The following is a 227,607-nucleotide window of genomic DNA, read 5'->3' on the forward strand; positions in this document are numbered from 1 at the left end:
GGCTTCCGCCTGCCGTCGGCGCTGGATAACCGGCCGATGCGTTTCGACGAGTGGGAGGGGGTGAGCCCGCAGACCATTTTCGTCTCTGCTACCCCCGGCAACTACGAGGCCGAGCACGCGGGGCGCATCATCGAACAGGTGGTACGCCCGACCGGCTTGGTCGATCCGCAGGTCGAAGTGCGGCCGGCGCTGACCCAGGTGGATGACTTGCTGTCCGAGATCCGCAAGCGCGTCGCAACCGATGATCGCATTCTGGTTACCGTGCTGACCAAGCGCATGGCCGAGGACCTTACCGATTACCTGGCCGACCATGACGTGCGCGTGCGCTACCTGCACTCGGACATCGACACCGTGGAGCGGGTGGAGATCATTCGCGACCTGCGCCTGGGCGCGTTCGACGTGATCGTGGGGATCAACCTGCTGCGCGAAGGCCTGGACATGCCCGAGGTCTCGCTGGTGGCGATTCTGGATGCCGACAAGGAAGGTTTCCTGCGCTCCGACCGCTCGCTGATCCAGACCATTGGCCGTGCCGCGCGAAATCTCAATGGGCGTGCCATTTTGTATGCCGATCGCATGACCGGTTCGATGGAGCGTGCCATCGGCGAAACCGAGCGCCGTCGCGAGAAGCAGATCGCCTTCAACGAGGCCAATGGCATCGTGCCCAAGGGCGTGATCAAAGATGTCGCCGACATCATGGAAGGCGCCACCGTGCCCGGCTCGCGCAGCAAGAAGCGCAAGGGCATGGCCAAGGCTGCCGAGGAAAACGCACGCTACGAGAACGAGCTGCGCTCGCCGAGCGAGATCACCAAGCGCATCAAGCAGCTGGAAGAGAAGATGTACCAGCTGGCACGGGACCTGGAGTTCGAAGCGGCAGCACAGATGCGCGACGAAATCGGCAAGCTGCGCGAGCGCCTGCTCAAGGTCTGACACCGCGTCGCCCCCTTCGCGGGTAGAACCCGCTCCCACAGAAAAGCACCAACCAGCCCGCCCCCTTGTGGGAGCGGGGCAGGCGGCCCAGCCCTCTGCCCGCGAAGGCCGCACTGCGTTCCCAGCCGAGCACCCATACCCGCCGCAACACGATTCTGGAGCCTTGCCCCCAAGCCCTGCTAACATCGGCGTTTCGATTCAACCTGCTCGAGACCCTTCATGACCGTTCGTACGCGTATCGCCCCATCGCCCACCGGCGACCCCCATGTCGGCACGGCCTACATCGCCCTGTTCAACTATTGCTTTGCCAAACAGCATGGCGGCGAATTCATCCTGCGCATCGAAGACACCGACCAGTTGCGCTCCACCCGCGAATCCGAGCAGCAGATCTTCGACGCCCTGCGCTGGCTGGGCATCGAGTGGAGCGAAGGCCCGGACGTAGGCGGCCCTCACGGCCCTTACCGGCAAAGCGAGCGGGGCGACATCTACAAGCAGTACGCCCAGCAACTGGTCGACATGGGTCACGCGTTCCCCTGCTTCTGCACGGCCGAAGAACTCGACCAGATGCGCGCAGAACAAACCGCCCGGGGCGAAACCCCGCGCTACGACGGTCGTGCCCTGTTGCTATCGGCCGAGGAAGTCCAGCGTCGCCTGGCAGCAGGCGAGCCCCACGTCATCCGCATGAAGGTCCCTACCGAGGGCGTCTGCGTGGTCCCGGACATGCTGCGCGGCGATGTCGAAATCCCGTGGGACCGCATGGACATGCAGGTCCTGATGAAAACCGACGGTCTGCCCACCTACTTCCTGGCCAACGTGGTCGATGACCACCTGATGGGCATCACCCACGTGCTGCGCGGTGAAGAATGGCTGCCCTCGGCGCCCAAACTGATGAAGCTCTACGAATACTTCGGCTGGGAGCAACCGGCACTGTGCTACATGCCGCTGCTGCGCAATCCTGACAAGAGCAAGCTGTCCAAGCGCAAGAATCCGACCTCGGTCACGTTCTACGAACGCATGGGCTTCATGCCTGAAGCCATGCTCAACTACCTAGGCCGCATGGGCTGGTCGATGCCCGACGAGCGCGAAAAGTTCTCCCTGACTGAAATGGTCGAGCACTTCGATCTTTCCCGTGTATCCCTGGGCGGTCCGATCTTCGATATCGAGAAGCTCTCGTGGCTCAACGGCCAGTGGTTGCGCGAGCTGCCGGTGGAGCAGTTCGCCGCACGGGTACAACAGTGGGCTTTCAACCCTGACTACATGATGAAGATCGCTCCCCACGTGCAGGGCAGGGTGGAAACTTTCAGTCAGATCGTTCCGCTGGGCGGCTTCTTCTTCGCCGGCGGGCTGCAGCTGGACGCGCGCCTGTTCGAAAGCAAGAAACTCTCTGCGGACCAGGTGCGGCAGCTGATGCAGTTGATCCTGTGGAAGCTGGAAAGCCTGCGCCAGTGGGACAAGGAACGCATCACCGCGACCATCCAGGCCGTGGTCGAGTCGCTTGGTTTGAAACTGCGCGACGCCATGCCGTTGATGTTCGCCGCAATCACCGGGCAAGCCAGCTCGGTGTCGGTTCTGGATGCCATGGAAATCCTCGGCCCGGACCTGACCCGCTTCCGTCTGCGCCAGGCCCTCGACCTGCTCGGCGGCGTCTCCAAGAAAGAAAACAAGGAGTGGGAGAAGCTCCTGGCTGCAATCGCCTGACCCCCGACGCGGCTCGCGCCGCTGCTACAGAAGATCGCGGGCCCGGCACACCGCACGTGCATCCGATGCACCGCGATCCCTGTAGCAGCGGCGCAAGCCGCGTCCAGCCACACCACCCGTCCATCAGGCACCCCACGCCCCCTGTAGCAGCGGCGCAAGCCGCGTCCAGCCACACCACCCGTCCATCAGGCACCCCAAGCCCCCTGTAGCAGCGGCGCAAGCCGCGTCGCCCTTGGCTCCAACCGCGCATATCCGGTAAGTCCCTGTAATCGCGATAAAAAACTTCAGAATAATTCTGAAAATAAGTTTGACACCCTGGCGAGGTCGTCTTAATATGCGCCCCGTCCACACAGCAACACACTGTTTGGGGCTATAGCTCAGCTGGGAGAGCGCTTGCATGGCATGCAAGAGGTCAACGGTTCGATCCCGTTTAGCTCCACCAAATTCCAGGCTCGATGTCATACGTTGACAACGAGCCGATCAGTTCCAGACTGATCTTGGTAGAAGGTATGTCCCCTTCGTCTAGTGGCCTAGGACACCGCCCTTTCACGGCGGTAACAGGGGTTCGAGTCCCCTAGGGGACGCCAGTTGTACAGAAATGCCGAGTGAAGTCGGCATTCCGCCGCAGGGCGATAAATTCGGGGCTATAGCTCAGCTGGGAGAGCGCTTGCATGGCATGCAAGAGGTCAACGGTTCGATCCCGTTTAGCTCCACCAATTTGCCGGAGTCCGCAACAGCGGGCTTGACTGAAGGTTTTGCGTCCCCTTCGTCTAGTGGCCTAGGACACCGCCCTTTCACGGCGGTAACAGGGGTTCGAGTCCCCTAGGGGACGCCACGATTACCCGCTCTGCGGGACTTATAAGGCTCATTCGATTATTGAATGAGCCTTTTGTTTTTCTGCCCTCGCAATAATCGCCAATTCCTGAATCGCCACCGCCCAATTCTTCAGGAGCGCCCATGAACTGGGATCGGCCCACCCCCTTCGTTATCCAGCTCCAGGTCCAGTCCGACGACATCGACGGCCTCGGGCATGCCAACAACGCAGTCTACGTGACCTGGCTCGAGCGCTGTGCCTGGCAGCACTCGCAGCACCTGGGTCTGGATCTGGCAACCTACCGCCAGTTGGATCGCGCCATGGCCGTGGTGCGCCATGAGATCGACTACCTGGCCAGTGCCCACGAAGGCGATGAGCTGCACCTGGGTACCTGGATCCTCGACTGGGACCGCCGCCTGAAAATGACACGCCAATTCCAGCTACTGCGTCCGCGCGATGGTGCGGTGCTGCTGCGGGCCCGCACTACCTTCGTGTGCATCGAGCTGTCCAGCGGCAAGCCCAAACGCATGCCGCCGCAGTTTCTGGAAGGGTATGGCTCGGCGATAGCCATCGAGCCCTAGAGCCCTAGAGCCCTAGAGCCCTAGAGCCATCAAGCGTTGGCACCATCGGGTAGCAGCGCTGCCGTCGATGTGCAGGCTTTCTGCTAGAATCCGCTCCCTTTCACGCCTCTGCCCGAGAACTACCCCATGCAATTAGCTTTGGCGCCCATGGAAGGGTTGGTCGACGATATCCTGCGCGACGTCCTCACCCAGGTCGGCGGCATCGACTGGTGCGTCACTGAGTTCATCCGCGTCAACGAGCGCGTGCTCACCGCCGCCTACTATCACAAGTTCGGCCCCGAGCTGCTTACCGGTGCGAAGACCCGTGCCGGGGTGCCGCTGCGCGTGCAACTGCTTGGCTCCGACCCCTCGGCCCTCGCCGACAACGCCGCGTTCGCCTGTACCCTCGGCGCGCCTGTGATCGATCTGAATTTCGGCTGCCCGGCCAAGACGGTGAACAAATCCCGTGGCGGCGCGGTGCTGCTCAAGGAGCCCGAGTTGCTCCACCGCATCCTGCGCGAAGTGCGCGCCACCGTCCCTGCGCACATCCCCGTGACGGCCAAGATGCGCCTGGGTTTCGATACCCCAGACAGCGCCATCGAATGCGCCACGGCCTTGGCCGAGGGCGGGGCGGATGTGCTGGTGGTGCACGCGCGGACCAAGGTCGATGGCTACAAGCCGCCTGCGCACTGGGAGTGGGTCGCCAAGGTGCAGGACGTGGTGAAGGTGCCGGTCTATGCCAACGGCGACATCTGGACCGTGGCCGACTGGCGGCGCTGCCGCGAGGTCAGTGGCGCGCAAGACTTCATGCTCGGTCGGGGCCTGGTGTCCAGGCCCGACCTGGCTCGGCAGATCGTCGCGGCCCGGCAAGGCATCGAGCTGCCTGACATGACCTGGTCCGAGCTGCTGCCATTGATCCGCGAATTCTGGCGCCAGGCCCGTGCGCAACTGACACCACGCCAGGCACCGGGCCGACTCAAGCAGTGGCTGGCCATGCTGACCCGCACCTACCCCGAAGCGACCGAGCTGTTCACCCTCGTGCGTCGCGAGCAGGATTGCGACGCCGTGGAACGGCTGCTGCAGCCGGGCTAGCGGGCCGCCTTACCGCACGAAAAAATGGCTGCGCCGTTAAATTTTTTTCGTGCGAACTCTTGAAAGCCCTTGGGTGGTCCCTATCTATGGGGTACGCGATGCCGAATTCGGGTCGCGGAGACAACCACTCGCTGAAATTCAGGAGAGACACATGGCTACTGCATTTTCCCTTGCTCCGCTGTTCCGCCACTCCGTGGGCTTCGATCGGTTCAATGACCTGTTCGAGTCTGCCGCACGCAACGAGTCGGCCAGCAGCTACCCACCCTACAACGTCGAAAAGCATGCCGATGATCAGTACCGTATCGTCATCGCTGCCGCAGGCTTCCAGGAAGAAGACCTGGAGCTGCAGGTCGAGAAGGGCGTACTGACCGTCAGTGGTGGCAAGCGCGACGCCGATACCAGTGCAGTGACCTACCTGCACCAGGGCATTGCCCAGCGCGCGTTCAAGCTGTCGTTCCGCCTGGCCGACCATATCGAGGTCAAGGCCGCAGCGTTGAACAACGGGTTGCTCAATATCGACCTGCTGCGTGTCGTGCCTGAAGAGGCCAAGGCCAAGCGGATCCCCATCAACGGATCCGCGCAGACTCGTCTGCAGTAACGCTTGAAGCCGTAGAAGAAAGGGCGCCTGGTGGGGCGCCCTTTTTTATTGCCTGAAATTCTTCGGGTTGTCAGGCCTGTCGGCGCGTGTCGGCCAGCACCGGCACACTGCCTGCTGCAGGAAACAACACCAGATGGTCGGCGGCGACCTGAATACCAACTTCGGCCCCTGGCTGATAGTCCAGGTGACTGGGGAATACGGCTTCAAGTTGGCTGCCGGTCGGTAGCTGCAGGCGATACAGGGTAGCGGCGCCCTGGAAGCTCTTGCCGACGATGCGTGCCTTGAGCGAGCTGTCGGGCGCGTGCACGATGTCGTCGGGACGCAGCAGCAGATCGACGGCGCTACCGGCAGGCCATGTATAGGCGCGGTTGCCACGCAGAACACCCAGCTCGGTACCCACCGTCTCCGGATCCAGCAGTTGACCACGTATGAAATAGCCCTGGCCGATGAAGCTGGCCACGAACGGCGTAGCGGGTTCATGGTACAGGTTGTACGGCGTATCCCACTGCTCCAGCCGACCCTCCTTGAATACGCCCACATGATCGCTGACGGCGAAGGCTTCTTCCTGATCATGGGTGACCAGGATCGCGCTGGTACCTCGGCGCTTGAGAATGTCCCGCACTTCGTGACTCAAGCGACGGCGCAGCTCGACGTCAAGGTTGGAGAAGGGTTCGTCCAGCAACAGCAGCTGCGGCTCCGGCGCCAGTGCTCGGGCCAGCGCGACACGCTGTTGCTGGCCACCCGACAATTCATGGGGATAGCGCGCATCCAGGCCACCCAGGTTGACCAGTTCGAGCATGTCGCCGATGACCTGTGCCTGACGCGGGTGCTTGCGAATGCCGAAGGCGATGTTCTGGGCCACGGTCAGGTGGGGAAACAGCGCGTAGTCCTGAAAGACCATGCCGATCCGGCGTTTCTCCGGGGCCAGGGTGTGCCCGGCCTTGGAAATGACCTCGCCATCGAGGGTGATCTCGCCCTCGTGAACCGGCTCGAACCCGGCGATGGCGCGCAGGGTCGTGGTCTTGCCGCATCCGGAGGAACCGAGCAGGCAACCGATGTCGCCTGTATTCAAGTGCAGATTGAGGTTCTGCACCACGCGTTGGGCGCCGTAGCCGCAGGCCAGGTTGCGCAATTCAAGCAGCAGTGCGGTGCTCATTCAGGGCGATATCCTGGAGCGACCAGAAATTCCAGCAGCGCCTTCTGCGCATGCAGGCGGTTCTCGGCCTGGTCCCAGGCCACAGCGCGTGGGTCGTCGAGTACGTCGTGGCTGATTTCTTCGCCGCGATGCGCAGGCAGGCAGTGCATGAACAGCGCATCGTCGGCCGCCAGGTCCAGCAGCTCTCGGTTGACCTGATAAGGCTTGAAAAGCTTCAGGCGGCGGGCGGTTTCCTCTTCCTGGCCCATGGAGGTCCAGACATCGGTGCTGACCAGGTGGGCCCCACGCACGGCCTCGCGCGGATCACGGACCACGCTGACGCGGTCCGGCGCCATGGCGAGGAAACGAGGGTCGGGCTCGAAGCCCTCCGGGCAGGCAATGCGCAGTTGGAAGTCGAACTGGATGGCCGCTTCTATATAGCTGTGGCACATGTTGTTGCCATCGCCGATCCAGGCCACTGTCTTGCCTTGAATGGCACCACGGTGTTCCAGGAACGTCTGCATGTCGGCAAGCAACTGGCACGGATGCAGGTCATCGGACAGGCCGTTGATCACCGGTACCCGCGAATTGGCGGCGAACTCGGTCAGTGTCTGGTGGGCGTAGGTGCGGATCATCACCGCATCGAGCATGCGCGACATGACGATGGCACAGTCGCCGATGGACTCGCCACGGCCCAGCTGTGTATCGCGCGGGGACAGGAAAATCGCCTGGCCGCCGAGCTGGATCATGCCGGCTTCGAAGGACAGGCGGGTACGCGTCGACGATTTCTCGAAGATCATGCCCAGTACGCGGTTCTTCAAGGGTTCGAAAAGCACGCTGCGCTGGCGCAGGTCCTTGAGCTCGATGCCTCGACGAATGATGCTGATTAGCTCTTCGGGCGTGCAATCCATAAGGGAGAGAAAGTGCCTTGCGCTCATCATTGACTACCTTTTGCCACGGACCGCAGGTACTCGAAAACAGGTTTTTCGGAAAAACGAGTGAGACCTGCGGCGAAAGCCGCACGGGGCGACGAAATAAGGGAAGGCGCCATCCTATAAGGAACTGTCGCCTTTTACCAACAGCCACTGCAGTTTTGAACGGGGCCAACAAGTTTCACAGGGTTTCGATAGCTGGATGTTTCGCCCGACCATCTGACGTTTCCTAAACATCGGGCGTGGGTTATAAATGCGTCTTGGGAAACACACGGAGTTTGCGGAATGGAATCGAAAGAACAACAACTGCTGGAGCTGCTCGGCCTGACCGCGCGCACCCTGACCCACCTGACGGCATCCATGACCTCGATGTCGTTCGAACTGCTGCGCAGTTCCGACGAGGTCACACGCTCGGCCGGCAAGCACATGATCGATCGCATGGCGACCATCAGCACCGGCCTGGACGACCACTGGCGCCTCATCGGCGAACTGACCGGTGTGCATGTCGCCCAGGAAGAAGTCGAAACTGTCCTGGAAATCCAGCTGCAGGCACTGCCACCTTCGCTGCCGCTGAACTAGTTCGGCACACTTGGCAACGCCTTCGCTCTGAGCAACGGTCAGCGCAAGAGCCCGAGCGTAGCGCTCGGCTTTCCGTTACAATGCCTCACCGTGCCGACGACTGAGTCGGATATACAAGCCGAGCGAGGTGCTCCATGGATATTATCGAAACGATCAAAGAGCAGATTGCCAGCAACACAATCCTGCTTTACATGAAAGGCTCGCCGAATGCGCCCCAGTGCGGTTTCTCGGCCAAGGCTTCGCAGGCGATCATGGCCTGTGGCGAAAAGTTCGCCTACGTCGACATCCTGCAGAACCCGGAAATCCGTGCAAACCTGCCCAAGTACGCCAACTGGCCGACTTTCCCGCAGCTGTGGGTGGCCGGTGAGCTGGTAGGCGGTAGCGACATCGTGGCCGAAATGGCCGCCAACGGTGAATTGCAGACGCTGGTCAAGGACGCTTCGGCCAAGGCCGCACAGCCCAAAGCCGACGCGTGATCCGCTTGCTGGCTGGCCTTGGTGCCAGCCAGCCATGAAAAAGCCCCGCCTGTTCACACAGCGCGGGGCTTTTTCATGGTTTCGCGTCAGGGTTGGGAAGACTCAGCTTTCTTCGCCCATGCTCGACTGCAGGTAATTCTCGATCCCGACCTTGTCGATCAGGCTCAGTTGAGTCTCCAGCCAGTCGATCTGTTCTTCCTTGCCTTCAAGGATGTCTTCGAGCATTTCGCGGCTGCCGAAGTCGCCAGCGGTTTCGCAATGAGCGATGGCGCCTTTCAGATCGCCCAGGCCCTTGTATTCGATCTTGAGATCGCAGGCCAGCATTTCACCGGCGTGTTCACCGATCAGAATCTTGCCCAGTTCCTGCAGGTTGGGAATGCCCTCGAGGAACAGCACGCGCTTGATCAGCTTGTCGGCGTATTTCATTGCGTCGATCGACGCCTTGTATTCGTGCTTGCCCAGCTTGTTCAGGCCCCAGTCTTCGTACATGCGGGCATGCAGGAAGTACTGGTTGATGGCGACCAGCTCGTTTCCGAGGATCCTGTTGAGATGCTGGATGACGCTGATATCGCCTTTCATGATCAGAGAGCCTGCGCGGGTATAGGAGTAATGGCGTGAAGTTTGGCCTCAGGAACTAAGCATGTCAAACCTAAGTTATTGAATACTATATGAAAATTAATCGGAATAAGAATGACTGAGTTCCGCGTTTGTTGCTAAGTCGTTGTATTCCAGACATAAAAAAACCGGGCGGGGCCCGGTTTCTTCAAAGACGGTGGTTTTACGCGGGTGTAAATTCTGCTGGGTAGGGCAGTGCAGAGGCTTGAGCGGTCTGGATTTGAGTCAGGGTATCGCGTACCACTTCTTTGGCTAGGCAGGCACATTTACCGCACTGCGTGGCCACGCCGAGGGTTTCACGCACGTCACGAAAGCTGCAGCAGCCTTCGTAGATCGCATCGCGAATCTGACCATCGGTGACACCCTGGCAAAGACAGACATACATACGTAAGAACCGCCGCTGTGTTGGTTTCAATGCGGACGATCCTAATGTTAATGAGAATGCTTGTCAAAGCAACTCGCGACTACGTTTGGCACAAGCGATGAACGGTTGCAGCAGGGGCCGTCGATCGTTCTCGACGTTCCCTGCTGCACCGGTTCAATCGTTGAAATCCTGCCAGCCGCCCATCTGCTTCCAGCGATTGACGATGCCGCAGAACAGCTCGGCGGTCTTCTCCGTGTCGTAGCGAGCCGAGTGAGCCTCGCGCCCGTCGAAATCGATATCGGCGGCCTGGCACGCCTTGGCCAGGACGGTCTGACCGTAGGCAAGCCCTGCCAGGGTAGCGGTGTCGAAGCTGGAAAAGGGATGGAACGGGTTGCGTTTCATTTCGGTACGCGCAACCGCGGCATTGAGAAAGCCGAGGTCGAAACTGCTGTTGTGGCCCACCAGGATCGCGCGCTTGCAACCGTTGGCCTTCAGCGCCTTGCGGATGCCGCGGAAGATGTCGGTCAACGCTGTCTCTTCGCTGACGGCCATGCGCAGGGGGTGGTCCAGCTTGATGCCGGTGAACTCCAGCGCAGCGGCCTCGACGTTGGCCCCCTCGAACGGCTCGACGCGGAAGAAGTAGGTATGGTCGGCAAAGACGAAGCCTTTCTCGTCCATGCCGATGGTCGTTGCGGCGATTTCCAGCAGGGCGTCGGTGGCGCAGTTGAAGCCGCCCGTCTCCACGTCCACGACTACCGGCAGGTAGCCGCGAAAACGTGCGGCCATGGGATGGCGCGAGCCAGTGCCCGAACCGCCCGTGTCTTCGTCGTCGTAGTTGTCTTCACTCACGCATCTTTCTCCAGCAGGCGCCAGCGCAGTGTTTCACCGGCGCGCAGCGGGATGACTACCTGCTCACCGAATGGCAGGCTGGTTGGGGCGGTCCACTCGTCGCGGACCAGGGTAATGGTGTCGGTGTTGCGCGGCAGGCCGTAGAAGTCCGGGCCATGCAGGCTGGCGAAGCCTTCCAGCTTGTCCAGCGCATCACGCTGCTCGAACGCCTCGGCGTACAGCTCGATACCGGCGAAGGCGCTGTAGCAGCCGGCGCAGCCACAGGCCGCCTCCTTGGCATGCTGCGCGTGGGGCGCCGAATCGGTGCCCAGGAAGAACTTGGTGCTGCCGCTGGTGGCTGCGTCGAGCAAGGCAACCTGGTGCGTATTGCGCTTGAGAATCGGCAGGCAATAGAAGTGCGGGCGGATGCCGCCCACCAGCATGTGGTTGCGGTTGTACAGCAGGTGCTGCGGGGTGATGGTCGCCGCGACATTGGCCGGCGCGGCCTTGACGAATTCGGCGGCCTCGGCCGTGGTGATGTGCTCGAACACCACCTTGAGCGCGGGAAAGCGCTCTACCAGCCGGCGCATGTGCTCGTCGATGAAGATCTTTTCGCGGTCGAACACGTCGACATCACCACGGGTGACCTCGCCGTGGATCAGCAGCGGCATGCCGGCATCGCTGAGGGCTTCGAGCGCCTCGGTGATGTTGTCCAGGCTGGTCACCCCGGAATCGGAATTGGTAGTGGCGCCGGCCGGGTACATCTTGGCCGCCTTGACGAAGCCGCTGGCCTTGGCGGCGCGGATGTCGGGAGCGCTGGTGCGATCGGTCAGGTACAAGGTCATCAGCGGTTCGAAGGCGCTGCCTGCAGGGCGTGCGGCAAGGATGCGCTGGCGATAGGCATCGGCTTCGGCGGCGGTGCGCACCGGCGGTACCAGGTTGGGCATGACGATGGCGCGGGCGAAGATTCGCGATACATCGGCCACGGTATGCGGCAGCACGGCACCATCACGAAGATGAATGTGCCAGTCGTCGGGACGCAGAAGGGTCAGGCGGTCGGACATTGGGGATTCCAGGCGGTTCGAACTCGCCGCGAATGCTACCGGAAAACGCCGTGCACGGCATCCGCTATCAAGTTTTGCAGGCCATGTCCGATACCTTGGAAGTACCCTGTTCGAACCCGTGGAGCCTGTCGTGCGCCAGCGTTATATTGCCCTGCTCAGTGTGTTTGCCAGCCTTCCGGCCCTGGCGATGAATTTCCAGACCCGTCTGGAGAACGTCGAGTGGAAGGTCGCGGGTGACCAGTTCGAATGCCGCCTGGGCCAGCCGGTGACCAATTTCGGTTCGGCCGAATTCGTCCGCCGTGCCGGCGAGCAGGCCGTGTTTCGCCTGACTTCCGCCAGCCGCCTGCTGGGCACGGGTTCTGCCACGCTGATTGCGGCTGCGGCACCGTGGCAACCCGGTCGCGGCGACATCAATCTGGGCAGCGTACGCCTGGGCCATGGCGAAGCCCTGCTCACCAGCTCGCAAAGCCAGGCCAGCGGCTTGATCAATGGCCTGCTTGAGGGTCGCATGACCCTGGTACGCAGCCAGTCCGGAGGCGGCCAGCCGGTGGAGATCCGCCTGCTCTCGGCGCGTTTCGGCCAGGCTTTCGGCGAGTACCAGGCCTGTGCAGCAAAGTTGCTGCCGATGAACTACGACCAGATCCGCCTGAGCGAAGTAGGCTTTCCCCGCAACCTCGAGCTCGATGGGGCGGCCAAGGCGCGCCTGGACAAGCTGCTGGCTTTCATGAAGGCCGATCCGAGCGTCAATCACGTGCAGCTCGACGGGCACTCGGACAACAGCGGCAACCGCCTGGTCAATCGCGATCTGTCCAGGCGTCGGGCCATGGCCGTGCAGGAATACCTGCTGGCCCATGGCTTGAGCGACAGCCAGATCACCTTGCGCTTCCATGGCGAAAGCTACCCGCTGGTGACCAACAACACAGCTGCCAATCGGGCGCGCAACCGCCGTGTGAGCATTGAGTTGAGCCGAGCCGAAGCGGCCCCGAACGTCACCCCAGCTACCGATTCGCCCGCCGTTCTGGCCACGGAAAAACCCCCTGCCAAGCCTTTGTGATTGTCGCTTGTTCAACCAAAGCTGTCGCGCCCCTGTAAATTCGCGGCCTTGGGCGGTAGAATCGACGGCTTTCCGTAGAACCCGTGGAGTGATGGCATGGCGGACGTAAACAAGGTCGTTCTGGCGTATTCCGGCGGCCTGGACACTTCGGTGATCCTCAAGTGGCTGCAGGATACTTATAACTGTGAAGTGGTGACCTTCACTGCCGACCTGGGTCAGGGCGAAGAGGTCGAACCGGCCCGCGCCAAGGCACAGGCCATGGGCGTGAAAGAAATCTACATCGACGATCTGCGCGAAGAATTCGTGCGTGACTTCGTGTTCCCGATGTTTCGCGCCAACACCGTTTACGAAGGCGAGTACCTGTTGGGTACGTCCATCGCTCGTCCGCTGATCGCCAAGCGCCTGATCGAAATCGCCAATGAAACCGGTGCTGATGCCATTTCCCACGGCGCCACCGGCAAGGGCAACGACCAGGTGCGCTTCGAACTGGGCGCCTATGCACTCAAGCCCGGCGTCAAGGTCATCGCACCATGGCGTGAATGGGATCTGCTCTCCCGTGAAAAGCTGATGGACTACGCCGAAAAGCACAACATTCCGATCGAGCGCCACGGCAAGAAGAAATCGCCGTACTCGATGGACGCCAACCTGCTGCACATTTCCTACGAGGGCGGTGTGCTGGAAGACACCTGGACCGAGCACGAAGAAGATATGTGGCGTTGGACCGTCTCGCCGGAGAACGCCCCGGACACCCCACAGTACCTGGAGCTGACCTTTCGCAATGGTGACATCGTCGCGCTGGATGGCGTCGACATGACCCCCGCGACCGTGCTGGCGACGCTGAACCGCATCGGCGGCGAGCACGGCATCGGCCGCCTGGATATCGTCGAGAACCGCTACGTGGGGATGAAGTCCCGTGGTTGCTATGAAACTCCGGGCGGCACCATCATGCTGCGCGCCCACCGTGCGATCGAATCCATCACCCTGGATCGCGAAGTGGCCCACCTCAAGGACGAGCTGATGCCCAAGTACGCCAGCTTGATCTACACCGGCTACTGGTGGAGTCCTGAACGTCTGATGCTGCAACAGATGATCGACGCCTCGCAGGTCAACGTGAACGGTGTGGTTCGACTCAAGCTGTACAAGGGCAATGTGATCGTTACCGGTCGCAAGTCCGATGACTCGCTGTTCGACGCCAACATTGCGACCTTCGAGGAAGACGGTGGCGCCTATAACCAGGCCGATGCCGCAGGCTTCATCAAGCTCAACGCGCTGCGCATGCGCATTGCCGCAAACAAGGGCCGCACGCTGTTCTGATACAGCGCAGGCGTGTCTGCAACCCCGGTTTCGACCGGGGTTTTTTTTATCGATCAGCTCAGCAGTACCGTCCACTTCAAACGACCGGGCTGCAGCGCCGCCACTTGGCAATGCAGCCCGGTCAGGCGCGTGACCAGTGCACTGGGCAAGGGTGGCGGTGCAGCCTGGCCCACCAGCACGATCAATAACGGTCGGACGTGCTTGCGCGTTTCCAGAATATCAGCCAGCCGTTCCAGATGGGCTGCCACGCGGGTGCGCGTGGGCAACGTGCTGGTGTCGATGATATGCAGATCATTGTGCGCCAGGCGTACCCGGTTATCGGCTCGGTATTTATAAGCGTCCACTTCGTTGTCGAGACTTTCAAGAAAGTACGCTGAACTCTCGAAGTCCGAGGGCGAGTAAAGTGCACGTCGATTGAAGTTGAGCGTTGCAAAGAAAAGAATGGCCAGGAAAGTTGGAAAGCCTACCAGAAACCATATATAGATGGTCTGGCTGGTGTCGTCCAGAAACGGCAGGCTCGCCAAGGCCGATGCCTCGACCATGGCCGTGAACAGCGCGATGACGCCCAGCGGATTGGGACGGGTGATCTTCTTGTTAGCCACGTGTGCCTCGCAGGGCCGTGTCCGGCCGGTAGTTGCTGGGCCAACGATAGTAGTAGGGTCGCCGGGCCGCGCAGGATGCATAGTTATCTGCCTGCCGCTGTCGTGGTGCCCACGGGCATGCGCCGCTGCACGCGGTCGCCAAGGCTCTGGCCCGGTGTTTTCCAGCTGAAGTTGTGTAGATCGATTGCCGGTATTTATCCTGCAACAGCTTGGCCGGTTCGAGGCGCACGGCTCAATTGAAGCGGCTGGTCAATTATGCAATGCTCCTGCTCCTTGGTTTTATAAGCAGAGCTCGATGCCGCCAAACACTGTACAGAAATTTTCACCGGCTTAATATGTAGGAATATTCGTCGGGTGTTGTAGGAAGTGTCTTAGTTATTGCCTGCCCAGATTCTCTATCGTCCAAGGCGGCAGTTGTCTGGGGTAATGTGCGGGCTCTAGAATTCGAACAGCGAAAATTGGATCTTCCCATGAATAAAGTGCTGATCGTGGACGACCATCCGGTCATCCGCCTCGCCGTGCGGTTGCTGATGGAGCGCCACGGCTACGAGGTAGTGGCCGAGACCGACAACGGCGTCGACGCGTTGCAACTGGCCCGTGACCACGCCCCGGACATCGTCATTCTCGATATCGGTATTCCCAAGCTCGACGGGCTGGAAGTCATCGGTCGGCTCACGGTCAGCGAGCCTCAGCTCAAGGTGCTGGTGCTGACTTCGCAGGCACCGGGGCATTTCTCCATGCGTTGCATGCAGGCAGGTGCGGCGGGCTACGTGTGCAAACAGCAGGACCTCACCGAACTGCTCAGTGCGATCAAGGCCGTGTTGTCCGGCTACAGCTATTTCCCCAATCAGGCGTTGCACTCGGTGCGAGCGAGCCTGGGCAATGCCTCGGAAGCCGATATGGTGGATCGCCTGTCCGGGCGAGAAATGATGGTGTTGCAGCAATTGGCCAAGGGCAAGTCGAACAAGCAGATCGCCGACGGCATGTTCCTCAGCAACAAGACCGTGAGTACCTACAAGACGCGCCTGCTGCAGAAACTCAATGCTCGCTCGCTCGTCGACCTGATCGAACTGGCCCAGCGCAACGGCCTGGCCTGACAGCAGCAGGCCACCGTGCGCAATGTCGTGCGCTAGATATCGAAGTCGTAGTCGGCCAACTGGCGCTGCAACCGGCGTTCTTCGAGCAGGTTGTCGATCGTGCGCCGTTTGCTCAGGTTGCTCTTGGCAGGTTCGATGACGGGTTCGACGTCGTCATCATCGACGATGGTTCCGTCTTCGGTTTCCAGCGATTCTTTTTCGGTACTCATCAAGTCAGCTCCAGGCATGTGCAGCCGTTGGCGGACCTTATAGCGACATTCGAAGAAGACGTAAAAAAGATTTTCTCAATCGCGAAGCAAGGTTCTACAGATCGCCTCAATCGTCGCTGGTCTTGTGCTTGTATTCACACAGGTCTTCGATACGACAACTGCCACAGCGGGGCTTTCGCGCCTGACAAACGTAGCGTCCGTGCAGGATCAGCCAGTGGTGCGAGTCGAGCAGGTACGCGCGGGGCACGAACTTCATCAGTTTCTGCTCGACCTCGACCACGTTTTTCCCCGGCGCGATCCCGGTGCGGTTGCTGACACGAAATATGTGAGTGTCGACGGCCATGGTCAGTTGCCGAAACGCCGTATTAAGCACCACGTTGGCGGTCTTGCGTCCAACGCCAGGCAGCGCTTCGAGAGCTTCGCGGGTCTGCGGCACCTGGCCGTCGTGCCGTTCCACGAGCAGGCGGCAGGTTTCGATGACATTGCGCGCCTTGCTGTTGTACAGGCCAATGGTCTTGATGTAGCTCGACAGCCCTTCGACGCCCAGCGCATGCATCGCCTGGGGAGTCGGTGCGACGGGGAATAATTTCGCGGTGGCCTTGTTCACGCCCACGTCAGTGGATTGCGCAGAGAGAATGACGGCGATCAGCAGCTCGAAGGCAGACCCATAGGCCAGTTCCGTCTTGGGCTCTGGATTGTCTTCGTGCAGCCGACGGAAGATTTCCTGGCGTTTCGTCGCGTTCATCGGGTGAATAGATCCTTGGCAGGCTGGGCTAGAGTGTTTGCAGTGTGGCGAGCTGACGTTCGGCGGCCTCATGCTCGCGGCCCAAAGTGTCGAGCACGAGGAATTGCTCGAATGTTGGCGGGGTCACGAAAGCCTTCCGGGTTTTCACCAGCTGTGCGCGGGTCATGGCCACGGCAATCTTCGCCTGTTTCAGGGCGCTATCGCCACCGCTGGCCTTGGCCGCCTTCGCTGCCTTGATCCGTTCGAGTGCCGACAGGGCTGGGCCCTGCGCTAGCGCAACGGTCGCTGAACGCAGGGGCCTTGGCGCTCGCTCGGCCTGTCGGGCAGTCTCGACCCGTTGCAAGCGCTCGTTGCGGGCTTGGTAGCGTTGTCGGGCCTGATCGCGCTTTCGCAGCCGAGCGCGTTGCTGTTCGGGACCGCACGAAGGGTCGCTCGCCAGCGACGTGAAAGCCGATGTCGGCGCCGGGCGCATCTCGATGCAGTCGACGGGGCAGGGCGCCACGCACAGGTCGCAACCCGTGCATTCGTCTGCCAGTACGCTGTGCATCAACTTGGCCGCGCCGAGAATGGCGTCCACCGGGCAGGCTTGAATGCATTTGGTACAGCCGATGCATTCCGCCTCGCGTATGTAGGCGACCTGGGCGGGTGCCGTGCCGCGTTCCGGGTCCGGTGCCAGTACCGGCAACTGCAGCAACTGCGCCAGGGCGACGATGGTCGCATCACCCCCCGGCGGGCAACGGTTGATCGGTTCACCGGTGGCAATACCGGCCGCGTAGGGCTTGCAGCCGGCATGGCCACATTTGCCGCATTGAGTCTGCGGCAGCAATGCGTCGATGCGTTGGATCAGGGTCATGGGCCGGCCGGAGTGCGGATGAGGGCAGATGGCAAGGGTGACGTTGGCAGCGGCCTGGCCCGTCGTCATGCGCTGAAGATGACGGGCAGGGGGCGCAAGCCGCGGACCTATTTGATGCGCTGGCCGGGCTTGGCGCCGCTGTCGGGGCTGAGCAGGTAGATTTCCTCGCCGCCAGGGCCCGCTGCCATGACCATGCCTTCGGAGATGCCGAAGCGCATCTTGCGAGGCTTGAGGTTGGCAATCATCATGGTCAATCGACCTTCCAGCGCGGCCGGGTCAGGATAGGCGCTCTTGATCCCGGAGAAGACGTTGCGCTGCTCATCGCCGATGTCCAAGGTCAAACGCAGCAGCTTGTCCGCGCCTTCCACCGCTTCGGCCTTGAGGATCAGCGCGACGCGCAAGTCGACCGCGGCAAAGGCGTCGAAGTCGATCTCGGCGGCCAGCGGTTCCTTGGTCAGCTCGCCGTTGCCGGTGGCGGGCGCAGGTGCGACAGGATCCTGGGCAGCGGCGAGGTCTTGCTTGGAGGCATCGGTCATCGCCTGCACCTTGACCGGGTCGATACGGGTCATCAAGGCCTGGAACGGGTTGAGTCGATGGTCGGCGAGCCAAGTGGCATGGTCGTCCCAGCTCAGGGGTTCGACATTGAGGAAGCGTTCGGCTTCGCGGGCCAGCTCGGGCAATACCGGCTTGAGGAAGATGATCAGTTGACGGAACAGGTTGATGCCCACCGCACAGACGGCCTGTACCTCGTCGCCGCGGCCTTCCTGCTTGGCCAGCGACCACGGCGCTTTCTCGGCGATCCAGGCGTTGGCGCGGTCGGCCAGTGCCATGATTTCGCGCATGGCACGGGCGAAGTCGCGGACTTCATAGGCTTCGGCGATGCTTGGCGTCGCATCGAGGAACGCCTGGGTAAGCTCCGGCGCGGCATTGGCGGTGACCAGCACGCCGTCGTTGCCCTTGTGGACGAAACCGGCGCAGCGGCTGGCGATGTTGACCACCTTGCCCACCAGGTCGGAGTTGACCTTCTGCACGAAGTCATCGAGGTTGACGTCCAAGTCGTCCACGCCACGGCCCAGCTTCGATGCGAAGTAGTAGCGCAGGTATTCGGGTGCCAGGTGATCCAGGTAGGTACGGGCCTTGATGAAGGTGCCGCGCGACTTGGACATCTTCTCGCCATTGACCGTGAGGAAGCCGTGCACGTTCAGCGCGGTCGGCTTGCGGTAGCCGGCGCCTTCGAGCATGGCTGGCCAGAACAGCGCATGGAAGTTGATGATGTCCTTGCCGATGAAGTGGTACAGCTCTGCCGTCGAATCCTTGCCCCAGTACGCATCGAAGTCGAGTTCGGGGCGGCGGGCGCAGAGGTTCTTGAAGCTGGCCATGTAGCCGATCGGCGCATCCAGCCACACGTAGAAATACTTGCCTGGCTCGCCGGGAATCTCGAAGCCGAAATACGGCGCGTCGCGGGAAATGTCCCACTCCTGCAGGCCGGCATCGAGCCACTCGGCGATCTTGTTGGCCACTGCGTCCTGCAAGGTGCCGCTGCGAGTCCAGCCTCCGAGCATCTGCTGGAAGTCAGGCAACTTGAAGAAGAAGTGCTGGGAATCCTTGAGTACGGGCGTGGCGCCCGAGATCGCCGATTTCGGATCCTTGAGCTCGGTGGGTGCGTAGGTGGCGCCGCACTTTTCGCAGTTGTCGCCGTACTGATCGGCTGCCGCGCACTTGGGACAGGTGCCCTTGATGAAGCGGTCGGCCAGGAACATCTGCTTCTGCGGGTCGAAGTACTGGGTGACCGAACGCTGGGCAATATGACCGGCTTCGCGCAGTTTCAGGTAGATCTCGCTCGACAGCTCGCGGTTTTCTTCACAGTGGGTGGAGTGGAAATTGTCGAAGTCCACCAGGAAGTCGGCGAAGTCGGCGCTGTGCTCGGCCTTGACGTTGGCGATCAGCTGTTCCGGCGTGATGCCTTCCTTTTCCGCGCGCAGCATGATGGCCGAGCCATGGGCATCATCTGCACAGACATAGACGCACTGATTGCCGCGATGCTTCTGGAAGCGCACCCACATATCGGTCTGGATGTACTCCAGCATATGGCCAAGGTGGATGGAACCGTTGGCATAGGGCAGGGCGCTGGTGACGAGAATCTTGCGTGGCTCGGACATGGGGCTCGGCTACTGGAAGTGAAACGAAGACCGAACACTATAAAGGGGCCAAGGGATTTTTTCACCTGTTGTCAGGGCTTGCGAGCAGCGTTCGGTGATCCGTCCGCGTCAGTGCGATCATGCCACTGCGACAAAATGCCTCAAGTCGCTGCGAGGACGGCCGACAACCTGAGATTAGGAGACTTCCCTCATGATTTCGCCCCTGATCCCGATCAGCGTCGTGCCGGTGACCTCGCAACTGGACCCGGTCAAGTCCACGCCCAGCATCGCGCCGGTCGCGCCAGCCCAGCCCGGCTCGAACGAAACCGCCATCGACCTGCGCCATCACGATGCCGACCAGACCGCCCTGCTCCTGCGCGAGGAGCAGCGACGACGCCAGCGTGAGGGCCGGCAGCCAGACCCCGACGAGCACACGCCGGTGCCGGGTGACTCGCTCAACGCCGACAATACGGTTCCGGTGGCGCCTTTGGTCGAGGACCCGCCGCGCCAGGGGCTGTGGGTCGATATCCAGGTCTAGTCAGAGCCGTTCGCGCGCTGCATCATGGACCATCCTTTTCGCCATCCGACCCGACACTGCCATGAGCCAAGACGACAACCTGATCGATTTTGCCAGCGAACGCGGCAAGCGCATCCATGACATCAAGGACAAGCGCCTCAACGAAATGCGCCAGGCATTCGAACAGGCGCTGCCACTGGCCCAGGCCAAGGCCGGGAAGAAAGCCAAGAAGCCGAAGAAGCGCTGAAGGCCCTTCAGCCGATGCTGATGGGTGGCGGGCTGACCAGGGTCACGGTCTGCTGCTTGCGTGGCGCAAGAATTTCCGCCTCGCCGTCGACCACCAGTTCATCGCGCTGATTGAACACGCGAGTGGCAATGCGGACGCGGAACTTGGGCAGTTTCTCGAGGATTTCCAGGCGCACGGTCAGGGTGTCGCCCAGTTTCACCGGCTTCTGGAAGCTCATCTGCTGGCCCAGGTAGATGGTGCCGGGCCCTGGCAGCTCGCATGCCACTGCGGCGCTGATCAGCGCACCACTGAACATGCCATGGGCGATGCGTTCCTTGAACATGCTGCTGGCGGCGAATTCTGCGTCGAGGTGCACCGGGTTGTGGTCGCCCGACATGGCGGCGAACAGCTGGATGTCGCGTTCCTGCACGGTCTTGCTGAAGCTGGCGGTCTGGCCGACCTCGAGCGCTTCGTACGGGGTATTGGTGACTTGGGTCATGAGCGGTGGGTCCTTGGCTTGGCGACGGTCGTGGCCGCGTCAAATAGATTCACGATGTTAACAGCGGGGTCGTGCGCATTTGCGTGGGTTGCGGCAGCTGCTAACGTCGGCAGCATACCGCAGGCGCAATGGCCGGGCGGGCTTCGAATCAGAGGACAATAATAATGCATCCTGATTTCTGGAACGACAAGCGCCCACCGGGCGTGCCCCACACGCTCCCCGTCGATGAATTCACGTCCATTGTCGATGTGTTCGACCGCTCCTGCAGCACCTTTGCCGATCGTCCGGCCTTCAGCAACATGGGCGTTACCCTGACCTACGCCGAGCTCGATCGGCTCTGCAGCGCTTTTGCCAGCTGGCTGCAGCAGCACACCGATCTGGTCCCCGGCGACCGCATCGCCGTGCAGTTGCCCAATGTCCTGCAGTACCCGATCGCGGTGTTCGGCGCGCTGCGCGCGGGCCTGGTCGTGGTCAATACCAACCCTCTATATACCGTGCGGGAAATGCGCCATCAGTTTCGCGATTCCGGCGCGCGGGCGCTGGTCTACCTCAATCTGTTCGGCGACAAGGTCGAACAGGTGCTGCCGGACACCATGCTGCACTACCTGATCGAAGCCCGCCTGGGCGATCTGATGCCCACTGCCAAGGGTTGGCTGGTCAACACGCTGGTGAGCAAGGTGAAGAAGCGCGTGCCTGCCTACCATCTACCCCAGGCGGCGTCGTTCAAGACGGTTCTGGCGCGAGGCGCAGAGCTTGCGCCACGTCCGGTAGCGCCGACCCTCGAAGACCTCGCGGTGCTGCAGTACACCGGCGGCACCACTGGCCTGGCCAAGGGCGCCATGCTCACCCATGGCAATCTGGTCGCCAACATGCAGCAGGTACGGGCGTGTTTCCATCAGCTCGACGAACAGGGGCAGACGATCCTGCAGCAAGGCCACGAGGTGATGATCGCGCCGCTGCCGCTGTACCACGTGTATGCGTTCACCGCGAACTGCCTGTGCATGATGGTCACCGGCAACCATAACGTGCTGATCACCAACCCCCGCGATATCGGTGCCTTCATCAAGGAGCTGAAAAAATGGCGGTTCACCGCGCTGCTGGGCCTGAACACGCTGTTCGTGGCATTGATGGAGCACCCGCAGTTCCGTTCGCTGGACTTCTCCCGCCTCAAGGTGACCAACTCCGGCGGCACGGCTTTGGTCAAGGCCACTGCCGAACGCTGGGAAAGCCTTACCGGTTGCCGCATCGTCGAAGGCTATGGCCTGACCGAGACATCGCCGGTGGCCTGCACCAACCCGTATGGCCAGAGTGCGCGCATCGGCAGCGTGGGTATCCCTGTGGTTGGCACGGCGTTGAAGGTGATCGACGAGCAGGGCTGCGAGTTGCCGTTGGGCGAGCGGGGCGAGCTGTGCATCCAGGGGCCCCAGGTGATGCGCGGCTACTGGCAGCAGCCCGAGGCGACCGCCGAGGCGCTGGACGCGCAAGGCTGGTTCAAGACCGGCGACATCGCCGTCATAGACCCCGATGGCTACGTGCGCATCGTCGATCGCAAGAAAGACCTGATCATCGTGTCCGGTTTCAACGTCTATCCCAACGAGATCGAGGACGTAGTCATGGCCCATCCGCAAGTGGCCAACTGCGCGGCCATTGGCGTGGCGGACGCGCGTTCCGGCGAGGCGGTCAAGCTGTTCGTCGTGGCTCGGGATCCGCAACTGACCACGACCGAGCTGATGGCCTACTGCAAGGCCAACTTCACCGGCTACAAGCTGCCACGGGAAATTGTCCTGCGCGATGCCTTACCGATGACGCCCGTGGGCAAGATCCTGCGGCGTGAGCTGCGCGACGAGTGACGCGCAATGCAGGCGCCAGGCCCTGGTGTCACAGCCCGCGAACGCTGACGCCTGCTGGCCTGCGTCGTGTGAAATCAGGTGTGACCGGAATTGACGATCCGGTCACAATGGTTACCGGCGAGCCACCTTCGGCCTCTAGTCGCCTTATGGCAAAGCTGCTACTCTCGGCGCGCTTTTCGGCATTCGGACCTGTAGCGGTCGTGCTGACATATCAATAATAATCGCATCGAATGCGGTGAAGATTCGCTGGCGCTGGAGGAGTGGGCTTCCATGATCGAAAATTTCTGGAAGGATAAGTATCCGGCTGGAATCGCGGCGGATATCGATCCAGACATGTACCCCAATATCCAGGCGGTGCTCAAGCAGTCCTGCCAGCGCTTCGCCGACAAGCCGGCGTTCACCAATCTGGGCAAGACCCTCAGCTACGGCGAGCTCTATGAGCTGTCCGGTGCCTTTGCCGCGTACCTGCAGCAGCACACCGACCTGGTGCCGGGTGACCGCATTGCGGTGCAGTTGCCAAACGTCCTGCAGTATCCGGTGGCGGTCTTCGGTGCCATTCGCGCAGGCCTGGTGGTGGTCAATACCAACCCGCTGTACACCGCGCGGGAAATGGAACACCAGTTCAAGGACTCCGGCGCCAAGGCCCTGGTCTGTCTGGCCAACATGGCGCACCTGGCAGAAAAGGTCGTGCCCAAAACGGCCGTGCGCCACGTCATCGTCACCGAAGTCGCCGACCTGCTGCCACCGCTCAAGCGACTGCTGGTCAACAGCGTGATCAGGTACGTGAAGAAAATGGTCCCGGCCTATCACCTGCCGCGTGCGGTGAAGTTCAACGACGTGTTGAGCAAGGGTCGCGGCCAGGCCGTCACCGAGGCCAATCCGGCCAGCTCGGAAGTAGCCGTGCTGCAATATACCGGCGGTACCACCGGGGTGGCCAAGGGGGCGATGCTCACCCACCGCAACCTGGTCGCCAACATGCTGCAGTGCAAGGCCTTGATGGGCGCCAACCTCGATGAAGGCTGCGAAGTGCTGATCACGCCGCTGCCGCTCTACCACATCTATGCCTTCACCTTTCATTGCATGGCAATGATGCTGATCGGCAACCACAACGTGCTGATCAGCAATCCGCGCGACCTGCAGGCGATGGTCAAGGAGCTTTCCAAGTGGAAGTTCAGCGGCTTCGTCGGGCTCAACACGCTGTTCGTGGCCCTGTGCAACAACGATGCGTTCCGCAAGCTCGACTTCTCTGCGTTGAAAGTCACCCTGTCGGGGGGCATGGCCCTGCAGCTGGCGGCCGCCGAACGCTGGAAAGAGGTGACGGGCTGTGCCATCTGCGAGGGCTATGGCATGACCGAAACCAGCCCGGTCGCCTCGGTGAACCCCAACCAGCGCATCCAGATCGGCACCATCGGCATTCCAGTACCGTCCACCCTGGCCAAGATCATCAACGATGCGGGCGAAGAGCTGCCGTTGGGCGAAATCGGCGAGTTGTGCATCAAGGGTCCACAGGTCATGAAGGGCTACTGGCAGCGCCAGGACGCCACCGCCGAGATCCTCGATGCCCAGGGCTGGCTGAAGACCGGCGACATCGCACTGATACAGCCCGACGGCTACATGCGTATCGTCGATCGCAAGAAGGACATGATCCTGGTCTCCGGTTTCAACGTGTACCCCAACGAGCTTGAGGATGTCCTTGCGACCCTGCCGGGCGTGCTGCAGTGTGCCGCCATCGGCATACCGGACGAAAAGTCCGGCGAGTCGATCAAGATCTTCGTTGTGGCCAAGCCGGGTGTCACCCTGACCAAGGAGAAGGTCATGGAGCACATGCGTGCCAACGTCACCGGCTACAAGGTGCCGCGCACGGTGGAATTCCGCGACGTGCTGCCGACCACCAACGTGGGCAAGATCCTGCGGCGTGAACTGCGCGACGAAGAACTGAAGAAACTGGGTATCAAGAAATCGGCCTGATCTCTGTCCAGCTCCGGGGGCTGCCGACACAACCCCCGCAAATCTGCGACAATCGCGGGGTGTAACCTTCGACGTACCCCACCAAGACCTCTGCGTACCTGATGACCGACCAAACCGTTTCGATTGACCAGCTGCTGAAAAACCTCGACCAGGCCATGATCGGCGACCGTCACCGTCTGCGCCGGCAGTTGCACGAACTGCGCAAGCGTCCCGACGAGGCGAAGCTTGGCCAGTGGGTCGAGAAAGTCCAGGCCTCGTTCGCCCGCGTCGAGGCGCGGCGGCGCAGCGTGCCAAGCGTGCGCTACGACGACAGCCTGCCGATTGCCGCCAAGCGCGACGAGATCAAGAAAATCCTCGCCGAGCACCAGGTGCTGATCATTGCCGGCGAAACGGGCTCGGGCAAGACCACTCAGTTACCCAAGATCTGCCTGGAAATGGGTCGCGGCCAGCACGGCCTGATCGCCCACACTCAGCCGCGTCGCATTGCCGCGCGCAGCGTGGCCAGCCGGGTCGCCGAAGAACTGGCCACGCCGTTGGGTGGGTTGGTCGGCTATCAAGTGCGCTTCGAGGACCAGAGCGATGCCAATACCCTGGTCAAGCTGATGACCGATGGCATCCTCCTGGCCGAGACCCAGCACGACCGCTTCCTCGAACGCTACGACACCATCATCGTCGACGAAGCGCACGAGCGCAGTCTCAACATCGATTTTCTGCTGGGGTACCTTAAGACCCTGCTGCCACGGCGTCCCGACCTCAAGGTCATCATCACTTCGGCCACCATCGACCTGCAGCGTTTCTCCGAGCACTTCGACGACGCGCCGATCATCGAAGTGTCCGGGCGGACCTTTCCGGTGGACACCTGGTATCGACCGCTCACCGCCGAGCAGGACGAGGAAGGCAATCAGATCGAGAACGACCTGACCGTCGACCAGGCGATTCTGGCGACGCTCGACGAAATCGCCGCTTTCGAGCGCAGCGAGCGCAAGACGCCGGGCGACGTGCTGGTGTTCCTGCCCGGCGAACGCGAGATTCGCGATGCCGCCGACATGCTGCGCAAGGCGCAGCTGCGGCACACGGAAATTTTGCCGCTGTACGCGCGCCTGTCGCCGGCCGAGCAGCAGCGCATCTTTCAGTCCCATCCCGGGCGCCGTGTGGTTCTGGCCACCAACGTGGCGGAAACGTCGCTGACCGTGCCAGGCATTCGCTACGTGATCGACAGCGGCACCGCACGCATCAGTCGCTACAGCTACCGTGCCAAGGTCCAGCGCCTGCCGATCGAGGCGGTGTCCCAGGCCAGCGCCAACCAGCGCAAGGGTCGCTGTGGCCGGGTCGAGCCGGGCATCTGCATCCGCCTGTACAGCGAAGAGGATTTTCTCTCGCGCCCCGAATTCACCGATCCGGAAATCCTGCGCACGAACCTTGCGGCAGTGATTCTGCAGATGCTGCACCTGCGCCTGGGCGAAATCGACCAGTTTCCGTTCATCGAGCCGCCCGATGGCAAGGCTATCAGCGATGGCTTCAATCTTTTGCAGGAGTTGTCCGCGGTCAACCGCGAGAACCAGCTCACGCCAATGGGCCGCCAGTTGGCCCGGTTGCCGATCGACCCGCGGCTGGGCCGCATGCTGCTCGAGGGCGCGCGCCAGGGCAGCCTGCAGGAAGTCTTGATCATTGCCAGCGTGCTCTCGGTGCAGGACCCGCGCGAGCGTCCGCCCGAGCGCCAGCAGGCTGCCGACCAGGCGCATGCGCAATGGAAGGATGCCGATTCGGACTTCGCCGCGCTGGTCAATCTGTGGCGTGGTTTCGAAACCCAGCGCCAGGAGCTGGGCGCAAGCGCGTTGCGCAACTGGTGCCGCAAACAGTTCCTCAATTACCTGCGCCTGCGCGAATGGCGCGATGCGCATCGGCAACTGAGCCTGATCTGCCGTGACCTGCAGCTGGAAGTGAACAAGGACGCTGCGGACTATCCCAGGTTCCACAAGGCGGTGCTGTCCGGCCTGCTCAGTCAGATCGGCCAGAAGACCGAAGACGGCGACTACCTGGGCGCACGCCAGCGTCGCTTCTGGGTCCACCCGTCCTCGGGCATGGGGCGCAAGAAGCCTCAGTGGCTGATGGCCGCCGAGCTGGTCGAAACGACCAAGCTGTATGCGCGCATGGTCGCCAAGATCGAACCTGACTGGATCGAACCGCTGGCCGGGCATCTGATCAAGAAGAACCATTTCGAACCGCACTGGGAGAAGAAGCGCGGCCAAGTCGTGGCGTTCGAGCAGATCACGCTCTACGGCATGATCGTGGTTGGCCGGCGCCCGGTGCATTTCGGCCCCATTGACCCGGTGACGTCACGCGAGCTGTTTATCCGCGAAGGCTTGGTACGTGGCGAGATCCAGTCGCGAGCCAAGTGCCTGACGGCCAATCGCCTGCTACTCGAGCAACTCGACGAGCTGGAAGCCAAGGCCCGCCGCCGCGACATTCTCGCCGACGAAGAAACCCTCTACGGCTTCTATGAGGCACGCCTTCCTGCCGAGATTCACCAGACCGCGACCTTCGACAGCTGGTACAAGGTCAACAGTCAGAAACAACCCGATCTGCTGATCATGCGCGAAGAGGACGTACTGGCCCGCGAGGCGAGCGAAGTCACTGCCGCGCAGTACCCGGACACCCTGCGGCTGGGCGACCTGAGCCTGCAGTTGAGCTACCACTTCGAGCCCAATCACCCGCGCGATGGTGTCACTTTGTGCGTGCCCGCGCCGCTGTTGCCCGCGTTGCCGGGTGAGCGTCTGGAGTGGCTGGTGCCGGGGTTGCTGGAAGCCAAATGCATTTCGCTGGTGCGCAACCTGCCCAAGGCCTTGCGCAAGAACTTCGTGCCGGTGCCGGACTTCGTTCGCGCAGCGCTCGCACGCCTGACGTTCGGCGCAGGCTCGCTGCCGCAGGCGCTGGGGGGCGAATTGCTGCGCATGACCGGCGCGCGAGTCAGCGACGAGGCGTGGGCCGAGGCGGCCCAGCAGGTCGACAGCCATCTGCGCATGAACATCGAAGTGCTCGACGGCCAGGGCAAGTTTCTGGGTGAAGGGCGTGACCTGGCCGAGCTGACCGCGCGCTTCGCCGAGGCCAGCAGCGCGGCGTTGGCCGTGCCGAGCACGGCCAAGAGCCAGCAACCGGTGCAGGCCAAGGCGTTCGCCAAGGTCGAGCAGACTACCCAGCAGAACATCGCCGGACTGTCGATGACGGTGTATCCCGCATTGGTCGAAGAGGGTGGTACGGTCAAGGAAGGGCGCTTCTCGACAGCGGCCGAAGCCGAATACCAGCATCGCCGCGCTCTGCAGCGCCTGTTGCTGCAGCAGTTGGCCGAGCCTGCCAAGTTCCTGCGCGGCAAGTTGCCGGGCCAGACCGAGCTGGGCCTGTTGTACCGCGAACTGGGCCGTGTCGAAGCCTTGGTCGAGGATATTCTGCTGGCCAGCCTCGACAGCTGCGTGCTCGAGGGCGAGGCCAGCCTGCCGCGCGATGGCGTGGCACTGGCAACGCTGGCCGAGCGCAAGCGCGGTGCCTGGGCGGAGCATGCCGAGCGTCTGGCGCGCCTGACCCTGGATATTCTCAAGCTCTGGCACGGCCTGCAGAAGCGCTTCAAGGGCAAGATCGATCTGACCCATGCCGTGGCGTTGAACGATATCAAGCAGCAACTGGGCAATCTGGTCTATCCCGGTTTTGTGCGCGACACCCCCGCGGCGTGGCTCAAGGAAATGCCGCGCCTGCTCAAGGCTGTCGAGCTACGCTTGGAGAAACTGCCCAGCCAGGTGCAGAAAGACCGGGTCTGGAGCGGTGAGCTGTCCAATCTCTGGAGCCAGTATCAGGCACGCCTGAACAAGCATGGCCAGGAAGGCAAGCGTGATCCACAGCTGGCGGCCTACCGCTGGCTGCTGGAGGAGTATCGAGTGTCGCTGTTCGCGCAGCAGTTGGGCACCAAGGTGCCGGTATCGGACAAGCGCTTGAGCAAGCAGTGGAGCGCAGTGGACGCCTGAATCTGCCCGGGTCGATTGACCTGGGCCTGCGTGGCGTCCATGTGAATGAGTTGCCCCTAACAATAGAGGAACGAGCGTGCATAACGTCGTCATCAGCGGCACCGGCCTGTATACGCCGGCCCAGAGCATCTCCAACGAAGAGCTGGTCGAGTCTTTCAACCACTACGTCGAAGCGTTCAATGCAGACAACGCCGCCGCCATCGAGCGTGGCGATGCACAGGCGCTGGCGCCGTCCAGCGCGGCTTTCATCGAGAAGGCCAGTGGCATCAAGAGCCGCTTCGTCATGGACAAGGCCGGGATTCTCGATCCGCAGCGGATGAGACCGCACCTGCCTGAACGCGGTAACGACGAGCAGTCGATTCTGTGCCAGATGGCGGTTGCAGCCGCCGAGCAGGCCTTGCAACGGGCTGGCCGCACGGCCGCCGATGTCGACGCGGTGATCGTCGCCTGTTCCAACCTGCAGCGTCCCTATCCGGCAGTGGCCATCGAAGTGCAGCAGGCGCTGGGCATCCAGGGTTTCGGTTTCGACATGAACGTGGCCTGTTCCTCGGCCACGTTCGGTATCCAGCAGGCAAGCAACAGCGTGCAGTTGGGGCAGGCGCGCGCGGTGCTGGTGGTGAGCCCGGAGATCTGCACCGGGCACTTGAATTTCCGCGACCGCGACAGCCACTTCATCTTCGGCGATGCAGCAACGGCCGTATTGGTGGAACGGGCAGACCTGGCCACTTCGACTAACCAGTTCGACATCGTCAGCACCCGTCTGCAGACGCAGTTCTCCAACAATATCCGCAACAACTTCGGTTTCCTCAATCGGGCCGAAGCGTTGGGGGCAGGAGGCGACGACAAGCTGTTCGTGCAGGAAGGCCGCAAGGTGTTCAAGGAAGTCTGCCCGATGGTTGCCGAACTGATCAGCGCCCATTTGGCGCAGAACGACATTGCCGTGCAAAGCGTCAGGCGCTTTTGGCTGCATCAGGCCAACCTGAGCATGAATCACTTGATCGTGAAGAAGCTGCTTGGCCGCGACGCCAGCGTCGACGAGGCGCCGGTGATTCTCGACCGGTATGCCAATACCAGTTCGGCGGGATCGGTGATTGCCTTGCACACCCATCAGGATGATCTGGCGCCAGGCTCGCTCGGGGTGTTGAGCTCCTTCGGCGCAGGCTACTCCATCGGCAGCGTGATTCTGCGCAAGCGCTGATCGACTGCCGCAACACCAATGAAAAAGGCGCAACCTGCGATGAACTCGCACGTTGCGCCTTTTTCAGTAGGGCGATGTGGAGTTAGAACTTGGCTTCCAGGTCCAGTTGCAGGGTGTTCACGTCGGCATCGGTGCGGGTCCGGCTGGCAACGTCGGATTCGGCCAGGAAGTAGGTGGCACCCACGGCGAAGTTCTTGTCGATTTCGTAGCCCAGCTTGACCTTGTGGCCGCGCGAGCCGGTGAAGCCGTTGGCGAAGTCGGAGTCGGTGAAAGCCCCCACCACGGCGTTGCGCTGCACGTCGCGGTAGTTGTAGTCCAGGCCGAAGCCGGCAAACTTGGTCTTGAAGCCGGCCAGCCAGGCAGTGTCCTGCTTGCCGACCAGAGCGGTGGCTTCGGCATCACCGTTGACCACGTACTGACCATAGACCGACAGCGGCAACGGCAGGCCGGTGATGTCCAGTTGACCAAAGCCTTCGTACAGGGTGAATTCGGTGGAGGCGTTGCCGTTGACGGCCAGCACGGCGGCGGCGTTGGTGGCGTTGTCGTTGTCGTAGGAATAGACGCTGCCGCCCAGGGTCATCTTGACGTTGTCGCCCAGCGCAAAGCGCGCGCCGGCCTGGCCGGTGTACATGCGCAGGTCGTGCTCGAACTGGCGACCTTCGCCGTCGATGTTGTCGGTCAGTACGTAGTAGCCCGTGCTGCCGAACAGCTCAGCGCCGCCCAGAGGCAGCTTGTAGGTGGCGGCTACGCCCTCGGGGTTGATGTCGCCGTCCCAGATCACGTCGCCCATGCTGACCCAAGGCTGGGCCATCTTGCCGCCGATCAGGTGCAGGTCCTTGATGGCGGTAGGGTGCCAGTCGAGGTAGGCCTGGTCGAGCCAGATGGATTTCTTGCTGAAGGCGCCGTCCAGGCTCTGGTTGGTGGAGCGGGCGTCGGCGCTGCTGCCGGTGGCGACGCGGATGCCGGCATCGACCTGTGGGTTGATTTCACTGTAGACGCCGATGCGGGCGCGGATGCGCTGGCGGTCCTGGTTGCGGTCGCCGCTGGAACCATCACGCTCGCCATCGACGTTGATGCTTTCGTGGCGCAGGCGTACGTCGCCCTTGATCTGTGTCTTTGCGGCCCAGGCGACTTTCTGGTCGAACGCGCTCATCTTCTTCGATTGTTCGGCGGCGGCCACTTGCTGGGCCTGTTTCTCACCGTCGAGCTCGGTCTTCAATTCGGCGTATTGCGCAGCGTTGATCGAGCCATTGGCGCGCAGCATGTCGAGCAGCTTAGCATCGACTGCGGCACTGGCCTGGGTGCTGATGGCCATGAGGACGGTGGCGCTCAGGCTGACCTTGGTGAGTGTTGAAACACGACGCATGACATTCTCCCTATCGCAAAAAAGGCCGGCAAGCGCCGAGCCTGAAAGTACTTCCGGACGCGCCTGGCAGACGGCGTGGCTGACCCCGGAAAACTGGCGCAAGTATTGCGAGGGGTGATGACAAAATAATGTCAGAACAATGGCTTAGCGATGACACTGAAATGACTGAATAGCTTGAGCCAGAGCCTTTGCCGAATGATGGCACCGTATTCGCGGGTGACCGCGACGAGAGCCTGCGCGATACTGGGCGGCACGTCCCGTCAATTGGAGCCCTACCGATGCCGCTGCATGTAGCTGCCAGCTTGTCCGCCATCGACGCCGCGCAGTGGGACGCGCTGCTGCCTGAACCGCAGCCGTTCCTGCGGCATGCTTTTCTCAGCGCGCTGGAGGACAGCGGCAGCCTGGGCGAGCGCTCGGGCTGGGCGCCCGAGCACCTGGTGCAGATCGAAGAAGGGCGGCTGGTGGCGGCGTTGCCCAGCTACCGCAAGTGGCATTCCTACGGGGAGTACGTGTTCGACCACGGTTGGGCCGACGCCTGCGAGCGCGCCGGTATCGACTATTACCCCAAGCTGCTTGGCGCGGTGCCCTTCAGTCCGGTCAGTGGCCCGCGACTGCTTGCGCGTCTCCCTGGGGACGGGGTCGAGCTACTGCGCTGTGTGCCAGGCTATCTGGAGATGGAAGGGCTCAGTGGTGCCCACGTCAATTTCACCGACCCCGCCCTCGATGAACTGTTGAGGGCCGAGCAGGGTTGGATGGAGCGGTTGGGCTGCCAGTATCACTGGCACAACAGAGGCTATCGGGACTTCGATGATTTTCTCGACGCACTGAGCTCGCGCAAGCGCAAGCAGATGCGCAAGGAGCGGGAGCAGGTGCGAGCCCAGGGCATCGAGTTCGAATGGCGCGAAGGCAGCCAGGTGAGCGAAGCCGAATGGGATTTCGTTTATGCATGCTATGCCAATACGTACCAGGTGCGCGGGCGCTCGCCTTACCTGACCCGTGATTTCTTCAGCCTGTTGGCCGAACGCATGCCCGAGGCAATTCGCCTGGTGCTGGCGACTCACGAGCGGCGTCCGGTGGCCATGGCTTTCAGCCTGGTGGGTGGGGGCAGTTTCTACGGCCGTTATTGGGGCTGCCTGGCCGAGTATGACCGGCTGCACTTCGAAACCTGTTTCTATCAAGGCATGGACTATGCAATCGCCCATGGCATCGAGCGGTTCGATGCCGGGGCGCAGGGCGAGCACAAGTTGATTCGCGGGTTCGAGCCGGTGATCACCCGCTCATGGCACTACCTGCGCCACCCAGGGCTACGCGATGCGGTGGAAAATTTTCTGCAGGCCGAGCGGGCTGGGGTGCTGGACTACGCCGATCGGGCGCGGGAGGCGCTGCCGTATCGGCAGGCCTGAACATTCCATGGGTATGCCTGATGCATCGCGGCGCGCTTTACGCGGCCGATGACCGCTCCTACAAGGGGGGGGTGTGACATGCGGTCATGCGATCAACTGTGGGAGCGGTCAGTGGCCGCGAAGGGTGCACTGAGGTGTGTCTGGCAGACCGCAGCGTTGCCTTCGCGGGCAGAGCCCGCTCCCACAGGGGGGTGGGTGTGACATGCGGTCATGCGATCAACTGTGGGAGCGGTCAGTGGCCGCGAAGGGTGCACTGAGGTGTGTCTGGTAGACCGCAGTGTTGCCTTCGCGGGCAGAGCCCGCTCCCACAGGGGTGATCAGTCCATGCCTACGAAGCCACCGGTCTGGTGATGCCACAGCCTTGCGTACAGACCGCGCTGCGCCAGTAGCTCGGTATGGCTGCCGATTTCGACCACCTTGCCTTTCTGCAGCACCACCAGGCGATCCATCTTGGCGATGGTGGACAGGCGGTGAGCAATTGCAATCACGGTCTTGCCTTTCATCAAGGTTTCCAGGCTTTCCTGAATCGCCGCTTCGACTTCGGAATCGAGCGCCGAAGTCGCTTCGTCCATGATCAGGATCGGCGCGTTCTTCAGCAGGACACGGGCGATCGAGATGCGCTGGCGCTGGCCGCCGGAGAGCTTCACGCCGCGTTCACCCACATGGGCGTCGAAACCACGGCGGCCTTCGCTGTCGGACAGCAGCGGCAGGAAGTCATCGGCGCGGGCTTTGCGTACCGCTTCCCAGACCTGTTCCTCGGTAGCATTGGGCTTGCCATAACGCAGGTTATCGAGGATCGAGCGGTGCAGCAGCGAGGTGTCCTGGGTGATCAGGCCGATCTGCTCACGCAAGCTCTCCTGGGTCACCTCGGCAATGTCCTGGCCATCGATCAGGATGCGGCCGCTGGGCAGGTCGTACAGGCGCAGCAGCAAGTTGACCAGAGTCGACTTACCCGCCCCTGAGGGGCCGATCAGGCCGATCTTCTCGCCCGGTCGGATATCCAGGGTCAGACCCTCGATGATGCTGTCGCCCTTGGGGTAATGGAAGTGCACGTCTTCGAAGCGCACGTTGCCGCGGTCGACCTTGAGCCGTGGAGCGCCCTTCTTGTCGGTCACGCTGACGGGCTGGGCGATGGTCTGCAGGCCGTCCTGCACCATGCCGATGTTTTCGAAGATGCCGTTGACCACCCACATGATCCAACCGGACATGTTGACGATACGGATGACCAGGCCGGTGGCCAGGGCAATCGCGCCCACCGAGATGAGCGACTGCGTCCACAGCCACAGCGCCAACCCCGTGGTGGCGACGATCAACAGGCCGTTTATGGTGGTGATGGCGAAGTCCATGGCGGTGATCACGCGGCTTGCCAGTTGGGTTTTCTCGGTCTGCTCGCTGATCGCATCACGCGCGTACTGCTGCTCCATGCTGGTATGGGCGAACAGCTTGAGCGTGGCAATGTTGGAGTAACCGTCGACGATGCGGCCCATCAGTTTCGAGCGCGCGTCCGAAGACACTACCGAGCGTTCCTTGACCCTTGGAACGAAGTAATAAAGCGCGATCACATAGGCGACGATCCACAGGATCAGCGGGATCATCAGCCGCCAGTCGGCCTCGGCGAACAGCACCAGGGCGCTGATCGCGTAGATCAGTACGTGCCACAGGGCGTCGACTGCGGCGACCGCCGAATCGCGCAACGAGTTACCGGTCTGCATGATGCGTTGGGCAATGCGCCCGGCGAAGTCGCTGTGGAAGAAATTCATGCTCTGCTTGAGCACATAGTTGTGGTTCTGCCAGCGAATCAGGCTGGTCATGCCGGGACTGATCGCCTGGTGCACCAGAAGATCATGCAGGCCGATGAAAATAGGCCTGAACACCAGCGCCACCACCACCATCCAGGTCAGCTCCAGCGCGTTGTCGCTGAAGAAGTGCACGTTGGGCGTGCCTTGGGCCATGTCGATGATGCGACTGAGGTAGCGGAACAGTGCGACTTCGATCAATGCACCGATCAAGCCCACCACCAACAGGGTGGCGAAGCTGGGCCACACCTGCTTGAGGTAGTAGATGTAGAAGGCCAGGACTTTGTTGGGGGGCGTTTCCGTAGGCGCTTCGCGGAAGATATCGATCCATTGTTCGAAGCGGCGATAAATGCTCAAGCGTGCTCTCCTGTGCGGGTTGACGGTCCTGGCCGGGGCCGACGTGGCGTGCGGATCAGTCCACGCGTTTCGCCGACTTGATCATCACCGGATCACTGGGCACGTTCTGCATGCCGCGTGAGGTCGTGGTCGGTACGTTGGCGATCTGGTCGACCACCTCCATGCCCTTGACCACTTTGCCGAAGACTGCATAGCCAAAATCACGGCCACCATGGTCGAGGAAGTCGTTGTCCTTCTGGTTGATGAAGAACTGGCTGGTGGCCGAGTCCTTTACTTGAGTGCGAGCCATCGCGAGGGTTCCCCGGACGTTGTGCAAACCGTTGTCGGCTTCGTTCTTGATCGGACCCTGGGTTGCCTTCTCACGCATGTCTGCGGTGAAGCCGCCAGCCTGGACCATGAAGCCCGGAATCACGCGGTGGAACACGGTGTTGTTGTAGTGGCCCTTGTCGACGTAGGCAAGGAAGTTGGCGGTGCTGACCGGTGCCTTGGCTGCGTCCAGCTCGACTTCGATCGGGCCCATGCTGGTGTCGAGCAACACGTGAGGGTGCTGGGCGTCGGCGGCCATCAGGTGGCCCGCCAGGGACAGGGAACAGGCGGCCAGAAGGATTTTTTTCAGCATGGGTATGAAGTCCTTGAAAAGGGGAGGCAAATGCTTTGAGCCAAAAGCGGCGCAAGCGTTCGGGGCAATGTGTGGCAAGCGTGCCGCCAAAGGACGGCCACGGCGAGCCGCAGGGGCAAAATCAATGTTACCGAATGTTCGCAGAACGAGGGGGTCAGGCGCCCTGATCCAGCACCACCTGCTCCAGCGCCAGGATCGGCACGTCCAGCGGGGCGGTATCGAAAGTGCGCAGCAGTTCGACGAGAATCTGCGTGGCTGGACCCAGCGGCTTGTCCTTGTTCGAATACAGATAGAACGTGGGGTGCCGACTGCCGCCCTGTTCCAGGGGCAAGGCGGCGAGGGTGCCTTCGCGCAGCTCGCGTTCGATCATGTGTCGGGGCAACCAGGCAAAGCCCAGGCCACTGCCGACGAAGCTGGCGGCGGTGGCCAGGCTGCCGACGGTCCAGCGCTGCTCTGCGCCCAGCCAGCCGACGTCGCGCGGTTGCTGGCGGCCCGAGTCACGGATCACCACCTGCATGTGGCCGTGCAGGTCCTGCACGCTCAGCGCCCGGCCCATGGCCAGCAGGGCATGTTCGGGGTGCGCGACGGCAATGAATTCGATGGCGCTCATTTCGGCGCCCAGGTAGCCCGGAATGCTGTAGCTGCTGATCGCCAGGTCGGCGACGCCTTCCTGCAGCACTTCCTCGACCCCCGACAGCACTTCCTCGCGCAGCCGCACTCGGCAGCCGCGGCTCTGCGGCATGAACGCGGTCAGGGCACGAATCAGCCGTGCGTTGGGGTAGGCCGCGTCGACCACCAGGCGGACTTCGGCTTCCCAGCCCTGTTCCATGTGGTGCGCAAGGTCTTCCAGCTGGCTGGCCTGCTTGACCAGTTGCCGGGAACGGCGCAGCAGCACGCCACCGGCGTCGGTGAGCACTGCCTTGCGCCCGTCGATGCGCAGCAGCGGTACCCCGAGCTGGTCCTGCATGCGGGCCACGGTGTAGCTGATCGAAGACTGCGAGCGGTGCAGGGCTTCGGCCGCCTGGGCGAAGCCGCCATGGTCGACCACGGCCTGCAGGGTTCGCCATTGATCAAGGGTGACGCGCGGCGCTTTCATCTTCGACTCCTGTGTCTTGTGCGCACCGCCCGCCCGAGGGTGCAGCGATCCGTCTCGATGCGCCACAGGGTAGAGGAATGATCGGACAAGACAACTTATTTGATGGGTCGGGGCAGGTATCCAGGGGTCTTCCATCGATCCCACGCTGGCTTCACTGGCCTGACCTGCCCCAGATGCGCTAAGGTCCGCGCCTCGCAAATTCGGGGCGCACCATGCAATACCTTCTGATCGTCACCCTCATCCAGGCCTTCTCTTTCAGCCTGATCGGCGAATACCTCGCCGGTCATGTCGACAGTTATTTTGCCGTCCTCGCGCGGGTCCTGCTCGCCGGGCTGGTGTTCCTGCCGCTGACCCGCTGGCGCCAGGTCGAACCGCGCTTTCTGCGCGCCATGCTGCTGATCGGCGCGCTGCAGTTCGGCATTACCTACGTGTGCCTGTACCTCAGTTTTCGCGTGCTGAGCGTGCCGGAAGTGCTGCTGTTCACCATTCTGACGCCGGTGCACGTGACCTTGATCGAGGATGCGCTGAATCGCCGTTTCAACCGTTGGGCGCTGGTAGCGGCCCTGGTCGCGGTGGCAGGTGCCGCCGTGATCCGCTTCGACCGCGTCAGCCCGGACTTCTTCATCGGTTTCCTGCTGTTGCAGGTGGCCAACTTCACCTATGCTGCCGGTCAGGTGCTGTACAAGCATCTGCTCGCGCGCCACCCCAGCGATCAGCCGCAATACCGCCGCTTCGGCTATTTCTATGTCGGCGCCTTGCTGGTGGTACTTCCGGCATTCCTGCTGTTCGGCAACTCCGACCACCTGCCGCAGGCGCCCTTGCAATGGGGCGTGCTGGCGTTTCTCGGGCTGGTGTCGACGGCGCTCGGCATGTACTGGTGGAACAAGGGCGCAAGCCTCGTGCCGGGGGCGACGCTGGCGGTGATGAACAACCTCCATGTACCGGTCGGTCTGCTGCTCAACCTGCTGATCTGGAACCAGGACGAACCACTGGGACGGCTGTTCCTGGGGGGCGGGGTGATCCTTTTCTCGGTGTGGTTGAGCCGTCTGGGCGTGCGTGACAGCAAGGTGCGAGCATGATGAAAACAGGATCCACAGAAACGTCCACACGCAACTGGTCCAGCGTCATCGCGCTGGCACTGGCGGCGTTCATCTTCAATACCACGGAGTTCGCGCCGGTCGGGCTGCTGACGTCCATCGGTCAGAGCTTCGCCATGCCAACGGCGCAAGTAGGGCTGATGTTGACGGTGTATGCCTGGGTGGTGTCGCTGATGTCGTTGCCGATCATGTTGCTGACGCGCAACGTCGAACGTCGCCGGTTGCTGATCGGGGTGTTCATGCTGTTCGTGGTCAGCCATGTGGTGTCCAGTGTCGCCTGGAGCTACGCAGTGTTGCTGGCCAGTCGCATCGGTATCGCCTTTGCCCACGCGCTGTTCTGGTCGATCACGGCATCGCTGGCGGTGCGGCTGGCGCCACCGGGCAAGCACACCCAGGCGTTGGGGTTGTTGGCCACCGGGACGTGCCTGGCCATGGTGCTGGGCGTACCGCTGGGGCGGGTGGTGGGCGAGGCGCTGGGATGGCGCACCACGTTCGTCGGAATCGGTGTGGTGGCGACGGCGGTGGGGCTGTGGCTGGCGAAAAGCCTGCCGGCGCTGCCGAGTCAGAACTCCGGTTCGCTGCGCAGCCTGCCCATGTTGCTCAAGCGCCCGGTGCTGGTCGCGCTGTACGTGACCACGGCGCTGGTGATCACTGCGCAGTACACGGCCTACAGCTACATCGAACCGTTCGTGCAGGCGGCGGCACGCATGAGCGGGGAGATGACCACGACCTTGCTGCTGCTGTTCGGCGGCGCGGGGGTGATCGGTTCGCTGGTGTTCAGCCGCTACAGCGGCCGTTATCCGCGTAGCTTCATGGTGGTGTCGATCGCCCTGCTGGGCCTGTGCCTGATGCTGCTGTTGCCGCTGGCGCGCCACGCCACCTACCTGAGTGTCGTGAGCGTGGTCTGGGGCATATCGATCATGTGCTTCAGCCTGGCGATGCAGTCCAAGGTGCTCGAGCTGGCGCCGGATGCCACGGACGTGGCCATGGCGCTGCATTCGGGCATCTATAATGTCGGCATTGGCGGTGGGGCGCTGCTGGGCAGTGTGGTGATCACCCAGTTGGGGGTGGCGAACATCGGCAACGTCGGTGCGCTGATGGCGGGGGCGGGCTTGCTGCTGTGCTGGCACACCACGTATCGGCGTGGTCATTCGGCACCCGCCTCGGGTTGACCGGTCTGCAACACCGCGCCGATCCCGGACGCGGCTCGCGCCGCTGCTACAGGGGAATGCGGTGTTTCTGGGGTAACGCGTTGAGGCGCGATACAGGGGAATGCGGGGGGTCGGGGGAACGCGTTAAGGCCGGATGCAGGGGAATGCGGTGTTTCTGGGGTAACGCGTTGAGGCCTGATACAGGGCAACGCGGTCCCTGTAGCAGCGGCGCGAGCCGCGTCGGCGGCGCATGCGGTTTGCCTGGGTGACCGCGTGCTGGTCGGATGCAGCATCGAGGGCGTAACTAACGGTTCCGCTTGCAACCCTTTTTAAAATACAATCGATCTCATTTACATCTGACAGGTGCCGATGATGGTCGATCTTGCGGGGGCGGACGTTCGGGCGTTCGAAACGCTCTACCGCGACAATCGCAGCTGGCTGGAGCAGTGGCTCAGCCGCCGGCTGGGCAGTGCCTGGGATGCGGCGGACCTTAGCCAGGATACGTTCGTCCGGGTGCTGGCCAGCCCTCGGTCGGTGGCTGACCTGCAGGAGCCTCGCGCCTATCTCAAGACCGTCGGCAAACGTCTGCTGGTGAACTTCTACAAACGGCGCAGCCTGGAGCAAGCTTATCTGGATGCGCTCGCCACGCTGCCTGCAGACGTCGCGCCTTCGCCGGAACAGCGCTGGCAGGTGCTGGAAACCCTGCACGCCCTGGATCAGCTGCTCGATGGCCTGCCCACCGCAGTTCGCCGCGCCTTTCTGCTCAGCCAGCTGGAGGGGCTGGGGTACCGGGAAATCGCCGAACGGTTGCAGGTCAGCGAGCGCAGCGTCAAGCGCTACATGGCGCAGGCCTACGAGCACTGCCTGCTGGCCGAGCTGTGCTGAGCCCCGAGCCGAGCGACGAAGCACGTCGGGTTGCCCGGTCGGCGGCACGCTGGTGGGTGTGCATCGAGTCCGGCGCGGTCAGCGAGCAGGATCTTGCCCGCCTGCAACGCTGGCGTGAAGCCAGCGACGCCCACGAGTCGGCCTGGCGGCGGGTATCGGCGCTCAAGGGCCGCTTCCAGATCCTGCCGCCGGCGCTGGCCATGGCCAGCCTGGATCGTCCGGCGCCAGGCCGTCGCGACATGCTCAAGGGCTTGCTGGGCGTAGCCGTAGTGGCCCCCGCCGGCTGGTGGCTCGCGCGCGAGCTGCCCCTCGACGCCTGGCGCGCCGATGAGGCCACCGGGACTGGCGAGCGGCGCCGACTGACACTGGCCGATGGCAGCGTGTTGCATATCAATACCTCGACGGCGGTCGATATCGATGCCGAAAAACGGCAACTCAGGCTGCGGCGCGGAGAAATCATGTTGCACCTGGCCGACGCCACGCCGTTCCACATCCGCACGGCGCTCACCGACGTGAGGCTCGACCAGGGTGAAATCAACGTCCGCGAGGGCAGCGGCGTCTGTCGGCTGTCGGTGCTTGCCGGGCAGGCAGAGGTTCGCCCCACAGGCTTTGCCGCGCTTACCTTGCGCGCGGGGCAACGTATACAGTTATCCGACGCAGGGCCTGGTCCGATCACCGGTTTCGATCCTCGCCAACCGGGTTGGCGCGAAGGCGTGATCGTTGCCCTCAACCAGCCCCTGGGGGAGTTTCTGCGCGAGCTGGACCGTTATCGCCCCGGCATTCTGCGCTGGCAGCCCGAACTGGAAGCCCTGCGCGTGACCGGCAGTTTTCGCCTGGACGAGCCTGATCAGGTATTGAATCTGTTGGCGGTCAGCCTGCCGCTGCGCGTGCAGTGGCGCACGCGCTATTGGGCCACCCTGGTGCCCCAGGAAAAATCCGTGTAGCGCCTGTCCCCTTTTGCGCGCTCGCTTGTCATGGAAAGGTAAGCACACTCAAAGAGCCTTCAGCCATGCCCGCACGGCCCCCTCGTTCGTTTCCCCGGTCCACCCGCAAGCCACCGACCCACTATGCTCGTGCGCTGCATCTCAGCGTGCTGCTCGGCCTGGCGCCGATGCCGTTGCAAATGGCCCTTGCCGATGGCGGCGCTCGCGTCTACAGCGTGCCGCAGGGCGATCTCGCCGCTTCGTTGACACGCTTTGCCAGCCAGGCCGGGGTCAGCCTGTCGGTCGCCCCCGCGTTGGTCGACGGTCGGCGCAGCGCCGGGCTGGCCGGTGAGTACAGCGTCGAAAGCGGTTTCGCCCAGTTGCTGGCCGGTAGCGGTCTGCGTCTGCAGGCGGTAGGGCAGAATGCCTATATCCTGGTAGCTGCGCCCCAAGGGGCAGACGTCGTGGAGATCACCCCCACCACGGTGACCGGTGCCGCGCAAGGCAGCCTTGCAGGCGAGCCGTATGCCGGTGGACAGGTGGCGCGGCGTGGCTCGCAAGGCCTTTTGGGTGCGCGAGACTTCATGGACACGCCGTTCAGCATGACCACCTACACCAGCGAGACCAGCAAGAACCAGCAGGCCCGCACCCTGGGCGATCTGGTGGCCAGCGACCCGGCAGTGCGTACCACCAACCCGGCAGGCGGGCGTTTCGAACAGTTCACCATTCGTGGCTTCAGCCTGTTCAACAGCGATGTGTCGTACAACGGGTTGTACGGAATACTGCCCACGTATTCCATCGACATGGAAATGGCCGACCGAGTGGACATCCTCCGCGGACCCAGCCAGTTGATCAATGGCATTTCCCCGCGAGGCAGTGTCGGTGGCGGCATCAACGTGGTGCCCAAGCGTGCCACCGATACGCCGATCAACGAGTTCACCGCCAGCTACGCTTCCGACAGCCAGGCCGGCGGCGCGGTGGATGTCGGCCGCCGCTTTGGTGAAGATCAGCGCTTTGGTGTCCGCCTCAATGCGGTGAAGCAAGCAGGTGATACCACGTGGGACCAGCAGAGCGTGGACCGCGAGATGGCCGTGATCGGGTTGGATTTTCGCGGCGAGCGCCTGCGGCTTTCCACCGACCTGGGGCATACCGAACGTGATACCGATGCGCCGCAGGAGCGCGTCCAGGTCGGTGTCAACGCTCGCGTGCCGGGCGCCAACCACGTTCGCGACAACTATGCGCAACGCTGGAGCAAGGCGCGTACCGAGGATACGTTCGGGGCGTTCAACGGCGAGTACGATTTGAATGATTCGACTCTGCTGTACGGCAGCATCGGTGCACGGGAAAGCAACCACGATTTCCTCCGGCACAACGTGTCCGTCACCAACGATGCCGGTGACTTCGAGGTACTGCCCCGCGACTTCACCCGCGACGAGAGCGTGCGCACGGCCACGGTGGGCGTGCGCAACTGGTTCCAGACCGGCCCGGTCAGTCATGAAGTGAATCTGGCCGCCAGTCATTTCTACATGGACTTCACCAATGGCGGCGCGCGGTACGCCAGGGGGCGCAGCAACCTTTACAACCCGATAGCGACGCCGACTCCGAACAATCCCACGCGGCAGGACGCGAAGGTCTATACCGAGAACAGGTTCGACGGCGTGGCGCTGTCCGACACCCTCGGCTTCTTCGACGACCGCTTGCTGCTGACCCTGGGCGGGCGCTGGCAGCGGGTCAAGGTCGATGACTGGAGCGATGGGGTGAAAGGCGATACGGGCTACGACGAGGAGAAGTTTTCGCCTTCGGCAGGCGTGCTCTACAAACTCACCGACGAGCTGTCGCTGTATGCCAACTATCTGGAAGGCCTGAGCCAGGGCAAGATCGCGCCTTCCACCTCGATCAACGAGGACGAGATTTTCCCGCCTTTCATCAGCCGCCAGGTGGAGGTGGGTGCCAAGTACGATCTGGGCAGCCTGGCTATCACCGCGGCCGCGTTTCGTATCAAGCAGCCGGCGTACGAAACCAACACCGTCACCCGCACCTTCGGGCCCAATGGCAAGCGCGAAAACAACGGCGTGGAATTGAGCGTTTTTGGTGAGCCGCTCGCTGGCGTGCGCCTGCTGGGCGGGGTGATGTACATCGACAGCGAGCTGAGCGGTACCACGGCAGGCGCCTTCGATGGCAACCGGGCACCGGCCACGCCCGAGCTCAATGTCAACCTGGGGGCGGAGTGGGATGTGCCGGCGTTGCCAGGGTTGACGCTCAGTGGGCGCGGGATCTACTCCAGCGCGCAGTACCTGGATCAGGCCAACAGCAAGGAAATCGACAGTTGGGAGCGATTCGACGTGGGGGCGCGGTACGCGTTCAAGGTGCAGGGCAAGGCCGTCACGCTGCGCGCCAATGTCGAGAACGTACTGGACAAGCGCTACTGGGCGTCGGCTGGCGCTTCGGACGATAGCGAGCCGGGGTTGACCTTGGCCACCCCGAGAACCTACCTGGTCTCCGCCACGGTTGGCTTCTGACTGTCCGTGGGACCAGCCATCTGTGGGAGCGGGCGCTGTGGTGTGTCAGACGGTATGCGATGAAGCCTTCGCGGGCAGAGCCCGCTCCCACAGGTTGAAGCGGGACCCTGTAGGAGCGGGCGCTCCGGTGTGTCAGACGGTATGCGATGAAGCCTTCGCGGGCAGAGCCCGCTCCCACAGGTTGAAGCGGGACCCTGTGGGAGCGGGCGCTCCGGTGTGTCAGACGGTATGCGGTGAAGCCTTCGCGGGCAGAGCCCGCTCCCACAGGTTGAACCGTGAACCTGTGGGAGCGGGCTCTGCCCGCGAAAAAGACACTGCGGTGTATCGGCTTAAACCTTGAAGCGTCCGACCAACCCTTTCAGATGGCCGGAAATGTCTGTCAGCCGCCCCGATCCCGATTGTGCCGTGTGCGCGTACTCTTCGACCAACTGAGCATCGGCATGGATCTGCGCGATGTGCCGGTTGATTTCTTCGGCCACCTGGTGCTGCTCCTCTGCCGCCGTGGCGATCTGGTTGTTCTGATCACGGATCGAATCAACCGAAGTCCGAATCTTGTCGAAGCTATCCCGCGCCTGCTGGATGCATTCGACGCTGTCCTGGGACACCTGCAGGCTCCCCTGCATCTGCTGGGTGATGACCTGGGTACGACGAGCGAGATTGCCCAACAGGCCGTCGATTTCCCCGGTCGAGTCGGCGGTACGACGGGCCAGCGCCCGCACCTCGTCGGCGACCACGGCGAAACCACGCCCCTGGTCTCCGGCCCGTGCTGCCTCGATGGCGGCGTTGAGCGCCAGCAGATTGGTCTGCTCGGCGATGGAGCGAATGGTGTCCAGAATGCTGTTGATGTTCTTGCTGTCCTGCTGCAGCAGCTGCATGGTTTCAGTCGACTGTTGCAGCTCCGAACTCAGTTTGAGCACGCAGGTGGTTGCCTCGCCAATACGCTGCTGACCGTCGCTGACCTGTTGGTAGCCATTGTCGGCGCTGGTGGCCGCTTCGCCGCAGGAACGCGCCACTTCGTTGGCCGTCGCGACCATTTCGTTGAACGCCGTGCTGACCAGCTCCACCGCTTCGCGCTGGCGCCCAGCCACTTCATCCATATTGCGTGCGACCTCGTGCGTGTCGGCAGCGGCCACCTGCAGGTCGGACGATGCGGTGCCGATACGTTGCACCAGCTGCGAAATCATCCCGATGAACTGGTTGAACCACCCGGCCAACGCCGCCGTCTCGTCCTTGCCCTGAACCGTCAGCTGACGCGTCAGGTCGCCTTCGCCTTCGGCAATTTCCTGCAGGCCGTTGGCGACGCCCCGGATCGGCCGCACGATGACCCCGGCGAAGCTTGCACCGACGATGGCGAATACCACGGCAAGGGCTGCGGCGATGGCTGCGATCAGCCAGGTCAGGTTCGATGCCCGGGCCATCACCTCTTCACGCTCGATCAGGCCGATGAAGCGCCAGCCAAGCCCGGACGAGCTGACGATGTTGGCCATGTACACCTTGCCGTCGATCTCGACCTGGGTCGAACCGTCGCCGTGCCTGGCCAGCCCGGCGTAGTTGGCGCCCAGGTCGGCCAGCGGCTTGAAGTTGTGTTTTGCATCGCTGGGGTCCACCAACACGTTGCCGTTGGCTTCGATCAGCATCAGGTAGCCACTGTTGCCCAGCTTGATGTTCTTCACCAGTTCGGTCATCTGCTTGAGCGAAACATCCAGGCCCACCACGCCGACCACCTTGCCGGCAGCGTCGGTGACGCTGTGGACCGTACCGATCAACGACACATCATCGGCCGCCCAATAGTAGGCGTCCGTGCGCACGGTGGTGCCGGGCGCGGCCATCGCCGCCTTGTACCAGGGCCGCTGGCGCGGGTCGTAGTTGGCGATCTTCGGATCGTTGGGCCAACTGGCGTAGCCGCCATCGCTGAGCCCCAGGGACAGGTAGGCGGTGCTCGGATGGGTTTTGGCGAAACCGTCGAAAATCTCCAGCAAACGCTGGTTGTTTTCGGTCAGGGGAATCTGTGGGGCGTCTGCGCCCGAGTAATTCTTCAGACCCGTGGCGGCGACGATACGTGGGTCCTTGGCCAGGTACTCCACGTTCTGGCTGATGCCATCGAAGAACTGCTTCATGCCATTGTCGATCTGACGGATCTCCCGCCCGCTGCTGTCGACGAAGTCGGCCCTGGCAGCTTCGCGCAAGTTGAAGACGACTAGCACGGCGACCACGATCACTGGCAGGCAGGCGATGATCGCGAACCCCCAGGTCAATTTTTGCTTGATGTTCATGGTGTATTCCGCTGGTTTTATAGGTGTTGGTCGGCAGAAGGAAAGGCAGTGTGCTGCGTGCAGTCTCGGGAATTGTTCTTCGCATCGCTTTCAACCTATCGGCGACGAAAGGTCAAGCTGAACTGCGTCCGACGGGCGACGGACAGGCGGTCGCTTCGGCACCTGAAACGGTGATGGGCCGGCAGACCGCTCGCGGTACTTTTTCAGTCGTGCAGAGTCTACTCAGTGACTTTTCTGACAGAGCGTTCGCGCATGCCCACCGTATCTCGTCTTCCACTGTTCGCCTTCGCGCTGGCCGTGGTCATCCAACCAAGCCTGGCGGCGCCGCGCAGCGTGCCTTCCATCGATACCGAAGATGCCGCACTGGGCAGTGTCGAGATCGGCGAGGCATCAGGCCGCTTTCACCCGCAACTGAGCGTGGATGTCCGCAATGGCGACTTCGCCCGCGGCAACTACGACGATGACGCGGCAAGCCTGGGTCGCGTGCCCTTGCATGCCCAGGCCGGTTTCGCCCTGGACCTGCACCAGGCTGTCGACGGTCGTGCCAACGCCTGGCTGGTGTTCAGCACGAGCAACGGTTTCCATGATCCATCGAGCGATGAAAGGGTAAGCCCGCGGCGCTGGTACGAGAGCAACAACCTGCTGGGATTGGTGATATCGCCCGTCGAGGGGTTGAGGCTGGGGTTTGTCTACACGGTCAAGACCAGTCCGAACGATGTCGCCGACACCACTCAGGAGGCGAGCTTCACCCTGGCCTACCAGGCTGATTCGGGGTTTGGCGCATGGCGCCCGGGTTTGGCGATCACCAGCCGTACGCAGGGGGACAGTGGCCTGTATACCCAAGGCAGCGTGGAGCCGGGCGTGGACCTGAGCGATGCCGGTCTGCGCTTGAGTTTTCCCAGCACGGTCGGGATCGGCTGGAATGGATTCTATGGTCCCGATTCCGGCGACCGTCTCTATGCCCGCAGCGGGCTGGCGCTCGAGCAGCCCTTCAAGTGGGGGGAAACACGCTGGAGCGCCCGCGCCGAGGCCCTGGCAATCTACCGCGATGGCACCCTGCGCGAACTCAGCGGCCCGAACGGCGAAACCGACAGCGTGGTGCCTCAGGTGACCATGAGCCTGTCCATGGCGTACTGACCATTACCTGTAGGAGCGGGCACCGACCGCTCCTACAGATGAATCTGCTTCGGGGCCAGGGCCTGGTGCCTCTACCAGGACACACCTTGATTCAGAATCCCTGCTTCGGCAAAAACCTGTAACGGTATGATCTGGCGCATTCCCATCCCTCCCAGAGGTTTCCATGCAGTCCAGACTCATCGCTTACCCGGCCATGGTCGCGCTGACCGTCCTTCTTGCCGGCTGTGACGCGGCCGAAACCGCGGCGAACAAGGTCATCGAAACCTCCAAGACGCAACTGGTCGAAGCAGCGCGTGACACCTTCAGCGAATCGGCCAAGCAGATCAACGAGACGATCGACAAGGCGCAGCAGAGCGCCAAGCCGTGGATGACGGAGGGTGACGAGAAATCCGAAACCCGACACTCTGCAGCCGAGCAGGAAGCTAAGGAAAAGTCGGAAGGGTAAGCCTTTCCGCCTCTTCACAATTCATCAAGCATCAGGCCTGAATGCCACAGCGGGCATGACTAGATCTTGAAGCTGTCCACCAACTGCTTCAAACGGTTGGCCTGCTGGGAGAGCGCATCGCAATTTCGCAGGGTTTCGGTGAGGTTGGTCACGCCCTGCTGATTCAGCATGTTGATTTGACTGATATCCACATTCAGCGCCTCCACCACCGAAGTCTGCTCCTCGGTAGCGGCAGCAACGGATTGGTTCATGCCGTCGATCTCGCCGATTCGCTGGGTCACGATGGCCAGACGATCGCCGGCCTGGTTGGCCACCGTCATGCTTTGCTGACTGGAAGCCTGGCTGGTATTCATCGTCACCACCGCTTCGCGCGAACCCACCTGAAGCGCCGTGATCATCTTGTGAATCTCTTCGGCAGACTCCTGGGTGCGGTGCGCCAGGTTTCGCACCTCATCGGCCACGACTGCAAAACCACGGCCCGCTTCACCGGCCCGCGCCGCCTCGATGGCAGCGTTCAAGGCCAACAGATTGGTCTGTTGGGAAATACCCTTGATCACGTCGAGGATGTGGCCGATGTTGTCGGTGCCCGCGTTCAAGGTTTCAATCTGCTCGCACGACAGGCTGATTTTCTCGGATAACGTGCTTATTGCCTCGATGGTCTGCGTCATCACTTGGCGACCGTCGTCGGCCTGACCGCTGGCATCGCTGGCCTGACGCGACGCTTGCGCGGCGTTGCGGGCAATCTCTTGGGCGGCAGCACCCAGCTCGTTGATTGCAGCTGCAACGCTTTCGGTACGGGCGCTTTGCTCGTCGGAGCCTGCGATGGACTGGTTGGAAGAGTGCATGACCCGTTGGGCCAATGCATGCACTTCCCGGGTAGCCGACGACACCTCGCCGATGGAGGCATGGATACGCTCGACGAACTGGTTGAACGAGGTACCGAGTTCACCGAATTCATCACGGCTTTCAACGACCAGGCGACGCGTCAGATCGCCTTCGCCCTGCGCGATGTCACGCATTGCCCGGCCCATGGTCACCAATGGACGCATCAAGAACTTGATGAGCAAGGTCAGCAACAAGGCAATGGCGAGAACGGCAACGACCATGGCGATCACGGCCGACGTACGGAACTGGCGCAGTGGGGCGTAGGCTTTGTCCTTGTCGATCGACAGACCCACGTACCAATCCGCCGAAGGCAACCCTGTGACCGGCGTGAACGACAGCAGTCTCGCCTGACCATCGAGGGTGACCTCCTGCAGATTCTTCTCGATTCGCGGCGTGCTGCCGGGGTAGATGTCTTTCAGGTTTTTCATGACCTGATCCTTGTCCGGCGACACCAACACTTGACCGTCTGCGCTGACGAGAAACGCCTGGCCGATCCCGCCAAAATCCACCGAATTGATGATCTGCACCAACGTGTCGAGGCTCAAGTCGCCGCCGACTACGCCCATCAACTGACCTTGGCGTTTGACGGGCGCTGCCACCGTGACGACCAGGCCACCCACCGATGCCAGATAGGGCGGCGTCAGCATGACTTGATCCGCTGTCACTGCAGCTTTGTACCAGGGCCGCTGACGCGGATCGTACCCGTCAGGCATCTTGGTGTCGGGCCGCTGGATGAAGGTGCCGTCGGCCACACCCATGTAGGTGAATTGAAAGTTGGTCGTGATCACGGGCTGGTCCAGCAGGCCCGGGTAGTCCGCCTTATCGCCTTGATAGGCAATGTTCTGGCGCAGGTTTTCAATCACCAGAATCCGGCCGCTGAGCCAGTTCTTGACGCTGCTGGCGGTCAGCTCGCCCGACTGCTTGACCGATGCGCTGAGGTTCTGCTGGATGGCGCTGCGCTGCAGGTAGTCGTTGTAGAGCGTGAACAGTGCGAACGCCAGGATGACGATGCTGCACCCGGCGATCAGGATTTTATGGCTGAATTTCAAGTTCATGGACGCTAGAGGTTCCGGGGCATGAGGGGGCGAAAGCCAGGCGCCGTGCTGGGGATGCAGCAGCGCTGTCAGGCAGCAGGTCGGACTGGGGGCGAGCACCGGATGGCGGCAATCGAGTTGCGCCGACAACCGTCGTCTTCAGCGTTTCGGCTGCGCGCGCGCGAACATGAGAACTGATCGTGGTTTTCCGCCACATGGTCACCGGCCGAGGAGGGCGCACCGCGCAGTGCCTGACACACCGCGGCGGCTCATTCGCGGGCAGAGCCCGCTCCCACAGGAGCTGCGGCATCCCGTAGGAGCGGTCATTGGCCGCGGAGGGCGCACCGTATGGTACCTGACACACCGCGGTGCGCCCTTCGCGGCCACGGACCGCTCCTACGAACGGGGTTGCGTTCAGTGCGGACCGGTCACCGCCACCAACCCGCCGCGCAGATCGGCGCCGCTGGGCTTCTGGTAGACGCTCAGGCCAAACTCCGGCAGCACGGCCAGCAGGTAATCGAAGATATCGCCCTGAATCCGTTCGTACTCCGCCCACGCCGTGGTGCGGGTGAAGCAGTAGATTTCCAGCGGCACGCCCTCGGCGGTGGCTTCCATCTGACGGACCATGCAGGTCATGTTCGGCTGGATGTCCGGGTGGGCGTTGAGATACGCCAGAGCGTAGGCGCGGAAAGTCCCCAGGTTGGTCATGCGCCGCTGGTTGGCCGAGAGTTCCGCGACCTCGCCCTGCGCCGCGTTCCACGCCTTGAGTTCGGCCTGCTTGCTGCTGACGTAGCCGCTGAGCAGGCGAATCTGGGTCAGGCGCAACTGCTCCTGTTCGTCGAGAAAGCGTATGCCGCTGGCGTCGATGTGCAGGCTGCGCTTGATGCGCCGTCCGCCGGACTGCTGCATGCCGCGCCAGTTCTTGAACGACTCGCTCATCAGCCGCCAGGTGGGGATGGAGACGATGGTCTTGTCGAAATTCTGGATCTTCACGGTGTGCAGGGTGATGTCGACGACGTCGCCGTCGGCGCCCACCTGGGGCATCTCGATCCAGTCGCCGACGCGCAGCATGTCGTTGCTGGTCAACTGCACGCTGGCCACGAACGACAGCAGGGTGTCCTTGTAGACCAGCAGGATGACCGCCGACATGGCGCCCAGCCCGGACAGCAGCAACAGCGGCGAGCGGTCGATCAACGTGGCGACGATGATGATGGCACCGAAGATGTACAGGATCATCTTGGCCAGTTGCACGTAGCCCTTGATCGAGCGGGTGCGGGCGTGCTCGGTGCGCGCATAGATGTCGATCAGTGCATTGAGCAGGGCCCCCAGGGCCAGTACCAGGAACAGGATGGTGAAGCCCAGCGCGATGTTGCCGATGACGTGCTTGCTGTTGTCGCTCAGCACCGGGATCAAGCCCAGACTGAACTGCACCACCAGCGACGGCGTCATTTGCGCCAGGCGATGGAAGACCTTGTTGTGCAAAAAGTCGTTGAGCCAGTGCAGCGATGGCCGGCGACTGAGCAGCTTGACCGCGTGCAGGGTCAGGAAGCGCGCCAATCGGCCCAGGGCGAAGGCGGCGATCAGCAGCAGGAACAGCGACACACCGGCCTGCAGGACCGGCTGGTCGTCCAGGCCAGTGATGAAAGTGACGGTTTGGTGCCAGAGCGATTCGATGTTCATGGGGTGGCGTGCAGCTCCCGGATTGAAAAGGGGCGGGGATTAAAGCCCATCGAGTGGGGCAATCGCCACGCCTGGAAAGATTTGCACGCAATTTACCGACTTACGGGTAAAGAAATTCGGCTAATCGTGCGCAAACCGGTACCCTATGCAGTCGAATTTATGTACTCCGTCGAGGTAACACCCGTGTTTTCCCAATTCGCCCTGCATGAACGCCTGCTCAAAGCCGTCGCCGAGCTGAAATTTGTCGAGCCGACGCCGGTGCAGCTGGCCGCCATTCCCCTGGCATTGCAAGGGCGCGACCTGCGGGTGACGGCGCAAACCGGCAGCGGCAAGACTGCCGCATTCGTCCTGCCGATTCTCAACCGCCTGATGGGCCCGGCCAAGGTGCGCGTCGACATTCGCGTGGTGATCCTGTTGCCGACCCGCGAACTGGCCCAGCAAACCTTGAAGGAAGTAGAGCGCTTCAGCCAGTTCACTTTCATCAAGGCGGGCCTGATCACCGGCGGTGAAGACTTCAAGGTGCAGGCAGCCATGCTGCGCAAGGTACCGGATATCCTCATCGGCACCCCTGGGCGCCTGCTGGAACAGCTCAACGCCGGCAACCTGGACCTCAAGAAGGTCGAGGTGCTGGTGCTCGACGAAGCCGACCGCATGCTCGACATGGGCTTCTCCGAAGACGTGACGCGCCTGAGCGACGAGTGCGGCCAGCGTGAACAGACCCTGTTGTTCTCGGCCACCACCGGCGGTGCCGGGCTGCGCGACATGATCGGCAAGGTGTTGAAGGATCCCGAGCACTTGCTGATCAACAACGTCAGCCAACTGGCCGAGGGCACTCGCCAGCAGATCGTCACCGCCGACCACAACGTCCACAAAGAGCAGATCCTCAACTGGCTGCTGGCCAACGAGACGTACCAGAAGGCAATCGTCTTCACCAACACCCGGGCCATGGCCGACCGTATCTACGGGCGCCTGGTGGCGCAGGAATACAAGGCGTTCGTGCTGCACGGCGACAAGGACCAGAAGGACCGCAAGCTGGCCATCGATCGCCTCAAGCAGGGCGGCGTGAAAATCCTCGTGGCTACCGATGTGGCGGCCCGCGGCCTGGACGTCGACGGCCTGGACCTGGTGGTCAACTTCGACATGCCGCGCAGCGGCGATGACTACGTGCACCGCATCGGCCGGACTGGCCGCGCCGGCAACGAAGGCCTGGCGATCTCGCTGATCTGCCACGGTGACTGGAACTTGATGTCCAGCATCGAGCGCTACCTCAAGCAGACCTTCGAGCGCCGGGTGATCAAGGAAGTCAAAGGTACCTACGGCGGACCGAAAAAGGTCAAGGCGTCGGGCAAGGCGGTCGGCGTGAAGAAGAAAAAGACCGACAAGGACAAAAAGGGCGACAAGAAAAGCGTTGCCAAGGGCCCGACCAAGCGCAAGAGCGTCAACCGTCCCAAGTCCGATGCACCGGCGTTGGTAAGCCAGGACGGGCTGGCACCGCTCAAGCGTCGCAAGCCGGCTGTCAGCGAGTAAACTGCGCCAGGCAGGCTGGCTTCCCGGCGGAGGCCAGACCTGCCAAAACACCCCGCAAAGCTGTCTTCGCGCAACTCCCCCGCACCCACCCGGTCCCATACCTGGCAAGCCCTTTCACTCATGTGTTGGAGGTTCTTCCGGATGACCACTTACGACTGGCAGTTGATCGAGCGGCTGTTGCACGAAGTGCAGAACGGCGCCAATCAGGATTTCACCCCGCACCGCTATGCCCAGGACCACGCCGATGCAGCCACCGCTCAGGGTGACACGCCTGCTGCTGTCGACCAGTTGCAAACCCAGGCCCGCGACTATGAGAAGCTGTTGCTGGAGCGCGGGTTCATCGAGCAGCGTCCTGACAGCGAAGGTGGCACGGGCCGCAATTTCCAGTTGACGATGCGTGGCTCCAGCCTGCTGAGCCTGCTCGACAGCAGCATCCCCGATAACGATCACGGGCTGGAAGTGCTCGACGAGCAGGACGATGCGCTGGACCCGGCCACCTTCGATGAGCTGGCCAGTAAGCCGCAGATTGTCTGAGCCTTTGGCATGGATTGAAACCGTCTTGCTCTCTTCGCGGCCGCTGACCGCTCCTACGAGGGCGGAATGCGGTGTGCCGATGTAGGAGCGGTCAGCGGCCGCGAAAGCCTTGTGACGCGTGGCTTGTTACACTGGCAATTCCTCATTGCCTGAAGGCATCGTCATGTCGTGGTCAATTCGCCGATGAGCATCGAACGCCGTCAACCCGATGGATTCGCGCTCAAGGTCATGCTCGGGTTGTGCCTGATCTGGGGTATCCAGCAGGTCACCATAAAATGGGCCGCGCCCGATATCGCTCCGGTGATGCAGGCGGCCATGCGCTCGGGCATTTCCGCGGTTCTGGTGGCCGCACTGATGTGCTGGCGCGGGGGCTGGGCGCACATGCCCTACACCTGGCGCGCCGGGCTGCTGGCCGGCTCACTGTTCGGGCTGGAATTCTTGTTCATCGCCGAGGGCCTGAAGCTGACCTCGGCAGCGCACATGTCGGTCTTTCTCTATACCGCCCCGGTGTTCACGGCGCTTGGCTTGCACGCCCTGCTACCCGGAGAGCGCCTGCGGCCCCTGCAATGGCTGGGCATTGCCCTGGCGTTCAGCGGTATCGCCTTCGCTTTCGCCGGCGGAATTTCCTGGCAACATCTAGACCGACGCATGCTGCTGGGTGATGCACTGGGCGTGATGGCAGGCTTGTGCTGGGGCGCGACCACGGTGGTGGTGCGCACCTCGCGCCTCTCCGAAGCACCCGTGACGCTGACGCTGTTCTACCAGCTGATCGTCTGCGTGATCGGATTGTTGCTCATCGCCCTGGCCACGGGGCAGTTCACGCAGGTCAGTTTTACCCCGGTCGGCATCGCCAGCGTATTGTTCCAAGGGGTGGTGGTGTCTTTCGCCAGCTTCCTGATCTGGTTTTGGCTGCTGCGACGCTACCTGGCGTCCAATCTGGCCGTGTTCTCGTTCATGACCCCGCTGTTCGGCGTGACGTTCGGTGTGCTGCTGCTGGGCGAACCGCTGAGCGTGAATTTCATTCTGGGCGCGCTGTTCGTACTGCTTGGCATCACCTTGGTCAGCGCCGAGCAGTGGGTGCGCCGACGATTACGAACGTGGATAAGGTAATGAATTACTTGCCCGGCAGATGATCAATACGTAGGACTGCGACTTTTCGACACAAGTGCGTGAATGCATCCTACGTCGCTTAGCGCTATGATCGAACAGAAGCGACGGACCATGACCGTCGTTCGGGCTTTTCCCTGAAGGGGGGCGATATGAACGGTAACTTGTACAACTGGCTCCACGATCTGGCTGTCGCACTGGGGCTGGTGCCGCCGCCACCACAGCCTGTGCCTATCCCGGCCGACAACCACCGGCCTCGGCAGCGCCCTCGGCGCTGAGCCCTCCGGGCCCGTCGCGCGCCATGCAAAACGCCCCTTACGGGGCGTTTTTCGTTGCTGACAGCGCTCAAGCCGCCTGGGTATTGGCCCGGCTGGCGTCGACTTTCGCCAGGTAAGCATCCAGGCGAAGCGCGGCCGCATCATCGACGAACAGCCCCAGCTTGCTGCGACGCCACAGCACGTCTTCGCTGCGGGTGGCCCATTCCTGCTCGTACAGGTAATCGACTTCGCGGCTGAACAGCCCCGTGCCCAATTCCTCGCCCAGATCGACTACCGACTGTGCACCTTCGATCAAACGCCAGCTGCGGCTGCCGTAGCTGACCGCCCAACGCTCGGCCAGGCCGTTTGGCAGCCAGGGAGCTTTCACCCGCATGTCCTGAGCCAAGGCCTGCGGCGTGCTCATGTCTTCGCCACCGGGCAGGGCACTGGTCGCCGTCCAGCTACCGCGCATCTGCGCGAAGAATGGCTTCAACTGTGCCATGGCCGACTCGGCCAGCTTGCGGTAAGTGGTCAACTTGCCGCCGAACACCGAAAGGATCGGCGCCTCGCCGTGGCCGCCGCTGAGCGACAGGGTGTAGTCGCGGGTGATGGCCGATGGGTTGTCCGACTCGTCGTTGCACAGCGGTCGAACGCCCGAATAGGTGCGCACCACATCGCTGCGGCTGACCTGTTTCTTGAAGTGGGCGTTCACCACCTTGAGAATGTAGTCGGCCTCGGCGTCGGTGATCTCCACCTTGGACGGGTCGCCTGTGTATTCACGGTCGGTGGTGCCCAGGATGGTGAAGCGATCCAGGTACGGGATGGTGAAGACAATGCGCTGGTCTTCGTTCTGCAGGATGTGCGCCTGCTCGCCTTCGTACAGGCGTGGCACGATCAGGTGGCTGCCCTGGATCAGGCGGATGCCGTATGGGGATTGCAACTGCAGGTCGTCACGAATGAACTTCGCTACCCAGGGTCCGGCCGCATTGACCAGCGCGCGCGCCTTGAGGGTGAATGTGCTGCCGTCCTCGCGCTGCAGATTGACCTGCCACACACCGTCTACACGCTTCGCGTCGACACAGCGGGTGCGGGTATGGATGTGTGCGCCTTTTTCCCGCGCTGCCATGGCGTTCAGTACCACCAGGCGAGCGTCGTCGACCCAGCAGTCGGAATATTCGAAACCGCGGGTGATTTCCGGCTTCAACGCACTGTCGGCGCCGAAGCGCAGGCTGCGTGAGCCTGGCAGCTTTTCTCGCTTGCCCAGGTTGTCGTAGAGGAACAGCCCGGCGCGGATCATCCAGGCAGGACGCAGATGGGGCCGATGCGGCAGGACGAAACGCATGGGCTTGACGATGTGCGGAGCCTTGGCCAGCAACACTTCGCGTTCGGCCAGTGCTTCGCGTACCAGGCGAAATTCGTGGTGTTCCAGATAACGCAGGCCGCCGTGGATCAGCTTGCTGCTGGCCGAAGAGGTGTGGCTGGCCAGGTCGTCCTTCTCGCAGAGAAACACGGAAAGCCCACGCCCGGCAGCGTCGGCGGCAATCCCCACGCCATTGATGCCACCACCGATCACGGCGACGTCGTAGATTTCAGCCAGCGGTTGGCGGGGCAAGGTCGAATGGGGCATGGCAGCCTCCTGCGTTTATCAAGGAGCGTTCGAATGAGTGCTTTGAATTCGAACATCAATGTTCAATTTCGAAAATACTAGCCCAATACGAAGGGCTTAGCCAGTCGAAGATGATTGAAATTGTTGATCGAAGGGGGTCAAAGCGAAGAAATACGAACATCAGAAGCGAAGCTGATGCGCCGTGGGCGTTGCCAGGTGGGGATTGTGGACGGGCAGGGCGGCTTGCGCCGCTGCCACAGGGTCAGACGATCTCGAGGCGGATCTTGTGTTGCTGCAGCAATTGCAGCAAGGCGGGCACGGGCGGTTGGTCGGTGACCAGGCAATCGATCAGGCTGATCGGGCCCAGGCGGACCATGGCATTGCGGCCAAACTTGCTCGAGTCGGCGGCCAGAATGACCTGGCGCGCATTGGCAATGATCGCCTGGCTGACGCGAACCTCTTGATAGTCGAAGTCCAGCAGGCTGCCGTCTTCGTCGATACCACTGATGCCGACCAAGGCGAAGTCGACCTTGAACTGGGTGATGAAGTCGATACTCGCCTGGCCCACCACGCCGCCGTCACGGCGTACGTTGCCGCCGGCCAGCAGTACGTCGAAGTCGTCCTTGCCGCTGAGGATCGAGGCCACGTGCAGGTTGTTGGTGATGATCTTCAGGTGGCTGTGGTTGAGCAGGGCGCGGGCGATGGATTCGGTGGTGGTGCCGATATTGATGAACAGCGAGGCGTGGTCGGGGATCTGGGCGGCAATCGCCTCGGCGATGCGCTGTTTCTCGTCGCGCATCTGGTCGGCACGCATGGCGTAGGCCGTGTTTTCGATGCTCGAATCGTAGGCGGCGCCACCGTGATAGCGACGCAGCAGGTTGACCTCGGCCAGCTGGTTGATGTCACGCCGGATGGTTTGCGGCGTCACGACGAACAGTTGGGCCATTTCCTCGATGCTGACATAGCCGCGTTCGCGTACCAGTTCGAGGATCTGCTGTTGGCGGGGAGGCAGGTTCATGGGGCTTCCTTTGGCTGCCATGCAAAAGCATGCATGATGCCGCAGGAACGGGCCCCATCGCCAGAAGTGATTCCATGGACCGCACTTGCGCAGGCCGGAACCGCCCGGTCTGCGCCTTCACTCGGTCACTGCTCTTCGTGCGGTTCCCAGTCACGGGTGCGTTCGACGGCCTTTTTCCAGCCGGCGTAGAGTTTTTCCTTGCCGGTTTCGTCGAGCAGAGGCTCGAAGGTACGCTCGATCACGGCCTTGCCGCGCAACTCATCCAGGCTGCCCCAGAAGCCGCACGCCAGGCCCGCCAGGTAGGCGGCACCCAAGGCCGTGGTTTCGCGCATCTGCGGACGCTCCACCGGAGTGCCGAGAATGTCGGCCTGGAACTGCATGAGGAAATTGTTGGCCACCGCGCCGCCGTCCACGCGCAAGGCGCTCAGGCGCTCGCCGGAGTCCTGTTGCATGGCGTCGAGCACGTCGCGGGTCTGGTAGGCAATCGATTCGAGCGCCGCGCGAATGATGTGGTCGACGCGTACGCCGCGGGTCAGGCCGAACAGCGCGCCACGGGCATAGGGGTCCCAGTAGGGCGCGCCCAGGCCGGTGAACGCCGGCACCAGGTAGACACCGTTGGTGTTCTTCACCTTGCTGGCGAAATATTCGGTGTCGTAGGCGTCGTTGACGATCTTCAGTTCGTCGCGCAGCCACTGCACGGTCGAGCCGCCGTTGAATACGGCGCCTTCCAAGGCGTAGGCGACTTCGCCACGCGGGCCGCAGCCGATGGTGGTGAGCATCCCGTGCTGGGACGTCACGGCCTTCTTGCCGGTGTTCATCAGCAGGAAGCAGCCGGTGCCATAGGTGTTCTTGGCCTGGCCAGGCTCGACGCACATCTGGCCGAACAAGGCGGCCTGCTGGTCGCCGGCGATCCCGGCAATGGCGATGCCGCTCTTGGTATGGCCGTAGATTTCCGACGACGACTTGACCTCTGGAAGCATCTCGCGCGGGATGTCCAGGGTCTGCAGCATCTTCTCGTCCCACTCCAGGGTGTGGATGTTGAAGAGCATGGTGCGCGAGGCGTTGGTGTAGTCGGTGACGTGCACCTTGCCGCCGGTGAATTTCCAGATCAGCCAGCTATCGACGGTACCGAACAGCAGCTCGCCGTTGCGTGCGCGCTCGCGGCTGCCTTCGACGTTGTCGAGGATCCATTTCAGCTTGGTGCCGGAAAAGTACGGGTCGACCACCAGGCCGGTGGTCTGCTTGATGTAGTCTTCCAGGCCGTCGCGCTTGAGCTGCTGGCAGATCTCGGTGCTGCGTCGGCACTGCCAGACCACGGCATTGTAGATCGGGCGACCGCTGTTCTTGTCCCACACTACGGTGGTTTCACGCTGGTTGGTGATGCCGATGGCCGCAACCTGGGCGTGGCTCAGCCCGGCCTGGGCCAAGGCCTCGACCATGGTCGCGCTCTGGGTGGCGAAGATTTCCATCGGGTCGTGCTCGACCCAGCCGGCCTGCGGATAGTGCTGGACGAATTCGCGCTGCGAGGTGCCGACGACATTGGCGTCGCGGTCGAAAATGATCGCCCGGGAGCTGGTGGTACCTTGGTCCAGGGCAATGATGTAGTTCTTGTTGTCGGTATCGGTCATGTCGATGGCCTTGCGCAAGTGTGCAATAAATGCGGAATGTGGTGTTTGTGCAGGCTCAGGAGGCCTGCACCTTCGATGCGGACGCTTCGGCCGACCCGTTGTTCGAGTTTGGCAAATGGCGTGCGATCAGTACCCGGTACGCGCCGGCGCCCAGGCAGGCACCTACGATCGGCGCCACGATGGGAACGATGAAATAGGGAATCGTGCGGCCACCGGTGAAGGCTATTTCACCCCAGCCGGCGATGAACGTCATCAGCTTTGGACCGAAATCCCTGGCCGGGTTCATGGCAAAGCCGGTCAGCGGCCCCATGGCACTGCCGATCACGGCGATCAGCAAGCCCACCAGCAGGGGCGCCATGGCCCCGCGCGGAAGACCATTGTGCTCGTCGCCCAGGGCCATGATCACCGCCATCAGGATGGCGGTGATGACCATCTCGACTAAAAAGGCCTGACCGATAGACAGCGCCGCATGGGGGTAGGTGGAGAAGATGCTCGCCGTTTCGAGGCTCGCTTGCGTGCCCCTGACGATGCCGTGGGTTTGTTCGTAATCGAAGAACAGGCTGCTGTAGAGGGTATAGACCAGTGCTGCGGAACAGAACGCGCCTGCCACCTGAGCCAGAATGTAGAAGGGCAGCTTGCGTTTCTCGAAGCCGCCGAACAGGCACAGGGCGATGCTGACCGCAGGGTTCAGATGGGCACCGGACACGCCCGCCGTCAGGTAGATCGCCATGCTCACGCCGACGCCCCAGATGATGCTGATTTCCCACAGGCCGAGGCTGGCACCTGCGACCTTGAGCGCCGCGACGCAGCCTGTGCCGAAGAAGATAAGCAGTGCGGTGCCGAGAAACTCGGCAGTGCACTGGCCCGACAGGGTCGGTTGTTGCTGTGCGGTCATCGTGTATTACCCCAATTGTTTTTTTTGTCTGACGCCGTTTTCGGCGCCTGGAATCTGTCGTCGTACGATCCCCATCGCACGTCGCAGTACAGCCTTCGAGCACATTGTACTATCGTGCCTATCTTCACAAACGAAAAAATATAGACAAGAAACGCCGCTGTCAAAGGTCGAAAGCGAACGAGTTCGTTCATTGCCTGCGAACTTTTCCGCGCATTTCCGGCAAAGCCACGGTTGGCGTGGCTTGCCCGCCTGTGTCCTAATGCCGGGCATGTTTTTTATTTGTCTGGAGTCCCTGCATGACCCCCGCCCTGGACCTCTTGAAGAAGCACCGCGCCGAGCATCGAGTGCATGCCTATGAACACGATCCCAAGGCAGCTTCCTATGGGCTGGAAGCGGTGGAAAAGCTCGGTCTGACCGCCGCGCGGGTGTTCAAGACCCTGCTGGCGGCGAGCGAAAGAAGCGAGCTGCTGGTGGCAGTGGTGCCGGTGACCGGCACCCTGGATCTCAAGGCGCTCGCGCATGCGGCCGGCGTGAAGAAATGCGAGATGGCAGATCCGCAGGCTGCGCAGCGAGCCACGGGGTATCTGCTGGGCGGGATCAGCCCGCTGGGGCAGAAGAAGCGCTTGCGGACCTTCATCGACCAAACCGCCGAGGCATTGCCCAGCATGTTCGTCAGCGCCGGCAGGCGCGGGCTGGAAGTCGAGCTGGCGCCGCAGCTGCTGGCCGAGCACACCCAGGGTCGCTTCGCCGATATCGGCCGCCCTTGATGCACCAAGGAAATTATTCATCGACTCGACGAGTCGAACGCCGATAGCCAGACGGCTTGGCCGCCACCCCTTTCCGCAACAGCGAGGATTGCCATGCAACTGGATTTCCATCAGGTCGATGCGTTTACCCAACAGCCTTTTGCTGGCAACCCGGCAATGGTCTACCGCCTCGACAGCTGGCTGGCCGACGAGCTGATGCAGAAGATCGCCGCCGAGCACAACCTGGCGGAGACCGCGTTTTTGGTTCGCGAAGCGCAGGGCTGGCACATCCGCTGGTTCACCCCGCGCACCGAGGTGCCCTTGTGTGGCCACGCCACCCTGGCCAGCGCCTACGTGCTGTTTCATGTCTATGGGGAGACAGCGTCGAGCCTGTCATTCGCCAGCCGCTCGGGCAACCTTACCGTCAGCCGCGAGGGCGACCGGCTGTGGCTGGACTTCCCGGCGATGATGCCCGAGGAGCAGTTGGGCCTGACCTTGGAGGTTGAGCGTGCCTTGGGTTGCGAAGCGGTCGACGTAATGGCGGCGGCGTCGCTGTTCGTCCTGCTGGAGTCGGAGCAGGCGGTACGCCAGTGCCGCCCGAACATGGCGGCCCTGGCACGCTTGCCCTGGCCCGGGGTGATCATTACCGCCCGGGGCGACCATCAGGACTTCGTTTCGCGCTACTTCGCACCTGCCATCGGCATCGACGAGGACGCGGTCACCGGCTCCACCCATTGCAGCCTCATCCCGTACTGGTCGAGGCGTCTGGTCAAGACCAGCCTCACTGCCTACCAGTGCTCGGCGCGGGGTGGCGAGCTGTTTTGCCGGATGGAAGGCGAACGAGTCAAGATCGGCGGCTACGCCACGTTGATCAGCAGCGGCCGGCTACTGCTCGGTGCCCAGCCCTGATTGCGCCGAAGCCAGTGTGCCGGCCTGGTCGTCGAGCAGCGCCATGAAGGCCCGTGCCGCGTTCGACAGGGTCCGTTCGGTGTGCAGGATATAGCCCAACTGACGGCTCAACTGCACGCCGGGTAGCTGGAAGCGTGCCACTTGCTCGTCGAGCATGGTGCGCGGCAGCACACTCCACGCCAGGCCGATCGACACCATCATCTTGATGGTTTCCAGGTAGTTGGTGCTCATGGCGATGTTCGGGCTCAGGCCTTGCGCCTCGAACAGGCGGCTGACGATGTGGTGGGTGAAAGTATTGCCGCCCGGAAACACCGCCGGATGTTCGGCGATATCGCTCAGCTTCACCACCGCCTGCAGGGCCAGCGGATGTTCCGGGGCGGCGACGAAATCCAGCGGGTCATGCCACACCGGTACCGAGCGCACCAGGTGATGGGGCTCGGGCGCCAGGGTGATCACCGCCAGCTCCGCACGTCCGTGCAGGATCTCCTCATAGGCCACTTCCGAATCGAGAAACTGGATGTCCAGGGCGACCTTGGGGTACATCCGCGTGTAGGTGCGCAGCAGCGAGGGCAATCGGTGCAGACCGATGTGGTGGCTGGTGGCGAGGGTCAGGCGGCCCGTCACGTCGCCGCTCAGGTTGGTCAGGGCGCGGCGGGTGTCTTCCAGCACATCGAGAATCTGGTAGGCGCGTGGCAGCAGGGCCCGGCCGGCCTCGGTCAGATTGACTTCGCGGCCCAGGCGATCGAACAAACGCACGCCCAGCTGCAATTCCAACCCGGCGATGCGTTTGCTGATCGCCGGCTGAGTCAGGTGCAGCCGATCCCCGGCCCTGGAAAAACTGCCCACTTCGGCGATGGCTATAAAGGCATTGAGACTGGCCAGGTCCATGCGCGAATTCCTTTTGGTTATCCAAAGTATGAAAATTATGAATTTGAGTTATTCAAGATAACCTCATAGCATCACCCCTACAAGCCAAGCGGTTATAGGCATAGAAAAGACAGCAAGACTGATGAGGAAACGTCTGATGGCCGGCAAAACGCTCTACGACAAGCTCTGGGATTCGCATTTGGTCAAGCAGCGCGACGATGGCTCGGCGCTGATCTACATCGACCGTCACATCATCCACGAAGTGACTTCGCCCCAGGCGTTCGAAGGCTTGCGCCTGGCCGGCCGCAAACCGTGGCGCATCGACGCCAACATCGCCACGCCCGACCACAACGTGCCGACTACCCCGGAGCGCAAGGGCGGTATCGGCGCGATCGCCGACCAGGTGTCGCGTCTGCAGGTGCAGACCCTGGACGACAACTGCGACGAGTACGGCATCACCGAATTCAAGATGAACGACGTACGCCAGGGCATCGTCCATGTCATCGGCCCGGAGCAGGGCGCGACCTTGCCCGGCATGACCGTGGTCTGCGGCGATTCGCATACCTCGACCCACGGTGCCTTCGGTGCCCTGGCCCATGGCATCGGTACCTCGGAGGTCGAGCACGTGCTCGCCACGCAGTGCCTGGTGGCCAAGAAAATGAAGAACATGCAGGTGTTGGTCGAAGGTACCTTGCCGTTTGGCGTGACCGCCAAGGACATCGTGCTGGCCGTGATCGGCAAGATCGGCACCGCCGGCGGCAATGGCCATGCCATCGAGTTTGCCGGCAGCGCCATTCGCGACCTGTCGGTGGAAGGCCGCATGACCATCTGCAACATGTCCATCGAGGCCGGCGCCCGCGTGGGCCTGGTGGCTGCCGATGAAAAGACCGTCGCCTACGTCAAAGGTCGGCCGTTCGCGCCCAGCGGCGCCGATTGGGACAAGGCGGTGGAGTCGTGGAAAGGGCTGGTATCCGACGCCGATGCCCACTTCGACACCGTGGTGCGCCTGGATGCCGCGCAGATCAAGCCGCAGGTCAGCTGGGGGACCTCGCCGGAAATGGTCCTGGCCGTTGACCAGAACGTGCCGGACCCGGCGCGCGAGTCGGATCTGGTCAAGCGCGGTTCCATCGAGCGGGCGCTGAAATACATGGGCCTGACCGCCAATCAGGCGATCACCGACATTCAGCTCGACCGCGTGTTCATCGGCTCGTGCACCAATTCACGCATCGAAGACTTGCGCGCCGCCGCAGTGATCGCCAAGGGCCGCAAGGTGGCCTCGACCATCAAGCAGGCCATCGTCGTGCCAGGCTCGGGCCTGGTCAAGGCGCAGGCCGAGCGCGAAGGCCTGGACAAGATTTTCCTCGAGGCGGGCTTCGAATGGCGTGAGCCGGGCTGCTCCATGTGCCTGGCGATGAACCCGGACCGGCTGGAGTCGGGCGAGCACTGCGCATCGACCTCCAACCGCAACTTCGAGGGCCGCCAGGGCGCCGGTGGGCGTACCCATCTGGTCAGCCCGGCCATGGCCGCCGCAGCCGCCGTCGTCGGTCGTTTCGTCGACGTTCGTGAATTGATCCAGGGGGACGCAGCATGAAAGCCTTCACTCGACACACCGGCCTGGTCGCTCCGTTGGATCGTGCCAACGTCGACACCGACCAGATCATTCCCAAGCAGTTCTTGAAGTCGATCAAGCGCACCGGCTTTGGCCCGAACCTGTTCGACGAATGGCGCTACCTGGATGTCGGTCAGCCTTACCAGGACAATTCCAAGCGTCCATTGAACAAGGATTTTGTCCTCAATCACCAGCGCTACCAAGGTGCCAGCGTGCTGCTGGCGCGGGAGAACTTCGGTTGCGGTTCCAGCCGCGAGCATGCGCCGTGGGCGTTGGATGAGTATGGCTTTCGCGCCGTGATCGCGCCGAGCTATGCAGATATCTTCTTCAACAACAGCTTCAAGAACGGCTTGCTGCCGATCATCCTCAGTGATGAGCAAGTCGATGAGTTGTTCCAGGAAGTCGAGGCCGCGCCGGGTTACCAGTTGACCGTGGACCTGGCGACCCAGAGCGTGACCAGCCCGAGCGGCAAGGTCTACAGCTTCGAGATCGACGAGTTTCGCAAGCACTGCCTGTTGAATGGGTTGGACGATATCGGCCTGACCTTGCAGGACGGTGAGGCGATTGCGACGTTCGAGGCCAAGCATCGGGCCAGCCAGCCTTGGTTGTTTCGTGATTGATTGATGTAGGCAGGTTTGGCCTCTTCGCGGGCAGAGCCCGCTCCCACATGGGCGGCGAGTCCTCTACGCGCGAAGAGGCCCGCAAGGCCACCGAAAACCCAGGCACAAGGAAGCCCAGCCCATGACCCAGCACACCCAAGTCGTGCAGAAACAGTTCGGTGAACAGGCTTCGGCCTACCTGAGCAGCACCGTTCACGCCCAGGGCGCGGAATTTGCGCTGCTTCAGGCGGAGCTGGCGGGCCAGTCCCAGGCTCGGCTGTTGGACCTGGGGTGTGGCGCCGGCCACGTCAGTTTTCATTGCGCGCCACTGGTCAAGCAGGTGGTGGCCTATGATCTGTCGCAACAGATGCTCGACGTGGTCGCCAGCGCTGCCAGCGAGCGGGGGCTGGGCAATGTCAGCACCCAACTCGGCCCGGCCGAGCGGCTGCCGTTCGCCGACGCCGCCTTCGACTATGTGTTCAGCCGCTACTCGGCGCATCACTGGAGCGACCTCGGCCTGGCCCTGCGCGAAGTGCGCCGTGTGCTCAAACCCGGTGGCGTGGCCTGCTTCATCGACGTGATGTCGCCGGGCAGCCCGCTGCTCGATACCCATCTGCAAAGCGTCGAAGTGCTGCGCGACACCAGCCATGTGCGCGACTACAGTGCCGGCGAATGGCTGAGCCAGGTCAATGAAGCGGGCCTGCAGGTACGCGGGCACACTCGCCAGCGCCTGCGCCTTGAATACGCCTCGTGGGTCGAGCGCATGCGCACGCCCGAGGTCATGCGCGCGGCCATCCGCGCCTTGCAGCAAGCCGTGGGCGCCGAGGTGCGCGAGTATTACCAGATCGACGACAATGGCTCGTTCAGTACCGACGTGCTGGTGTTGTGGGCCCAGCGTTGAGCATTTATTCACGGCCCGCCCGAGGGCATGCCGTATTACCGGAATTAACGAGGAACGCATGAGCAAGCAGATTCTGATTCTCCCAGGCGACGGCATCGGCCCGGAAATCATGGCCGAAGCGGTCAAGGTGCTGGAACTGGCCAACGCCAAGTTCCAGCTGGGCTTCGAACTGGCCCACGACGTGATCGGCGGCGCTGCCATCGACAAGCATGGCGTGCCGCTGGCCGACGAGACCCTGGCACGTGCCCGTGCCGCCGACGCGGTGCTGCTGGGCGCGGTGGGCGGGCCGAAATGGGACAAGATCGAGCGCGATATTCGCCCGGAACGCGGTCTGCTGAAGATTCGCTCGCAGTTGGGCCTGTTCGCCAACCTGCGTCCTGCCATTCTCTACCCGCAACTGGCCGATGCTTCCAGCCTGAAGCCGGAAATCGTTGCCGGGTTGGACATCCTCATCGTCCGTGAGCTGACCGGCGGCATCTACTTCGGCGCGCCGCGTGGTGTGCGCGAACTGGAAGGCGGCGAGCGCCAGGCCTACGACACCCTGCCGTACAGCGAGAGCGAAATCCGCCGCATCGTGCGCGTCGGCTTTGACATGGCCCAGGTGCGCGGCAAGAAGCTGTGCTCGGTGGACAAGGCCAACGTATTGGCTTCCAGCCAGCTGTGGCGCGAAGTTGCCGAGGAGATCGGCAAGGATTATCCCGATGTCGAGCTGAGCCACATGTACGTCGACAACGCCGCGATGCAGTTGGTGCGCGCGCCGAAACAGTTCGACGTGATGGTCACCGACAACCTGTTCGGCGACATTCTTTCCGATGAGGCGTCGATGCTTACCGGCTCCATCGGCATGTTGCCTTCGGCCTCGCTGGACGCCCACAACAAGGGCATGTACGAGCCCTGCCACGGTTCGGCGCCGGACATCGCCGGGCAAGGCATCGCCAACCCGCTGGCGACCATTCTGTCGGTGTCGATGATGCTGCGTTACAGCTTCAACCAGCACGATGCTGCCGCTGCCATCGAGCAGGCGGTCAGCCTGGTGCTGGATCAGGGCTTGCGCACCGGCGACATCTGGTCTGAGGGCACCACACGGGTCGGTACGCAGGAAATGGGCGATGCAGTAGTCGCCGCGCTGCGGAATCTGTAATCTCTTGGGCCCGCTGCGACTTTCCATCGACAGCAGCGGCCCACTTTTCAAGAAGGTGTAGTTGCGATGAAACGTGTAGGTCTGATCGGTTGGCGCGGTATGGTCGGTTCCGTGCTTATGCAGCGGATGCTGGAAGAGCAGGACTTCGATCTGATCGAGCCGGTGTTTTTCACCACTTCCAATGTCGGCGGCCAGGGCCCGGCGGTCGGCAAGGACATTGCCCCGCTCAAGGATGCCTACAGCATTGAAGAGCTGAAGACACTCGACGTGATTCTGACCTGCCAGGGTGGCGACTACACCAGCGAGGTATTCCCCAAGCTGCGCGAGGCCGGCTGGCAGGGTTACTGGATCGACGCGGCTTCCAGCCTGCGCATGCAGGATGACGCAGTGATCGTGCTCGACCCGGTCAACCGCCGGGTGATCGACCAGCAACTGGATGCCGGCACCAAGAACTACATCGGTGGCAACTGCACCGTAAGCCTGATGCTGATGGGCCTGGGCGGGCTGTTCGAGGCCGGGCTGGTGGAGTGGATGAGTGCCATGACCTACCAGGCGGCTTCGGGCGCCGGCGCACAGAACATGCGCGAGCTGATCAGGCAGATGGGCAGCACCCATGCCTCGGTTGCCGATGACCTGGCCAACCCGGCCAGCGCCATTCTCGACATCGATCGCAAGGTCGCCGAAGCCATGCGTGGCGAGGGTTACCCGACCGAGAACTTCGGTGTGCCACTGGCTGGCAGCCTGATTCCCTACATCGACAAGGAACTGCCGAATGGGCAGAGCCGTGAAGAGTGGAAAGCCCAGGCCGAGACGAACAAGATTCTGGGACGGTTCAAGAGCCCGATCCCGGTGGATGGTATCTGCGTGCGTATCGGTGCGATGCGCTGCCACAGCCAGGCGCTGACCATCAAGCTGAACAAGGACGTGCCGATGGCGGACATCGAAGGGCTGATCAGCCAGCACAACCCATGGGTCAAGCTGGTGCAGAACAGCCGCGAAGCGAGCATGCAGGAACTCACGCCTACACAGGTTACCGGCACGCTGAACATCCCGGTCGGGCGCCTGCGCAAGTTGAACATGGGCTCGCAGTACCTGGGCGCGTTCACCGTCGGCGACCAACTGCTGTGGGGCGCCGCCGAGCCGCTGCGTCGCATGCTGCGGATCCTGCTGGAGCGCTGATTCCTCCAGCGTGACCGCATCCATCGCCGACGCGGCTTGCGCCGCTGCTACGGGGGCTTAGATCTCTGTAGCAGCGGCGCGAGCCGCGTCCGGATCCAACGCGTTCGTCCAGGATTACCGCATCCACCGCCGACGCGGCTTGCGCCGCTGCTACGGGGGTTGTGGTGGGGTGGTGTGCTTATTGGGCTGGGAAGGTTTCCAGCGCATGCTGCAGGCTGGCTTTCGACAATTCGCCGAGATGGCTGCCGAGCAGCTTTCCTTCGCTGCTGTAGAACAGCGTGGTCGGCAGCGCGACCGAACCCAGCGCGCGGCCCAGTTCGCCTTGGCGGTCGAATAGCACCTGAGTCAAATCCAGCCCCGTCGTCCCGGCGAAGCTCGCCACGATCTGCGCGGTTTCGCCATGGTTCACGAACAGAAAACGCACCTCAGGGTGAAGTTTCTGCATTTCCAGCAGCACCGGCATTTCTCGTCTGCAGGGTGGGCACCAGCTTGCCCAGAGGTTGATTACCATAGGTTTGCCATCGTAGCTGCGCAGCGCTACGGGTTGGCCTGTGGCGGTGTGCAAGGTGACCTCGGGCAACTGCGAGTGCCGCGCCTGCTGATACCCGTGGCTGCCGAGGCTGGCGACCGTCCAGAACAACAGGCCGCTGGCCAGGCTCCAGCCCAGCGTGCGGCGTATTAACGGGCGCCGCCAGGCATACACCAACGCCGTCAGACCGCTGACCGCCAGCCCGGGCCACAGCAGGAAGCCACCGTCGCGGATATCGGGAATCTGCCAGAGATCCTGCCGATACTGCGCCCAGTAGCGCAGCACGAAAGCCCCGCGCGCGACTACCAGGCACAGCAGGAACAGGCGAAATATCAGCGCTTCCGGATTGCTGCCAAACCCCTTGCGCGCCAGCTGCCAGCCCACGAGGCTGGCCAAGCCCAGCGCCAGCAATATCAGCAGGTGATGCAGGGAAAGGGCGAAAGGCCCTACGGCAAGGCTCAGCATGACAACAGATCCTGATGAAGTGATCCGACAAGTATGGCTGCATCAAGGTTAACCGATGGTTAACCAGCTCCAGGCCATTGTCACTGTGTGCACTCGATATCTCTCTGTAGGAGCGGTCCGTGGCCGCGAAGGGGCGGCGCGGTATATCAGACAGACCGCAGCGCCAGCTTCGCGGCCGATGGCCGCTCCTACAGGGGGGCGCTGTTCAGCGCATTGTGGGAGCGGTCCGTGGCCGCGAAGGGGCAGTGCAGTTCGCACAGATGCACCGCGGTGCGTTTTTCGCGGCCAATGACCGCTCCTACCCTGTATCAGGGGCATAATGTTGTGTTAATCACGGCCCGTCACTGTGCGGCCTTTATTCTTCGAGCGCTGTCATGCACGTATTGCTTTGCGAAGACGACGACCTGATCGCCAGCGGCATCGTCGCCGGGCTCAATGCCCAGGGGCTGAACGTCGACCGGGTGGCCACCGCCTCGGCCGCGCAGGCCATGCTGCAGGCAGCCAGCTTCGATGTGCTGGTGCTGGATCTGGGCCTGCCCGACGAAGACGGCATCAAACTGCTCCACCGCCTGCGCCAGCGTGGGGTGGCTCTGCCGGTGCTGGTATTGACCGCCCGCGACAGCGTCAGCGACCGGGTCGCCGGGTTGCAGGCAGGCGCCGACGACTACCTGCTCAAACCCTTCGACCTGCGCGAACTGTGCGCGCGGCTGCACACCCTGCAGCGCCGCGTGGCTGGCCGCACCTTGAACATGATCGAACATGGCCCGCTGCAGCATGATCCCAGCACCCGGCAGACCTGGCTGGCCGGCCAGGCGATCGACCTGTCCCGCCGCGAACAGGCGCTGTTGTACGCCCTGCTGCAGAACCGCGGCCGCGTCCTCTCCGGCGAACAGCTCAAGGACAGCGTCTACGGCTTCAGTGACGAAGTGGAAAGCAATGCATTGAACGTGCACATTCACCACCTGCGCCGAAAGCTGGGTAACGGCATCGTCGAAACCGTCCGCGGGCTGGGCTACCGCCTGGGCCCGGCCCACACCGAACCAAAAGAGGCCCCATGAGCCTGCGTCTGCGTTTGAGCCTGATCCTCGGCGCGGCCTTCGTGGTCATCTGGGCACTCGCCGCCACCTGGATGTTCCGCGATCTGCGCAGCCAGATGATGTTCTCTCTGGACCAGCGTCTGGTGGCCTCGGCACGCATGGTCGCCGGCATGGTCGACCGTTTGCCGCAACCGCTTGCGGCACAGGGCGAAGGCACCCGTTTCAGTGCCGATCAATGGAGCATTCCTGACGGCATCGCCTGCCAGATCAGCTCGTTGCGCGGCGAAATCCTTGCCCGCAGCCACAGCAATGCCGACCAGGTGCTGGACGATCAGCGCACCGGTTTTCACGATCAGGCCATCGATGGCGAGCACTGGCGCAGTTTCACCCTGGCCCGTGACGATGTGCGAATCACCACCGCCGACCGCGAATTGGAACGCGAAGCCTTGAACCGTTCGGTCATGCTGGCTGCCTCCGCGCCGGTGCTCATGGCCCTGCTCGGCAGCATCGCGATGCTCTGGCTGGGTATCGGCAAGGGCCTGGCGCCTCTCAACCGGATGTGCGAGGCGCTGCGCAAGCGCGATATCGATGCCCTCGACCCGCTGGTGCTGAAGTCGCTGCCCAGCGAACTGCAGCCGTTGCTGGACACCCAGAACCAGCTGTTTCTGCGCATCGGTCGCACCCTCGAGCGCGAACGACAACTGACAGGCGATGCGGCGCATGAGTTGCGCAGCCCGCTGACCGCGATCAAGACCCACTTGCAGGTGGCCCGCATGACCACCGGCCTTGCCCATGAGCAGGCTCTGGCGCACGCCGAGGAAGGCGCCGACCGGCTGCAGCGCACGCTCGAGCAGTTGCTGCTGCTGGCGCGGGTCGAGGGCAGTCTGTCGTTCGACGATGGCGCACCGTGCAGTGCCGAACATGTGGCGCGCCTGGCCATCGGCGATGCCAGTCAGACGGATCGTTGGCGGGTCGAGTTGCACATGCCGCCGCAGTTGCCGTCGATTGCGTTGGGCATGCCGTCGACCCTCGCGGTACAGGCGCTGCGCAACTTGATCGACAATGCCCTGCGGCACAGCCCCGACCGGGCGCCGGTCTGGCTGACACTGGCCACCGAGCCTGGCTGGGTTTGCTTCACGGTGCGCGACTTCGGCCCTGGCATCGGTGCCGAAGATTTGCAACACCTCACCCAGCGTTTCTGGCGCAGCCGCGCCAGTGCCGGCTGCGGGCTGGGCCTGGCGATCGTTCAGGCCATCGCCCAGCGTTGCGGGTGTAGCCTGGACTTCGACAGTGGCGAAGACGGCCTGCGCGCCATTTTCAGGATACCGGTCCGGCCGGTGTGAGCGGCAGTGGCTCAGCGCGCCGAGAGCGCGCTGGCCAGTTGCTGCGGGTCATTGAAGGTCTTGATGTCCACCACTACGCCATCCTTGAGTTCCAGCCACTGCACGGTTTCCCGATCACCGTTGTAGCGCGGCGCCACTCGGCCTTCTTCGTCCAGCAGGATGCGGTAGTTGAGTTTCTTCATGCCCGGGATGGCGATCCACTTGGCCACCGAAGGCATGTGCTCGATATCCGCGATGTAGGCCGCATGCCGTGATTCGAGAAAGTCCTTGGGTCGCTTCTCCATGGCAGTCCCCATCAGCTGGGCGGCGTCCATGCTGCGGGCGACGATGATCAACTGGGTCTGGTCGCTGAGCGAGTAGGGTTGTTCGAATTGGTCGAGCAGGGTCCACGGGCCCAGGCGTTCACCGATCTCCGTGGCCTGGGCAGTAAGGGACAGCAAGCTGAGAAGTAATGCGCAGCAGTATTTCATTGCGGCAAGGTCCTGGGACAGTGGGGTTTACATTAGAGCGGATCGGCCACGTGGGTACAAAGGTTTAGCGGCACCCTGGGTGACTTTTTCCGTGCTGGTCGATCGAGCAAGGTGTTGCCTGTTCGCCGCGCCGTGGCACAATTGCGCATGTCCAGACCCCAATGCCCTCGCTGCCACCGCCCCCTGGCCCAGTGCCTGTGCGCCCTGATCCCGAACCTGCCCAGCCATACGCGGGTGCTGATCCTGCAGCACCCCAGCGAAGTCGATCACGCCCTCAACACCGCGCGCCTGGCTGCGTTGGGCCTGCAGCAGTGCGAAATTAGAGTCGGCGAAATCTTCGAAGACCTGCCCCGGTGGCTGGCCCAGCCGGGATATCAGCCCTGCCTGCTGTTTCCCGGGGAACACAGCGAAGCATTGAGCGCCTACGAGCCCGCCGCCCAGCCCAGGCTACTGGTGGTACCGGATGGTACCTGGCGCAAGGCACGCAAACTGCTGCACCTCAATCCGTTACTGGCCGCCTTGCCCAGGGTTCAGTTGGCAACCGCCGAGCCTTCGCGCTATCGCTTGCGCAAGGCACCCGGCCCCGGCGCATTATCGACCCTCGAAGCCATCACCCAGGCGCTGGAAGTGCTCGAATCACCGGCATCCTTTCAGGCTTTGCTCAAGCCCTTCGACGCGCTCATCGAAGGTCAGATCGCTGCCATGGGCGAAGAGGTCTATCGGCGCAACCATCAGCGCCATTGATGGATCGGCCAGCCGGCCTGTTCGGCATGCTCGCGCAGCACCGGGTCGGGGTTGACCGCATGAGGCGACGGTACTTCCAGCAGCAGCGGCAGGTCGTTGCGTGAATCCGAATAGAAGCTTGCGCCGTGCAGGGTTTCACCCTCGTCGTGCATCCATTCGCGCAGGCGCTTGATCTTGCCCTCGCGGTAGGTCAGTACGCCTACCGTATTGCCACTGTAGGTGCCGTGCTTGAGCTCGAGCTCGATGGCCAGTACATCGTCGACGCCCAGCCGCGCCGCGATGGGCCCGACCAGGTGAATGCCCGAGGCGGAAATGATCAGGATGCGGTCACCGGCCGCGCGGTGGGCGGCGATGGTGCGGGTGGCGTCGCTGAAAATGATCGGCTCGATGAAATCTTCCACCCACGGCTCGACCAGGTGTTCGACCTCTTCCGGCGTGCGCCCGAGCATCGGCTCCAGGCTGAACGCCATGTAGTCTTCCATGGCCAGCCGACCCTCGTTGTAGGCCTGCATCAGCTCGTGGTCGCGGCGCATGAAAGACTCGGGATCGACCCAGCCGAGGCGACCCATCTGTTCGCTCCAGAGCGAAGCACAGTCGCCGTGGATCAGGGTTTCGTCGAGATCGAAAATCGCTAGAGCCATGTGGAACCTCCCGTGGAAAGACGCTCAGGCTACCTCACAAAGTGCGTCGGGCCCAATCGTCAGGGACACCCTTTGGCCGTCGGGCAGCAGGTCGGCGGCCGTGCGGTTGAGCACGTCCACCAGCAGCTGCACGCCGTGGGCCTGCACCCGGTAGCGGATCACGTTGCCCAGCAGGCTATGGCTGCGGATCTCGCCGTCCAGGGCACCGTCAATCCCCAGTTCGATGGCTTCCGGGCGAATCGCCACGCGGGTGTGGATCGGCCGCTGCAGCAGGGCGCTGGCTTGGGCGGCATCGAGCAGGTTGTAATTGCCGATGAAACCGGCAGCGAACGCATCGACCGGCGCCGTGTACAGGCTCTGCGCATCCCCGCTCTGGACGATGCGGCCCTTGTTCATCAGGAAGATGCGGTCGCTCATGGTCAACGCCTCTTCCTGGTCGTGGGTGACGAAAATCGTGGTCAGACCCAGTTCCCGCTGGATCTGCCGGATCTGCTCGCGCAGGTGCTTGCGGATACGTGCATCCAGGGCCGACAGGGGCTCGTCGAGCAGCAACAGGCGCGGGCGGGTGACCAGCGAGCGGGCCAGGGCGACCCGTTGGCACTGGCCGCCGGACAACTGATGGGGATAGCGCCCGGCAAACTCACCCAGCTCCACCAGTGCCAGTACCTCGGCCACGCGGCGTGTGCTTTCGGCGCCCTTGACCTTTTGCATGCGCAAGCCGAACGCGACGTTCTGTTCCACGTTCATGTTGGGAAACAGGGCATAGCTCTGGAAGACCATGCCGATATCGCGCTTCTGCGGGCCAAGCGGAGCAAGGTTTTGGCCATCGAGCAGGATTGTGCCGGCATTGATCGGGGTCAGCCCGGCAATGGCGCGCAACAGGGTCGACTTGCCGCAGCCGGAGGGCCCGAGCAGGGTGATGAATTCGCCTCGCTCGACGGTGAAGCTGATATCGCTGAATACCTCGGTAGTGCCGTAGCGCTTATCCAGTCTTTCGACGCTGACGAAGCTCATATCAGTCTTTGTCCTTGTTCAAGCGATTGGCACCCCAGGTGAGCAGCAACACGAAAAGAAAATAGGAGATCACCAGCGCACTGTTGAAGTGGCCGCTGCTGTTGCGCATGTTGTTCAGGTAGACCTGCAGGGTTTCGTAGCGCGTGCCTACCAGCAGGTTGGCGAACACGAACTCGCCGAACAGGAACGAGAACGAGAGCAGCAGGGCGATCATCAGGCCCTTGCGCAGGTTGGGCAGCACCACCAGAACAGCCGCCTGGAACGTGCTGGCGCCCAACAGCTGCGCTGCGTCCATCAGGTCGCGCAGGTTGATCGCCTGCAGGTTGTTGGTGATGGCGCGGTACATGAACGGCAGGGCCACGGTGAAATAGCAGCCGATCAGGATCCAGGGTGTGCCGACCATGGCCAGCGGTCCCGAGCCGTACAGGTTCAACAGGCCCACCGAGGACACTACCGGGGGCACGGCAAAGGGCAGCAGGATGAGAATGTTCATCAGCGCATCCAGCCGCGGAAAGTGGTAGTGCACCACGAACAGCAGCGGCAGGATCACCAGCACCGACAGCACCAGCGCACCGACGCAGACCACCAGCGACTGGCCAAAGGCCTGGAGGAATCGCGGGTCGCCCCACAGCTGCAGGTACCACTTGAAGGTCAGCCCGCTGGGCAGGATCGATGCCGACCAGCTGGTGGCGACCGAGTACAGCAGGGTACCGGCCAACGGCAGCAGCAGAATCAGGAACAGCAGCCAGACCACGGCCCGGTGGTAGAGGCCGGGTGCGTCGAGTTCAGCGCGCGACATGGTAGCTCCTGCGCAACAGCCATTGATGGACAAGGGTGACCAGGGTCATCAGCCCCACCAGGATCATGGCCAGGGCGCTGGCCAGGTTGGGGTCCAGACTGATGTCGCCGGCCACCATGGCGGCGATGCGGATCGGCAGCACGTTGAAATTGCCGGTGGTCAGCGCGTACACCGTGGCGTAGGCACCCAGGGCATTGGCCAGCAGGATGACGAAGGTGCCCAGCAGCGCCGGGGTCAGCACCGGCAGGCCGATGTGGCGCCAGTAGGCCCAGCCGCTGGCCCCGAGCAGGGCGGCGGACTCGCGCCAGTCTTCGCGCAACGCGTCGAAAGCGGGGTAGAGCAGCAGTACGCCCAGCGGGATCTGGAAATAGGTGTAGGTGATGATCAGGCCGGTCTTGGAGTACAGGTTGAAATCGTCGATCAGGCCGCTTTGCTTGAGCATCATGGTAATCGCGCCATTGAAACCCAGCAGGATGATGAAGGCGAACGCCAGCGGTACGCCGGAAAAGTTGCTGGTCATGTTGGCGAAGGCGCTGACGAAATCCCGTAGCCGTGAGTCGACCCGTCGCAGTGAACTGGCGCCGATGACGGCGATGACGATGCCGAACAGGCTCGACCAGAAACTGATTTCCAGGCTGAACTGGATGGCCTGGCGATAGAACCGCGAGCCGAAGGCCTTGCTGAAGTTGTCCAGGCTCCAACCGGCGTCGGTCTGCACGCTGTGGATGGCCACCCAGGCCAGTGGAGCGATCTGGAAGACGAAAAAGAACAGGGCGAAGGGCACCAGCAGTAGCAGGGCCAGGGTTCTGCCGCGGGTGGGGGTGGTCACTGTTGCATGGCTCCGGGGTGTCAGGGATGTCGGCGTTGGCGGCTTCGCGGCCGCTGACCGCTCCTACAGATGTTGCGGGGTATCGGAGGTGATCGGTGTTGGCCTCTTCGCGGGCAGAGCCCCGCTCCCACAGGGATCGACGCTCCTGCTCATGTGGGAGCGGGCTCTGCCCGCGAAGAGGCCCTACCTGATGCACCTCAGGCGATCACTGCATCTCGAAGATCACCTGTTCCTGCCACTGCTGTGGCAGGGCCTTGGAGCTTGCTTCCCAGACGTCCGGATTCTTGATCGGCGTGACATGGCGATACTGCTCGGCTGGCAGCAGCTTGGCCGCGACATCATCCGGCAGCTTGATGTGGTCGGCACGGATCGGCCGGGCGTAGCCGCGCGCCAGGTTGATCTGCCCGGCATCGCTGAGGATGTACTCGCGGGCCAGCTTCGCGGCATTCGGGTGCTTGGCGTACTTGTTGATGATGGTGGTGTAGCCGGAAATCACCGACCCATCCGAAGGGATCAGCACATCGAAGCGTTTCGGATCGATCTGGTCGCGATAGCTCAGGCCATTGAAGTCCCAGACCACACCCACTTCGATCTCGCCTTTTTCCAGGGTCTGGATGGTCGGGTTGGCCAGGGACAGGCGTTTCTGCTTGGCCAGTTCGGTGAACAGTTGCAGGCCCGGCGCCAGGTTGCTTTCATCGCCCTTGAAGGCGATTGCCGCCGCCAGCACGCCATTGGCTGCCTGGGCCGCGGTGCTGACATCACCGATGGCCACCTTGTACTTGCCGTTCTTCAGGTCTGCCCAGCTTTTCGGGGCATCTTCGGGTTTGACCAGTTGCTTGTTGACGATGAACGCGATGGTGCCGGTGTACGCCAGCATCCAGTGGCCATCGGCATCCTTGGCCCAATCGGGGATCTGCGCCCAGGTGGAAGGCTTGTAGGCCTGGGTCACGCCCTGTTTGGTGGCGATGGGGCCGAACGCTGCACCGACATCGCCGATATCGGCACTGGCGTTGTCTTTCTCGGCAGCGAACTTGGCCACCTCTTGCGCCGAGCTCATGTCGGTGTCCATGTGCTTGAGGCCGTACTTGCTGGCCAGGTCGTCCCAGGTGCCCTTCCAGTTGGCCCAGGCGTCGGGCATGCCGACGCTGTTGACCATGCCTTCGGTCTTGGCCGCGGCTTCAAGGGTTTGCAGATCGGTATCTGCGGCCGAAGCCAGGTTGCACAACGCGATGCTCGAACCTAACAGTGTGGCCAGGAAAAGCTTTTTCATCCGGTGCTCCTATGGGCGCCTATCGAAACGAGGGGACTGTCGACGACTGGATTGATCTGGATTCAGCAATACCCGAGCCAACGTAGGTGACGCTCATGACATTTTGACGTCGAGCACGTCGGCCACAGGCATGCCCAGGGCAGTCGTGCCCTTGGAGGCTAAGCGTAGACGAGATTTGCCGCTTCGATCGGTGCTAAGGAAAGGCAGTTGCAAGCGGACATGTACACAAGGGTATGCACGGACACGCTGTCGCGGGACAGCAGCAGAGCAGGACCGCGAGCCGGGCCCTGCAACCAAACGGATGCATCAGTGCATCAGTGCATCAGTGGTTCACGGTAAAGGCGAGCATCGCCGAGAGCTGGCACATCGGTCGACCGCTTTCGGCATGCCACTGATTGAATGCCGCCTGGACCGCCGCCTGATCGCGTTTGGAACTGGGCACTTTGTCGACGATCTTCTGGGCGCTCAGCGCCGCTACCACGTCCCAACTGGGAATGAAGGTGTCCTTGCCCACCATGCGCAGGAAGCGTGGCGCCGACAACCCGCCCATCTGGTTGCCATGCTTGGCGATGTACTGCCACAGCCCGGTGATGTCCTCTACTGGCCAATCGGCGATGAAGTCACCGAAACTGCCGTGTTCCATGGCCACGTCGAGAATCATCTGGGCGTTGCGCGGCACGCTCTTGAGTTTGCCGAAATGGCGGATGATGCGCGTGTCCTGCATCAGCCGTTCCAGGCGCTCGGCGCCCATCAGCACGATTTTCTCCGGATCGAAGCCGAAGAACACCTCTTCGAAGGCAGGCCATTTCGAGTCGACCAGGCTGTGCTTCAAGCCTGCGCGGAAGACCCTCAGGGCCATGGTGGACAGGTAGCGGTCGGCGCTGATTTTGCGCAGCTGTGCCGCTGACTTGGCCGTCGGCAAACGCGCTTCCAGCGCCTTCTGCGAGCCGAAGCGATTCAGGCAGTACTCGTTCAGCCACTTGTAGTCATGCATGGAACCGGTGTCCTCAACTGCTGGATGAATGCACGGGCAGCTCGCCTTCGCGCAGCCAGACCTCGTCGATGCGGTGGTCCGGTGCCTTGTGCAGAATCATCTGCGCCCGATCGCGGGTCACCAGGATGTTTTCCGTGAGGTTCTTCAGGTTGACCTCTTCCCACAAATAGTCGGCGCGCGCCTGTGCAGCGTCGCCCGATAGAGTGGTCAGGCTCATGAAGCGTTCCATGTACCAGTGACGAATGTCCGCAGTAGGCGCATCCAGGTAGATGGAAAAGTCGTGGGCGTGGTCCAGCTGCAGGATGTTCAGGCCTTCCAGAATGAGAATGTCGGGCTGGTCGATCAGGTGGAAGTGCGAGTCGATGTCCTTGAGCGCCTGGGAATAGACCGGCACCTGCAAACCGCGCGCACCTTGCCTGAGGTCATGCAGAAACGCCTTCAAGTCGTCGGTGCGATAGCTTTCCGGGAAGCCCTTGCGGGGCATCAGCTGGCGTTGTTCCAGAATCCGGTTGGGATACAGAAAACCATCGGTGCTGACCACCTCGACCCGCGGTGCCTGCGGCCAGCGCTCGAACCGCTCCTTGAGCAGCGTGGACAGGGTGCTCTTGCCCACGGCGACGCTGCCGGCGATGGCCACCACGAAGGTGTGCCGATGGCCCAGATAGTGCTGGTGGATGTGTTCACTGATCCAGGCCAGCGGCGACTCGTCGCCGAGGGCCGTGGCGGGGTACTTGGTGTAGGTGTGGATACTCAAGCGTGACCCGCCATCGTGCGATTCAACCTGCGATTCAACCCGAGATTCAACTTAGCCACGCGGTGTGCTCAACAGTTGTGCGGTCTGGCCCAGACGCTTGCCCAGCGCCCGGCAAAGGGTCTTTTCGTGCTCGTCGAGCAGGCGCTTGCCGTCGGCGCCGGCGTGGTGGCTGGCGCCATACGGGGTGCCGCCGCCCTGGGTTTCCACCAGTGCCGACTCGCTATAGGGCAGCCCGGTGACGAGCATGCCGTGGTGCAGCAAGGGCAGCAGCATGGACAGCAGGGTGGTTTCCTGGCCGCCGTGCAGGCTGGCGGTGGAAGTGAATACCCCGGCCGGCTTGCCGACCAGGTCGCCACTGAGCCACAGGCTGCTGGTACCGTCGAGGAAGTACTTGAGCGGCGCGGCCATGTTGCCGAAGCGCGTCGGGCTGCCCAGGGCCAGGCCGGCGCAGTTCTTCAGGTCGTCGAGGCTGGCGTATACCGCGCCTTGCTCGGGAATTGACGGTGCGACGGCCTCGCACTCGGTGGAGATCGCCGGCACGCAGCGCAGACGTGCCTCAAGACCGCTGGCCTCGACGCCGCGGGCGATCTGTCGGGCCATCTCGGCGGTCGCGCCGTGGCGGCTGTAATAGAGCACCAGGATGTAAGGTGTGTTCACGACAGAATCTCCAGTACGTTTTCCGGTGGCCGGCCGATCACCGCGCGCTCACCGTTGACCAGAATCGGACGCTCGATGAGTTTCGGGTGGCTGGCCATGGCTTGCATCAGTTGTTCTTCGCCCAGCGTCGCGTCGGCCAGGTCCAGGGTCTTGTATTCCTCTTCGCCGGTGCGCAGCAAGGCCCGGGCGCTGACGCCCAGCTTGCCCAGCAGGGCGTGCAAGGTGGCCGCATCGGGAGGCGTTTCCAGATAGAGCACCACGACGGGCGCAAGCCCGCGGGCGTGCAGCAGCTCCAGCGCCGCGCGTGATTTGGAGCAGCGCGGATTGTGGTAAAGGGTCAGTTGGGTCATGGGAAAAGTCGCCTCCGGCATCCAGTGGCGGGTATTCTAACCACGTGGCGGTATTCGGTCGCCTTTTTCGCATGGCCTCAGGAATAAGGAAGGATAGACCCATGAACTGGCGTATCAAGACCCACATCGCGCCGCTGGCTGGCCTGTTGCTGGGCGCCCTGCTGCTGGGCGGTTGCGGCGGCGACTACGGGCCCGATCAGCATGGCACGCAGGTCGGCGCCAAGACGCTGGACAAGCAGTGGCTGGTGATCAACTACTGGGCCGTATGGTGCGGGCCGTGCCGCCGCGAGATCCCCGAACTCAATGCGCTGTCGCAGAGCCTGGAAGGGCAGGGCGTGCGCGTGCTCGGGGTGAATTTCGACAACCTGCAGGGCGCCGAATTGAGCGCCGCCGCGAAGACCCTGGGAATCGACTTCACGGTGCTGGCCCAGGATCCGGCACCGCGCTTCGAGCTGCCCCGCAGCCAGGCCTTGCCCGTCACCTATATCATCGACGCCCAAGGCAAGGTGCGCGACCAGTTGCTCGGTGAGCAGACCGCCGCCGGCATCAAGGCGCGCCTGACAGCCCTGCAGCGCGGCGAAAGCTGAGAAGCCGCAGGTAGGGGGTTTGCCTGATGTTGCACTCCGGCTCTAAGGGGCTGGCTGACTCATACGCGGCTTCGCACAGCTGATGGATGCTGCCTGCGTGCGTTGAGCCCAGGCATGCGGGTGCTAGTATTCACAGATGCCGCCGCGAGGGGGAAATCGATCACGAGGATCGAGTCCGTCCATGGATGTAATGACCGGATTAAGGATGATTATTTTGAAGGATCGAAGCATAGAAGTTACTTATGAGAAAATGTATGCCTATGAAGAGGAGATAAAGAACAGTATTTCCATCAAGACCCAATTGATATTCACTGCCATCTTCGCGCTCTTGTCCGTATCTGCGTATTTGGCTAGATTTCTGGACTTCACTGAACGTCATGGTATTGCTTATGTGATCGCTTCTTTGATTCTATTGGTGATTGTCATTATTTCGGTTTCTGTTTATTTCAACTGCAGGGCATTCAGTGGGTCTGAGTTCAATCGAATGCCATATGCCGCTGAGGTAAAGAAATACCATGACGACCAACTAAACTATAACAGTGAGGTCAAGAAATATAATTTCCAGGTCAGCCATGCCGAACAACTTGATCTCGTAGACCCCATACATGAAACCGAGTCTTATATTTCCCAAACCTACGTGCGGTGCGCAACTCATAACGCATTGGTCAACGAGCAACGTTCAAGATGGGTCTTCAAATCGGTTGCAGCCTTCCTGATCGCGTGCATACCTCTCGTGTTGGCAAGCGTCCTGTTCGTTGTCTTTGATATGGATACATCGTCTCCGAGAAAAAACCTGTCTATCAGGGACAGCTATGTAGGAGATGAGATCTCGTCGTTAAAGAATCAGCTCCTTGCTGGTCCTGGACGTAATCAGATAGCAGATTTGGAAAAAAGGACTATAATTCTGGAAAATGCTTTGCTTGCAATGAGGTCGAGAACATTGAGTGACTCTGAAAAAGCCACTGCTGAACAGCAGTCAAAGCCTCCAGCTCCAGTCAAACCTGCAGCCCCCCCTCGTCGAATGACATTGGATGAGGCGCCACCAGGAGAAAGAAAATGAAACCCGACAACGAGAAATCCAAGCCGAATGGCTATATCAAGCCGATTCCGCCGAAGAAACCTTCTGTCCCGGTAGTAAGGCGCGTGGTCAATGAAAAGGTGATCAACAGGAGCGAAATTGCTTTAGGTGGCTGAAGCGCTGATCAATGGTCATTGATTGGCCGCAGACTCACTGCACCAGATAGATGATGCCTGGGTGCGCTCATGATCAACTGTAAGGCTTGGCGCTTTTTTTTACGTTGTCCATCTTGCTGAGTCGCTGAGCACCCACGGTGCATAGCGCGCCTCAACGGTGCGCCGCACCTGAAAATTCCTGACCCACTCAACCGCGCTGACCCTCGTTTAACGTGATCCGCTCGATCCGATGGGGTTGGCGCATGTATTGCAAGCACCCTCGCACACAATGCAATCGATGCCGATTGCCCCCCACACGACAACGGTGCCGTGCTGCCCGCTCTGATGAGCGAAGGCAGCCGGCGCCGTTTTTGTTTTGTAGCCAGCAGCGAGGAACGCCGATGACCCGCACTTCTGTCCGTAGCGTGTGCCCGTACTGCGGGGTGGGCTGCGGTATCGTCATGACCGTCGAGAACGATCGGGTGGTCAAGGTCAGCGGTGACAAGCAGCATCCGGCCAACGCCGGGCGCCTGTGCACCAAGGGCAGCAGCTGTGCCCAGCCGCTGACTGATCCGGGCCGGATGCAGCATGCCTACGTGCGCCACGGGCGCGACCACGAGCCGGTGCAATCGAGCATGGACGCGGCCATTGCGGACGCCGGTGGCCGTTTGCGGCAGATCCTCGATGAACATGGCCCGGATGCAGTGGCTTTCTATGTTTCCGGGCAGATGTCGCTGGAAGCCCAGTACCTGGTCAACAAGCTTGCCAAGGGCTACGTTCGCACTCGGCACATCGAGTCCAACTCGCGGCTGTGCATGGCCAGTGCGGGGAGCGGCTACAAGCTGTCGTTGGGTGCCGATGGCCCGCCCGGTTCCTATGATGATTTCGATCACGCCGACGTGTTCCTGGTGATCGGCGCGAACATGGCCGACTGTCATCCGATCCTGTTCCTGCGCCTGTTGGACCGACTCAAGGCGGGAGCCAGGTTGATCGTGGTCGACCCGCGGCGCACGGCCACCGCCGACAAGGCCGACCTGTTCCTGCAGATCGAGCCGGGCACCGATCTGGCCTTGCTCAACGGCTTGCTGCACCTGTTGCATGCCGATGGCGGTACCGACCCGGCGTTCATCGCGGCACACACCGAAGGTTGGGAGGAATTGCCAGCGTTTCTGGCCGACTACACGCCGGCGCGGGTCGCCGAGATCACCGGCCTCGATGAAGGAGCGATCCGTCAGGCCGCGCAGTGGATCGGCGGCGCGGCGAACTGGATGAGTTGCTGGACCATGGGGCTGAACCAGAGTATCCAGGGCACCTGGAACACCAATGCGCTGTGCAACCTGCACTTGGCCACGGGCGCCATCTGCCGTCCGGGCAGTGGGCCGTTTTCCCTGACCGGCCAGCCCAATGCCATGGGCGGACGCGAAATGGGCTACATGGGGCCGGGTCTGCCCGGCCAGCGATCATTGCTGGTGGACGCGGACCGGGCCCATGTCGAGCGGCTCTGGAACATCCGTTCCGGCAGCCTGCGCAAAGAAGGCAACGCCGGTACCATCGACCTGTTCCGGCAAATGGGCGAGGGCGCAATCAAGGCCTGCTGGATCATCTGCACCAACCCGGTGGCCAGTGTCGCCAACCGCCGGCAAGTGATCGAGGGCTTGCAGGCCGCCGAACTGGTGATCACCCAGGATGCGTTTCTCGATACCGAAACCAACCGCTACGCCGACGTCCTGCTGCCGGCTGCGCTGTGGGCCGAGGCGCAAGGGGTGATGATCAACTCCGAGCGCAACATGACCTTGATGCCCAAGGCCGTGAACGCACCGGGACAGGCCCTGGCCGACTGGCAGATCATCGCCCGTGTGGCCTGCGCCATGGGCTTCGCCGAAGGCTTCGACTACGCCAGCGCCGAGCAGGTCTATGAAGAGCTGCAAGGGTTCGACAATCCGCAGAGCGGCTATGACATCCGCGGCGCAAGCTATGCGCAACTGCGCAAGCAGCCAAGGCAATGGCCCTCTGCGCCTGGCCAGGACGCTCCGCGCAGCCCGATTCGCTACCTGACCGACGCCGGGCCGCGCTTTCCCACCGCCAGCGGGCGCGGACGCTTCTTCGCCCGTCCGCATCTGCCGCCCGCCGACCTGCCCGACGGCCAGTTCGCGATGGTGCTCAATACCGGCCGTCTGCAGCACCAGTGGCATACCCTGACCAAGACCGGCAAGGTCGCTACGCTGAACAAGCTCGACCCTGGCCCGTTCATCGAAATCCACCCCGACGATGCCGAGCGCCTGAGCATCGGCGAGGCTGATCAAGTGCAGGTCCGCTCGCGGCGCGGCCAGGCGGTATTGCCGGCACGCATCAGCGACCGAGTGCGGCCAGGCAATTGCTTCGCGCCGTTTCACTGGAGCGATGTCTACGGCAGCGACCTGGCCATCAATGCGTTGACCAGCGACGCCAGCGATCCGCTGTCGCAACAGCCCGCGTTCAAATTCGCGGCCGTGGCCCTGCAACGGGTCGGCTCGCCGAAGATCACCCTGCACGACCTCGATCCAGCGCTGGCCGACGCCGTTGCGCCGCTTGCCGGGCAAGCGGGGACCCTGGTGCTCTGGGCCTCGCAGACCGGCAACGCGCAAGCCATCGCCGAGCGCTGCGTGCAGACTCTGCGCGAGCGCGGCGCGCCGGTGCTGCTGCGCGGCATGGACGAGATCACCACCGCCGACCTGCTGGCGGCGCGCGACGTATTGCTGGTGACCAGCACCTTCGGCGACGGCGACGCACCCGACAACGCGGTGCGCCTGTGGGCGCAGCTGCAGGCCGAGGGCATCGAGCCCTGCCCGGACCTGCGCTACGCGGTGCTGGCGCTGGGCGATTCGAGTTACGGACAGTTCTGTGGCTTCGCCCGCAAGCTGGACGCACGCCTGCAGCAGTTGGGTGGGCAGCGCCTGCTGGCCCGCGTCGAGTGCGAACCTGACGATCAGGAACTCGCCGAGCAGTGGACCAAGGCCGTTGGCCTGCTGCTGGCGGGCGCCCCGCTTGGCGAAACGACCCCGTTGGCGACCCAGGCCCCGCCGCTGTACACCCGCAAGCGGCCATGGCTGGCGCGTGTCCTGCACAATCAGGTGCTCAATGCGCCGGGCACCGAGAAGGAAGTTCGCCATGTGGTGTTCGACCTCAAGGACAGCGGGCTGGTGTACGAGGCGGGGGATGCGCTTGGGGTGTGGCCGAGCAACTGCATGAGCCTGGTCGAGGAACTGCTGGCGTGCCTGGGCCTGGACAGCAGCGAGCGGGTGATGCTCAAGGGGCAGGGTGAACAGCCGCTGGCGGTGGCGTTGCACAAGCATCTGGACATTACCCGCATCACCCCGCAGTGGTTGGCGTTCATTGGCCAGCGCTGCGCCGACCCGCTGCTGGCCACGCTGCTCACGCCCGACCGCGCCGGTGAGCTCCAGCAATGGCTGTGGGGTCGGCAACTGATCGACCTGCTCGACGCCTTTCCCGTCACACTCACCACGCAGGAACTGCTTGGCCTGCTCAAGCCGCTGCAGCCGCGGCTGTATTCCATCAGCTCGAGTGCCCGCACCGACCCGCAGCAGGTGCACATCACCCTCTCGACGGTGCGCTATCACTGCAACGAGCGTGTACGCAGCGGGGTGTGTTCGGGCTTTCTGGCGGATCGCTCGGCGGCGGCGCTGGTACCGATCTTCGTGCACAAGGCCACCGGGTTTCGCGTGCCCAGCCAACCCGAGACACCGATGATCATGGTCGGACCGGGTACCGGCATAGCGCCGTTTCGCGCCTTCCTCCACGAGCGGCAGGCGCTCGGCCACAGCGGACGCAATTGGCTGCTGTTCGGCGAGCAGCGCGAGCTCAGCGACTTCTACTACCGCGACGAGCTGCACGCCTGGTTGCGCAGCGGCCATCTGCATCGGCTCGATACAGCGTTCTCCAGGGATCAGGCGGAAAAGATCTACGTCCAGGACCGCTTGCGCCAGCAGGGTGCCCAGGTCTGGCAATGGTTGCAGCAAGGTGGCCATTTCTATGTCTGCGGGGATGCCAGCCGGATGGCCAAGGATGTCGATGCGGTGCTGCGGCAGGTAGTGGCCGAGCACGGCGGCATGAGCGAGGTACAGACCGAGGCTTATATGGCGCAGCTCAGTCGCGACAAGCGCTACGTGCGGGATGTGTACTGAAACGGTGCGTGGTGCACTGGGATGGGTCTTGTTGTCAGTGAGGGCTTCTTCGCGGCGAGCCCTCTGCCCGCGGAAAGGCCCTACCTGACACACACCAAACCACCCTGGCACGCAATCTGCTTTCACCTTGGCCAAGTCCCGGTGATCAACGACGATCACCCTACCGGACAACCTCAATCCGACCATCAGGCAAAGGCGCCTGGAGCATTCGCTCCAGGCGTTTTTTTTGCCCGATGGTCAGGACACCGTGACCCGCTTGGAGATACCTATGAATGCGCTCGTGAACCTCAGGCCCCGGCAGAAGCTCATCGTTATCGGCAACGGCATGGTCGGTCATCATTGTGTCGAGCAGCTGATCGAGCGCAGCGCGGTCGATCGCTACGAGATCCATGTCTTCGGCGAAGAACGCCAGCGCGCCTACGATCGAGTGCACTTGTCCGAATACTTCGGCGGCTCGTGTGCCGAAACCCTGGCCTTGGGCGATGCCCAGCTGTATGGCCTGCACGGCGTCACCCTGCACCTGAGCCAGCCGGTGCTCGAGATCGACCGCCAGGCGCGCGAAGTGGTCACCGCCACTGGGCGGCACGGCTACGATGTGCTGGTACTGGCCACCGGCTCGTTCCCCTTCGTGCCACCGATTCCAGGTTGCGAAGGCAACGCACGGCTGGTCTATCGCACCCTGGACGATCTGGACGCCATTCGTGCAGCCGCGTGCGGTGCGCGCCGTGGTGTGGTGGTCGGCGGCGGTCTGCTCGGCCTCGAAGCGGCGAATGCCTTGAAGTCGCTCGGGCTGGAAGCTCATGTGGTCGAATTCGCCTCGCGTCTGATGCCCGTGCAATTGGACGTCGACGGCGGCGCTGCCTTGCGTGCGCGCATCGAGGCATTGGGGGTGGGCGTGCACACCTCCCGTGCCACGCAGAACGTCGAGGCCGGCGAGACCCATCGCTACCGGATGAACTTCGACGGCGGCGAGTTCCTGGAAACCGACCTGATCGTGTTCTCCGCCGGGATTCGTCCCCAGGATGCGCTGGGCCGCGCCTGCGGCCTGGAGATCGCCGCCCGCGGCGGCATCGTCATCGACCCGCACTGCCGCAGCAGCGACCCGGCGGTGTATGCGATCGGCGAATGCGCTTCGTGGAACGGCAGCGTCTTCGGCCTGGTGGCGCCAGGCTACAGCATGGCCCGAAACGTGGCTTGCGAGCTGGCCGGGGAGGCACCGGTGGCCTTCAGCGGCGCCGACATGTCGACCAAGCTCAAGCTGCTGGGCGTCGACGTCGGCTCCATTGGTGATGCCCATGCCATTACGCCGGGCGCCAAGAGCTACCGTTTCATCGACGAAGCCAACGCCAGCTACCGTCGTCTGGTGGTGGACGCCAGTGGCAAACACGTTCTGGGCGCTGTGCTGGTCGGCGACAACAGTTACTACGACACCCTGCTGCAATATGCCCAGAACGGCATCGCCTTGCCGGCCGACCCTTCGACGCTGATCCTGCCGTTGTCCGACGGCGCACCGACCCTGGGCGCCGATGCGTTGCCGGACACCGCCATGATCTGCTCCTGCCACAACGTCAGCAAAGGGGCGATCTGTTCTGCCATCGATGGAGGCTGTGGCGACCTGTCGGCGCTCAAGTCCCAGACCAAGGCCTGCACCGGTTGCGGCGGCTGCGCCGCGCTGCTCAAGCAGGTGTTCGAACATGAGCTGATTGCCCGCGGCGTCAGCGTCGACAAGAGCCTGTGCGAACACTTCGCCTACACCCGCGCCGAGCTCTATGCCCTGGCCCGTGTCGAGGGCATCGCCAGCTTCGAGGACATGCTTGCCCGCCACGGCCGCGGCGCAGTGGGGTGCGACGTGTGCAAGCCCACCGTCGGCAACATCCTCGCCTCCTGCTGGAACCAGCCGATCATGGACCCCTCGCTGGTGCCGCTGCAGGACACCAACGATACGTTCATGGCCAACATGCAGAAGAATGGTACCTACTCGGTAGTGCCACGCATTCCGGGTGGTGAGATAACCCCGGACAAGCTGATCGCCATCGGTGTGGTGGCGAAGAAATACGACCTCTACACCAAGATCACCGGCGGCCAGCGCATCGACCTGTTCGGTGCACAGTTGCACGAGTTGCCGGAGATCTGGAGCGAGCTGATCGAAGCCGGCTTCGAGACCGGTCATGCCTACGGCAAGTCGACCCGTACCGTGAAATCCTGTGTGGGCAGCACGTGGTGCCGCTACGGCGTGCAGGACAGCGTGGCCATGGCCTTGCGCATCGAGGATCGCTACAAGGGCCTGCGCTCGCCGCACAAGCTCAAGTTCGCCGTGTCCGGCTGCACCCGCGAATGTGCCGAGGCGCAGAGCAAGGATATCGGCGTGATTGCCACCGAGAAGGGCTGGAACCTCTACGTGTGCGGCAACGGCGGCATGCGTCCGCGGCACGCCGAACTGTTCGCCACCGATCTTGACGATGAACAGCTGATTCGCTACATCGACCGCGTCCTCATGTTCTACATCCGTACCGCCGACAAGCTGCAGCGCACCTCGGTGTGGCGCGAAAGCCTGGAGGGCGGGCTGGAGTTCCTCAAGCAGGTCGTGCTGGAGGACAGCCTGGCCCTGGGCGCCGAACTCGAAGCGCAGATGCAGCGGGTGGTCGATCACTATGAATGCGAATGGGCCAATGCCCTGAAGGATCCGGAAAAGCTCAAGCGCTTCCGCACCTTCGTCAACGACAAGCGTGCGGACCCGGGTGTGCAGTTCGTCAAGGAACGTGGCCAGCGTCGCCCGGCGCAGGCGGGCGATGTGGTCACGTTGATCCCGGTGATGGAGGAGGTGTTGTGATGCAGGCGGCCAAGGCGGTGCAAGCGATGGACTGGCAAGCAGTGTGCGATCGAGCGGACTTGATCGCCAATTCCGGTGTGGTGGTATGGCTGCACGGCGACCAGGTGGCAGTGTTTTACCTTCCCGACGCGGGCGAGGGCCGGGTGCTGCACGCCATCGACAACCACGACCCGCGCTCGGGCGCCAATGTGCTGGGGCGTGGCATCGTCGGGTATCTGCAGGGCGAGCTGGTGGTGGCTGCGCCGCTGTACAAGCAGCATTACTGTTTCAGCGACGGGCGCTGCCTGGAGGCGCCGGAGCAGGGCATCAGGGTGTGGCCGGTGCGCTTCAATGGTGATCGGGTGGAGATTGGCAGGGTCTAGGGTGGTCTTGCGGGCCTCTTCGCGGGCAGAGAGCTCGCCGCCCGCCCCGCTCCCATATTGGTGTGCGTACGCCGGACCATTGTGGGAGCGGGGCGGGCGGCGAGCTCTCTGCCCGCGAAGAGGCCCTGACTACCAAAGCAAACCCCATGGCCCAATGCTACGATTGGCGCCATGAACCTCGACAGCCGCATCAAATTCCGCCACCTGCTGTGCTTTCTCGAAATTGCCCGCCAGGGCAGCTTCGCCAAGGCTGCCGATGGCCTGTCCATCAGCCAGCCGGCGATTTCCAAGACGCTCAAGGAACTCGAAGACCTGCTGCAGACCCGCCTGTTCGACCGCGACAAGAGCGGCGTCGAACTGACCGCCGCCGGCGTGCGCTTCATGCGTTATGCCGGGCCCTGCGTGCAGGCCTTGCGCGACGGCGTCAGCAGCCTGCGCGGCGAGCCCCACGAAGCCCCCCAGGTGCGCATCGGCGTGCTGTCGACCGTGGAAAGCCAGCTGTTGCCCGAAGTACTCTGCCGCCTGCACGAACGCCACGCCGCCCTGGTGGTCAGCGTGGCCACCGGGCCGGGTGCCTATCTGCTGGCGCAACTGCACGTCGGCGAACTGGACCTGGTGATCGGCCGCATGACCGACAGCCCGCAGATCCAGGGTCTGTCGTTCGAACACCTGTACAGCGAATCCATGACGCTGGTCGTGCGTCCGGCGCATCCGCTGCTGCAGATGCGCCCGCTGAGCGCCGAACAGGTCGGCAGCTACCCCTGGGTGCTGCCGCTGGCCGGTACGACTATTCGCAAGCATGCCGACAGTTTGTTCGTGCAATGCGCCATCACGCCCTCGGCGCAACGTCTAGAAACGCTTTCACCGACCCTCAGTCGACGCTACGTTGCAAGCAGTGACGCCATCTGGGTGGCCCCGCGCGATGCGGTGCAGCGCGATATCGCCACCGGCCAACTGTGCGAACTGGATCTGGGCGTGCACGAGCCGGGTGGTTCGGTGGGTATCTGCCGCAACGCCGCGCTGCCGCTGGCCTTGCCGGCGCAGTGGCTGTGCGAGGTGGTGCGTGAAGTGGCTGCGCACTACGGCCAGGCACCCAGCCCTGCGTGACACATGTTTCATCCAGCCGCTGCCGCACCACTTTCCTTTTGCTGGCCTGAACTTATCGTCTTTTTGCCTCTCTCATGCCGGTAGCCATTGGTCGTGGCCGCCTGATAAGCTCGCGGCCTCATTCGATTGCCCTTATGGCGCATGAACAAGGAAATAGCATGAAACAGCATCGGTTGGCGGCGGCAGTTGCCTTGGTCACCCTGGTCCTCGCAGGTTGCGATTCCCAGACCAGCGTCGAGCTCAAAACCCCGGCGCAGAAAGCTTCCTACGGTATCGGCCTGAACATGGGCAAGAGCCTGGCTCAGGAAGGCATGGACGATCTCGACTCCAAGGCCGTTGCCCTGGGTATCGAAGACGCCGTCGGCAAGAAAGAGCAGAAGATCAAGGACGACGACCTGGTCGCAGCCTTTGCCGATCTGCAGAAGCGCGCCGAAGAACGCATGACCAAGATGAACGCCGAGGCGCAGACCGCCGGCAAGAAGTTCCTCGAGGACAATGCCAAGAAAGACGGCGTGGTCACTACCGCCTCCGGCCTGCAGTACCAGGTCATCAAGAAGGCCGAAGGCGCCCAGCCCAAGCCGACCGATGTGGTTACCGTTCATTACGAAGGCAAGCTGATCGACGGCAAGGTCTTCGACAGCTCCATCGAGCGCGGCGCGCCGATCGATCTGCCGGTCAGCGGCGTGATCCCGGGCTGGGTCGAAGGCCTGCAACTGATGCACGTGGGCGAGAAGGTCAAGTTGTTCATTCCGGCTGATCTGGCCTACGGCGCGCAGAGCCCGAGCCCGACCATCCCAGCCAACTCGGTGCTGGTGTTCGACCTCGAGCTGATCGCCATCAAGGACGCAGCCAAGGCTGCCGCTGACGCTGAAGCTGCAACCGACGACGCTGAAGTCGAAGAAGCAGCACCCGCCAAGTAAGCTGCTTCGTTTCCCGGAACGCCCCGTCTCGACGGGGCGTTTTCGTTTGAACCGGGTCTGTGCCAATGGGTCTTAAAGGAAGCGGCAGTAGCTGTTATAAGAACGCCGCGTCAAGGATTTTCGTGGGTTTTTTGTGTGAGTAAAAAACGCCCGATTTGACCTCAGCCCTTGAAAACCGGGCAGGTCAGGCGCGAAAAGCGGCTCTGTTCACAAGGTTATCCACAAATACTGTGGATAACCTCAAACCATCATTCGGCACCGGAGGGCTCATGAAAGCACCTTGGAATTTCACTCGTTTCCTGCCCATTGCCGAACGTGTCCTGAGTCGAGGCCGCCTGCCGGCCCTGATCTTCGCCGTGGCACGCAAGGGCAAGGGCTACCGGTTGGGCGCTTTGAAAGAGGACGTGCAACTGCTGCAGGCCCTGTGCCTGGCGTACTGGCGCGGCGAGTACCGCAGCATCAGCCCCAAGGCGCTGGTGTCCATCGTTGCCGGACTGGTCTATTTCGTCAGCCCCATCGATGCAATCCCCGACTTTTTGATCGGTGTCGGCATGCTCGATGACATTGCTGTTTTGGCCTGGGTGATGAAGACCCTGTCCGGGGAACTCGATGCGTTCCGTGCCTGGCGTCAGCGTCAGTCGCCGGAGAAACTGCGTGTGCTCGAACGCCTGCCAGCCTCGGAAAAGGATCTGGAACTGGAAAAGTCTCACCGCTGAATCCGCCCCGCTGGCTTTGGCGCGCAGTTAACGCCCCGGAGTCGGCAATCCCCTGTTAACATTCCGCCATTACGCTCGCATCGTCCGATGTGCGCGCTCATCGGGCGGGAGGATGCAATGGGGGTTCAAGTGATCAGCCGCGACGGCCAGCCGGAGTATGCGGTCGTGCCATGGGACGAGTATCAGCGGTTGATTGCTGCAGCTGCGGTCAACCCGGTTGGCGCCTCTGCCGACGTCGCAGCCTCGCAGCCTGCTGCCGACCCTGTCGGCGCTGCGCCGCTCGCGCCCCCGCCAGGCTTCGAGCGTCTGCGCGAACTGCGCGAGGCGCAGGGCCTGCCGCTTGAAAGCCTGGCGCGCGCCGTGGGCATCAGTCCCTCCTACCTGTCGATGATCGAAACCGGCGAGCGGGAGCCGGATGCCGCCATTCGCCGCAGCCTCGCCTGGGAGTTGGGGGTGCCGGGCTGGAGCACCCGCTCGTGAGCGTGCGCATCAGTCGGCAGCAATGGGACGGCCTGCTCGGCGAGCTGGACCACGCTCGCCGCCAGCGTCACCTGCTCACCTACCGCGCGCTGCTCGAACGCCTGGAATTGCCCACGCCCGCTATGCAGACACTGACGGCGGCACTCGAATACCTGGCCATGATCGACGCCCGCGCCGATCAGCCACTGCGCAGCTCCCTGGTGATCAGCCAGGGCGCCAGCCGCTTGCCGCGTACCGGTTTTTTCGAGTGTGCGGAAAAACTCGGACGTTTCTGTGGACCGTCGGATGGCGTTGCCGCCGCCTCGTGGCACGCCTCGGAAGTGGCGCGGGTGTTCGAATACATCTACCCGCCCACTACGACGGCCTGAGTCGTCAGGCCGACTCGGCGAGCTGCGTGTCGATCACGTGCACACTGGACCCCAAGACTTCTTTGGCCAAGTGCTTGGCCTGCGAAGCCATTTCCGCCAGTTGACTGCCATCCATGAGGCTACAGGCCTCGACCCGCAGATGAACCACGCCGATGGACAGCGACAGCAGGGCAAATCGTTGCTGCTCGCCGCGACGATCCGTGGCCAGAAAACAGCCTGCTTGCAGATGCTCGGGGCGATAGAAACGCCGGCACTGGTGCTGGAAATCTTCCTGTAACTGACTCAGGCGCCGGCACCAGTCGGCCGGACTGATGACCAGGATGAAATCGTCGCCACCGATGTGGCCGACGAAGTCCCGGCTCGGATCCACGCGCTCGCTCAGGCACTGGGCCAGGCACAGCAGCACCTCATCGCCACGTGCGTAGCCATAGATGTCGTTGAAGGGCTTGAAGTTGTCGATGTCCACATAGCAGATGATCGCCTCGCGGCCCTGTTCCAGCACACGGGTCAGGCACTGCTGGATCGGCACGTTGCCAGGCAACAGGGTCAAGGGGTTGGCATGCCTGGCCTGCTGGATTTTCAGCTCGGTGATCAGCCTGAGCACGTCGATGACCCGGCCCAGCCCCAGGTAGCACCCACCCTGGATGACGATGAAGTCTTCCTCGATCCGCTGCCGCGCACGCCCGGTGAGCAAACGGCTGACCTGTTGCAGCGATTGCTTGCAGTCCACTGCCAGAAAATCATTGCTCATCAGTCGGCTGATCGGCTTGCGCGCGAACAGCTCGGTGGCGAATGGCTTGAGCAATGCATCGGACAGCGAGTGCCGATGAACGATGCCGCAGGGGCGCCGCTCGCCGTCGACGACGGCGAGGGTGTTCAGGTTGGCCTGCAGCCGGAAGGCTTCCAGGACCTGCTGAGTCGGCGTATCGCGATGCACCGCAGCCTGCTCGATGATCAACGGTGCGAGGTCGCTGCCGTTGTCGCCAAGCGGCGGATTGCCGTCCTCGAGCCGCGGGACCAGCCCACGTGCGTCCCGTGGCGGCTGTTCCTGAGGGCGGCAGAGCAGATAACCCTGGACCAGGTCGACACCCATTTCGATCAATACCAGCAACTCCTCGACCAGCTCGATGCCTTCGGCGATCACCTGGGCCCGGGAAGCCTTGGCGATCTGCAGGATCGAACCGACGAATTCGCGCTTGAGCGCATCCTGGTGAATGCCGTCGATGAAGTGTCGGTCGATCTTCACATAGTCCGGACGCAGCTCGGACCACAGGCGTAGGCTTGAATAGCCTGCGCCCAGATCGTCCAGGGCAATCGAAAAGCCCATGGCGCGGTAGTGATGCAGGGCGTTGAACAGCAGTTGGAAATCGTCGGTAGGAGTCTGCTCGGTGAGTTCGATGACCACCTGGCTCGGGCTGATGCCGTAGCGCTGCAACAGCTGCAACGTGCGGCCGTCCTCGTGCAGCGGTTCGAGCAGCGACTCGGGCGAGACGTTGAGAAACAGCTTGCCGTCCAGGCGCTGTTCGCTGAAACGGCGGCAGGCGGTTTCCCGACACATCACTTCCAGCTCGTTGAGCCGACCGGCCTGGCGTGCCACCGCGAACAGATTGATGGGCGAATGCAACGGGCTGTTCGAAGGCCCCCGGCTCAATGCCTCGAAGCCCAGTATCTGCCGTTGCGACAGTGACACGATCGGCTGGAACAAGCAGTGCACACCGCTTTGGGCAAGAATGGTGTCCAGGGCGCTGAGCTGTTCTATGACGGTCATCGGTTCCTACCTTGCTGAATGTCGTGCTGGCCGGTCGCGCGAACGGGTCGAAAGCCGCGGGCCAGACGCAAAAAAAGACCCGCTGCAGGCGCAGCGGGTCCCTATTTCACGACAGCTTCATGTCGGTTTGATGACCGTCCTGTCACCTATCCGTCAATGCAGGGCCATGCTCTGGTCAATGCTTGGCCACCGACGTGTTGAGCTTTAGGTAGTCGAGCAGAATGCGCCCGGTTTCCGCGAGGTAGGCGTCATCTTCCGGCTTGGTCTTGTCCGGATCGGCACCCAAGGCATCCTCGTCTTCCTTCTTCAGCTCTTTCAGCGGTTCTTCGCCTTTGGCCTTGCGTCGGGTGTTCTCCAAAGCCAGTTGCTTGGCTTCGATATCGCTGTGCTGCGCGCGACGATCGGCTTCGTTCAGGCTGACGGTCTTCTCTTTCATCAACTGCTCGGCCAGGGCCAGGCGATCGCGAATGTAAATGAATTCCGGGTCCTTGACGGTGCGGGCGTCGTGGTCGGCGGTCAGCTTGGCCAGGTAGGGCTTGAACGGATCGCTGGCCGGCTTGATGGCCGGGCGGATGGTGTCCCAGGGCATGGCTTCGGGCAGGGCGCTTTCACCGATTTCCTTGGTGTCGATGATCGACGGATAGGCGATGTCCGGCAGTACACCCTGGTGCTGGGTACTCTGCCCGGAAACACGGTAGAACTTGGCCAGGGTCAGCTTGAGCTCGCCATGGTTGAGCGGCTGGATGGTCTGCACTGTGCCCTTGCCGAAGGTCTGGCCGCCGACGATCAACGCGCGGTGGTAGTCCTGCATGGCGCCGGCGAAAATCTCCGAGGCCGAAGCCGACAGGCGATTCACCAGCAGCGCCAGCGGGCCCTTGTAGAACGCACCGGGGTTTTCATCTTCAAGTACGTCGACGCGGCCATCGGCGTTGCGCACCAGCACGGTCGGACCTTTCTCGATGAACAGGCTGGTCAGCTCGGTAGCTTCCTGCAGGGAGCCGCCGCCGTTGTTGCGCAGGTCGATGACCACACCGTCGACTTTCTCTTTCTGCAATTCGGTAAGCAGCTTGCGCACATCGCGGGTGGTCGACTTGTAGTCCGGGTCACCGGCGCGGAATGCCTTGAAGTCCAGGTAGAACGCAGGGATCTCGATCACGCCCAGCTTGTAGTCGCGGCCGTTTTCCTTGAGGTTGAGGATCGACTTTTTCGCCGCCTGCTCTTCGAGCTTGACCGCTTCGCGGGTGATCGAAACGATCTTGCTGGTCTGGTCGTTGGGCGCATTGGTGTGCGGAATGACTTCCAGGCGCACGGTGGAGCCTTTCGGGCCGCGAATCAGCTTGACCACCTCATCCAGGCGCCAGCCGACCACGTCGACCATTTCCTTGTCGCCCTGGGCGACACCGATGATCTTGTCGGCAGGGGCGACCTGCTTGGTCTTGTCGGCCGGGCCCGCGGGTACCAGGCGGACGATCTTGACCTGGTCGTTGTCGCTTTGCAGGACCGCACCGATACCTTCGAGCGACAGGCTCATGTTGATGTCGAAGTTTTCCGCGTTGTCCGGAGACAGGTAATTGGTGTGCGGATCGTAGGACTGGGCGAAGGTATTGATGTAGGCTTGGAAGATGTCCTCGGCGCGGGTCTGGTCCAGGCGCGCGAGCTGGTTCTTGTAGCGCTTGGACAAGGTGTCCTGGATCTGCGCTGCGTCCTTCCCGGCGATCTTCTGGCGCAGCACTTCATCTTTCACGCGCTTGCGCCACAGGTCGTCGAGTTCGGCCTCGTTTTTCAGCCAAGGGGCATCCTTGCGGTCTACCAGCAGGGTTTCCTTGGTGGTGAAGTCGAACTTGTCGACGCCCTTGTTCAGTTCGGCCAGGGCGAAGTCCAGGCGTGCCTTGACCCGGTCCAGATAGCGCTTGTAGATGACGAAACCGGGATCCAGGTTGCCGTTCTTCAGGAAGTCGTCGAACTGGGTCTTCCACTTGTCGAATTCGGCGATGTCGGCCGCAGTGAAATAACTGCGCGAGGGATCGAGCAGCTTGATGTAGCTGTCGTAGATGATGACCGAGCGCGCATCGTTGAGCGGCGGCTTGCTGTAATGATGACGCTTGAGCAGCTCGACGACATTGAGGCTGGCCACCACTTCGTCGCGATCCGGCTGAAGTTTGTCCCAGCTGTTGGCAGCGAAGGTATTGGCGGACATCGACAGGGTGCCGAGGCCGATACACAGCGCCAGGGCACTGCCGGGAATGAAATGCTTCATGCTGATTCGACGTGGGGGCAATTGATCACGCATATTAGGCCGTCTTTGAATTCGCCGGTTCCGTTGAAGCCGGACGCATAATGCGAAAAGCCCGACGCCAAAGCGTCGGGCTCAGTCATGACTCAACTATGGAGGCACCGTGAAGGCATTGCAAGGCGTGGAAGGACATGTGGAGTGGCTCGAACAACCGAGCCCGACGTGTGACGTAGGTCAAGTGAAGATTCGGGTAGCCGCGGCCGGCCTCAATCGGGCCGACCTGATGCAGCGCGCAGGCTTGTACCCGCCGCCGCCAGGCGCGAGCGATATCCTCGGCCTGGAATGCGCAGGCGTGATCAGCGAGGTCGGCGTGGGGTCGTCCTGGCAGGTCGGCGACCGGGTCTGCACCTTGCTGGCCGGGGGTGGCATGGCCGAAGAAGTGGTGGTCGATGGTCGCCATGTGCTGCCTGTACCCGAGGGACTGAGCCTGCACGAAGCGGCGGGCATCGTCGAAGTCTACGCGACGGTGTGGCTGAACCTGTTCCAGCTGGCCGACCTGCAGCCGGGCGAGAAGGTCCTGCTGCATGCCGGTGCCAGTGGCATTGGCTCGGCGGCGATCCAGCTGTGCAAGGCGTTCGGCAACCCAACCTGGGTCAGCGTTGGTTCCGCCGAGCGCCTGGCCTATTGCGAAGCGCTGGGCGCCCAGGGCGGTGTGGTACGCGGCGACGGGCTTGAAGCGCTGAAGGACCTGGGGCCCTTCAATGTGATCCTCGACCCGGTCGGCGCCAACTACAGCGAGCTGAACCTGGACGTAGTGGCACTGGACGGGCGCTGGGTGATGATCGGCCTGATGGGCGGTCGCGAGGCGCAGTTCGACCTGGCCAAGGTGCTGGCCAAACGGGTGCGCCTGCAGGGTTCCACCTTGCGCAGTCGTGACGATCAGTTCAAGGCCGACCTGCTCAGTGACCTGGGCCAGCAGGTATGGCCATTGTTCACCGAAGGGCGTTTGAAGTCGCAGTTGGCCAAGACGTTTCCGATTGCCGACGCCGAAGCGGCGTTCGAAGCGCTGGCGAGCAATCAGATTTCCGGGAAGGTGGTGCTGGTGATCGACGAAACCCTGAGCTGAGCCCAGGGCTTTCGTCATGCGAACCCCGTGACCGGCTGCGAACGAGCGGTCACGGGGTTCGGCGTAGCGGCAATCAGCGCATGTCTGGCAGGCGCGCTTCGCTCTTCACTTCGCTCAGGGCAACGGCTTCGGCTGGCAGCACGACGCGGGTCTTGGCCAGCAGCTCACCCATGCTCGAGAGCACGCGGTACATCGAGTATTCCTCGGTGTAGCGCACTTCGGCGTAGCGGGTGTTGGCGGTGTACAGCTCGTTCTCGCTGTCGAGTACGTCGAGCAGGGTACGCTGGCCCAGGCCGAACTGGTCCTGGTAGGCCGCTCGCACGCGGGTGGTGGTTTCGGCGTATTCACGGGCGTACGGAATCTGCGTGCTGGCGTTTTTCATCGCGTTCCACGACAGCGCCATGTTCTCGTTCAACTGACGCAGGGCATTGTTGCGGATGTCCATGGCCTGGTTGATGCGATGTGCATCGCCCTGCAGACGAGCCTTGTCGCTGCCGCCACGGTACAGGTTGTAGCTCATGCTCACGCCGGCACGCCAGTCGGTGTTGTTGTGACCGCGCTCGCCCGAGAGGTTGTTGTTGGCACCGGTGGCCAGTTCAGCGTCGATCCGTGGGTAGAACGCGGACTTGGCGCCTGCGTACTGGCTTTCGGCAGCCTGTACGTCGGCTTGGGCCGATTTGAGGTACGGATTGTTTTCCATCATCGACTGGCGGGCGGCGTTCAGGTCGGCCGGCAGTTCGCCACGCATCGAAGGCAGGGGTTCCAGTTCGTCGGGCATGCGGCCCACGGCGCTGAAGAAGGCCGCTTCGGCATCGGCCAGGTTGACCTGAGCGGTGTTGTAGTTGTTCTCGGCCAGGGCGCGACGAGCACGCGACTGGTCGACGTCGGCGGTGCTGCCCACGCCGCGCTCGCTGCGCAGGCCGATCTGGTCGTTGACGCGCAGGTGCGCCTGCAGGTTGTTCTTGGCCAGGGTTACCAGTTCACGGTTGCGCAGTACGTCAAGGTACACCTGAACGGCGCGCAGGGCGAGGTCCTGGGCGGTAGCCTGCACATAGTAGGCACGCGACGTGGCGGTCGAGCGGGTCCGGCTGACTTCGCTGGAGGCGCTGGAGCCGTCGAACAGCATCTGGCGCAGGCGCAACTCGGACTGGGTGTAGTTCAGCGTTTCCTTGTTGTGATTGCCGCGTGCGCGGGTGTTCAGGTTGTCCGAACGCTCGCGACCGTAGCCTGCAACGAAATCGACGCTGGGGCGGTAGGCACCCTGGGCAATCTTCGTGTCCTCATCCGCGGCAAGGCGACTGTTGATGTTGGATGCCAACTCAGGGTGGTTATCCACGGTGCTCTGGATCGCCTCGGTGAGCGACATGGCTTGCGCGTGCGAGCACGCCATGGCCAACAAAATCGCGCTGCAGATGGGGGTGAAAACGCGCATTCGGGTGCTTCTCCGTGATGTGTGAAGTCGTGCAGACGCCAGAATGTTGGCGAATAACTCGTTTAAAAGTCCGTTTCGGGTTTGTAACAAGCGCAACCGAGGCGCCGAAAGCAGCGCGTTCAACGGAATTTTCACATGATATAGAGCAAAAAACACTTATGCCATCATTCGTTTCGATGATGGCAAATAGATTTCACTGCTCCTGAGGCGCGCGGTGTGAGCGGGGTTCGGCGATAAAGAAGGCGCAACGCCAGCGTTTTCGGGGGTCGCGGGGCATAGGCGAGAGAAGACGGAAAATTGCAGTCGGTTAGTGACGGAAAATTGTCACAGTGAATACGGGGTGTATCACCGTTGATCCATTCCGGGAGATGAGATTAGTCATTTGATTTCATTCAGGTTTTGTCGAGTGTCGACCGTTCGTCGACATCATTGCCCAACTGACGCTGACCCTTTAAGGCACTTGTCTTCAGACGAGCAATATAGACAGTCACTGCCAGTGCGATGCCCACGAGCAGCACACGCAGCCACGGCCAAGGCACCAGCCAGCAGGACACTGCGATGCTGACCCACGTGGAACCAATGGCCAGCACCTTGGCTTTGCGCGGAATGCCTTCGCCGCCCAAGTAGGCCTTGAGCAAAGGGCCGAGTTGCGGATGGCCGAGCAGCCACGCATGGAAGCGCGGCGAGCTTCGCGCGAAGCACGCTGCAGCGAGGAGCAGAAAGGGGGTAGTGGGCATCACCGGCAGGAAAATCCCAATGACACCGAGTGCAACGCTGATGCAGCCGATGCCCAGCAGCAGGTAACGCAGCCAGGCAGGCCGAGCCGGCCGCATGGCGCGAGACTTAGTGATGACGGGGCTTGAGGATGGCCGGTTTCTCGTCCGGAGCGTTGCACAGCAGGTAGAGGGCAGTGAGCGCTTCGGGGATCTGCACGATCATGTCGTCCATGAGATTGGCATCGGCGGCAATGTCGGAAAACTCCGGCTGCTCGTCGAACAGGCCGGAACCGACCATGATCGGCAGGAGCATCTCGCTGACTTCGTCTTCGGCGGTTTCGAACCAGGCGGCCTCGCGCAGGAATACCCCTTCCATGAAGCCGATGCACCAGCCGCGCAGGTCGGAATCATCCGGCTCGTCGCCCAGGTCGAGCTCGCAGGGCAGCTCGAATTCCTCGTCGCTGGCCAGTTGGCGCGCGATATGCGCCTTGAGCTGGATGAGGCTGCCTTCGATCTCTTCGCGCTGGGCATCGTCGCTGTAGTGCGGCGGCTCGGCGAACAAGGCGTCGATCCACTCGCGCTCGGGCACCTCTTCGGAGCAGATGGAGAGGGCGGTCAGGTAGCCATGGGCGGCGACGTAGTCCAGCGCCTCGTCATGCAGCTCATCGGCGTCGAGGAAGGCTTGCAGGCGGGTCAGTTGCTCGGCGAAGGACATTAACAGGTTACCTTGGAAGACTATGCGGATACTGAATTCTAGGCCTTGTTAGGCCCTGTGCGCCACCCAAGGGGTGAAATGGCAGGATGGGCGGGTGCTGCGCCGCGGTGCTGGCACTGGGGTATACTGCCGCGGTCTTTCGCTCAGGCCCCGAGTTCACGGGGCGGTAACCCCCGCTTACGCAAAGGCGGATGCGGCAAAAGCGCTTTTCATCCAGCCTGTGCGGCCCGGGTGGTTTTACGATTTCTGGAGTGACCCATGCTCGAACAGGCTCAACGCGTTCTTAAGGACATCTTCGGCTATGACAGCTTCCGCGGTCGCCAGGGTGCCATTATCGAGCGTGTGGCCCGCGGTGGCGATGCCTTGGTATTGATGCCCACCGGCGGTGGCAAATCGCTGTGTTTTCAAGTCCCGGCCTTGCTGCGCGACGGCCTGGCAGTGGTGGTTTCGCCGCTGATCGCCTTGATGGACGACCAGGTCGCCACCCTCGAGGAACTGGGCGTGGCGGCGGCGGCGCTGAACTCCACGCTCAGCTCCGATGAGCAGCGCGAGTTGGCCGCGCGCATCCGCCGGGGCGAAATCAAGATGCTGTACCTGGCGCCGGAGCGCCTGGTGCAGCCGCGCATGCTGGATTTCCTCCGCGGCCTGGACATAGGCCTGTTCGCCATCGACGAGGCCCACTGCGTTTCCCAATGGGGGCATGACTTCCGTCCCGAATACCTGCAGCTGGGCCAGTTGGCCGAACAGTTTCCCCAGGTGCCGCGAATCGCCCTGACCGCCACTGCCGACAAGCGCACGCGCGAGGAAATCGTCACCCGTCTGCACCTGCAGGACGCCGAGCGGTTCCTGTCCAGCTTCGACCGGCCCAACATCTTCTACCGCATCGTGCCCAAGGAAAGCCCGCGCAAACAGCTGCTGGCGTTCCTCACCGAGCGGCGCAGCGATGCCGGCATCGTTTACTGCCTGTCGCGCAAGAAAGTCGACGAAGTCGCCGCGTTCTTGTGCGAAAACAACTTTCCGGCGTTGCCGTACCACGCCGGTCTGCCTGCTGCGACGCGGGCCGCCAACCAGAAGCGCTTCCTAAACGAGGAAGGCCTGATCATGGTGGCCACCATCGCCTTCGGCATGGGCATCGACAAGCCCAACGTGCGTTTCGTCGCGCACCTGGACCTGCCCAAGTCGCTGGAAGCCTACTACCAGGAAACCGGCCGCGCCGGCCGCGATGGTCTGCCGGCAGACGCCTGGATGGCCTACGGGCTGCAGGATGTGCTGATGCTCAAGCAGATGCTGCAGAATTCCGAAGGTGACGAGCGCCACAAGCGCCTTGAACAGCACAAGCTCGACGCCATGCTGGCGCTGTGCGAAGAAACCCGCTGCCGCCGTCAATCGCTGCTGGCCTATTTCGACGAAGAGATGCCCAACCCCTGCGGTCACTGCGACAACTGCGTCGACGGCGTGCAGACCTGGGATGCCACCGAGCCAGCGCGCCAGGCGCTGTCGGCCATCTACCGCACCGGGCAACGCTACGGCGTCGGCCATCTGGTGGACGTGCTGCTGGGCAAGGACACCGAAAAGGTGCGCAGTTTCGGCCACGACAAACTGGCAGTGTTCGGTGTCGGCAAGGGCCGCTCGGAAGGCGAGTGGCGGTCGCTGTATCGCCAGGTGGTCGCGCGCGGTCTGGCCGATATCGACCTGGAGGGCTACGGCGGCCTGCGTTTGAGCGACAGCTGCCGACCGCTGCTGCGCGGCGAGGTGACGCTTGCGCTGCGCAAGGAAATCAAGCCGCAGACCTCTGCCCGCGGCAGCGGCTCGGCAAGCCCCGCCAGCCAGTTGGTGCGCGACGAGGAGCGTGAACAGTGGGAAGCACTGCGCACTCTGCGGCGCAACCTGGCGCAGGAACATGCGGTACCGCCCTACGTCATCTTCCCGGACTCGACCCTGCTCGAAATGCTCCGCAGCCAGCCGACCAGCATGGCCGATATGGGTCGGGTCAGTGGCGTAGGCGCTCGCAAGCTCGAGCGCTACGGTGAAGCGTTCCTGCAGGTACTGGCGGGCTCGGGCGGGGCAGAGGCGCCACGCGAGGTGGCCGATATCCGCCACGAGCTCATCAGCCTTGCCCGCGCAGGCATGACGCCGTTGCAGATCGCTGGCCAGTTACAGTGCAGTGAGAAGAATGTCTACAGCCTGCTGGCCGAAGCCATCGGCCAGCAGCAGCTGTCGCTGGAGCAGGCGCTGGATCTTCCCGAGGAACTGCTCAGTGAAATCCAGGACGCCTTTCTCGACGGCGAAGGGGAATTGCCAGGCGTCGCCGAGATTGCGGGGCAGTTCACCGGCCGTGTGCCCGAAGGCGTCCTGTATTGCATACGTGCGGCGTTGCAGTCCGAATTCGAGGTGTGAACGAGGCTGCCACTCGGCATGAGTCTTGCCTGTGGGCTAAGGTCATGATTAGCTGACTAATCATCAGCTCCGACCTTCACGCATGTGCTGCTTGTGCAAGGCTGTTTTTTCAAGAGAGATCTATGCCGTTAACTGATCAACATCGCTTCGGAATGCAGCTGGCGCACATGTCCCGTGGCTGGCGGGCCGAACTGGACCGTCGGCTGGCGGGCCTGGGATTGTCGCAGGCGCGCTGGCTGGTCCTGCTGCACCTGGCGCGGTTCGGCGAAGCGCCGACCCAGCGCGAGCTGGCGCAGAGCGTGGGCGTCGAGGGGCCGACCCTGGCACGCTTGCTGGACAGTCTCGAAGCCCAGGGCCTGGTCGAGCGCCAGGCCGTGGTCGAAGACCGTCGAGCCAAGAAGATCACGCTGTGCGCGCCCGCCCGGCCGCTCATCGAGCAGATCGAAACCATCGCCAACGCCTTGCGTGCCGAGCTGTTCATGGGGGTCGACGAAGAAGAACTGAGCACCGCCATGCGGGTACACAGCCGCATCCTGGCGAATCTGGAAAAGAAATCCTGAAGTCAACGGGCCGTCACCCGCTTGGAGCAAGTGGGCCGTACGGGCTATAAAGTTATTGGATGTCGGTCTTCAAGGGATTCCCATGCAAGTGCGTATACCGTCGCGTACCAGGTTTGCTTCACGTCGTCTGCTGGCATCGGTGTGGGCCATGGCGCTGTGCTATTCCACGGCCGCCTCCGCGCTGGGCCTTGGCGAGCTGACCCTGCGCTCATCGCTCAACCAGCCGTTTCGCGCCGATATCGCCTTGCTCGACACCGCAGGGCTGGAGCAGGACGACATCCGTGCCAGCCTGGCGACGGCCGAAGAGTTCGCCAGGGCGGGGGTGGAGCGCAGTTTCTTCCTCAACGACCTCAAGTTCTCGCCCGATTTCAGCGGCGGGCGCAAGGTCATTCATGTCAGCTCCAGCAAAGTGGTCACCGAGCCCTTCATGAGTTTCGTGATTCAGGTCGGCCGGCCGAATGGGCAGCTGCTGCGTGCCTTCACGGTATTGCTCGACCCGCCGGGGATGGGGCCGGGCCTCGCCGACCGCGCGCCGCAGCGCATCCAGCCAGTGCAGGCAAGTGCCCAGCCGCCCGCAGCAGCGCCGACCAAGCCCAAGGCCGCGACTGCCGCTGCGCCGACCGCCAGCGAGCCTGCGAAACAGGGGCCTGCCAGGGCCGCCGCGCAGGACGCTGCGCAACTGGCCGCCGCCGCCCTGGAAAACCAGCAACTGCAGAAGAGCTTCGACGAAGTGCAGGCGCGCTTGCAGAGCCTGGAGGCGCAGGTAGCCGACAAGGACAAGCAGGTCGCCCAACTGCAGGCACGCATGGCCGAGACGCCGGCGGCCGAGGCCGAGTCGCCCGTCGCTCCCGCAACGGCACCCGCTGCGCCTGCGGCAACGCCTGCGCCATCGCCCGCATCTGCCCCACCCGCAACGGTTGCCACGCCAGCACCGGCACCAGCGGAAGACGGCAGCGGCTGGTTGAACATCCTGGCCCTGGTTGCGGCACTGCTGCTGATCATTGCCCTGTTGCTGCTGTTGCGCCGCCAACGGCAGCGCAAGTCGGCCGCGCTGCAGGACGCGTTCGAACCGGTCGTCACCCAGCCGGTCCGCGCGATGCCGACCGCCAGCGTGCCGGCCACTGCGCAGGTGGCCGCCACGGCGCCGATGCGTGCCGAGCCTGCGCCGGTGGTACGCCGTGAAACGCCGACGGCCACTGACGCCCTCGACGGTGCGAGCATTTATATTGCCTACGGCCGCTTCAACGAAGCCCTGGGCATTCTGCGTGACGGGCTGGCCAAGCAGCCGGAACGTACCGACCTGCGTGTGCGCATGCTCGAAGTGCTGGGCCAGCAAGGCAATGCGAAGGGCTTCGCCGAGCAGGAAAGCCTGTTGCTGGCGGCAGGCTTCAGCGCCGCGACGCTGGCCGAGATGCGCAGCCGCTTCGCCAATCTCGAACCCGCGCCAGCAGCGTCAACGCCAACCGCTACCGCGGGTCTGTCACCGGCAGTGGCAGCGACTGCAGTGACGCTGGCGTCCACTGCAGCAGCCGCGGCGTCGGTGCAGCCCGCTCCGAAGCCTGAGCCCGAGCCGGACCCCGAGCCGGAATTCGAGCTGCCCGATCTCGACCTGGCAGCGCCTGAGCCATCAGCTCGGTCAACCCGCGGCGCGAGCAGGAAGACGAATTCCAGCTCAACCTCGACGACCTGTCCATGGACGCCGATTGGGCGTTGGTCAGCCCATTCGATGATGCGCCGTCGCCCAAAGGCAAGCCGGTGGTCGTCGAGACACCGCCCGAAGTCGAGATGGACCCGGCGTTCACCAGCAATCTGAACGAACTGCCGGAAGTCTTCGAGATGCCCGACGAGCAGTTCCTCAGCGACTTCGCCGATGTCGAGGACGAGCCGTTCCTCCAGCAGGACGAGGCCCCGGCCGGGAAGACTCAGGACGACATCGACAACGATTTCCTCGACAGCTTCATTGCCGATAGCGACCTGCCCGAGCTGGATGCTCTGACCGTCGATTTCGACGACCTGGAACTGCAGCACGCTTCGGCGGAGAAACTCGATCAGGCCCAGCAGTTGCTCGACGACGGCGATACCAGCGAAGCCAGCGTGCTCTTGCACGAACTGCTGCGCGAAGGCGATGACTCGTGCAAGCAGGCGGCCCGGCAGTTGCTGAATCGGATGGACGAAGCATGAGCCAAGCCATCGCATCCAAGCCTCAGGTGGTGATCACCTATTGCACACAGTGCCAATGGCTGCTGCGCGCCGCGTGGCTGGCCCAGGAGCTGCTCAGCACTTTTGGCGAGGACCTGGGGCAGGTGGCGTTGGCGCCCGCCAGTGGCGGTCGCTTTCTCATCACCTGCGACGGCGTGCAGGTTTGGGAGCGCAAGGCCGACGGTGGTTTCCCCGAGGCCAAGGTGCTCAAGCAGCGCATTCGTGACCTGATCGATCCCGAGCGCGACCTGGGCCATAACGAATCCAGAAGTCCGGCAGCCGAGTAAGCCTCTGCCGGCTCATGCTCAGTGTCGCCAGAACGCCGGCATGCACAGGATCAGCACGGTGATGATTTCCAGTCGGCCCAGCAGCATGCCCAGGGCCAGGATCCACTTCGCCGCATCGGGCAGCGTGGCGAAATTGCCGGCCGGCCCTATCACCTCGCCCAGCCCCGGCCCTACACCGGAAACCGTGCTGGCGGCACCGGTCAGGGCGGTCATCCAGTCCAGCCCCAGCAGTGACAATGCCAGGGCAATGATGCCGACGGTGAAGCCGAAGAAGAACGAGAACGTCAGGATCGACCGGACGATTTCCTCATCGAGGCGATGGCCGTTGTATTTCTGTTTGATCACCGCGCGCGGATGGATCAGCTGGTTGAGGTTGGACTTGAGCAGGATATAGGCCACCTGGAAGCGGAATATCTTGATCCCGCCCGCGGTCGAGCCCGAGCAGCCACCGATGAAGCCCAGATAGAAAAACAGCATCAGCGAGAAATTGCCCCACAGGCTGTAGTCGCCCAGGGCGAAGCCCGTGGTAGTCACCACCGAGGTGACGTTCAGGGCCACGTGACGAAAGGCCGTCCACCACGGCAGCTCGGTGGTGGCCCAGTACCAGGTACCCAGCACCAGCCAGGTGGCGATCAACAGAATCAGCATGCCCTGCACCTGCTGGTCGCGCAGCAGCGCCTGGCGGTTGCCGCGCAGGGTCGAGACGTAGAGCGCGAACGGCAGGCTGCCCAGAATCATCACCACGATGGCCACCCAGTGCACGGCCGGCTGCTGCCATTTGCCCAGAGACAGGTCGGACGTCGAGAAGCCGCCAGTGGAAATGGCCGACATCGCGTGGTTGACCGCGTCGAACGGGCTCATCCCTGCCAACCAGAACCCCAGGGTGCCCAGGGCGGTGAAGCCGACATACACCAGCACGATGTACTTGGCGACCATATGCGAGCGCGGCATGACTTTTTCGGAGCGATCGCTGGATTCGGTCTGGAACAGCCGCATGCCACCAATGCGTAACAGCGGCAGAATGGCCACGGCCATGCCGATGAAGCCGATGCCGCCCAGCCAGTGCAGCATCGAGCGCCACATGAGGATGCCCGGTGACATCTCGTCCAGATGACTGAGCACCGTGGAACCCGTGGCGGTAATGCCCGACATGCTTTCGAAAAAGGCGTCGGTGTAGCTGATGTGCTGAGTCAGCAGGAAGGGCAGGGCGGCGAACACGCACACCACCACCCAGCTGCTGACCGTGAGCAGGTACATGTCGCGCGGCCGCAGGTTGACGTTGTCGGGGCGGCCGGGCAGCACCAGCAGCAGGCCGGCGACGAAGGTGATCAGGCTGGCCCAGAGGAACGACTGGATGTCCTCGGTGCGTTCGAACACCACCAGCGTGCCCATGGGCACGACCATGCTCACGGCCAGGGTGATCAGGAAGATGCCGATAATGAAACCGATGATGCGCAGGGTCGGCAACGCCATGGGGTCAGCTCTGGCCATGAAGGAAAGGGCCGCCATTCTACCTGCGGGCCACAGCATGTAAACCCGGCAGGCGAAGGCCGCTTGGGTCTAGAATAGCGGCTTATCGTTCGACAGGAGGTTGCCCATGGAGGCGCTCGAGGTTTTGCTCAATCGTGTTTCAGCTCCCCGGCTCATGGCGCCCGCGCCGACGGCCGCGCAGCGTGAAGTGCTGTTCCAGGCCGCGCTGCGCGCGCCCGACCACGGCCAGCTGCGGCCATGGCGTTTTCTCACCGTCGAAGGGGAAGGCTTGCAGCAGCTCGGCGAAGTCCTGGCCGAGGCCACTGCGCTCAACCCCGAGGCTGGCGAAGCGGCGTTGGAAAAAGCCCGCAACATGCCGTTGCGCGCGCCCCTGGTGGTGGTAGTGATCGCCCGCTTGCAGGAGCATCGCAAGGTGCCGCAGAGCGAACAACTGCTGGCGGCTGGCTGCGCCGCCCATGGCATTCTGCTTGCCGCGAATGCTCAAGGGCTGGGTGGGGTATGGCGCACCGGCGAGCTGTCCTATGCGCCTTATGTGGCCGGCAAGCTGGGCCTGATCGAAGGCGAACAGATCATCGGCTTCCTGTACTTGGGCACGCCGGCGCGAGAGTTGCGCGAAGCGCCGGCGCTGGCTACCGCCGACTTCGTGCAAGCCTGGGGCGTCGAGGCCTGAAGCGTTAAGGCCCGAAACCAATGAGCGCGGCGGTCTAGGCCACTACCACCGGCACCGGCGGCAGGTCCAGGGTCGCGATCAAGCCGCCTTGGGGGTGGTTTTCCAGGTGCAGGCTGCCGCCATGTCGCTCGGCGGCGCGGCGCGCGATGGCCAGGCCCAGGCCATGACCAGCGGCGCTCTGCCCTGGCGCGCGAAAGAACGGCTCGCTCAGGCGCGCCAGGTGTTCCTCCGCCACGCCCGGACCGTGATCGCGAACGCTGATGCGCACGCGCCCTTCCACCTGTTGCGCCGACAGCACGACCGGCGCGGGCCCGGGGTTGAAGCGCAGGGCGTTGCGCAACAGGTTGTCCACGGCCCGTTCGATCATGGTCGGCCAGCCCTGCAGCGCAAGGTGCGCGGCAATGTCCAGTTCGATGGCCTGCTCCGGGACCGCGATCAAGGCATCCTTGCGTACGGCCTGCAGGAGTGATGGCAGGTCCACATCCTCGGCCGTGGCCTGTTCCGCGTCGACCCGCGCCAGCACCAGGATCTCGCTGATCAAGGCTTCAAGCCGATCGCATTCACGGGTCAGGCGCGGCCACAACAGGTCGCGCTGGGCGGGCTCGGCCCGTTCCGCCAAGGCCAGGGCGATGCGCAGCCGCGCCAGGGGCGAACGCAACTCGTGGGACACGTCGCGCAACAGCTGTCGCTGGCTGCCGATCAGGCTCTGCAGGCGCGCACCCATGCGGTTGAAGTCGCGGGCCAGCACGCCGAATTCGTCGCGACGACTGGCCAGCTGCGCCAGGCTGTTCTGCTGATAGGTGGTCTGCCCCAATTCGTGCACGGCACCGCGCAGCCTGCTCAATGGGCGCGTGATGGACAACGTCACCATCAGGCTGAACAGCGTCAGTACGACCAATGCGATCACCAGTGCGCTGATCGGCATGAGCAGGGAGTCGCGGTGCCACGAGTCGAGTTCGGGGTGCGGGATGCGGTAGATCAGCAAGTAGGTGTCGCCCGTGGTGGGGCTGGTGTAGTCCGCCGTCAGTCGGCGCCACGGCAGGTCGCGATCGGCTTCGTTGTGGCGCGCCTCGAAGGCTTCGGCGCGACGCGGGAAGGTCCCCGGTACCACGGCCTCGCCGGCTTCGTTGAGCACTTGAGTGTCTATGCGATAGCGGCGCTTGCGCTGCTCGAGCAGTTCCTGGGCCGCCTCGGCGCCTTTGCTTTCGTAACGCTCCACCCAATCCTGGGCGAAATGCTTCACCGCCGGGTGCCGACTGAGGATCCAGGTGTCCTGGTTCAACATGTGGCCCAGCAGCACCGAGAGGCCGGCTACCAGGGCGATGGCCAGCCAGAAGCTGGCCAGGATGCGCCAGAACAGTGAACGCAAGGCAAATTCCTCAATGAAAGAAGCCCGGTACGCATGCGCGGACCGGGCTGGGGGCTTGCGCCGATATTACTGGGTTTTCTTGCCTTGCTGGGCTTTCCAGGCCTGGAATTCGGCCCATTCGGCGCGGCGCTCGTCCTGCTTCTTTTTCATTTCGTCGAACTGCTTCTGCTGTTCGGGCTTGAGCACTGCACGTACGTCGGCCTGGGCCTTGTCGTGGTTGGCCTTGATTTCATCTTCCATGGCCTTGCGATCGGCCGCCGGCAGCTTGTCCAGGTACTTCTTGGTGATGTCGCGCTGCTGATGGCGTTCTTCGCCCATCAGTTTGCCCACCTGGGTGCGTTGCTCGTGGGTCAGGTCGAGCTGGGCGAATGGCTCGCCGCCACGGGGGCCTGGGCCGCCCTTGCCTGGGCCTGGGCCGAAACCGTCAGGGCCGCCCTGCGGCATGGCCAAGGCCAGGGTTGGCAGGGTAGCGGCGAACAGCATTGCGAGTGTGGTCTTGCGCATGGTGAATCTCCTGTCTGGTTCCCGGTGTTTACCGGATGTGCCCAGTCTATGGAGATCAAGGTCAGGCGCGGTCAATGCCGCGTAAGGCTTGTGTAAAGACATGACGCGGGTGGCATTTACAAACCAGGCCGTTCGCGCCGCACGCGGCGGCAGCTATTGCGCATAGAAATAGCCACGGCTGCGCAGGGCCATGATCCGCGGGCGTCCGTCGGCATGCGGGCCGATCTTCTTGCGCAGATTGCTGACGTGCATGTCGAGGCTGCGATCGTAGAGGGTAAGCTTGCGGCCCAGTGCGATCTGCGCCAGCTCCTGTTTCTCCAGGGGCTCGCCCGGCTGGCGCATGAGTGCCTCGAGCAGGCGGCTTTCGGACACCGTCAGGTTGATGTTGTGTTGATCGATGCTGACCACGCCGCGCGCCGGACTGAAGCACAGGTCGCCCAGCTCCATCTGCCCCGCCACGGCAACCGGGTGGCTGCGGCGCAGTACCGCGCGCAGGCGGGCGGTCAGTTCGCGCGGATCACAGGGTTTGGCCAGGTAGTCGTCGGCGCCCAGCTCCAGGCCCAGGATGCGATCCAGCGGTTCGCCCCGCGCCGAGAGCATCAGCACTGGCAACTCGGCGTGTTCGCTGCGCAGCTGCTTGAGCAGTTCCAGGCCGCTGCCGTCGGGCAGCATCACGTCGAGCACCACGGCCGCCGGTGCCAGCTCGGCCAAGGCCTTGCGTGCGCTGCTGCCATCGTGGCAGGCGCGGACCTGGAAACCTTCCTGGCTCAACCAGCTGTTCAGCAGTTCACACAGCTCGACGTCATCGTCGATCAGTAGCAGATCGCTCATCTAGACCTTCATTCGGGCGCAGGCAAAGTCTGCTTGAAGGGTTTGACCAGCACGTCCTTGTACACCCCGGCGGCAACGAACGGGTCGGCGCCGGCCCAGGCCTGGGCTTCGTCCAGGGACTCGAAGCGGGCCACGATGAGGCTGCCGCTGAAGCCGCTTTCGCCTGGGTCGTTGCTGTCGATGGCCGGGTGTGGCCCGGCCAGTACCAGTTGCCCGGCGGCTTCCAGCTGTTTCAGCCGTTCCAGGTGCTCGGGCCGTGCGGCCAGGCGCTTTTCCAGGGAGTTGGGCGTGTCGGTGGCAATGATGGCGTAGAGCATGTCAATCCTCGGTTTTAGGTGTTGTACGATCGGAATCATGCAGGTGACGGGACAGGTAGATACCTTGGCCCACCAGGAACAGCAAGGTCATGGCCAGGCTGCCGAACACTTTGAAGTCGACCCAGAACTGCTCGAAAGTGAAAGCCACGAACAGGTTGGCGGCGCCGCAGAACAGGAAGAAGACCACCCACGCAACGTTGAGTTTCGCCCAGATCGGGTCCGGCAGGGTCAGCGCATGGCCCATCATGCGCTTGATCAGCAGTTGCTTGCCGATGAAATGGCTGCCGGCGAACGCCAGGGCGAACAGCCAGTTGACCACAGGCGCCTTCCACTTGAGGAAGGTTTCGCTGTGGAAGGCCAGGGTCAGGCTGCCGAACACCAGGCAGGCGATCAAGGTCAGCCACTGGCCCTTTTCCAGCTTGCGCTGCTTGAGGAACAGCAGGCCATAGACGATCACCGAACTGGCGATGAGCACCTTGGTAGCACTGAAGATGCCGCCCAGTTCGAAGCTGTACCCCGCCAGGTCGACCATGTGCGGGTCGGTCTTGTAGACGATGAGGAACAGGAGCAGCGGGATGAAATCGATCAATTGTTTCACAATGGCAGCCAGAAGCAGGATGTGACGGCATAATAACAAACATCAATGACTGCGAAAGCGCCACTATGAATGTTGACCTGCACTGCCACAGCACCGCCTCCGATGGCGCCCTCGCGCCTGCCGTTCTGGTGCAGCGAGCGTTCGATCATGGCGTGCAGACCCTGGCCCTGACCGACCACGACACCCTGGAAGGCCTGCCAGAGGCCCGTGCGGCGGCCACAGCACTGAACATGCAGTGGGTCAGTGGTGTCGAAATGTCGTGCACCTGGGGCGGTGCGACCATCCACGTGCTCGGTTACAATTTCGCTCTGGATGCACCGCCGCTGGTGGCCGCGCTCGACAGCCTGCACCACGGTCGCTGGCTGCGTGCCGAGGAAATCGACCGACGCCTGGCGCTCAAGGGCATGCCGGGTGCGCTGGACGGTGCTCGGGCCATCCAGAAGGGTCTGGGCGACAGCGGCAATGCGCCGGCGCGCCCGCACTTCGCCGATTTCCTCGTGCAGCAGGGCCACGTCAAGGATCGCCAGGAAGCGTTCCGCAAGTGGCTGGGGGCGGGCAAGCTGGGTGACGTCAAGCAACACTGGCCCACCCTCGAGGACACCGTGCGCACATTGCGCGAGGCGAAGGCCTGGATCAGCCTGGCTCATCCACTGCACTACGATTTCACGCGCAGCAAGCGGCGCAAGCTGATCGGCGACTACATCCAGGCCGGTGGCCATGCGATCGAGGTGGTCAACGGCATGCAGGCCGCCGAACAGGTCGGCACGCTGTCCATCCTGGCCCGCGAATTCGGCTTGATGGTCAGTGGCGGCAGCGACTTCCACGGCCCGGGCACGTGGGGTGAAATCGGTGTCTATCGGCCATTGCCCGTCGACCTGCCGCCGTTGTCCGCGCGGTTCAAGCACGACCCGTCAACCTCCGCCTGAACAGGATGCCAACGTGAGTCAATTCTTTCAGATCCATCCGCAGAACCCGCAGCCGCGGCTGATCAAGCAAGCGGTCGAGATCATTCGCGGCGGTGGCATCGTGATCTACCCCACCGATTCTTCCTACGCCATCGGTTGCCAGATCGGCGACAAGAACGCCGTGGAACGGGTGCGTCGCCTGCGTCAGCTGGACGACAAGCACAATTTCGCGATCATCTGCTGCGACCTCTCGCAACTGGGGCTGTTCGCCAAGGTCGACACCGCGGCGTTTCGTCTGCTCAAGGCGCACACGCCGGGGCCCTACACCTTCATTCTGAGCGCCACCCGTGAAGTGCCGCGCCTGCTGCTGCATCCCAAGCGCCGGACCATCGGTTTGCGCGTGCCCAGCCATCCGATCGCCCTGGCCTTGCTGGAAGAGCTGGGTGAGCCGTTGATGAGCGTGAGCCTGATCATGCCCGGCGCCAAGGAGCCGCTCAGCGACCCTTACGAAATGCGCCAGTTGCTGGAAAAGCAGGTCGACCTGATCATCGACGGCGGTTTCGGCGGCACCGAGGCGTCCACCGTCATCAACCTCGCCGATGGCGATCCGCAAGTGGTGCGCGTGGGCTGTGGCGATCCGGCACCGTTCGCGGCCATGGCGTGAGTGATCTGAGCGCGGTCGACAATCCGCCGGCGAATCTCGCCCAGGGCTCGCCCGAGCAGCTGCAACTGGCGCTGGTCTACGGCCAGGCGTTCACCCAGATGCCGCAGGACCTGTACATCCCGCCGGATGCGCTGGAGGTGTTCCTCGAAGCGTTCGAAGGCCCGCTCGACCTGCTGCTGTACCTGATCCGCAAGCAGAACATCGACATCCTCGACATCCCCGTGGCGGAGATCACCCGTCAGTACATGGGCTACGTCGAGCTGATGAAAACCGTACGCCTGGAGTTGGCCGCCGAATATCTGGTGATGGCCGCCATGCTTGCGGAGATCAAATCGCGCATGCTGTTGCCGCGCAGCGCCGTGGTCGAGGATGACGAGCACGACCCGCAGGCCGAGCTGATTCGCCGCCTGCAGGAATACGAGCGCTTCAAGGCCGCCGCCGAAGGTATCGATACCCTCAAGCGGGTAGGCCGTGACCTCTACGTGCCCAGGCTCGATGCACCTCAGGCCAAGGTACGCAAGCTGCTGCCCGAGGTCAGCCTGGAAGAGCTGCTGATGTCGATGGCCGACGTGTTACGGCGCAGCGACATGTTCGAAAGCCATCAGGTCAGCCGCGAGGCCCTGTCGACCCGCGAACGCATGAGCCAGGTGCTCGAACGCCTGCGCGGCGGTGGCTTCGTGCCTTTCGTCAAGCTGTTCGGTGCCGAGGAGGGCAAGCTGGGCGTGGTGGTCACCTTCATGGCCATTCTCGAACTGGTCAAGGAGCAGTTGATCGAACTGGTGCAGAATGACGCCTTTGCCGCTATCCATGTGCGCGCCCGAGCCGAACAATGAATCTGACTGACCCGCGCGATCTGGCGCCACTGCTCGAAGCCTTTCTGCTGGCCTCCGGAAAGCCGCAGTCTCTGGAACGCCTCCATGAGCTGTTCGAGGAAGCCGAGCGGCCGGAGCCGGCGGTGTTCAAGAAGGCCCTGGAGGTGCTGGGCAAGTCCTGCGAAAAGCGCGCGTTCGAGTTGGTGGAGGTCGCCTCGGGCTACCGCTTGCAGATCCGCGAAAGATACGCGCCCTGGGTGGGTCGATTGTGGGAAGAACGCCCGCAGCGCTACTCCCGCGCGTTGCTGGAAACCATGGCGTTGATCGCCTATCGCCAGCCCATCACCCGTGGCGAGATCGAAGACGTGCGTGGCGTGGCGGTCAACAGCAATATCGTCAAGACGCTGGTGGAACGCGAGTGGATCCGCGTGGTGGGCTATCGCGACGTGCCGGGCCGGCCGGCGATGTTCGCCACCACCAAGGCGTTTCTCGACCATTTCAACCTCAAGAGCCTCGATGAGCTGCCCCCATTGGCAGTGCTGCGCGAGATGGAACCCGAAACCATCCTCGAAGACCACGACGACGATGCGCCAGTGCCTGCTCATCTGCAGGCGCTGGCCGATGCCAGCGCCGAGGGCGAAGCCCCGGCCAAGGACGAGACCAGCTTTCGATCGTTGCTGGTGGAGCTTGATTCCATGGAACAGGGCCTCAAGATCGACTTCGACGACCTGCTCCAGAACCCCGCGCCGACCGACGACGACCGCTGATTGCAAGGCAGACCTGCGGGAGCGGGCTCTGCCCGCGAAAAGGGCGGCGCGGTGGGTCAGGTGGACCGCATCGAGGCTTTCGCGGCCACTGACCGCTCCTACGAGGGAGGGGGTGAACATGCTCTGCCAAGGTGCGCCCTTGGCCTGTGTGCTGCGTCCGGCAGCCGCCATACCGTACGCTTCCTGCGTTTGCCAGATGCACCAATGCGGGCACGTACTGCCCTCCTGTGGAGCATTTAATTCATTAAAATTAGTTCTTGAAGTATTTGATCCTTAGCCCTAGTCTCGTTCTCGACAGGCCTGCGCAAGCACCCAGGCCGCCATTGGCACTGACGTGAATCGGGAGCTGGACATGAGCGTGAAATTACTTTTGAGCATGGCTGTGGCCACTGCGTTTTCGGCCTCGGCACTGGCTGCCGATTGGACCGTCGGTGCCAACGTGGGCAATGTGCCCTGGGAGTTCCAGGACGCCAAGGGCGACATCGTCGGCTTTGAAGTCGACGTGGTGAAGGAAGTCGCCAAGCGCGCCGGCAAGACCGTGGAGTTCGTCAACATCCCGTTCAATGGCCTGTTCAGCGCCGTGCAGTCCAAGCGCGCCGACATCGCCATTTCTTCCATCACCATCACGCCCAAGCGTCTGGAATCGGTAGGGTTCGCGCAGCCGTACTACGACAGCGACCAGTCGCTGTCGGTGCTGACCAAGTCCGGCATCAAGGGCCTGGATGACATGAGCGGCAAAGTGGTCGGCGTCGACACCGGTTCGACCGGGGACATGTGGGCCGCCAAGCATCAGGGTGAGTACAAGTTCAAGGACATCTCGCGCTACGAAGGTCTGTCGCCGGCCATGCTCGACCTGGCGTCCGGGCGCATGGATGGCTACATCAGCGACATTCCGGCCGTGCTCTATTACATCAAGGACAAGCCACAGTATGCCGTGGTCGCGCGCATTCCCACCGGCGAGAAATACTCGCTGATGCACGCCAAGGGCTGGGCCGAAGGCGCGCGAGTGAACACGATCATCAGCGAGATGAAAAAAGACGGGGTGATCGCCGACCTGCACAAGAAGTGGTTCGGTGCGGCCGCCGCAGACGACTCCAGCACCGTGAAAGTCGTCGACGTTCCGCAATAAGCACCGCGCTTCGGCCCGCCCGCTACCGGCCCACGACCAAGGTAACCGTTCATGGAGTTGCTACAGACTTTCTTCAACTGGGACGTGTTCGTCGACGCGCTGCCTTTGATGCTGCGCGGCCTTGGCGTGACCATATTGCTCGGCGTGGTGAGTATCGTGCTGGGCCTGGCCGGCGGTCTGCTGCTGGCCATGCTCAGATTGTACGGCTACACCCCCGTGCGCTGGCTGGCACGGGTGTACATCGATGTGCTGCGGTCCATACCGCTGCTGGTCCTGCTGGTGTTGATCTACTATGCATTGCCCTTCGTCGGCATCCGCCTGTCGTCCTTCGCTGCTGCCACGGCCGCGCTGTCCCTGGTGTCGTGCGCCTATTCGGCGGAGATCTTCCGTTCCGGCATCGAGGCTATCCCCAAGGGTCAGTTCGAGGCGGCGGCTTCCCAGGGCATGAGCTTCTTCAACACCATGCGCGACGTGATCCTGCCCCAGGCCATGCGCATCGTCTTGCCGCCCATGACCAGCAACTGCATCAACGTCATGAAGGACACGGCACTGGCGTCAGTGGTCGCCATGCCCGACCTGCTCAAGCAGGCCACCCAGGCCCAGGCGCTGTCGGCCAATCCAACGCCGCTGGTGGGGGCGGCGATCATGTACCTGTTGTTGCTGCTGCCACTGGTGCAGATGGTCAGCTGGGTAGAGCGTCGCAACGGCAGCGGAGGCAAGCGCGCATGAGCAACGTCATCGAAATCGAACGACTGGACAAGTTCTACGGGCCATTCCAGGCCCTCAGCGACATCAACCTGACCGTCGCCCAGGGCGAAGTGGTGGTGATCCTGGGGCCTTCGGGGTCGGGCAAGTCCACCCTGATTCGCTGCATCAACCTGCTCGAGCCCTACCAGGGTGGCGACATCCGGGTGTCCGGGCAGCGCGTGGAAACCGGCCCCAAGCTTGCCGGCATCCGCTGCGAAGTGGGCATGGTGTTTCAGAACTTCAATCTCTACCCCCACCTCACCGTGCTCGCCAACGTGGCCCTGGCGCCGGTGCGCGTGCGCGGCATGAACCGACGTGATGCCCAGGAGCGCGCGCGGCTGTTGCTGGAAAAGGTCGGCATGTCCGCGCATGCCGACAAGTACCCCAGCCAACTGTCCGGGGGTCAGCAGCAACGGGTCGCGATCGCCCGGACCATGGCCATGGAGCCACGGGTGATCCTGTTCGACGAGCCGACCTCGGCGCTGGACCCGGAAATGGTCGGCGAAGTACTCGACGTGATGCAGAACCTGGCCCGTTCCGGGGTGACCATGATCGTGGTGACCCACGAGATGGGCTTCGCGCGCAAGGTCGCCGACCGGGTGATCTTCATGGAAACCGGTCGCATCATCGAACAGAACCATCCCCAGGCCTTCTTCACCGCGCCCCAGGAACCCCGTACCCAGGCATTCCTGCAGGCCATCCTGCACCACTGACAGGCTCTACCCCTAACAAGCAAACGGGAGACTCACTTTGACTGCCCTCGATATCGACTACGTCCGTCGCCAATTTCCCGCACTCGCCGACGGCTACGGCTACCTGGACAACGCCGGCGGCTCGGCGGTGCTCAAGCCGGTGGCCGAGCGCATCACCGAGTACCTGCTCAACCACGCGGTGCAACTGGGCGCCTCGTACGCGCCATCGGTCAAGGCCGGTGAGAAAGTGCTGGAAGCACGCGCCTCGGTGGCCCAGCTGATCAACGCCCGCCACTCTGAAGAGTGTGTGATGGCCGGTTCGACCACCTTGTTGCTGCAGCTGCTGGCTCGGGCGATTGCGCCGTCGATCGGCGCGGGCGACGAGATCATCGTCACGCACAGCGACCACGAAGCCAACATCGGCCCCTGGCAGCGCCTGTGCCAAGAGCGCGGGGCCACCCTGCGCGTATGGTCAGTGGATCCGTCGAGCCTGGAGCTGGAGCTGCGCGACCTGGAGCAACTTCTCGGGCCGCGCACGCGTTACGTGGCGATGACCCACGCGTCGAACATTCTGGGCAGCGTCAACCCGGTGGCGCAGGTCGCCGAGCGCGTGCACGCCTGCGGTGCCAAGCTGGTGGTGGACGCGGTGGCGTACGCACCGCACCGTCTGGTCGATGTGCAGGCCAGTGGCGCCGACTATTACGTGTTCAGCTTCTACAAGGTGTTCGGCCCGCATTTCGCAGTGCTGTGGGGCAAGCGCGAGCTGCTGCTGGAACTGCCCAGCCTCAACCATTTCTTCATCGGCCAGGACGTGCTGCCGTACAAGCTGCAGCCGGGCAATGTCAACTACGAACTGTCCTACGGTTGCATGGGCATCAGTGACTACCTGCTGGACATCGGCCGGCGCCTGGGCACCGCAGGCAGCGAGCGGCAGATCATGCAGGCGGCCTTCGATGCGTTCGAGGTGCAGGAAAACCTCTTGGCCGAGATTCTGCTGGGCTATCTGCGCGAGGCCGACGGCGTACGCATCATCGGCAAACCACGGGTGACCGCGGGCGACCGGGTACCGACCATCAGCTTCGTCGTCGAGGGCGTGCAGTCCGAGGCCATCGTGCGACAGGTGGACGCGGCACGCATCGGCATTCGTTTTGGTGACTTCTATGCCCGTCACTTGATCGAAGAACTGGGCCTGGCACCTCAGGGAGGGGTGGTACGCGTTTCCATTGCGCACTACAACACCGTCGATGAAATGACGCGGCTGGTGGAATGCCTGGCCCGAGCCATCGCAGACCTGCGTCCCAGCTGACCGCCATCGAGCCACTGAACCATGCCATTACCGCACACCCTTGAAGAACTGCGCAGCGCCATTGCGGTGGGGCAGGACAAACTCACTGCGCGCATGCGCGATGCCGCCCAGTACGTGATCGAGCACCCCCATGATGTGGCGCTCAACACGGTCGCGGCCCTGGCCGCGCGTTCGCAGATCCCCGCTTCGGCGTTCATTCGTCTGGCCCAGGCCTTGGGCTTTGGCGGTTTCAGCGACCTGCAGCGGGTGTGCAAGGCGCCGCTGGAGAAAGCCGGGCAGGGCAGCTTCAAGGAACGTATTCGCCACTATCGAGGCGAACAGTTGCTCGACGACCCGACCGATGTGGGCGCCATGCTCGGCGCCTTCAGCCGGGCCAACATCGTCTCCCTCGAACACCTTGCCGAAGGGCAGCAGGTGCAGGCGCTGGAACAGGCCATCGGCTTGCTGCAACAGGCGCGCACCACGTTCGTGGTGGGCATGCGCCGTTCGTTTCCGATGGCTGCCTACCTCAGCTATGCCCTGAGCCGTGTCGGCCGGCGCGCCGTGCACATCAGCGGCCTGGGCGGCAGCCTGCGCGAGCAGGTCGGCGCGCTGCACGGTGACGACGTGCTGGTGGCGGTGAGCTTCCCTCCGTATGCCCAGGAAACCATCGACGCCTGCAACCAGGCGGTGGCGGCCGGTACGCCTATCGTTGCCATCACCGACAGCCTGCTCAGCCCCATCGGCCAATGCGCCTCGGTGATGATCGAAGTCGACGACGCCGAACTGCTTGGCTTTCGCTCGTTGACCGCCGCGTTCTGCGTGGCCCAGACACTGGCCATGGGCCTGGCCTTCGCCGCAGGTGAAACCTTTGGCGGCATCGACCACGACGCTTTGAAAGATATCGACTGCTGAGGCCCCAGGCCCGGCATTTTGCCCAACCTGCTGGAGAGCCGTACCGTGACATCACCCCTAAGAGATCTGGTCGGCTATGGCCAGCAACGTCCCCAGGGTACCTGGCCCAATGGCGCCCGGCTGGCGATCAGCCTGGTCATCAACTACGAGGAAGGCTCCGAACGATCCCTGGCCATGGGCGATCCCGATCAGGAAAGCATGACCGAGTGGGGCAGCTATCAGTTTCCCGATGGCGTACGCAACCTGGCCATGGAATCGATGTACGAATACGGCTCGCGGGTCGGTATCTGGCGCATCCTGCAGATTCTGCAGAAGGCCAACGTGCCGGCCACGTTCCATGCCTGCGCGGTGGCCTTCGAGCAGAACCCCGATGTGGCGCGGGCGGCGGTCGAGCTGGGCCATGAAGTATGCAGCCATGGCTACCGTTGGGAGGAAGTGTTCCGCCTCACCGAGGAGCAGGAGCGCGAGCACATTCGCCTGGCCATCGAGTCCTTCCAGCGCACCTGCGGCAAGCGCCCGGTAGGCTGGTACTGCCGCTATGGCGCCAGCGTGCGCACCCGTCGCCTGGTGGCCGAGGAGGGCGGTTTCCTCTATGACTCCGATGCCTACAACGATGACGTGCCGTACTTCGTCGACGTCGAAGGCAAACGCCGCCTGGTGGTGCCGTACACCAGTGACGTCAATGATTTCCGCTACTGGAATTCGCCGGGCCTGTCCCAGGCTTCCGACTTTCTCGAGTACATGAAGGAAAGCTTCGAGGTGCTGCACGAAGAATCTGCAGACGGCCTGCGCATGATGTCCGTCGGCCTGCACCCGCGCATGGTCGGACGCCCGGGCCGGATACGCGCCTTGCAGAAGTTCATCGAGTACGCACAGGGCCACGAAGGCGTGTGGTTCGCCACTCGCGAGCAGATCGCCCAGGCGTGGTTGGAGCGTGACGCCGCGGCGGCGCTGTAAGGGCGGCAGCATTCAGCCGAAGACACTTTCCCACCTGATTGCGCTGTGCTGTTCCTGACTCAGGTCCAGCACCCCTTCGACATGGGCCAGATGATGAAGCATCAGGGCGATGGCACGTTTTTCGTCCTGGGCTTCGATGGCGGCGACGATCGCGCTGTGTTCGTCCTCGGGGCAGGCATGCATCTGCGGACCGTCGTAGAGCGCGTGCATCAGCGACGTCACCGGACACAGCTGGCGCATGATGCGAGTGATGAAGCTGTTGCCACCGATCTCGGCCAGCAGGCTGTGGAAATCCCCGGACAGCTTGATCAGCGCGCGCCGGTCCTGGTTCTTGCGCGCCAGGGCCTCCTTTTTCAGGTGGGCATGTAAAGGCTTGCGCTGGGCCTTGGTCGAGCGGTGGATGACGTTGCGAATGATCTCCGGTTCCAGCAGCCGGCGGGTGGCGAACAGGTCACGGGTTTCCTGCACAGTGGGGCTGGTGACGAACGCGCCGCGGTTGGGGTGCAGCTTGACCAAGCCTTCCTTGGCCAGCGCCATGAGCGCCTGGCGAATCTTGTTGCGGCCCACGCCAAACGCGATCGCAAGTTTCTCCTCGGCCAGCTTGATACCCGGCGGCAGGCGGTGCTCCATGATGGCGATGGTAATGTGTTCGGCGATGCCATCGGCATCCTGTGGTGTGTTCAGATCCATATCCGTTTCCTGACGTACCCTTGCCCGCGGTCAGCCGCGGATGCGCCGACTGATGCCGGTCAATTTTTCCATCACTACCATCATCACCAGGGTGACGATCACCAGCACGCTGGACAGGGCGGCAATGGTGACGTCCAGTTTGCTCTCCAGGTCCTGCCACATGCGGATCGGCAGCATGTCGGTGCGTGCGTCGCGCAGGAACAGCGAGACGGCAGTGTTATCGAACGACGACATGAACGCAATGAATGCCCCGGCCGCGATGCCTGGCGCAATCAGCGGCAAGGTAATGCGCCGCAACGCGTGCGCTCTCGAAGCACCCAGGCTGGCAGCGCTTTCCAGCAGCGCCGGCGGCAACTGCATCAGCGCCGAAGAGGTGGTACGGATGACGTAGGGTACGCAGACCACGGTGTGACCGATCACTAGCGTCGTCATCGATACCGGCACGCCCAGCTCGCTGAAAAAGATCAATGCCGACAGGCCGAACGCCAGCCCCGGCAGAATCAACGGTGACATGAACAGCGCATCGAGACAGCGCGCTGTCTTGCTCGTGGAACGGGCGATGGCCAGCGAGGCGGCAGTGCCCATGACCACACACAAAAGCGTGGTCATCGACGCCACCAGAAAGCTGTTCCACGCCGCGAAATGCAGGGTGAACGCCTTGAGCAGGGCGACATACCAGCGTGTCGAGAAGCCCTGAGGCGGAAAGCGCAGCGAGTAGCTGTCGGTGAACGAGACGATCAGCACGATCAGCGTCGGTGCCAGCAACAGGATAAGGGCGGCCCAGGCCACTAGATAGAGGGTGCCCTTGAGGGCGATGTCCGACAGGTCGTTTCGACGTCCCATGCTCATGTGGTCGCGTACCCCTTGCTGAGGCGGCCCAAATAGCTCAACAGCGTCACGCAGCCGATCACGGCCACCAGGAACACCAGTGAGATGGCCGCCGCGTATGGCCAGTTCTGCAGGGCCGACGCCTGCTGGTAGATGTACATCGGCATGAACAGCATCTGCCCGCCGCCCACCAGAGACTGGGTAATGAAGGCGGTGATGGTCGCCGAGAAGGTCAGCAGGCTGCCGGCGATGATGCCCGGCAGCGACAGCGGCACGGTGATCCGCCGGAAGGTGCGCCAGGCATTGGCGCCCAAGGCGGCCGAGGCATCCTCAAGATTGCTTTCCAGGCGTTGCAAGGTAGTGATCAGGGGTAGGGCCATCAGTGGCAACTGCACATTGGCCAGGGCCCAGATCAACCCTTCGCGGGAGTAGAGCAGGCGCAGTGGCTTGTCGATCCATGCCCAGCCCAGCAGCAGTTCGTTGACGATGCCCTGGCGCCCAAGGATCACTACCCAGGCGAAAGTGCGCACCACCACGCTGGTCAGCAGGGGCATGACGATGATCATCATCAGCACCTTCTGGGTGGTCGGCGAGCTGCGCACGTAGGCCCAGGCCAGAGCGTAGCCCAGGGCCAGGCACAGCACGGTAACCTGCACGCCGAGCCACAAGGTATCGCCAAGCACGCGCAGGGCCAGGCCTTCACCGAATATCTTCACGTATTGCGCTACGCCCCAGACGCTGACGGCGGTGTCGTCGTGCAGGCTGACCAGCACCAGCAACAACAGCGGCGTGATGAAGAACAGCACGAAGAATGCTGCCAACGGCAGGCCGTAGCGCAGGCTGTACACGGTGACGTTATGGTTTCGGGCGCTCACGTGCCGGACTCCTCACAGCGGGAAGGGATGGCTCCAGGCATGGCTCAGACCTGGATGTCCTTGTTGAAGCGCTCGATCCAGGCCGCCCGGTTCGGATTGATCACCTTCCAGTCCTGAAAGCGAAACCGCGACTTCATTTCTGCCTGATCCTTGGCCAGTGATTCGGCTATCTCGCCAGACATCTTCACCTGCATGTTGGTCGGCACTACCAGGTAGGGCGCTTCCATCAGCTGCGATTGCACCTGGGGCGACATCGACGCCTCGATCAAGGCGAAAGCCAGATCGCGATTCGGTGAGTTCTTGACGATATGGATACTGGTCTTGAACGCGATCGCGCCTTCCTTGGGCGCCACCCATTCCACCGGTACGCCACGGGCCTTGAGGATCTGGATGGCGTTGAAGTTGCCTGGGCTGATGTCGATCTGGCCTTGCTGGAACAGCGACGCCAGTTGACCGGGGTTGGCGGCGACGGCGGCCAGGTTGGGCTTGAGTTTGGCCAGCAGTTCAAAGGCCGGTTCGATGTTGCTGTCCGAGCCGCCATGCAGTTTGGCCAGTTCGATCATGAAGCCGGTGCCCAGGGAGGAGTTCATGTTGGTGATGCCTACCCGGCCCTTGTACTCGGGCTTCCACAGGTCCATCCAGGAGTCGGGAGGGGTCTGGATAGTGTCGGGGTTATAGGTCAGGCCAACGATCTGATAGAAGATGCTCGGCCCCATCGGGTCTTGGGCTTCGGGCATCAGCTGCTGGTAGTAGGCGCTGTCCGCCACCGGGTAGGGCTCGATCAAGCCCTGTTCGATGGCGGTCAGGGCAGGGCCCGGATCGTGCAGCATGACGTCGATGGGCGGATGTTCACGGGAGGCCATGACCTTGGAGATCTGGTCGACAGAGATCATCGGGTCGAGAATGATGTTTCCGTCTTTCATGTGTTCCAGCGCGGCAGGCACCAGCACGGCCTTGTGTGCTTCTTCCCAGCTGCCGGTAAACGTCGCGAACACCAGATTGCGCGCCTGGGCCATGGTCAACTGCGGGAAAAGCTGCAGTGCACCCAGGGCCAGGGCGGATTGCATGATGCGTCTGCGGGATATATCCATCGTCGATTCCTCGTGCGGGTCAGTTCAGGGCTACAGGCTGGGCGCGGTAAACGTAGTGATCGCGTGGGCGCTGATAGGCCTCAGGCTTACCTGAGTGCCGGGCTTCAATGGCTCGGCACCCAGGCCGCGTGGCGAAGCGATCTTGATCCGCTGTCCGCCGGGCGTGAGCATTTCGTGGACGATCGAAGGGCCCAGCGGCAGGCCGAGTTCGACCTGTGCGGGAAATCCGTCGCCTGCCTCCGTCAGCTCCAGATTCTCCGGACGAATGCACGCCACCACGGCGCTGCCGGGCCGTGCGTCGCGCGGCGTACGGCAGGCCAGCAGGCTGCCGTCGGCCAGGCGTATCCGAGCCGACTCCCCGGCGTAGCTTTCCAGGGTCCCGGGCAGCACGTTGGCGCTGCCGACGAAGGTATTGACGAACAGGCTGCTGGGCGAATCGTAGATCTTCGATGGCGCGGCGAACTGCTCCAGCCGGCCGGCGTTGAGCACCGCCACGCGGTCGGCCATCGACAGCGCTTCCTCCTGGTCGTGGGTGACCATCACGCAGGTCACGCCCGACTGGCGTTGGAGCCGCTTGATCTCGATCTGCATGTCCATGCGCAGGCTTTTGTCCAGGGCCGAAAACGGTTCGTCGAGCAACAGGATGCGCGGTTCCACGGCCAATGCCCGGGCCAGCGCCACGCGCTGCTGCTGGCCACCGGAAAGCTGGCGCGGATAGCGGTCGGCCAGATGACCCAGCTGGATCATCTCGAGCATTTCATCGATGCGCTGCTTGCGCCGCGAGCGTGGCACGCCGCGCGCATCCAGACCGTAGGCGATGTTTTCGGCCACGCTCAGGTGAGGAAACAAGGCGTAGTTCTGGAACACGATGCCGATGTCGCGGTGATGCGGGGGCAGGTGGTCGATGAGCTTGCCGCCGATCACCACCTTGCCCGAGGTCTGCGGCTGGAACCCGCCAATGATGCGCAGCAGGGTGGTTTTGCCACAGCCGGAGGGGCCCAGCAGCGCCACCAGTTCGCCGGCGGCTACTTCCAGGGTGATGTGGTCGACCGCCGGAGCTGCACCGGCGTACTGATGGAAGATGTCGTCCAGGGTAAGGTCGAAACCGGCGGTGGCAGTCGTCATGCGGTGGCTCGCAGTGCTGAACTAGGTTATCTGGCTCGAAGCAATGCATGTGCCAAGCAGTGCAGAGCCGGTCATCCCACGGCTTAACTCGTTGTTTTAAATGAACCGATAGCTGGATGCGGGTTACCCTGGTATCAGGATTGTGCACAAAATAGTTAACTAAATATTGCACTGAATCAGTGCTCAATCTAATCATGTTCACCATTATGTCGCTCGCCAGCCGCCTTGACCTGCTTGCCCGCACCCGCTGTTACGGGCCCTGCGTCCGGCGGCGCGGATCTTGCTGAAACAGCGGTATCAGCCTTTCGCAGTGGAGTGACCCATGGATATTCATCGTCTCAAGGCGCAGCAGATCGCTCACCTGGTCAACACCCGTCAGCTGAGCGCGGTCGAGGTGGCGACAGCGGTGTGCGATCGTCTCGAGCGGTTGAATCCGACGCTCAATGCGTTCATCGATTACCAGCGGGCCGACGTGCTGGCTCGAGCGCGTACCAGCGACCAGCGGGTCGCCGCCATGCAATACCTGCCTTTGGCCGGCGTACCGTTCAGCGTCAAGGACAACCTCTGGTTGGGCGGCCGACCGGCGAGTTTCGGTTCCAGGGTGTTTGCCGACTTCGTGGCGCCACGCGATTCGTGGTGCGTGCAACGCCTTGGCGAACTGGGCGGCGTGGCGCTCGGGATGACCAACTGTTCCGAGTTTGCCTGCAAGGGCATCACCACCAATCCGCTGCACGGCACCACCCGCAACCCGTGGAACCTCGAGCTGACCCCCGGCGGGTCGTCGGGCGGCGCGGTGGCTGCAGTGGCGGCTGGGTTGGGACCATTGGCCCTGGCCACCGACGCCGGCGGCTCCACCCGGCGACCGGCCGCGCACACCGGGCTGGTCGGCTTCAAGCCGAGCCTGGGTGCCGTGCCCAATCCCTGGGGGTTCGCCGACCCGAACCATCTGCTCTCAGTGATCGGCCAACTGGGACGCGATGTCGAGGACGTTGCACTCATGGCCCGCAGTTTGTTCGCCTGGTGCCCCTCCGACCCGTTGTCGCAGCCACATTTTAGCGCTCAGTCGCTAGCCCCGACGCCGCGAGCGCCGCGCTCGCTGCGCATTGCCTGGTCGCCAGATCTGGGGCTGGGCCTGCCACTGGACAGCGATGTTGCCAGTGCGATGGTTGCCGCGCTGGCAACGCTGGAGCGCGATGGCTGGTCCATCGAGCTGGCCAGCCCGCGCTGGCCAGGCGGCCTGGAAGGCTATGCGCTGCTGGGCTTGCAGCACACGGCGCTGGCTGCGCAATTCGGTGCGCTGGCGGATGAGCAGTTGCAGCAGCTGGATCCGGATATTCTGGCGCAGATAGAGCTGGGCAGAGCGTTGTCCGGGGTGCAAACCGCGCGTCTGCTAGCGTTGCGCAATGGGTTGTCGATAACTCTGGCCGCGTTTTTCGATGACTACGATCTGCTGTTGTGCCCGACCGCGCCGGTGGAAGCCTGGGCCGTGGGGCAATTGGGCCCCGCCACCATTGGCGGTCAGCCCGCCGGGCCGCGCGGACATGCCGGTTATACGCCGGTGTTCAACTACTGCGGGGTACCCGCACTGTCGTTGCCCTGCGGGTTCGGCAAGCAGGGACTTCCGGTAGGCCTGCAGGTGATCGCACCGCGCTACATGGACGGGCGCGTGCTTCAGGCCGCCGCGGAAATGGAGCGGGTGCTGGGCCTGTCGTTCGAGGCGCCCATGCTGCGCAACCAAGGTATCCCCCAACCCCTGTAGCAGCGGCGCAAGCCGCGTCGGCGGCACATGCGGTTTGGCAGGCACACCGCGGTGAACCCGGACGCGGCTTGCGCCGCTGCTACAGGAGGGCCTGCAAGCCCGCTGGCAAGCCTTGGTTGGGTTTGGCGGGTGGGCGGGCGAAGCTGCCTTGGGTGGCCCGACCGGCCTGCAGGCAGTGCAACAACTGCGCCTGAGCCACGCCGCACGACACGCCGTCCACCACCGGAACCGGCAACCGACCGGCCAACCCCCGTGCCAGCCCAGCCAACGGGGCACCGGCGAGGATCAGCACGTCGGCGCCATCTTCGTTCACCGCCAGGTGGCTGAGCTCCAGTAGGCGCTCGGCATGATCTTCCTGAACGCTGCCGGCATCGCGCAACGGGCGGTCCAGGTGACGAATGCTGGCCAGGCGGTCGAGCATGCCATTCTGTGCCACGCACTCGCGGTACCAACTGGTGATGCGCCGGGAGATGGCGATGATCGAGATCCGCTGGCCCAGCTGCGCGGCCGTCATCAGGGCCGCTTCGGTCATGCCCACCACCGGCACGTCCAGCACTTCCTTGAGTGCGAGCAGGCCCGGATCGCCGAACGCCGCCACCAGCACGGCGTCATAGCTGCCCTGACGATCTCCGGCGATAACGGCGGCCGCGTGGGCGCCGAGCAAGGCTTCGAAGCGGGTTTCGATGTAGGCCACGCCACTGGGTGCCGTGGCCATCTGGATCTGCGTGTCCGTCGCTGCGGTGCGGCGCGCTTCCGTCTCGATCAGGTCGGTGACGCTCTGGGAGATATTGGGGTTGATGATCAGCAGTCTCATGGCGACTCCGGGCGGTCGGGTGGCGTTAGCCGAAAATAGCGTGCAGGTCGACCTCGGCCTCATCTTCCAGCGACAGGTCGAGCGTGGCCTCGATGTGGTCGAGGTGGCCCAGCATCAAGCCGATGGCTGCCTCGACCTCGCCCTGTTCCATGGCCTCGACGATTTCGGTGTGCTCATGGTTGGGGCAGGCAGGCACGTTGGGCGAGTCGTACAGCAGAATGATCAAGCAGGTCAGCGAAGACAGTTCGCGCATCAGTTTGATCAGCGGCGGGCTGTCGACCATCTGTGCGATCAACAGATGAAACTCGCCCGACAGGCGAATGACCGCGCGTTTGTCGCCTGTCTCGCGCGCGGCGCGTTCTTCGGCCACATGGGCGTGCAGGCGCCGAAACTGCTGGCTGTCGGCCTTGGCCACCAGGCTGCGGATCAGCGCGGGCTCGAGAATGCGCCTGGCCTGGAAAATATGCCGGGCTTCTTCCACCGAGGGGCTGGCAATGAAGGCGCCGCGATTGGGGATAGTGGTGACGATCCCTTCGTGGGCCAACCGCGCGAGCACCTCGCGGATGCGTGTGCGATTGACCTGGAACACCCCGGCCAACTTCTCTTCCACCAGCTTGGTGCCGGGGATCAGGCGATGTTCCATCACGGCGTTGAGGATGCGCTCGTAGATTCCATCGCGGGTACTGCCGGTGCCCAGGATCTGCCCAGTGCTGCGGGCCTTGCGAGGTGCAGGAGAAAGTGTTTCCGAGTTGAGCACGTGCGCGATCCTCGTCAGCCTGATTACGGTCAATGGTCGATTGTCACAAAATGGTGAGCGATTGTCCAAGCATGCACCGTCGCAACTCATTCGCCGCTACGGACTGCTTTATTGAGCCTGCTCATCTCGTCACCACGGGAGCCGCCGCCGAACGTGAAAGCGCCACCGCGCGATCACACAAGCCCCGCCGTACAGGGCCTGGACCCCATGGGCGCCCATGGAAAACCATGCGGTTTTCAAGCGGTGCCACGAACATGGCATAGCCGTTGCAAACTCTTTGCCACAAAGCCTCAGCCTTTAGTGACAATTGGAGAAGCCCGATGCCAGCTATTCGTTCGTCCACTGCCTTGCTCAAGCGTGCCGTTTCGGCCTTGGTGTTGAGCCTCGGCATGATGGCCATGTCCCACGCCGACGAAGCCAAGCCGGTCAAGCTCGGTTATGCCAAATGCGCCCACTGCACGCCGTTGTCCCTGACGCCGCAAAACGCCACCGGGGTGAAACTCGACGCCATTGCCTTCAACACCGGCAACGATGTCCTCACGGCGCTGCTGTCCAAGAGCATCGACGTGGCGCAGGTCACCTACCTGCATTACGCCACGGCGCTGGACAAGGGGTTCGACGTGGTGGCCGTGTCCGGGCAGATCAACGGGGGCTCGCAGATTCTGGTGGGCAACGACCTGCCGGTGCAGGCAGGCGACTGGGTCGGCTTGAAGGCGCTCATCGACAAGTACAAGGCCGAAGACAAGCCGTTCCGGGTCGCCGCCTCGCGCGGCAATGCGCAGGATATCCATATGCGAGGGGCGTTCCTCAAGCACGGCATCGACATCAACAAGGATGTGCAATTCATCAACATCCCCAACCCGTCTGACCACGTGCAGGCACTGCGCCGCGGCGAAGTAGAGCTGATCACGTCGGTGGACCCGTTCGCCACCCAGATCCGCGAGGTCAAGGCGGCCAAGTTCTTCGACTTTCCCTACGACCAGGCGGCTGGCAAGTTGACCAACCTGATCGTTACCCGCTCCGATGTGATCGAGGACAACCGCAAGGGCGTCGAGGAAACCGTGCGTTCCATCGTCAAGGTCAATGACCTGATGGCCAGCGACAAGCCGCTGTTCATCGACACCATCCAGAAAGTCACCGGCCTGGACAAGGCCATCGCCACCGGCGCGGTCGACAACCTCTACCCCGACTACGCCATGCACCGCGCCTCGGCCGTAGCCATTGCGCAAATGATGCGCGACCTCAAGTACATCAGCACCGATGTCAGCGAGCAGGTAGAGAAGAACCTGGACTACAGCTTTCTGGAAGCGGTGACCGGCAAGCCGAAAACCGAGCTGGGGTATTGAGATGAAAAGTACCGCCATCAAGGCGCACGGGGTCGGGCGAGGGCATGGCCCGTCCCTGGCCCGGCGCCTGTACAAGCGCATCGAACGCGGCATCGTGCCGGTGTTGCTGCTGGTCGGCTGGGAGATCTTTTCCCGCTCCGGGATTTTGCCGCGCGCGCTCCTGCCGGCGCCGTCCCAAGTCATCATCGCCTGGGCAGACTGGGTCTTTGCCACCGATGGCAATACGCAAAGCTACAGCGGTCACTGGATCCTCGATGTGGCGGCCAGTTCGTTCCGGGTGTTCGCAGGCTTTGCCCTGGCCGCCTTGCTGGGCATCGGCGCGGGCATGGCCATCGGTTGGTCGCGCACCGCAGAAAACCTGTTCGAGCCGGTGCTGCAGATTCTGCGACCGATCCCGCCGGTGTCCTGGATTCCCCTGGCGATCATCTGGTTCGGCATTGCCGACAAGCCGGCGATCTTCCTGGTGTTCATGGGCGCATTCTTCCCGGTGCTGTTGAGCACCATTCACGGCGTCAAGAACTGTGACCGCAACTTGTTGCGGGCAGGCGCCATGACCGGTGGTACGCCAAGCAGACTACTGCTTTACATCGTCTTCCCGGCGGCGCTGCCGAGCATCTTCTCCGGCCTGCGCATCGCCATCGGCTCGGCGTGGATGCTCACCGTCACCGCGGAAATGGTCGCGGTTAAAAGCGGCGTCGGTTACGTGCTGTGGGATTCCTATTACTTCCTGCGTTACGACATCGTCATCGCTTCCATGGTCAGCATCGGCCTGCTGGGCTTTCTCAGCGACTATGCGATCAAGCGCGTGGGTGCGTACCTGCTGCGCTGGCAACGTGGTTCCACGTTGCAGAAGGAGGGCTGAGGCATGGCACTGATCACCATCGACCGCGTCTCGCGCGTGTTCGAAGACCCCAAGCGACCCACCGGCATCGTGGCCCTGGACGATGTCAGCCTGACCGTGGCACGCAACGAATTTCTCTGCCTGCTGGGCCCCAGTGGCTGCGGCAAGTCGACCCTGCTGAACATGATCGCCGGCTTCGACCACCCCACCCATGGCACGGTCAGCGTCGGCGGGCAGTCGATCACCGCACCGGGGGCAGACCGTGGCGTGGTGTTCCAGCAGGCCAACCTGATGCCTTGGTTGCCGGTCTGGGAGAACGTTGCGTTCCACTTGAAGATGCGCGGTGTGGGCAAGGAGATACGCCGGGAGAAGGCGCAGAAATTCATCGAAATGGTGGGCCTGGCCGGCTTCGAGAATCACTTCCCCAGCGAGCTGTCCGGCGGCATGAATCAGCGCGTGGGTATTGCCCGAGCCTTGCTGATGAACCCTGAGGTGATCCTCATGGACGAGCCCTTCGGTGCGTTGGACGAGCAGACCAAGATGGACATGCACGCCGAGCTGATCCGGATCTGGCGCGAAAGTCAGAGCACCATCGTGTTCGTCACCCATGGTATCGATGAGTCGCTGGCCCTGGGTACCCATGTCGCCGTGATGTCGGCACGTCCGGGACGCATTCGCGAGCTGCTGCCGATCGAGCTCGAACGTCCGCGCGACCCGACCAGCAAGGCCTTCAATGACTACAAGCGGCACATCCTGTCGCTGCTGCGGCCGGAACCTGTGCGGGAAAGCGCCTGAGATGAAGACGCTGATCACCGGCAGCAGTGGCTTCGTCGGCCTGGCGTTGAGCGAGCACTTGCTGGCGGCGGGTGAGGACGTGATCGGCTTCGACCTGGGGCCGATACCTGCGCAGGCGCAGGCTGCGTTCGCCAGACTGCCGGGGCGGTTCACCGAGCATCGAGGTGATGTGCGTGACGCGACGGACCTGCGCATGGTCATGGGTCGTCATCGCCCCCAGCGAGTGGTGACCCTGGCCGCCATCACCGCCGATGCCGAGCGCGAGCGATTGGCGCCCCAGGCGATCTTCGAAGTGAACGTGGGCGGGGTGCTTGCGGCCATCGGCGCGAGCGCCGAGTGCGGCGTGTCGCGGCTGGTGCACATCAGCTCGGGCTCGGTCTACGGCACCACCGGGCGTCACGCGCCGTTGCTCGACGAAGCACGTTCCGCCTTGGCCCCCGAGGGCCTGTACGGCCAATCCAAGCGCAGCGCCGAGGACGCGGCGCGGCGCCTTGCCCAACTGCATGGGTTGCCCTTGGTTATCGGCCGCCTGGGCACTTGCTTCGGGCCCTGGGAAGCCGACACCGGCGTGCGCGACACCCTCAGCGCACCGCTGCAGTTGTTGCAAGTGGCCCGCCGTGGCGGCACGGCGATCCTGGCGCGCGACAGCCTGCGCGACTGGCTGTATGTCCGCGACGCCGCGCGGGCTATCGGCTGCCTGCTGGACCAGCCGCAGTGGCGATATCCCCTCTATAACCTGGCGGCGGGTTTCCAATGGCCGCTCAGTCAATGGTGCACGCGCCTGGCCACACGCTTCCCGGACTTTCGCTGGCGTCTTGCGGCGCCGGGTGAAACACCGAACATCGAGCTGTACGCCGACTACGACCGGGCGAGCATGGCGCTCGACCGTCTGCGCGAAGACTGCGGTTTCGTTCCGCGATTCGACATCGACGCTGCCGATCACGACTTTCATCACTGGCTTGCCCACGTGGCAGGCCCCCAGACAACGGTGAACCCATGACCCCCACCCCTTTGGCGAACTCATCGAGCATGGCGGGCCAGGTGTGCATCGTCACCGGTGCGGCCTCCGGCATCGGCCGCGCCATTGCCTGGCACCTGGCAAGCCACGGCGCCCGCGTGGTCATCGCCGATATCACCACGGCTGTCATCGAGGGCGGCGAGCCAACCGCCGATCTGATTCGCGCCGCTGGCCATCAGGCCCTGTTCGTGCAGACCGACGTCGCCGACAGCGCGCAGGTCGAAGCGTTGGTCGAGACCACGGTAGCGCGCTTCGGGCGCCTCGATGTGCTGGTCAACAACGCCTGCATCCGCCACGCGCGGCCCTTGCTCGAGCTCGACGAGGCCGACTGGCAGCGTGTCCTGGACGTCAATCTGGGTGGTGTCTACCGCTGTTGCCGGGCTGCCGTGCGGCACATGGTCGGCCAGGCGCTGGTCGGCGAAACCCGCGGGCGCATCGTCAACCTGTCTTCGCAACACGGCATGATTGCCGCACCCCAGGACTTGGCCTATGGCGTGAGCAAGGCGGCTGTGGATTACCTCACCCGGCAGGTCGCCAGCGACTATGCCGAGCAGCGCATCGTCTGCAACGCGGTGGCGCCCGGCAAGATCCAGACCGGCGCCGGTGGCCGGGCGGTCGACCCGGCGGTGATGGAGCGGGCCACGCGGCGTACCCCCTGGCCGCGGTTGGGCCATCCCGACGATGTCGCCAAGGCCGTGCTGTTTCTGGCCAGCGCCGAGGCCAGCTTCATCACCGGCACCACGTTGATGGTGGACGGCGGGTGGATGGCCGCATGATCGACAACCCACTGGATCTACTGATTACCGGCGCGGTGCTGCTGGACCCGGTCGACGGCCTTGCGCAGTCCGCAAGCCTGGGCATCCGTGGCCAACGCATCGCCCACGTCGGGCCTGCCGACCAGCCTGCACCCGAAGCCGTGCGGCATCTGCACTTGCCGGGCCGGGTGGTGGTGCCCGGCTTCATCAATACCCATTACCATGCCGGCCTGAATTTCGTCCGGGGGGTGGCGCCGGACTGCGGCTTCGCGCCGTCCTACACCCCCGGCCTGCCACAGGCTTCATGGCTCAGCCCGGAAGAAGCACTGGCGTTGTCCCGCCTCGGTGCACTGGAAGCGCTGCGGGCGGGTTGCACCACGCTTGTGGACAGCTTCGTGCATGCCGAGCACACCGTGGCAGGCATGGCCGAAACGGGTGTGCGCCTGTTCGCCAGCCAACGTCTGGCCGATGTCGATTTCGCTTCGGTGCTGCAGGGCACGCGGCGCTTCGACCTGAAGCGTGGCCTGGCCCAGCTGGATCACGCCGAGGCTTTCGTCGAACGCTGGGCAGGGCAGGCCGACGGACGTATCCAGGCCCACCTGACCGCTCACGCGCCCGATACATGCTCGCTGGACTTCCTGCGCCAGATCGATGCCTTGGCCCGCCGCCATGGTCTGCAGATCAGCACGCACCTGGCGCAAAGCCAGGAGGAACTCGATTGGGTGCGCGCCACCCATGGCCGCTCGCCGGTGCAACTGCTCGATGAGCTGGGCATGCTCGATTCGCGCCTGCTGGCCGGTCACTGCATTCACGTGGATGACGAGGACATCGCCCGCATCGGCGCCTCCGGTGCCCATGTCGTGCACATCCCGGTCGGCAACGCCATGTCCGGACGGGTAGCGCCCACGCGTCGCTTGCTGCAGGCCGGCGCGCGCCTGTGCCTGGCGACCGACACCATGCACGGCGACATGATCGAGGTCATGCGCTGGGCGCTGGCGGTAGGGCGGTTGAGTGCCGGGCGGGTGGCCGACGATTGGCAACCACGCGACGTGCTGCGCATGGCCACCGTCAACGGCGCCGCGGCGCTGGGTTGGGGCGAGCATCTGGGTCGATTGGCGATCGGCCAGTTGGCTGACCTGGCCATCCTCGACTACCGACAGCTCCACCTCACTCCCTGCATCGATGCGTTGGGCAGTTTGGTGCACAACGCCACCGGGGCCGACGTCGAAACCGTGATCGTCGACGGTCGAGTGGTGATCGATCAAGGCCGCTCGACCCAGGTCGATGAAGCCTGTGTACGTGCCGCAGCCGATACCGTGTGCCGCGGCCTGTGGCAACGTTGCGAAAACCCTCTGCGCGCCTATCCTTCCTCGCACGCGATCACTGGAGGTACAGTATGACCCGCCGTATTCGCCTGGGCGTGCTTACGCCTTCCTCGAACACCGCACTGGAGCCGCTGACCCAGACGTTGATAGCCAGCCTGCCGGAAGTCAGCGTGCATTTCTCACGCTTCAGTGTCACCCAGATCGCCCTCAGCGCCGACGCGCTGGGCCAGTTCCAGCGCGAGCGGATTCTGGACGCGGCGCGCTTGCTGGCCGATGCCCATGTCGATGTCATCGGCTGGAGCGGTACCTCTGCCGGATGGCTGGGTTTCGATACCGACGTGGCGCTATGCCAGGCCATTACCGAGGCCACGGCGATACCGGCGACGACCTCGGTGCTGGCACTGAACAAGGCGCTGCACCGCTTCGGCATTCGCCGCCTGGGCCTGGTCTCGCCGTATCTGGCGGATGTACAGGCAAGGATCGTTGCCAACTATGCCGCTCTGGGTATCGATGCCAGCGCCGAAAGCCACCTGTCGCTGCAGGACAATTTTTCCTTTGCCGAAGTGGACGAAGCCACCCTGGATCGTCAGGTGGCCGAGGTGGTCGCGGCCGGTGCCGAGGCCATCTCCACCTTCTGCACCAACCTGCACGCCGCCCACCGCGCCGAGTCCTGGGAGCGCCAGCACGGGGTACCGGTGTTCGACACGGTGACGACGGTGCTCTGGGACATGTTGAACATGACCGGCGTGGACACACGTCGCTTGACCGGCTGGGGCCGGCTACTGCTTGAAGAGGCTTGATATGCAACCTTTCGATACGGTTATTCGCAACGCTCGCGTGGTCACTGCCGCAGACACCTTCACCAGTGACATCGGCATTCGCGACGGGCGCATCGTTGCCCTGGCCCTGGAGCTGCCCCCAGGCCTTGCGGAAATCGACGCGGCCGGCCGGCACGTGACCCCCGGCGGCATCGACAGCCATGTGCACCTGGACCAACCCACCGGCGACGGCTCGGTGATGGCCGACGACTTTTTCAGCGGCACGGTGTCGGCGGCCTGCGGCGGGACCACCACGGTGATTCCTTTCGCCTGTCAGCAGAAGGGTGAAACCCTGCGTGCAGCAGTGGATGACTACCATCGCCGGGCAGGCAACAAGCCGGTGATCGACTACGCCTTCCACCTGATCGTCACCGACCCCACGCCGCAGGTCCTGCGTGAGGAATTGCCGGCACTGATCGCCGAGGGCTATACCTCGTTCAAGATCTACATGACCTACGACGCGCTGAAACTGGGTGACCGAGAGATTCTCGAAACCCTGTCCGTGGCCCGCCGCGAAGGCGCCATGGTCATGTTGCATGCCGAGAACAGCGACTGCATCGCCTGGCTCACCGAGCGGCTGCTGGCGGCCGGGCTCAGCGCGCCGCGCTACCACGCCAGCTCGCGACCGATGCTGGTGGAACGCGAGGCCACGCACCGGGCCATTGCCTTGGCCGAACTGGTGGATGTGCCCATCCTCATCGTCCACGTGTCGGGTCGCGAGGCCGTGGAACAGATTCGCTGGGCGCAGAACCACGGTTTGAAGGTGTATGCCGAAACCTGCCCGCAATACCTGTTTCTGACCGCCGACTCGCTGGGCTGCGACGACAGCTTCGAAGGCGCCAAATGCATCTGCAGCCCACCGCCTCGGGACGCCGCAAACCAGCAGGTGATCTGGGACGGGCTGGAAAACGGTTCGTTCGAGATCTTCTCGTCCGACCACGCGCCGTTTCGTTACGACGGCCCCGATGGCAAGAAGGCCCACGGCGAAGACGTGTCGTTCGACCAGATCGCCAACGGCATTCCCGGTGTGGAAACACGCATGGCGCTGTTGTGGTCCGAAGGCGTGCGCACTGGGCGCATCACTGCGCAAAGTTTCGTCGCGCTGACGTCGACCAACGCTGCGAAGATGTACGGGCTGTACCCGCGCAAGGGCAGTATCGCCATCGGCGCCGATGCCGATCTGGTGATCTGGGACGAAGGGCAGCCGGTGTCGATCAGCAACGAGATGTTGCACCACAACGTCGACTACACCCCTTACGCCGGCATGCAGCTGAGCGCCTGGCCGGCCATCACCCTGTCGCGCGGCGAAGTGGTATGGGACGGTGAGCCTCGGGGCGAAGCGGGGCGGGGCCAGTTTTTGCCCTGCGAGCGTCCGGCACCGGCGCAGGTGCGTCGGCGCAACACCGAGTTGCCGCTGTGAGCGCGGTCGAGCAGGTGGCGCAGCGGCTCATTCGCGCCTGGCGCGAGGGTAGGCGGCAGCCGGTCGAAGGCTTGCGTCTGGACAGCGAGGCGCAGGCGTATGACGTGCAGCGGCGGGTGGCCGAGGCGATGGGCTGGTTTGCCCACGCGCCCGCGCGGGCCTGGAAACTGGGAGGTGCGCCGGGCAGCCTCATCAGTGCCGCAGGCGTGCCGGCCGGTACCGTGCGCGCATCCGGTTGGCAGGTGCCGCCCGGGCACTGCCACGCGTTGGGTATCGAAGGCGAGCTGTTCGTGCGCTTGTCCCGGGATCTGGACGAACACACCGACCTGGCCGCCGCCTATGCGGCCATCGACGCCTGGATGCCGGGCATCGAGTTGTGCGATACGCGCTGGGTCGACGGCATCCAGGCCGATGCCCTGCTGCGACTGGCCGACCAGCAGCTCAACCGTGAGTTGATCGTTGGCCTGCCTGTAACGCTGGCGGCCGTCCCCGACTGGTCGGCCCAGGCCGCCACGCTGCACGTCGACGGCGAACAAGTGGTACGTGGGCTGGGTAGCCACCCGTTCCGCGAACCGTTGAACTCCCTGCCGTGGCTGGCGCGACACGCTGTCGCATTGGGCAACCCGCTGCGCGCGGGCGATCTGATCGCCACCGGAAGCTGGACCGGCATCCACTGGGCGCCCCCAGGCGCCAGCATCGAAGTCGACTTCCCCGGCATCGGCACCGTAACCCTCGCCACCTGAACCACCGCGTTGCGCCCTTCGCGGCCACGGACCGCTCCTGCGGGGAGGGGGGTGGCGCCGGTCGTTGCCCCCGCGCATTCGCCGGGAAAAAAGAGTAGAGTGGCGCGCTTTTCCGATCTGCCCAAAGTTTTTCCATGAAAAGTTCCGCACCCGCTGCACCCAAGCGCTTCACCCTCAAGGTCGCCCTCTGGCTGCTCGACAGCCCCCGCCTGGGCCACAAGGTCAACGTCAAGCACCTAGCCGGGCGCATGCTCAAGCAGCCCGCGCGCGAAGGCGTGGTGGTCGCGCAGAGCCGCCTCGGCCAGTTGATGTGCCGCGATTGTGGCAACGCCCGTGACCAGCGCATCGGTCAGCAACTCCTGCGGCAGGCCGCCCGCGCCGGCGATGCGGGCGCACAGAACGCACTGAGCGATCTGCGTCGCGACTGACACTCGGTTTGCCCCAGGCGGCCAATGGCCTCAGACTGCCGCTCATCGAATTCGCATGAGAGCACACCATGGCCCTGGACGTGACCAGCCTGTTGATCGGCCTGCTGGCTGCCGCCTTGCCGTGCCTGGCGCTGGCCTGGCAGCTGCAGCGCAAAAGCAACGCCGCCCTGGCCCAGGTCGCCTTGCTCGACGAGCGCCTGAGTAACGCCCAATTGGCTCAGGACGGCCTGAGCGCGCAGCTCGACGCCTGCCGCGATGAGGTCAGCGATCTGAGCCAGGCCAACTCGGCCAAGCAAGCCGAACTGGCCAGCCTGCGCCGCGAGGTCGAACTGTTGCAGAACGAACGCGACAATGCCCGCGATGCCGCCCACGCCTGGAGCCTGGAGCGCAGCACCCGGGAAACCGAGTTGCGTCGCCTCGATGCCCAGTGCGCCGGGCTATCAGCCGAATTGCGCGAACAGCAGGACAGCCACCAGCAACGCCTGAACGACCTGCAGGGTTCACGGGACGAACTGCGCGCGCAGTTCGCCGAACTGGCCGGCAAAATCTTCGACGAGCGCGAGCAACGCTTTGCCGAAAACAGCCAGCAACGCCTGGGCCAGTTGCTCGATCCACTCAAGGAGCGTATCCAGTCGTTCGAAAAGCGCGTTGAAGAGAGCTACCAGAACGAGGCCCGCGAGCGCTTTTCCCTGGGCAAGGAACTGGAGCGCCTGCAACAGCTCAACCAGCGCCTGAGTACCGAAGCCACCAACCTGACCCAGGCCCTCAAGGGTCAGAAAACCCAGGGCAACTGGGGCGAGCTGATTCTGGAGCGGGTGCTCGAGCATGCCGGGCTGGAGAAGGGCCGCGAGTACCAGACCCAGGTCAGCCTCAAGGGCCCGGATGGCGAGCGCTTCCAGCCCGACGTGCTGATCATGCTGCCCGGCGACAAGCAGGTGGTGGTCGATTCCAAGGTCAGCCTCACTGCCTATCAGCAATACATCGCCGCCGAAGACGGTGCCATTGCCCAGGCGGCCTTGAAGCAGCACGTGCTGTCGCTGCGCAATCACGTCAAAGGCCTTTCCGGCAAGGACTACAGTCGCCTGGACGGTTTGCACAGCCTGGATTTCGTCCTGCTCTTCGTGCCCATCGAGGCGGCATTCTCGGCCGCGTTGCAGGCCGAGCCCAACCTGTTCCAGGAGGCCTTCGACCGGCAGATCGTCATCGTCAGCCCGACCACCCTGCTGGCTACTCTGCGCGTCATCGACAGCCTGTGGAAGCAGGAGCGGCAAAGCCAGAACGCCCGCGAGATCGCCGAGCGCGCCGGATGGCTGTATGACAAGTTTGTGTTGTTCATCCAGGACCTCGACGAAGTCGGTAACCGCCTGCAGCAGTTGGACAAGGCCTACGGCGCGGCGCGCAACAAGCTCACCGAAGGACGTGGCAACCTGGTCAGCCGCAGCGAGCAGCTCAAACTGCTGGGCGCCCGCGCCAGCAAGAGCCTGCCGCCTGACCTGCTCGAGCGCGCCATGACCGAGGCCCATCAAGACAGCGGCGCCGAGGCCGACGCCGACGGCGTGTCAGTGCCGGCCCAGGTGCCGGTTGAGTAGCGCCCGCAAGGCCGCAGGCTTCACCGGTTTGGCCAGGTAGTCCAGCCCGGCGGCGTGCACCAGGGCGACGGTTTCGGGGCGCGCGTCGGCGCTGATCACCACGCCCGGCACCGGCTCGGCCAGCGCAGTGCGCAGCCAGGCCATCAGTTGCGTACCGGTTTCGCCCTCGTCCAGGTGGAAATCCACCAGCGCCAATTGCGGCCGCTTGCCGGCGGCCAGCAGTGCTGCGCACTCCTGGCGATTGCGTGCGGTCCATACCTCGCACCCCCAGCGGCTGAGCAAGCTGTGCATGCCCAGCAGGATGCTGTCTTCGTTGTCGACGCAGAGCACCCGTGCACCACCCAGCGGTTGGCTCATGGGCGTCGGGGCGGGCAGGGCGGTTGCCGTGTCTGCGCCGGCCAGGGGCACGGTCACACTGAACACGCTGCCATGGCCAGGCCATGAGCGCACCTGCAACGGGTGGCCGAGCACCCGGCACAGGCCGTCGGCAATCGCCAGGCCCAGCCCCAGGCCTTTTTCGGCACGGGTCTGGTGACTGTCCAGGCGCTTGAATTCTTCGAAAATCATTTCCAGCTTGTCGCGGGCAATGCCCGGGCCTCGGTCCCACACCTCCAGGCTCAGCGCACCTGGCTTGCGCCGCACACCCAGCAGGATCGGACCGCGCCCATAGCGGAAGGCGTTGGTGAGGAAGTTCTGCAATACACGGCGCAATAGCTTGATATCGCTGTCCACCCGCAGCGCGCTGCCCCGCAGGCGAAAGTCCAGGCCCTGTTCCCGAGCCTGGGCCTTGAACTCAGGGCCCAAGGCGTCGAACAGTTCGTTGAGCGCGAAGCCCTTGCGGTCCGGGCTGATCTTGCCGTTCTCCAGGCGGGAAATATCCAGCAGGTCGCTGATCAGGTCTTCGGCCGAACGCAAGGAGTTGTCCATGTGCTGCACCAGCTGGCTGGCTTCGGCCGACAGGCCCGGCTGATGGGACAGCGCTGCGGAGAACAGCCGCGCCGCGTTGAGCGGCTGCATCAGGTCGTGGCTGACCGCTGCCAGGAAGCGCGTCTTGGACTGGTTCGCCGACTCGGCATGGCCCTTGGCTTCGGTCAGCGCCTGGTTCAGCTGGGACAGCTCATGGGTGCGCTCGGTCACCCGTTGTTCCAGGCCTTCGTTGGCGTCCTTGAGCGCCTGCGCGGCTTCGCGGTAGGCGGTGATGTCGGTGAAACTCATGACGAAGCCACCGCCCGGCATCGGGTTGCCGATCAGCTCGATGACCCGCCCGTTGGGAAACAGGCGCTCGGAGGTGTGCGCGCGACCCTGACGCATCCAGTGCAGGCGCCGGGCAACGTGTACCTGCGCCTCGCCGGGCCCGCACAGGCCGCGCTCGGCGTTGTAGCGGATGATGTCGGCAATCGGCCGGCCCACGCTGATCAAGCCTTCCGGGTAATTGAACAGCTCCAGGTAGCGGTGATTCCAGGCCACCAGGCGCAGCGACTGGTCGATCACGCTGATGCCCTGGGTGATGTTCTCGATCGCGCCCTGCAGCAGGGCACGGTTGAACTGCAGCACTTCGCTGGCTTCGTCGGCGATACGCACCACGTCTTCGAGCTGCATGTCGCGGCCTTCGATGGCCGCCTTCACCACCGCGCGCGTCGACGAGCTGCCCAGCACGCCTGCCAGCAGCCGTTCGGTATGGGCTATCCACTGGCCATCGGCATTCTGGTTGGGGTTGAAACCCTTGCCTTGCCGATAGGCGTAGCGCAGAAAGCTTTGCCGTGCGCGCTCCTCGCCGACGAAGCGTGCCGCCAGGTTGAGCAGGTCATTGATCTGCACCGCCAGCAGCGAGCGGCCATGGGGCCCGGCATTGATCTCCTGGCCGATGAATCGCCCGGCTTGCCAATGTTCGCTGACGCGGGTACGCGAGAGCACCGAAACCCAGGCGAACAGAATGAAATTGCCGGCCAGCGACAGCACCACCCCTTGGGTCATGGGGCTGATGGGCAGGCCGAACGGGTTGCCGTGAATCCAGGCCAGGCCGGGGAACACGTCCAGCGGCAGGTTCAAACTGTGCGCCGCCACCGGCAGCACCAAGGTGTAGAACCAGAGAAAGATGCCCACCGCCAACCCGGCGAAAACCCCGCGACGGTTGGCCTGTTTCCAGTACAGCGCACCGAGCATTGCCGGGGTCAGCTGGGTCACGGCGGCAAAGGCAATCTGGCCGATGGTGGCGAGGCTGGCGGTGGAACCGAGCAGACGGTAGCTGACGTAGGCCAGCAGCAGGATCACCACGATGCTCACTCGGCGGACGCTGAGCATCCACTGGCGAAACACTTCGAAGGGCCGTTCCGCGCTTTGCCGACGCAGCAGCCAGGGCAGCAGCATGTCGTTGGAAACCATGGTCGACAGCGCTACGCTGGCGACGATGACCATGCCGGTCGCCGCCGAAGCACCGCCGATGAAGGCCAGCAAGGCCAGGGCCGGGTGGGCTTCGGCCAGCGGCAGGCTGATGACGAACGAGTCGGGAATCACCGAGCTGGGCAGCAGCATCTGCCCGGCCAGGGCGATCGGCACCACGAACAGTCCGGCCAGGATCAGGTAGGCGGGAAACACCCAGCGTGCGAGGCGCAGGTCCTGCGGGTCGGTGTTCTCCACCACGGTCACGTGGAACTGCCGCGGCAGGCAGAGAATGGCCATCATCGCCACGCCGGTCTGCACCACCATCGAGGGCCAATTGATCGTCTCTTGCCAGTACGCTTCCAGGCGCGGCGCCAGCATGGCCTGGTCGAGCAGGTCCTCGAAACCGTCGTACAGCCCATAGGTGACGAAGATACCCACGGCGAGGAACGCGAACAGCTTGACCAGCGCCTCGAAGGCGATCGCCAGGACCATGCCGCGGTGGTGCTCGGTAACGTCCAGCGTGCGTGTGCCGAACAGGATGGTGAACAGCGCCAGCACCAGCGTGACCACCATGGCGGTGTCCTGTACGCGGGTACCGGTGGCGTCGGCACCGGCGCCGATCAGCAGGTTCACGCCCAGCACGATGCCCTTGAGTTGCAGGGCGATGTAGGGCAGCACGCCGACCAGGCAGATCAGCGCCACCACCACGGCGAGGCTCTGCGACTTGCCATAGCGCGCCGCGATGAAGTCGGCAATGGAGGTGATGTTCTCCTGCTTGCTGATCATCACCATTTTCTGCTGCACCCAGGGTGCCAGCAGCATCAGCAGCACCGGCCCCAGGTAGATCGGCAGGAACGCCCACAACTGCTCGGCCGCCTGGCCCACCGCGCCGAAAAACGTCCAGCTGGTGCAGTACACCGCCAGCGACAGGCTGTAGACCCAGGCCCGTACACGGGGCGGCAGGGGCGTGCTGCGGCGGTCGCCGTAGAAAGCGATGGCGAACATCACGGCCATGTAGGCCAGGGCGACGGTGGCGATCAATCCGCTGGACAACGACATCGATGACTCCGGAACGGGGCGGGCAGGCACCCGTCGAAGCGGGCACCCGCCAGTCTCGCACGGCGCACGCTGCGCCGTCAGCGCCGACCATGGTCGCAGCCACTGTCATCGAGTTGGGCGATAGGCGGTATAGCGTTATGCTGTGCGCCGACGATGCCGCCGCTGCCCGCGGCCTCGTCCCCCCGCCAGAGCCCAGTCCACGCGGCATCATTCAGGTACAGGATCGATGAGTCAGCAGTCGCAGTTCGCCTTGCTCGGCAAGCGCCGTTTCCTGCCGTTTTTCGTGACCCAGGCCCTGGGTGCTTTCAACGACAACATCTTCAAGCAATCGCTGATCCTGACGATCCTCTACAAGCTTGCCATCGAGGGCGACCGCAGCGTCTGGGTCAACCTCTGCGCGCTGCTGTTCATCCTGCCGTTCTTTCTGTTCTCGGCGCTGGCCGGGCAGTTCGGCGAAAAGTTCGCCAAGGACCGCCTGATCCGCGCCATCAAGCTGGCCGAGATCGTCATCATGGCGGTGGGGGCAGTAGGGTTGGCATTCGACCAACTGTGGTTGATGCTGGTCGCGCTGTTCGCCATGGGGACCCACTCGGCGCTGTTCGGCCCGGTCAAGTACTCGATCATGCCTCAGGCCCTGCGACCCGAAGAACTGGTAGGGGGCAATGGCCTGGTGGAGATGGGCACGTTTCTGGCGATCCTGGCCGGCACCATCGGAGCGGGCATGATGATGTCGTCCGCCAACCACGCCGGCGTCGTCGCCACCGCCGTGCTGTCGGTCGCCGTACTGGGCTATGTCGCCAGCCGCAGCATCCCGCCGGTCAGCGCCGCCAATCCGGGGCTGGTGCTGGACTGGAACATCGCCCGGCAGACCTGGTTCACCCTGCGCCTGGGCCTGGGTCAGACCCGCGCGGTGTCGCGCTCGCTGGTCGGCAACTCCTGGTTCTGGTTCGTCGGCGCGGTCTACCTGACCCAGATTCCCGCCTATGCCCAGCAGTGGCTGGACGGCGACGAAACCGTGGTCACCTTGATCCTCACCGTGTTCTCGGTGGGCATCGCGCTGGGTTCGATGCTGTGCGAGCGGCTGTCCCGGCACAAGGTCGAGATGGGCCTGGTGCCCTTGGGGGCGCTAGGCCTGACGCTGTTCGGGCTGCTGCTGTGGTGGCATTCCAACGGCGTCGTGCAGGCCGCGCAGCCACAAGGCTGGCTGACGGTGCTGGGTCATGATCAGACCTGGTGGGTATTGCTGGACATCCTCGGCCTGGGCGTCTTTGGCGGGTTCTACATCGTGCCGCTGTACGCGCTGATCCAGTCACGTACCGCCACCGAGCAGCGCGCCCGGGTCATCGCTGCCAACAACATCCTCAATTCGCTGTTCATGGTGGTGTCGGCCATCGTGTCCATCCTCTTGCTCAGCGTGGCGAAGCTGAGCATTCCCCAGCTGTTCCTGGTGGTGTCGCTGGCCAATCTGGCCGTCAATGCGTACATCTTCAGCGCGGTGCCCGAGTTCGCTTCGCGCTTCCAGCTCTGGCTGCGTGGTGATTGACCGCTGCGGCTCCGCTGTACCGAGCAGGCCTACAGCGATTCGGGCCGTCCCAGCACCACGCTGAGCGCGTTGCGTGCGTCGTCGAGCTGGACCAGCGTGGCATGTCGGGCACCCAGGGCATCACCGTTCTCGATGGCCGTCAGAATTGCCTTGTGCCGCGGCAGGGCCAACTCATGCAGGTTGGGCCGCTGGTTGGAATGCCGCAGGGCCTCACGCAAGGCCAGCGACAGCATGTTGCACAGGTGCGCGAGCAGGTCATTATGCGTGGCATCGGCGATGCGGCTGTGGAAATCCAGGTCCGGCTGGAGCACGTCATCGACCGACCCGGCCGCCTCCATGCGCTGGTAGGCCTCGCCGATCGAAGCCACCTCGGCCTCGGTGGCGTGCTGGGCGGCCAGCGCCGCCGCTGCCGGCTCGATGATGCTGCGCACGCTGGTCAACAGGGCGAAGAATTCGTTCTGCGGCGTGCTCTGCATCACCCAGTGCAAGACATCGGGGTCGAGCATGTGCCACTCACGGCGCGGCTTGACCACCGAACCCACCCGCGGCCGGGAGTACACCAGGCCCTTGGCCACCAACACACGGGTCGCCTCGCGCAGCACCGGACGACTGACCGCGTATTCTTCACACAGCAGGGCTTCGGCGGGCAGCCGATCGTCAGGCTTGAAGCGGCCGGAGACGATCTGCATCCCCAACTCCTGGACGATCCGCGAGTGCATGCTTTTGCGATCTGAAGGCTTGCGATAATCCATGGGGTGCATTCGGTCCTTGGGGCAGGTAATGCGCGATGATAGCACCTGCGCGCCAAGTCTTCGGACGGGGTGTCAGAGCCCTTGCTGCAGGTTCTTGCGCAGCGACAGCAGGCTGGTCTGCAGCGCGCGCAGTTCGGCACTGCTGTGGCAGCTGGCCTTGACGATGTTGAGCGGCACCGACTCGGCCTTCTCGCGCAGCGCACGACCCTGCGGCGTGAGCTCGACGATGACCACGCGCTCGTCGTCCTTGCTGCGGGTACGGCTGAGCAAGCCTTCGGCTTCCAGGCGCTTGAGCAGCGGCGTCAGCGAGCCGGGGTCGGTCAGCAGGCGAGTACTGATTTCGCCCACGGTCATGCCGTTCTTTTCCCACAACACCATCATGGTCAGGTATTGCGGGTAGGTCAGGCCCAGTGCCTGCAACAAGGGCTTGTACACCTTGGTCATCAGCAGCGATGTCGAGTACAGCGAGAAGCACAGCTGATTATCCAGCAGCAGGCTGTCGTCGGCGCTGACTGCCTCGTCGTGAGTGGATTCGGTGTTCATGCTGATCCTTTTTCCAATGGTGCAAGTGCATTAGGCGATCCGCCGTTCGCAGGTGTCGGCGCTTCGCTCGTTCCTTCGTGAAGCTGGTGTTGATTTCGAGCTACAAACACCGTGCATAGTTCGTTCGAGGTTGTGCAGCACTTCTACATCCTTCGGCGGCGGTCACACTGGTAGGATGCACGGCTGGATGAGGCGCGGCGGATAGAGAGAGACAGTATGTTCGAAACATTGCTCTACATTGCCTTGGGTGCGGTGATGGGCACGCTGGGTGGGGTGTTCGGCATCGGCGGGGGCTTGATCGCGATCCCGGCACTCGGCGTGCTGTTCGGCGTGGACCAGCAACTGGCCCAGGGCACGTCGCTGGTGATGGTCGTGCCCAATGTGCTCCTGGCATTATGGCGCTATCACCAGCGTCGTCCCATACCCTGGCGCAATGCCTTGCCATTGGCCAGCGGCGGACTGGTGTTCGCCTGGCTTGCCTCGGTGCTCGCGGCAGGGCTGGACCCGGCGTCGATGCGGGTGGGCTTCGTGGCCTTCCTGTTGGTGCTGGTAGTCTACAACATTGCGCAGATGTTCCTGCGCCCCGTGAACGGTACGGGCGAGATGCGTCATTCCTGGCCGTGGCTGGGTGTACTGGGTGGCTTTTCCGGTGTGATCGGAGGCTTTTTCGGAGTTGGCGGCGCCGTGCTGGCCACACCCGTACTCACCAGCGTTTTCGGCACCACCCAGATCATGGCCCAGGGCCTGTCGCTGGCCCTGGCCGCGCCCAGCACCAGTGTGACACTCCTGACCTATGCCGTGCACGATCATGTCGATTGGGCCATGGGCGTGCCGATGGCCATTGGCGGCCTGTTGAGCATCAGCTGGGGGGTGAAGATCGCCTATAGCCTGTCGGAAACGGTCCTGCGCGGCAGCTTCTGCGTGTTTCTGCTGCTGTGCGCCATCCTGCTGCTGTTCAAGGTCTGAGGCCTGGCCCACCACACCAGGTGCCGGCTCGGGTGGATTAATGCCACAATCGGCGCTTTCATACGTCGTGACGAGCCTCCAGGTGGAAGACCAAGACACCCTGCAACCCCGCGAACGCACCGAGCGCATATTGGCCGAGGTGCACGACGCCTGGGGCATGATCCGCGTGCTGGAAGTCGCCGACTACCGCTTCCTCGAATTCGGCGATGCCATAGAACAGAGCTGCACGTTCACGGCCGACCCCAGCTGGCTGGAATACGACTACACCCGCGCCATGCTGGTGGGCGCGCTTTGCCATGCGCAACCTGAAAGTGCCCTGTTCCTGGGTCTGGGTGCCGGTACCCTGACCCAGGCCTGCCTGAAGTTCCTGCCCCTGGAAGACGTCGAGTGCATCGAACTGCGCCCGGACGTGCCTCGCCTGGCCATCGAATACATGGGCCTGGAAGACGATCCAAGGCTGTACATCCGCGTCGGCGACGCGCTTGAACTGCTGCCCACTGCCGAAACCGCCGACCTGATCTTCGTCGACCTGTACACCGACCACGGCCCGGCCCCCGCCCACCTGGCCTGGCGGTTCCTGGAACAGTGCCAGCAACGCCTGAACCCCGATGGCTGGCTGATCATCAACCAGTGGGCCGGTGACGACGGCAAGCCGCTCGGGGCCGCCTTGCTGCGCGGGCTCTACCAGCGTCACTACTGGGAATTGCCAGTCAAGGAGGGCAACGTGATCGTCATGGTGCCGGCCGATGTCGAGCAGGTATTGGACATGGCCGGCCTGTGCCAGCGCGCCGAGGCCCTTGCGCCCCGGCTGGGTTACTCGCTGCAGGGCCTGATCGACCTGGTGCGCCCGGCCAGCTGAGGCAGTGCGCCGCACCACTGGCGACGCTACTGGCCCTGGAACAGGGCAGGGCGCTGCTGCTGCATGGCCGCCAGACCTTCGCGCGCGTCCTCGCTGGCGAACAGGCGCCCGCTGGTTGCCGCCAACTGGCGGCTGGCGGCGCCTTCGCCTTCGCTCACGGCCAGGCGTGCCGACGCCAGGGTCGCCTGCACGCCCAGCGGTGCCTGTCGGGCAATCCGCTGAGCAAGCTGCAGGGCGTTGGGCAGCAGGTCTTCGCTGGCCATCACTTCCTGCACCAGACCCAGGCGCAAGGCTTCATGGGCATCGAACTCATCGCCGGTCAGCAACCAGCGCATGGCGTTGCCCCAGCCGGCTATCTGCTGCAGGCGCAGCGTGGCGCCGCCGAACGGGAACAAGCCGCGCTGCACTTCCATCTGGGCAAAACGGGTATTGCTCGCGCACAGGTTGATGTCGGCCGCGAGCATCAGCTCGATGCCCACGGTCAGGCAATAACCCTGGGCTGCGACGATCACAGGCTTGCTCACCACCGGCCCACCCGAGACTCGCCAGGGATCGCAGCCCCCAGGCGGTACCTGCCAGCCCTGGCTCAGGCGCGTGCTCACCTCGGCCAGGTCCAGCCCCGCAGTGAAGTGCTCGCCATGGCAGAACACCAGGGCCACGCGTGCCGCCGGCTCGCGCTCGAACGCGCCGTAGGCCAGGCTCAGGGCGTCGAGCATGGGCAGGTCGAAGGCGTTGCGCTTGGCAGTACGGTCCAGGCCGATGAGCATGACGTGCTCGCGCAGCTCGCAGCTGACCTTGCCGGGGCAGGGGGTAGGCATGACGGCATCCTCGGAATGGTTTGAGTGAAAGGTTTCAGCTGCCGCACCTGCGCAGGCGCCTCTGCTAAAATAGACTGCGCCGCCGATTCGCGCAAAGCCCGTGTGGCTCAGGCGTGCACGCGGCACGATGGTTCAAAAAAGTCTCACGTCGCGGCCATTTTCAGGTATAGTGCGCGCCGGTCTTTAACCAGGCCACGTTTAGGTAGCGCAATCCCCCGAAGACAGCTTCGGCTGCATGTCCGTTCCGCGGACTCTCCCTAACGATTCTTTCATTCAATCGTTTTCGCAAATCCCCGCCGACAAAGCTGCCAGGGTGACTCTCGAGTCTTACAAGGCATGCGCAGCTTTGGAGCATGGGTCTTTGCGGATGCACTTAGAGGCAGACCCATGACCCAGGAAATCGGCGGCTTCGCCGCTCTCGAACTTCATCCGAACATTGTTGCTGCTGTAGTCGCTACCGGCTACGAAGAGCCTTCGGCTATCCAGCAACAATCGATCCCGATCATTCTCGCCGGTCATGACATGATCGGCCAGGCGCAGACAGGCACCGGCAAGACCGCGGCCTTTGCTCTGCCGATCCTGCATCGTATCGACCCGAGCAAGCGCGAGCCGCAAGCCCTGATCCTGGCGCCAACCCGTGAGTTGGCGCTACAAGTAGCCACTGCATTCGAAACCTACGCCAAGCAGATGCCTGGCGTTACCGTAGTGGCCGTGTACGGCGGTGCCCCGATGGGCCCGCAGTTGAAAGCAATCCGCAACGGCGCGCAAATCGTCGTCGCCACCCCCGGCCGTCTGTGCGACCACCTGCGTCGTGACGAGAAAGTCCTCGCCACCGTGAACCACCTGGTGCTCGACGAAGCCGACGAAATGCTCAAGCTGGGCTTCATGGATGACCTGGAAGTCATCTTCAAGGCCATGCCCGAGACTCGCCAGACCGTACTGTTCTCGGCCACCTTGCCGCAGTCGATCCGCGCGATCGCCGAGCGTCACCTGCGTGACCCCAAGCACGTCAAGATCCAGACCAAGACTCAGACCGTCACCGCGATCGAGCAGGCTCACCTGCTGGTTCACGCCGACCAGAAGACCTCGGCTGTCCTGCGCCTGCTGGAAGTCGAAGAGTTCGACGCCCTGATCGCCTTCGTGCGCACCAAGCAAGCCACGCTCGACCTGGCCAGCGCCCTGGAAGCCAAAGGCTACAAGGCCGCGGCACTCAACGGTGACATTGCCCAGAACCAGCGTGAGCGTGTCATCGAGTCGCTCAAGGATGGCCGCCTGGATATCGTCGTCGCCACCGACGTCGCTGCCCGTGGCCTGGACGTACCGCGCATCACTCACGTGTTCAACGTCGACATGCCGTACGACCCCGAGTCCTACGTGCACCGTATCGGTCGTACCGGCCGTGCCGGTCGCGAAGGCCGTGCTCTGCTGCTGGTCACCCCGCGTGAACGCCGCATGCTGCAGGTGATCGAGCGCGTGACCGGGCAGAAGGTTGCCGAGGTTCGCCTGCCCAACGGCCAGGCCGTGCTGGATGCGCGCATCAAGAAGCTGACCAACAGCCTCGCTCCGCTGGTCGCAGACGCCGAAAGCACTCATGGCGAGTTGCTCGATCGCCTGACCGCCGACATCGGTTGCACCCCGCGCGCCCTGGCCGCAGCCCTGCTGCGCAAGGCCACCAATGGCCAAGCGTTGACCCTGGATGCGGTCGAGAAGGAGCAGCCTCTGGTTCCGACCAGCGCTCCGCGCGAACGTACCAGCAGCGGTGATCGTCCTGAGCGCAGTGACCGTGAGCGCCGCGCGCCAATGCCCCTGGGCGAAGGCCGCGCACGCTGCCGTACGGCCCTGGGTGCTCGCGACGGGATCGCCGCGAAGAACCTGCTTGGCGCCATCCTCAACGAAGGCGGGCTGGCCCGTGAAGCCATCGGTCGCATTCAGGTGCGCGACAGCTTCAGCCTGGTCGAGCTGCCGGAAGATGGCCTGGAGAGTCTGTTGAGCAAGCTCAAGGACACCCGTGTCGCTGGCAAGCAGCTGAAACTGCGTCGCTATCGCGAAGACTGATTGCCCATAGTCTTCAGGCATAAAAAATCCCCGACTGGTTCGGGGATTTTTTTTGTCTTGATCGCGGCTCGTTCATCGCCAGCTCGAGCTCGCTCCTGTGGGAGCGGGCCCTGCCCGCGAAGCGGACAGCGCCGATCAATCAGTTCTTGGCTGGCGGCACTTGGGTAGCCGGAGTAGTACCTGGTGCGACCGGCATGCTCGAATCGGACTTGGTAGCTTCCTGAGCTGCAGCCTTGTTCGATTCCATGGCCGCTTCGTTGGCCTTGGCGTTTTCCTTGGCGGCGTCATTCATCTTGTCTTGAGCCGAATCCATTTTCTCTTGCGCTTCCTGACGGTGCTCGGCAGCGTCCTGGGCCTTGTCTTCGGATTTCTTGTCGCATGCGGCCAAACCAAGGGTGGCAGCCAGCATCAGGGAGTAAGCGAGTGTCTTGCGCATGATGTTTCTCCTTATTGGGTATCTACGAGGCTAAGAGGGTGTGCGCCGGATATAAGTTCCGTCACTGCGGTTATATATAAGTATCGGATCGCAATGAGGTTTTTCCATGACCTTGCTGTACCGTTCAAGCATCCACCCGGTTTTCACGGCGGTCTTGGGTGAAAAGGTCGATGCACGAGCCCTGGCTGGCTCGCCTGTCGAAGCCACCCTTGAAATCCCGATCGGCGGCCCCATCTCCTTGTCATCCCGCCGCTCATCGGCGGCACCTGCCATCTGATTGGAGTTTGATGACCATGAGTGTGGAAACTCAAAAGGAAACCCTGGGCTTCCAGACCGAGGTGAAGCAACTGCTGCACCTCATGATCCATTCGCTGTATTCCAACAAGGAAATCTTCCTTCGCGAATTGATCTCGAACGCCTCCGACGCTGTCGACAAGCTGCGTTTCGAAGCGCTGGCCAAGCCTGAGCTGCTCGAAGGTGGCGGCGAGCTGAAAATTCGCATCAGCTTCGACAAGGACGCCAAGACCGTCACCCTGGAAGACAACGGTATCGGCATGAACCGTGACGATGTAGTGACCCACCTGGGCACCATCGCCAAGTCCGGCACTGCCGACTTCATGAAGAACCTCACCGGCGACCAGAAGAAGGACTCGCACCTGATCGGTCAGTTCGGCGTGGGCTTCTATTCGGCCTTCATCGTCGCCGACCAGGTGGACGTGTACAGCCGCCGCGCCGGCAGCCCTGCCAGCGAAGGCGTGCATTGGTCCTCCAAGGGCGAGGGCGACTTCGAGGTCGCCAACGTCGAGAAGGCCGAACGCGGCACGCGCATCGTTCTGCACCTGAAAAGCGCCGAAGACGAATTTGCCGACGGTTACCGTCTGCGCAACATCATCAAGAAGTACTCCGACCACATCGCCCTGCCGATCGAGCTGCCCCAGGAAAGCTCGCCCGTCGAAGGCGACGAGGCACCGGCGCAGGAGTGGGAAACCGTCAACCGCGCCAGCGCCCTGTGGACCCGTCCGCGTACCGACATCAAGGACGAGGAATACCAGGAGTTCTACAAGCACGTCGGTCACGACTACGAGAACCCGCTGAGCTGGAGCCACAACAAGGTCGAAGGCAAGCTGGAATACACCTCGCTGCTGTACGTACCTGCGCGCGCGCCGTTCGATCTGTACCAGCGCGAAGCACCGCGTGGCCTCAAGCTGTACGTGCAGCGCGTGTTCGTCATGGACCAGGCCGAATCCTTCCTGCCGCTGTACCTGCGCTTCATCAAGGGTGTGGTCGACTCCAACGACCTGTCCCTGAACGTTTCGCGCGAGATCCTGCAGAAAGATCCGATCATCGACTCGATGAAGACGGCGCTGACCAAGCGTGTGCTCGACATGCTCGAGAAGTTGGCCAAGAACGAACCCGAGCAGTACAAGGGCTTCTGGAAGAACTTCGGTCAGGTCCTCAAGGAAGGTCCTGCGGAAGATTTCGCCAACAAGGAAAAGATCGCCGGCCTGCTGCGCTTCGCTTCCACCAGCGACGACAGCGGCGAGCAGAGCGTTGGCCTAGCTGACTACCTGGCCCGGGTCAAGGAAGGTCAGGACAAGGTCTACTACCTGTCCGGCGAGTCCTACGCACAAGTCAAGAACAGCCCGCACCTGGAAGTCTTCCGCAAGAAAGGCATCGAGGTGCTGCTGTTGACCGATCGTATCGACGAGTGGCTGATGAGCTACCTGACCGAATTCGACGGCAAGGGCTTCGTCGACGTTGCCCGTGGCGACCTCGACCTGGGCAAGCTGGATTCCGAGGAAGACAAGAAAGCCCAGGAAGAAATCGCCAAGGACAAGGAAGGCCTGGTCGAGCGCCTGAAAGCGGCGCTGGGCGATTCGGTCAGTGAAGTGCGGGTTTCCCATCGCCTCACCGATTCGCCGGCGATCCTGGCCATCGGCGAGCAGGACCTGGGCATGCAGATGCGCCAGATCCTCGAAGCCAGTGGGCAGAAGGTGCCGGACTCCAAGCCGATCTTCGAATTCAACCCCAACCACCCGCTGATCGCCAAGTTGGATGTGGAGCAGAGCGAAGATCGTTTCGCCGACTTCTCCCATATCCTGTTCGATCAGGCGGCCCTGGCGGCCGGTGACAGCCTCAAAGATCCTGCCGGTTACGTTCGACGCCTGAACAAGCTGCTGGTCGAGTTGTCCGTTTAAACAGTCCAGGTAAAAAGCCCGCTTCGGCGGGCTTTTTCGTTTTCAGTCATGACCTTTTGGAGATGCAAGCGTGAGCACATTGACCGTTCAATCCGTTGTCTACCAAATCGACGGGCAGGCGTACGAAAGCCGCCTGGTCTACGACACTGATATCGTGTCGCCACGTCCGGGCCTGGTGATGGCGCCGAACTGGATGGGCGTCAGCGAAGGTGCCGAACGCATTGCCCAGTCGGTGGCTGCCAAGGGCTATGTGGTGTTGCTGGTCGACTTGTATGGCCAGGGCGTGCACCCGGGCAACAACGATGAAGCAGCGGCTGCCATGATGCCGCTGAAGAACGACCGTGCCTTGCTGCGCAAGCGCATGCAGGTTGCGCTGCAGCAACTGCACGAGCAGACGCATGCCGCTGTCGATCCGGCGCAATCGGCGGCCTTCGGTTTCTGCTTTGGCGGGTGCTGTGCGCTGGAGCTGGCACGTACCGGCGCGGCGCTCAAGGCAACCGTCTCGTTCCATGGCACACTCGACACGCCCAACCCGGCCGATGCCCATGACATCAAGGGTTCGGTCCTGGTGCTGCACGGTGACGCCGATCCCCTGGTGCCTGCCGAACAGCTGCCGGCCTTCCGTTCCGAGATGAACTCGGCGGGTGTGGATTGGCAGTTGACCAGCTACGGCGGAGCCTACCATTCGTTCACCGACACCGAGGCCAACAACCCGGGTGTGCAGATGTACGATGCGAAAGTCTCGGCTCGCGCCTTTCAGGCCATGCACAACCTGCTCGAGGAAGTGTTTCAGGCCTGATTCGCAGGCCCATGGGGGCGGTACGTGGCCGCGAAGAGGGGCGAACCGCCACCCATGTGCCTGGCTGCTAAGCCTCGGCCAGGTACGTCTCGATATCGATCACTGCACTGGTCATCAGCTTGTGCACCGGGCAGTGGTCGGCCACTCGGTCCAGGTCATGACGCTGCGCTTCCGTCAGGTTGCCGAGCAAGGTGAGCTTGACCTGCAGGCGGTATTTGCCAGTGGGCTCCTCGCTCGCATCGCGTTTGACCTCCACATTCACACCCGTGAGCGGGATGTTCTTGCGCTGGGCATAGAGCTTCAGGGTCAGGGCCTTGCAGGCACCCAGTGCGGCGTCGAAATAGTCATGGGGAGAGGGCGCCGAACCTGCCCCACCCAGGGCTTCCGGCAAGTCGGTGTGAAAAGAGTGGCGGCCATCGATGTCGATGCTGTGGCGAAATCCGTCGCCAGGTTCGGTAGTCACGGTGATAGCCATGGAAATCCCTTCGTTGGTGTGCTCGAGTCACACTGTATAGAGGGTTGCGCCATCCGGGGGGTTCAACCGCAGTCAATCGACCGATTTCAGGCAAAAAAACGGCGCCCGCAGGCGCCGTCCTTCAGTAGGGCTGCGAGCCTTACTGACCCTGCCAACGCTTGAGTACCAGCGTGGCATTGGTACCGCCGAAGCCGAAGCTGTTGCTCATCACCGTATTGATTTCGACGTTTTCCTGGGTGACGGTCTGCACTGGCAGATCGGCCACGGCAGGGTCCAGTTCGTCGATGTTGGCTGACCCGGCAATGAAGTTGCCTTCCATCATCAGCATGCAGTAGATGGCTTCGTGCACGCCAGCGGCGCCCAGCGAGTGCCCGGACAGGCTCTTGGTCGAGCTGATGGCCGGATACTTGCCGGCGAAGACTTCCCGCACACCCTTCATCTCGGCCACGTCGCCCACCGGTGTGGAGGTGCCGTGAGTGTTCAGGTAGTCGATCGGGGTATCGACGGTGGACAGCGCCTGCTGCATGCAGCGGATGGCGCCTTCGCCGCTCGGCGCGACCATGTCGTAGCCATCCGAGGTGGCACCGTAGCCAACGATCTCGGCATAGATGTGGGCACCGCGGGCCAGAGCGTGTTCCAGCTCCTCGACCACTACCATGCCGCCGCCGCCGGCGATGACGAAGCCATCGCGGTCGCTGTCGTAGGCACGCGACGCTTTTTCAGGCGTGTCGTTGCGCTTGCTGGAAAGGGCACCCATGGCGTCGAACAGGAACGACTGGCTCCAGTGTTCCTCTTCGCCGCCGCCGGCGAACACCACGTCCTGCTTGCCCATCTGGATCTGCTCCATGGCCGTACCGATGCAGTGCGCGCTGGTGGCACACGCCGAGGCGATGGAGTAGTTCAGGCCCTTGATCTTGAAAGGGGTGGCCAGGCAGGCCGAGACGGTGCTGCTCATGGTGCGGGTGACCCGGTACGGACCGACGCGCTTGACGCCTTTCTCGCGCAGGATGTCCAGCGCTTCCATCTGGTTCAAGGTAGAGGCGCCGCCCGAACCGGCGATCAGGCCGGTACGCGGGTTGGAAACCTGCTCGTCGGTGAGGCCGGAATCCTTGATGGCATCCTGCATTGCAAGGTACGCGTAGGCGGCGGCATGGCCGACGAAGCGGTACACCTTGCGGTCGATCAGCTCTTCCAGGTTGAGGTCGATGGAACCGGAAACCTGGCTACGCAGACCCATTTCGGCATATTCCGGGTTGAAGCGGATGCCAGGGCGGCTTGCACGCAGGTTTGCGGAGACGGTGTCTTTGTCATTGCCCAGGCACGAAACGATGCCCAGACCAGTGATAACAACGCGGCGCATGCGGATAACCCTTAGAAATTTTCGGTGGATGTAAAGACGCCGACCCGAAGGCCGTCGGCGGTGTAGATCTCGCGGCCGTCGACGCTGACCGAGCCATCGGCGATGGCCATGTTCAGCTTGCCCTTGAGCACGCGCTTGATATGAATGTTGTACGTGACCTTCTTGGCCGTCGGCAGCACCTGGCCGAAGAACTTCACTTCACCCGAACCCAGCGCACGGCCACGGCCCGGCAGATCCTGCCAGCCGAGGAAGAAACCCACCAGCTGCCACATGGCATCCAGGCCGAGGCAGCCCGGCATCACCGGATCGCCCTCGAAGTGGCAAGCGAAGAACCACAGGTCCGGATTGATATCCAGCTCGGCGACCAATTCACCCTTGCCGTACTTGCCACCTTCGGCGCTGATATGGGTGATGCGGTCCACCATCAGCATATTCGGGGCGGGCAGTTGCGCGTTACCTGGGCCGAACAGCTCGCCACGACTGCAGCGCAGCAGATCTTCCCGAGTAAAGGCGTTTTGTTTGGTCATGCGAGCTCCTCAATAGTCCCTGGTGGCAGGGGGCAGATCTTCCCGACCGACCAGAAGAATCAACGCCTGGGTCGGCAGCCTACACATAGACTATTGCGTTGTAGTGAAAGTCACAGCGCAAGCGATACGGAAGTACACTTGTTCACTGAAATTATAATGCCAGACAGCAGGCTTTGTCCGAATGGATGTACAAGACTGCCGCACTTTAGCATTTCTTGCCAGCAACTGGCGCTGTCACGAGGACATCCGGCATCCCTTCCACGGCGCTGGTTCAGCTCGTCCAGCGCAGCAGAACCTGTTGCAGATCTGCCCGTTTGAACGGTTTCGCCAGGTAATCGTTCATTCCGGCATCCAGGCAGGTGGCGCGGTCGCCCAGCAGCGCGTTGGCGGTCAGGGCGATGATCGGCAGCTCTGCGCGGCCAGCAATCTGGCGAATCTGCCGCGACGCCTCGTAGCCGTCGAGGACCGGCAGGCGACAGTCCATCAGCACCGCCGAATAGAGGTGCGCACGCACCTGGCTGACCGCTGCTGCTCCGTCGCTGACGACATCGACGGCGTAGCCCAGGCTGCGCAGCATGGCTTCGATCACGGTCTGGTTGACCGCGTTGTCTTCCACCAGCAAGACACTGTGGCCGACGCCGTCGTCGTTGCCGGACAGGTTGGGCACCGCTGCGGGGCGGGCCAGGCTCTGCTGGCTCAGCGCCAGCGGCATTTCCAGGGTGAACAGCGAGCCTTGCCTTTCCTTGCTTTGCGCACGCAGCGTGCCCCCCATGCGTTCGGCCAGCGTACGCGCGATCGGCAGCCCCAGGCCGGTGCCGCCGTAACGGCGCGAAATCGAACTGTCGGCCTGGGCGAACGCGTCGAACATGCTTTCCAGTCGATCTTCGCCGATGCCGATGCCAGTATCGCGCACGGTGCAGGTCAGCCATATCAATTGATGATCCAGCACCTGCCAGCGCACACCGATGTCCACACCGCCTTCATCGGTGAATTTCAGCGCATTGCCGATCAGATTGACCAGGATCTGCCGGATGCGCGTCGGATCGCCCTCGACCTGCAACCCCTCGATGCCCTCGGCCAGCGTCAATTCCAGCGCCAGCTTGCGTTGCCTGGCGGTGTGCTGGAAGGCCTGCACGCAACTGGTGATCAGCTCGTGCAGGCCGAAACCGATGTGCTCCAGCTCCATCGCCGCCCGCTCGATGCGGGAAAAATCCAGAATGTCGTTGATGACCTTGAGCAGGTGTTCGGTGGACTCGGTGGCCACCTGAGCGTAATCGCGCTGTTCATGGCTCAGTACGGTGGTTTCGAGCAGCTGCAGCATGCCCAGCACGCCATTCATGGGGGTGCGCAGCTCGTGGCTCATCATCGCCAGGAAATCCGACTTGGCGCTGTTGGCGCGCTCGGCCTCCTCGCGGGTCTGGATCAGTTGCTGCATGGCCTGATGCTGTTCGTGGCTGGCCTTGGCCAGGGCGCTGGCAAGGTTGTTGATATGCCCGGCCAGATGCCCCAGCTCGCTGTCGTCGATGATGGGCAGCGGCCGGTCGAACTCGCCCTGGCCTATGGCCTTGACCACGCGGCTCATTTCACTGATGGGCTGGGCCAGGCTGCGCGCCAGCCGCCGGGCCAGCAGATAGGTGAACAACAGTGCGAACAGTGCCAGCACGGCGGCCTTGAGGACAATTTCCTGCTGGCGCTCGCTGAAGGCGTCGTCGGACATGCCGACGATCACCCGGCCCAGGTAATCGCCGCTGCTGGCACTGCCCATGTGCTGCTGCACCTGAGCCTGATGGTCTTCCAGGAAGGCCCCACGGATCTGGATCGGTGCCTGGAACACTTCGACATGGGCCGACCGGTGCTCGTTTCTGACTCGCTGTTCGACATAGGCCAGGCGCCGGTCGGTCTGGTCCTGAATCTCCAGGAAACGTACGTGAGGGGTGGCCAGGGTTGCGCCGAGCAGCCCTTCGAGTACCGCGGCATTGTCGGTGACCACGCCGTATTCCGCGGCGGGGGCGAGCTGGTTGGCGATCAACTGGCCGGTGTGATTGAGTTCCTGGCGCAAGTCCTGCAAACGCACGAAGGTGAAGAAACCGATCAGTAGCAGGGTCAACAGCAGGGCCGGCCCGACGCTGATGATCTGGGTGCGTGTATGAATGTCGCGGTTCAGGCGCAACTTCATGTCGGGGCGCAGGGCAATGGGAAAGTGGCGGACACGACAGGGCCTGAATCGAGTTGAACAGTCAGGCATGTTAACCGGTCAGAGCGACAATTCCAGTCGTATTGTTACCGGGGCGCAGGCCGGGACTGGTCGTGTCGAGGTGGCTCCGTATAATGCCCCTCATCGCCCTCAACTCGACCAAATGGATGGGATATGACTCAAGAGCAGCCGATAGCCGTGCTGGGAGGAGGTAGTTTCGGCACCGCCGTGGCCAACCTGCTGGCCGAGAACGGCCATTCGGTCCGTCAGTGGATGCGCGACCCGGAGCAGGCCGAGTCGATTCGCCTGAACCGGGAAAATCCGCGCTACCTCAAAGGCATCAAGATCCTGCCGGGGGTGATCCCGGTCACCGACCTGCCCGCGACCATCGCCGGCAGTGCGCTGATCTTCGTCGCGCTGCCCTCGAGCGCCTTGCGCAGCGTGCTGGCCCAGCATGCCGATCAGCTGAGCGGCAAGATGCTGGTCAGCCTGACCAAGGGCATCGAGGCGCAGACCTTCAAGCTGATGAGCGAGATTCTCGAAGAGGTTGCGCCAGACGCGCGTATCGGCGTGTTGTCCGGCCCCAACCTGGCTCGCGAGATCGCCGAACATGCCCTGACCGCCACGGTGGTGGCGAGCGCCGACGAAGCCCTCTGCGAGCGCGTTCAGGCCGTGCTGCATGGGCGTACGTTCCGCGTCTATGCCAGCAGCGACCGCTTCGGCGTCGAGTTGGGCGGCGCGCTGAAGAACGTCTATGCGATCATCGCCGGCATGGCTGTGGCATTGGGCATGGGCGAGAACACCAAAAGCATGCTGATTACCCGTGCCCTGGCCGAGATGACGCGTTTTGCCGTCAGCCAGGGCGCCAACCCCATGACCTTTCTCGGTCTGGCCGGTGTGGGCGACCTGATCGTGACCTGCTCGTCGCCCAAGAGCCGCAACTATCAGGTAGGGTTTGCCCTGGGCGAAGGCCTGAGCCTGGAGGACGCCGTGTCGCGCCTGGGCGAGGTGGCCGAAGGGGTCAACACGCTCAAGGTGCTCAAGGCCAAGGCTCAGGAGCTTCAGGTGTACATGCCGCTGGTGGCGGGCTTGCACGCAATCCTGTTCGAAGGGCGTACGCTGAACCAGGTGATCGAGCTGCTGATGCGGGCCGAACCCAAGACCGATGTCGATTTCATTTCCACCAGTGGCTTCAACTGAGGAACACGTCATGAACCGTCCTTTCAACGACCCGGGCCGCGAGGCTATCCTTTTGCGCGTGCTCTGGATGCTGGTGTTCGTGCTGGTCTGGCAGGTTGCCCAGTTCCTGCTCGGCGCGCTGGTGCTGGTGCAACTCATCCATCGCCTGGTCCAGGGCGCGCCGAACGCTGCCATGATGACTTTCGGCGACAGCCTGAGCCGCTACCTGGCCCAGATCGGTCGCTTCGGCAGCTTTCACACCGAGCAGAAACCCTGGCCGTTTTCCGATTGGCCACAGGCGCGTCCCGCCGACGGCGAAGCAGCCTATGACGCAGGCGCGGCTCGTCCCGTGGCCGACGAGCCCAAGCCATGAAGCTCTGGGTACTGCGCCACGGCGAAGCCGTCAGCCATGCCCGCAGCGATGCCGAGCGGGCCTTGACCTCGGTGGGCGAACGACAGGCGCTGGCCAGCGCGGCGCGCCTGCACGATCAACCTCTGGATGCCATTCTTGCCAGCCCGTATTTACGCGCGCAGCAGACCGCCGCTCTGGTCCATGGCGTGCTGCACGGCGCCCCGGCGGTGCAGACCGTGCCGTGGCTGACGCCTGAAAGCGATCCGCTGGAGGTGGCCGGGCACTTGCAGGCGCTGGGTCTGGAGAACGTGCTGCTGGTCAGCCACCAGCCGCTGGTGGGCAATCTGCTGAGCCTGCTCGTCCACGGCAACTTGCGCGAGCCGGAACCCATGCAGACCGCCAGCCTGGCCGAGCTGCACGGCGACTGGCCCCTGGCCGGGCTGATGTCCCTGTACGCCGTTCACCATCCCTAACCTGTCAGGAATCCTCCCATGAGTTTGTGGCGCACCGAACCGGATCTCGAACGCTTGAATGCGGCGCAGAAAAATACCATCGGCGAGTTGCTGGATATCCGCTTCGAAAGCTTCGATGCGCACTCCCTGACTGCCAGCATGGCCGTTGATGCCCGGACCCACCAGCCGTTCGGTCTGCTGCACGGTGGCGCCTCGGTGGTGCTGGCAGAAAGCCTGGGCTCCATGGCCAGTTTTCTGTGCATCGACACCGAGGGTTTCTACTGTGTAGGCCTTGAGGTGAACGCCAACCATCTGCGCGGGTTGCGCAGCGGCCGGGTGACGGGCGTGGCCCGTGCGGTGCACATTGGCCGCAGCACTCACGTCTGGGACATTCGCCTGCAGGGCGACGACGGCAAAGCCAGCTGCATTTCGCGCCTGACAGTGGCCGTGGTGCCGCTGGGGCAGAACCCGCCGGCCCGCTGAGTCATGACTGCGCCGGTCCGCGAAATCCGCCTGTCGCTGCCTCATATCGAGCTGGCCGCCCAGGTCTACGGACCCGAAGACGGCAGGCCGGTGCTGGCGCTGCACGGCTGGCTGGACAACGCCAACAGCTTTGCCCGTCTGGCGCCGAAGCTGGCCGGGCTGCGCATCGTCGCCCTCGACCTGGCCGGGCATGGACACTCCGGGCATCGTCCGGTTGGCGCCGGTTATGCCCTGTGGGATTACGCCCACGATGTGCTGCAGGCGGCCGACCAGCTGGGATGGCAGCGCTTTTCCCTGCTGGGGCACTCGCTGGGCGGGATCGTCGCCACCTTGCTGGCGAGTGCCTTGCCCGAGCGAATAGAGCGCCTGGCGCTGATCGACGGCGTGATACCGCCGCTGGGCGCTGCCGAGGAGGGGCCACAGCGCCTGGGCGAAGCCCTGCATGCGCAGCAGGCGTTGGGTCATAAGCGCAAATCAGTGTATGCCGACATCGATCGGGCCGTGCTTGCGCGCATGCAGGGTCGTATCGCCGTCAGCCACGAGGCGGCCGAATTATTGGCGGCGCGAGGGCTTGAAAGGGTGGCAGGTGGATTCAGCTGGCGTAGCGACAGCCGTCTGACGCTGCCATCGCCGGTGCGCTTGAGCGAAGATCAGGCACTGGCGTACGTGCAGGCGATTCGCTGCCCGAGCCTGTTGATCCTCGCCGAGCAGGGCCTGCTGGTGAAAAATACTGCGCTGCTGGCCCGGTTGGGGCTCCCCCTGCAGGCGCTCCCCGGAGGCCATCACCTGCACCTGAATGACGACACCGGGGCCAGGCTTGTCGCAGACTGTTTCAATCGCTTTTTTGCGATACCTTGACTTGCAGCAGGCAACTGCCGAGGCTTGTCAGGTTGAAACAGGAGAAGACCTTGATGGAACTCGCTGCTACGCTCGTTTACAGCCCTCCGGGCCACCACGCCTTGCTGCCCTCATGAATGCCTCGAAGCGGCTGCTACCGGTACTCGCCGCTCTGCTGGGCAGCGCCGCCCTGAGCACCTCAGCCATGGCCGCCGAGCTGCCCGCGCCGCCGGACGCCAAGGTCGTCGACCAACGTCCTGCGGTCGACAAGGAGCGCATCTATCCGCTGGGGTCGCTGCGCAAGATCAGCGGCAAGCTGCGCATGGACGGCCAGGTCAACGCCAGAGGCCAGGTCAGCGCCACCACGTATGAACTTCCCGAAACCCAGACCGCGCGACAAGCCTTCAACGATGCCCGCGAGGCGCTGCAGCAGGGGGGCGCGCACACGCTGTACTGGTGTCAGGCGCGCGACTGCGGTGAAAGCAGCCTGTGGGTCAACGATGTCTTCGACGGCGCGCGGCTGTCGGGGGCCGACGATCAGCAGGCGTTCGTGCTGCTGCGCCAGGCCGCTCCAGACGACAACACCCTCACAGCCATCTATGCCATTACCCGTGGCAACCGTCGCGCCTATCTGCACGTCGAAAACTTCGTTGCCGATGCGCCACTGGGCGAGTTGTTGCCCACCCCGGCCACGGTGCTGCACGAATTGCGCAGCACCGGCGATCTCGATTACCCAGCCATGGGCGAAACGCCCGATGACACCTGGGTGGCCTTGCTGGCCCGCAGCCTGCAACTCGACAGCTCGATTCGGGTGAGCGTATCCGGTGTATCGAACGCTGCGGCCGCTGCATGGCGCGATGCGCTGGTCGCCAAGGGTGTGCGCGCGGCTCGCTTGGAAACCGGTACCGAAAGCGTCAAGGGGCTGCATCTGGAAATCATTCGTTGAGCCTGCGTCGCCTTTGGAGCATTGATGCCGAGTAACGATCGCCTGCTGGTACAGATTGTCTTGCTGGCACTGCTTGGCGCCTGCCTATGGGTACTGGCGCCGTTTTGTTCAGCCCTGCTGTGGGGTGCGATCCTGGCCTACGCCAGTTGGCCGCTGATGCGGCTGCTGACCCGCTGGCTCAATGGCCGCGAGTCGCTGGCAGCCGGTATTCTCACCGGCTGCTGGATGCTGCTGGTGGTCTTGCCGCTGGTCTGGTTGGGCTTCAACCTGGCCGATCACGTGCGCGATGCGACGGCGTTCATTCGCGACGTGCAGGTCGACGGGCTGCCCGATGCGCCTGGCTGGCTGGCCGGCATTCCTCTGGTCGGTGCGAGCCTGGTCGGTATCTGGGACACCCTCGACGAGCAGGGCGCGGCGTTCCTGGCCAGCGTAAGGCCGTACCTGGGGCAAGTCGGCAATTTCCTGCTGGCGCGCAGCGCGCAGATCGGCGGCGGGATCCTCGAACTCACGCTGAGCCTGGTCTTCGTGTTCTTCTTCTATCGCGACGGGCCGCGCATGGCAGCCTTCGTGCTCCGGCTGCTGGAACGTCTGATCGGAGAGCGTGCCGGGTACTACATCGATCTGGTGGCGGGTACGGTGCAGCGGGTGGTCAACGGGGTGATCGGTACCGCCGCCGCCCAGGCGATCCTGGCCTTGATCGGCTTCCTGATCGCCGGCGTGCCTGGGGCATTGGTCCTCGGCATCGTCACCTTCCTGCTCAGCCTGATTCCCATGGGGCCGCCGCTGGCGTGGATTCCGGCCACCGCCTGGCTGGTGTGGCAGGGCGACTATGGCTACGCGATATTCCTCGGTATCTGGGGCACCTTCGTCATCAGTGGCGTGGACAACGTGCTCAAGCCCTACCTGATCAGCCGCGGCGGCAACTTGCCGTTGGTGATCGTGCTGCTGGGGGTGTTCGGCGGGCTGCTGGCTTTCGGCTTCATCGGCCTGTTCATAGGTCCGACCCTGCTGGCAGTGGCCTACAGCCTGCTGCACGACTGGACCCATACCGAACACAAGCCACTCTAGATACCCACCCTGTGGGGATCATTTTGGGTACAGCGGCGGCAACCCGGCGTTTTCCGCGGAGGGCTCCAGGGGCGGGTCGGTGCGCAGGAGGCTGCCGATCGCCCGCCACAGCTCTTCGCCCTGCCAGTATTGGCCGCTTTCGCTGTAGAGCGCGCCATTGAGCCCATCCAGAGCGTCGGACAAAGGCACGAAGCGCGCCGTCATGTCGGCCAGCGTCTCCGGCTGCTGCCGGGCCCAGGCATCCAGAGCCTGGCGGGTGGCCTGGGGGTCGTTGGCCTGGCAGGCGCGCTTGAGGTCATCGAGCAAAGTGCGCGGGCTTGGTCCGCTTTGTGCCGCGCGCAGGACCGCCGGCTGCCCACGGGCACGCCACCACAGGGCGAAGCCGATCATCGTGGTGAACGCCAGCATGACGCTGACCAGCTTCCACGGCCAGGCCACGTCCGGCTCGGCATCACGGTTACCGACCGGCGCATCGACCATCAGCCCGGCGTTGCCGGCAACCTCCAGACTGCGCGCCGGCAGACCGGTACGCTCCAGATGGTCCTCATGGGTGTTCCACCAGACCATCTCGACGCTCGGCAACTGCAGGGTGCCACTGCGCGCCGGCACCAGCGCCTCGCGTTCCTGGCGGCTGCCGATCAAACCTCGTTCACCGATCTGGTTGTTCAACTGGGGCTGATCCGGGTAGCGTCGCAAGCCTTCCACTTCGGTACCGGGCAACGCCGGCAGTTGCGCACTGGACAGCCCCTCGGCCTTTACCTCCAGTGTGCGAGTCAGAGAATCACCAACCTGGCTGCTCGGCGGGTCGGGGTTCCAACTTTCACTCAGGCTCAGGCTGCGTGCCGGCAACCACGGCGTGTCGGCGGGGTAGGCCGCTGGCACGCCCTTGACCGTCAGGGACATCTGCGCGGACGTCACCTTCATCAGCTTGCCGGGCCGCGGCGTGCTGTTGGCGCTGTCGCCAGCTGCGGGTGGCTCGACGGTGGTGGCGGTGAATGCCAGGGCGGGAATAATCAATTCGCCACTGCGTTGCGGATAGATTGCATAACGCATCTCGATGACCCCGTGGCGGACGCCGTCGATGATCTTCTCGAAGGTGCGTGATCCGCCCAGCGGCTCGATGCGCGCCTCGGCCAGTTGCAGAGGTGTGAGGCTGCTGTCGTCGTACAGGGGCACCGAGTGATAGATGCGCAAGGTCAATACTGCCTGGGCCTGCACATAGACACTGTCTTCATCCAGGCTGGCGTCGATGAACACCGGGGCCATGTTCGCGCGCAACGGCGGGTCGCTGTGCAGCACCTGCAGGACGATCGGCTGGCTGCGCAGTTCGCCCAGTTGCAGCGCAGCGATGGTAACGCTGCCGGTCTGTCGCGGGAGCAGGGTGATAATCCAGCGGGTGGTGGCCTGGCGGTCGCCGTCCAGGCTGGTCAGGCGATTGACCTGGCGCGTGTCGCGCACATCGAACGAGCCTTCGAGTGGCGTCAGGTCGGGCTTGCCGAATTGCGTGACGTCGGTGGTTTCCAGGGTCAGCTCGACCGTTTCCCCCGAGTTGAGACGCGAGCGATCGACGCTGGCCACCAACGTGGCGGCATGCGCGCATTGGCCAAGCACGGCCAGGGTTGCACTGATGCAGAGGGCGCTGAAGCGACTCATCGAATCTTGTCCTGATGTTGTTGCTGTTCATACCAGAATTTGCGCCGCAACAGCTCGGCCGGGTCGTCCGGGATCTGTCGCAGCCACTGCTCCAGGGCCTGACGCTGTTCGGCATCCAGGGTGGCCTGGGTTGGTCGTGACGGTGGCCGGGTCGTGGATTCGTCGCTCGGTGGCTGCGCCGGTGCCGGGGATTGTGCCTGATTCTGTTCTCCCCCCGCCTGACCCGAGGGGTTTTCCCGGCTGCTCTGCGCGTCGTTGTTGCCTGGGGAAGCGTCGGCGGCCGTGGACGCGTTCGGATCCTCGGCGTCCGGCGCCGTGGCGCCTGGTGCGCGGGGCTGGGCGGCCTGTTCTGCGGAAGCGGCGGGAGGCTCGGCCGGGGTCTGGCGCAGAAGCTGTTCCACCAGCGTGCGGTTGTCCAGCGCCGGCTGCAGGTCCGGCTGGCGCTCCAGCGCCTGCTCATAGGCGTCGAGGGCAGCTTCCAGTTCGCCGCTGCGCGCCAGGGCGTTCCCGCGGTTGTAGTGGTCGCGGGCGCTGTCGCCCTGGGCGAACCGCTCGGCGGCCGCTTCGTAGTCGCCCGCTTCGTACAGCGCCATGCCTTGCCACTGCGCATCGGCGAAGCGCCGCGCGGCCTGGGCCGGACGCTGCTGTTCGAGCAGGGCCTGGCCTTGCTGATCGCGGCGCAGCCAAAGGTCCTGAACATCGAAGGCATAACCTGGCTGCGGCACGATCAGCAGGCATAACGGCAAACAGAACAGCCAGCCGCGGCGGCCAGCCAGCGCCGCCAGCAACAGCAGAGGCAGCAACAGCCAATGACCTTGATCGGCCCAGCTGTCCAACTGCTGCGTCGTGCCGTTGCCGCGCAACAGCGTGGGGCGATCGAGCAAGCCGAGGTTGCGCAGGTCCAGATCATCCAGACGCGCTTGTCGGTACAGGCCGCCGACATCGGCAGCGAAGCTGCGCAGGCCGACACTGTCCAGGCGCGGCAAGCGAATCGCGCCTTGCTCGTCCTTGAGAAACTCACCGTCTTCCTGCTTCACTGGCGCCCCGTCACGGGTGCCGATACCCAGGATCAACAACTGTGGCGAGTGATTGTCCAGCCGCTGGGAAATCCCGCGACGTTCCGCTTCGGACAGCTGCGATGCCAGCAGCAGGATGCGGCCCTGACCCTGTTCGGCCTGGTCGAGCAGTTCCAGTGCGCGCTGCACGCCGAGGTCGGCGCGCTGGCCTTCGACTGGCATGATCGAGGGCTTGATCGCCTCCAGCAGGTTGCGACTGGTTCCCAGGTCGTCGGACAGCGGCACCAGCACGTGCGCGCTGCCGGCGTAGACGATAATGGCCGTCTGCGCATCGCGGCGTGCGTCGAGCAGGTCCAGCAGCTTGCGCCGCGCCTGCTCCAGGCGATTGGGTGCGACATCGGTGGCCAGCATCTCCGGGCTCAGGGCGAGCACCACCACCAACGGGTCGACGACGGTCCTGCCCGGCTGTTCGATACGCTGCCAGCTGGGTCCGAGCAGGGCCACCGCGGTCAACAGCCAGGCCAGGCCCAGTACTATCCAGGGCGCCTTGCTCTGCCGACCGCTGCCCCCGTCCAGCAGGACTCCGTGAAAGTGGCGGGGCAGCAGCAATTGCCAGCGACCCGCGCGTTTCTGCCGGTGCCACAATTGCCACAGCAGCCAGACCAAAGCTGGCCAGGCCAGCAGCCACCAGGGGCGGAACCAATGCGGCCATGCATCGATCATTTGCGCCTCCGCAATTGCAGCCGCTGCAGGCGCTCGCGCCACTGCGGAGCTGTCGGCAGAAAGCGACGCTTGCGCAGGAACAGCTGCAGGGGGTTGTTCGGCCAGTTCTGGCGCACGACCAGCAACACACTGAGCAGCAATGCCGCGCTCAGCGGCCAGCTATACAGCGCTTGCGCCGGTCGCGCCTGGGTGGGCTTCTGGTCGACCGGTTCGAGGGTGTCGAGGCTGGCGCCGATGGCTTGCAGCTGGTCGCCGTCGCGAGCACGGAAGTACTGGCCGCCGGTGATCTGCGCGATCTCGCGCAACGAGGGCTCGTCCAGGTCCAGGCTGGGATTGAGGCCGAGCATGCTCAGCGCGCCATCGGCACTGGGGTCGGCACCGATGCCGATGGTATGGATGCGCACATGCTCCTGGGCCGCCAGGCGCGCGGCAGTGATGGGATGGATCTGACCACCGTTGTTGGCGCCATCGGTGACCAGAATGAGCACCCGGCTTTGCGCCGGGCGCAGGCGCAGACGTTTGAGCGCCAGGCCGATGGCGTCGCCGATGGCTGTATTCTTCCCGGCAATGCCGATGCGTGCTTCGTCGAGCCAGGTACGCACGGTGCGTCGATCGAAGGTCAGCGGTGCCTGCACGTAGGCCTTGCTGCCGAACAGGATCAGTCCGACCCGGTCGCCCTGGCGATGTTCGAGAAAGTCACCGAGCAGGCGCTGCACCAGCTCCAGCCGACTGATGTCTTCGTTCTGCCAACGCATGTCGGGGTAGTCCATGGATCCGGACACATCCACGGCCACCAGCAGGTCGCGCCCGCTGGCAGCGATGGGCAGGGGGTCGCCCAGCCATTGCGGGCGCGCCGCCGCGATCAGCAGCAGCAGCCACAGCAGCACGTACGGCGCCTGTTGCTGCCAGGTCGGCAGGCTGATGCGTGCCCGGCGCCCGGCCAGCCCCTCGAGTTCATCGAGGAAGCTGACCTTGAGCGCCGCCTCGCCGCTGTCGGCGGCCGGCAGCAGCACGCGCAGCAGCCACGGCAGCGGCAGCAGGGCGAAGACCCACAGCCAGGCGAACTCAAACATGCTTGCGTATCCAGGTTTCGACCGACTGCTGCAGGCCGGCGATGGCCTTGTCGTCCAGCTTGCACTCAGGCTTGTAGACCCCCTCGACCAGTACCATCCAGCGCGTCAGACCGGCAGCCGGGCAGCGGTTGTCGAGGAAGGCCAGCCACTGGCGGCCATTGAGCACATGGCTGTTGGCGTTCGGGTAGTGGTTGCGGCACAGGCGCTTGAGCAGGCCGTTGATCTGCTGCAGCCAGGCTCCGGCAGGGGCGCCATCGTAGGGTCTGGGCAAGCGCGCCAGCTCTTCCAGCGCGCCTTGGCGCACCGGATCCAGGGGTTGCTCGACGGTGGCCGGCATCACGGCTTTGCGCCGCCAGCGGTGCCGCCAGTGCCAGGCAGCCCAGCCCAAGGTCGGCAGCAGCACGACCAGCAGCCACCAGCCAGGCGCCGGTGGCCACAGGCCGATAGGCGGCGGCGCGATCAATGGCTGCAACTGCTCAAGGGTACTCATTTGAGTTTGCCCGGCCGCTGCGGGTTGAGGTACTCGCGCAGCTGCTCGATCATCTCGCTCTGCGTGCTCAGGGGCATCAACAGTACACGCAGTTTTTGCCCCAGACGTTCCCATCGGGCGATGCGCGCCTCGCTCAGCGCGCGGTAGGCCAGGCGCATCTCCGGGTTCAGTGTATCGATTTCCATCTGCCTGCCGCGCTGGGCGAAACGCAACAGCCCGGCAGCCGGCAGCGCATGATCGAGCGGGTCGGAAACCGGCAGCAACAGCAGGTCGCAGTGGCGCGACAGCAGGCTGAGCTGCTGCTCGGCGCCATCGGTCAGCGCGCGCTCATCACAGATGACGATGGCCAGGCTGCCGGGGCGCAACACTTCGCGCGCCCGACGCAGGGCCATGCCCAGCGCGTCCTTTTCCGGCAGCGCTTCGGTGTGCAGCGACTGGTTCACCCGCACCAGGCGGTTGAGCAACTGCAGCAGGCTCTGCTTGCTGCGCCGGGGCTTGATCTCGTAGTGCTCGCCGTCGCCGAATACCAGCCCGCCGACTCGATCGTTGTGCCCCAGCGCGGCCCAGCCGATCAACGCCGCGGCCTGCGCGGCGAGCACCGACTTGAACATCTGGCCCGAACCAAAGAACAACCGCCGGCTCTGCTCGACGAGAATGAAGATGGGGCGCTCGCGCTCTTCGTGGAACAGCTTGGTGTGCGGCTCCTGGGTGCGCGCCGTGACCCGCCAGTCGATGCTGCGCACATCGTCACCTGCCTGATAAACGCGCACCTGGTCGAAGTCCACGCCGCGGCCGCGCAGTTTGGAGTGGTGCAGGCCGATCAACGGGCTGCGCTGGGCCGGGGTGGAGAACAGCTGCACTTCGCGCACCCGATGGCGCATTTCGATCAGCTCGGCCAGGCTGATGCGAATGCCAGGCTCTGGCCGCGGCTCCTGGGTCATGGGGCTAGGCGACGGCCACGACGTCGAGGATGCGCTGGATCACGCGGTCCTGATCGACCCCGGCGGCTTCCGCCTCGAACGACAGGATGATGCGATGACGCAGCACATCGAACAGCACCGCCTGGATGTCTTCCGGGCTGACAAAATCGCGCCCCGCCAGCCAGGCATGGGCGCGTGCGCAGCGATCCAGGGAAATGGAGCCCCGCGGGCTGGCGCCATAGGCCAGCCATTCGCCGAGCTCGGCGTCGAACTTGCTCGGGGTGCGCGTCGCCATGACCAGCTGCACCAGGTATTCCTCCACCGCATCGGCCATGTACAGCCCGAGGATTTCCTTGCGTGCGGCAAAGATGGCCTGCTGGCTGACACGCCGCTCGGGCTTGGTTTCGCCATTGAGCGCTTCACCGCGAGCCTGCTGCAGGATGCGCCGTTCCACGGCTGCATCCGGGAAGCCGATCTTGACGTGCATCAGGAACCGATCGAGCTGTGCCTCGGGCAGCGGGTAGGTGCCTTCTTGCTCGATCGGGTTCTGCGTCGCCATCACCAGAAACAACGGCGACAGGTCGTAGGTACTGCGACCGACACTGACCTGACGTTCGGCCATGGCCTCGAGCAGGGCCGACTGCACCTTGGCCGGCGCACGGTTGATCTCGTCGGCCAGCACCAGGTTGTGGAAGATCGGCCCCTGCTGGAACACGAAGCTGCCGGTCTCGGGTCGATAGATCTCGGTGCCGGTGATGTCGGCCGGCAGCAGGTCCGGGGTGAACTGGATACGGTGGAACTGAGCCTCGACGCCTTCGGCCAGTTCCTTGATGGCTTTGGTCTTGGCCAGCCCCGGCGCGCCCTCGACCAGCATGTGACCGTCCGCCAGCAGCACGATCAGCAGACGCTCGACCAGTTTCTCCTGGCCAAGGATCTGCGTTGAAAGAAAGGTTCGCAGCGCCATCAGCGCTTCACGATGTTCCATCGTCGACGGTTCCTGAAAAAGGGACCGAGTACGCAGGTGAGGGCGTCTTGGCCGGGGGTCACTACTTTAATGCATTGGCGGGTGGCAGAGAAATCGGTGTGTTCGATCGGGCACCTCTGGATCCCGTAGGAGCGGCCAGTGGCCGCGAAGAAGCTTGCACGGCCAGAGAGATCGGTTGGGTTGGCCGGCCATTTCGCGGCCACTGGCCGCTCCTACACGTATACAGATATACAGAGCTGCGGAGAGCGAGGTCAGCCGATTTCCAGCGTACCCACGCCCTCCAGCAGAATCCTCAACGTCTCTTCGATCTGCGCCAGCTCTGCCGCGTCGCTGGCATGCACGATCTCCAATAGGTCATCCCCACCGAACACCGCGGCATCCCCGGCTGCCACGGCCACCAGCAGGCGGTCGGCGCTCAAGGTGACCTTGAGGTCGCGCAGCAGGTAAGGGTCGTCGCCGAGGGTGATCTCCAGCTCTTCTTCGTCCGGAAAGCGCGTCATCAGAAACATTTCGTCTGCGCTGCCGTGGCAGCACAGCAGCGCCATGTCGTCTTCTTCCTCGTCACGGGGGTTGGCCAGCAGCAGAGTGGCGGTGATGCGCATACGGGGGAACCTGTCATATGAATATGCCATGATTATACCCGACTACTGTCCGATCGGCTGGAACGCCCGTACCAGCGGTCTCGTACGACAACTCCTGCATGACCGAATATGTCGCCGCACCGCAAGAGTGCATGCCGGGCTCTGGGTAAGCTAGGTCGTTGGACCTCTTGAAATGTCGCCCCGCAGCGCCGGATTGGCTATGGTTGATCCGAACCGGGGTGACTTGCGACGCTTCACCCAATAACAAAGCCCAAGCGGAGTACCACAGATGGCGTTCTTCACCGCAGCCAGCAAAGCCGACTTCCAGCATCAACTGCAATCGGCCCTGGCTCAGCACATCAGCGAACAGGCACTGCCACAAGTGGCGCTGTTCGCCGATCAGTTCTTCGGCATCATCTCGTTGGACGAGCTCACCCAGCGGCGCCTCAGCGACCTGGCCGGTTGCACCCTGTCGGCCTGGCGCCTGTTGCAGCGCTTCGATCATGCCAAGCCAGAGGTGCGCGTCTACAACCCCGATTACGAACGTCACGGCTGGCAGTCCACCCACACCGCCGTCGAAGTGCTGCATCACGACCTGCCGTTCCTGGTGGACTCGGTGCGCACCGAGCTCAACCGGCGCGGCTACAGCATCCACACCCTGCAGACCACCGTGCTCAGCGTGCGCCGCGGCAGCCAGGGCGAGCTGCTCGAAGTGCTGGCCAAGGGTGCCCAGGGCGAAGACGTCCTGCATGAATCGCTGATGTACCTGGAAATCGACCGTTGCGCCAACGCCGCCGAGCTCAGCGTGCTGGCCCGGGAGCTGGAGCAGGTGCTGGGCGAAGTGCGGATGGCGGTGCAGGACTTCGAGCCGATGAAGGCCAAGGTCCGCGAAATGATCACGTTGGTGGAACAGACCGCGTTCGCCAGCGACGAGCAGGAAAAAGCCGAGATCACGGCGTTCCTCGAATGGTTGACCGACAATCACTTCACCTTCCTGGGCTACGAAGAGTTCGTGGTCGATGCCGATGCGCAGGGTGGCCAGCTGCGCTACGACCCGCAGTCGTTCCTGGGCCTGACCCGGCTGCTGCGTGCCGGCCTGAGCAGCGAAGACCTGCATATCGAAGACTACGCCGTGCAGTACCTGCACGAGCCGATGCTGCTTTCCTTCGCCAAGGCTGCGCACCCCAGCCGTGTGCATCGCCCGGCGTATCCCGACTACGTGTCGATCCGCCAGATCGACAGCGATGGCAAGGTACTCAAGGAATGCCGCTTCATGGGCCTGTACACCTCGTCGGTGTATGGCGAGAGCGTGCGCGAAATCCCCTACATCCGGCGCAAGGTCGCCGAGATCGAACGCCGCTCCGGTTTCCATGCCAAGGCGCACCTGGGCAAGGAACTGGCCCAGGTGGTCGAGGTGCTGCCGCGCGACGACCTGTTCCAGACCCCGATCGACGAGCTGTTCAGCACCGTCATGTCGATCGTGCAGATCCAGGAACGCAACAAGATCCGCGTGTTCCTGCGCAAGGACCCCTACGGGCGCTTCTGCTACTGCCTGGCCTACGTGCCGCGCGACGTGTACTCCACCGAAGTACGGCAGAAGATCCAGCAGGTGCTCATGGAGCGCCTCAAGGCCAGCGACTGCGAGTTCTGGACGTTCTTCTCCGAATCCGTGCTGGCCCGCGTGCAGTTGATCCTGCGCGTGGACCCCAAGAGCCGTCTGGACATCGACCCGCAGCAACTGGAAAACGAAGTGATCCAGGCCTGCCGTTCATGGCAGGACGACTACGCCAGCCTGACCATCGAAAGCTTCGGCGAGGCCGCCGGCACCAATGTGCTGGCCGATTTCCCGAAAGGCTTCCCGGCCGGTTTCCGCGAGCGCTTCGCCGCGCATTCGGCAGTGGTCGACATGCAGCACCTGCTGGCGCTGTCCGAATCGCGCCCGCTGGTCATGAGTTTCTACCAGCCTCTGGCGCAGGGCGGCGAACGCCAGCTGCATTGCAAGCTGTACCACGCAGACACGCCACTGGCGCTGTCCGACGTGTTGCCGATCCTCGAGAACCTGGGCCTGCGCGTACTGGGCGAATTCCCCTACCGCCTGCGTCATCGCAGTGGTCGCGAGTACTGGATCCACGACTTCGCCTTTACCTACAGCGAAGGCCTGAATCTGGACATCCAGCAGCTCAACGACACGCTGCAGGATGCCTTCGTGCACATCGTGCGCGGCGACGCCGAGAACGATGCGTTCAACCGCCTGGTGCTCACCGCAGGCCTGCCATGGCGCGACGTCGCCTTGCTGCGCGCCTATGCGCGCTATCTCAAGCAGATACGCCTGGGCTTCGACCTCGGCTACATCGCCAGCACCCTGAACAACCACACCGATATCGCCCGGGAACTGACGCGGCTGTTCAAGACCCGCTTCTACCTGGCGCGCAAGCTGGCCGGCGATGACCTGGACGACAAGCAGCAACGCCTGGAACAGGCCATCCTGAGTGCCCTGGACGACGTTCAGGTGCTCAACGAAGACCGCATCCTGCGTCGCTATCTGGACCTGATCAAGGCCACCCTGCGTACCAACTTCTACCAGCCCGATGCCAACGGCCAGGTCAAGTCGTACTTCAGCTTCAAGTTCAACCCCAAGCTGATTCCCGAACTGCCCAAGCCGGTGCCCAAGTTCGAGATTTTCGTCTACTCGCCGCGAGTCGAAGGCGTTCACCTGCGCTTCGGCAACGTCGCCCGCGGCGGCTTGCGCTGGTCGGATCGCGAGGAAGACTTCCGCACCGAGGTGTTGGGCCTGGTCAAGGCGCAGCACGTGAAGAACTCGGTGATCGTGCCGGTGGGCGCCAAGGGCGGATTCGTCCCGCGCCGACTGCCACTGGGCGGCAGCCGCGACGAGGTGCAGAACGAGGCGGTGGCCTGCTACCGCATCTTCATCTCCGGTCTGCTCGACATCACCGACAACCTCAAGGATGGCAGCGTGGTGCCGCCGGCCAATGTCGTGCGTCACGACGATGACGACCCGTACCTGGTGGTGGCTGCGGACAAGGGCACCGCGACCTTTTCCGACATCGCCAACGGCATTGCCATCGACTACGGCTTCTGGCTTGGCGATGCGTTCGCCTCCGGCGGCTCGGCGGGCTACGACCACAAGAAGATGGGCATCACCGCCAAGGGTGCCTGGGTCGGCGTGCAGCGCCACTTCCGCGAACGCGGCATCAACGTGCAGAAAGACAGCATCACCGTCATCGGCATCGGCGACATGGCCGGGGACGTGTTCGGCAATGGCTTGTTGATGTCCGACAAGCTGCAACTGGTGGCGGCATTCAACCACCTGCACATCTTCATCGATCCCAACCCCGAGCCTGCCAGCAGCTTCGCCGAGCGTCAGCGCCTGTATGACCTGCCTCGTTCGGCGTGGAGCGACTACGACACCTCGATCATGTCCGCCGGTGGTGGCATCTTCTCGCGCAGTGCCAAGAGCATTGCCATCAGCGCGCAGATGAAAGAGCGCTTCGACATCAAGGCCGACAAGCTGACCCCGACCGAGCTGCTCAACGCGCTGCTCAAGGCGCCGGTCGACCTGCTGTGGAACGGCGGTATCGGTACCTACGTCAAGTCCAGTGACGAGAGCCACGCCGATGTCGGCGACAAGGCCAACGACGCCCTGCGCGTGAATGGCAACGAACTGCGCTGCAAAGTGGTGGGCGAGGGCGGCAACCTGGGCATGACCCAGCTGGGCCGTGTCGAGTTCGGCCTCAACGGCGGCGCGACCAACACCGACTTCATCGACAACGCGGCCGGGGTGGATTGCTCCGACCACGAAGTCAACATCAAGATCCTGCTCAACGAAGCCGTGCAGGCCGGGGACATGACCGAGAAGCAGCGCAACCTGCTGCTGGGCAGCATGACCGAGGAAGTCGGCCATCTGGTGCTGGGCAACAACTACAAGCAGACCCAGGCGCTGTCCCTGGCGGCGCGCAAGGCCTACGAGCGACTGGCCGAGTACCGCCGCCTGATGGCCGACCTGGAGGCGCGTGGCAAGCTGGACCGTGCCATCGAATTCCTGCCGACCGAGGAGCAGCTCAACGAGCGCGTCGCGAACAAGCAGGGCCTGACCCGAGCCGAGCTGTCGGTGCTTATCTCCTACAGCAAGATCGACCTCAACGAAGCGCTGCTGGCTTCGGCAGTACCCGACGACGTCTATCTGACTCGTGACATGGAGACGGCCTTCCCGCCGTCGCTGGTCAGCAAGTACGCCGAGGCCATGCGCAGCCATCGCCTCAAGCGCGAGATCGTCAGCACCCAGATCGCCAACGACCTGGTCAACAACATGGGCATCACCTTCGTGCAGCGCTTGAAGGAGTCCACTGGCATGACCCCGGCCAGTGTGGTCGGGGCCTACGCCATCGTGCGCGACATCTTCCACCTGCCGCACTGGTTCCGCCAGATCGAGGCGCTGGACTACCAGGTATCCGCCGATGTCCAGCTGGCTCTGATGGACGAGCTGATGCGCCTGGGTCGACGGGCCACCCGCTGGTTCCTGCGCAGCCGCCGCAACGAGCTGGACGCCGGTCGCGATGTGGCGCATTTCGGTCCGCACATCGCAGCGTTGGGGCTCAAGCTCGACGAACTGCTCGAGGGTCCGACCCGCGAGCGCTGGCAGACCCGCTACCAGGGTTATGTCGAGTCTGGCGTACCGGAGCTGCTGGCGCGCATGGTTGCCGGCACCAGCCACCTGTACACGCTGTTGCCGATCATCGAAGCGTCGGACGTCACCGGCCAGAATGCCGCCGAAGTGGCCAAGGCGTTCTTCGCCGTGGGCAGCAAGCTGGACCTGACCTGGTACCTGCAGCAGATCAGCAGCCTGCCGGTGGAGAACAACTGGCAAGCGCTGGCACGCGAGGCCTTCCGCGACGACATCGACCTGCAGCAGCGGGCAATCACCATTTCCGTGCTGAAAATGCAGGATGCGCCGGGTGACGTCGAAGAGCGTCTGGACCTGTGGCTGGAACAGCACGAGGTGATGGTCAAGCGCTGGCGTGCCATGCTCGACGAGATCAAGGCCGCCACGGGTACCGATTACGCCATGTACGCAGTGGCGAATCGCGAACTGATGGACTTGGCGTTGAGTGGGGGCGTGCAAGTCAGCTGAGGCGAGGTTGGCTTTTTCGCGGCCGATGACCGCTCCTACGGGTTATCCGTAGGAGCGGTCATCGGCCGCGAAGCGCTCACCGCCCATCTCTGACCCGATCACCGCCCACAAAAAAACCCGTCATTCGACGGGTTTTTTCGTTCAGCTCATTTCAGCGTGGCATCAAGCCTGAACCACCGGAATGTTCGCGTTGGCCGCAGCATCGCGGAACTCGGCGATCTGGTCGAAGCTCAGGTAGCGGTACACATCGGCAGCCATGCTGTCGATGCTGGCCGCATAGCCCATGTACTCTTCGACCGTCGGCAGCTTGCCCAGAATGGACGCGACAGCGGCCAGCTCGGCGGAGGCCAGGTACACGTTGGCACCATCGCCCAGGCGGTTCGGGAAGTTACGGGTCGAGGTGGACACCACGGTGGAGTTGGGTTCCACGCGGGCCTGGTTACCCATGCACAGCGAGCAGCCCGGCATCTCCATGCGTGCGCCAGCCTTGCCGTAGATGCCGTAGTAGCCTTCTTCGGTCAGCTGATGGGCATCCATCTTGGTCGGCGGCGACAGCCACAGGCGCGTCGGCAGTTGGCCCTTGACCTTGTCGAGCAACTTGCCGGCAGCGCGGAAGTGGCCGATGTTGGTCATGCACGAACCGATGAACACTTCGTCGATCTTCTCGCCCTGAACGGTGGACAGCAGACGTGCATCGTCCGGATCGTTCGGTGCACACAGGACCGGCTCTTTCAAGTCGCTCAGGTCGATCTCGATGATCTCGGCGTATTCGGCGTCGGCATCGGCACTCAGCAGTTCCGGGTTGGCCAGCCACGCTTCCATGGCCTGGGCACGACGTTCCATGGTCCGCGCATCGCCGTAGCCTTCGCTGATCATCCAGCGCAGCAGGGTGATGTTGGACTTCAGGTATTCGGCAATGGCCTTTTCCGGCAGCTTGATGGTGCAACCGGCGGCGGAGCGCTCGGCCGAGGCGTCGGACAGTTCGAACGCCTGTTCCACGGTCAGCTCGTTCAAGCCTTCGATTTCCAGGATGCGGCCCGAGAAGGCGTTGATCTTGCCTTTCTTCTCGACGGTCAGCAGGCCTTTCTGAATGGCGTAGTACGGAATCGCATGGACCAGGTCGCGCAGGGTGATGCCTGGCTGCATGGTGCCCTTGAAGCGCACCAGCACCGACTCGGGCATGTCCAGCGGCATGACGCCGGTAGCGGCCGCGAAGGCCACCAGGCCGGAACCGGCCGGGAACGAGATGCCGATCGGGAAGCGGGTGTGCGAGTCACCACCGGTGCCGACGGTGTCCGGCAGCAGCATGCGGTTCAACCAGCTGTGGATGATGCCGTCGCCTGGACGCAGGGATACGCCACCACGGGTGCGGATGAAATCCGGCAGGGTGTGGTGGGTGGTCACGTCGATCGGCTTCGGATAGGCCGCGGTGTGGCAGAAAGACTGCATGACCAGGTCGGCGGAGAAGCCCAGGCATGCCAGGTCTTTCAGCTCGTCGCGGGTCATCGGGCCAGTGGTGTCCTGGGAACCGACGGTAGTCATCTTCGGTTCGCAGTAGGTGCCGGGACGCACGCCCTGGTTCTCGGGCAGGCCGCAGGCCTTGCCGACCATCTTCTGCGCCAGGGTAAAGCCCTTGCCGGTGTCGACCGGGGCTTCGGGCAGCTTGAACAGATCGGTTGGGCCCAGGCCGAGTTCGGTACGCGCCTTGTCGGTCAGGCCGCGGCCGACGATCAGCGGGATACGGCCGCCTGCGCGGACTTCGTCGAGCAGTACCGGGGTCTTGAGCTCGAACGTGGTGATCACTTCCTCGCTGTCGTGCTTGCAGACCTTGCCCTGGTGCGGGTACAGGTCGATCACGTCACCCATGTTGATGTTCGACACGTCGAACTCGATCGGCAGGGCGCCGGCGTCTTCCATGGTGTTGTAGAAGATCGGGGCGATCTTGGTGCCGAAGCAGAAACCACCAGCGCGCTTGTTCGGCACGTACGGGATGTCGGTACCGAAGAACCACAGCACCGAGTTGGTCGCCGACTTGCGCGACGAACCGGTACCGACCACGTCACCCACGTAGGCAACCGGGTAACCGTCGGCGTACATCTGGGCAATCTGCTTCATCGGGCCGATCGAGCCCTGCACGTCGGGCACGATGCCTTCGCGGGCCATCTTCAGCATGGCCAGGGCGTGCAACGGGATGTCCGGGCGCGACCAGGCGTCGGGCGCAGGCGAAAGGTCGTCGGTGTTGGTTTCGCCGGTGACCTTGAAGACGCGCAGGCTGATCTTGTCGGCCAGGGTCGGACGCTTCTTGAACCATTCGCCGTCCGCCCAGGATTGCAGTACGCCTTGAGCGTGGGCATTGCCGTTCTTGGCTTTTTCCGCAACGTCGTGGAAGGCATCGAACATCAGCAGGGTGAACTTGAGCTGTTCGGCAGCCACCGGCGCCAGGGTGGCGTCGTCGAGCAGTTCGACCATGGTGGCGATGTTGTAGCCACCCTGCATGGTGCCGAGCAGTTCAACGGCACGCTTGCTGTCGATCAGCGGCGAAGTGACTTCGCCCTTGGCCAGGGCAGAAAGAAAACCGGCCTTGACGTAGGCGGCTTCGTCGACGCCCGGTGGCACGCGGTTGGTGATCAGGTCGACCAGGAAAGACTCTTCGCCGGCGGGAGGGTTTTTCAGCAGCTCGACCAGGCCTGCGGTTTGTTCGGCGTTAAGCGGCTGGGGCACGATACCCTGGGCGGCACGCTCTTCGATGTGTTTGCGATAGGCTTCAAGCACAGTTATTACCCTCATCAGTGGTCCCGGAAGGGACGCTCATCCAGAGAACGCCTGCATCCATGCGCACGGTCTTTTCGGCCGTTCAGTCAGGAGGGCAGGTGTTCCATGCAGAAGCTGTTTTCAAAGTTTTACGCCGGTAGAAGGGAAATCTGATGAGGGCTGGCACCGGACGAGCGGTGCCAACACCCTTCTACTGGATCAACTGTGCTCGTGACGCTTTGAAAACAGCTTCCAATGGACATTGGCGCCTAAAAAGGCTGCATGATTCTACTTTATTTCGCGCAGGAAGTTAAGTTAAGCCCCACGATTTCTGGGGTGACCCCTGTTAGACAAAGGACTAACATGCGCCCGGTGTTCCACCGTCCAGCGTGCCGATCCACCATGTCCAACCATTCCATCAAGACGCCCTGCGTGGGCCTGTGCTCCACCGTCTACGGTGACCTGGTATGCCGGGGCTGCAAGCGCTATCACCATGAAGTCATCCACTGGAACGGCTATGACGAAGCGCAGAAACGCGCAGTGTGGATCCGTCTGGAGCAGTTGCTGGTGCAGGTGATGGTGGCCAAGGTGGAAGTGTTCGACCCATCGAAACTGCGCCAACAACTGGAACAACGCAAGATCCGTTTCGTCGAGCGGCAGTCGGAATACTGCTGGGCCTACCAGTTGATCGCCCGCGGCGCCCGCGTGATCAACAACCTGGAGGCTTACGGTCTGGTGCTGCTGCCCGAGTTCCGCGACTGGGATCTGCCGCAGCTGCGCGATGCCATCGATCGGGAGTTCTTCATTCTGTCCGAGGCGCATTACCAACGTTATATCGCGCCGGCGTTCGTGCGCGAGCTGACCGAACAGCGCATTATCTGAAGTTGACCCTGCGCTGAGGCCTTCGCGGGCAGAGACCCGCTCCCACAGGGTCCGCACCAGTCTCTGTGGGAGCGGGTCTCTGCCCGCGAAGAGGCCCGCCCTGACACACTCACAACCCCGGACACCCCCATGCTCATAGTCGCCGACGAAAACATCCCGCTGCTCGACGCATTCTTCGAAGGCTTCGGTGAAATCCGCCGCTACCCGGGCCGAGCGATCGACCGGACGGCTGTCGCCGATGCCGATGTCCTGCTGGTGCGCTCGGTAACCCAGGTCGATCGCACCCTGCTCGAAGGCAGCAATGTCCGCTTCGTTGGCACCTGCACCATCGGCACCGACCACCTCGACCTCGATTACTTCGCCGCAGCCGGTATCCACTGGGCCAGCGCCCCGGGATGCAATGCCCGAGGCGTGGTCGACTACGTGCTCGGCAGCCTGCTCACCCTGAGCGAAATCGAAGGGCTGGCGTTGCCCCAACGCTGCTACGGCATCGTCGGCGGCGGCCAGGTGGGCGGGCGGCTGGTACAGGTACTGCGCGGCCTGGGCTGGGATGTGCGGGTGTGCGACCCCTTGCGTGCGGCAAGGGAGGGCGGCGACTTCGTCAGCCTGGAACACATCGTCGAGCACTGCGACGTGATCAGCCTGCACACACCGCTGACCCGCGACGGCGACCACCCCACCTGGCACCTGTTCGACAGCCCGCGCCTGCGCGCGCTCAAGCCGGGTACCTGGCTGATCAATGCCGCGCGTGGCGCGGTGATCGACAACGCTGCATTGCTTGAAGTGCTGCTCGAACGCGAAGACCTGCAGGCGGTGCTCGACGTCTGGGAGCACGAACCCGCAGTCGACCGTGCGCTGGCCGACTGCTGCGTGATCGGCACTCCGCACATCGCCGGCTACAGCCTCGACGGTCGCCGTCGTGGCACGGCGCAGATTCATCAGGCGTTGTGCGACTTTCTCGGTCGCAGCGTCGATGTCCACCTGTACGACCTGCTGCCCAGGCCCTGGCTCGGCGAAGTCAGCCTGAGTGCCGACAGCGATCCGGCCTGGGCGCTGGCCATGCTCTGCCGTGGTGTCTACGACCCGCGACGTGACGATGCCGATTTGCGTCGCAGCCTGGCCGTCGACAGCCCGCATGACCTTCCTCATGAAGCCGACGATGCCCGGCAGCGGCTGGCCTTCGACCAATTGCGCAAGCACTACCCGCCGCGTCGCGAAATCGAAGGGCTGCGCGTGCGCATCGACGGTCCTGCACCGGAGCTCGAACGCATCGTCGTAGCTCTGGGGGCGGTGCTGGTCCGGACCGACACCTGAGACTGGGTGCCAGAACGTCGAAACCCGGCATCAGGGCCGGGTCTCGTGGGCAGCAGGGCGGTTGGGTCGATCAGTCTTTGCCGACCGGCTTCACCACGTGTTCTTCCAGTTCGCGGCAGGCGTCCTGCACCATGTTTTCGGTGATGGGTACTTCACGCCCCTGTTCATCGATGATCGCGCCCCCAACGGGCTCCTGGGGTTTCACACGTAGCACGTCGATGCGTTTAGGCGTGTCGTCATGCGAGCTCATGGCCTGTCTCCTCTTCAGATGTGTGCGCCGTCTGTTTCGGGCTGCTTCCTAGCTGACTTTGTCCGTTTGCTGGAGTTCCACTGTAGTCGATCGGGCGTCTGGGTGTAGGCTTGCAGATCATCTGAAAACGGATCACCTCCCTTGCAGCTATTGTCTTCGGGTCAGCGTCGCGGTTTGCGCCTGGCCTGGCGCTTCATGCGCCCCTATCGCTGGCAGGCCATCGGCGCGCTGCTGGCACTGCTGGTTACCGCCGGCATCACCCTGTCCATGGGCCAAGGCATTCGCATGCTGGTCGACCAGGGCTTCATGACCCAGTCGGCACACCTGCTCAATCGTTCCATCGCCGTGTTCATGGTGCTGGTACTGGCCCTGGCCACGGGAACGTTCGCGCGCTTCTATCTGGTGTCCTGGATCGGCGAGCGCTGCGTCGCCGACATCCGCAAGCAGGTGTTCGACCATTTGGTCCACTTGCATCCGGCGTTCTACGAAAACAACCGCAGTTCGGAAATCCAGTCAAGGCTGACCACCGACACGGCGTTGCTGCAATCGGTGATCGGCTCGTCGCTGTCGATGTTCCTGCGCAACCTGCTGATGGTGGTCGGCGGGGTGGTGCTGTTGTTCGTCACCAACCCCAAGCTCACCAGTATCGTGGTGGTCGCCCTGCCGCTGGTACTGGCGCCGATCCTGATGTTCGGGCGACAGGTACGACGCCTGTCGCGGCAGAGCCAGGACCGCATCGCCAATGTCGGCAGCTACGTGGCCGAAACCCTGACCCAGATCAAGACCGTGCAGGCCTACAACCACCAGGCCGAAGACCAGAAACGCTTCGCCGTCACCGTGGAGCAGGCGTTCGACACGGCCCGGCAACGCATCGTCCAGCGTGCATGGCTGATTGCACTGGTGATCGTGCTGGTGCTGGGTGCCGTCGCGGTGATGCTCTGGGTCGGTGGCATGGATGTGATCGGCGGGCGCATTTCCGCAGGCGAACTGGCCGCGTTCGTGTTCTACAGCCTGATCGTGGGCAGTGCCTTCGGCACCTTGAGCGAAGTGGTCGGTGAGCTGCAGCGCGCCGCCGGTGCCGCGCAGCGCATTGCCGAGCTGCTGCAGGCGCGCAGCGACATCCAGCCGCCCAGCGTCGGTCTGCAACAACTGCCGCCGCGGGTCACGGGGGCGCTGGCGCTCGACGAGGTGATATTTGCCTACCCTGCGCGCGACGCGGCACCCGCCATTCGCGGCCTGAGCCTGCAGGTCAGGCCGGGCGAGACCCTGGCCCTGGTCGGGCCCTCGGGCGCAGGCAAGTCGACGCTGTTCGATCTGCTGCTGCGTTTCTACGACCCGCAGCAGGGCCGCATTCTCATCGACGGGGTGGACCTGCGTCAGTTGGATCCGCAGGACGTGCGTCGGCAGTTCGCCACGGTGTCGCAGACCCCGGCGCTGTTCTTCGGCAGCGTCGAGGACAATATCCGCTATGGCCGGGCCGACGCCACGACCGAGCAGGTCGAGGACGCCGCGCGCATCGCCCATGCCCACGACTTCATCATGCAACTGCCGCAGGGCTACCAGACGCCGCTCGGCGATGCTGGCCTGGGGCTTTCGGGAGGCCAGCGTCAACGCCTGGCGATTGCCCGCGCCTTGCTGGTCGATGCCCCGATCCTGCTCCTGGACGAGGCCACCAGCGCCCTGGACGCGCAAAGCGAACACCTCATCCAGCAGGCCATGCCGACGCTGATGCAGGGTCGCACCACACTGGTCATCGCCCACCGCCTGGCCACGGTACAGAACGCCGACCGTATTGCAGTCATGGATGAGGGGTGTCTGGTGGCGCTGGGAACCCACGCCGAGCTGGTGGCCAGCAATGCGCTCTACGCGCGCCTGGCCCACTTGCAGTTCGGTCGCTAGCGCAAGCGGCCCCCAAGGCTGGGGGCCGCGATCATCAACGGTATTGGCAGAGGTAGGCGGTTTCCACTTCCACGGTCAGTTGGAATTTGCTGTTGGCAGGCACGTTGAACTGGCTGCCGGCAGTGAAGGTTGTCCATTCGCTGGCATCGGGCAGCTTGACCGTGAGGGCGCCGGAAACCACGTGCATGATTTCGCTCTGGGCTGTACCGAATTCATACTCGCCCGGTGCCATGACGCCGATGGTGGCAGGGCCGTCCGTTTCGGAAAAAGCAATGGACTTCACGGTGCCGTCGAAGTACTCGTTGACCTTGAACATGAGGCGGTTCCTTGCGGAGGATTGGAAAGGGCTGGCCAGTATGCCCAAGCCCTGGCAGGTCGTCATCCGCTTTACGGCGCGAGCACCATGGGCAGCAGCCGCGCCGTGTTGCGTGCGTCTTCGAGGGCGCGGTGCTGCTGGCCGCAGAACTGCAGTCCGGCCAGTTGCAGGGCACTTGTCAGGCCGAGCGGCCGCGGCAGCTGGCGAGCCTTGGCAAAGCGCTGCTTGAGGTTGATGTGGGGCACTCGCGCCAGTGCGCTTTCCAGGTTGAGCCGCTGCCAGTCCTGCAGCAACTGCAGCCGGTCGTAATCGCCCCAGCTGACCCAGCCCTGCAGTTGCCCGCGGTGGGGTGACAGCCACTGCTCGAAGCTTTTCCACACCTGGGTCAACACCGCCGCGGCGTCCACGTCCGCTTGCTCGATGTGGGTCAGCGTCCGGCAGAACGGGGTCAGGCTGGGGCGTCGCAACGGTTTGACGAATCGCTGGAAGTGATCCACCTCGCGTCCGTCGCGGTTGACCAGGCTTGCACCGATCTCGATGATTTCCATTTCAGTGACCGGCCAACCACCTTCATCGGTGGTGGCTTCCAGGTCGATGACCAGCCAATGCGGCATACCAGGCTCCCAGGCACATGCGCTTAGAGCCTAGAGCACAACCGCAGGCAAAGAGTTCCGATATCCCTGCAACCGCGCAATAGCGCAGTTCGATGCTGCCTGCCGCAGGCGGACGGGGGAGTGCCGGGCACCGGCACAGGGTTTAGCAGTTGTCAGCCCGACGTAAAACCCCTAGCGTACGTGCTTCGCGAAACGGCTGGTGGGGGTTTTCTGTCTTGAAGTACGGTTATGTTAAGGCGGCCCTGCCACGTCTGTTGCTGGCTGCACTGGTTCCATGGGTAGCGGCCCTGTGGGCATCGGGCACGCAAGCGGCCCAGGAAGTGCGCATCGGCGCGGCGCATTTTCCGCCGTACGTCGTGCACCCCGAACAGGGTCGCAACGAAGGCCTGTTGCCCTCGCTCATCGAACAGCTCAACCAGGTGCAGACCACCTGGCACTTCGTTCTGGTGCCGACTTCGATCGCGCGACGCTATCAGGATTTCGAACGTGGCCGGGTCGACATGGCGATCTTCGAGAACCCGCTGTGGGGGTGGCAGCGCATCAAGCACAGTGCGGTCGATCTCGGGCTGGAGGATGCCGAGGTGTTCGTGGCGCTTAAGCAGGGCAATGATCAGGACTTCTTCGCCGATCTGAATGGCAAGCGCATGGCGCTGTTCTACGGTTATCACTACGCGTTCGCGGATTTCGACGCAAACCCGCAGTATCTGCTGCGCAGGTTCAACGCCGTGCTCACGTATTCCCACGAAAGCAACCTGATGATGGTGGTGCGCAAGCGGGCCGATATTGCGATGGTCACCCGGTCATTTCTGAGCGATTTCGTCGCACGCAACCCGGATATCGGCTCGCAGCTGCTGGTTTCGCAACGGTTGGACCAAATCTACCGACACTACGCGCTTATTCGCCCCGGTGCGCCGATCAGTGCCGAAGAGTTCACCACCCTGATGCAGCAGATGCACGCCAGCGGCAGATTGCTGCCTATCTTTGCGCCAGCCAAAGTGGCCGTGCTGGCGCAACCTGCTCGCCGTGTAGTGGTGCGCAACCCTGCAGCCAAGCTCTGAAAGGCCTAGCGATAGGATTGACGCCCCGAGACGCGAGAGACATACGCCCGGCTTTCGCGTTCAGCTTCCTCGCGGGTCGCGAAGGGGCCTTCCAGAGTCTTTTCCCGAGTGCTGAAAAAATAGAAACCGTTGACCGTGCTGAATCGTTCGGCACGAAAGTGCGTGGTTTCAACAAGGTCCTGCGCACGCTTGCCAAACATGATGTGCGTCCTGTGTAGAAATGGATCTTGGATGTGGATCGGGCGAGTTCGCCGCCGGCATCATCGTTGGCAAACGATGATGCCGGCGGCAAGAGCTTAAAGCATTTCTTCGGGCCGCACCCACTGGTCGAACTCGGCTTCGCTCAAGTAGCCCAGGGCCAGTGCCGATTCGCGCAGTGTCAAGCCTTCAGCGTAGGCCTTCTTGGCGATCTCGGCGGCCTTGTCGTAGCCGATGTGCGGGTTGAGCGCGGTGACCAGCATCAAGCCACGCTCGAGGTGCTCGCCCATCTGCTGCGCATCCGGCACCAGACCGGCGACGCAGTGTTCCTGGAAATTGCGACAGCCATCGGCCAGCAGCTTGATGGACTGCAGCAGGTTGTGAATGATCACCGGCTTGTACACGTTGAGTTGCAGGTGACCCTGGCTTGCGGCGATGCCGATGACCACGTCGTTGCCCATGACCTGGCAAGCGAGCATGGACAGCGCCTCGCACTGGGTCGGATTGACCTTGCCGGGCATGATGGAGCTACCCGGCTCATTGGCCGGCAGTTTGATCTCGGCCAGCCCTGCCCGAGGCCCCGAACCCAACAGGCGGAAATCGTTGGCCAGTTTCATCAAGGCCACGGCGAGGGTCTTGAGAGCGCCCGAGAGGCTGGTCAACGGCTCGTGGCCGGCCAATGCGGCGAACTTGTTCGGCGCGGTGACGAACGGCAGCCCGGACAGCGCCGCCAGCTCCGCGGCGATGGCTTCACCGAACCCCTTGGGTGCATTGAGCCCGGTACCCACCGCAGTGCCGCCCTGGGCCAGCTCACACACGGCGGGCAAGGCGTTGCGGATGGCCTTCTGGGCGTATTCGAGCTGCGCCACGTAGGCCGAGACTTCCTGGCCGAAGGTAATCGGCGTGGCGTCCATCATGTGCGTGCGGCCGGTCTTGACCAGCTGCGTGTGGCGTCCGGCCAGCTCGGCCAGGCCTTCGCCGAGCACCGCGATTGCCGGCAACAAGTCAGCCTGCACGGCTTGCACGGCGGCGATGTGCATGGCGGTGGGGAAGCAGTCGTTGGAGCTCTGTGAACGATTGACGTGATCGTTGGGATGCACTGGCGACTTGCCGCCGCGGCCCTTGCCGGCCAGTTCGTTGGCGCGCCCGGCGATCACCTCGTTGACGTTCATGTTGCTCTGGGTGCCGCTGCCAGTCTGCCAGACTACCAGGGGGAACTGGTCGTCATGCTCGCCTGCAAGCACTTCGTTGGCGGCTTGCTCGATCAGTCGGGCGATGTCGGCCGGCAGGTCACCGTTGCGATCGTTGACCCGCGCCGCGGCCTTCTTGACCAGCGCCAGGGCGTGCGAAACCGGCAGCGGCATGCGCTCCTCGCCAATGGCGAAGTTCACCAGCGAACGTTGGGTCTGGGCGCCCCAGTAGGCCTCTTCAGGAACTTCGACCTGTCCCAGGCTGTCTGTTTCGATACGACTCATGCGGTTCATGCTCCTTGTTGTCGATCTCGCGTCACACCCCGATGATGCACGGGCGGGTCTCGCTGCAGTTCATCGGCAGCCTTGCTGTTAGGGTACGTACCTGGCGTCAGGTTCCATGAAACTGCACCTGCGGTTCGCAGTCTGGGGTTGAGAGACGCACGAGCTTGAGCGCAAAATGATCGTTTCTGGGGTTTTACCTCGCCTGCTAGATAAGGAAACTCGATGACTCGTTTTCGCGCCATCTGCACCGCGGCAGTTCTCGTCTGTGCCAGTGGCCAGGTACTCGCCGACACCGCCAGCCACAATGCCAGCGCCGAAGCCTTCCTGATGATGGCTCATGCGGACAAACTGGGTACGCCGGTGTACATGCAAGTGCAGCAAATGTTCGCTCAGCGCTTCGAGCAGACCAAAGCCCCGGCCAGCAAGCAGGCAACCCTGGAAACCTACCAGGCCAAGGCCAATGCCGCGTTGGACCAGGCCATCGGCTGGCCCAAGCTCAAGCCAGACATGGTCAAGCTGTACACCACCAACTTCTCCGAGCAGGAGCTCAAGGACCTGGTCAAGTTCTACCAGTCGCCGTTGGGCAAGAAAGTCCTGGAAAAAATGCCCGCCGTGACCCAGCAGTCCGCCCAGCTCACCCAGCAGAAGCTGGAAAGCGCAGTGCCAGTGGTCAACAACCTGTTGGCTGACATGACCAAGGAACTGGACCCACAGGGCGCTGCCAAGGCTGCTGCCGGTCCGGCCAAGCCAGCGAAGCCGTAACGGAGTCGTTGCTGATGTCTATGAAGGAACGCATCGTATCCACCCTGCAGATGCTGCAACCCGCACATCTGCAGGTGCTGGACGAAAGCCACATGCACAGCCGAGGCACCGAGACCCACTACAAGGCGGTGCTGGTCAGTGACCGCTTTGCCGGGCTCAACAGTGTCAAGCGTCACCAGTTGGTGTACGGCACGCTCGGCGAACTGATGGGCGAGTTCCACGCGCTGGCGCTGCACACCTATACGCCCCAGGAATGGGCGCAGGCAGGGGCCGCACCGGCGTCGCCCACCTGCGCCGGCGGTGGGCACTAGGCAACGGAATTTGCTAGACTCTGCGACCCGCCAGCGGCATGCCGTTGGCGGGTTTTTTCATTTCTGTTCACTGACCTGTCGCCTGGCTCGTCCGGTGAACTGTCCCCCAAGAAAATCCGGTCCGGCCCTTGCGCGGTCGACCACCTGGAGCGTTTTACCCATGACCCAAGCGATCGTCGTGGCGGCACTGTACAAGTTCGTCACCCTGGAAGATTACGTCGAAATGCGTGAGCCGCTGCTGCAGGCCATGCTCGACAACGATATAAAAGGCACGCTGCTGATAGCCGCAGAAGGCATCAACGGCACCGTATCCGGTACCCGCGAAGGCATCGACGGCCTGTTGGCCTGGCTCAAGCTCGATCCGCGCATGGACGACATCGACCACAAGGAATCGTACTGCGACGAGCAGCCGTTCTATCGCACCAAGGTCAAGCTGAAGAAGGAAATCGTCACCCTCGGCGTCGCCGGTGTCGACCCCAACCGCACGGTTGGCACCTATGTCGAGCCGCAGGACTGGAATGCGTTGCTCGACGATCCTGAAGTCCTGCTGATCGATACTCGCAACGACTACGAAGTTGCCATCGGCACCTTCCACGGCGCCGTGGATCCCAAGACCGCGTCTTTCCGCGAATTTCCCGATTACATCAAGGCTCATTTCGACCCGGCGGTGCACAAGAAGGTCGCCATGTTCTGCACCGGCGGTATCCGCTGCGAAAAGGCGTCCAGTTACATGCTTGGCGAAGGCTTCGAAGAGGTCTATCACCTCAAGGGCGGCATTCTCAAGTACCTGGAGCAAGTGCCCCAGCAAGAGAGCAAGTGGGAAGGTGATTGCTTCGTCTTCGACAACCGCGTCACGGTGCGCCACGACCTCAGCGAGGGCGATTACGATCAGTGCCATGCCTGCCGCACACCGATCAGTGTTGAAGATCGTGCCAGCGAGCACTACGTGCCAGGCATCAGTTGCCCGCACTGCTGGAACAGCCTGAGCGAAAAGACCCGCAAGAGCGCCATTGATCGTCAGAAGCAGATCGAACTGGCTCGCGCGCGCAATCTGCCGCACCCTATCGGCCACAACTATCGCAAAGCTGCCCAGGACTGAGCCCATGTCGCGCAACCGCCTGATCTACGTGATGGACCCGATGTGCTCCTGGTGCTGGGGTTTCGCGCCCGTGGCCCAGGCCCTGATCGATCAGGCCGAGGCGGCAGGGGTCAAGACCCATATCGTGGTGGGCGGGCTGCGCAGCGGCGGCGCGGCGCTGGAGCCGACCACCCGCGATTACATCATCGAGCACTGGCATGCGGTGCACGAGGCCAGCGGCCAGGCCTTCGAGTTCGAGGGCGCACTGCCGGCAGGCTTCGTCTACGACACCGAGCCGGCTTGCCGAGCGATCGTGGCGGTGCGCGAACTGGCCCCCGATCTGGCCTGGCCGTTGGTCAAGCTGATCCAGCAGGCGTTCTACACCCTGCGCCTGGATGTGACCCAGCCGGTGCAGTTGGCTGCCCTGGCCGAACAGGCCGGTGTGCCGCGCATCGAGTTCGTCGAGGCGTTCGACAGCGATCGCAGGGTACAAACCACCCAGGCCGATTTCGCCTGGGCGCAGGGGCTGGGCATCGCCGGCTTTCCGACCTTGCTCGCCGAGCGCAATGGCCAGCTGGCTTTGCTGACCAATGGTTACCGACCGTTGGCCGATCTTGCGCCGTTGTTGGCGCGCTGGCTGGAACGTGCTGCCGATGCATGAGCGACCGGGCCCCGTCGGGGTGGCAGGGTCGCAAACCACGCCCGTGGCAGACCGCCTGAGTTGGGGCGAGATACGCCGATTGGCATTGCAGCACAAGCGTACGCTGTGGACCGCCAATGGCGTCGCCGTACTCGCTACCTTGTGTAGCGTGCCGATACCCCTGCTGTTGCCGCTGCTGGTCGATGAGGTCTTGCTCGGGCATGCCGGCAGTGCCACGCGCTGGATGAGTCAGGTGTTGCCCGCCGCCTGGCAGATCCCCGTCGGCTTCATAGGGCTGATGCTGGTGATCAGTTTCACCCTGCGTTGTGGGTCATTGCTTTTCAACGTCGTGCAGGCGCGGCTGTTCGCCGGCCTGGCCAAGGACGTGGTGTATCGCCTGCGTCTGCGTCTCATCGAACGGCTCAAGCGCATCTCCCTCAGCGAATACGAAAGCCTGGGCAGCGGGACGGTCACTACCCATCTGGTCACCGACCTGGAAACCCTCGACAAATTCGTCGGCGAAACCCTGAGCCGCTTCCTGGTGGCGATGCTGACCCTGGCCGGCACCGCGGGCATCCTGATGTGGATGCACTGGAAGCTGGCGCTGCTCATCCTGCTGTTCAACCCCCTCGTGGTGTACGCCACGGTGGTGCTGGGCAAGCGCGTCAAACACTTGAAGAAGCTCGAGAACGACAGCACCGCGCGCTTCACCCAGGCGCTCGGCGAAACCCTGGACGCCATCCAGGAAGTCCGCGCCAGCAACCGTCAGGGTTATTTTCTGGGCCGCCTCGGCCTGCGCGCTCGCGAAGTGCGCGACTTTGCGGTCGCCTCGATGTGGAAGAGCGACGCGTCGGGCCGCGCCAGCGCGCTGCTGTTCCAGTTCGGCATCGATATCTTCCGCGCTGCAGCCATGCTCACGGTGCTGTTCTCCGACCTCAGCATTGGCCAGATGCTGGCAGTGTTCAGCTATCTCTGGTTCATGATCACCCCGGTCGAACAGCTGTTGAATCTGCAATACGCCTACTATGCTGCAGGTGGTGCGCTGAAGCGGATTAATGAATTGCTCGCTCGCGCCGATGAACCCAGGTATCCGGGCGGCAGCGATCCGTTCCGCGATCGCGAGACGGTGGGTATCGAGATCCGTGGCCTGACCTTCGCCTATGCCGAGGACAAGGTGCTGGACCGCCTGGACCTGAGCATCGCGCCCGGTGAAAAGGTCGCCATCGTCGGCGCCAGCGGGGGTGGCAAGAGCACGCTGGTGCAATTGCTGCTCGGGCTCTATACGCCACAGGCCGGGGAGGTGCGCTTTGGTGGCACGCTGCAGCAGGCGATGGGCCTGGAGACCCTGCGCGATAATGTCGCGGTGGTATTGCAACATCCATCGCTGTTCAACGATACGATTCGTGCCAACCTGACCATGGGGCGCACTGCCAGCGATCAGGCCTGCTGGAATGCACTGCAGATCGCCCAGTTGGACAGCACCGTGCGGGACATGCCCCACGGCCTGGACAGCATTGTCGGCCGGTCCGGCGTACGCCTTTCCGGGGGTCAGCGGCAGCGTCTGGCGATTGCTCGAATGGTGCTGGCCGAGCCCAAGGTGGTCATTCTCGACGAAGCCACCTCTGCGCTCGATGCCGCCACCGAGTACAACCTGCACCAGGCCCTCGCGCGTTTCCTGCGAGGGCGCACTACCTTGATCATTGCCCACCGGCTCTCTGCGGTGAAGCAGGCCGACCGCGTGCTGGTGTTCGACGGCGGCCGGATCGCCGAAGATGGCGATCACCAGCAGCTTATCGCCGAGGGCGGGCTGTATGCGCGTCTGTACGGTTATCTGCAACAGGTCTGAGTCCGCGGCTGGCGGCGCGCCCAGCCATGAAAAAAGATTCGGCACCGACGAAAACTGTGCCGGTCCTTTCCGAAACTAGCCTAGAGTGTGCCAGTGGTGATTGAAGTTCTGACTTGGACGTTGCCTGGATCGCTGAAGCAAGGAACCTCATGAAGCACACACAGACTCTCGATACACCGAGATTGCTGGGGATTGTCTGGCCATTCATCGCCGTCGTGGGGTTGATGGCAATGCTGGGTTGCATCAGCCTCTACGCACTGTCCGCGGTGCGCAGCTATGTCGCGGGCGAAAGCTTCTGGTCCAAGGGTCAGAAAGACGCGATCTACTACCTGAACCTGTATGCCGACAGCCGTGACGAGGAAGTCTTCCAGAAGTACCTGCGCGCCATCGCCATTCCCCAGGGCGGTCATCAGCTGCGCCTCGCCCTCGACCAGCCCGAGCCCGATCTGGCGGCTGCACGGGCGGGCATCCTGAAGGGCAACAACCACCCTGACGACATGCAGAACATCATCTGGCTGTACCGTCACTTCAGCGATGTGAGCTACATGTCCAGAGCCATCGCGCACTGGAAGATCGGCGACACCTACCTGGTCGAACTCGACGCCCTGGCGCAGCAGATGCACGCGGCGCAGCAGGCCGGCACCGCCAGCGAGGCGGATATGGCGCGCTGGAAGCACCAGATCATGCTTATCAATGATGCGGTCACGCCTGCCGCGATGGCCTTCAGCGTGGCATTGGGCGAAGGCTCGCGCGCGGTGCAGTACCTGCTGGTGGTCAGCAACCTGCTGGTGGCACTGCTGTTGATCGTGTTGGCGCTGTGGCGCACGCGCAAGTTGCTCAACCAGCGCCATGCCTTCGCCTATGCCTTGCAACTGGAAAAGGACCGCGCCCAGGTAACTCTGGCGTCCATCGGCGATGGGGTGATCACTACCGATGTCGAGGGCGCGATCCTCTACATGAACCCGGCCGCCGAGCGACTGACCCACTGGAGCGCCGATCAGGCCGTGGGGCTGCCGCTGGCGGCGTTGTTCAACCTGCTCGACGAAAACGCCGAGAAGGACAGCTTCACCCTCATCGACCACATCGTCAGTGGCGACCTGCGCGGCGGCAGCGAACACGCCAAGCTGATCCAGCGCCTGGACGGCAGTACGGTCTCGGTGACGCTCGTCGGCGCGCCGATCCAGACCGACCAGCACATCAGCGGTACCGTGCTGGTGCTGCACGACATGACCCAGGAGCGGCAATACATCGCCAACCTGTCGTGGCAGGCCACGCACGATGCATTGACCGGGCTGGCCAACCGCCGCGAGTTCGAGTTCCGTCTCGAACAGGCGCTGGCCGCGCTGCAGCGTTATCCTGGCTGCCACTCACTGATGTTCCTCGACCTGGACCAGTTCAAACTGGTCAACGACACCTGCGGTCACGCGGCGGGCGACGAACTGCTTCGCCACATCTGCGCACTGCTGCAGTCCGGGCTGCGCGAGGGTGACACCCTGGCGCGCCTGGGCGGTGACGAGTTCGGCATCCTCATCGAGAACTGCTCGGCCGCCGAATCGGAGAAACTGGCCGAAACACTGCGCCACACCGTGCAGAACCTGCACTTCGTGTGGAAGGGGCGCCCGTTCGTCACCACCGTCAGCGTCGGCATGGTGCACCTGACCCAGGCGCCGATCACCCTCGAAGCCTCGATGCGCGCCGCCGACATGGCCTGCTACCTGGCCAAGGAGCGCGGCCGCAACCGCGTTCAGGTCTACCACGCCGCCGACAGCGAACTGACCGTGCGGGTCGACGAGATGGCGTGGGTCCAACGGTTGCACATGGCCCTGGAGGAAAACCGGTTCTGCCTGTACGCGCAGGAGATCGCCGCCCTGGGGATACAGGACGGCCCGCCGGGTGGGCACATCGAGATCCTCCTGCGCCTGAGCGATGAAACCGGCCGCATCATCATGCCCGAGGTGTTCATCCCGGCTGCCGAGCGCTACGGCCTGATGACCGCCCTGGACCGTTGGGTGGTGCAGAACGTATTCAAGGTGGTGCGCCAGACGCTCGACCAGCCCGACCAGGGGCCGTTGGCGGTGTGTGCGATCAACCTTTCCGGCATCAGCATCGGTGATGACGAGTTCCTCGAGTTCCTGCGTGAACAATTTCGCCTGCACGCCATTCCGGCCGAGCTGATATGTTTCGAGATTACCGAGACCAGCGCCATCGCAAATCTTGGCAGCGCGATCCGTTTTATCAATGAATTGAAGGGCTTGGGTTGTCACTTTGCACTCGACGACTTCTGCGCCGGTATGTCTTCGTTTGCCTATTTGAAACATTTACCTGTCGATTATTTGAAAATCGACGGCAGCTTCGTTAAAGATATGTTGGACGACCCGATCAATCGGGCGATGGTGGAAGTGATCAACCATATTGGCCACGTCATGGGCAAGCGCACCATTGCCGAGTTTGTCGAGACGCCTCTGATAGAACAGGCCTTGCTGGAAATTGGTGTGGACTACGCACAAGGATATTTGATCGAGCGACCGCAGGTTTTCACCTGTGACAGTCTGCGCCGTCACCTGGGCAGACTGCGGCCGTTGCGCTTTGGCGTTCCCGACACTTTCCGATAAGGGCAATTTGCCGCTGTTCTTCACTTAATTAAATGGAGGTTTGCCAGTGAACGATCCTTTTATTCGCCTGGGTCCGCTGATGGACGCAAAAAGTTATCCCGAGTGGGCACAGAAACTGATCGAAGACTGTGCGCCGAACAAGCGTCGGGTCGTCGAGCATGAGGTTTACGCGCGCATGCGCGACAACCAGCTGAGCTCGCGCACCATGCGTCATTACCTGATCGGCGGCTGGCCCGTGGTGGAGCAGTTTTCACTGTACATGGCGCAGAACCTGACCAAGACGCGTTTTGCCCGGCATCCGGGCGAGGACATGGCGCGGCGCTGGTTGATGCGCAACATTCGAGTCGAACTCAATCACGCCGATTATTGGGTGCATTGGAGCCAGGCGCATGGCGTCAGTCTCCAGGATCTCATCGCCCAGGACGTGCCGGCCGAGCTGCACGCGCTCAGCCATTGGTGCTGGCAGAGCTGTGCCACCGACTCGCTGGCGGTTGCCATGGCAGCCACCAACTATGCCATCGAGGGTGCAACCGGCGAGTGGTCGGCGGTGGTCTGCGCCGACGACACCTATGCCCAGGCGTTTCCCGAGCAGAACCGCAAGCGCGCCATGCGCTGGCTGAGCCTGCACGCCCAGTACGACGACGAGCATCCGTGGGAAGCTCTGGAGATCATCTGCACCCTGGTTGGCAACCATGCCACCGAACTGCAGCAGGCCGAGCTGCGCAACGCCATCTGCAAGAGCTACGACTTCATGTTCCTGTTCCTGGAACGCTGCATGGCGCTGGAGCTGCAGCGCACCACCACCCTGGACAAAAGGGTCGTGGCTTGAAACAGGCTAGGGGCATGACGCAGGACTAGCAGGATCGCCTCAGGCGGCACCACGGTTGCGCGACAGGCTGGCTGGCCGGTCGTTACAGCGGCGGGTGCCCGCCCTGAGGACACATTTCACTGGGCGTCCAACGCCCGGCCATTGACCCCGATACTGTCGGGTCCCATCAGGTACAGATACACCGGCATGATCTGTTCGGGCAACGGGTTGCGGCCAGGCTCCTCCGCCGGATAGGCCTGCGCGCGCATGGCCGTGCGCGTGGCACCGGGGTTGATGCTGTTGGAACGTACCGCGCTGACACCCTCCAGCTCGTCGGCGAGGGTCTGCATCAGGCCTTCGGTGGCGAACTTCGACACGCCGTAGGCGCCCCAGTGGGCGCGCCCCTTGCGACCGACACTGCTGGAGGTGAACGCCACCGAGCCATCTGCCGCCTGCTTGAGCAGAGGCAGCAGTGCGCGAGTGAGCATGAACGTGGCGTTCACGTTGACCTGCATCACCTGGACGAACTCTTCGTCGGGCAGCACGTCCAGTGGGGTGCGCGGGCCAATGATCGAGGCGTTGTGCAACAGGCCGTCGAGGCGGCCGAAGGTGGTCTCGATCATCTGTGCCAATTGCGCGTACTGTTCGCTTCGCGCGCTCTGCAGGTCGAAGGTGATGACCACCGGCTGGGCATGCCCGGCGGCTTCGATTTCGTCGTACACGGAGGTCAGGTTGGATTCGGTCTTGCCCAGCAGCAGCACGGTGGCGCCATGGGCGGCGAAGGTTTTCGCGGCGGCAGCGCCAATGCCACGGCCGGCACCGGTCACCAGGATGATGCGCCCGGCCAGCAGGTCGGGGCGGGCTGAGTAATCGAACATGGAAACTCCTGGAAAGTAGTACGGTTCAGCAGCCGCAAAGGGCCTGGTCGAGCACGCGGCGCAGATCCGACGGGTGATCGACCACCACGTCGGCGCCCCAGTGATCCGGGTTGTCGTCGGGATGGATGTAGCCGTAGCGCACTGCGGCGGTCCTGGTCCCGGCATCGCGGCCCGACTCGATGTCGCGCAGATCATCACCGACGAACAGCACGCTGGCCGGGTCCAGGTCGAGTCTGCTGCAGGCCAGCAGCACGGGTTCGGGGTCCGGCTTGCTGCGCGTTACATGGTCGGGGCAGATCAGCACCGCCGAACGCTGTGCCAACCCCAGTTGCTGCATGATGGGCTCGGCGAAGCGCAACGGCTTGTTGGTCACCACGCCCCAGATCAGCTTGGCCTGCTCGATATCCGCGAGCAGTTGCGCCATGCCTTCGTAGAGATGGCTGTGGACCGCGCAGCCGTGTTGGTAGCGCTCGAGGAACTCCAGGCGCAAGGCTTCGAACTCAGCTGACTCGGGTGCCAGGTCGAACGACGCCTGGACCATGGCCTTGGCGCCACCGGAGATCACGTCGCGCACACGCTGCTGGTCGATTGGCGCCAGGCCGCGTTCGGCGCGCATGGCCTGGCAGATGGCGACGAAGTCCGGCGCGGTATCGAGCAGCGTGCCGTCCATATCGAAAAGTACCGCTCGAAGGCGCATGCTCATTCCTCGCGAAGGGTCTGGATCATGTAGTTGACGTCGACGTCCGAAGCCAGCTTGTAGTGCTTGGTGAGCGGGTTGTAGGTCAGGCCGGTGATGTCCTTGACGGTCAGTCCGGCCTCGCGGCTCCACGCGCCGAGCTCGGAAGGGCGGATGAATTTCTTGAAGTCGTGGGTGCCGCGCGGCAGCAGCTTCATGATGTACTCGGCGCCGATGATCGCGAACAGGTACGCCTTGGGGTTGCGGTTGATGGTCGAGAAGAACACCTGGCCGCCAGGCTTGACCATGCGGAAGCAGGCGCGGATCACCGACGAAGGGTCTGGCACGTGTTCGAGCATTTCCAGGCAGGTGACCACATCGAAGCGCTGCGGGCATTCGGCCGACAGGGCTTCGGCGGTGATCTGGCGGTATTCCACTTCCACCCCGGATTCCAGCTGGTGCAGGCGGGCAACCGCCAGCGGCGCCTCGCCCATGTCGATCCCGGTGACCTTGGCGCCGCGCAGGGCCATGGCCTCGCTCAGGATACCGCCGCCGCAACCTACATCCAGGACCTGCTTGCCCGCCAGGTTGACGCGCTCGTCGATCCAGTTGACGCGCAACGGATTGATGTCGTGCAGCGGCTTGAACTCGCTGTTGCGATCCCACCAGCGGTGCGCCAAGGCTTCGAACTTGGCGATTTCAGCGTGGTCGACGTTGCTCATTGGGTGTCCTCTAAACGATGTGATTCTTGAATTCTGTAGGGCCGGGCGGCGCAGTCGTCATCGCTCGGCGGCGATACGCTCGCCCCAGGCGCATGCCTTGTCACGCAGCAGTTGCTCGTCCAGGCGGGTCAGGCGACCTTCGTCGAGCAGTTGCCTGCCGGCGACCCAGACATGCCGGACACAATCGCGGCTACTGGCGTAGATCAGTTGCGACACCGGGTCGTAGACCGGCTGCTGAGCCAGTCTGGACAGATCGAACGACGCCAGGTCCGCAGCCTTGCCGACCTCCAGCGAGCCGATGTGCGTCTCCATGCCCAGGGCTCGGGCGCCATTGAGGGTGGCCATGCGCAGTGCGCGATGGGCATCCAATGCGGTCGCCGAACCGGTCACGGCCTTGGCCAGCAGCGCTGCGATGCGCGTGTCGCCGAGCAGGTCGAGGCTGTTGTTGCTCGCCGCCCCGTCGGTGCCCACGGCCACATTGACGCCGGCCTGCCAGAGCTTTTCCACCGGACAGAAGCCACTGGCCAGCTTGAGGTTGGACAGCGGACAGTGCACGACGTTGCTGTTGCTTTCCACCAGCAGCGCGAGGTCGGCGTCGTCTATCTGAGTCATGTGCACCGCCTGGAAGCGCGGCCCCAGCAGGCCGAGGCGGGCCAGCCTGGCCAGCGGACGCTCGCCGCTCTGTTGCAGGGCATCGTGCACTTCGCCTGCGGTTTCGTGAACATGCATGTGGATGGCGGCATCCATTTCGTCCGCCAGTACCCGGATCTTTTCCAGGTTCTCGTCGCTCACCGTATAGGGCGCATGGGGGCCGAAGGCAATGCTGACGCGTGGATGGTGCTTGAGGTCGTTGAACAGCTCGACACCCTTGTGCAGCGCCTCGTCGGCATCACGCGCGCCGGGAATGGGGAAGTTCAGCACCGGCACGGTGATCTGTGCGCGCATGCCACTGGCGTGCACGCGCTCGGCGGCCACTTCGGGAAAGAAATACATGTCGGAAAAGCAGGTGATGCCGCCTTGCAGTTGCTCGGCAATGGCCAGCTCGGTGCCGTCGCGGACGAACGCCTCGCTGACCCAGCGTGCCTCGGCGGGCCAGATGTGTCGTTCGAGCCAGGTCATCAGCGGCAGGTCGTCGGCCAGGCCGCGGAACAGCGTCATGGCCGCGTGCCCGTGGGCATTGACCAGCCCCGGAGCGAGCAGCTGGCCCGGCAGTTCGCGGGTTTCTCGCGCCTGCAGCCGGGCGGCTGCGCTGCGCGGGCCGATGAATGCGATCTGGCCGTCGCGGATACCCAGGGCATGGTCTTCGAGCACGACACCGGCGGGCTCGACCGGTACCAGCCAGGTGGGCAGTAGCAGCAGGTCCAGGGCGGTATCGACATCGGGCATGGCAAGTTCCGGGGCTTCGGCAGGTGATGGCGAAGTATACCCGAGCGTCTTGGACGGGGGCTCGCTATAATCGAGCGCTTTTGGTGTCTGAGTACGGAGTGGGGCATGCGTGATCGATTGTTGGCGGCGGAACGGGTCAAAGCCGTTGATTGGCGAGGTGACGCGTTGCACCTGCTCGACCAGCGCGCGCTGCCTGCGCAGCAGGTCTGGCGCCCCTGTATCGATGCACCCGGCGTGGCCGACGCGGTGCGCATCGGGGTCGTGGCCGGTGCCTCGGCCGTTGCCATCAGCGTTGCCTATGCGGTAGTGCTGGCGGCACGCCTGCACCGTGCGGCCGGGCCTGACTGGCGCACCGCGCTGGACGAGGACCTGCGCCTGCTGGCGGCGATCCGCCCGGCCACCGCCGATCTGTTCTGGGCGCTGGAGCGCATGCGCGAGCGCCTGGGCCGGGTGCGTGCCGGCGAGGACCCGCTGCCCGCGCTCGAGGCCGAAGCCTTGGCCATTCACGAAAGCGACCGCGAAGCCAACCTGACCATGGCTCAGTTGGGCGTGGAATTGATCCGTCGGCACCAGGGCAATCTGCAGACCGTGCTGACCCACGCCAATCCCGGTGCTCTGGCCAACGGCGGGTTCGGCACGGCGCTGGGGGTGGTGCGCGCCGCGTTCCACGACGGCATGCTCGAACGCGTCTATGTCGGCGAAACCCGGCCGGGCCTGCAAGGCTCGCGGCTGACCGCCTGGGAGCTGTCCAGCGAGGGCGTGCCGGTGACCGTGGCCGCCGACTCGGCAGCTGCGCACCTGATGAAAAGCAAGGGCATCACCTGGGTAATCGTCGGTGCCGAGCGGATCGCCGCCAACGGCGATATCACGGCCCGGATCGGCACCTACCAGCTGGCGGTCTGCGCGATGCACCACGGTGTTCGTTTCATGGTGGTAGCCACCAGTGCGGCGATCGACATGGCGCTGGAGAGCGGCGATGACATCCCCCTGCTCGAACGCGATGGCCGAGAACTTCTGGAAGTGTCCGGGACAGGCATCGGCGCGGATGTCGAAGCGTTCAATCCGGTCCACGACGTGACGCCGGCCGACCTGATCGACGTGATCGTCACTGAAAAGGGCATCGTCGAGCGGCCTGATACGGCCAAGCTGGCGCAGCTGATGTGTCGCCGGCGCCTGCATTGAGTTCGCCGCACCGACAAATCGGCCTTTTTCGATGCGGTGCTGGCCTAGCAGCGCCGCAGCGCCGTGTGAGAGGCTTGATCTCACCCGATCAAGGGTCCTGTCAGGGTTTAAGGGGATAGGTGTCTGACGGCGATTGTGCTACCATCCGGCGGTTTTCGGGGGTGCATCGCGGTGTCCCCCCAACGCCGCAGGTCCAAGGCGTAACTCGTTGATTTGTCGTAAGTCGCCGTTGGCATCGGCCAGCGGTGGCAAGCTTCGTTCTTCTCACAGGGAGGCAACGGAGTTTCACCAGAAAAAGGAATCAGGCTTCTCATGGGCGAACTGGCCAAAGAAATCCTCCCGGTCAATATCGAAGACGAGCTGAGACAGTCCTACCTCGACTACGCCATGAGCGTGATCGTCGGTCGTGCACTGCCTGATGCACGTGATGGCTTGAAGCCCGTGCATCGCCGCGTTCTGTTTGCGATGAGTGAGCTGGGCAACGATTGGAACAAACCCTACAAGAAATCGGCCCGTGTGGTCGGTGACGTGATCGGTAAGTATCACCCGCACGGTGATACCGCGGTCTACGACACCATCGTGCGCATGGCCCAGCCGTTCTCGCTGCGCTACCTGCTGGTCGATGGCCAGGGCAACTTCGGTTCCGTGGACGGCGACAACGCCGCCGCCATGCGCTACACCGAAGTGCGTATGACCAAGCTGGCCCACGAGCTGCTGGCCGACCTGCACAAGGAAACCGTCGACTGGGTGCCCAACTACGACGGCACCGAGTTGATCCCTGCGGTCATGCCGACGCGCATCCCCAACCTGCTGGTCAACGGTTCCAGCGGTATCGCCGTGGGCATGGCGACCAACATCCCGCCGCACAACCTGGGCGAGGTGCTCGACGGCTGCCTGGCGGTCATCGACAACCCGGACGTCACCATCGATGAACTGATGCAGTTCATTCCCGGGCCAGACTTCCCGACTGCCGCCATCATCAACGGTCGCCAGGGCATCATCGAGGCCTACCGCACCGGTCGTGGCCGGATCTACATGCGCGCCCGCTCCCATGTCGAGGATATCGACAAGGTCGGCGGTCGCCAGCAGATCGTCGTCACCGAGCTGCCGTACCAGTTGAACAAGGCCCGCCTGATCGAAAAGATTGCCGAGCTGGTGAAAGAGAAGAAACTCGAAGGCATCTCCGAGTTGCGCGACGAGTCCGACAAGGACGGCATGCGCATCGTCATCGAGCTGCGCCGCGGTGAAGTGCCGGAGGTGATCCTCAACAACCTCTACGCCCAGACCCAGCTGCAGGCCGTGTTCGGGATCAACATCGTTGCCCTGATCGACAACCGTCCGCGCATCCTAAACCTCAAGGACCTGCTCGAAGCCTTCGTTCGCCACCGCCGTGAAGTCGTTACCCGGCGCACCGTGTTCGAACTGCGCAAGGCGCGCGAGCGCGGCCACATTCTCGAAGGCCAGGCGGTTGCGCTGTCCAACATCGATCCGGTCATCGCCCTGATCAAGGCCTCGCCAACGCCGTCCGAGGCCAAGGAAGCGCTGATCAGCACGCCGTGGGAGTCCAGCGCCGTGGTGGCCATGGTCGAGCGTGCCGGTGCCGAGTCCTCGCGTCCGGAAAACCTCGATCCACAGTACGGCCTGCGCGACGGCAAGTATTTCCTGTCGCCGGAACAGGCCCAGGCCATCCTCGAGCTGCGCCTGCATCGCCTGACCGGTCTGGAGCACGAAAAGCTCCTGGCCGAGTACCAGGAGATCCTCAACCAGATCGCCGAGCTGATCCGCATCCTCAACAGCGCCGAGCGGCTGATGGAAGTGATCCGCGAGGAACTGGAACTGATCCGCTCCGAATATGGCGATGTGCGCCGGACCGAGATCCTCGATTCGCGCCTCGACCTGACGCTGGGCGACATGATCCCGGAAGAAGAGCGCGTGGTGACCATTTCCCACAGTGGTTACGCCAAAACCCAGCCGCTGTCGTCCTACCAGGCCCAGCGCCGGGGCGGCAAGGGCAAGTCGGCCACCGGCGTCAAGGACGAGGACTACATCTCGCACCTGCTGGTCGCCAACAGCCATGCCACGCTGCTGCTGTTTTCCAGCAAGGGCAAGGTGTACTGGCTCAAGACCTATGAAATTCCCGAGGCATCCCGTGCTGCGCGCGGCCGTCCGCTGGTCAACCTGCTGCCGCTGGATGATGGCGAGTACATCACCACCATGCTGCAGATCGACCTCGAGGCCCTGCAGGCCACCGCCGGCGCCGACGAAGACCTCGACGACGCCGACGATACCGTCCTCGAAGGCGAAATCGTCGAGGCCGAAGAAGTCGTCGAAGCCGTTGAAGGCGACGAGGGCGACACCCCCGAGCTGGTGGCCGAGCCTACCGGTGCCTATATCTTCATGGCGACCGCCTTCGGTACGGTCAAGAAGACGCCGTTGGCACAGTTCGCCCGTCCGCGCTCCAGCGGCTTGATCGCCTTGAAACTCAAGGAAGGCGACACTCTGATCGCCGCAGCCATCACCGACGGCGCCAAGGAAGTCATGCTGTTCTCCGACGCCGGCAAGGTGATCCGCTTCGCCGAAGGCGTGGTGCGGCAGATGGGCCGTGGTGCCCGCGGTATCCGCGGCATGCGCCTGGGCAAGGGCCAGCAGCTGATTTCCATGCTGATCCCCGAATCCGGCGCGCAGATTCTCACCGCCTCCGAACGCGGCTTCGGCAAGCGCACGCCGTTGAGCAAGTTCCCCCGTCGCGGCCGTGGCGGCCAGGGCGTGATCGCCATGGTCACCAAGGAGCGCAACGGCAAGCTGGTTGGCGCGATCCAGTCCCAGGAAGGTGAAGAGATCATGCTCATCTCCGACCAGGGCACGCTGGTGCGCACCCGTGTTGGCGAAGTCTCCAGCCTGGGCCGCAACACCCAGGGCGTGACTCTGATCAAGCTGGTCACCGACGAGAAGCTGGTGGGCCTGGAGCGAGTCCAGGAGCCATCGGAAGTCGAGGATGACGAGCTGGAAGAGGGTGTCGAAGGCGTTGAAAGCGCCGAAGGCGGCGATGCGGTCGATTCCGAAGTGGCCCAGGGTGATGTCGAGCCCGATGCCGCCGACGAAGCGCCCGAGGAGTAAGCTGTAGGGCAGGGGATTGGGCGGTGCGCCCTTCGCGGGCAGAGCCCGCTCCCACAAGTTCTCCGTTGCATCGGGAGCCTCGTGGGAGCGGTCAGCCGCCGCGAAGACAGCACTGCCGATCTTCCGGCGGACACACCCGGGCCAGGCCCGAATTCAAGCAGAGCGAGAGTGGATGTGAGCAATCGAGCCTTTAACTTCTGCGCAGGCCCCGCTGCGCTTCCCGAAGCTGTGCTGCAGCGCGCCCAGGCGGAAATGCTGAACTGGCGTGGCAAGGGCCTTTCGGTGATGGAGATGAGCCATCGCAGCGAGGACTACACCGCCATCGCCGAAAAGGCCGAACAAGACCTGCGCGACCTGCTTGGCGTCCCGTCCAACTACAAGGTCCTGTTCCTGCAGGGTGGCGCCAGCCAGCAGTTCGCCGAAATCCCCCTGAACCTGCTTCCCGAAAGCGGCACGGCGGACTACGTCGAAACCGGTATCTGGTCGAAGAAGGCCATCGAGGAAGCGCGTCGCTACGGCAACATCAATGTCGCTGCCAGCGCCAAGCCCTACGACTACCTGGCCATCCCCGGCCAGAACGAGTGGAAACTGACGCCCGGCGCGGCCTACGTCCACTACGCTTCCAATGAAACCATCGGTGGCCTGCAGTTCGACTGGGTGCCGCAGACCGGTGATACGCCACTGGTCGTCGACATGTCCTCGGACATTCTCTCGCGTCCCATCGACGTGTCCCAGTTCGGCTTGATCTATGCCGGCGCGCAGAAGAACATCGGCCCCAGCGGCCTGGTCGTGGTGATCGTGCGCGAAGATCTGCTGGGCAAGGCGCGCAGCGCCTGTCCGACCATGCTCGATTACCGGATCGCTGCCGACAACGGCTCGATGTACAACACGCCTGCGACCTACTCCTGGTACCTCTCGGGCCTGGTGTTCGAGTGGCTCAAGGAGCAGGGCGGCGTTGCGGCCATGGAAGCCCGCAACCGTGCCAAGAAAGACCGCCTGTACGGCTTCATTGATGCCAGCGATTTCTACAGCAACCCGATCTCGGTCAACGCCCGGTCCTGGATGAACGTGCCGTTCCGCCTGGCGGACGAGCGTCTGGACAAGGCATTCCTGGCCGGCGCCGATGCGCGCGGCTTGCTCAACCTCAAGGGTCACCGTTCGGTCGGTGGCATGCGCGCCTCCATCTACAACGCCCTGGGCCTTGACGCCATCGAAGCGCTGGTCGGCTACATGGCGGAGTTCGAAAAGGAAAACGGCTGATGTCCGAACATGAACTCAAGGCCTTGCGGGTACGCATCGACAGCCTCGACGAGAAGATTCTCGAGCTGATCAGCGACCGCGCCCGCTGTGCCGAAGAAGTCGCGCGGGTGAAGATGGCCGCGCTGGCCGAAGGCGAGGTGCCGGTGTTCTATCGGCCCGAACGCGAGGCGCAAGTGCTCAAGCGGGTCATGGAGCGCAACAAGGGGCCGCTGAGCAACGAGGAGATGGCGCGCCTGTTCCGCGAGGTCATGTCATCCTGCCTCGCGTTGGAGAACCCGCTCAAGGTCGCCTACCTGGGCCCCGAGGGCACCTTCACCCAGGCAGCTGCCATGAAGCACTTCGGCCACGCTGTGATCAGCAAGCCCATGGCGGCGATCGACGAAGTGTTCCGCGAGGTGGTTGCAGGTGCGGTCAACTTCGGCGTGGTGCCGGTGGAAAACTCCACCGAAGGCGCGGTGAACCACACCCTCGACAGCTTCCTCGAACACGACATGGTGATCTGCGGCGAAGTCGAACTGCGCATCCACCACCACCTGCTGATCGGCGACAACACCAAGACCGACAGCATCAGTCGCATCTATTCCCACGCACAGTCGCTGGCGCAATGCCGCAAGTGGCTGGACGCGCACTACCCGAACGTCGAGCGCATCGCGGTCGCCAGCAATGCCGAGGCGGCCAAGCGGGTCAAGGGCGAATGGAACTCGGCGGCCATCGCCGGCGACATGGCTGCCGGCCTGTATGGTCTGGAGCGCCTGGCCGAGAAGATCGAAGACCGTCCGGACAACGCCACACGGTTCCTCATCATCGGCAGCCAGGAAGTGCCGCCCACCGGCGACGACAAGACCTCGATCATCGTGTCCATGAGCAACCGGCCGGGTGCGTTGCACGAGCTGCTGGTGCCGTTTCACGACAACGGCATCGACCTTACCCGAATCGAGACACGGCCATCGCGCAGCGGCAAATGGACCTACGTGTTCTTCATCGACTTCATCGGCCATCACCGCGACCCGTTGATCAAGGGCGTGCTGGAGCAGATCAGTCAGGAAGCCGTGGCACTCAAGGTGCTGGGCTCATACCCCAAAGCGGTTCTTTAACAGAAGGGTTAGTACGCATGACCGATTTCCTTGCCCTGGCCCAGACCGGCGTTCAACAACTGTCCCCCTACGTTCCCGGCAAGCCGGTGGATGAGCTGGCCAGAGAGCTGAACCTGGATCCGGCCAACATCATCAAGTTGGCCAGCAACGAGAACCCGTTGGGTGCAAGCCCCAAGACCCGTGCCGCGATCGAACGCGAACTGGCCGAGCTCACACGCTACCCCGACGGCAACGGCTTCGACCTCAAGACCCTGCTGGCGCAGCAGTGTCGCGTACAGCTGGACCAGGTGACCCTGGGCAACGGCTCCAACGACATTCTCGAACTGGTCGCCCGAGCCTACCTGGCACCGGGCTTGAACGCGGTGTTCAGCGAGCACGCCTTTGCCGTCTATCCATTGGTCGTGCAGGCCGTGAATGCCGGTGCGCGGGTCATCCCGGCCAGGCAGTTCGGCCATGACCTGCCGGCGATGCTGGCAGCGATCGACGACAAGACCCGCGTGGTGTTCCTGGCCAACCCGAACAACCCGACCGGTACCTGGTTCGGCCCGCAGGCGCTGGAAGACTTCCTCGCCGCGGTCCCGCCCAGCGTGGTCGTGGTGCTCGACGAGGCCTATATCGAGTACGCCGTCGGTGGCGAGCTGCCCGACGGCCTCGACTACCTGGCGCGCTACCCGAACCTGCTGGTCTCGCGCACCTTTTCCAAGGCTTATGGCCTGGCTGGGCTGCGGGTAGGCTATGGCTTGTCGTCGCCGGTCATTGCCGATGTGCTCAATCGTGTCCGCCAGCCGTTCAACGTGAACAGCCTGGCATTGGCTGCCGCCTGCGCCGCGCTGACGGACACCGACTACCTGCAGCGCAGCCGCGAACTCAACAGTGCCGGCATGCAGCAGCTGGAGGCGGGGTTCGCCGAGCTGGGCCTGGACTGGATTCCTTCCAAGGGCAATTTCATTGCCGTGGACGTGGGTCGCGTTGCCGGGCCGGTATATCAGGGGCTGCTGCGCGAAGGGGTGATCGTGCGCCCGGTGGCCGGCTACGGCATGCCCAACCACTTGCGCGTGACCATCGGCCTGGCCACGGAAAACAGCCGTTTCCTGGAGGCGTTGCGCCTGGTGCTGGCCCGTGTCTGAGTTCACGCAATTGCAACCGGGCGCTGCCAGAATAGGCCGCCTGGTGGTTGTGGGGCTGGGACTGATCGGCGGCTCGTTCGCCAAGGGCATCAAGCAAAGTGGCTTGGCCGACGAAGTGGTGGGGGTCGATCTCGATTCGCGCGCCTGCCTGCGGGCCGTCGAGTTGGGCGTGGTCGACCGCTGCGAAAGCGAGCTGGCCCGTGCCTGTGTCGGCGCCGACGTGATCCAGTTGGCGGTGCCGATCCTGGGCATGGAAAAACTGCTGGCGGCCCTGGCCCGGCTTGACCTGGGCCGAGCCGTGATCACCGATGTCGGCAGCGCCAAGGGCAATGTGATACGGGCCTTTCGCGACGCTTTTGGCGGGGACCTGTCACGCTTCGTTCCGGGCCATCCGATCGCCGGTTCAGAGCAGAGCGGGGTAGAGGCGGCCAATGCCGGGCTGTTCAAGCGGCACAAGGTGATCCTCACGCCGTTGGCCGAAACCGCGCCCGATGCGTTGCAACGCGTCGATGGCCTGTGGCGCGCCCTGGGTGCGGACGTCGAGCACATGGAGGTCGAGCGTCACGACGAGGTGCTTGCCGCCACCAGTCACCTGCCGCACCTGCTGGCGTTCGGCCTGGTCGATTCGCTGGCCAAGCGCAGTGAAAACCTGGAAATCTTCCGCTACGCTGCGGGCGGTTTCCGTGATTTCACGAGGATCGCCGGCAGTGACCCGGTCATGTGGCACGACATCTTCCTCGCCAACCGCGAGGCTGTACTGCGCACACTCGATACATTTCGCAGCGATCTCGACGCCCTGCGCGACGCGGTCGATGCAGGGGATGGGCATCACCTGCTGGGCGTGTTCACACGCGCCAAGGTGGCCCGCGAGCATTTCAGTAAAATCCTGGCCCGTCGGGCCTATGTGGACGCTATGAATTCCAACGACGACCTGATCTTCCTGGGCAAACCCGGTGGCAGCCTCAAGGGCCGCATTCGCGTACCGGGTGACAAATCCATTTCGCACCGCTCGATCATGCTCGGCTCCCTGGCCGAGGGCACTACCGAAGTCGAAGGCTTCCTCGAAGGCGAGGACGCCCTGGCGACCCTGCAGGCCTTCCGCGACATGGGCGTTGTCATCGAAGGTCCCAACCAGGGCCGGGTGACCATCCATGGTGTCGGTCTGCACGGCCTGCAGGCGCCGCCCGGGCCGATCTACCTGGGCAACTCCGGGACCTCGATGCGCCTGCTCGCCGGCATTCTTGCGGCGCAGAGCTTCGACACCACGTTGACCGGCGACGCCTCGCTGTCCAAGCGCCCGATGAACCGCGTGGCCAATCCACTGCGGGAAATGGGCGCGGTCATCGAGACGGCGGCCGAGGGTCGTCCGCCGATGGTGATCCGCGGCGGGCAGCGGCTCAAGGCGCTCGACTACACGCTGCCGATGGCCTCCGCACAGGTCAAATCCTGCCTGCTGCTGGCCGGATTGTGGGCCGAAGGCAAGACCACCACCACCGAGCCGGCACCGACCCGCGACCACACCGAGCGGATGCTGCGCGGCTTCGGTTATCCGGTCGAGGTCAATGGCCCGCAGGCGTCGGTCGAGTCCGGCCACACGCTGAAGGCGACCCACATCGAAGTGCCCGGCGATATCTCGTCTTCCGCATTCTTCCTGGTGGCCGCCTCGATCGCCGAAGGCTCGGACCTGACCCTGGAGCACGTGGGTATCAACCCGACGCGCACCGGTGTCATCGATATCCTGCGCCTGATGGGTGCCGACATCACCCTGGAAAACCAGCGTGAAGTGGGTGGCGAGCCGGTTGCCGACCTGCACGTGCGGGCGGCTCGACTCAAGGGTATCGAGATCCCCGAGGCGCTGGTCCCCCTGGCAATCGACGAGTTCCCGGTGCTGTTCGTGGCTGCGGCCTGCGCCGAAGGGCGCACCGTGCTGCGCGGCGCCGAAGAGCTGCGCGTCAAGGAATCCGACCGTATCCAGGTCATGGCCGACGGCCTGCTGGCGCTCGGTGTGAAATGCGAGCCGACCGCAGACGGCATCATCATCGACGGCGTCGGTCATGGGCTGCCGGCCATGGGCGGCGGCGAGGTCCACGGCCACGGCGATCACCGCATCGCCATGGCCTTCAGTGTTGCCTCGCTGCGCGCCAGTGCGCCGATCCGCATCCACGACTGCGCCAACGTCGCCACTTCGTTCCCCAACTTCCTCGGTCTCTGCGCCCAGGTGGGTATCAACGTGGCCGAAGAGGGCGCGTCGTGAACCAGGCGCCGGTCATCACCATCGACGGGCCAAGCGGTTCGGGCAAGGGCACCATCGCCGGTATCCTCGCCAAGCGCCTGGGCTGGAAGCTGCTCGATTCAGGCGCGCTGTATCGCTTGCTGGCCTACGCGGCACGCAACCATGGCGTCGATCTGAGCAACGAAGCGTCGCTGATGGTGATGGCAGCCCATCTCGATGTGCAGTTCATCGCCGCCGCCGACGGCCAGCCCCAGCGCATCGTGCTGGAAGGCGACGACGTCACCCGCGATATCCGCAACGAGCAGGTGGGTGCCGGCGCCTCCCAGGTCGCGGCCCTGCCGGCAGTGCGCGACGCGCTGTTGCAGCGCCAGCGGGCATTCCAGGAGTCGCCGGGCCTGGTGGCCGACGGTCGCGACATGGGCACGGTGGTGTTCCCCGAAGCGGCGTTGAAGGTGTTCCTCACCGCCAGCGCGGAGGAACGTGCGCGCAGGCGTTACTTGCAGTTGAAGGCAGCGGGCAACGATGTTAGTCTGTCGAGTCTGCTAGATGAGATACGTGCACGCGATGAGCGTGACACCCAGCGCGCAGTGGCCCCGCTCAAGCCGGCGGCCGATGCCATACAGCTGGATTCCACGGAGTTGTCCATCGAGCAGGTGTTGGAACGCATCATGAGCGAGATCGCACTACGCGACATCGCCGGGTGACGAAGAAGCCATACGGGAACCCAGTCAACATCCCGGTGGCTTTCTTTTACTTGAACGAAACCCACGTTGTCTGGAGCGTGGCTGATGGGCGTATGTTTCGCCCAAATCTACAGGAATTAAAATGAGCGAAAGCTTTGCAGAACTCTTTGAAGAAAGCCTAAAAACTCTCAATCTTCAGCCAGGCGCAATCATCACCGGTATCGTTGTCGATATCGACGGTGACTGGGTTACTGTCCACGCCGGCCTGAAGTCCGAGGGTGTCATCCCGCTCGAGCAGTTCTACAACGACGCTGGCGAACTGACCATCAAGGTCGGTGACGAAGTTCACGTTGCGCTGGACGCGGTAGAAGACGGCTTTGGCGAAACCAAGCTGTCCCGCGAAAAAGCCAAGCGTGCCGAGTGCTGGATCGTTCTGGAAGCAGCTTTCGCCGCCGAGGAAGTGGTCAAGGGCGTTATCAACGGTAAGGTTAAAGGCGGCTTCACTGTCGACGTTAACGGCATCCGTGCGTTCCTGCCTGGTTCCCTGGTCGATGTCCGCCCTGTGCGCGACACCACCCACCTGGAAGGTAAAGAGCTCGAATTCAAGGTCATCAAGCTGGACCAGAAGCGCAACAACGTTGTCGTTTCCCGTCGCAGTGTCCTGGAAGCCGAGAACTCCGCCGAGCGCGAAGCTCTGCTGGAATCCCTGCAGGAAGGTCAGCAAGTCAAGGGTATCGTCAAGAACCTCACGGATTACGGCGCATTCGTCGATCTGGGTGGCGTCGATGGCCTGCTGCACATCACCGACATGGCCTGGAAGCGCATCAAGCATCCATCGGAAATCGTCAACGTTGGCGACGAGATCGATGTCAAGGTCCTGAAGTACGACCGCGAGCGCAACCGTGTTTCCCTGGGCTTGAAGCAGCTGGGCGAAGATCCATGGGTTGCCATCAAGGCACGTTACCCAGAGAGCACCCGCGTCATGGCGCGCGTCACCAACCTGACCGACTACGGCTGCTTCGCAGAGCTGGAAGAAGGCGTGGAAGGCCTGGTACACGTTTCCGAAATGGACTGGACCAACAAGAACATCCACCCTTCGAAAGTCGTACAAGTCGGCGACGAAGTGGAAGTCATGGTTCTGGACATCGACGAAGAGCGTCGTCGTATCTCCCTGGGCATCAAGCAGTGCAAGTCGAACCCGTGGGAAGACTTCTCTGGCCAGTTCAACAAGGGTGACAAGATCTCCGGCACCATCAAGTCGATCACCGATTTCGGTATCTTCATTGGTCTGGACGGCGGCATCGACGGTCTGGTTCACCTGTCCGACATCTCCTGGAACGAAGTGGGCGAAGAAGCCGTACGTCGTTTCAAGAAGGGCGACGAGCTCGACACCGTCATCCTGTCGGTAGATCCAGAGCGCGAGCGCATCTCCCTGGGCATCAAGCAGCTGGAAGAAGATCCGTTCTCCGACTACGTGTCTGCCAATGACAAGGGCGCCATCGTTCGCGGTATCGTCAAGGAAGTCGACGCCAAGGGCGCTGTCATCACCCTGGCCGACGACATCGAAGCCACTTTGAAAGCTTCCGAAATCAGCCGTGACCGCGTTGAAGACGCGCGCAACGTTCTGAAGGAAGGCGAAGAAGTCGAAGCCAAGATCATCAGCGTCGACCGCAAGTCCCGCGTCATCCAACTGTCGATCAAATCGAAAGACGTTGAAGACGAGAAAGAAGCTATCCAGAGCCTGCGCGAGAAGCCAGCCACTTCGGATATCGCTGCCGGTCCGACCACTCTGGGCGACCTGCTGCGTGCTCAGATGGAAAAGCAGAACTAAGTTCTGTTTGACCTGTAGAAAAAGGGCGACTTCGGTCGCCCTTTTTTGTGCCTGCGATTCGTGCCGTGTCGAGAGTTGAACGCGGCGGGCGCCGAACTAACCCCGACCTCGGATGCTCAAAGGGATAAGTGAATACCCAAGGATCTCCAGGGATGAAAACCGTAGTAACCGCAGTGCTGTTCGTCGTAGTGGGTCTGACATCCGCATGCTCCACCACGTCGGTGGTCAAACGAGATTATCGGGGCATGCAGGCATTGCAGATCAATTGCAGTGGCCTGGGCTCGTCCTGGGGCAAGTGCTATGACAAAGCGCAGCATGCCTGCCGCGCGATGGGCTACAAAGTCCTGGCGAAGACTTCCGATATCAAGGAAGAGCCCGAAGACGGCTTCCTTGGCTGGAATCCGGGCATGGCCAGCCGAACCATGTTCGTGCGCTGCAACGGTCAAGGTTGAGTAGCCCTTGAAGTTGCTCCAGCTGACCTGCGGCTGGTAAATGACATACGAATGGTTACAAACTTTTCCGTCACGTCTCTGACACCCGCCTGAAGTAAATTAGTAATCGGCCATCTACTTGGATAGGGTAGGTGGTGTATTGCCAGTCATCGTTTTCGATTGAATTCCTGCTCCTTGAACCCGTGTCCCTCCCAGAAGTAGACAAGGCCCGAGTCATGAAATTTACCCTGCTCATCGCAGCATTGCTGCTGGTGACCGCCTGCGCCGCCACCTCCACGTCCCACGGCAAGCGCGGCAGTCGTGGATTGCACATCACCTGTTCCGGACTGACCTCGTCCTGGGCCCAGTGCGAGAAAGAGGCCGAATCGGCCTGCGGCCCTGCCGGTTACCGTACCCTCGCCAAGTCCAGTGACGTCAAGGAAGAACCGGACGACTATGTCTTCGGCCTCAACCCCGCGGGTTATTCCACGCGCAGCATGATCGTCAAGTGCCGCAAGAGCACTGCGTTCAAATAGGGCACGCACAACTCATTTTCAAGAAGTCAAGAGTCGGGCTGTTCAAATCTGTCAAGCCATGCTAAAACCTTCTAAGCACTGATCTAGCTGCTTGATAAAGAAGGGAAAAATATGACGAAGTCGGAATTGATCGAACGTATTGTCACCCATCAAGGTCTACTTTCATCCAAGGATGTGGAATTGGCCATCAAGACCATGCTCGAGCAAATGTCGCAGTGCCTGGCCACAGGTGACAGGATCGAGATACGTGGTTTCGGCAGCTTTTCCCTGCACTATCGCGCCCCTCGGGTCGGACGCAATCCCAAGACCGGGCAGTCGGTGAGCCTGGATGGCAAGTTCGTTCCGCATTTCAAGCCCGGCAAGGAATTGCGCGATCGGGTGAACGAAGACGAAGAGCTCGCTTGATCGACGTTGAAGGAGAAGGCTTTGCGTAATCTCAAGAAGTTGCTGCTGGTGCTGATTTTCCTGGCAGTCGCTGCTGTCGTGCTGGTGTTCGTACTGGAGAACCAACAGGCCGTTGCGTTGAGCGCTCTTGGTTGGTCCACCCCGTCGTTGCCAGTGTCTGTGTTCGTCTTGGCAGGCGTGCTGGCAGGCATGCTGATCGGGCCATTGTTCGGCTGGTATATCGCCCTGAGCAGCAAGCACCGTTGGCGCAAGCAGCTGCGCGCCAAGGCCCGGGCGGAGCAACGTGCAACCCTGGCCGCTGCATCCACCGATTCGAAAGCCACTGTTGCCGCACCCCAGCAGGCGGTGGTCAAGTAATACGTCCTGAGGGTTCCGTATCCACTGCGGAAACATCGCGTATTACCGCGTGTCCTGAGCGAACGGCATTTCCTGCGCCGTGCCAGCGCGTTCTGTTGCACAATAGCCGCAGACCGTTTTCCAGGACCCATAATGTCATTTCCATTCCGTTACGGGCGACACCTTCCAGGCGCCGTGCTGGTTCTTGCATGGCTCGGCCTGGCAGGGTGTTCCTCCCCCAAGACCGCCATCTACGAACATGAAAATTTTGCTGACTCAGGTACGTTTTCTCGAAACTACCCGGTCAGCGATATCGCCTCCTGTGAAGCCGCGCGTCGGGCATTGCTGAGCCAGGGCTACATCATCACCAGCAACGATCCGCGTCAGGTGAGTGGACACAAGAGCTTCCAGCAGACCGGCGAGAGTCATCTCGAGATCAGTTTCAACGTAGTCTGCGTCGCCGATGCCAACAGCGAGCACAGCTCCACGCTGTTCGCCAATGCGCTGCAGGATCGCTATGCGCTGAAGAAGGTCAACAACTCGGCAAGCGTAGGCGTGGGGGTGCTGGGTTCGGTCTCGATGCCGATCGGTTCCACCGACGATTCCATGGTCAAGGTGGCCAGTGAAACGGTGGCGTCGGACAAGTTCTACGACCGTTATTTCTCTCTGGTGGAGAGCTTCATGCCCGTGCAGGCGAAGAAGGTCGTATCGACCCCGCCTGTCAAGGATGAGCTGGGCATGCCGGACACTGCACCTGCGGCCCCCGCTGCATCTATAGCGCCTGCGACTGCGAAGCCAGTCGTGCCTGTAGCCGCGCCGCTGGTTCCGCCGACTCCGCCCGCTCAGGCGCAGCAGGCAGAGGTGGTGCCCGAGCAGGAGGCTTCGCAGCCTGTCGCGCCCCCGGCACAACCGGCCCCCATCGAAGTCATCGCGGTTCCCGAGGCCACCGAGGCCACCGAGGCGACCCCTGAGGCCGTACCGCAGGCGCCCTCTGTAGAGGCGCCCGTTTCGCAGCCCTGAGCGAGCGCTGGGGTCACTGACGGCTGGCGCGGCGGTACTCGCCGGGCGTCATTGCGCACCAGCGCTTGAAGGCGCGCTGAAAAGCCTCGGCCGATGTGAATCCCAGCAGGTAGGCTATTTCGCCGAATGCAAGTTCGGTGTCGCGGATGTAGGTCTGCGCCAAGTCACGGCGGGTGTCGTTGAGAATCGAGCGGAACTGCGTGCCCTCGTGGGTCAGCTTGCGCCGCAAGGTCCAGGCCGGCATCTTCAGGCAGGCAGCGATTTCGTCCAGCGTCGGCTCGCGTCCGCCGTTGAGCTGTGAACCCAGCAGTTGGGCGACCCGCTCGCCAACGGTGCGCACGCGCGTCAAACGCTCCAGTTCCTGTTCACACAGCTGCAACAAATGCTGCCAGGTGCTCGGGCAGTGCTCGGGGTTGCGCAGGTTCAGGCTGGCATGGGTCAGGCGCAGCTGGTTGTGCTCGCAGTTGAAGGCGGTATGGGCGGGGTAGTGTGCTGCATAGCCGGGCGGGTCGAACTCGATTTCCATCCGCTGTGCAATCACGTTCTGCCCGGCAAGTGCAGTCAGTTGCTGCAGCCAGCCGGTCAGCAGCGAGTCCACCACAAAACGGTTGTAGGCATTGTAGGGACTGATCGAATAGAACCGCAGCCAGGCGCCTTCGCGGTCTTCGTGAAAACTCGATTGCCCGCGATAGTTGGCGGCGTACAGGGGTTCGAAACGAATCAGCGTACGGGCTGCCTCGCGCACTGTCGGTGCCTGCGCGGCCGTGACGCCGGCCAGGCCTGCCTGGCTCAGGCGGCTTGCCTGGCCGATGCGCAGGCCCAGCGCGGGGTCGCCGGTAAGGGCGATCGCCGCATGGCCCAGGCGCATGTAGCGGGCGATGGTCAGTCGCGCTCCGGCGACGTTGAGCCGGCTTGGCTCCAACCCATACTTGGCCAACAGGGGCAGCGGGTCGTGGCCATGGCTGCGCACTGCCTGTGCCAGGCTCTGGGTGAAGCCGACCGACAGGTCGCCGAGTTTGATCCGCTGGCCGCTCACGCGCCTACAGCCACAGATTGATCAGGCGCGCGCCACGCCCGTCGCCGACCTGGCCGAAACGCTCGCGTTGGCGGGCGAAGCTGTGCCCTTCGTAGAACTGATTCCAGAAGTGCCCGCCCATGAACACGGTCATGCTTGCCAGTGGCGCGCTTTCTGCGACCAGCCGTTGCCAGGCCTGGGCCTCGCTGACCTCGCCGGGCAACAGGGCGACATCGCTCGGCGTTGCGTCGATGCGAAAGCCGCGCCAGGGCTCGGACCAGCGCCCACGCCCGAGTACCGAGGCGGGCACCGCGAGCAGCTGCACGTCTTGCTGGCGCAACTGGGCGTGACTCGCCGGATGCCAGCTGTCGGTGCCGATCAGGACGGCCAGTTTGCCCGCCGGGGTGTCGAACACGTTGAACGGTGCGTCACCCAAGGGTTGCACGTAGCGGCGAGTGGGATGGCTGGTGAAATGCTGGAGCTGTGGCTGGCCCAGCACGGAGCCATCGGGTGCGAACACGACACTGGCGTTGTACAAGGCGCCGTTCCCGGTTCGCAGGCGACCCTCCACGACAGAAGGGTTGGGCAGGATGATCGAGCCTGCCACCAGGGTCACCCTGAATTGCCTGGCCAGGCCGCCAAACAGCTGCTGGTACTGCTCGGCCATGCTCGCGGCCTTCATGCGCAGGTAGGCGTCGGCGAAGCGGTCTTCGCCCTCGGCCATGGCCCAGCCGCCAAGCAGGCGCAATGGATTGCTGGCGGCCAGCCACTGTTCGGCATCGCGACGATGCACCACTTGGTAGAACTCGTTCTTCTCGCCCACCGCCCATAACCAGGTACCGATGTGCTCGGGCAAGACCACGATGGTCTTGCTGCCGACAAGGCCTGCATCCTGGGCATGCTGCAGGTATCCGGCCAGTTTCAGGCGCAGGCGCTCGACGCTCTGGTAATCCGCCGGGAACAGCTCGGGCTGGATCCCCAGCAGATTGCCGCGCTCGGACGGCGCGCCGTCGACACCATCGAGCTCGATGCGCAGGTCGGACAGGTAGTGCCCGGCGGGGCGCTGGGTCGTCCACAGCGCGTAGGTACTCAACGCCGCCAGGCAAAGCAGGGCAACCACGGACATCAGGATTTTGCGCATGAGGGACAACAACCAGCTCCTGTTCGTGAATCCGCACTAGGGTAGACGTCGCGTGCAGCATGATCAATGACTTGTCATTTCAGGTCATTGAGGCGTGCGGCTCGGGTGTCTACTGTTTGACCCTACCTGTGACCGAGCCCGCCGCAAGAGGCTTGGCACTTTTCCGTGATCCGCCTGTGGAGTTCCCATGGCCGCTGCTTCCTATCCTCATCTGCTGGCACCGCTGGACCTGGGCTTCACCACCCTGCGCAACCGAAGCTTGATGGGCTCCATGCACACGGGTCTCGAGGAAAAGCCCGGTGGCTTCGAGCGCATGGCGGCGTATTTCGCCGAGCGTGCACGGGGTGGGGTCGGCCTCATCGTCACCGGCGGCATCGCCCCGAACGAAGAGGGCGGGGTGTATGCCGGGGCGGCGAAGCTGAGCACGCCTGAGGAAGCGCAGCGGCATGAAATCGTCACCCAGGCCGTGCACGCGGCGGGCGGCAAGATCTGCCTGCAGATACTGCATGCCGGGCGCTATGCCTACAGTCCCAAGCTGGTGGCACCCAGCGCCATCCAGGCGCCGATCAACCCGTTCAAGCCGCTGGAACTGGACGAGCAGGGCATTCGGAAACAGATCGCCGATTTCGTAAGCTGTGCCCGGCTGGCCCAGTCGGCCGGCTACGACGGCGTTGAAATCATGGGGTCGGAAGGCTACTTCATCAACCAGTTCCTGGCGGCTCACAGCAACCAGCGCAGCGATCGCTGGGGCGGCAGCTATGCCAATCGCATGCGCCTGGCGGTGGAGATCGTCGGGCAGGTGCGGCAGGCGGTCGGGCGCGAGTTCATCATCATCTTTCGCCTGTCGATGCTCGACCTGATCGAAGGCGGCAGCATCTGGGAGGAAGTGGTCGAACTGGCGCAGGCCGTCGAAGCTGCCGGGGCCACCCTGATCAACACGGGCATCGGCTGGCACGAAGCGCGCATTCCGACCATCGCCACCAAGGTGCCACGTGCGGCGTTCAGCAAGGTCACCGCCAAGCTGCGCACGGCGGTGCGCCTGCCGCTGATCACCACCAATCGCATCAACACCCCGGAGGTGGCCGAGCGCGTTCTCGCCGAGGGCGACGCGGATATGGTTTCGATGGCCCGGCCGTTTCTGGCCGACCCCGAATTCATCAACAAGGCTGCGGCCAGCCGCGGCGACGAGATCAACACCTGCATTGGCTGCAATCAGGCCTGCCTTGACCACACCTTCGCCGGCAAGTTGACCAGTTGCCTGGTCAACCCACGCGCCTGCCATGAGACCGAACTCAATTACCTGCCCGTGACTCAGGTGCGCCGGATCGCCGTGGTCGGCGCCGGGCCGGCAGGGCTGGCCGCAGCGACCGTGGCGGCCGAGCGCGGACATGCGGTGACCCTGTTCGATTCCCGTGATGAAATCGGCGGTCAGTTCAACGTGGCCAAGCGCATTCCCGGCAAGGAAGAATTCAACGAAACCCTGCGGTATTTCGATCGTCGGCTGACCCGCCTCGGCGTCGACGTGCGCCTGGGTGCGCGGGTCGATGTCGCTGCGCTGGTCAAGGGTGGCTTCGACGAGATCGTGCTGGCCACCGGGATTGCCCCGCGGCTGCCCGACATCCCGGGCATCGACCACCCCATGGTGCTCGGCTACCTCGACGTGCTGCTCGAAAGGCGGCCCGTGGGCCCGCGTGTGGCGGTGATCGGCGCCGGTGGCATCGGCTTCGACGTCAGCGAGTTCCTGGTGCATCAGGGGCCTTTCACCAGCCTCGATCGCGAGGCCTTCTGGCAGGAATGGGGTATCGACCTGACGCTGCAGGCCCGCGGTGGCGTGGCCGGGGTTGCGGCGCAGACCCATGCACCGGCGCGCGAGGTGTATCTGCTGCAGCGCAAGGCCGGCAAGGTGGGCGACGGCCTGGGCAAGACCACTGGCTGGATCCATCGCGCCGGTCTGAAGAACAAGGGCGTGCGCATGGTCAACAGCGTCGAGTACCTGAAGATCGACGACGACGGCCTGCACGTTCGGGTCGCCGGGGGCGAGCCACGGGTGCTGCCAGTGGACAACGTAGTGATCTGCGCAGGGCAGGATCCGTTGCGCGAGCTGGAGCAGGGGCTGCGCGAAGCCGGGCAGCGCGTGCACCTTGTCGGCGGCGCCGACGTGGCCGCCGAACTGGACGCCAAACGGGCCATCGATCAAGGCTCGCGCCTGGCGGCGGTGCTGTAGAATCGGCTGCCGCGCCGGACCCGACGCGGCCCTCTTCGTTTCCTTCGGCTGGCCAGGCATCCATGCTTCTCGATCTACCGCGTGCACCGCTGCAACCCTTGCGACTTTCCTGGCTCGGCGCGGCCGGCATAGAGGCTGCCGTGCTGCGCCTGGACCTCGTCGACCCGCTCATCAGCGGCAACAAGGCATTCAAGTTGCAGCATCACCTGCTGGCCGCCCAGGCCAGTGGCTGCAGCGGCATCATCAGCCTGGGCGGGGCCCATTCCAATCACCTGCATGCCCTGGCTGCCGCCGGCAAGCGCCTGGGCCTGCGCACGGTCGGGCTGCTGCGCGGCCATGCTCAGGCCACGCCGACCGTGAGCGACTTGCAGCAATGGGGCATGGAGCTGCACTGGCTGGGTTACGAGGGCTATCGTCAGCGCCACCGGGACGACTTCTGGGCCCCCTGGCAGGCACGCTACCCCGATCTGCGGCCGGTACCCGAGGGCGGCGTTGGGCTGCTGGGCGCCAAGGGCTGCGCCGTCCTGCCCTTGCAGGTGCAGGCGCAGCTCGCAGACATGGGGTGGGACGATTTCGATGGATGGTGGCTGGCCGTGGGTACCGGTACGACATTGGCTGGCCTGGTCCTCGCCGAAGCCGGCCGCCGCTTGGTGTACGGGGCGGTGGCGGTAGGGCCGAAGCATGGCGTGAGCGAGCAGGTCAATGCACTTTGTGGCGACCAGGGTCATAGCTTGATCGACGCCAGTCGCGGCGGCTTTGCCAGGATGGACAGCGAACTGCTCGCGTTCATGCACGCCTGTGAAGCCGAGTCGGGCATTCAATTGGAACCGGTGTACACGGCCAAGGCGCTGTGGGCCTTGCGCGATGCCTGTGCGGCAGGCTCGCTGCGGCCGGGTTGTCGTCTGGTGTTCGTGCACACCGGTGGCTTGCAGGGATGGCGCGCCGCCGCCTGAACGGTCAGTCGCGGTGCGGCAGCATGCGTCGCAGGGTGTTGTCATGGCGCAGGTAATGGTGGGCCAGGCCCAGCACGCCGTGCAGGCCGATCAACCAATAGCCCCAGCCGGCAATGCTCATGTGCCATTCCTGCAAACGTCCGCCGAGGTCGCGGTCTTCGGCGATCAGGTGGGGCAGTTCGATGCCCCAGAACGATACGGACCTGTTCTGTGCGCTGAGGATCAGCCAGCCCAGCAGCGGCAGGCCGATCATCAGTGCGTAGAGTGCGGCGTGCATCAGGCTCGCCAGACGCGTCTGCCACACCGGCAGCGGCGGCACGATGCGCGGCGTGACACCCAGGCTGCGCACCAGCAGACGCAGCCAGACCAGCAGCCCCACGCTCAGGCCCAGCATGAAGTGGAACTGCACGATCAGCGCGCGGGCGCCACTGCCTCTGACGAACTGGCCACGCAGCTCGATGCAGGCATAGGTGGCGGCCAACAGGACCAGCATCGACCAGTGCAGGGCGATGGACAGGCTGCCATAGCGGGCGTGGGTGTTTCTCCAGTTCATCGGGTGACTACTCGGGCGGTCATGCACAGGGTATCGGGCCGGCCGTGGACATCTTTAGCCGCCCCTGCGATTCACACGCCCGACAGGGCCGGCCAGGCATCGGCGACCAGGAAAACCCGTTCGGCTTCCTGCCAGTCGCCGTGGTCGTCGCGGGTCAGGCGCACGAGCATCTGCGCCGCGGCGAGCGGGTCCAGTTGCTGCATCCAGGCCTTGAGCTGGTCGGGTGCCCAGGCGTCGGCGGCGGCGAGCCGTGCCGGCGCCAGCCAGGCATCGCGCGGCAACGGCTGCCAGCGACCGTCCGGGCGTTGCTCGACGAAAATGGGCCAGTCGCGCTGATGCACCCAGCTGCCGCGCAGATGATCAGGGTGGGCGTGCTCGGGTGCCTGTGCCTGGCCGGGCCAGGGATGGAACAGATAGCCGCCGAGCCACAGGTGCGCGTCGAACTGCTCGATGCCCAGGGCCAGCATGGCCTCGCGACCCTCGCTGGAGGTGGAGATGGGCAGCTGGTGCTCGGTCAGGTGGGTCAGCTTGCGACCCAACCGATCCTGGCTGTTGGGCCCCAGCCACTGGAAGACATCACGACCGTCGGCGGCGACCGGGCCCAGGTAAAGCTTGATCGCCAGTTCCAGATGATGCACCCCGTCGCGGTCGCGGATCACCATGTCGAGCTCGCCCAGGGTGTGCTTTTCACGGCGGATCGGCAGGTTGGCCGCCAGCGGCTCGATACCGGGAGCCTGCTGCAGGGCGAACTGCCAGAGGCGCTCGTAGTAGAGGCCCAGGCGCCGGGTAGGGGCCTGCGCCAGCCAGTCGAGCAGCGGTTGGCTGGCGTCGTCCAGACCGTTCAGCCACGCCTGCAGGTGCTCGGGCTGTTCGGCCCAGGTGCTGCCTGCCAGTGGATGACGTTGCTGCCAGGGCGCCGTGTGCAGCAGGGGTGGGGCGAGGATGACCCACGCCAGGTCGCGCACCTGGGGCTGGCGCAGGCGGCGCGGAAAGTCGGCAAGGGCAGCGAATGGATTCATGGGACGGTCCCGGTCAATGGCGCGGTGGTGGAAAGGGTTTTGTGCGGCAACGGCTTTACTCCATAATCCAGATCCGTATTTGTGTCCGCAACCGGCGGTTGCGCGACAGCGTTGTGGAATGTGCCTGGCGCATCCCGATAGCCAGACCAGACCCGAGCAGGAGCCTCATGGAGCAATTTCGCAACATCGGTATCATTGGCCGCCTCGGCAGCTCGCAGGTGCTCGATACCATTCGCCGCCTCAAGCGCTTCCTGCTGGACAGGCACATGCATGTCATTCTCGAGGACACGATCGCCGAAGTGCTGCCGGGGCACAACCTGCAGACGTCATCGCGCAAGATGCTGGGCGAGGTCTGCGACCTGGTCATCGTGGTCGGCGGCGACGGCAGCCTGCTGGGCGCAGCGCGGGCACTGGCGCGACACAACACGCCGGTGCTGGGGATCAACCGCGGCAGCCTGGGGTTTCTAACCGACATCCGCCCCGACGAGCTCGAGGTCAAGGTGGCCGAGGTGCTCGATGGTCACTACCTGGTCGAAAACCGTTTTCTGCTCGAGGCCGAGGTTCGCCGCCATGGCGAGGCCATTGGCCAGGGCGACGCGCTAAACGATGTGGTACTGCACCCCGGCAAGTCGACCCGCATGATCGAGTTCGAGATCTACATCGACGGCCAGTTCGTCTGCAGCCAGAAGGCCGACGGCCTGATCCTGGCCACGCCGACCGGCTCCACCGCCTACGCGCTGTCGGCGGGCGGGCCGATCATGCATCCCAAGCTCGATGCCATCGTGATCGTGCCCATGTACCCGCACACCCTCTCGGGTCGGCCGATCGTCGTCGACGGCAACAGCGAGATGAAAATCGTTGTCTCAAAGAACATGCAGATCTACCCGCAGGTTTCATGCGATGGCCAGAACCATTTCACTTGCGCTCCGGGCGACACCGTCACGGTGCGCAAGAAATCGCAGAAACTGCGCCTGATCCACCCTCTGGACCACAACTACTACGAAGTGTGCCGGACCAAACTCGGCTGGGGCAGCCGGCTCGGCAATACCGGAGGCGATTGATGCTTGACCCGGCGCGAAGTTATGACCTGATCGGCGATGTGCACGGATGCGCGCATACCCTCGAACATCTGCTCGACCGGCTGGGCTATCAGAAACACGGTGGCGTGTGGCGGCATGCCTCGCGCCAGGCGCTGTTCCTGGGCGACATCATCGACCGCGGGCCGCGTATCCGCGAGTCGCTGCACATTGTCCACGACATGGTCGAGGCCGATCAGGCGCGCTGCATCATGGGCAATCACGAGTTCAATGCGTTGGGCTGGAGCACCCCGGCATTGCCCGGCAGCGGCAAGCAGTACGTGCGCGAGCACGTGCCGCGGCACGAGCGTCTGCTCCAGGCGACGCTGGACCAGTTCGCCCACCACCCCGGCGACTGGCACGATTTCCTCGGCTGGTTCTACGAGTTGCCGCTGTTCCTCGATGCCGAGCGCTTTCGCTTGGTGCACGCGTGCTGGGATGCCGGCCTGATCGAACCTTTGCGCCGTCAGCACCCGGATGGCTGCATCGACGCCCATTTTCTCCAGGCATCGGCGGTCAAGGGCAGCTTTGCCTGCCAGGTCTTCGATCGGTTGTTGCGCGGCACCGACATGCGCCTGCCCGACGGCCTGACGCTGACGGGCGCCGATGGCCTGAGCCGTGCGTTCTTTCGCACCAAGTTCTGGGAAGACGACCCGCAAACCTACGGCGACGTGGTATTCCAGCCCGATGCACTGCCTGACGATGTAGCCTGCGCGCCGTTGAGTCCTGAACAGAAAAGCGCTCTGCTGCGTTATGGGGTCGACGAGCCATTGCTGTTCGTCGGTCACTACTGGCGCAGCGGGCGACCGGCGGCGATACGCCCGAACCTGGCCTGCCTGGACTACAGCGCGGTGTTGTACGGCAAATTGGTGGCGTACCGCCTGGATCAGGAAACCCGCATCGATCCGCGCAAGTTCGCGTGGGTCGAGGTCGAGCGCCCGGAGGCGTTTTGATGAGTGCAATTGCTGTAATGCGTCTGCCGCTGAACACCGATCTGAGTGGCTTCGTGGGCCTGTTGAGGCGTCTGAAGGTGCCCCATCGCGTCAGCGAGGAGCAGGGCAGTCAAGTGTTGTGGGTACCGGACGAGCGTCTGGCCCAGGATGTTCGCGAGCTGTACCAGCGCTACCCCGAGGGCAATGCCGAGGTCGATCCTGAATTGATGGCCCGGCATGCGCCGGTGCGCGGTCCGGGGTTTGCCCAGCAGCTCAAGTCCAGCCCTGCCACCGCCCTGGTGCTGCTGGCCTGTCTGGTGGTGGCGGGGTTGACGCTTCTGGGCGAGAACCTGGGTAACCTGCGCTGGCTGACCTTTCTCGATTTTCAGGTCAACGGTGAATACATCTATTTCACGCCTTTGGCCGATACCTTGGCCAGCGGCCAGTGGTGGCGGCTGTTCAGCCCTATGCTGATTCATTTCGGCTTGTTGCATCTGGCGATGAACGCCTTGTGGTACTGGGAGCTTGGGCGACGCATCGAGGCGTTGCAGGGGCGCATCAATCTGATCGGTCTGACCCTGTCGTTCAGCCTGGTCTCCAACGTGGTCCAGTACCTGGTCAGCGGGCCCAGTCTGTTCGGCGGTTTGTCGGGCGTGCTGTATGGCTTGCTGGGGCACTGCTGGCTGTACCAGTGGCTGGCGCCCAACCCGATCTACCGACTGCCGCGCGGCGTGCTGGTGATGATGCTGGTGTGGCTGGCGCTGTGCATGAGCGGGCTGGTCAGCGTGCTGGGCTTCGGCGAAATCGCCAATGGCGCGCACGTCGGTGGCCTGCTGATCGGCTGCGCGACCGGCCTGGTCGGCGGCTTTCTGGCCCGCCGCAAGATTCGCTGAACGCAAGCCGCGTCGGCGGTGGGGGTGGTTGGAAATTGGTCGGCTGCTCTTTCGGTCCGGGGTAACTGCGGGCACAATGCGGGTCCTTTTTTTGGCTGGCCATGCCTGGGGCCTCGAAATGATCAATACGCCGTACTACCTCATCGACAAACAGAAGCTCTTGGGCAACCTGGAGAAGATCGCCTACGTGCGTGAACACTCCGGGGCCAAGGCGTTGCTGGCGCTCAAGTGCTTCGCCACCTGGTCGGTGTTCGACCTGATGGAGCAGTACATGGACGGCACCACGTCGTCGTCCCTGTACGAGCTCAAGCTGGGTCGGCAGAAGTTCGCCGGCGAAACCCACGCCTACAGCGTGGCCTGGGCCGACGACGAGATCGAGGAGATGCTCGCCAACTGCGACAAGATCATCTTCAACTCGATCGGCCAACTGCAGCGTTTCGCCCAGGCGTCCCAAGGCAAGACCCGCGGTCTGCGGGTCAACCCGCAGGTGAGCAGTTCCGACTATCTGCTGGCCGATCCGGCGCGTCCGTTCAGCCGCCTGGGCGAATGGGACCCAGCCAAGGTCGAGACGGTGATCGAGCAGATCTCCGGCTTCATGTTCCACAACAACTGCGAGAACGGTGATTTCGCCCTGTTCGACCAGATGCTGGGGACCATCGAAGAGCGCTTCGGTCACCTGCTGCACAAGGTCGAATGGGTCAGCCTCGGTGGCGGCATTCATTTCACCGGCGAAGGCTATGCTCTGGACGAGTTCTGCGCCCGGCTCAAGGCCTTTTCGCAGAAGTACGGCGTGCAGGTGTACCTGGAGCCTGGCGAGGCGGCGATCACCAACAGTGCCTCGCTGGAAGTCACCGTGCTCGACACCCTCTATAACGGCAAGCACCTGGCCGTGGTCGACAGCTCGATCGAAGCGCACATGCTCGACCTGCTGATCTACCGGCTCAATGCGAAGCTTGCGCCCAGCAGCGGCGAACACACCTACATGGTGTGCGGAAAATCCTGCCTGGCCGGGGACATTTTCGGCGAATACCCGTTCGAGCGCCCTCTGGCCATCGGTGATCGCCTGTCGTTCGTCGACGCGGCGGGCTACACCATGGTCAAGAAGAACTGGTTCAACGGCTTGAAGATGCCGTCCATCGTAGTGAAACAACTCGACGGTACAGTCGAGGTGGTTCGTGAGTTTGGTTTCGAAGACTACCTGTCCAGCCTTTCGTAAGCGGACAGCCGAGGAGAAGTGAATAAATTGAAGAAGAACGTTCTTATCATTGGTGCAGGAGGTGTTGCCAAGGTGGTGGCCCACAAGTGCGCGCAGCACAACGATGAACTTGGTCGTATTGCCATCGCGTCGCGCAACATCTCCAAATGCCAGGCCATCATCGACAGCGTCAAGGCCAAGGGCAGCCTCAAGCAGCCCGCCGACATCAAGGCTTTCGCGCTCGATGCGCTGGATGTCGAGGCGACCAAGGCGCTGATCGTGGAAACCGAATCGCAGATCGTCATCAACGTCGGTTCCGCCTTTCTGAACATGTCGGTACTGCGTGCCTGCATCGGCACCGGCGTGGCCTACCTGGACACCGCCATCCACGAAGAACCAGGCAAGGTCTGTGAAACGCCGCCCTGGTATGGCAACTACGAGTGGAAACACCTGGAAGAGTGCCAGCAGAAAAACGTGACTGCCATTCTGGGTGTGGGCTTCGATCCGGGCGTGGTCAATGCCTATGCCGCGCTGGCGCAGCAACAGCATTTCGATCGGATCGATTCGATCGATATCCTCGACGTCAATGCTGGCTCCCACGGCAAGTATTTCGCCACCAATTTCGATCCGGAAATCAATTTTCGCGAATTCACTGGGCAGGTCTGGAGCTGGCAGAACAGCCAGTGGACCAGCAACACCATGTTCGAAGTCAAGCGCACCGATGACCTGCCGGTGGTGGGTTCGCAGAACCTGTACCTGACCGGACATGACGAAGTGCATTCGTTGTCGAAGAATCTCGATGTGCCCAACGTGCGCTTCTGGATGAGTTTCGGCGAGCACTACATCAACGTGTTCACGGTGCTGAAGAATCTCGGTTTGCTGTCCGAGCAGCCGGTGACGACTGCCGAAGGCCTGCAGGTAGTGCCGCTCAAGGTGGTCAAGGCAGTCCTGCCGGATCCGTCGTCGCTGGCACCGGGCTATACCGGCAAGACCTGCATCGGCGATCTGGTCAAAGGCACTCGCAACGGCCAGCCGCACGAAATGTTCATCTACAACGTTGCGGATCACGAAGACGCCTACGCCGAAACCGACAGCCAGGGTATTTCCTACACCGCGGGTGTGCCGCCCGTGGCTGCAGCCTTGCTGGTTGCCCGCGGCGAATGGGACGTGCAGCGCATGGCCAACGTCGAAGAGCTGCCGGCCGAGCCGTTCCTCAGGGCGCTCGACGCCATGGGCCTGCCGACGCGCATCAAGGACGCCTCCGGCGACCGTGCCTGGGATGCCAGTGCGTAATCCGCTGTAAATGCTGTTGTAGGAGCGGTCTGTGGCCGCGAAGAGGGCCTCGCGGATTGTCTGGTGGACCGCGGTGTCTGGTTCGCGGCCACTGGCCGCTCCTACGGGACGGTGTGCAGAGTGATTCCCGAGAGTAGCAACTGGGGTCGCGGTATTTAGTGGATTAACCGTTCGTCTGGCGCGAGTCGGGAATTTTGGAACATCACGTTGCTGTCAGCGGCCTGATATTTCGTAACGTTCCCACTCTCGTGCGAGGCAATAACAATGATCAAGACTGACCGCAAATGGATGGTAGCGCTGTGCGCCGCCGGCGTGGCAATGGCGTTGAGCGGTTGCGCTCGCGATCCAGAAAAACGCTCGGTTTCCGAACTCGCCGTAAGCGGCACCAAAAGCATGTTCCGCACCGATTCGGACATGCAGACCGTTCTGAACAAATTCGCCAGCTTCGATGCCAAGGCCGTAGAGAAGATCACGGCAGTCGAGGCACGGCAGCAACCTACCATCGCCGACGCCGTGAAAGGCGTGCTCGCCGATGAGAAACGCGACAGCACTCCGACTGCACTGGTCCCCGGTGTTACCACCCGCGACATCACCGTGCCTGGCGCCGCAGGTTCGTTGCCAGCAACCGTCTACACGCCTGAAGGCACCGGCCCGTTCCCGGTGGTCCTGTATTTCCACGGTGGTGGCTGGGTGTTTGCCGATCGCAAGGTGTATGACGGCGGCGCTCGCGGGATCTCCAAGCAAGCCAATGCCGTGGTCGTCTCCGTGGACTACCGCCGCGCGCCCGAAAACAAGTTTCCTGCAGCTCACGAAGATGCTCTGGCGGCCTATCGCTGGTTGAGCAAGAACGCCGCTTCGCTCAACGGTGACGCGAAGCGCCTGGCACTGGCCGGTGAAAGCGCTGGCGGCAACCTCGCCGTGGCAACCGCCGTGGCCGCACACAAGGCCGGGTTGACCGCGCCCAAGCACGTGCTGTCGGTCTATCCGGTCGCTCAGTCCAACACCGAAACCGAGTCCTATCGCAAATACGCCGACGCCATGCCGCTCAACCGCCCGATGATGCTGTGGTTCATCGACAACGTGACCAAAGGTCCGGCCGACGCCAAGGATCCACGTATCGACCTGGTGCACGCCGACCTCAAAGGCCTGCCACCGGTCACCGTGATCAACGCCGAAATCGACCCACTGCGTGACGATGGTGCCCAGCTGGAACAGGCGCTGCGTACTGCAGGTGTCAGCGTCGAGCGCAAAGTCTATCCAGGCGTGACCCACGAATTCTTCGGCACCGCAGCCGTGGTGAAAAAAGCCGAAGAAGCGCAGGCCTATGCCGGTGAGCGTCTGAAAGCCGACCTGGCCAAATAACAAGAACATCCACCGTGATAAAGACCTGAACCGAGCCGAGGTGTGTACATGAGCCATTCTTCAGACACTCAATATCCAGACAGTCAATTGCCAGACAATCGACTGACCGTCACTCCACTGGTGTTTCAGCCCTCATTCGAGCAGGTGCCCGACGACGAGGAAGACACCAGCCGAGAGCTGACGGAAGTGATGCGCAGCATTCTGGACACCACGTTCGAAGATGGCGGCCACGCGTTGCGTGGCGTGCATGCCAAGGCTCATGGGTTGGTACGCGGGCACATCACGGTGCTCGATGGCCTTCCTGCGCCGTTGGCGCAGGGGGCTTTGCCACCCCTGGAAGGTTGCCCGTGGTAATGCGTTTTTCCACCAATCCCGGTGATCTGCTGGACGACAAGGTTTCGACCCCACGGGGCCTTGGCTTGAAGATCGTTGGGGTACAGGGTGCGCGTTTGCCGGGCAGCGAGGGGGAC

General features: G+C 63.3%; 205 protein-coding genes, 4 tRNA genes and 4 pseudogenes (2 of these 213 only partly in view). 130 read left to right on the forward strand and 83 right to left on the reverse strand.

Annotated features, from left to right (window positions below; genetic code table 11):
* The 9 genes from uvrB to ONG87_RS06080 form a co-directional block, all read left to right on the forward strand.
* Positions 1–927, forward strand: partial view of an excinuclease ABC subunit UvrB gene (uvrB, locus tag ONG87_RS06040; protein ID WP_122479256.1) — the end only. It extends 1,089 nt beyond the left edge of the window; only the last 927 of its 2,016 coding nucleotides appear in the window; its start codon lies beyond the left edge, outside the window; the stop codon is at positions 925–927.
* A gap of 219 nt (positions 928–1,146) precedes the next feature.
* Positions 1,147–2,625, forward strand: coding sequence for a glutamate--tRNA ligase (gene gltX / locus ONG87_RS06045; RefSeq protein ID WP_192057558.1), 1,479 nt, complete (start codon positions 1,147–1,149; stop codon positions 2,623–2,625).
* Between the two features lie 366 nt (positions 2,626–2,991).
* Positions 2,992–3,067, forward strand: a tRNA-Ala gene (locus ONG87_RS06050).
* A gap of 69 nt (positions 3,068–3,136) precedes the next feature.
* Positions 3,137–3,212 (forward strand) — tRNA-Glu (locus tag ONG87_RS06055).
* A 53-nt stretch (positions 3,213–3,265) separates the two neighbouring features.
* Positions 3,266–3,341, forward strand: a tRNA-Ala gene (locus tag ONG87_RS06060).
* Positions 3,342–3,384: 43 nt separating this feature from the next.
* Positions 3,385–3,460 (forward strand) — tRNA-Glu (locus tag ONG87_RS06065).
* Positions 3,461–3,582: 122 nt separating this feature from the next.
* Positions 3,583–4,020: a thioesterase family protein gene (locus ONG87_RS06070; protein ID WP_122479254.1), complete on the forward strand. Its 438-nt coding sequence runs from the start codon at positions 3,583–3,585 to the stop codon at positions 4,018–4,020.
* 126 nt (positions 4,021–4,146) lie between these two features.
* The gene (locus tag ONG87_RS06075; protein WP_122479253.1) at positions 4,147–5,091 is read left to right on the forward strand and encodes a tRNA-dihydrouridine synthase; all 945 of its coding nucleotides are present in this window, start codon (positions 4,147–4,149) and stop codon (positions 5,089–5,091) included.
* Positions 5,092–5,242: 151 nt separating this feature from the next.
* Positions 5,243–5,689, forward strand: coding sequence for an Hsp20 family protein (locus ONG87_RS06080; protein WP_122713242.1), 447 nt, complete (start codon positions 5,243–5,245; stop codon positions 5,687–5,689).
* Between the two features lie 70 nt (positions 5,690–5,759).
* On the opposite strand, the gene ONG87_RS06085 is transcribed toward ONG87_RS06080, so the two are convergent.
* Entirely contained in the window at positions 5,760–6,845 is a 1,086-nt protein-coding gene (locus ONG87_RS06085) for an ABC transporter ATP-binding protein (RefSeq protein WP_264382440.1), read from the reverse strand.
* Positions 6,842–7,762, reverse strand: coding sequence for an ornithine carbamoyltransferase (gene argF, locus ONG87_RS06090; protein WP_122479250.1), 921 nt, complete (start codon positions 7,760–7,762; stop codon positions 6,842–6,844). Before argF ends, ONG87_RS06085 begins: the two co-directional genes overlap by 4 nt.
* 279 nt (positions 7,763–8,041) lie before the next feature.
* Between argF and ONG87_RS06095 the strand changes: the two genes are divergently transcribed.
* The gene (locus ONG87_RS06095; RefSeq protein ID WP_122479249.1) at positions 8,042–8,335 is read left to right on the forward strand and encodes a hypothetical protein; all 294 of its coding nucleotides are present in this window, start codon (positions 8,042–8,044) and stop codon (positions 8,333–8,335) included.
* Positions 8,336–8,469: 134 nt separating this feature from the next.
* Positions 8,470–8,811: a Grx4 family monothiol glutaredoxin gene (grxD, locus tag ONG87_RS06100; RefSeq protein WP_264382441.1), complete on the forward strand. Its 342-nt coding sequence runs from the start codon at positions 8,470–8,472 to the stop codon at positions 8,809–8,811.
* Positions 8,812–8,913: 102 nt separating this feature from the next.
* On the opposite strand, the gene bfr is transcribed toward grxD, so the two are convergent.
* The 4 genes from bfr to pyrC all read right to left on the reverse strand — a co-directional run bounded on the left by bfr (position 8,914) and on the right by pyrC (position 11,682).
* Complete coding sequence (bfr, locus tag ONG87_RS06105; RefSeq protein WP_122713240.1) at positions 8,914–9,390, reverse strand: bacterioferritin; 477 nt, start codon at positions 9,388–9,390, stop codon at positions 8,914–8,916.
* A 199-nt stretch (positions 9,391–9,589) separates the two neighbouring features.
* On the reverse strand, positions 9,590–9,811 hold the full coding sequence (locus ONG87_RS06110) for a bacterioferritin-associated ferredoxin (protein ID WP_122479247.1): 222 nt from the start codon (positions 9,809–9,811) through the stop codon (positions 9,590–9,592).
* Positions 9,812–9,964: 153 nt separating this feature from the next.
* A complete protein-coding gene (gene rnt, locus ONG87_RS06115) occupies positions 9,965–10,639 on the reverse strand; it encodes a ribonuclease T (RefSeq protein ID WP_122479246.1) in 675 nt (224 codons plus the stop codon).
* On the reverse strand, positions 10,636–11,682 hold the full coding sequence (pyrC, locus tag ONG87_RS06120; protein WP_264382442.1) for a dihydroorotase: 1,047 nt from the start codon (positions 11,680–11,682) through the stop codon (positions 10,636–10,638). Before pyrC ends, rnt begins: the two co-directional genes overlap by 4 nt.
* Positions 11,683–11,812: 130 nt before the next feature.
* On the opposite strand from pyrC, the gene ONG87_RS06125 reads away from it, so the two are divergent.
* Together ONG87_RS06125 and ONG87_RS06130 are read left to right on the forward strand one after the other, a co-directional pair.
* Positions 11,813–12,736 carry an OmpA family protein gene (locus ONG87_RS06125; RefSeq protein ID WP_122479244.1) on the forward strand — a complete coding sequence of 308 codons (924 nt, stop codon included), beginning with the start codon at positions 11,813–11,815 and terminating at the stop codon, positions 12,734–12,736.
* Between the two features lie 96 nt (positions 12,737–12,832).
* Positions 12,833–14,050: an argininosuccinate synthase gene (locus tag ONG87_RS06130; RefSeq protein WP_122479243.1), complete on the forward strand. Its 1,218-nt coding sequence runs from the start codon at positions 12,833–12,835 to the stop codon at positions 14,048–14,050.
* A 53-nt stretch (positions 14,051–14,103) separates the two neighbouring features.
* Here ONG87_RS06130 and ONG87_RS06135 read toward each other — a convergent pair whose 3' ends face one another.
* On the reverse strand, positions 14,104–14,652 hold the full coding sequence (locus tag ONG87_RS06135; RefSeq protein WP_122479242.1) for a hypothetical protein: 549 nt from the start codon (positions 14,650–14,652) through the stop codon (positions 14,104–14,106).
* Positions 14,653–15,122: 470 nt separating this feature from the next.
* On the opposite strand from ONG87_RS06135, the gene ONG87_RS06140 reads away from it, so the two are divergent.
* Entirely contained in the window at positions 15,123–15,749 is a 627-nt protein-coding gene (locus ONG87_RS06140; RefSeq protein ID WP_122479241.1) for a response regulator transcription factor, read from the forward strand.
* Between the two features lie 32 nt (positions 15,750–15,781).
* On the opposite strand, the gene ONG87_RS06145 is transcribed toward ONG87_RS06140, so the two are convergent.
* The 4 genes and pseudogenes from ONG87_RS06145 to metG form a co-directional block, all read right to left on the reverse strand.
* Positions 15,782–15,958, reverse strand: a complete 177-nt coding sequence (locus ONG87_RS06145; RefSeq protein WP_163007606.1) for a PA3496 family putative envelope integrity protein — start codon at positions 15,956–15,958, stop codon at positions 15,782–15,784.
* 106 nt (positions 15,959–16,064) lie between these two features.
* Positions 16,065–16,703: an endonuclease III gene (gene nth / locus ONG87_RS06150; protein ID WP_122479240.1), complete on the reverse strand. Its 639-nt coding sequence runs from the start codon at positions 16,701–16,703 to the stop codon at positions 16,065–16,067.
* Positions 16,704–16,737: 34 nt separating this feature from the next.
* Positions 16,738–17,556 (reverse strand): annotated as a pseudogene (locus ONG87_RS06155) (RnfABCDGE type electron transport complex subunit B); the annotation flags it as partial.
* Positions 17,557–17,663: 107 nt separating this feature from the next.
* Positions 17,664–19,715, reverse strand: coding sequence for a methionine--tRNA ligase (gene metG / locus ONG87_RS06160; protein ID WP_264382443.1), 2,052 nt, complete (start codon positions 19,713–19,715; stop codon positions 17,664–17,666).
* 190 nt (positions 19,716–19,905) lie between these two features.
* Here metG and ONG87_RS06165 point away from each other — a divergent pair, with 190 nt between their 5' ends.
* The gene (locus ONG87_RS06165; RefSeq protein WP_264382444.1) at positions 19,906–20,232 is read left to right on the forward strand and encodes an aspartate-semialdehyde dehydrogenase; all 327 of its coding nucleotides are present in this window, start codon (positions 19,906–19,908) and stop codon (positions 20,230–20,232) included.
* 61 nt (positions 20,233–20,293) lie between these two features.
* Complete coding sequence (locus ONG87_RS06170) at positions 20,294–20,458, forward strand: hypothetical protein (RefSeq protein ID WP_185793899.1); 165 nt, start codon at positions 20,294–20,296, stop codon at positions 20,456–20,458.
* 7 nt (positions 20,459–20,465) lie between these two features.
* Here ONG87_RS06170 and ONG87_RS06175 read toward each other — a convergent pair whose 3' ends face one another.
* On the reverse strand, positions 20,466–20,936 hold the full coding sequence (locus tag ONG87_RS06175; RefSeq protein ID WP_043187336.1) for a MaoC family dehydratase: 471 nt from the start codon (positions 20,934–20,936) through the stop codon (positions 20,466–20,468).
* A 164-nt stretch (positions 20,937–21,100) separates the two neighbouring features.
* Between ONG87_RS06175 and fadD2 the strand changes: the two genes are divergently transcribed.
* From fadD2 to ONG87_RS06195, 4 genes are all read left to right on the forward strand, one after another.
* Positions 21,101–22,786, forward strand: a complete 1,686-nt coding sequence (gene fadD2, locus ONG87_RS06180) for a long-chain-fatty-acid--CoA ligase FadD2 (protein WP_122479236.1) — start codon at positions 21,101–21,103, stop codon at positions 22,784–22,786.
* Positions 22,787–23,056: 270 nt separating this feature from the next.
* The gene (gene fadD1, locus ONG87_RS06185) at positions 23,057–24,754 is read left to right on the forward strand and encodes a long-chain-fatty-acid--CoA ligase FadD1 (RefSeq protein WP_122479235.1); all 1,698 of its coding nucleotides are present in this window, start codon (positions 23,057–23,059) and stop codon (positions 24,752–24,754) included.
* Positions 24,755–24,855: 101 nt separating this feature from the next.
* Positions 24,856–28,767 carry an ATP-dependent RNA helicase HrpA gene (gene hrpA, locus ONG87_RS06190; protein WP_264382445.1) on the forward strand — a complete coding sequence of 1,304 codons (3,912 nt, stop codon included), beginning with the start codon at positions 24,856–24,858 and terminating at the stop codon, positions 28,765–28,767.
* Positions 28,768–28,843: 76 nt separating this feature from the next.
* Complete coding sequence (locus ONG87_RS06195) at positions 28,844–29,965, forward strand: beta-ketoacyl-ACP synthase III (RefSeq protein ID WP_122479233.1); 1,122 nt, start codon at positions 28,844–28,846, stop codon at positions 29,963–29,965.
* 82 nt (positions 29,966–30,047) lie between these two features.
* On the opposite strand, the gene ONG87_RS06200 is transcribed toward ONG87_RS06195, so the two are convergent.
* Complete coding sequence (locus ONG87_RS06200) at positions 30,048–31,331, reverse strand: putative porin (RefSeq protein ID WP_122479232.1); 1,284 nt, start codon at positions 31,329–31,331, stop codon at positions 30,048–30,050.
* A gap of 278 nt (positions 31,332–31,609) precedes the next feature.
* On the opposite strand from ONG87_RS06200, the gene ONG87_RS06205 reads away from it, so the two are divergent.
* Positions 31,610–32,734, forward strand: a complete 1,125-nt coding sequence (locus ONG87_RS06205; RefSeq protein ID WP_264382446.1) for a GNAT family N-acetyltransferase — start codon at positions 31,610–31,612, stop codon at positions 32,732–32,734.
* Between the two features lie 317 nt (positions 32,735–33,051).
* Here the strand turns inward: ONG87_RS06205 and ONG87_RS06210 are convergent, their stop codons facing one another.
* The 3 genes from ONG87_RS06210 to ONG87_RS06220 all read right to left on the reverse strand — a co-directional run bounded on the left by ONG87_RS06210 (position 33,052) and on the right by ONG87_RS06220 (position 36,602).
* A complete protein-coding gene (locus ONG87_RS06210; RefSeq protein ID WP_122479715.1) occupies positions 33,052–34,881 on the reverse strand; it encodes an ABC transporter ATP-binding protein in 1,830 nt (609 codons plus the stop codon).
* A gap of 61 nt (positions 34,882–34,942) precedes the next feature.
* A complete protein-coding gene (locus tag ONG87_RS06215; protein ID WP_264382447.1) occupies positions 34,943–35,506 on the reverse strand; it encodes a peptidylprolyl isomerase in 564 nt (187 codons plus the stop codon).
* Positions 35,507–35,660: 154 nt separating this feature from the next.
* Complete coding sequence (locus tag ONG87_RS06220) at positions 35,661–36,602, reverse strand: LysR family transcriptional regulator (RefSeq protein ID WP_122479229.1); 942 nt, start codon at positions 36,600–36,602, stop codon at positions 35,661–35,663.
* A gap of 212 nt (positions 36,603–36,814) precedes the next feature.
* Here ONG87_RS06220 and ONG87_RS06225 point away from each other — a divergent pair, with 212 nt between their 5' ends.
* From ONG87_RS06225 to ONG87_RS06245, 5 genes are all read left to right on the forward strand, one after another.
* Entirely contained in the window at positions 36,815–37,681 is an 867-nt protein-coding gene (locus ONG87_RS06225; protein WP_264382448.1) for a carboxylate/amino acid/amine transporter, read from the forward strand.
* Positions 37,681–38,871: a sugar transporter gene (locus tag ONG87_RS06230; protein WP_264382831.1), complete on the forward strand. Its 1,191-nt coding sequence runs from the start codon at positions 37,681–37,683 to the stop codon at positions 38,869–38,871. Before ONG87_RS06225 ends, ONG87_RS06230 begins: the two co-directional genes overlap by 1 nt.
* Before the next feature lie 351 nt (positions 38,872–39,222).
* The gene (locus ONG87_RS06235) at positions 39,223–39,735 is read left to right on the forward strand and encodes a sigma-70 family RNA polymerase sigma factor (RefSeq protein WP_264382449.1); all 513 of its coding nucleotides are present in this window, start codon (positions 39,223–39,225) and stop codon (positions 39,733–39,735) included.
* Positions 39,729–40,679, forward strand: coding sequence for a FecR domain-containing protein (locus ONG87_RS06240; protein ID WP_264382450.1), 951 nt, complete (start codon positions 39,729–39,731; stop codon positions 40,677–40,679). The genes ONG87_RS06235 and ONG87_RS06240 overlap by 7 nt, the downstream gene beginning before the upstream one ends.
* Before the next feature lie 167 nt (positions 40,680–40,846).
* Positions 40,847–43,177, forward strand: coding sequence for a TonB-dependent receptor (locus tag ONG87_RS06245; RefSeq protein ID WP_264382832.1), 2,331 nt, complete (start codon positions 40,847–40,849; stop codon positions 43,175–43,177).
* Positions 43,178–43,506: 329 nt separating this feature from the next.
* Here ONG87_RS06245 and ONG87_RS06250 read toward each other — a convergent pair whose 3' ends face one another.
* Positions 43,507–45,450 carry a methyl-accepting chemotaxis protein gene (locus ONG87_RS06250; protein ID WP_122479224.1) on the reverse strand — a complete coding sequence of 648 codons (1,944 nt, stop codon included), beginning with the start codon at positions 45,448–45,450 and terminating at the stop codon, positions 43,507–43,509.
* 252 nt (positions 45,451–45,702) lie between these two features.
* On the opposite strand from ONG87_RS06250, the gene ONG87_RS06255 reads away from it, so the two are divergent.
* Together ONG87_RS06255 and ONG87_RS06260 are read left to right on the forward strand one after the other, a co-directional pair.
* Complete coding sequence (locus tag ONG87_RS06255; protein ID WP_264382451.1) at positions 45,703–46,587, forward strand: hypothetical protein; 885 nt, start codon at positions 45,703–45,705, stop codon at positions 46,585–46,587.
* Between the two features lie 163 nt (positions 46,588–46,750).
* The gene (locus ONG87_RS06260) at positions 46,751–47,032 is read left to right on the forward strand and encodes a hypothetical protein (RefSeq protein ID WP_122479223.1); all 282 of its coding nucleotides are present in this window, start codon (positions 46,751–46,753) and stop codon (positions 47,030–47,032) included.
* A gap of 59 nt (positions 47,033–47,091) precedes the next feature.
* On the opposite strand, the gene ONG87_RS06265 is transcribed toward ONG87_RS06260, so the two are convergent.
* On the reverse strand, positions 47,092–48,972 hold the full coding sequence (locus tag ONG87_RS06265; protein WP_264382452.1) for a methyl-accepting chemotaxis protein: 1,881 nt from the start codon (positions 48,970–48,972) through the stop codon (positions 47,092–47,094).
* A gap of 393 nt (positions 48,973–49,365) precedes the next feature.
* Positions 49,366–50,631 carry a mechanosensitive ion channel family protein gene (locus ONG87_RS06270; protein ID WP_192136905.1) on the reverse strand — a complete coding sequence of 422 codons (1,266 nt, stop codon included), beginning with the start codon at positions 50,629–50,631 and terminating at the stop codon, positions 49,366–49,368.
* Between the two features lie 183 nt (positions 50,632–50,814).
* Between ONG87_RS06270 and ONG87_RS06275 the strand changes: the two genes are divergently transcribed.
* The 4 genes from ONG87_RS06275 (at position 50,815) to ONG87_RS21110 (ending at position 54,077) form a co-directional block, all read left to right on the forward strand.
* Positions 50,815–52,158 (forward strand): DEAD/DEAH box helicase, encoded by a 1,344-nt coding sequence (locus ONG87_RS06275; protein ID WP_264382453.1) that lies wholly within the window; start codon positions 50,815–50,817, stop codon positions 52,156–52,158.
* 141 nt (positions 52,159–52,299) lie between these two features.
* Positions 52,300–52,692, forward strand: a complete 393-nt coding sequence (locus tag ONG87_RS06280; protein ID WP_185793888.1) for a transcriptional regulator — start codon at positions 52,300–52,302, stop codon at positions 52,690–52,692.
* Between the two features lie 183 nt (positions 52,693–52,875).
* Positions 52,876–53,802, forward strand: a complete 927-nt coding sequence (locus tag ONG87_RS06285) for a DMT family transporter (protein WP_122479219.1) — start codon at positions 52,876–52,878, stop codon at positions 53,800–53,802.
* A gap of 149 nt (positions 53,803–53,951) precedes the next feature.
* Positions 53,952–54,077 (forward strand): PA1414 family protein, encoded by a 126-nt coding sequence (locus tag ONG87_RS21110; RefSeq protein ID WP_286916280.1) that lies wholly within the window; start codon positions 53,952–53,954, stop codon positions 54,075–54,077.
* A 67-nt stretch (positions 54,078–54,144) separates the two neighbouring features.
* On the opposite strand, the gene glpD is transcribed toward ONG87_RS21110, so the two are convergent.
* From glpD to ONG87_RS06305, 4 genes are all read right to left on the reverse strand, one after another.
* On the reverse strand, positions 54,145–55,683 hold the full coding sequence (glpD, locus tag ONG87_RS06290; protein WP_264382454.1) for a glycerol-3-phosphate dehydrogenase: 1,539 nt from the start codon (positions 55,681–55,683) through the stop codon (positions 54,145–54,147).
* A 241-nt stretch (positions 55,684–55,924) separates the two neighbouring features.
* Positions 55,925–56,680: a DeoR/GlpR family transcriptional regulator gene (locus tag ONG87_RS06295; RefSeq protein WP_043187404.1), complete on the reverse strand. Its 756-nt coding sequence runs from the start codon at positions 56,678–56,680 to the stop codon at positions 55,925–55,927.
* Between the two features lie 125 nt (positions 56,681–56,805).
* Positions 56,806–58,308 (reverse strand): glycerol kinase GlpK, encoded by a 1,503-nt coding sequence (gene glpK / locus ONG87_RS06300; protein WP_122479712.1) that lies wholly within the window; start codon positions 58,306–58,308, stop codon positions 56,806–56,808.
* Positions 58,309–58,363: 55 nt separating this feature from the next.
* Positions 58,364–59,203 (reverse strand): MIP/aquaporin family protein, encoded by an 840-nt coding sequence (locus tag ONG87_RS06305; protein WP_185793885.1) that lies wholly within the window; start codon positions 59,201–59,203, stop codon positions 58,364–58,366.
* A gap of 296 nt (positions 59,204–59,499) precedes the next feature.
* Here ONG87_RS06305 and ybaK point away from each other — a divergent pair, with 296 nt between their 5' ends.
* Together ybaK and ONG87_RS06315 are read left to right on the forward strand one after the other, a co-directional pair.
* Complete coding sequence (gene ybaK, locus ONG87_RS06310; protein WP_185793884.1) at positions 59,500–59,970, forward strand: Cys-tRNA(Pro) deacylase; 471 nt, start codon at positions 59,500–59,502, stop codon at positions 59,968–59,970.
* 93 nt (positions 59,971–60,063) lie between these two features.
* Positions 60,064–60,858: a PhzF family phenazine biosynthesis protein gene (locus tag ONG87_RS06315; protein WP_192136902.1), complete on the forward strand. Its 795-nt coding sequence runs from the start codon at positions 60,064–60,066 to the stop codon at positions 60,856–60,858.
* Here ONG87_RS06315 and ONG87_RS06320 read toward each other — a convergent pair.
* A complete protein-coding gene (locus tag ONG87_RS06320; RefSeq protein ID WP_185793883.1) occupies positions 60,835–61,746 on the reverse strand; it encodes a LysR family transcriptional regulator in 912 nt (303 codons plus the stop codon). The two genes, ONG87_RS06315 and ONG87_RS06320, sit on opposite strands and share 24 nt — an antisense overlap.
* A gap of 136 nt (positions 61,747–61,882) precedes the next feature.
* Here ONG87_RS06320 and leuC point away from each other — a divergent pair, with 136 nt between their 5' ends.
* The 5 genes from leuC to asd all read left to right on the forward strand — a co-directional run bounded on the left by leuC (position 61,883) and on the right by asd (position 67,154).
* Entirely contained in the window at positions 61,883–63,316 is a 1,434-nt protein-coding gene (leuC, locus tag ONG87_RS06325; protein WP_192053873.1) for a 3-isopropylmalate dehydratase large subunit, read from the forward strand.
* Entirely contained in the window at positions 63,313–63,954 is a 642-nt protein-coding gene (gene leuD / locus ONG87_RS06330; protein WP_122713206.1) for a 3-isopropylmalate dehydratase small subunit, read from the forward strand. The genes leuC and leuD overlap by 4 nt, the downstream gene beginning before the upstream one ends.
* Before the next feature lie 121 nt (positions 63,955–64,075).
* Positions 64,076–64,834 carry a class I SAM-dependent methyltransferase gene (locus ONG87_RS06335; RefSeq protein ID WP_264382455.1) on the forward strand — a complete coding sequence of 253 codons (759 nt, stop codon included), beginning with the start codon at positions 64,076–64,078 and terminating at the stop codon, positions 64,832–64,834.
* Between the two features lie 58 nt (positions 64,835–64,892).
* On the forward strand, positions 64,893–65,975 hold the full coding sequence (gene leuB / locus ONG87_RS06340; protein WP_122479210.1) for a 3-isopropylmalate dehydrogenase: 1,083 nt from the start codon (positions 64,893–64,895) through the stop codon (positions 65,973–65,975).
* A gap of 66 nt (positions 65,976–66,041) precedes the next feature.
* Positions 66,042–67,154, forward strand: a complete 1,113-nt coding sequence (gene asd, locus ONG87_RS06345) for an aspartate-semialdehyde dehydrogenase (protein ID WP_122479209.1) — start codon at positions 66,042–66,044, stop codon at positions 67,152–67,154.
* Between the two features lie 178 nt (positions 67,155–67,332).
* Here the strand turns inward: asd and ONG87_RS06350 are convergent, their stop codons facing one another.
* The gene (locus ONG87_RS06350) at positions 67,333–68,148 is read right to left on the reverse strand and encodes a TlpA disulfide reductase family protein (RefSeq protein WP_264382456.1); all 816 of its coding nucleotides are present in this window, start codon (positions 68,146–68,148) and stop codon (positions 67,333–67,335) included.
* A 374-nt stretch (positions 68,149–68,522) separates the two neighbouring features.
* Between ONG87_RS06350 and ONG87_RS06355 the strand changes: the two genes are divergently transcribed.
* Positions 68,523–69,206: a response regulator transcription factor gene (locus ONG87_RS06355; protein WP_122479207.1), complete on the forward strand. Its 684-nt coding sequence runs from the start codon at positions 68,523–68,525 to the stop codon at positions 69,204–69,206.
* Positions 69,203–70,528 (forward strand): ATP-binding protein, encoded by a 1,326-nt coding sequence (locus tag ONG87_RS06360; protein ID WP_264382457.1) that lies wholly within the window; start codon positions 69,203–69,205, stop codon positions 70,526–70,528. The genes ONG87_RS06355 and ONG87_RS06360 overlap by 4 nt, the downstream gene beginning before the upstream one ends.
* 11 nt (positions 70,529–70,539) lie before the next feature.
* Here the strand turns inward: ONG87_RS06360 and ONG87_RS06365 are convergent, their stop codons facing one another.
* Positions 70,540–70,998, reverse strand: a complete 459-nt coding sequence (locus ONG87_RS06365; RefSeq protein ID WP_122479205.1) for an FAD/FMN-containing dehydrogenase — start codon at positions 70,996–70,998, stop codon at positions 70,540–70,542.
* Positions 70,999–71,145: 147 nt separating this feature from the next.
* Between ONG87_RS06365 and ONG87_RS06370 the strand changes: the two genes are divergently transcribed.
* Positions 71,146–71,742, forward strand: a complete 597-nt coding sequence (locus ONG87_RS06370) for a tRNA-uridine aminocarboxypropyltransferase (protein WP_264382458.1) — start codon at positions 71,146–71,148, stop codon at positions 71,740–71,742.
* Here the strand turns inward: ONG87_RS06370 and ONG87_RS06375 are convergent.
* The 9 genes from ONG87_RS06375 to arsC all read right to left on the reverse strand — a co-directional run bounded on the left by ONG87_RS06375 (position 71,730) and on the right by arsC (position 79,050).
* On the reverse strand, positions 71,730–72,383 hold the full coding sequence (locus ONG87_RS06375; RefSeq protein WP_264382459.1) for an HAD family phosphatase: 654 nt from the start codon (positions 72,381–72,383) through the stop codon (positions 71,730–71,732). The genes ONG87_RS06370 and ONG87_RS06375 overlap by 13 nt on opposite strands.
* Positions 72,384–72,407: 24 nt before the next feature.
* Positions 72,408–73,397: an ABC transporter ATP-binding protein gene (locus ONG87_RS06380; protein ID WP_192053882.1), complete on the reverse strand. Its 990-nt coding sequence runs from the start codon at positions 73,395–73,397 to the stop codon at positions 72,408–72,410.
* Between the two features lies 1 nt (position 73,398).
* Positions 73,399–74,196 carry an ABC transporter permease gene (locus ONG87_RS06385; RefSeq protein WP_122479202.1) on the reverse strand — a complete coding sequence of 266 codons (798 nt, stop codon included), beginning with the start codon at positions 74,194–74,196 and terminating at the stop codon, positions 73,399–73,401.
* A complete protein-coding gene (locus ONG87_RS06390; protein WP_192057534.1) occupies positions 74,183–75,025 on the reverse strand; it encodes an ABC transporter permease subunit in 843 nt (280 codons plus the stop codon). The genes ONG87_RS06385 and ONG87_RS06390 overlap by 14 nt, the downstream gene beginning before the upstream one ends.
* A gap of 205 nt (positions 75,026–75,230) precedes the next feature.
* A complete protein-coding gene (locus tag ONG87_RS06395; RefSeq protein ID WP_122479200.1) occupies positions 75,231–76,295 on the reverse strand; it encodes an ABC transporter substrate-binding protein in 1,065 nt (354 codons plus the stop codon).
* Between the two features lie 322 nt (positions 76,296–76,617).
* Positions 76,618–77,289, reverse strand: coding sequence for a DNA-3-methyladenine glycosylase I (locus ONG87_RS06400; RefSeq protein ID WP_264382460.1), 672 nt, complete (start codon positions 77,287–77,289; stop codon positions 76,618–76,620).
* A 13-nt stretch (positions 77,290–77,302) separates the two neighbouring features.
* A complete protein-coding gene (locus ONG87_RS06405; protein ID WP_264382461.1) occupies positions 77,303–78,043 on the reverse strand; it encodes a type I pantothenate kinase in 741 nt (246 codons plus the stop codon).
* 51 nt (positions 78,044–78,094) lie between these two features.
* Positions 78,095–78,700, reverse strand: coding sequence for an NAD(P)H:quinone oxidoreductase (wrbA, locus tag ONG87_RS06410; protein ID WP_185793874.1), 606 nt, complete (start codon positions 78,698–78,700; stop codon positions 78,095–78,097).
* Positions 78,697–79,050 carry an arsenate reductase (glutaredoxin) gene (gene arsC, locus ONG87_RS06415; protein WP_264382462.1) on the reverse strand — a complete coding sequence of 118 codons (354 nt, stop codon included), beginning with the start codon at positions 79,048–79,050 and terminating at the stop codon, positions 78,697–78,699. The genes wrbA and arsC overlap by 4 nt, the downstream gene beginning before the upstream one ends.
* A gap of 101 nt (positions 79,051–79,151) precedes the next feature.
* Between arsC and ONG87_RS06420 the strand changes: the two genes are divergently transcribed.
* The 11 genes from ONG87_RS06420 (at position 79,152) to ONG87_RS06470 (ending at position 91,774) form a co-directional block, all read left to right on the forward strand.
* Positions 79,152–79,637: a TlpA disulfide reductase family protein gene (locus ONG87_RS06420; protein ID WP_264382463.1), complete on the forward strand. Its 486-nt coding sequence runs from the start codon at positions 79,152–79,154 to the stop codon at positions 79,635–79,637.
* A 181-nt stretch (positions 79,638–79,818) separates the two neighbouring features.
* Positions 79,819–80,697 (forward strand): hypothetical protein, encoded by an 879-nt coding sequence (locus tag ONG87_RS06425; RefSeq protein WP_122479194.1) that lies wholly within the window; start codon positions 79,819–79,821, stop codon positions 80,695–80,697.
* Positions 80,694–80,831 (forward strand): hypothetical protein, encoded by a 138-nt coding sequence (locus ONG87_RS06430; protein ID WP_163007603.1) that lies wholly within the window; start codon positions 80,694–80,696, stop codon positions 80,829–80,831. Before ONG87_RS06425 ends, ONG87_RS06430 begins: the two co-directional genes overlap by 4 nt.
* Positions 80,832–81,211: 380 nt before the next feature.
* The gene (locus tag ONG87_RS06435) at positions 81,212–84,991 is read left to right on the forward strand and encodes a bifunctional nitrate reductase/sulfite reductase flavoprotein subunit alpha (protein WP_264382464.1); all 3,780 of its coding nucleotides are present in this window, start codon (positions 81,212–81,214) and stop codon (positions 84,989–84,991) included.
* A gap of 268 nt (positions 84,992–85,259) precedes the next feature.
* Positions 85,260–87,821: a nitrite reductase large subunit NirB gene (gene nirB, locus ONG87_RS06440; RefSeq protein ID WP_264382465.1), complete on the forward strand. Its 2,562-nt coding sequence runs from the start codon at positions 85,260–85,262 to the stop codon at positions 87,819–87,821.
* Positions 87,821–88,183 carry a nitrite reductase small subunit NirD gene (gene nirD, locus ONG87_RS06445; protein ID WP_192104220.1) on the forward strand — a complete coding sequence of 121 codons (363 nt, stop codon included), beginning with the start codon at positions 87,821–87,823 and terminating at the stop codon, positions 88,181–88,183. The genes nirB and nirD overlap by 1 nt, the downstream gene beginning before the upstream one ends.
* Before the next feature lie 171 nt (positions 88,184–88,354).
* Complete coding sequence (gene pcaQ, locus ONG87_RS06450) at positions 88,355–89,290, forward strand: pca operon transcription factor PcaQ (protein ID WP_122479190.1); 936 nt, start codon at positions 88,355–88,357, stop codon at positions 89,288–89,290.
* A gap of 158 nt (positions 89,291–89,448) precedes the next feature.
* A complete protein-coding gene (locus ONG87_RS06455; RefSeq protein WP_122479189.1) occupies positions 89,449–90,210 on the forward strand; it encodes an FKBP-type peptidyl-prolyl cis-trans isomerase in 762 nt (253 codons plus the stop codon).
* Positions 90,211–90,479: 269 nt separating this feature from the next.
* Complete coding sequence (locus ONG87_RS06460; protein ID WP_122479188.1) at positions 90,480–90,926, forward strand: YkvA family protein; 447 nt, start codon at positions 90,480–90,482, stop codon at positions 90,924–90,926.
* A 117-nt stretch (positions 90,927–91,043) separates the two neighbouring features.
* Complete coding sequence (locus tag ONG87_RS06465) at positions 91,044–91,406, forward strand: helix-turn-helix domain-containing protein (RefSeq protein WP_185793867.1); 363 nt, start codon at positions 91,044–91,046, stop codon at positions 91,404–91,406.
* Positions 91,403–91,774 carry a hypothetical protein gene (locus ONG87_RS06470; protein ID WP_192053898.1) on the forward strand — a complete coding sequence of 124 codons (372 nt, stop codon included), beginning with the start codon at positions 91,403–91,405 and terminating at the stop codon, positions 91,772–91,774. Before ONG87_RS06465 ends, ONG87_RS06470 begins: the two co-directional genes overlap by 4 nt.
* 4 nt (positions 91,775–91,778) lie before the next feature.
* On the opposite strand, the gene ONG87_RS06475 is transcribed toward ONG87_RS06470, so the two are convergent.
* Positions 91,779–93,542, reverse strand: a complete 1,764-nt coding sequence (locus ONG87_RS06475) for a bifunctional diguanylate cyclase/phosphodiesterase (RefSeq protein ID WP_264382466.1) — start codon at positions 93,540–93,542, stop codon at positions 91,779–91,781.
* 175 nt (positions 93,543–93,717) lie between these two features.
* The gene (locus ONG87_RS06480) at positions 93,718–95,799 is read right to left on the reverse strand and encodes a carboxy terminal-processing peptidase (RefSeq protein WP_192053901.1); all 2,082 of its coding nucleotides are present in this window, start codon (positions 95,797–95,799) and stop codon (positions 93,718–93,720) included.
* A gap of 139 nt (positions 95,800–95,938) precedes the next feature.
* Between ONG87_RS06480 and ONG87_RS06485 the strand changes: the two genes are divergently transcribed.
* Positions 95,939–96,901, forward strand: coding sequence for a zinc-binding dehydrogenase (locus ONG87_RS06485; protein WP_192057526.1), 963 nt, complete (start codon positions 95,939–95,941; stop codon positions 96,899–96,901).
* 73 nt (positions 96,902–96,974) lie between these two features.
* Here ONG87_RS06485 and ONG87_RS06490 read toward each other — a convergent pair whose 3' ends face one another.
* From ONG87_RS06490 to ONG87_RS06500, 3 genes are all read right to left on the reverse strand, one after another.
* Positions 96,975–98,333 carry a TolC family outer membrane protein gene (locus ONG87_RS06490; protein WP_192057525.1) on the reverse strand — a complete coding sequence of 453 codons (1,359 nt, stop codon included), beginning with the start codon at positions 98,331–98,333 and terminating at the stop codon, positions 96,975–96,977.
* Between the two features lie 392 nt (positions 98,334–98,725).
* Positions 98,726–99,166, reverse strand: a complete 441-nt coding sequence (locus ONG87_RS06495) for a YbaN family protein (RefSeq protein WP_264382467.1) — start codon at positions 99,164–99,166, stop codon at positions 98,726–98,728.
* A gap of 10 nt (positions 99,167–99,176) precedes the next feature.
* On the reverse strand, positions 99,177–99,764 hold the full coding sequence (locus tag ONG87_RS06500; RefSeq protein WP_264382468.1) for a YecA family protein: 588 nt from the start codon (positions 99,762–99,764) through the stop codon (positions 99,177–99,179).
* A 258-nt stretch (positions 99,765–100,022) separates the two neighbouring features.
* On the opposite strand from ONG87_RS06500, the gene recQ reads away from it, so the two are divergent.
* From recQ to ONG87_RS06525, 5 genes are all read left to right on the forward strand, one after another.
* The gene (gene recQ, locus ONG87_RS06505) at positions 100,023–102,161 is read left to right on the forward strand and encodes a DNA helicase RecQ (RefSeq protein ID WP_264382469.1); all 2,139 of its coding nucleotides are present in this window, start codon (positions 100,023–100,025) and stop codon (positions 102,159–102,161) included.
* Between the two features lie 122 nt (positions 102,162–102,283).
* Positions 102,284–102,721 (forward strand): MarR family transcriptional regulator, encoded by a 438-nt coding sequence (locus ONG87_RS06510; protein ID WP_185793860.1) that lies wholly within the window; start codon positions 102,284–102,286, stop codon positions 102,719–102,721.
* A gap of 82 nt (positions 102,722–102,803) precedes the next feature.
* On the forward strand, positions 102,804–104,534 hold the full coding sequence (locus tag ONG87_RS06515) for a FimV family protein (RefSeq protein WP_264382470.1): 1,731 nt from the start codon (positions 102,804–102,806) through the stop codon (positions 104,532–104,534).
* Entirely contained in the window at positions 104,477–104,902 is a 426-nt protein-coding gene (locus tag ONG87_RS06520) for a FimV/HubP family polar landmark protein (RefSeq protein WP_264382471.1), read from the forward strand. The genes ONG87_RS06515 and ONG87_RS06520 overlap by 58 nt, the downstream gene beginning before the upstream one ends.
* Positions 104,899–105,207 carry a SelT/SelW/SelH family protein gene (locus tag ONG87_RS06525; RefSeq protein ID WP_264382472.1) on the forward strand — a complete coding sequence of 103 codons (309 nt, stop codon included), beginning with the start codon at positions 104,899–104,901 and terminating at the stop codon, positions 105,205–105,207. The genes ONG87_RS06520 and ONG87_RS06525 overlap by 4 nt, the downstream gene beginning before the upstream one ends.
* An 18-nt stretch (positions 105,208–105,225) precedes the next feature.
* On the opposite strand, the gene ONG87_RS06530 is transcribed toward ONG87_RS06525, so the two are convergent.
* Positions 105,226–106,680, reverse strand: coding sequence for a TrkH family potassium uptake protein (locus ONG87_RS06530; protein WP_185793857.1), 1,455 nt, complete (start codon positions 106,678–106,680; stop codon positions 105,226–105,228).
* Positions 106,681–106,804: 124 nt separating this feature from the next.
* Here ONG87_RS06530 and ONG87_RS06535 point away from each other — a divergent pair, with 124 nt between their 5' ends.
* Complete coding sequence (locus ONG87_RS06535) at positions 106,805–107,368, forward strand: NAD(P)H nitroreductase (protein WP_122713169.1); 564 nt, start codon at positions 106,805–106,807, stop codon at positions 107,366–107,368.
* Between the two features lie 34 nt (positions 107,369–107,402).
* On the opposite strand, the gene ONG87_RS06540 is transcribed toward ONG87_RS06535, so the two are convergent.
* The 5 genes from ONG87_RS06540 to ONG87_RS06560 form a co-directional block, all read right to left on the reverse strand.
* Positions 107,403–108,737, reverse strand: coding sequence for a cell wall metabolism sensor histidine kinase WalK (locus ONG87_RS06540; RefSeq protein WP_264382473.1), 1,335 nt, complete (start codon positions 108,735–108,737; stop codon positions 107,403–107,405).
* 66 nt (positions 108,738–108,803) lie between these two features.
* Entirely contained in the window at positions 108,804–109,241 is a 438-nt protein-coding gene (locus ONG87_RS06545; RefSeq protein ID WP_264382474.1) for a Spy/CpxP family protein refolding chaperone, read from the reverse strand.
* Between the two features lie 153 nt (positions 109,242–109,394).
* Positions 109,395–110,072, reverse strand: a complete 678-nt coding sequence (locus ONG87_RS06550; RefSeq protein WP_264382475.1) for a response regulator transcription factor — start codon at positions 110,070–110,072, stop codon at positions 109,395–109,397.
* Positions 110,073–110,080: 8 nt separating this feature from the next.
* Positions 110,081–110,389 (reverse strand): YciI family protein, encoded by a 309-nt coding sequence (locus ONG87_RS06555; protein ID WP_122479170.1) that lies wholly within the window; start codon positions 110,387–110,389, stop codon positions 110,081–110,083.
* Position 110,390: 1 nt separating this feature from the next.
* Positions 110,391–110,987: a septation protein A gene (locus ONG87_RS06560; RefSeq protein WP_122479169.1), complete on the reverse strand. Its 597-nt coding sequence runs from the start codon at positions 110,985–110,987 to the stop codon at positions 110,391–110,393.
* Positions 110,988–111,052: 65 nt separating this feature from the next.
* Between ONG87_RS06560 and ONG87_RS06565 the strand changes: the two genes are divergently transcribed.
* The 10 genes from ONG87_RS06565 (at position 111,053) to ONG87_RS06610 (ending at position 119,860) form a co-directional block, all read left to right on the forward strand.
* Positions 111,053–111,913: a PHP domain-containing protein gene (locus ONG87_RS06565; protein ID WP_122479168.1), complete on the forward strand. Its 861-nt coding sequence runs from the start codon at positions 111,053–111,055 to the stop codon at positions 111,911–111,913.
* A 13-nt stretch (positions 111,914–111,926) separates the two neighbouring features.
* Complete coding sequence (locus ONG87_RS06570; RefSeq protein WP_122479167.1) at positions 111,927–112,556, forward strand: L-threonylcarbamoyladenylate synthase; 630 nt, start codon at positions 111,927–111,929, stop codon at positions 112,554–112,556.
* Between the two features lie 131 nt (positions 112,557–112,687).
* Positions 112,688–113,389, forward strand: coding sequence for a ScpA family protein (locus ONG87_RS06575; protein ID WP_264382833.1), 702 nt, complete (start codon positions 112,688–112,690; stop codon positions 113,387–113,389).
* Positions 113,386–114,135 carry an SMC-Scp complex subunit ScpB gene (scpB, locus tag ONG87_RS06580; RefSeq protein WP_192053919.1) on the forward strand — a complete coding sequence of 250 codons (750 nt, stop codon included), beginning with the start codon at positions 113,386–113,388 and terminating at the stop codon, positions 114,133–114,135. Before ONG87_RS06575 ends, scpB begins: the two co-directional genes overlap by 4 nt.
* A 352-nt stretch (positions 114,136–114,487) precedes the next feature.
* Positions 114,488–115,264 carry a transporter substrate-binding domain-containing protein gene (locus ONG87_RS06585; RefSeq protein WP_185793854.1) on the forward strand — a complete coding sequence of 259 codons (777 nt, stop codon included), beginning with the start codon at positions 114,488–114,490 and terminating at the stop codon, positions 115,262–115,264.
* A 51-nt stretch (positions 115,265–115,315) separates the two neighbouring features.
* Complete coding sequence (locus ONG87_RS06590; RefSeq protein WP_192103848.1) at positions 115,316–115,993, forward strand: amino acid ABC transporter permease; 678 nt, start codon at positions 115,316–115,318, stop codon at positions 115,991–115,993.
* Positions 115,990–116,724, forward strand: coding sequence for an amino acid ABC transporter ATP-binding protein (locus ONG87_RS06595; RefSeq protein ID WP_122479163.1), 735 nt, complete (start codon positions 115,990–115,992; stop codon positions 116,722–116,724). The genes ONG87_RS06590 and ONG87_RS06595 overlap by 4 nt, the downstream gene beginning before the upstream one ends.
* A 37-nt stretch (positions 116,725–116,761) precedes the next feature.
* Positions 116,762–118,009, forward strand: a complete 1,248-nt coding sequence (locus ONG87_RS06600) for a cysteine desulfurase-like protein (RefSeq protein WP_264382476.1) — start codon at positions 116,762–116,764, stop codon at positions 118,007–118,009.
* 21 nt (positions 118,010–118,030) lie between these two features.
* The gene (locus tag ONG87_RS06605) at positions 118,031–118,903 is read left to right on the forward strand and encodes a MurR/RpiR family transcriptional regulator (RefSeq protein WP_122479161.1); all 873 of its coding nucleotides are present in this window, start codon (positions 118,031–118,033) and stop codon (positions 118,901–118,903) included.
* Between the two features lie 45 nt (positions 118,904–118,948).
* A complete protein-coding gene (locus ONG87_RS06610) occupies positions 118,949–119,860 on the forward strand; it encodes an allantoinase PuuE (protein ID WP_122479709.1) in 912 nt (303 codons plus the stop codon).
* Between the two features lie 12 nt (positions 119,861–119,872).
* Here ONG87_RS06610 and ONG87_RS06615 read toward each other — a convergent pair whose 3' ends face one another.
* The 5 genes from ONG87_RS06615 to ONG87_RS06635 are packed head-to-tail and all read right to left on the reverse strand — an operon-like array spanning position 119,873 to position 124,469.
* Entirely contained in the window at positions 119,873–120,550 is a 678-nt protein-coding gene (locus ONG87_RS06615) for a GntR family transcriptional regulator (protein WP_122479160.1), read from the reverse strand.
* 30 nt (positions 120,551–120,580) lie between these two features.
* Complete coding sequence (locus ONG87_RS06620) at positions 120,581–121,393, reverse strand: ABC transporter permease (RefSeq protein WP_197975745.1); 813 nt, start codon at positions 121,391–121,393, stop codon at positions 120,581–120,583.
* Positions 121,394–121,395: 2 nt separating this feature from the next.
* Positions 121,396–122,253 (reverse strand): ABC transporter permease, encoded by an 858-nt coding sequence (locus ONG87_RS06625; protein ID WP_264382477.1) that lies wholly within the window; start codon positions 122,251–122,253, stop codon positions 121,396–121,398.
* Positions 122,254–122,297: 44 nt separating this feature from the next.
* Positions 122,298–123,344, reverse strand: coding sequence for an ABC transporter substrate-binding protein (locus ONG87_RS06630; protein WP_264382478.1), 1,047 nt, complete (start codon positions 123,342–123,344; stop codon positions 122,298–122,300).
* A gap of 30 nt (positions 123,345–123,374) precedes the next feature.
* Positions 123,375–124,469, reverse strand: a complete 1,095-nt coding sequence (locus ONG87_RS06635; protein ID WP_185793846.1) for an ABC transporter ATP-binding protein — start codon at positions 124,467–124,469, stop codon at positions 123,375–123,377.
* Positions 124,470–124,791: 322 nt separating this feature from the next.
* Between ONG87_RS06635 and ONG87_RS06640 the strand changes: the two genes are divergently transcribed.
* The gene (locus tag ONG87_RS06640; RefSeq protein WP_264382479.1) at positions 124,792–126,228 is read left to right on the forward strand and encodes an amidase; all 1,437 of its coding nucleotides are present in this window, start codon (positions 124,792–124,794) and stop codon (positions 126,226–126,228) included.
* A gap of 79 nt (positions 126,229–126,307) precedes the next feature.
* Here ONG87_RS06640 and ONG87_RS06645 read toward each other — a convergent pair whose 3' ends face one another.
* On the reverse strand, positions 126,308–127,042 hold the full coding sequence (locus ONG87_RS06645; RefSeq protein WP_264382480.1) for an aspartate/glutamate racemase family protein: 735 nt from the start codon (positions 127,040–127,042) through the stop codon (positions 126,308–126,310).
* A 25-nt stretch (positions 127,043–127,067) separates the two neighbouring features.
* On the reverse strand, positions 127,068–127,799 hold the full coding sequence (locus tag ONG87_RS06650; protein WP_192103825.1) for a GntR family transcriptional regulator: 732 nt from the start codon (positions 127,797–127,799) through the stop codon (positions 127,068–127,070).
* 320 nt (positions 127,800–128,119) lie between these two features.
* On the opposite strand from ONG87_RS06650, the gene ONG87_RS06655 reads away from it, so the two are divergent.
* The 11 genes from ONG87_RS06655 (at position 128,120) to rmuC (ending at position 138,877) form a co-directional block, all read left to right on the forward strand.
* Positions 128,120–129,145 carry an ABC transporter substrate-binding protein gene (locus tag ONG87_RS06655; RefSeq protein ID WP_264382481.1) on the forward strand — a complete coding sequence of 342 codons (1,026 nt, stop codon included), beginning with the start codon at positions 128,120–128,122 and terminating at the stop codon, positions 129,143–129,145.
* Between the two features lies 1 nt (position 129,146).
* Positions 129,147–130,007, forward strand: a complete 861-nt coding sequence (locus tag ONG87_RS06660; RefSeq protein WP_122479152.1) for an ABC transporter permease — start codon at positions 129,147–129,149, stop codon at positions 130,005–130,007.
* Positions 130,008–130,010: 3 nt separating this feature from the next.
* On the forward strand, positions 130,011–130,781 hold the full coding sequence (locus ONG87_RS06665; RefSeq protein WP_264382482.1) for an ABC transporter ATP-binding protein: 771 nt from the start codon (positions 130,011–130,013) through the stop codon (positions 130,779–130,781).
* A 1-nt stretch (position 130,782) separates the two neighbouring features.
* Complete coding sequence (locus ONG87_RS06670; protein WP_185793841.1) at positions 130,783–131,781, forward strand: NAD(P)-dependent oxidoreductase; 999 nt, start codon at positions 130,783–130,785, stop codon at positions 131,779–131,781.
* The gene (locus ONG87_RS06675) at positions 131,778–132,575 is read left to right on the forward strand and encodes an SDR family NAD(P)-dependent oxidoreductase (RefSeq protein ID WP_264382483.1); all 798 of its coding nucleotides are present in this window, start codon (positions 131,778–131,780) and stop codon (positions 132,573–132,575) included. The genes ONG87_RS06670 and ONG87_RS06675 overlap by 4 nt, the downstream gene beginning before the upstream one ends.
* Positions 132,572–133,954 carry an amidohydrolase family protein gene (locus tag ONG87_RS06680; protein ID WP_264382484.1) on the forward strand — a complete coding sequence of 461 codons (1,383 nt, stop codon included), beginning with the start codon at positions 132,572–132,574 and terminating at the stop codon, positions 133,952–133,954. Before ONG87_RS06675 ends, ONG87_RS06680 begins: the two co-directional genes overlap by 4 nt.
* Positions 133,951–134,679: an aspartate/glutamate racemase family protein gene (locus ONG87_RS06685; protein ID WP_264382485.1), complete on the forward strand. Its 729-nt coding sequence runs from the start codon at positions 133,951–133,953 to the stop codon at positions 134,677–134,679. Before ONG87_RS06680 ends, ONG87_RS06685 begins: the two co-directional genes overlap by 4 nt.
* A 1-nt stretch (position 134,680) precedes the next feature.
* Positions 134,681–136,117, forward strand: coding sequence for a dihydropyrimidinase (hydA, locus tag ONG87_RS06690; RefSeq protein WP_122479146.1), 1,437 nt, complete (start codon positions 134,681–134,683; stop codon positions 136,115–136,117).
* Entirely contained in the window at positions 136,114–136,860 is a 747-nt protein-coding gene (locus ONG87_RS06695; RefSeq protein WP_264382486.1) for a fumarylacetoacetate hydrolase family protein, read from the forward strand. Before hydA ends, ONG87_RS06695 begins: the two co-directional genes overlap by 4 nt.
* Positions 136,861–136,994: 134 nt before the next feature.
* The gene (locus ONG87_RS06700; protein ID WP_122479144.1) at positions 136,995–137,288 is read left to right on the forward strand and encodes a sel1 repeat family protein; all 294 of its coding nucleotides are present in this window, start codon (positions 136,995–136,997) and stop codon (positions 137,286–137,288) included.
* A gap of 182 nt (positions 137,289–137,470) precedes the next feature.
* Entirely contained in the window at positions 137,471–138,877 is a 1,407-nt protein-coding gene (gene rmuC, locus ONG87_RS06705; protein ID WP_205930075.1) for a DNA recombination protein RmuC, read from the forward strand.
* Here the strand turns inward: rmuC and ONG87_RS06710 are convergent.
* A complete protein-coding gene (locus ONG87_RS06710) occupies positions 138,848–142,318 on the reverse strand; it encodes a PAS domain-containing hybrid sensor histidine kinase/response regulator (RefSeq protein ID WP_192053975.1) in 3,471 nt (1,156 codons plus the stop codon). The two genes, rmuC and ONG87_RS06710, sit on opposite strands and share 30 nt — an antisense overlap.
* Positions 142,319–142,544: 226 nt before the next feature.
* On the opposite strand from ONG87_RS06710, the pseudogene ONG87_RS06715 reads away from it, so the two are divergent.
* Positions 142,545–143,849, forward strand: a pseudogene (locus tag ONG87_RS06715) (MFS transporter); the annotation flags it as partial.
* A 41-nt stretch (positions 143,850–143,890) separates the two neighbouring features.
* On the opposite strand, the gene ONG87_RS06720 reads toward ONG87_RS06715, so the two are convergent.
* Positions 143,891–144,613, reverse strand: a complete 723-nt coding sequence (locus ONG87_RS06720) for a FadR/GntR family transcriptional regulator (RefSeq protein WP_122479140.1) — start codon at positions 144,611–144,613, stop codon at positions 143,891–143,893.
* Between the two features lie 72 nt (positions 144,614–144,685).
* Positions 144,686–145,156 carry a MarR family winged helix-turn-helix transcriptional regulator gene (locus tag ONG87_RS06725; RefSeq protein ID WP_185793835.1) on the reverse strand — a complete coding sequence of 157 codons (471 nt, stop codon included), beginning with the start codon at positions 145,154–145,156 and terminating at the stop codon, positions 144,686–144,688.
* Between the two features lie 216 nt (positions 145,157–145,372).
* Here ONG87_RS06725 and ONG87_RS06730 point away from each other — a divergent pair, with 216 nt between their 5' ends.
* Together ONG87_RS06730 and ONG87_RS06735 are read left to right on the forward strand one after the other, a co-directional pair.
* Entirely contained in the window at positions 145,373–146,122 is a 750-nt protein-coding gene (locus ONG87_RS06730) for a sulfite exporter TauE/SafE family protein (RefSeq protein ID WP_122479138.1), read from the forward strand.
* A gap of 157 nt (positions 146,123–146,279) precedes the next feature.
* Positions 146,280–146,981 (forward strand): spermidine synthase, encoded by a 702-nt coding sequence (locus ONG87_RS06735; RefSeq protein WP_192057782.1) that lies wholly within the window; start codon positions 146,280–146,282, stop codon positions 146,979–146,981.
* A 26-nt stretch (positions 146,982–147,007) separates the two neighbouring features.
* Here the strand turns inward: ONG87_RS06735 and ONG87_RS06740 are convergent, their stop codons facing one another.
* Positions 147,008–147,799, reverse strand: coding sequence for a crotonase/enoyl-CoA hydratase family protein (locus ONG87_RS06740; RefSeq protein WP_264382487.1), 792 nt, complete (start codon positions 147,797–147,799; stop codon positions 147,008–147,010).
* Positions 147,800–148,152: 353 nt separating this feature from the next.
* Between ONG87_RS06740 and ONG87_RS06745 the strand changes: the two are divergent.
* Positions 148,153–149,854 (forward strand): annotated as a pseudogene (locus tag ONG87_RS06745) (DEAD/DEAH box helicase).
* 139 nt (positions 149,855–149,993) lie between these two features.
* Here the strand turns inward: ONG87_RS06745 and ONG87_RS06750 are convergent.
* Positions 149,994–150,290 carry a hypothetical protein gene (locus ONG87_RS06750; protein WP_122479134.1) on the reverse strand — a complete coding sequence of 99 codons (297 nt, stop codon included), beginning with the start codon at positions 150,288–150,290 and terminating at the stop codon, positions 149,994–149,996.
* Positions 150,291–150,396: 106 nt separating this feature from the next.
* Here ONG87_RS06750 and ONG87_RS06755 point away from each other — a divergent pair, with 106 nt between their 5' ends.
* From ONG87_RS06755 to ONG87_RS06765, 3 genes are all read left to right on the forward strand, one after another.
* Entirely contained in the window at positions 150,397–150,567 is a 171-nt protein-coding gene (locus ONG87_RS06755) for a hypothetical protein (RefSeq protein WP_163007602.1), read from the forward strand.
* A gap of 16 nt (positions 150,568–150,583) precedes the next feature.
* Complete coding sequence (gene htpG / locus ONG87_RS06760; protein WP_185793831.1) at positions 150,584–152,488, forward strand: molecular chaperone HtpG; 1,905 nt, start codon at positions 150,584–150,586, stop codon at positions 152,486–152,488.
* Between the two features lie 70 nt (positions 152,489–152,558).
* Positions 152,559–153,287 (forward strand): dienelactone hydrolase family protein, encoded by a 729-nt coding sequence (locus ONG87_RS06765; protein ID WP_122479133.1) that lies wholly within the window; start codon positions 152,559–152,561, stop codon positions 153,285–153,287.
* Positions 153,288–153,354: 67 nt separating this feature from the next.
* Here ONG87_RS06765 and ONG87_RS06770 read toward each other — a convergent pair whose 3' ends face one another.
* From ONG87_RS06770 to ONG87_RS06785, 4 genes are all read right to left on the reverse strand, one after another.
* Positions 153,355–153,762: an OsmC family protein gene (locus ONG87_RS06770; RefSeq protein WP_122479132.1), complete on the reverse strand. Its 408-nt coding sequence runs from the start codon at positions 153,760–153,762 to the stop codon at positions 153,355–153,357.
* A 139-nt stretch (positions 153,763–153,901) separates the two neighbouring features.
* Positions 153,902–155,122 (reverse strand): beta-ketoacyl-ACP synthase I, encoded by a 1,221-nt coding sequence (gene fabB / locus ONG87_RS06775; RefSeq protein ID WP_122479131.1) that lies wholly within the window; start codon positions 155,120–155,122, stop codon positions 153,902–153,904.
* Positions 155,123–155,133: 11 nt separating this feature from the next.
* Positions 155,134–155,649, reverse strand: coding sequence for a 3-hydroxyacyl-[acyl-carrier-protein] dehydratase FabA (gene fabA / locus ONG87_RS06780; protein WP_122479130.1), 516 nt, complete (start codon positions 155,647–155,649; stop codon positions 155,134–155,136).
* Positions 155,650–155,920: 271 nt separating this feature from the next.
* On the reverse strand, positions 155,921–157,825 hold the full coding sequence (locus ONG87_RS06785; RefSeq protein ID WP_264382488.1) for an ATP-binding protein: 1,905 nt from the start codon (positions 157,823–157,825) through the stop codon (positions 155,921–155,923).
* 192 nt (positions 157,826–158,017) lie between these two features.
* On the opposite strand from ONG87_RS06785, the gene ONG87_RS06790 reads away from it, so the two are divergent.
* From ONG87_RS06790 to ONG87_RS06820, 7 genes are all read left to right on the forward strand, one after another.
* On the forward strand, positions 158,018–159,043 hold the full coding sequence (locus ONG87_RS06790) for an NAD(P)H-dependent glycerol-3-phosphate dehydrogenase (protein ID WP_122479127.1): 1,026 nt from the start codon (positions 158,018–158,020) through the stop codon (positions 159,041–159,043).
* Positions 159,044–159,053: 10 nt separating this feature from the next.
* Positions 159,054–159,395 (forward strand): DUF4389 domain-containing protein, encoded by a 342-nt coding sequence (locus ONG87_RS06795; protein ID WP_192103805.1) that lies wholly within the window; start codon positions 159,054–159,056, stop codon positions 159,393–159,395.
* The gene (gene sixA, locus ONG87_RS06800) at positions 159,392–159,847 is read left to right on the forward strand and encodes a phosphohistidine phosphatase SixA (RefSeq protein WP_264382489.1); all 456 of its coding nucleotides are present in this window, start codon (positions 159,392–159,394) and stop codon (positions 159,845–159,847) included. Before ONG87_RS06795 ends, sixA begins: the two co-directional genes overlap by 4 nt.
* Before the next feature lie 18 nt (positions 159,848–159,865).
* The gene (locus ONG87_RS06805) at positions 159,866–160,309 is read left to right on the forward strand and encodes a hotdog fold thioesterase (RefSeq protein ID WP_264382490.1); all 444 of its coding nucleotides are present in this window, start codon (positions 159,866–159,868) and stop codon (positions 160,307–160,309) included.
* Positions 160,310–160,312: 3 nt separating this feature from the next.
* The gene (locus ONG87_RS06810) at positions 160,313–161,167 is read left to right on the forward strand and encodes an alpha/beta fold hydrolase (RefSeq protein WP_264382491.1); all 855 of its coding nucleotides are present in this window, start codon (positions 160,313–160,315) and stop codon (positions 161,165–161,167) included.
* Positions 161,168–161,351: 184 nt separating this feature from the next.
* On the forward strand, positions 161,352–162,092 hold the full coding sequence (locus ONG87_RS06815) for a DUF4892 domain-containing protein (protein ID WP_244652129.1): 741 nt from the start codon (positions 161,352–161,354) through the stop codon (positions 162,090–162,092).
* Positions 162,093–162,116: 24 nt separating this feature from the next.
* A complete protein-coding gene (locus ONG87_RS06820; protein WP_122479115.1) occupies positions 162,117–163,160 on the forward strand; it encodes an AI-2E family transporter in 1,044 nt (347 codons plus the stop codon).
* Positions 163,161–163,178: 18 nt separating this feature from the next.
* Here ONG87_RS06820 and ONG87_RS06825 read toward each other — a convergent pair whose 3' ends face one another.
* The 7 genes from ONG87_RS06825 to ONG87_RS06855 form a co-directional block, all read right to left on the reverse strand.
* Positions 163,179–164,813, reverse strand: a complete 1,635-nt coding sequence (locus tag ONG87_RS06825) for a BatD family protein (protein ID WP_264382492.1) — start codon at positions 164,811–164,813, stop codon at positions 163,179–163,181.
* The gene (locus ONG87_RS06830) at positions 164,810–166,552 is read right to left on the reverse strand and encodes a VWA domain-containing protein (protein WP_264382493.1); all 1,743 of its coding nucleotides are present in this window, start codon (positions 166,550–166,552) and stop codon (positions 164,810–164,812) included. The genes ONG87_RS06825 and ONG87_RS06830 overlap by 4 nt, the downstream gene beginning before the upstream one ends.
* Positions 166,549–167,625: a VWA domain-containing protein gene (locus ONG87_RS06835; protein ID WP_122713125.1), complete on the reverse strand. Its 1,077-nt coding sequence runs from the start codon at positions 167,623–167,625 to the stop codon at positions 166,549–166,551. The genes ONG87_RS06830 and ONG87_RS06835 overlap by 4 nt, the downstream gene beginning before the upstream one ends.
* On the reverse strand, positions 167,618–168,115 hold the full coding sequence (locus ONG87_RS06840; RefSeq protein WP_122479108.1) for a DUF4381 domain-containing protein: 498 nt from the start codon (positions 168,113–168,115) through the stop codon (positions 167,618–167,620). Before ONG87_RS06840 ends, ONG87_RS06835 begins: the two co-directional genes overlap by 8 nt.
* The gene (locus ONG87_RS06845) at positions 168,112–169,056 is read right to left on the reverse strand and encodes a DUF58 domain-containing protein (RefSeq protein ID WP_122479107.1); all 945 of its coding nucleotides are present in this window, start codon (positions 169,054–169,056) and stop codon (positions 168,112–168,114) included. The genes ONG87_RS06840 and ONG87_RS06845 overlap by 4 nt, the downstream gene beginning before the upstream one ends.
* A 4-nt stretch (positions 169,057–169,060) precedes the next feature.
* A complete protein-coding gene (locus ONG87_RS06850; protein ID WP_122479105.1) occupies positions 169,061–170,020 on the reverse strand; it encodes a MoxR family ATPase in 960 nt (319 codons plus the stop codon).
* A gap of 251 nt (positions 170,021–170,271) precedes the next feature.
* Positions 170,272–170,622 carry a hypothetical protein gene (locus tag ONG87_RS06855; RefSeq protein WP_192053999.1) on the reverse strand — a complete coding sequence of 117 codons (351 nt, stop codon included), beginning with the start codon at positions 170,620–170,622 and terminating at the stop codon, positions 170,272–170,274.
* Positions 170,623–170,890: 268 nt separating this feature from the next.
* On the opposite strand from ONG87_RS06855, the gene ONG87_RS06860 reads away from it, so the two are divergent.
* Complete coding sequence (locus ONG87_RS06860; protein ID WP_122479101.1) at positions 170,891–175,750, forward strand: NAD-glutamate dehydrogenase; 4,860 nt, start codon at positions 170,891–170,893, stop codon at positions 175,748–175,750.
* 162 nt (positions 175,751–175,912) lie between these two features.
* Here ONG87_RS06860 and acnB read toward each other — a convergent pair whose 3' ends face one another.
* Positions 175,913–178,522, reverse strand: coding sequence for a bifunctional aconitate hydratase 2/2-methylisocitrate dehydratase (gene acnB / locus ONG87_RS06865; protein WP_163007619.1), 2,610 nt, complete (start codon positions 178,520–178,522; stop codon positions 175,913–175,915).
* A 381-nt stretch (positions 178,523–178,903) separates the two neighbouring features.
* On the opposite strand from acnB, the gene ONG87_RS06870 reads away from it, so the two are divergent.
* Entirely contained in the window at positions 178,904–179,383 is a 480-nt protein-coding gene (locus tag ONG87_RS06870; RefSeq protein ID WP_122479098.1) for a DUF1289 domain-containing protein, read from the forward strand.
* 129 nt (positions 179,384–179,512) lie between these two features.
* Entirely contained in the window at positions 179,513–180,697 is a 1,185-nt protein-coding gene (gene pdxB / locus ONG87_RS06875) for a 4-phosphoerythronate dehydrogenase PdxB (RefSeq protein ID WP_264382494.1), read from the forward strand.
* A 70-nt stretch (positions 180,698–180,767) separates the two neighbouring features.
* On the opposite strand, the gene ONG87_RS06880 is transcribed toward pdxB, so the two are convergent.
* On the reverse strand, positions 180,768–180,947 hold the full coding sequence (locus ONG87_RS06880; RefSeq protein ID WP_192054001.1) for a PA1571 family protein: 180 nt from the start codon (positions 180,945–180,947) through the stop codon (positions 180,768–180,770).
* A 195-nt stretch (positions 180,948–181,142) separates the two neighbouring features.
* Here ONG87_RS06880 and ONG87_RS06885 point away from each other — a divergent pair, with 195 nt between their 5' ends.
* The gene (locus ONG87_RS06885; protein ID WP_192175752.1) at positions 181,143–182,846 is read left to right on the forward strand and encodes an ABC transporter transmembrane domain-containing protein; all 1,704 of its coding nucleotides are present in this window, start codon (positions 181,143–181,145) and stop codon (positions 182,844–182,846) included.
* A 34-nt stretch (positions 182,847–182,880) separates the two neighbouring features.
* Here ONG87_RS06885 and ONG87_RS06890 read toward each other — a convergent pair whose 3' ends face one another.
* Both ONG87_RS06890 and ONG87_RS06895 read right to left on the reverse strand, forming a co-directional pair.
* Positions 182,881–183,162 carry a pyrimidine/purine nucleoside phosphorylase gene (locus ONG87_RS06890; protein ID WP_185793816.1) on the reverse strand — a complete coding sequence of 94 codons (282 nt, stop codon included), beginning with the start codon at positions 183,160–183,162 and terminating at the stop codon, positions 182,881–182,883.
* 71 nt (positions 183,163–183,233) lie between these two features.
* On the reverse strand, positions 183,234–183,776 hold the full coding sequence (locus ONG87_RS06895; protein WP_264382495.1) for an exonuclease domain-containing protein: 543 nt from the start codon (positions 183,774–183,776) through the stop codon (positions 183,234–183,236).
* 215 nt (positions 183,777–183,991) lie between these two features.
* Between ONG87_RS06895 and ONG87_RS06900 the strand changes: the two genes are divergently transcribed.
* Positions 183,992–184,834, forward strand: coding sequence for an ABC transporter substrate-binding protein (locus ONG87_RS06900; protein WP_264382496.1), 843 nt, complete (start codon positions 183,992–183,994; stop codon positions 184,832–184,834).
* Between the two features lie 5 nt (positions 184,835–184,839).
* Here the strand turns inward: ONG87_RS06900 and ONG87_RS06905 are convergent, their stop codons facing one another.
* Together ONG87_RS06905 and ONG87_RS06910 are read right to left on the reverse strand one after the other, a co-directional pair.
* The gene (locus ONG87_RS06905) at positions 184,840–185,034 is read right to left on the reverse strand and encodes a DUF6316 family protein (RefSeq protein ID WP_122479086.1); all 195 of its coding nucleotides are present in this window, start codon (positions 185,032–185,034) and stop codon (positions 184,840–184,842) included.
* A gap of 96 nt (positions 185,035–185,130) precedes the next feature.
* Positions 185,131–186,507: a class II fumarate hydratase gene (locus ONG87_RS06910; protein ID WP_122479084.1), complete on the reverse strand. Its 1,377-nt coding sequence runs from the start codon at positions 186,505–186,507 to the stop codon at positions 185,131–185,133.
* Between the two features lie 222 nt (positions 186,508–186,729).
* Between ONG87_RS06910 and ONG87_RS06915 the strand changes: the two genes are divergently transcribed.
* From ONG87_RS06915 to ONG87_RS06945, 7 genes are all read left to right on the forward strand, one after another.
* Positions 186,730–187,269 carry a DUF2059 domain-containing protein gene (locus ONG87_RS06915; protein ID WP_122479082.1) on the forward strand — a complete coding sequence of 180 codons (540 nt, stop codon included), beginning with the start codon at positions 186,730–186,732 and terminating at the stop codon, positions 187,267–187,269.
* Positions 187,270–187,283: 14 nt separating this feature from the next.
* Positions 187,284–187,580: a BolA family transcriptional regulator gene (locus ONG87_RS06920; RefSeq protein ID WP_122479080.1), complete on the forward strand. Its 297-nt coding sequence runs from the start codon at positions 187,284–187,286 to the stop codon at positions 187,578–187,580.
* Between the two features lie 160 nt (positions 187,581–187,740).
* On the forward strand, positions 187,741–188,679 hold the full coding sequence (locus ONG87_RS06925; protein WP_192057491.1) for a rhodanese-related sulfurtransferase: 939 nt from the start codon (positions 187,741–187,743) through the stop codon (positions 188,677–188,679).
* Positions 188,680–188,683: 4 nt separating this feature from the next.
* On the forward strand, positions 188,684–189,319 hold the full coding sequence (locus ONG87_RS06930) for a DsbA family protein (protein WP_122479076.1): 636 nt from the start codon (positions 188,684–188,686) through the stop codon (positions 189,317–189,319).
* Positions 189,312–191,144, forward strand: coding sequence for an ABC transporter ATP-binding protein (locus tag ONG87_RS06935; RefSeq protein WP_264382497.1), 1,833 nt, complete (start codon positions 189,312–189,314; stop codon positions 191,142–191,144). Before ONG87_RS06930 ends, ONG87_RS06935 begins: the two co-directional genes overlap by 8 nt.
* Before the next feature lie 149 nt (positions 191,145–191,293).
* Positions 191,294–193,756 (forward strand): EAL domain-containing protein, encoded by a 2,463-nt coding sequence (locus ONG87_RS06940; protein ID WP_264382498.1) that lies wholly within the window; start codon positions 191,294–191,296, stop codon positions 193,754–193,756.
* A gap of 46 nt (positions 193,757–193,802) precedes the next feature.
* Positions 193,803–194,585 carry a TenA family transcriptional regulator gene (locus ONG87_RS06945; protein ID WP_122479071.1) on the forward strand — a complete coding sequence of 261 codons (783 nt, stop codon included), beginning with the start codon at positions 193,803–193,805 and terminating at the stop codon, positions 194,583–194,585.
* Between the two features lie 116 nt (positions 194,586–194,701).
* Here ONG87_RS06945 and ONG87_RS06950 read toward each other — a convergent pair whose 3' ends face one another.
* Genes ONG87_RS06950 through ONG87_RS06965 form a run of 4 tightly spaced genes read right to left on the reverse strand, consistent with a single transcriptional unit; the run spans position 194,702 to position 198,226 of the window.
* Positions 194,702–195,442, reverse strand: coding sequence for a YciK family oxidoreductase (locus ONG87_RS06950; RefSeq protein ID WP_264382499.1), 741 nt, complete (start codon positions 195,440–195,442; stop codon positions 194,702–194,704).
* Between the two features lie 25 nt (positions 195,443–195,467).
* Positions 195,468–196,139 carry an N-acetylmuramic acid 6-phosphate phosphatase MupP gene (gene mupP, locus ONG87_RS06955; RefSeq protein ID WP_264382500.1) on the reverse strand — a complete coding sequence of 224 codons (672 nt, stop codon included), beginning with the start codon at positions 196,137–196,139 and terminating at the stop codon, positions 195,468–195,470.
* A gap of 2 nt (positions 196,140–196,141) precedes the next feature.
* A complete protein-coding gene (gene ubiG, locus ONG87_RS06960; protein ID WP_122479065.1) occupies positions 196,142–196,840 on the reverse strand; it encodes a bifunctional 2-polyprenyl-6-hydroxyphenol methylase/3-demethylubiquinol 3-O-methyltransferase UbiG in 699 nt (232 codons plus the stop codon).
* 57 nt (positions 196,841–196,897) lie between these two features.
* Positions 196,898–198,226 (reverse strand): TRZ/ATZ family hydrolase, encoded by a 1,329-nt coding sequence (locus ONG87_RS06965; RefSeq protein ID WP_264382501.1) that lies wholly within the window; start codon positions 198,224–198,226, stop codon positions 196,898–196,900.
* A 105-nt stretch (positions 198,227–198,331) separates the two neighbouring features.
* Between ONG87_RS06965 and mtnA the strand changes: the two genes are divergently transcribed.
* The 13 genes from mtnA to ONG87_RS07030 all read left to right on the forward strand — a co-directional run bounded on the left by mtnA (position 198,332) and on the right by ONG87_RS07030 (position 213,481).
* Entirely contained in the window at positions 198,332–199,408 is a 1,077-nt protein-coding gene (mtnA, locus tag ONG87_RS06970) for an S-methyl-5-thioribose-1-phosphate isomerase (RefSeq protein ID WP_264382502.1), read from the forward strand.
* Between the two features lie 312 nt (positions 199,409–199,720).
* The gene (gyrA, locus tag ONG87_RS06975) at positions 199,721–202,525 is read left to right on the forward strand and encodes a DNA gyrase subunit A (protein WP_122479060.1); all 2,805 of its coding nucleotides are present in this window, start codon (positions 199,721–199,723) and stop codon (positions 202,523–202,525) included.
* Between the two features lie 174 nt (positions 202,526–202,699).
* Positions 202,700–203,785 carry a 3-phosphoserine/phosphohydroxythreonine transaminase gene (serC, locus tag ONG87_RS06980; RefSeq protein WP_122479705.1) on the forward strand — a complete coding sequence of 362 codons (1,086 nt, stop codon included), beginning with the start codon at positions 202,700–202,702 and terminating at the stop codon, positions 203,783–203,785.
* A complete protein-coding gene (pheA, locus tag ONG87_RS06985; RefSeq protein ID WP_122479059.1) occupies positions 203,785–204,879 on the forward strand; it encodes a prephenate dehydratase in 1,095 nt (364 codons plus the stop codon). Before serC ends, pheA begins: the two co-directional genes overlap by 1 nt.
* Positions 204,880–204,896: 17 nt before the next feature.
* Positions 204,897–206,006, forward strand: coding sequence for a histidinol-phosphate transaminase (gene hisC / locus ONG87_RS06990; RefSeq protein WP_122479057.1), 1,110 nt, complete (start codon positions 204,897–204,899; stop codon positions 206,004–206,006).
* A 31-nt stretch (positions 206,007–206,037) separates the two neighbouring features.
* Entirely contained in the window at positions 206,038–208,260 is a 2,223-nt protein-coding gene (locus ONG87_RS06995; RefSeq protein WP_122479704.1) for a bifunctional prephenate dehydrogenase/3-phosphoshikimate 1-carboxyvinyltransferase, read from the forward strand.
* Positions 208,257–208,943 carry a (d)CMP kinase gene (cmk, locus tag ONG87_RS07000; RefSeq protein ID WP_122479056.1) on the forward strand — a complete coding sequence of 229 codons (687 nt, stop codon included), beginning with the start codon at positions 208,257–208,259 and terminating at the stop codon, positions 208,941–208,943. The genes ONG87_RS06995 and cmk overlap by 4 nt, the downstream gene beginning before the upstream one ends.
* Before the next feature lie 121 nt (positions 208,944–209,064).
* Positions 209,065–210,753, forward strand: coding sequence for a 30S ribosomal protein S1 (rpsA, locus tag ONG87_RS07005; RefSeq protein WP_122479054.1), 1,689 nt, complete (start codon positions 209,065–209,067; stop codon positions 210,751–210,753).
* A gap of 152 nt (positions 210,754–210,905) precedes the next feature.
* On the forward strand, positions 210,906–211,205 hold the full coding sequence (locus ONG87_RS07010; RefSeq protein ID WP_122479053.1) for a hypothetical protein: 300 nt from the start codon (positions 210,906–210,908) through the stop codon (positions 211,203–211,205).
* A gap of 215 nt (positions 211,206–211,420) precedes the next feature.
* Positions 211,421–211,720, forward strand: coding sequence for a hypothetical protein (locus ONG87_RS07015; RefSeq protein WP_122479051.1), 300 nt, complete (start codon positions 211,421–211,423; stop codon positions 211,718–211,720).
* A 111-nt stretch (positions 211,721–211,831) separates the two neighbouring features.
* On the forward strand, positions 211,832–212,125 hold the full coding sequence (gene ihfB / locus ONG87_RS07020; RefSeq protein WP_043187734.1) for an integration host factor subunit beta: 294 nt from the start codon (positions 211,832–211,834) through the stop codon (positions 212,123–212,125).
* Positions 212,126–212,146: 21 nt separating this feature from the next.
* Positions 212,147–212,482, forward strand: coding sequence for a lipopolysaccharide assembly protein LapA domain-containing protein (locus ONG87_RS07025; RefSeq protein ID WP_122479050.1), 336 nt, complete (start codon positions 212,147–212,149; stop codon positions 212,480–212,482).
* A gap of 132 nt (positions 212,483–212,614) precedes the next feature.
* Positions 212,615–213,481 carry a DUF2242 domain-containing protein gene (locus ONG87_RS07030; RefSeq protein ID WP_264382503.1) on the forward strand — a complete coding sequence of 289 codons (867 nt, stop codon included), beginning with the start codon at positions 212,615–212,617 and terminating at the stop codon, positions 213,479–213,481.
* A 13-nt stretch (positions 213,482–213,494) separates the two neighbouring features.
* On the opposite strand, the gene ONG87_RS07035 is transcribed toward ONG87_RS07030, so the two are convergent.
* Both ONG87_RS07035 and ONG87_RS07040 read right to left on the reverse strand, forming a co-directional pair.
* Positions 213,495–214,517, reverse strand: coding sequence for an AraC family transcriptional regulator (locus ONG87_RS07035; protein ID WP_264382504.1), 1,023 nt, complete (start codon positions 214,515–214,517; stop codon positions 213,495–213,497).
* 4 nt (positions 214,518–214,521) lie between these two features.
* Complete coding sequence (locus ONG87_RS07040) at positions 214,522–215,637, reverse strand: nitrilase-related carbon-nitrogen hydrolase (RefSeq protein WP_264382834.1); 1,116 nt, start codon at positions 215,635–215,637, stop codon at positions 214,522–214,524.
* 187 nt (positions 215,638–215,824) lie between these two features.
* Here ONG87_RS07040 and ONG87_RS07045 point away from each other — a divergent pair, with 187 nt between their 5' ends.
* A complete protein-coding gene (locus tag ONG87_RS07045) occupies positions 215,825–217,861 on the forward strand; it encodes an NADPH-dependent 2,4-dienoyl-CoA reductase (protein ID WP_264382505.1) in 2,037 nt (678 codons plus the stop codon).
* A gap of 62 nt (positions 217,862–217,923) precedes the next feature.
* The gene (locus tag ONG87_RS07050; RefSeq protein WP_264382506.1) at positions 217,924–218,814 is read left to right on the forward strand and encodes a 1-aminocyclopropane-1-carboxylate deaminase/D-cysteine desulfhydrase; all 891 of its coding nucleotides are present in this window, start codon (positions 217,924–217,926) and stop codon (positions 218,812–218,814) included.
* A gap of 4 nt (positions 218,815–218,818) precedes the next feature.
* Here the strand turns inward: ONG87_RS07050 and ONG87_RS07055 are convergent, their stop codons facing one another.
* Complete coding sequence (locus ONG87_RS07055) at positions 218,819–219,367, reverse strand: cytochrome b (RefSeq protein ID WP_122479040.1); 549 nt, start codon at positions 219,365–219,367, stop codon at positions 218,819–218,821.
* 71 nt (positions 219,368–219,438) lie between these two features.
* Positions 219,439–220,386, reverse strand: a complete 948-nt coding sequence (locus tag ONG87_RS07060) for a DUF1853 family protein (RefSeq protein WP_264382507.1) — start codon at positions 220,384–220,386, stop codon at positions 219,439–219,441.
* 167 nt (positions 220,387–220,553) lie between these two features.
* Between ONG87_RS07060 and ONG87_RS07065 the strand changes: the two genes are divergently transcribed.
* The 7 genes and pseudogenes from ONG87_RS07065 to ONG87_RS07095 form a co-directional block, all read left to right on the forward strand.
* Positions 220,554–221,447 (forward strand): NAD(+) kinase, encoded by an 894-nt coding sequence (locus ONG87_RS07065; protein WP_122479037.1) that lies wholly within the window; start codon positions 220,554–220,556, stop codon positions 221,445–221,447.
* On the forward strand, positions 221,447–222,415 hold the full coding sequence (locus tag ONG87_RS07070) for a metallophosphoesterase (protein WP_122479036.1): 969 nt from the start codon (positions 221,447–221,449) through the stop codon (positions 222,413–222,415). Before ONG87_RS07065 ends, ONG87_RS07070 begins: the two co-directional genes overlap by 1 nt.
* The gene (locus tag ONG87_RS07075) at positions 222,415–223,287 is read left to right on the forward strand and encodes a rhomboid family intramembrane serine protease (protein ID WP_122479034.1); all 873 of its coding nucleotides are present in this window, start codon (positions 222,415–222,417) and stop codon (positions 223,285–223,287) included. Before ONG87_RS07070 ends, ONG87_RS07075 begins: the two co-directional genes overlap by 1 nt.
* Before the next feature lie 118 nt (positions 223,288–223,405).
* Entirely contained in the window at positions 223,406–224,503 is a 1,098-nt protein-coding gene (locus tag ONG87_RS07080; protein ID WP_122479703.1) for a carboxynorspermidine decarboxylase, read from the forward strand.
* 27 nt (positions 224,504–224,530) lie between these two features.
* Positions 224,531–225,775, forward strand: a complete 1,245-nt coding sequence (locus ONG87_RS07085; protein WP_264382835.1) for a saccharopine dehydrogenase family protein — start codon at positions 224,531–224,533, stop codon at positions 225,773–225,775.
* A 264-nt stretch (positions 225,776–226,039) separates the two neighbouring features.
* Positions 226,040–227,137, forward strand: coding sequence for an alpha/beta hydrolase (locus tag ONG87_RS07090; RefSeq protein ID WP_206682967.1), 1,098 nt, complete (start codon positions 226,040–226,042; stop codon positions 227,135–227,137).
* Positions 227,138–227,185: 48 nt separating this feature from the next.
* Positions 227,186–227,607, forward strand: a pseudogene (locus tag ONG87_RS07095) (catalase family protein) (it continues 704 nt past the right edge of the window).

The organism is Pseudomonas sp. MM227 (assembly GCF_947090715.1).
Classification (GTDB): Bacteria; Pseudomonadota; Gammaproteobacteria; order Pseudomonadales; family Pseudomonadaceae; genus Aquipseudomonas; species Aquipseudomonas baltica.

Excerpts from the sequence above, each read along its gene's own strand:
- gltX (WP_192057558.1), top strand. The coding sequence starts at position 1,147 with ATGACCGTTCGTACGCGTATCGCCCCATCGCCCACCGGCGACCCCCAT.
- ONG87_RS06070 (WP_122479254.1), top strand. The coding sequence starts at position 3,583 with ATGAACTGGGATCGGCCCACCCCCTTCGTTATCCAGCTCCAGGTCCAG.
- ONG87_RS06075 (WP_122479253.1), top strand. The coding sequence starts at position 4,147 with ATGCAATTAGCTTTGGCGCCCATGGAAGGGTTGGTCGACGATATCCTG.
- ONG87_RS06080 (WP_122713242.1), top strand. The coding sequence starts at position 5,243 with ATGGCTACTGCATTTTCCCTTGCTCCGCTGTTCCGCCACTCCGTGGGC.
- ONG87_RS06085 (WP_264382440.1), bottom strand. The coding sequence starts at position 6,845 with ATGAGCACCGCACTGCTGCTTGAATTGCGCAACCTGGCCTGCGGCTAC.
- argF (WP_122479250.1), bottom strand. The coding sequence starts at position 7,762 with ATGAGCGCAAGGCACTTTCTCTCCCTTATGGATTGCACGCCCGAAGAG.
- ONG87_RS06095 (WP_122479249.1), top strand. The coding sequence starts at position 8,042 with ATGGAATCGAAAGAACAACAACTGCTGGAGCTGCTCGGCCTGACCGCG.
- grxD (WP_264382441.1), top strand. The coding sequence starts at position 8,470 with ATGGATATTATCGAAACGATCAAAGAGCAGATTGCCAGCAACACAATC.
- bfr (WP_122713240.1), bottom strand. The coding sequence starts at position 9,390 with ATGAAAGGCGATATCAGCGTCATCCAGCATCTCAACAGGATCCTCGGA.
- ONG87_RS06110 (WP_122479247.1), bottom strand. The coding sequence starts at position 9,811 with ATGTATGTCTGTCTTTGCCAGGGTGTCACCGATGGTCAGATTCGCGAT.
- pyrC (WP_264382442.1), bottom strand. The coding sequence starts at position 11,682 with ATGTCCGACCGCCTGACCCTTCTGCGTCCCGACGACTGGCACATTCAT.
- ONG87_RS06130 (WP_122479243.1), top strand. The coding sequence starts at position 12,833 with ATGGCGGACGTAAACAAGGTCGTTCTGGCGTATTCCGGCGGCCTGGAC.
- ONG87_RS06140 (WP_122479241.1), top strand. The coding sequence starts at position 15,123 with ATGAATAAAGTGCTGATCGTGGACGACCATCCGGTCATCCGCCTCGCC.
- ONG87_RS06145 (WP_163007606.1), bottom strand. The coding sequence starts at position 15,958 with ATGAGTACCGAAAAAGAATCGCTGGAAACCGAAGACGGAACCATCGTC.
- nth (WP_122479240.1), bottom strand. The coding sequence starts at position 16,703 with ATGAACGCGACGAAACGCCAGGAAATCTTCCGTCGGCTGCACGAAGAC.
- metG (WP_264382443.1), bottom strand. The coding sequence starts at position 19,715 with ATGTCCGAGCCACGCAAGATTCTCGTCACCAGCGCCCTGCCCTATGCC.
- ONG87_RS06165 (WP_264382444.1), top strand. The coding sequence starts at position 19,906 with ATGATTTCGCCCCTGATCCCGATCAGCGTCGTGCCGGTGACCTCGCAA.
- ONG87_RS06170 (WP_185793899.1), top strand. The coding sequence starts at position 20,294 with ATGAGCCAAGACGACAACCTGATCGATTTTGCCAGCGAACGCGGCAAG.
- ONG87_RS06175 (WP_043187336.1), bottom strand. The coding sequence starts at position 20,936 with ATGACCCAAGTCACCAATACCCCGTACGAAGCGCTCGAGGTCGGCCAG.
- fadD2 (WP_122479236.1), top strand. The coding sequence starts at position 21,101 with ATGCATCCTGATTTCTGGAACGACAAGCGCCCACCGGGCGTGCCCCAC.
- fadD1 (WP_122479235.1), top strand. The coding sequence starts at position 23,057 with ATGATCGAAAATTTCTGGAAGGATAAGTATCCGGCTGGAATCGCGGCG.
- hrpA (WP_264382445.1), top strand. The coding sequence starts at position 24,856 with ATGACCGACCAAACCGTTTCGATTGACCAGCTGCTGAAAAACCTCGAC.
- ONG87_RS06200 (WP_122479232.1), bottom strand. The coding sequence starts at position 31,331 with ATGCGTCGTGTTTCAACACTCACCAAGGTCAGCCTGAGCGCCACCGTC.
- ONG87_RS06205 (WP_264382446.1), top strand. The coding sequence starts at position 31,610 with ATGCCGCTGCATGTAGCTGCCAGCTTGTCCGCCATCGACGCCGCGCAG.
- ONG87_RS06215 (WP_264382447.1), bottom strand. The coding sequence starts at position 35,506 with ATGCTGAAAAAAATCCTTCTGGCCGCCTGTTCCCTGTCCCTGGCGGGC.
- ONG87_RS06220 (WP_122479229.1), bottom strand. The coding sequence starts at position 36,602 with ATGAAAGCGCCGCGCGTCACCCTTGATCAATGGCGAACCCTGCAGGCC.
- ONG87_RS06225 (WP_264382448.1), top strand. The coding sequence starts at position 36,815 with ATGCAATACCTTCTGATCGTCACCCTCATCCAGGCCTTCTCTTTCAGC.
- ONG87_RS06230 (WP_264382831.1), top strand. The coding sequence starts at position 37,681 with ATGAAAACAGGATCCACAGAAACGTCCACACGCAACTGGTCCAGCGTC.
- ONG87_RS06235 (WP_264382449.1), top strand. The coding sequence starts at position 39,223 with ATGGTCGATCTTGCGGGGGCGGACGTTCGGGCGTTCGAAACGCTCTAC.
- ONG87_RS06245 (WP_264382832.1), top strand. The coding sequence starts at position 40,847 with ATGCCGTTGCAAATGGCCCTTGCCGATGGCGGCGCTCGCGTCTACAGC.
- ONG87_RS06250 (WP_122479224.1), bottom strand. The coding sequence starts at position 45,450 with ATGAACATCAAGCAAAAATTGACCTGGGGGTTCGCGATCATCGCCTGC.
- ONG87_RS06255 (WP_264382451.1), top strand. The coding sequence starts at position 45,703 with ATGCCCACCGTATCTCGTCTTCCACTGTTCGCCTTCGCGCTGGCCGTG.
- ONG87_RS06260 (WP_122479223.1), top strand. The coding sequence starts at position 46,751 with ATGCAGTCCAGACTCATCGCTTACCCGGCCATGGTCGCGCTGACCGTC.
- ONG87_RS06265 (WP_264382452.1), bottom strand. The coding sequence starts at position 48,972 with ATGAACTTGAAATTCAGCCATAAAATCCTGATCGCCGGGTGCAGCATC.
- ONG87_RS06270 (WP_192136905.1), bottom strand. The coding sequence starts at position 50,631 with ATGAACATCGAATCGCTCTGGCACCAAACCGTCACTTTCATCACTGGC.
- ONG87_RS06280 (WP_185793888.1), top strand. The coding sequence starts at position 52,300 with ATGACCACTTACGACTGGCAGTTGATCGAGCGGCTGTTGCACGAAGTG.
- ONG87_RS06285 (WP_122479219.1), top strand. The coding sequence starts at position 52,876 with ATGAGCATCGAACGCCGTCAACCCGATGGATTCGCGCTCAAGGTCATG.
- ONG87_RS21110 (WP_286916280.1), top strand. The coding sequence starts at position 53,952 with ATGAACGGTAACTTGTACAACTGGCTCCACGATCTGGCTGTCGCACTG.
- glpD (WP_264382454.1), bottom strand. The coding sequence starts at position 55,683 with ATGCCCCATTCGACCTTGCCCCGCCAACCGCTGGCTGAAATCTACGAC.
- ONG87_RS06295 (WP_043187404.1), bottom strand. The coding sequence starts at position 56,680 with ATGAACCTGCCTCCCCGCCAACAGCAGATCCTCGAACTGGTACGCGAA.
- glpK (WP_122479712.1), bottom strand. The coding sequence starts at position 58,308 with ATGACCGATACCGACAACAAGAACTACATCATTGCCCTGGACCAAGGT.
- ONG87_RS06305 (WP_185793885.1), bottom strand. The coding sequence starts at position 59,203 with ATGACCGCACAGCAACAACCGACCCTGTCGGGCCAGTGCACTGCCGAG.
- ybaK (WP_185793884.1), top strand. The coding sequence starts at position 59,500 with ATGACCCCCGCCCTGGACCTCTTGAAGAAGCACCGCGCCGAGCATCGA.
- ONG87_RS06315 (WP_192136902.1), top strand. The coding sequence starts at position 60,064 with ATGCAACTGGATTTCCATCAGGTCGATGCGTTTACCCAACAGCCTTTT.
- ONG87_RS06320 (WP_185793883.1), bottom strand. The coding sequence starts at position 61,746 with ATGGACCTGGCCAGTCTCAATGCCTTTATAGCCATCGCCGAAGTGGGC.
- leuC (WP_192053873.1), top strand. The coding sequence starts at position 61,883 with ATGGCCGGCAAAACGCTCTACGACAAGCTCTGGGATTCGCATTTGGTC.
- leuD (WP_122713206.1), top strand. The coding sequence starts at position 63,313 with ATGAAAGCCTTCACTCGACACACCGGCCTGGTCGCTCCGTTGGATCGT.
- ONG87_RS06335 (WP_264382455.1), top strand. The coding sequence starts at position 64,076 with ATGACCCAGCACACCCAAGTCGTGCAGAAACAGTTCGGTGAACAGGCT.
- leuB (WP_122479210.1), top strand. The coding sequence starts at position 64,893 with ATGAGCAAGCAGATTCTGATTCTCCCAGGCGACGGCATCGGCCCGGAA.
- asd (WP_122479209.1), top strand. The coding sequence starts at position 66,042 with ATGAAACGTGTAGGTCTGATCGGTTGGCGCGGTATGGTCGGTTCCGTG.
- ONG87_RS06350 (WP_264382456.1), bottom strand. The coding sequence starts at position 68,148 with ATGCTGAGCCTTGCCGTAGGGCCTTTCGCCCTTTCCCTGCATCACCTG.
- ONG87_RS06355 (WP_122479207.1), top strand. The coding sequence starts at position 68,523 with ATGCACGTATTGCTTTGCGAAGACGACGACCTGATCGCCAGCGGCATC.
- ONG87_RS06360 (WP_264382457.1), top strand. The coding sequence starts at position 69,203 with ATGAGCCTGCGTCTGCGTTTGAGCCTGATCCTCGGCGCGGCCTTCGTG.
- ONG87_RS06365 (WP_122479205.1), bottom strand. The coding sequence starts at position 70,998 with ATGAAATACTGCTGCGCATTACTTCTCAGCTTGCTGTCCCTTACTGCC.
- ONG87_RS06370 (WP_264382458.1), top strand. The coding sequence starts at position 71,146 with ATGTCCAGACCCCAATGCCCTCGCTGCCACCGCCCCCTGGCCCAGTGC.
- ONG87_RS06375 (WP_264382459.1), bottom strand. The coding sequence starts at position 72,383 with ATGGCTCTAGCGATTTTCGATCTCGACGAAACCCTGATCCACGGCGAC.
- ONG87_RS06380 (WP_192053882.1), bottom strand. The coding sequence starts at position 73,397 with ATGAGCTTCGTCAGCGTCGAAAGACTGGATAAGCGCTACGGCACTACC.
- ONG87_RS06385 (WP_122479202.1), bottom strand. The coding sequence starts at position 74,196 with ATGTCGCGCGCTGAACTCGACGCACCCGGCCTCTACCACCGGGCCGTG.
- ONG87_RS06395 (WP_122479200.1), bottom strand. The coding sequence starts at position 76,295 with ATGAAAAAGCTTTTCCTGGCCACACTGTTAGGTTCGAGCATCGCGTTG.
- ONG87_RS06400 (WP_264382460.1), bottom strand. The coding sequence starts at position 77,289 with ATGCATGACTACAAGTGGCTGAACGAGTACTGCCTGAATCGCTTCGGC.
- arsC (WP_264382462.1), bottom strand. The coding sequence starts at position 79,050 with ATGACCCAACTGACCCTTTACCACAATCCGCGCTGCTCCAAATCACGC.
- ONG87_RS06420 (WP_264382463.1), top strand. The coding sequence starts at position 79,152 with ATGAACTGGCGTATCAAGACCCACATCGCGCCGCTGGCTGGCCTGTTG.
- ONG87_RS06425 (WP_122479194.1), top strand. The coding sequence starts at position 79,819 with ATGGATGTAATGACCGGATTAAGGATGATTATTTTGAAGGATCGAAGC.
- ONG87_RS06430 (WP_163007603.1), top strand. The coding sequence starts at position 80,694 with ATGAAACCCGACAACGAGAAATCCAAGCCGAATGGCTATATCAAGCCG.
- ONG87_RS06435 (WP_264382464.1), top strand. The coding sequence starts at position 81,212 with ATGACCCGCACTTCTGTCCGTAGCGTGTGCCCGTACTGCGGGGTGGGC.
- nirB (WP_264382465.1), top strand. The coding sequence starts at position 85,260 with ATGAATGCGCTCGTGAACCTCAGGCCCCGGCAGAAGCTCATCGTTATC.
- nirD (WP_192104220.1), top strand. The coding sequence starts at position 87,821 with ATGCAGGCGGCCAAGGCGGTGCAAGCGATGGACTGGCAAGCAGTGTGC.
- pcaQ (WP_122479190.1), top strand. The coding sequence starts at position 88,355 with ATGAACCTCGACAGCCGCATCAAATTCCGCCACCTGCTGTGCTTTCTC.
- ONG87_RS06455 (WP_122479189.1), top strand. The coding sequence starts at position 89,449 with ATGAAACAGCATCGGTTGGCGGCGGCAGTTGCCTTGGTCACCCTGGTC.
- ONG87_RS06460 (WP_122479188.1), top strand. The coding sequence starts at position 90,480 with ATGAAAGCACCTTGGAATTTCACTCGTTTCCTGCCCATTGCCGAACGT.
- ONG87_RS06465 (WP_185793867.1), top strand. The coding sequence starts at position 91,044 with ATGGGGGTTCAAGTGATCAGCCGCGACGGCCAGCCGGAGTATGCGGTC.
- ONG87_RS06475 (WP_264382466.1), bottom strand. The coding sequence starts at position 93,542 with ATGACCGTCATAGAACAGCTCAGCGCCCTGGACACCATTCTTGCCCAA.
- ONG87_RS06480 (WP_192053901.1), bottom strand. The coding sequence starts at position 95,799 with ATGAAGCATTTCATTCCCGGCAGTGCCCTGGCGCTGTGTATCGGCCTC.
- ONG87_RS06490 (WP_192057525.1), bottom strand. The coding sequence starts at position 98,333 with ATGCGCGTTTTCACCCCCATCTGCAGCGCGATTTTGTTGGCCATGGCG.
- ONG87_RS06495 (WP_264382467.1), bottom strand. The coding sequence starts at position 99,166 with ATGCGGCCGGCTCGGCCTGCCTGGCTGCGTTACCTGCTGCTGGGCATC.
- ONG87_RS06500 (WP_264382468.1), bottom strand. The coding sequence starts at position 99,764 with ATGTCCTTCGCCGAGCAACTGACCCGCCTGCAAGCCTTCCTCGACGCC.
- recQ (WP_264382469.1), top strand. The coding sequence starts at position 100,023 with ATGCTCGAACAGGCTCAACGCGTTCTTAAGGACATCTTCGGCTATGAC.
- ONG87_RS06510 (WP_185793860.1), top strand. The coding sequence starts at position 102,284 with ATGCCGTTAACTGATCAACATCGCTTCGGAATGCAGCTGGCGCACATG.
- ONG87_RS06515 (WP_264382470.1), top strand. The coding sequence starts at position 102,804 with ATGCAAGTGCGTATACCGTCGCGTACCAGGTTTGCTTCACGTCGTCTG.
- ONG87_RS06525 (WP_264382472.1), top strand. The coding sequence starts at position 104,899 with ATGAGCCAAGCCATCGCATCCAAGCCTCAGGTGGTGATCACCTATTGC.
- ONG87_RS06530 (WP_185793857.1), bottom strand. The coding sequence starts at position 106,680 with ATGGCGTTGCCGACCCTGCGCATCATCGGTTTCATTATCGGCATCTTC.
- ONG87_RS06535 (WP_122713169.1), top strand. The coding sequence starts at position 106,805 with ATGGAGGCGCTCGAGGTTTTGCTCAATCGTGTTTCAGCTCCCCGGCTC.
- ONG87_RS06545 (WP_264382474.1), bottom strand. The coding sequence starts at position 109,241 with ATGCGCAAGACCACACTCGCAATGCTGTTCGCCGCTACCCTGCCAACC.
- ONG87_RS06550 (WP_264382475.1), bottom strand. The coding sequence starts at position 110,072 with ATGAGCGATCTGCTACTGATCGACGATGACGTCGAGCTGTGTGAACTG.
- ONG87_RS06555 (WP_122479170.1), bottom strand. The coding sequence starts at position 110,389 with ATGCTCTACGCCATCATTGCCACCGACACGCCCAACTCCCTGGAAAAG.
- ONG87_RS06565 (WP_122479168.1), top strand. The coding sequence starts at position 111,053 with ATGAATGTTGACCTGCACTGCCACAGCACCGCCTCCGATGGCGCCCTC.
- scpB (WP_192053919.1), top strand. The coding sequence starts at position 113,386 with ATGAATCTGACTGACCCGCGCGATCTGGCGCCACTGCTCGAAGCCTTT.
- ONG87_RS06585 (WP_185793854.1), top strand. The coding sequence starts at position 114,488 with ATGAGCGTGAAATTACTTTTGAGCATGGCTGTGGCCACTGCGTTTTCG.
- ONG87_RS06590 (WP_192103848.1), top strand. The coding sequence starts at position 115,316 with ATGGAGTTGCTACAGACTTTCTTCAACTGGGACGTGTTCGTCGACGCG.
- ONG87_RS06595 (WP_122479163.1), top strand. The coding sequence starts at position 115,990 with ATGAGCAACGTCATCGAAATCGAACGACTGGACAAGTTCTACGGGCCA.
- ONG87_RS06605 (WP_122479161.1), top strand. The coding sequence starts at position 118,031 with ATGCCATTACCGCACACCCTTGAAGAACTGCGCAGCGCCATTGCGGTG.
- ONG87_RS06615 (WP_122479160.1), bottom strand. The coding sequence starts at position 120,550 with ATGGATCTGAACACACCACAGGATGCCGATGGCATCGCCGAACACATT.
- ONG87_RS06620 (WP_197975745.1), bottom strand. The coding sequence starts at position 121,393 with ATGGGACGTCGAAACGACCTGTCGGACATCGCCCTCAAGGGCACCCTC.
- ONG87_RS06630 (WP_264382478.1), bottom strand. The coding sequence starts at position 123,344 with ATGGATATATCCCGCAGACGCATCATGCAATCCGCCCTGGCCCTGGGT.
- ONG87_RS06635 (WP_185793846.1), bottom strand. The coding sequence starts at position 124,469 with ATGACGACTGCCACCGCCGGTTTCGACCTTACCCTGGACGACATCTTC.
- ONG87_RS06640 (WP_264382479.1), top strand. The coding sequence starts at position 124,792 with ATGGATATTCATCGTCTCAAGGCGCAGCAGATCGCTCACCTGGTCAAC.
- ONG87_RS06645 (WP_264382480.1), bottom strand. The coding sequence starts at position 127,042 with ATGAGACTGCTGATCATCAACCCCAATATCTCCCAGAGCGTCACCGAC.
- ONG87_RS06655 (WP_264382481.1), top strand. The coding sequence starts at position 128,120 with ATGCCAGCTATTCGTTCGTCCACTGCCTTGCTCAAGCGTGCCGTTTCG.
- ONG87_RS06660 (WP_122479152.1), top strand. The coding sequence starts at position 129,147 with ATGAAAAGTACCGCCATCAAGGCGCACGGGGTCGGGCGAGGGCATGGC.
- ONG87_RS06665 (WP_264382482.1), top strand. The coding sequence starts at position 130,011 with ATGGCACTGATCACCATCGACCGCGTCTCGCGCGTGTTCGAAGACCCC.
- ONG87_RS06670 (WP_185793841.1), top strand. The coding sequence starts at position 130,783 with ATGAAGACGCTGATCACCGGCAGCAGTGGCTTCGTCGGCCTGGCGTTG.
- ONG87_RS06675 (WP_264382483.1), top strand. The coding sequence starts at position 131,778 with ATGACCCCCACCCCTTTGGCGAACTCATCGAGCATGGCGGGCCAGGTG.
- ONG87_RS06680 (WP_264382484.1), top strand. The coding sequence starts at position 132,572 with ATGATCGACAACCCACTGGATCTACTGATTACCGGCGCGGTGCTGCTG.
- ONG87_RS06685 (WP_264382485.1), top strand. The coding sequence starts at position 133,951 with ATGACCCGCCGTATTCGCCTGGGCGTGCTTACGCCTTCCTCGAACACC.
- hydA (WP_122479146.1), top strand. The coding sequence starts at position 134,681 with ATGCAACCTTTCGATACGGTTATTCGCAACGCTCGCGTGGTCACTGCC.
- ONG87_RS06700 (WP_122479144.1), top strand. The coding sequence starts at position 136,995 with ATGAAAAGTTCCGCACCCGCTGCACCCAAGCGCTTCACCCTCAAGGTC.
- ONG87_RS06710 (WP_192053975.1), bottom strand. The coding sequence starts at position 142,318 with ATGTCGTTGTCCAGCGGATTGATCGCCACCGTCGCCCTGGCCTACATG.
- ONG87_RS06720 (WP_122479140.1), bottom strand. The coding sequence starts at position 144,613 with ATGGATTATCGCAAGCCTTCAGATCGCAAAAGCATGCACTCGCGGATC.
- ONG87_RS06725 (WP_185793835.1), bottom strand. The coding sequence starts at position 145,156 with ATGAACACCGAATCCACTCACGACGAGGCAGTCAGCGCCGACGACAGC.
- ONG87_RS06730 (WP_122479138.1), top strand. The coding sequence starts at position 145,373 with ATGTTCGAAACATTGCTCTACATTGCCTTGGGTGCGGTGATGGGCACG.
- ONG87_RS06735 (WP_192057782.1), top strand. The coding sequence starts at position 146,280 with ATGATCCGCGTGCTGGAAGTCGCCGACTACCGCTTCCTCGAATTCGGC.
- ONG87_RS06740 (WP_264382487.1), bottom strand. The coding sequence starts at position 147,799 with ATGCCTACCCCCTGCCCCGGCAAGGTCAGCTGCGAGCTGCGCGAGCAC.
- ONG87_RS06750 (WP_122479134.1), bottom strand. The coding sequence starts at position 150,290 with ATGCGCAAGACACTCGCTTACTCCCTGATGCTGGCTGCCACCCTTGGT.
- ONG87_RS06755 (WP_163007602.1), top strand. The coding sequence starts at position 150,397 with ATGACCTTGCTGTACCGTTCAAGCATCCACCCGGTTTTCACGGCGGTC.
- htpG (WP_185793831.1), top strand. The coding sequence starts at position 150,584 with ATGAGTGTGGAAACTCAAAAGGAAACCCTGGGCTTCCAGACCGAGGTG.
- ONG87_RS06770 (WP_122479132.1), bottom strand. The coding sequence starts at position 153,762 with ATGGCTATCACCGTGACTACCGAACCTGGCGACGGATTTCGCCACAGC.
- fabB (WP_122479131.1), bottom strand. The coding sequence starts at position 155,122 with ATGCGCCGCGTTGTTATCACTGGTCTGGGCATCGTTTCGTGCCTGGGC.
- fabA (WP_122479130.1), bottom strand. The coding sequence starts at position 155,649 with ATGACCAAACAAAACGCCTTTACTCGGGAAGATCTGCTGCGCTGCAGT.
- ONG87_RS06785 (WP_264382488.1), bottom strand. The coding sequence starts at position 157,825 with ATGAAGTTGCGCCTGAACCGCGACATTCATACACGCACCCAGATCATC.
- ONG87_RS06790 (WP_122479127.1), top strand. The coding sequence starts at position 158,018 with ATGACTCAAGAGCAGCCGATAGCCGTGCTGGGAGGAGGTAGTTTCGGC.
- ONG87_RS06795 (WP_192103805.1), top strand. The coding sequence starts at position 159,054 with ATGAACCGTCCTTTCAACGACCCGGGCCGCGAGGCTATCCTTTTGCGC.
- sixA (WP_264382489.1), top strand. The coding sequence starts at position 159,392 with ATGAAGCTCTGGGTACTGCGCCACGGCGAAGCCGTCAGCCATGCCCGC.
- ONG87_RS06805 (WP_264382490.1), top strand. The coding sequence starts at position 159,866 with ATGAGTTTGTGGCGCACCGAACCGGATCTCGAACGCTTGAATGCGGCG.
- ONG87_RS06810 (WP_264382491.1), top strand. The coding sequence starts at position 160,313 with ATGACTGCGCCGGTCCGCGAAATCCGCCTGTCGCTGCCTCATATCGAG.
- ONG87_RS06815 (WP_244652129.1), top strand. The coding sequence starts at position 161,352 with ATGGCCGCCGAGCTGCCCGCGCCGCCGGACGCCAAGGTCGTCGACCAA.
- ONG87_RS06820 (WP_122479115.1), top strand. The coding sequence starts at position 162,117 with ATGCCGAGTAACGATCGCCTGCTGGTACAGATTGTCTTGCTGGCACTG.
- ONG87_RS06825 (WP_264382492.1), bottom strand. The coding sequence starts at position 164,813 with ATGAGTCGCTTCAGCGCCCTCTGCATCAGTGCAACCCTGGCCGTGCTT.
- ONG87_RS06830 (WP_264382493.1), bottom strand. The coding sequence starts at position 166,552 with ATGATCGATGCATGGCCGCATTGGTTCCGCCCCTGGTGGCTGCTGGCC.
- ONG87_RS06835 (WP_122713125.1), bottom strand. The coding sequence starts at position 167,625 with ATGTTTGAGTTCGCCTGGCTGTGGGTCTTCGCCCTGCTGCCGCTGCCG.
- ONG87_RS06840 (WP_122479108.1), bottom strand. The coding sequence starts at position 168,115 with ATGAGTACCCTTGAGCAGTTGCAGCCATTGATCGCGCCGCCGCCTATC.
- ONG87_RS06845 (WP_122479107.1), bottom strand. The coding sequence starts at position 169,056 with ATGACCCAGGAGCCGCGGCCAGAGCCTGGCATTCGCATCAGCCTGGCC.
- ONG87_RS06850 (WP_122479105.1), bottom strand. The coding sequence starts at position 170,020 with ATGGAACATCGTGAAGCGCTGATGGCGCTGCGAACCTTTCTTTCAACG.
- ONG87_RS06855 (WP_192053999.1), bottom strand. The coding sequence starts at position 170,622 with ATGCGCATCACCGCCACTCTGCTGCTGGCCAACCCCCGTGACGAGGAA.
- ONG87_RS06860 (WP_122479101.1), top strand. The coding sequence starts at position 170,891 with ATGGCGTTCTTCACCGCAGCCAGCAAAGCCGACTTCCAGCATCAACTG.
- ONG87_RS06870 (WP_122479098.1), top strand. The coding sequence starts at position 178,904 with ATGTCCAACCATTCCATCAAGACGCCCTGCGTGGGCCTGTGCTCCACC.
- pdxB (WP_264382494.1), top strand. The coding sequence starts at position 179,513 with ATGCTCATAGTCGCCGACGAAAACATCCCGCTGCTCGACGCATTCTTC.
- ONG87_RS06880 (WP_192054001.1), bottom strand. The coding sequence starts at position 180,947 with ATGAGCTCGCATGACGACACGCCTAAACGCATCGACGTGCTACGTGTG.
- ONG87_RS06885 (WP_192175752.1), top strand. The coding sequence starts at position 181,143 with ATGCGCCCCTATCGCTGGCAGGCCATCGGCGCGCTGCTGGCACTGCTG.
- ONG87_RS06890 (WP_185793816.1), bottom strand. The coding sequence starts at position 183,162 with ATGTTCAAGGTCAACGAGTACTTCGACGGCACCGTGAAGTCCATTGCT.
- ONG87_RS06895 (WP_264382495.1), bottom strand. The coding sequence starts at position 183,776 with ATGCCGCATTGGCTGGTCATCGACCTGGAAGCCACCACCGATGAAGGT.
- ONG87_RS06905 (WP_122479086.1), bottom strand. The coding sequence starts at position 185,034 with ATGTTTGGCAAGCGTGCGCAGGACCTTGTTGAAACCACGCACTTTCGT.
- ONG87_RS06910 (WP_122479084.1), bottom strand. The coding sequence starts at position 186,507 with ATGAGTCGTATCGAAACAGACAGCCTGGGACAGGTCGAAGTTCCTGAA.
- ONG87_RS06915 (WP_122479082.1), top strand. The coding sequence starts at position 186,730 with ATGACTCGTTTTCGCGCCATCTGCACCGCGGCAGTTCTCGTCTGTGCC.
- ONG87_RS06920 (WP_122479080.1), top strand. The coding sequence starts at position 187,284 with ATGTCTATGAAGGAACGCATCGTATCCACCCTGCAGATGCTGCAACCC.
- ONG87_RS06925 (WP_192057491.1), top strand. The coding sequence starts at position 187,741 with ATGACCCAAGCGATCGTCGTGGCGGCACTGTACAAGTTCGTCACCCTG.
- ONG87_RS06930 (WP_122479076.1), top strand. The coding sequence starts at position 188,684 with ATGTCGCGCAACCGCCTGATCTACGTGATGGACCCGATGTGCTCCTGG.
- ONG87_RS06935 (WP_264382497.1), top strand. The coding sequence starts at position 189,312 with ATGCATGAGCGACCGGGCCCCGTCGGGGTGGCAGGGTCGCAAACCACG.
- ONG87_RS06940 (WP_264382498.1), top strand. The coding sequence starts at position 191,294 with ATGAAGCACACACAGACTCTCGATACACCGAGATTGCTGGGGATTGTC.
- ONG87_RS06950 (WP_264382499.1), bottom strand. The coding sequence starts at position 195,442 with ATGTTCGATTACTCAGCCCGCCCCGACCTGCTGGCCGGGCGCATCATC.
- mupP (WP_264382500.1), bottom strand. The coding sequence starts at position 196,139 with ATGCGCCTTCGAGCGGTACTTTTCGATATGGACGGCACGCTGCTCGAT.
- ubiG (WP_122479065.1), bottom strand. The coding sequence starts at position 196,840 with ATGAGCAACGTCGACCACGCTGAAATCGCCAAGTTCGAAGCCTTGGCG.
- ONG87_RS06965 (WP_264382501.1), bottom strand. The coding sequence starts at position 198,226 with ATGCCCGATGTCGATACCGCCCTGGACCTGCTGCTACTGCCCACCTGG.
- mtnA (WP_264382502.1), top strand. The coding sequence starts at position 198,332 with ATGCGTGATCGATTGTTGGCGGCGGAACGGGTCAAAGCCGTTGATTGG.
- gyrA (WP_122479060.1), top strand. The coding sequence starts at position 199,721 with ATGGGCGAACTGGCCAAAGAAATCCTCCCGGTCAATATCGAAGACGAG.
- pheA (WP_122479059.1), top strand. The coding sequence starts at position 203,785 with ATGTCCGAACATGAACTCAAGGCCTTGCGGGTACGCATCGACAGCCTC.
- hisC (WP_122479057.1), top strand. The coding sequence starts at position 204,897 with ATGACCGATTTCCTTGCCCTGGCCCAGACCGGCGTTCAACAACTGTCC.
- rpsA (WP_122479054.1), top strand. The coding sequence starts at position 209,065 with ATGAGCGAAAGCTTTGCAGAACTCTTTGAAGAAAGCCTAAAAACTCTC.
- ONG87_RS07010 (WP_122479053.1), top strand. The coding sequence starts at position 210,906 with ATGAAAACCGTAGTAACCGCAGTGCTGTTCGTCGTAGTGGGTCTGACA.
- ONG87_RS07015 (WP_122479051.1), top strand. The coding sequence starts at position 211,421 with ATGAAATTTACCCTGCTCATCGCAGCATTGCTGCTGGTGACCGCCTGC.
- ihfB (WP_043187734.1), top strand. The coding sequence starts at position 211,832 with ATGACGAAGTCGGAATTGATCGAACGTATTGTCACCCATCAAGGTCTA.
- ONG87_RS07030 (WP_264382503.1), top strand. The coding sequence starts at position 212,615 with ATGTCATTTCCATTCCGTTACGGGCGACACCTTCCAGGCGCCGTGCTG.
- ONG87_RS07040 (WP_264382834.1), bottom strand. The coding sequence starts at position 215,637 with ATGCGCAAAATCCTGATGTCCGTGGTTGCCCTGCTTTGCCTGGCGGCG.
- ONG87_RS07045 (WP_264382505.1), top strand. The coding sequence starts at position 215,825 with ATGGCCGCTGCTTCCTATCCTCATCTGCTGGCACCGCTGGACCTGGGC.
- ONG87_RS07050 (WP_264382506.1), top strand. The coding sequence starts at position 217,924 with ATGCTTCTCGATCTACCGCGTGCACCGCTGCAACCCTTGCGACTTTCC.
- ONG87_RS07055 (WP_122479040.1), bottom strand. The coding sequence starts at position 219,367 with ATGAACTGGAGAAACACCCACGCCCGCTATGGCAGCCTGTCCATCGCC.
- ONG87_RS07060 (WP_264382507.1), bottom strand. The coding sequence starts at position 220,386 with ATGAATCCATTCGCTGCCCTTGCCGACTTTCCGCGCCGCCTGCGCCAG.
- ONG87_RS07065 (WP_122479037.1), top strand. The coding sequence starts at position 220,554 with ATGGAGCAATTTCGCAACATCGGTATCATTGGCCGCCTCGGCAGCTCG.
- ONG87_RS07070 (WP_122479036.1), top strand. The coding sequence starts at position 221,447 with ATGCTTGACCCGGCGCGAAGTTATGACCTGATCGGCGATGTGCACGGA.
- ONG87_RS07075 (WP_122479034.1), top strand. The coding sequence starts at position 222,415 with ATGAGTGCAATTGCTGTAATGCGTCTGCCGCTGAACACCGATCTGAGT.
- ONG87_RS07080 (WP_122479703.1), top strand. The coding sequence starts at position 223,406 with ATGATCAATACGCCGTACTACCTCATCGACAAACAGAAGCTCTTGGGC.
- ONG87_RS07090 (WP_206682967.1), top strand. The coding sequence starts at position 226,040 with ATGATCAAGACTGACCGCAAATGGATGGTAGCGCTGTGCGCCGCCGGC.